Below are 230,686 nucleotides of genomic sequence, written 5' to 3'. Positions count from 1 at the left end.
GCTGACGGTGTCAGTGGTCGCCGTCGCAGTGTGTCCTGGCTCAGCCCTGGCCGGCTTTGGCGGGGCCGGCTGCAGCGGTGAATACCATCTTTTCATGCCGGGTGCGCATGCGTGCGGGCTCCATGCCGATGTTGAGCTAGCGTTCTTGTGTGCCACCATCGGACACGGCGATGGCCGACCATTCGCCCCAGCCAGTACTCTCGGTGCTGAAAGTAACCGTGAATGTCTCCGGGAGCTGCGGGCTGTCAAACCGTAACAGCAACCACTGGTTGGCCAAGGGCATAACGCCCGAGGCGAGCCTGCCGTCGTCAATCTTGAATCTCTGGCGGCCGGTGGTTGGACCTGAACGGTAGAAAAGGGTCGCGCCCCGGTGGGCGATCAGCGCAATGCTTCCGGTCACTGTGTGGGACCCAATGACGCTGCCATACACGTGCATACCGGGGAAGGCCGAATGGTCGAAATCGCCACCTGCCCAGGCATTTTCAGCCTGGACGTCCGCAGCTGTCATCGTAGCTAGCTCGCGGGCCGGCGCTACCCAGGTGATATGGAATGGAGCTGCCGGCGGGATTGCGACGAAGCGGCACGAGAGATCGGAGGTGACCACTGACAATTCGCGGTGCGCGGCCTGGGCTTGCAGGTAGCCTGTGAAGCCAGAATAGCGCGTATCCGGGCCCGGCATGTCCATCACATCACCGTGCCTCTGCCCGATTAATCCGTAACCCACGATGGTCTTGCCGTCCACGAACATCACGGGACGTGGCATGGGGCTTTTGTTGGATGGCACCAGCCATCCACGTACCAGAACGAACCGCGAATCGCCCCGAACCTCGGTCGCCTCTTCGATCGCGCCGTGGCATATGTCCGAGGGGAGTGCTGCCAGCGTTGTGCCCAGCTTGTTCCGCGCTTCGTCGAACGGCGCGTGGGAAAAGATGGACAGATGACGTTCCGCAGCCATGCGGCCTAAAGCGAGGGCCTGATCGACGAACGGATAAATGACGGGAATCTGAGTTTCGTCACGGATTCCCAGGTCCAGTGCCACAACGGCGACGGCCTGTTGGAAGCGTTCTTCGCGGTGTGATTCCTTGGCGCGTTTTTGTTCGGGCAGTGCTGCCAGCAAAAGTGCAAACAACGCGGCAAGCACCAGATAGCGGGTTATGTGCCGCATCTTTGCGATAGCGGGAGAGCACAGTATGAGCAGCGCTGCCCAGGTCATGATGGCTGGCGTTGTGTAACGACTGTCGAACGCGTGAGCTTCACCGGTGGCTGCTCGCCCCAGGGTTGTTCCGGCAGCGGTGCCGCCGATGTAGGCGATAAATGAGATAAGTGCCCAGGAAAGGGGGCGTAACTCATCACGGACCGCCTCACGCACCGCCCACGCAATCGCACTCAGGACGAGCAGGGCGCCGAATCCTGCGGCAACGTTGCGTGCGTGCACGGGATCGATGTTGCGTGCGACGTAATAGAAGGGGCTACCCAGATAAAGCAACAGGAAGCGCAGGCAACCCCACGGGTCATCACGAAGAATGGCCAGCATCGAGCCGCCACCATTCGATAAACCTTGCTGATAGGCCCAGCCAAGGACGAGGGAAAGCATGCCGAGCAACGTGATGCGGCGCCATCCCATGCGTGTGATCGCAGCGTAGGCGGTCAGGATCGGAAGGGCGAGCACGCCATTGGCCATGGTGCCTAGCGATGCCACACCCAGCACGCATGCAGCAGCGAAGGCCAGATGGCCACCCGAGGTAGAGATGCGCGCGCGATAAATCGCGAAGAGTGCAGCCAGTGGCAGGAGCTGGGCCAGAATGAACTGGCTCTGGAAGGCCCAGGTCAGATTGCCCTCTTGCGACCAGAAGAAAAGCCAGGCCGTCAGGAACGCGGCGATACAGCGGCGGAAGGTTGCATGCGCCTCTTCGGGTATTGCCTCGGAAAGGAACCGCCAAAAGACCCACAGCGAGCATGCTGCAAGGACGTAGTTGGCGAGGATGAGGAAAATGGCGTTTCCCGAAAAGAGCGCCATATCGATCCAGAACAAAACACGCGCGAGGACGATGCGGTGCTCATTATGTGGCGCCCACCATGCACTCCAGTCGCCGTCGCTCACCTTCCGGAAGAAATCGACGCTCCCATCCCACATGTCCGCAATGGGAATGGGCGTATACGTCCGAACCGCTCCGACGATGGCCAGGCCGACGAAGATAAGCGCGAACACGACGAAGGGGATGATGGTGATGGTGGCCCCGATGTTGGGCCTCACGATGCCTCGTTCGCCGCGCTTCAAAGAGATCGCTTCCAATAAATAGCTTGTGGAACTTGGTAGATCACCCGCATGACCAGTCGCTGCGCGAAGTGCTCCTCAACCCGCAACAGCCAATCGAGCATAAGGCTTGCGCTGCAAGAGGCTAGGGCGGCGAGGCGCCGCCCTGGCCTGGCTTCAGCCAATGGCGGCTTCCAGCTCGGGAATGATCTTGAACAGATCCCCCACCAGGCCAATGTCCGCGATCTCGAAGATCGGCGCTTCGCCGTCCTTGTTGATGGCCACGATGGTACCGGCGTCCTTGATGCCGGTGAGGTGCTGGATGGCGCCCGAAATGCCGATGGCCATGTACAGCTCCGGTGCGATGATCTTGCCGGTCTGCCCCACTTGAAGCTCGTTGGGAACATAGCCCGCATCCACGGCCGCGCGCGAAGCGCCCACGGCTGCGCCGATCTTGTCGGCAAATTTGTAGATGACGTCGAAGTTTTCCTTCGAGCCGACACCGCGCCCGCCGGACACGACCTTGCTGGCGCTCTGAAGGTCCGGGCGGTCGCTCTTGCCCTGTTGAAGGCCAACGAAGCGGGTGTGACCCGGCAAGGCTGCATCGATAGCCAGCGCTTCGATCGCGGCGGAACCCGATGAGCCCGCCGCGGACCAGGAGGCGGTGCGAATGGTGGCCACCACGATCGAAGCGGCGTCGACTTCTACCGTCACGATAGCGTTGCCGGCGTAAATGGGGCGCTTGAAACTGTGCGGGCCTTCCACCGTCATCACGTCGCTGACCTGAGATACGCCCAGGAGGGCCGCCACACGGGGGGCCAGGTCCTTGCCGAAGGTCGTCGAAGGTGCAAATACGTGGCTATATCCGGCGGCGGCTTTGGCGATCTGCGGTGCGTAGACCGCGGCCAGCGGATGGGCGTTCTCGGCGCGGGCAACAGTGAGGACCTTGCTCACGCCATCGATCTTGGCTGCTTCGGCGGCGATCGCATCCGGCGCGTCCGAGAGCACGATGACATCGATGGCATCGGCTTTTACGGCGGCCGCCGCGCTTACGGCGCGGGCCGTGGAACTATTCAGTTTGCCGTCGAGGTGCTCGGCGATAACGAGGATCTTGCTCATCTTCAATATCTCCTGTGCGCTGCCTTACAGCAGGCCCTTCTGCTTGAGGGCCGCGACCAGCTCAGCGGCGTCTTTCACCATGACACCCTTACTACGCTTGGCCGGGGCCGCGTAGTGGGTGGTTTTTACGTGGTCGGCGGCATCGACGGCCAGCGAGCCAAGTTCGATCACATCGATCGGCTTGGATTTGGCTTTCATGATGTCCGGGAGCTTGATGAAGCGCGGCTCGTTGAGACGCAGATCGGTAGTCACCACGGCGGGCAGATCGACTTCGATGGTCTCGAGACCGGCGTCGACTTCGCGAGTCACGGTGGCTTTACCGTCGGCGACTTCAAGCTTGCTCGCGAAGGTCGCCTGGGGGCGATCCCATAGCGCCGCCAGCATCTGGCCCGTTTGATTGGCATCGTCATCGATCGCCTGCTTGCCGACGATGACCAGGCCCGGCTGTTCTTTTTCGGCCAGCTTCAGAAGGACGCGAGCGGCCGTCAGCGGCGAAACCGTGTCGGTGGTCTGCACATGGATGGCGCGATTGGCGCCCATGGCGAGGCCATTGCGTAGATGGGCGGTCAAATCGGCGGGGCCGATGCCGACGACGACCACTTCTTCGGCGATGCCTTTCTCGCGCAGGCGCAAGGCCTCTTCGAGAGCGATATCGTCAAAGGGATTGGCCGAAAGCTTCACGCCGTCCATCACGACGCCCGTGCCATCCGGCTTGACCTGGATGCGCACGTTGTAGTCCACGACGCGCTTGTAACCAACAAGAATCTTCATCTGCGGGTCCTTCATGGTTGGCCGCCCTTGCGGGCGGAAGCCGCTATTCTAGCCGGCTTCAAACATTTGTATGAAATCGGGTCGGGCGCGGCATTCAGCCGCTGGGCCTGGCGTAGGGGTAGTTCCTTTCGGGGGCTGCGCTCGGGCGGAGCCCGCATACGGCCGCGGCGTCGTCTATGACGTACCCGGCGCTAGCGGCGCTTGGGCCGATGATGCGTTCGATGGCATGAGCCAGCGTACCGTCGGTCTGGCCGCTTTCCGCTTCGAATTCCCAAAGCCCCAGATGGGCGTCCAACAGGGGTCGCAAGGACTCCAGTCGTGCCCAGAACATGCTGCCGGCTATGAACCCGTAGGTTCTATCCAGCGTGCCGTTCGGCAAGCCCAGGCGTATCGCAAGGCGATCGGCATTTGCCTTGTTGGCGCCCCAGAAACTGTCCAGGTCGAGCAGGTGGTCCTCGGGAGCGACGAGGCCCAGCTCGGGGCGGTGCGTGAACGCGTCGACGATGTGCATCGCACGGTCCCCGGCCGTCAGCTTTGCCACCATGTCGCTGCGCCAGCTCGCGCCATCGTCTCTATGCGTCGATCGCTTGGTATGCAGCTTGAGCACTAACGGGACGTTCTCGTTGAGCAACCGATCGGCAACGCGGAGGAAGGGCAGGACATCGCGGCCACGGTTTTCGAAAACTTCGATGTCTGCCACGACATTCGATCGCGCGATATATGCGCGAACGTTCGCCTCGTGTTCCGGTGCCGTCGTGAGGATAATTCTCCAGTCGATGCGGCTCGCACCCAGTGCGGCGATCAGTTCATCGAGAACCTCGACATACCAGACGTGGATGACTGCGCAAGGCCGGGTGTCGTTTGCCGGCACCTGGGCACCAGCCGTCTGAAGTGCAGCCCGAGTGGCGGCAAGCCAAGCGTGACCGAGCCGGGTGTCAGGCTCGAGCACGGCGCCTTCCGCCCATTCGTTCCAGGCGTTGATGAAAACCAGCGGAGTTGCGGGGTCGCGGTGCGTGGCTGTGGCAATGCTCTTGGCTAGCCAGTCGCGATAACGCCTTGGTGATGCATGCAGCAAAACGCGCCCACGCCCGCTGCGGCGGGGCTCGTTGTCCCAGCCTGGGTTGACTCCGGGATAGAGCGGGTAGCCGGGATCGCTCTGGTGAATCGAAGCATGTGCCAGCGTTCGCCAATCCAGGACGTCGCCGTGGAAGTCCGGATTGATCAGTTGCTGGTGTTGGGCGATCGAAGCCGGTGTGGCGTTATTGGGTGGAAACTCTACAGCCGCATCGAAACCGATATCGCGTGGGTCGACCCGGTCGAAGCTTTGCACATAGGCAAGATGAATCTCGCCGATTCCCGCCTGACGGCACCATTCGCGCCAACGGGCCGCCGTTGCCTTGGGTTCGGGCAACAGGCCTGGGCGATAGACGAGCAGCATCGGCTTGCCTTGCACACGCAGGTAGCGCGGATCGCGCAAATAACGCGCGACATGCTCGATAAAGGCCAAATCGTCACTCGCGCTATGTTGCTGGCCGATCAGTACATCGTCCGCGCGGCCATCCCAGCGGCGTGACCAGTTTTCGTTAGCCCAGCAAAGGCAGATCGGGAGATCGAGCGACGGGTCGGCCAGCCATTGCCCGAGCGGCTGCTCAAGCAGTGTCTTGCCACCGAACCAGTAAAAATAACTGCAGAACGCACCGATGCCGTACTCGCGCGCCAACTGCATTTGCTTCTTCATGACGCCTGACTGGCGCAGATCGTAATACCCCAGGTCAGCCGGCTGCCGTGGTTGCTCGTGGCCTTCGAATTGGGGGAGTGCGCGCGTTACGTTACGCCACTCGGTAAATCCGGCCCCCCACCAGGCATCGTTTTCTGGAATGGGGTGATATTGCGGCAGATAGAAGGCAATGAGTGTGGCGGGAGGTGTTGTTGGTGTGTCACCTGCGATGTAGGGCGTGTAGCCGATCGCGGCACCGCCCGATTGCGCGAGGGGCCGCAAGGCGGCGTTCCCGCTGGGCAGGCGACCTTTCGGCGCGGATGGTACCCAGTCAGCATGATTGGCCAGAAAACGCTGGCGCAGCCGGTCGCGTGTGGCAACCGACATCGGCACGACGCGAAAGCCGGCGCGTGCCATCGTGAAAGCCAGTTGTTTCCAGAAATTGTGCTTGGACATGGTCAGGGCAGTATGCGCCGAAGAGCGTCGGCAGCAGCTTCCACGGAAAAATGCTTCCGGATATTTTCGATGCCATGCTCGGAAATCCGCTGCCAGATGGCCGCATCCCGCTGCAGCCGAAGGAACGCGTCCGCAAATGCCTGGGGCTCATCGGCAATCAGGACATCGTCCCCATCGGTCAAATGCATGCCTTCCACCGCCATCGTCGTCGCGATCACCGGCATCCCATAGCTCATCGACATGTTGATCTTGCCTTTCACTCCAGCGCCGAAACGGAGCGGGGCCAGGGAAGCGATGCAACCGTCGAGCCATGGTGCCAGGTCGGCGACGCGGCCATGAAACACGAGTCCCGGCGTGTTCAATTCCGTGCGCAAGTTATCGGGCACGTCACCAAGAACGTGAACCTGCGTTTCGGGCGAGACTTGGCGCAAGCCAGGCAGGATATCGCTGGCAATCCAGCGCATGGCATCGACATTCGGCGGGTGTCCATGTCCGCCGATGAAGACAAGGTCGCGACGTTCGTTGTGTGGCCGTCTCTGCCCATGAATCTCATGGATATTGGAAAGCAATTCGACGCGAGCTTGCGGAACCAGGTCTTTCAGCAATTCCTGTTCGTCCGCGCTGACTACCAGGCTGACATCGCAACGTTCGATCAAAGCGAGTTCGCTCTGGCGCGATGCCTGCGCCTGGCGCGCCATGGACGCGCTGCCGTTGAGTTCCGCCGCACGCTGTTCACGAACGAAGTGCAGGTCGACGGTATCGAAAAGTACGATGGCCTGAGGCGCATGGCGGCGAACCAGATCGATGTACTGCCCAGCCACGTTGTGCCGGCAAAGCATCACGGCGTGAAGCTCGGAGCCGTTCTCGGCAAGCCATGATGCAAGCCCGTTCACGCAAGGCTTGGCCAGAACCTCGACGCCCAGGGCGCCCAATGCAGCGATCTCGTTCGCGGTAGCTCGCCCATCGTCGGGAAGAAAGCAGCAGCTCCATCCTTGCTCGCCAAGTAGTTTCAGTATCGCCGAGAGCCTTAAAGACCCAGAGTCGCGCGCGGGCTCGGGCGTTATGTTGTCGACGACGAGAATGCGGCCACGCTGACGCCAGCGCGTTGCCTTGTCCGCGGATACCGTTCGTGCCGGATGGCTTTTCAGCACGGACGCCCACTTGGCGGCGAACGTCGCCTGGTTGATGGCCTGATAACGCTTGGCGCCGCTTTCGATATCCGTACCGGAGCTGATGCCTTCGTAGTGCACCACGACACTGGTCGGTTCGTAATAAACACGCATGCCGGTATCGCGAACGGCAAAACCGAGATCGGTGTCTTCATAGTAGGCAGGCGCGTAACGGCTGTCGAAACCGCCCACCTTGGAAAACATGTCGCGACGGATCATCAACGAGGCGCCGGAAACATAATCGACTTCCCGGCGGAAGCGGAACGCCGGCGTATCGCGTGATTCAAAGCGACCGACGTTCCAGGATGTTCCGTCGTTGAACACCAGTCCGCCGGCTTCCTGGAGCCGGCCATCCGGGTAGACAAGGCGGCTACCGGCAATTCCGCAGTCGGCTCGGTCGTAAAAGCATTCAAGCAACTGATCCAGCCAGCCAGCAGTTACCTGGGTGTCGTTGTTCAAGAACAACAGGTATTCGCCGACAGCTGCAGCGGCGCCGGCATTGCAGCTTCCGATGAATCCCAGGTTTTTCTTGTTGACGATGATTTTTACGCCGTCGACCTTGCGAAGTGTTACTACGCTTCCATCAGGCGACGCGTCGTCGACAACGATCAGCTCGAAAGATGCCTTCGACGCATGGCGTACTATCGAGCGCAGACATGCCAGGGTGTATTCGAGTTTGCCGTAGACCGGTATGACGATCGAGACCAGCGGGCTCGCCGAACGAGGAATGGCGAACGGCGCGAACACGACATCGAGCGGTTCGACATCCAGCGATTCATCCAGCACCGGCCGTGCTTCGAACTCCTGACGCACTCGCGCGAACGTGCCGCGCCAGCCACGCAGCGCAATGCTCCCGCGCAGGCGTTGCATCAGGTAACTAAGGCGTTTTACGCGCCACTGGAAGTTCGCGATCAGTACGGCACCCTCTTTGTATCAAAGGTTCTGATAATTCGGACCCGATCCGCCCTCAGGCGTCACCCAGTCGATGATCTGATACGGGTCCTTGATATCGCACGTCTTGCAATGCACGCAGTTAGCGGCATTGATCTGCAGCCTCTTGCCGGACTCGTCCTGAACGATCTCGTAGACGTTGGCCGGGCAAAAGCGTTGGCAAGGGTTTCCGTATTCGACGGTGCAGCGATCGATGCAGATCGTGGTGTCGGCGACACGCAAGTGGATGGGCTGGTCTTCGTCGTGTTCGGTAGCGGCGAAATAGACGCCGGCCAGACGGTCGCGCGGGGCGAGGTCGCGCTGCGCGTAGTCGCGCTTGGGTTCTTCCTGCTGCCCTAGCTTGTGCAGCGAGGACCAATCCGCCTTGTTCTTCAGCGTCCACGGCGAGGCGCCCTTGAGGACGGTTTCCCAGGCGGCGTTCAACATGCCGAACCACAGGCCTTTCTTGAAGCCGGGTTTGATGTTGCGCACCTGCTTGAGCTCGGCCATGACATCCGAACCGCGCAGCTTGGCGTTCCAGCCCGCGCTGCTCAGGGAGTCGGCGATGTGTTCGGCAGCAAGCATGCCCGAGCGGATCGCCTGGTGGGTGCCCTTGATCTTGGGCACGTTGAGCAGGCCGGCGGTATCGCCGATCAGCAGGGCGCCGGGCATTTCCACGTTGGGCAGCGACTGGTAGCCGCCGGTGACGATGGCACGGGCACCGGCGGAGAGGATCGTGCCGCCTTCGAGCAGGGATTTCACCGACGGATGGTTCTTCCACTGCTGGAAGGCTTCCCACGGCTGGTAGTTGGGGTCGCTGTAGTCCAGGCCGCTGACGTAGCCGAGTGCGACGCGATCTTTATCCAGGTGATAGAGAAAACTGCCGGCGTAGGTCTGATTGTCGGCTGGCCAGCCGAAACTGTGCACGATCTTGCCCGGGTCAACGCGGCCGGCCGGGAGCTGCCATAGCTCCTTGATGCCGATGGAGTAGCCTTGCGGGTCGCTGTCCTTGTCCAGCGCGAAGCGCTTGATCAGCTGCTTGGTCAGATGCCCGCGAGCGCCTTCGGCAAGCACGGTGAGCTTGGCCTTGATGTCGATGCCCTGGGTGTAGCCGGCCTTGTGTGTGCCGTCTTTCGCGATACCCATATCGCCAATGCGCACGCCAGCCACCGAGCCGTCGTCGTTATAGATGTTCTCGGAGGCGGCAAAGCCAGGGAAGACATCGACGCCAAGCGCTTCGGCCTGTGGAGCCAGCCAGGCGCACATGGCGCCCAGCGAAACGATGAAGTTGCCCTTGTTGTGCATGCCCGGCGGGATCGGCAGCTTGCGAGCGCCGGTCTTGCTGAGCAGCCAGAACTCGTCTTCCTTGGCAGCCACGCAGATCGGCGGCGGGTTGTCGCGCCAGCCGGGCAGCAGGGCATCCAGCGGCTGCGGTTCGATCACCGCGCCGGAGAGAATCTGCGCGCCGATGGTCGAAGCCTTCTCGATCACGCATACGGTGAGGTCGGGCTTGATCTGCTTCAGGCGGATCGCGAAGGACAGGCCCGCAGGGCCTGCACCGACAACGATCACGTCGTATTCCATCGTTTCGCGTTCGCTCATGGCGGACTCCAATCAGGCTGACACGGAGAACCGTGCTGGCGGGTACGGATAATCCGCCATTGTCCGTTTTCGAAGCGATTGGGGCAACGCGTGCTGCAACATGCCAAAACAGAAAGGACTTGCAAACGTTTCACGTCTGACAGCGATAATCGGGCCAAGCCTGCAAGGAGAGCTTATGAATACATTGCCGCCGATCGCCGACCTGGATATGCGCCGCGCCAGTCTTTGCCAGCTGTTGCACTGGCTGGCCGCCGGGCGCGTGCAGCCGGAGCCCTTGGCCGAGGTCTACCAGGACGCCATCGAACGGATCAACCCGCAGCTCAATGCCTACCTGGATGTCATGCCGGGATTGGTGCAGGAGCAGGCGCGGGCAGCGCAGCATCGCCGTCGCGACGGGGTGATCGGGCGCCTGGACGGCATCCCGATCGCGCTCAAGGACAATTTCGACGTCGCCGGCTGGCCCACCCGGGCGGGTCTGGCCGGGCGGACACAGCCGGCCCAGGACGACGCCCACGTGGTCTCGCGCCTGCGCGCCTCCGGTGCTGTCCTGCTGGGCAAGACCAATATGGACGAGGGCGCCCTGGGCGCTGCGACCGACAACCCGCATTACGGCGCGACCCAGCATCCCTACCGGCACGGCTATTGCGCCGGTGGTTCGTCCGGCGGTGCGGCCGCTGCGGTGGCGGCCGGCCTGGCGGTGGCTGCGGTCGGCTCGGACAGCCTGGGCTCGATCCGTATCCCGGCGAGCTATTGCGGCGTCTTCGCGTTGAAACCCACGCATGGGGAAATTTCCACGCGTGGCATGGTGGCGGCAGCACGCCGACTGGATGCCGTCGGCCTGCTGGCTCGCAGCGTGGACGACCTCACCGTATTGCTGCAGGTCCTGGCCGGCTACGACGCCGATGACGCCCGATCGCGTCGACGCCGGGTGGCGTTCTCTCCGCCCGATTGGGAGCCGGGCAACCTGCGTACCGGCCTGCTGGGTGATCTGGCGGGTGTCGGGGTGCAGCCTGAAGTGATCGAGGTGTTCGAGGCGGCGTTGGAAAAGCTGCCACGCGAGCTTGGTGAGCGGCGCACGGTGGATTTCTCGGACTGGAATTTCGCCCGCACGCGGCGCGCCGGCTTGCTCTTGATGGAAGCGGAGATGCTGGGCACGTTCGCGGCCGATCTGGAAAGCGCAGGGCCATCAGTGTCCGATCGCTTTCGTAGCATGCTCGGTTACGCAGCGACGAAGAGTGCGGCGGACTATGCCGTGGCCGATCGTGTGCTCGATGCGGCGACCTTGAAGATGCGACGCCTGTTCGCGCAGGTCGACGTACTTGTGATGCCGACCACGCCGCAGGGTGCGTTCCCGCTGGGCGAGCCGGTGCCGGACTCGCAAGCGGATCTGACCAGCTTTGCCAGCCTCGCCGGTTGCCCGGCGGTGAGCATTCCTATGGGTACGCTACCCAACGGCCTGCCTATCGGCATGCAGTTGATCGGTGCGCGTGGTTCGGATTTGCGCCTGCTCGAGCTGGCCGCTGTCTGCGCCATGACTCTGGACACCGAACCGGTGTATCCGGCGATAGCCTGATAGTGGATTTGTTCGGCCAGTCGCGTGGTTCGGCCTGGGAGCGTATCGAGCTCCCGGGTGCCGACTTGCGCTGGATGCCCCACTGGCTGGCACCGGATGAGGCGAGCCAGTGGCTGGCTGATTTACGTGATGCGATTCCCTGGGAAGTTCATCGGATTCGCATCTTCGGTCGCGAGGTCGACTCGCCGCGCCTGAGTTGCTGGATCGGCGATGCGGATGCCAGCTATACCTATTCGCGCACCCGGTTCGAGCCGCATGCGTGGACGGCACCGCTGAGCACGTTGCGCGAACGTATCGAGGCGGCCTGCGCAACTCGTTTCAACAGCGTGCTGGCCAACCTCTATCGAGATGGCAACGATTCGATGGGCTGGCATAGCGACGATGAGGCGGAGCTAGGATCCCAGCCAGTGATCGCCTCATTGAGCCTGGGAGCGGCACGCAGCTTCAGATTCCGCTCGCGCGACGACAGGCGGACGGTGCGTTCGCTGGAACTGCCGTCTGGCAGCTTGCTGTGCATGGCCGGCAACACACAGCGTGTGTATCAGCACGATTTACCGAAACGGCGCGGCCTGGGCGATGCGCGGCTGAATTTGACGTTTCGTCATATAGGGCCGCGCAGTTAAGGGAGTTCGAAAGATCACTTCCTAGTCGTCATCCCGGCGGAGGCCGGGATCCATTCCTCAACGTCGATGCTTGCCACATGTTTCCTGACAAGTCGGAACGGAGGCATAGATCCCGGCCTCCGCCGGGATGACGAAAAACCGGGGCTACTGGCTTTTCGAAATACTCTGCTGCAACGTCCAATCCACGACTTGCCGAGCTAGCGCATCATCAGCGCGGCCAAACGCCGCAACCACCTCGGGCACGGCCTTGCCAGTCACCGGTTCGGCCACCTCGAAACTGCGCGCCGCGACAATGCGCATCCCGTTGGTGCGGACCAGTTGCGCGTCGTAGCGGATCACCACCGTCGGCTGCCCGTTTCGATATTCGGACTGAAAGGCGCTCAGGCTGCCGGTCAGGCTGATATCGGCCTGGAGCGCCGCATCGTCGTTGCTCAAGGCATTGATGCGGCCATCGTCGCGAAATGCATCGACCAGGCGGTTGCGGAACAGCACCGTGCCGCTATCGCTCCACCGCGCCCCTTGATACACGCTGAAGACATCGCCCTCCGGCAGCACCACGATGCGTGGGCTATCGATCATGCGTCCGGCCTGCGGCGTATTGATGCGCAAGGACCAATGCACAGCGTCGCCCTGGGCGTGGGGCAGGGGCGATGCGGGCAGGCGATAGATGCTCGGCGTTTCGGCCTTGGGCAGGACCGAACAGGCGGTAATGCATGCGAGCAGCAGCGGGGCGACGATGCGGGGCATCTTCATGGCACAAACTCCTTGCTGCGGTCGCGGCCAAGCAGGTAGCCGGCCGGGTTTTCGTCGAGGCGACGGGTAATGCCGCGTAGCGAACCGGCGGCGTCGCGCAGTTCGTGCACGGCTGGGCCGAGTTCGTTCAGGCCTTGCAGGCCGCCATTCACCGCATCGCGGTTGTCGTTGAGCAGCCGGTCGATATTCGCCGTGGCGCGTTCGAGCGAGGCCATCGCATTCTTTGCGCTGTTGAGCGTCTCGCGTGCCGGGCCGTCGATCAGGCCATTGGCATTGCTGGCGAGCTTTTGCGACTGCTCCAGCGTCGCATTGGCCTGCTTGCTGGCGATGGCCAGCTGGCGCAACAGCTCGCGGATATCCTCGCGCTGGTCGGCAATCACGCCGGTGGCCTTGTCCAGATGTTCCAGCGTGTTATCGATATGCGCCATGTTGTCCGTCGAGAGCAGCTTGCTCACCCGTGCCACGACCTCGTTGATATTGGTCATCAGGTCTTCGCCGTTGGCTAGCAACTGGGTCAGCGGCGAGGGATCGGCCACGATGATGGCGACGGACCCGTCCGGTGCCGTCAACGGCGGATTTCCAGGTGTGCCACCGCTCAACTGGATGATCGCCACGCCGGTGACGCCGGTGAGGGCGAGCTTGGCGCGCGTGTCCTGCAGTACCGGCGTATCGCCGCGCAGGCGAATACGCGCCAGCACGCGACGCGGATCGGCCGGGTCGAGCTTGAGATGGGTGACGGAGCCGACCTTGATGCCGTTGTATTGCACCGCGCTGCCTTGCGACAGGCCGGTGACCGCCTCGTTGAAGACGATGTCGTATTCCTCGAACTGGCGGTCCGCGCTGGATTTGACCAGCCATAGCGCGAACAGCAGCGCGGCGGCGACCACGATCACCGTGAAGGCGCCGATCAGGACATGATGTGCGCGGGTTTCCATCTCACTTCACCTCGTGCGTAGAGCCATCGGCATGCCGCTCGGCGGCATCGATGGCGGCACGGCCGCGCGGGCCGTGGAAATAGGCTTGCACCCAGGGATCGTCGTTTTGAGCGACCACCTCCAGGCGGTCGCATACCAGCACCCTTTTCTGCGACAGCACGGCGACACGATCGCAGGTGGTGTAGAGCGTATCCAGGTCGTGTGTGACCAGGAACACGGTAAGGCCGAGCGCGTTGCGCAAGGTCACGATCAATTGATCGAAAGCCGCCGCGCTGATCGGATCGAGGCCGGCGGTAGGCTCGTCCAGGAACAGAATCTGCGGATCGAGCGCCAGAGCGCGGGCCAGTGCCGCGCGCTTGATCATGCCGCCGGAAAGCTGCGCCGGATACTTGATTTCCGTACCCAGCGGCAGGCCTGCCAGGGCCAGCTTTACGCCGGCCAGATGGGCGGCATCGTCGCGGCTCAGGTGCGCATGTTCGACCAGCGGCATGGCAATGTTTTCGCCCACGGTCTGTGACGAAAACAGGGCGCCGTTCTGGAACAGCACGCCGAACTGGCGTTCGACCCGGGAGCGCTGCTCCGGTGGCAGCGACAGCAAATCCTGTCCGAACACATGGACGCGGCCGAAGGTGGGGCGCTGCAGGCCGATGATGCTGCGAAGCAGGACCGACTTGCCCGTGCCGGAGCCGCCGACCACGCCAAGTATCTCGCCGCGTCGCACATCCAGATTCAGATGTTCATGCACGACCTGGCTGCCGAAGCGATTGGTCAGGTCGCGGACCTGGATGACGTCCTGCACGGCGTTCGCGGGCGCGGCGCTCACCAGCCCATCTCCATAAAGAACAGTGCGGCCAGAGCGTCGACCAGGATCACCACAAAGATGGACTGCACCACGCTGGAGGTGGTGTGCTCGCCCACCGACTGCGCGCTGCCGGCTACCTTGAAGCCCTCCAGGCAGCCGATCACGCCGATCAGGAAGGCGAAGAACGGTGCCTTCACCATGCCGACCAGAAAATTCCGCACGGCGATATCTTCCTTGAGCAGCGACAGGAACATCGGCGGCGAAATACCCAGGGTCACCGCGCAGACCACGCCGCCGCCGATCAGGCCAGCCATCATCGCGATAAAGGTGAGCATCGGCAGTGATATCAGCAGTGCCATCACACGCGGCAATACCAGCAATTCGATCGGGTCCAGGCCCATCGCGCGGATCGCGTCGATTTCCTCGTTGGCCTTCATCGAGCCGATCTGCGCGGTGAAGGCGCTGGCGGTGCGTCCAGCCATCAGGATGGCGGTCAGCAGTACGCCGAACTCACGCAGGAACGAAAAGCCGATCAGGTCGACCGTGTAGATGGTGGCACCGAAATCGGCCAGCACGGTCGAGCCGAGAAAGGCCACCACCGCGCCGACCATGAAAGTCAGCAGTGCGATGATTGGCACCGCATCCAGCCCGGTCTGCTCCATATGCGCGACCAGTGGCGTGACGCGCCAGCGTTTGGGACGTGGCAGGGTCCGCGCGATCGTTTCCAGGGTCAGGCCGATAAACCCGAGCAGCTCGATCGTCTGTTGCCAGAATTTCTCCACCGCCGCGCCGATGCGTTCGAGTACATCGACGGTGGACGATCGTTTGGGCGGTTTGAGCGGCTTGCAGTAGGTATCCAGCGCGTTGCCGACTGTCTGCAGCAGGGCGCGTCGGGCCGGTGTCATCGTAGGCGCTTCATGGGCGAGATCGGCCATTCGCTTGGCGCCCAATAGAGTCACCAGCAGGTAGGCGCCGGCAGTATCGAGTGCGCCGAGCCGGTCCAGATCGACGGCGATGTCATCGCGCAGCTCACCTTTGAGCGCAATGACCCTCTGTTCGAGGGTGGCGTAATCGGCAAGCGTCCAATCCCCCGCGATCCGCAGACAGGGCGGCTGGGCCGTGACATCGAGATTGGCACTTCCCGTCGCGGTCGATGTGCTCATGAATCGCGATATTACATGGGAGATGGCCGATGTTTGCGGGCTATCGAAAGAAATCTGAAGACCCGCCGTCCGGTGCAGAGGGCCTGGCGGTGTATGGGAGGCGGTTTTCGGCTAAATTTCACTTTTATGGCTGCCGGCAGCGGCCCTCTCATTCGATATAGCGAAACTCCTATGTTCTCCATGTCACGGCTTGATGCATTGGAAGCCGAAAGCATCCATATTTTCCGCGAGACCGCCGCGTCCTTCCGGCGCCCTGTGATGCTCTATTCGATCGGAAAGGATTCCTCCGTATTACTGCATCTGTTGCGCAAGGCGTTTTTCCCGGCGCCACCGCCCATGCCTCTGCTGCACGTGGATACGACCTGGAAGTTCCGCGAGATGATTGCGTTTCGCGACCAGGTTGCATCGAAGGGCGATGTGGAGGTGCTGGTCCACATCAACGAGGACGGCGTGCGTCAGGGAATTTCCCCCCTCACGCATGGATCGGCGGTGCATACCGACATCATGAAAACCGTTGCGTTGAAGCAGGCCCTGGACAAATACGCATTCGATGCGGCGATCGGTGGCGCGCGTCGCGATGAGGAGAAATCGCGCGCGAAGGAGCGGATCTTTTCGTTTCGAAATGCCCAGCATCGCTGGGACCCGAAAAATCAACGTCCAGAGCTCTGGAACAACTACAACACGTTTATCCAGAAAGACGAAAGTGTGCGAGTGTTCCCACTTTCCAATTGGACCGAGCTGGACGTCTGGCACTACATTCGGCGGGAAAATATTCCCGTCGTTCCTTTGTACTTCGCCAAGTCCAGGCCGGTGGTCGAGCGCGATGGCGCGCTGATCATGGTAGACGACGAGCGCTTCACGTTGCGCGATGGTGAGCAGATACAGATGAAGGAAGTCCGGTTTCGCACCCTTGGCTGCTATCCCCTGACCGGTGCCATCACCTCGCAGGCTGATACGCTGGACAAGATCATTGATGAGATGAGCATGTCGCGCAGCTCGGAGAGGCAGGGGCGAATGATCGATAACGATGCAAATGCCTCGATGGAGCGCAAGAAGCAGGAAGGTTATTTCTGATGACGACGGTCGATGCCAATCAGGGCAATGGCACTCAAGTGTCCGGTCTGCTTCGTTTCATTACGTGCGGAAGCGTCGACGACGGCAAGAGCACATTGCTGGGTCGGCTGCTTTACGACGCAGGCATGCTGCCCGACGATCAGATAGCCGCGCTGGTCCGCGACAGTCGAAAGCTGCATGCGGACGCCCCTGACGTATTGGATTTTTCCCTGCTTACCGATGGCCTCGATGCCGAGCGCGAGCAAGGTATTACGATCGATGTGGCGTACCGCTATTTCCATACCGCGAAACGCAGTTTCATCGTGGCCGATTGCCCGGGACATGAGCAGTACACCCGGAACATGGCCACGGGCGCGTCGCAGGCCGATCTTGCGCTCGTCCTGGTCGATGCGCGCAAGGGACTGCTGCCTCAGACGCGTCGCCATACATATATATGTGCGTTGCTGGGAATTCGTCGGATTGTTCTGGCCGTCAATAAGATGGATCTGGTCGATTACCGGCAGGACATCTATGACGGCATCGTACGCGAGTACCGCCAGCTGGCCGACCAGCTCGGCATCGTCGACATCGATTGTCTGCCTACGGCGGCGCTCAACGGCGACAATGTCGGCAGCCGCTCCCGCCTGACGACGTGGTATGACGGCCCCAGTCTGTTGGAAATCCTGGAGACGGCATCGATCGCGATTCCCCAGCCAGGGGAGTTCCGCATGCCCGTGCAGTGGGTCAATCGCCCGGATGCATCGTTCCGCGGCTATGCGGGCACCATATGCGGGGGAGAGATTGCGGTAGGTGATGTGGTCGTCGTACAGCCCGCCATGCGTCAGGCTGCCGTGGAACGCATCGTCACTGCCGATGGCGACTTGCAGCAGGCTTCCGTTGGCCAGGCGGTCACTCTCACCCTGGACCGTGAGATCGATGTCAGTCGTGGGGATGTTATTGCCAGCGCGACCAAGCCTGCCCCGATAGCGGACCAGTTCGCGGCACATCTGCTCTGGATGGGTGACGCCCCGCTGCTTCCCAATCGTACGTATTGGCTAAAGGTCGGGGCGCGGACCGTCAATGTCCGGGTCACCGCCATCAAGCACAAGGTGGACGTCAATACACAGGCCAAGCTGGCCGCGAGCAGGCTCGATTTGAACGAAGTCGGGTACTGCAACATCGATCTCGATCACGCCATCCCTTTCGAAGCGTATAAAACCAATCACGCCCTGGGCGGCTTCATCCTGATCGACCGGCAGAACCATGCCACCGTGGGCTGCGGCATGTTGGACTTCGCGCTTCGCCGCGCTTCCAATGTGCACTGGCAGCACATCGATCTCGACAAGCAGGTCCGCAGCCTGAGCAAGGGGCAGCAATCCCGGTGTTTATGGTTTACCGGGCTGTCCGGGGCGGGGAAATCCACGATCGCGAATCTGGTCGAGCGACGGCTGCATGCCCTGGGCTATCACACCTATCTGCTCGATGGTGACAACCTTCGACACGGACTGAACAAGGATCTCGGTTTCACCAACGAGGCGCGTGTGGAGAATGTGCGTCGAGTGGCGGAGGTGGCGCATCTGATGGTGGATGCCGGCCTGATCGTCCTCGCCTGTGTCATCTCCCCGTTCGCGAGCGAGCGGAGGTTTGCACGCGACCTCTTTGACGAAAACGAGTTCGTGGAGGTGTTCGTCGATACGCCGCTGGACGAGTGCGAACGACGCGACCCCAAGGGTCTTTATCGAAAGGCCAGGGCCGGCGACATCGCCAATTTCACGGGCATCGATTCGCCCTATGAAGTGCCTGAGCACCCGGAAGTGCGTCTGGTGGCCGGCGGCCGTCGTGCGGAGCAACTCGCGGAAGAGGTGGTTGCGTATTTGCTCGAGGGGCAAACCAGACATGGGGGCGACGTGGCTCAATAGCCCACGCCTTCACGCATATGACGGCAAGGCTTGGATTGCCGCCGCCCGGCGGCGATAATCGGTGACTTTCCCCAGAGCACGTCGCCATGACCGATAAGACCGTACTCAACGAGACCCACCGCGCCCTGGGCGCGCGCATGGTCGATTTTGGCGGCTGGGACATGCCGATCAACTACGGTTCGCAGATCGAGGAACATCACGCCGTACGCCAGGACGCCGGCATGTTCGACGTTTCGCATATGACCGTGATCGACCTGCACGGCGACGGCACGCGCGATTTTCTGCGGCATCTGGTGGCCAATAACGTCGACAAGCTGAAGGTGCAGGGCAAGGCCCTGTATACCTGCATGCTCAACGAGCACGGCGGCGTCATCGACGATCTGATCGTGTATTTCTTCGACGAGGCACACTTTCGCCTGGTCGTGAACGCGGCCACGCGTGCCAAGGATCTGGCCTGGATCCAGCAGCAGGCGGCGGCGTTCGGCATCGAGGTCAAGGAGCGCCCGGACTTCGCCATGATTGCAGTGCAGGGCCCGCAGGCCCGTGCCAAGGTGCTCGGCCTGTTGCATGACATCGATCGTCCGCGCATCGAGAAGCTCGGCAAGTTCGCGGCGGCCGCGGGCCAGGGTCCGGGCGGCATGCCGCTGTTCGTGGCGCGCACGGGTTATACGGGCGAAGACGGTTTCGAGATCATCGTGCCGAACGAGCATGCCGTTGCCTTGTGGAACGCGCTGGCGGACGCCGGTGTTCGCCCGGCCGGCCTGGGCGCACGCGATACGCTGCGTCTGGAAGCGGGCATGAATCTTTACGGCCAGGACATGGACGAGGACGTCTCGCCGTGGGAGGCCAATCTTGGCTGGACGATTGCCCTGGACGAGGGCCGCGATTTCATCGGCCGCACCGCTCTCGAGAAGCAGAAGACCGAGGGTGTAAAGCGCGTGATGGTCGGCCTGGTGCTGGATGACAAGGGCGTGCTGCGCCACGGGCAAAAGGTCCTGACCGCGAACGGCGAAGGCGAAATTCTTTCCGGCAGCTTCGCTCCCACGCTCAACAAGGCGGTTGCCTTTGCACGTATTCCCGTCGGTGAGTCGGGCGATGTGCGCGTGGACATCCGCGGCCGCGAGGTGCCGGTGCGCATCGTGAAATATCCCTTCGTTCGTGACGGCAAGCCGCAACCTGGCATTTGACGTTTCCGTAGCATCCGGCTGTCGCTACAATCGGCCATCATCGTGCCTATCTGCCCCCACAAGCGCTTACCTAGGAGCCCAACATGAGCGAGATCCCCGGCGATCTGAAATTTCTCAAGTCCCACGAATGGGCCCGCGCTGAAGACAGCGGTCTGGTGCGCGTGGGTATCTCCGACCATGCCCAGGGTCAGCTCGGCGACCTGGTCTATGTCGAACTGCCGGAAATCGGCAGCCAGGTGAAGGCGGGCGAAGGTGCTGCCGTGGTGGAGTCGGTCAAGGCCGCTTCCGACATCTATTCGCCGGTGACGGGCGAAGTCGTCGAGATCAACGAAGAGCTCAACGACAACCCGGAAACCATCAACGAAGACGCATTCGGCAAGGGCTGGATCTTCGCCGTCAAGCCCAGCGACCGTGCTGAGCTCGACGAGTTGCTGAGCGCGGACGAGTACGCCGAAGTGATGGAAAACGACGATCACTGAGCGTTTTCCGGCACTCCGTTTTACGGACGGCGGTCGCTACGGCGACCGTCGTTTTTTATGGTTCGACGCGCCGGTGAATGTGTATTCGGTGGCATGCACGAGTCGATTTTTCTGTTGCGGCGGTACCGCTTTTTTGTCGCATCGATCGGCTTGAAGAAGGTGATTTCGATCGCGCCGATGTGGATGGATTTGCGTCCACATCGACCACTCGACGAGAGCGAGATGGGGGTGCGAGCGTTGGTGTCGAACCGTGCTTCGACCCTTTCAGCGGTCGATTGAGGGGTGCTGAAGGCCCTTCGGAAGGGTGCTCCGGAAATTTTTTTTTCGGGTCTCTCAGTCGACTTTCGTTCATCCAAATCGGCCGGTCCGACGGTGTCGCCGGCATGGTTTTGGATGATGTGTTGATCTAGTTGATATGCAAGGAAAATAATTCCTTGCCGTGCTTAAAACTACTTGTTTTTAGGGGTTTTTGGCGTTTTTGCGTGTTTTTATCAATTGCGTTTTTAGCTGTATGGACGTCCAAACGAAAATGCCTCCGGAAGGCCGCGAACCCTTGTGGGGCAGGGCTTTTGGGGGTGTCACAAGGTAGGTGAAACGCACTGATTTCACAGCTAAAATCAATTGACAGTAGAAATATTCAGGAATAGCTTTCGCTTCAGATCACGGGGAACAGGTGTTATGACGTCATCGAAATTCATCAGGCCTTACGTCGACCACGGAGAGAAAGCCGGCGCAGTACGCAAGATCACGGTCTCGATTCCGTTGCATGTACTGAGGTTGCTGTCCGATGAACGCACCCGTCGCCAGGTGAACAATTTAAGGCACGCCACGAACAGCGATCTGCTGGTTGAGGCGTTCCTGCACGCTTTTACTGGGCAACCACTGCCAACTGATGAGGAGCTGAGACGAACTATGGCCACTGCCAAGAAAGCCACCAAGAAAGCTGCAAAGAAAGCCACCAAGAAGACCGCCGCTAAGAAGTCGACTGCAAAGCGCCCGGTCGCCCGTAAGCCGGCTGCCAAGAAGGCCGCCAAGAAGACTGTCCGCAAGACCGCGAAGAAGGCCGCTGCAAAGCGTCCTGCCGCTGCCAAGAAGGCTTCGGTGAAGAAGGTTGCGGTGAAGAAGGTTGCCAAGAAGGCCGCCAAGCGCACCGTGAAGAAGGCCGCTGCTGCCAAGGTGGTCAAGGCCACCCGCGCCGCCAAGGCCCCGAAGGCTGCCAAGGCCGCCAAGAAGTAATTCAAGCAATTATATAAGACTCGATTTTCTCTCCCTGCGGTGCCCAGCGCAGGGAGTACTTCGAAAGTGATTCGTCCCGGCCCATGGTCGGGACGCTTCGTTTCCGGGCTTCGGAAACGTAAGAAAAATTCTTATCCGCCCGTTAGATGGCGCCGTACATAGCGTGAATCCCTTTCGATGGACTGTGACGGGTCTGGCGATTTGCCGTGCTGCTGCTTTGCGGGTACCTTTCTCACTATCCGCGCCGCGGTGGCCTGGGGAGGCCTCCGCTCCTGGATTCACAGGGGGAAAAAGCGCGGGTATCTGGTTCAGACTTACGCGAGAGACCATGGATACCCGAAATATTCGTCATGCGCGTCGCTACGCGCGCGGGGCTATACGCCCTGTCGCCATCGCCATCGTTGCGGTTGTTGCCTTGTTTGCCGCATGCGCCTGGTTCCTGATCATCAAGCCGCACGAAGACCTGGTGATGTCCGACTCCGGCGGTCATCCGTCGACGCCGGTCACGGCCAGCAAGGTTGCAGCACCGGCGCCAGTCAATGTCGGCGCGATGAGTCTTAACGAACTGCTCGCCGAAGCCCGCAAGGCGATGAACGAGCAGCGGATGCTTACCCCGGCCGGCAACAACGCATTCGAGTTCTATCTGAAGGTGCTGGAGAAGCAGCCCGGCAACCAGGTGGCCGTCGATGCGCTGCGCGAGACCTTCCCGTTCGGCGCGAACTCGGCCGAGCAGGCGATCAACCAGCGTGATTTCGGTGAAGCCCAGCGCCAGATCGATCTGCTGGCCAAGGCCGATCCGGCCAACTACACATTGACGATTCTGCGTTCCAAACTCGACGCGCAGCGCAAGCTACAGGATCGTGAACAGCAGTTGGCGTCCGATAAGGAGCGTCAGCAGCAACTGGCTGCGCAGAAGGCGGTGACGGACAAGGCCGAAGCCGACCGCGTGGCTGCCGAACAGCAGAAGACGGCATTGGCCGAACAGCAGCGCGCCGCGCAGGCGCGTGCGGCACAACAGGCTGAGGCGACGCGTCAGCAACAGCAGCAGGCAGCAACCCAGACGGCCAGTACCGGTGGTGCCAGCGCGGGTGAAGGCGGTGGCTCCGGCACGCATGGTCCGGTGTTGATCAAGGGTGGCCAGCCGCGTTATCCGACGGCAGCCATGCGGTCGGCGCAGGAAGGTTGGGTGGAGGTGAGCTTTACGATCTCGCCTGAAGGCACCGTCGGTAATGTGAAGGTGCTCGACGCACAGCCGCGCCACGTATTCGACCGCGCGGCGATGGACGCAGTGAGCCGCTGGAAGTACGAGCCGGCGACGCAGGCGGGCACGCCGGTGGCATCGGACCGGCAGCAGCGGATCGAGTTCAAGTTGAACTAATCAGGTCGGTGTGGGGCTCCCTTTCGGGGGCCTCGAATCACCTCGGTTTTTCCTATCGTCATCCCGGCGAGGCCGGGACCCAGTGGCATCAATTTTCAGTTTTCGCGATAGCACTGACTTTGTTGAGAGCTGTCGCGACAACCGACCGCAAAGTCACTGGGTTCCGGCCTGCGCCGAATGACGTGTAGGAAGGGTTTTTCGAGCTTCCCTGACGTGATTCCTACAGAGCGACATCTTCACTGATACAGTTGAGAGGCGACGGAGCGCCGTCCTCACTGTGCCGCGCGCCGCTTCTTCTTGGGCGTGGCCTTCTTCCCTTTCGCCTTCTTCGCCTTGGCCGGCGCAGCAGCCACCGGCGCGGCACCTTCGACGTCGGCCCAGTCCACATGCGGCAGGCCCAGCATGCTGTCGAGCACCATCGGCATCAGGCCTGAAGGCACAGGGCCGGCCGAGTTCCACATCGTGACCACGCCGGCGTGGTATTTCGGGAAGAAGCCGATCATCGTGCGATAGCCTTCGACCGCACCGGCATGAAAGATCAGCGTCTCGCCGCCGTACTCAAACACACGCCAGCCGAGCGCGTAGTGTGCGTCGGTAATGCGCGCGCGGCGCCATGGCGTGGAATGCATCTCGACCGGCGTGGGTACGCCCGGTTCATGCAGTACGTCGAGCAGGGATTGCGGCAGCACGTCTGGCCGGCCGCCCATCTGGGCGATCAGCCATTGCTCCATATCGTGCAGGCTCGCATTGACACCCGCTGCCGGCGCAACGCGGTAGTAGGTTTCGTTCGGCTCGAACGGTACCCACGAACCCCTGCCTGCAGCGCGGTGAGGGCGCGCCCAGCTCTTGCTCGACTCCAGCGCGTCGCGGCCATAGCTGGCGGTTTTCATGCCCAGCGGAAAGAAGATGCGCTTGTCGACCAGGCGATAGAAGAAGTCGCCGGTCTGCGCATAGAGCACGTCGCCGATCAGGCTGAAGGCGACGTTCTGGTAGCCGTAGCACTGACCTACGCCACAGGCCATATCGACTTCGTCGAGCTTGCGCACCAGCTCCTCGTAGGAGATGTTGCCTTCGAGCATGTTGTCGTAGGTGTTGCGCGGCAGGCCTAGGCGCTGGCCGAGAATGTCGCGTACGGTCGCCTGGCTCGAGGCCTGCGCGTCCTTGAGCTTGAAGAACGGCAGCACGTCGGCCAGCTTGGTGTCCCAGCCCAGCTTGCCGTCCTCGACCATGACGCCGGTGACGGCGGTGGCGAAGGCCTTGGACAGCGACGCAAGTCGAAAGACCGTATCGGGCGTGACCGGCTCGCGCGTGGCCGCATCGGCGTAGCCGAGGGTGTGCTCGAACACGACCTTGTCGTCGACGACTACTGCGGTGGCCATGCCGGCGACGGCATCGCGCTCTTCGAGCTTGCTCAGCCACTCCTGGTACGCGGACACCGTTTCCTTGACGCGCTCGGGCGGGAGTTCTTCGCGAGGGAAGGTTACCGGGTGTGCGGCGGTGGTCTCGGCATTGCCGGTGACCTGGGCGAAGGCGGGCGTGCTGGCAAGGCCCACTGCGCCGGCTATCAACAGAAAAAGATTGCGGAACGGCATGCTGCTCAACAAAGGTCTCGGCGGCGGGGAACGCCTTGGCAGAAAGGGGAGGGCGAGTGCTGCTTATATCCCGATTGTCGTGCACTTCCTGGTGGCCTACAACGAAAAATGCAGACCCATCACGTCGATCGTCAGACCAGGGTTCAGCCGACGCGCATCCGCGACCGCGCGAGCTTCGACAACTTGCGCTGCGTGAAGGTTCGCGGCCTGTCGCTTGCTGCGAAGCAACAGACAAAGTTTGCGTGCTAGTCTTGCCGCGACCCACGCCGGATTCACGCCGTTGAACGCTCGCCCCACCGCCGCGTCTGCGAATGCCGCCCCTGCGTTGTCTGCGCTGGCATTTTTTTTCCTGATGACCTCGTACTACATCATTCGCCCGGTGCGCGATCAGCTCGGCGGTGCTGTCGGTTCGCAGTCGCTGCCCATGTTCTATCTGGTCGTTTTCGTAGTGATGCTGGCGCTGACACCGGTCTTCGGCGTCCTGGCCGCACGTTTTCGCCGTAAGCAATTGCTGGGCTGGAGCTACTGTTTCTTCATCGCCTGCCTGCTGGCCTTCGTGCCTGCCTTCATGGCGCAGGACCGGATCGGCGCGCGTTCGTTGGGCGTGGTGTTTTACGTCTGGGTGAGCATCTTCAACCTGTTCGTGGTGTCGCTGTTCTGGAGCTTCATGGCGGACATCTTCAACGGCCCGCAGGCACGGAGCGTGTTTCCGTTGATTGCCTTGGGCGGCATGGCGGGTGCGATCTTCGGCCCGCTGGTGACCAAAGCCCTGGTGCAGACACTCGGTGTCGCGCCGCTGCTGGTGGTTTCGGCTGTGACGTTGGCGCTGGCATTGGGTGTGCTGCTGTTTCTTTCGGGCGAACAGGATCGATCCGGCGACCGACAGGGCGAGCCGGTCGGCGGTTCGCTATGGGCAGGCATCAAGGAGCTGGTGACAAAACCGTTCCTGCGCTACATGGCCGTGCTGATGCTGCTGGGCGATGGCATTGGTACCTTGGCTTATGCTCTGCTGGCCGACTACAGCAAGGCGCACTTTACCGACAAGGTCGCGCGCACGTCCTTCTACAACGATCTGGATCTCTACACCAACCTGTTGGGCGTGGCGCTGCAGTTGACCGTCACCCGCTGGTTGATGATTCGACGCGGCGCGGTGGCTGCGCTGGTGGTTACCTCGTTGATCAACTTGCTGCTGCTGGCCGCCATCGTGGTATGGGGGCCGGGCGAAGTGTCTGGAATAGCGCTGGGTCTGCCGTTGCTGGCCATCCTGACGATCGGCTCGCGTGGCTTTACCTATGGCATGACCAAGCCGGCCTCTGACGCGCTCTACACGCGCGTGCCACGAGAGACCCGCTACAAGGGCAAGAACTTCATCGAAACTGCGGTGTGGCGCCTGGGCGACGTGCTGGTCACCAGCGGAGTCAGCCTGTTCGGCACGCTGGGCGTGAGTGTCGCCGGCATGGCGGGCGTCGGTGTGGGCGTTTCGGTGCTTGCGACCTGGGTGGCGCGCCAGATCGGGCGCGCACCTGACCTGGCACCGGAAGCCGCCGCTCAACCACCCGTTGCGCGGCGCGCCTGAAAGCCTTCCTTCCTCAGCTGGCGATGTAACGCTGAAGCTGTTCGATCTGCTCGGCTTGTTCGCCGATGACCTCTTTGACCAGGTCGCCGATCGAGATGACGCCTACCACGGTTTCCTTGTCGACCACCGGCAGATGGCGGATGCGGCTATCGGTACACAGCCGCATGCAGTCGAACACGTCGGTATCGGGCGATACGGTAAGCACTGGACTGCTCATGATTTCCGACACGGCCGTCTGTGCGGATGAGCGTCCCTGCAGGATCACCTTGCGCGCATAGTCGCGTTCGGAAAGGATGCCGACCAGAACTTCTCCGCGCATCACCAGCAAGGCGCCGACGCGCCGCTCGGCCATGTGCTTGATCGCTTCGAGCACCGGTACTTCCGGCGCGATGGCATAGATATCGCTGCCCTTGTTTTCCAGAAGATGCTTCACCTGACGCATGCTGATCGCTCTCCCTCCGGCCGCGGGCCGGCCGCGTGCGGATCAGTCTAACGCTGTCCCCGATGGCAGATGTAGCCCGTTTGTGAAGCCTGCCGAGCCGGGCTCAGGCACGGAAATCTTCGTCGATAAAGTACAGCGGGCGCTGCTTGCTCTCGGCATAGTTGCGGCCGAGGTATTCGCCGATCACGCCCAGTGCCAGCAACTGCACCCCGCCCAGGAACAGGATCACCAGCATCAGTGTGGGATAGCCGCGGACCGGATCGCCGTAGATGATCGACTTGGTCAGCACCCAGAGGCCATACACAAAGGAAAGCAGGGCGGAGAACAGGCCCACCCAGGTCGCCAGTCGCAGCGGCGCGGTCGAGAACGACGTCACGCCCTCGATGGCCAGCTGCAGCAGGCGCCAGTAGTTCCATTTGGTGGTGCCAGCCTGACGCGGCTCGCGCTGGTAAAGCACGGCGGTCTGGCGGTAGCCGATCCAGGCAAACAGTCCCTTCATGAAGCGCTGGCGTTCGCGCAACTGGCGCAGAGCGTCCAGCGCGCGGCGCGAAAGCAGGCGGAAGTCGCCGGTATCGCGTGGAATGGGGGTATTGGACAGTCGCTCCATGCCGCGATAGAACGCCGCCGCGGTGAAGCGCTTGAAGCGGGTCTCGCCCTCACGCACGCTGCGTGTCGCGTAGACCACGTCGTAGCCGGCCCGCCATTGCTCGACCAATTCAGGGATCAACTCGGGCGGATCCTGCAGGTCGGCATCGATCACCACGACCGCATCGGCGTCGGCCTTGTCCAGGCCGGCGGTCAGGGCTGCCTCCTTGCCGAAATTGCGTGACAGACGCAGGCCGCTGACGTGCACGCCACCGGTGCGCAGGCTTTTGATCAGCTCCCAGGTGTTGTCCGAGCTGCCGTCATCGACATAGAGCACCTCGCACTCGAGGGGCAGCCCAGCCAACACCGTGCCCAAGCGTGCGTGGAAAGCCTCCAGCACCGAAGACTCGTTGTATGCGGGCACGACGACGGCGAGTTTCTGCATGGACTCATCTGCCAAGGTGAAAATCAGCGCATCTTAAAGCTTTAACGCCGGTCAACGTCGGCGTTGCAGATACCCGGGCCCGCCCAACTGCCCCATCTGTTGCTGGATCCAGTTGGCGCGACGCTGCACATAGGCGCTGGGGTTGTCCACCCGGAAGCGCCGCGGGTTAGGCAGCACTGCCGCGAGTCGTGCGGCCTGGGCGGGGCCCAGGCGCGCTGGTGGCGTGCCGAAATACGCATCGCTGGCCGCGCCCACGCCATAGATACCATCGCCCAACTCGGCGATGTTCATATAGACCTCGAGGATGCGCTGCTTGGGCCAGGTCAGTTCGATCAGTACGGTGAAGTACGCCTCCAGCCCCTTGCGCACGAAACTGCGCCCGTTCCACAGGAACAGGTTTTTCGCCGTCTGCTGGCTGATCGTGCTGGCGCCGCGCAGGCGCTTGCCGTCGTCGGCCGCGTCGATGGCATCCTGGATGGCGTCGACGTCGAAGCCATGATGGAACGGGAATTTCTGATCCTCGCCGGCAACCATCGCCAGCGGCACATAAGGTGAGACCCTTTCCCAGGGGACCCAGCGTTGATGAATTTCAAACCCCGACTGGCCGTGCACAAGCGCACTCAGCCGGCGCTCCATCATCACCGCCGAGGTCCAGGGTGGTACGAAGCGCAGGATCAGCACCACAAGCCAGCTCAGCGCCAGCCAGGCGACTATCAGGATGGCGACGGATCGCAGGATTCGGACGGGCAGCGAACGTGTTTGGGCCATGGCAACGCGGGCTTGAGGTTCGTTGCAGTATATAAGGCTCTCGCGTGGCCCTGAGACGTGGGGCCGGTGCCGGTTGCAGCGGGCGGCCTACGCCCCCATCTTCTCCCGCTTGGCCGTTGGTGGCCCATTGCTGTTCAAGAGGTTCGGACGTGGAAACCGTGTTGCTCGACGACGTATTGCATCGCTTTTTGCTTGAACGCGCCGGTGTGCGTGGCGTGCTGGTGCGCCTGGGCCCCTCGTGGCGCGAGGTGGCGGGTCGTGCCGACTATCCGGAGGCCGTTGCCACGTTGCTCGGCCAGAGCCTGGCTGCGAGCGCCATGCTGACCGGCAACATCAAGTTCGAAGGTGCGCTGTCGATCGAACTCAAGAGTTCCGGTGCCTTACGCCTGTTGTTCGCCGAGTGCACCGACCAGGGTCGCCTGCGTGGCCTGGCGCGCTGGAGCGATCCGTTGCCGGAGCCATTGATCGTTTCGGATCTGCCCGGTGCGGTGATGGCCATCACCATCGGTCATGCCGAGCGCGGTCAGCGCTATCAAGGGCTGGTCGATCTGAACCACCCGAACCTGAGCGAAGCGTTGGAAAACTACTTCGGCCAGTCCGAACAGCTGCCGGCGAAAATCCTGCTTGCCGCCAACGGCGAGCATGCGGTGGGCCTGATGCTGCAGCGCCTGCCCGGCGAAGGCGGCCATAGCGCGGCCGACGATGAGGACGGCTGGAATCGTATCGAACATCTGACGGCGACGCTGGGCGCGCAGGAGCTGCTGAACACCTCGCCCGAGCAATTGCTCTATCGGCTCTATCACGAAGAGTCCGTGCGTCTGTTTGAGCCGCGTCCGCTGGCCTTCGGCTGCAGCTGCACGCGCGATCGGGTGGAGTCGATGCTGCGTTCATTGGGCCGCGAAGAAGTCGAGGCGGCACTGGAAGTACGCGATGGCGAGATCGAAGTGATCTGCGAGTTCTGCGCGCAGCGCTATACCTTCGATCGTATCGACGCGGAGCACTTGCTGAGTGCCAGTCATAACGCTGAGGCGTCGACAACGTCGCAGTGAGGGGCGCTATAGCGCCCCTTTATTCAAGGCACGGCAAACCGCTTCTCATGCTGCAACCACACCTCGGCAGGCCTTGGTGTGGCGAACAGGAAACCCTGCCCGAATCGGCAGCCGACGCGTAGCAAGGCCTGCCGCTGTGGTTCCTCTTCGATGCCTTCGGCAATCACCTGCATCTGCAGCGAATCGGCCAGTACCTGGATCGCGCGCACCACGGCCAGGCCGTTGCTGCTTTCGCGCGGGATTTCGGTAATGAAGGAACGGTCGATCTTCAACGTGTCGATCGGGTACTGATGCAGGTAACTCAGCGACGAGTAGCCCGTACCGAAATCGTCCAGCGCGATGCCGACGCCTTGCTCGCGCAGGTTCGACAGAATGCGTTTGACCTGGGTCGGGTTCTCCAGCAGCGCGCGCTCGGTCACCTCGATACGCAGCGACTGAGGCGGCAGCCGGTGCGAAGCAAGCAGTTCGAGCAGGCGGTTGTCTAAATCCGGCGAGCGGAAATGCCGGCCTGACACGTTGATGCTGACGAAGCCTTCGTTGCCGACCAGCGCCTGCACCTGCGCGCAGGCCTGTTCGAAAATCTGCCAGTCGATGCTTTCCGCGCAGCCGCTTTCTTCGGCGATGGCGAGAAAATCGCTCGGCGTGAGCAGTCCGCGCTCGGGGTGGCGCCAGCGCAACAGGGCTTCGTAACCGACCGTCTGGCCGGTTTCGAGCGCCACAATGGGCTGATAGAAGGGAACAAATTCGTTCCGGCTCAGTCCGCGGCGCAGGTCGCCTTCCATTTCCAGGAGCGACAACGCTTCACGGCGCAGGCGGTCATCGAACACGGCGGCGCGATGGCGGCCTTCGTCCTTGGCGCGATACATCGCTGCGTCCGCATCGCGCAGCAGTTCTTCCGGGCGCTGGTAATGCTGGCCGGGCAGCGCGATGCCGATCGATGCGGAGGTGAAAATTTCCTTGGCGCCGAGGCGGAAGGGTGCCTGCAGTTCGTCGATGATGCGCTCGGCGATCAACGACGCCATGCGGATATCGGTGATGCCCTCGGCCAGCACGGCGAACTCGTCGCCACCCAGGCGCGCTACCACGTCGCGCGTTTTCAGGCAGGCGCGAATGCGGCCGCCGACCTGGAACAGCAGGTCGTCGCCGACCAGATGGCCGACCGAATCGTTGATGACCTTGAAGCGGTCCAGATCGATAAACAACACGGCAAAGAGTTCTTGCGAATTGTTGTGATAGCGCTGCAGCGCCTGTTCGAGCCGCTGCAACAGTAGCGTGCGGTTGGGCAGGCCGGTGAGCGAGTCGTGCAAGGTTTCGTACTTGAGCCGGCGCTCGACGCGCTCGCGTTCGGCAATCTGTTCGCGCAGGTCGCGATTGGCCAATGCCAGCGCGCGCGTGCGCTCAGTGACGCGGCGTTCCAGGCTGGCGTAAGCCTGCTTGAGCGATTCGGTCGTGTGCTTGCGTTGCAGTGCGTTGGCAACGTGGTAGCCGACGAAGGTCAGCAGCTCCTGGTCGCGTTCGTCGTAGGTATGCTCGGGTGAGTAGCTCTGCACCGCCAGCACGCCCATGGCGCGCTCGCCCCAGATCAACGGCACGCCGAGCCAGCAGACCGAGCGCGTGCCGAACTGCCCAATTTCGCCGAGCTGGCACAGGCGGTCGATCTCCTGCGGATCGGCAAGCAGCGGTTTGGCGTGGCGCAGCACGTATTCGGTGGCGCCACGGCCGTGCGCGCGCGGCAGGCGCACGCTGTCGAGCTCGTCGATCGAGTAAGGAAACGTCAGCTGCTTGTTTTCGTCATCCAGCAGCGCGATGTAGAAGTTGCGCGCATACAACAGGCCGCCGATGACGCGATGGACCGCGGCATAGAAGTTATCCAGGCTTTCGGTGGCGTTGGCCAGCTCCGCAATGCGGAACAGCGCAGCCTGCAGGCGCTCGCCGCGCTGGCGCTGCAATACCTGCTGGCGCAGCACGCGGTTGGCTTCGCGCAATGCCGCCGTGCGGCTGGCGACGCGGCGTTCGAGTTCGGCATGCGCCTCGCGGCGTTCCAGGGCGGTCTGCACGTGCTGCGCGACGTAGCTGAGCAGTTCGCGATCATGCTGCGTGTAGTGCGTGTCTTCGCGATAGCTCTGCATCACGATGCCGCCGACGACATGGCCTTCGCGCAAGAGCGGTACGCCCAGCCAGTGTTCGCAATTGGGGCCCACCGGCCGCAGGTGCTCGCCAAGCTGATGGGTCAGTTCCTCGATCGAGCCCATGATCGGCTGGCCGCCCTGCAACAGATGCCAGGTCAGGCTGTGACGCATCTCCTGCAAGGGCTGGCTTGCGTCCGGCGCGGGAGGATCCTTGTCGACCGTGTCCACGTAATAGGGAAAGCGCACATTCCCGGTGGCCGCGTCGTGGAGCACGATGTAGAAATTTTCCGCGTACATCAGGCTGCCGAGGATGGCATGCAGGGAGCGCATCATCTCGGTCATGTTGTGCTCGGCACCGGCCTGCTCCGCGATCGCGTACAGGGCGCGCTGCAGACGTTCGGCCAGTGCCAGCCGCGAGATCGCTTCGTACAGCCGTGAGGTCTCGGCGAGCTGGCGCAAGCGGGCGGACGCCAAGCGCCCCAGCCAGACCACTTGCTCGCGCAGGATGTCCGGCAGGGCGGGGCCATCGGGACAGACGTCGAGCACCAGCGTGCGCAGTCCCTGCGGATCGTCCGCCAACTCGATGCGATGGCTGCTGACGGCTGTGGCGGTATCTGTGACTGCCTGCCAGTGCAGCAGGCCGGCGACCCTCAGCTCTTTCAAGGCCGTGTCACAGATCTCGAATACATTGGCGGCGTCGGAAGCCCTGAACAGCCGTTCAGCTGCGGCGCGCACCACGGCGATCCCCTCTTCGGAGAGGAGCAGGGGCGCACTGCTGATTGGCGCGGAATTCATCGGTCGCGGCCAGACTTCAAAGGTGGCTGATAGGGCAACTTTATATCTTGTCGATTCAGCTTTGTCGCCCAGTGTCTATCGGCCGGGAACCATGCAGGCTGAAGCGGTTCTAAGCGGCGGCCGAAATGGCGTAAGTCTTTTCAGGGAAAGGGAAAAAAAATCCTTCGGTTTGGCTGTAAACCGGTTGTTATTAAAAAGTAAAATGTGCTACGCTCACCTCGCAAATCCCTCGGGGGAGGGATGGCCAACGGAACCTATCGAGCGCCATGCGTCGCCTTCTACTTTCATTGCCGATTCTGCTGATGCCGCTTGCTGCGGCGGGGCAGGTCGTGGCCAATGATCAGGTGTCGCGGCCCCTGCTGCTACAGCAGTCGGACCAGTTCCCTGCCACCAACCCGGATAGCACCAACAACGGCTTCAGCTCCGGCACGGGCGCAGCCCAGCAGGGTGCCTCGCCGCTAGTCCTGCGTCCGGACGCAAAATCGAAAACCGCTGACACGCAGTACGGCCTGGGTCCCAACCTGCAGGCGCATGCCTCGGTCAGTGAACACTCCTGGGCCAATGGCGCCGCTACGCCGCGAGTGGTCAGCAGCGAGCTCGGCGCGACCTACAACGTCGACCGCTACAGCGTAGGCCTCAGTGTCAGCGCCAACGGCACGCCCAATAGCGCAGCACTGCCGCGCCTGTTGCCCGGCGGTGCGCTTGGCAACGTCAACGGTCTGGCCAGCTTCGACAGCAGTGCTCAGCTCAATGCCCGGGGCCGTCTCGCCCTGGACAGCAAGAGCGGCATCGACCTGGGTGCCAGCGTGGGCCGGGTGCGCCTGTTGCCGGGCAATCTGCTCGGGGTCAGCACGCTGGACCAGAAGGCCCTGAGTTTCGGCGTCGACCGCGGTCCGTTGAGTGGCGCCATCATCGGCCGCTCGCTGCAGCCGCAGGCGGGCATTCCGGGCGCCTACAACCCGGACCGCCGCTGGAACAGCATCGATCTGGGCGTGACCTGGCGCCTGCCGTGGCAGGGCGAACTGAGCATCGGCGCGCAGAATGTGTGGTCCTCGGGCAATGGCGTGAATACACCGACAGGCCCCGAGCCGGATCAGTCGCGCACTCCGTACGTGCAGTATCACCAGGATCTGTAAGTCGGGTCGGCGGCGGACGGGAAAGTCGTTCGCTACATGATGCCCCATAGAAAAAGCCGGCCTGCGAGCCGGCTTTTTGCATGGCGCAGTTTGCGGACAGCGAGTTGGCTTAGCCGCCCTTCTTAAGCCGCAAATCCCCACTGAACGTCTCAATCGTGATCTTGCCGCCGCCGTTGCCTGCGGTTGTATTGAGCTCGCTGCCAGGGCCGTTGTCGTTCTTCTTCGGTGTACCGAAGTCGCTGCGCATGTCGCCGCTGAAGCTGGTGGCATGGATGGTGGCTGAGAGGTCGGCAGGTAGCTGCAACTGTACGTCGCCGCTCATGCTGTCGATGCTGTAGCTGCCGCTGCCGGCCACGCCGCCACCGAGCTGGACATCGCCGGAGACGGTGCTGAGGTTGAGCTTGTGCCAGGGGCCACCGTTGACGTGGATGCGGCCGGAAACGGTCTGCAGCTCCGCAGCGTTGCCCACGCTGGGGGCCAGGATGTCGCCGCTGACAGTCTGCAGATCCACGTTATCGGCGTGGCCGGCCAGTTCGATGCTGCCGCTGACGCTATTGGCCTCGAGCGATGGCGTGCGTGCATTGATACGGATCTTGCCGCTGACGCTGCTGACCTTGAGTTTGCCGCCCTCGATACCGTCGATGCCCAGCGGCGCGCTGACCACTTCGACTTCGAGCGAGGCTCCCTTGGGGACGCGAAGGTCGAGCGTGCTCGGTTGCATCGAGGTGTCGCTGTTCCAGTTGAACCAGCCGGCCTTGCCGCCCTGCGGTTCTACCTTGATGGACATGTCGCTGTCGCTGCCGTCGATGGTCAACGGCTTGGCGCCTTCACCCAATCGGCCGGACACCTGCACCTGATTGCGATCCCAGGCGGTGACGGTGACGGCGCCCTTGATGTTGGTGATCTCGATACGCGCGTTGGCGGCGGCATCATGGCTGATATTGATCGGCGTGTCGGCCAGCGCCTGGCCAATCGCGAAGCAGAGCAGCAGTGGCGTGTAGCGAATGATTTTCATATGAGGCTCCTGCAAGCTCAGCCTGCCTGGTTTTCCATGTGGCGCAATTGCGACTGTTGGCGTTCGGTGCGGTCGAGCAAGCGCTGCAGTGCGACCGAATCGGGCGCCTGCTTGAGTGCCTGACGTAGTTCCAGTTGCGCGGCATCCAGTTCAATCGCGGCGCCTGCCAGACGTGGATCGGTCGGCTTCCAGCGGGTCAGGTCGGGCGTCGTGGCCGTCGGCGTCGCCGTGTTCGCCAGTTCCGTGCCGTTGTGTACCTGCTGTTGCCTAAGATGAAAGACCACACCGCCGGCAAGGATCACCAGGCCGGCAAAGCTGGCCGCGAGCAGCCACACCCGATGGTGGCGGCGCCGTGCCGGCGGCGTTGAAACCGTTGGCTGCGCGGCATCCAGGGCCGCATCAATCTGCGTCCACAGGTCGCGTTGCGGGGCGACCGGCTCGCGCAGGGCGCGCATCTGACGGTGCCATTCCAATTCGTTCATGAGCCTTCTCCCAACACGTTTCGCAGCAATCCACGGGCACGATGCAATTGTGCTTTGGATGATCCAACAGCCATACCTAGTTCTTCGCCGATCTCTTCGTGCTTCCAGCCTTCCACGTCATGCAACACCAGCACAGCACGAGCGCGAGGTGGCAGCTTGGCGATGGCGCGTTCCAGTTCGTCGCGTTCGGCGGCGCAGAACGGCGTTTCGCCGTGATCGGGTACCAGCTCCTCGTCCATCATGTAAACCGGGTCCGAACCACGTGAGCGGATGTCCATCAACGCGACATTGACCGCCAGGCGATACAACCAGGTACTGAAGGCGCTTTCGTGACGAAACCCGGCGAGTTTCTGCCAGCAACGCACAAAGGCTTCCTGCGTCAAATCTTCGGCGCGTGCATGGTCGTAACCGGCCAGGCGATAGACGGCGCCGTAGATGCGGTCGACATGCTGGCGATACAACCGCTGGAACGCCTGCCGATCACCCGCTGCCGCTGCCTTCACGTCATCCGCATCGCTCCGGTCCGCGACATGCGCGGGCGGCGGGATGTTTCCGGATGTAGGGCTGGCAGCGATCATCTTGCTGGTTCTGATGCGGCTGATGCGTTGAAGGTTTAGATGATGGGCAAAAAAAACGGGCAGCCAGGCTGCCCGTGTCGGAACAAAATGCATGGAGTTGCCCGCTGCGTCCAGAGGCAGAAGTACTGGGAGAATCAGGACGCGACGGCGCGACGCGATGGCTGCTGGGCCGCTTCGCCCAGGGCCTGGGCCACGCGTTGCTGCTCCGCGCGCAGGCGTTGCGGCAGGCGAGCACCGAAGCTTTCCAGATACTGGCCGATGGCGGTGAGCTCGGCCTGCCAGCCGGCGAGGTCGATATCGAGCAGTTCGGTCAGTGCGTTCGGGGATACGGCCAGGCCCTCGGTACGAAGTTCGCCCTTGGCCGGCACCGTGCCGATCGGCGAATGGACGCCATGGGCCGAGCCATCGATACGTTCGATCATCCATTCGAGCACACGCAGGTTCTCGCCGAAGCCCGGCCACAGGAACTTTCCGTCCTCACCCTTGCGGAACCAGTTGACATGGAAAATCTTCGGCAGCTTGGCGCCCGGGCGATCGAACGACAGCCAGTGACTGAAGTAGTCGCCGTAGTGATAGCCGCAGAACGGTTTCATCGCCATCGAGTCGCGACGCAGCACGCCGACGGCACCGGTAGCAGCGGCGGTCGTTTCCGAACCCATCGCCGCGCCCATCAAGACGCCATGGGTCCAGTCGTTCGCCTGCATGACCAGCGGGAGCAGAGATGGACGGCGACCGCCGAAAACGATCGCGCTGATCGGCACACCCTGGGCATCTTCCGCCTTGGGCGACCAGGTCGGGCACTGTTTGGCGCTGACGGTGAAGCGTGAATTGGGATGCGCCGCGGGACCGTTGGCCGGATCGTAGGGGCGGCCCTGCCAATCGGTGACAGGCGTGCCGGGCAGGCCTTCCCACCAGGGCTGGTTGTCGGCGGTGACCGCAACGTTGGTAAAGATGGTGTCGCGCGCGATCGTATTGAGCGCATTGGGATTGCTGTCGTTGCTGGTTCCCGGCGCTACGCCGAAGAAACCGGCTTCCGGGTTGATTGCGTAAAGGCGACCGTCGTCGCCGGGGCGCATCCAGCAGATATCGTCGCCTACGGTCCATACCTTCCAGCCGTCGCGGCGATAGCCTTCCGGCGGAATCAGCATGGCGAGGTTGGTCTTGCCGCAGGCGGATGGGAATGCAGCGGCGACGTAATGCGTTTCGCCCTTGGGGTTTTCGATACCCACGATCAACATGTGCTCGGCCAGCCAGCCTTCCTGGTTTGCCTGCCAGCTGGCGATGCGCAGTGCATGGCATTTCTTGCCGAGCAGCGCATTGCCGCCGTAGCCGGAGCCGTACGACTTGATCGTCAGCTCTTCCGGGAAGTGCATGATGAAGCGGCGTTCCGGATCGAGTTCGCCGGTGGAATGCAGGCCTTTGACGAACGTCCCTTCGCGCTCGACGCGCGCCTGCGCCGGCGCGCCCATCCGGGTCATCGTGCGCATGTTGATGACGACATAAGGACTGTCGGTGATTTCGACCCCGCAGCGGGCCAGCGGCGAATCGATCGGCCCCATGCAGTAGGGGATCACATACATCGTGCGCCCTTCCATGCAGCCGTCGAACAACGCATCCATCTTGCTGTGCGCCTCGGCGGGAGCCATCCAATGATTGTTCGGGCCGGCGTCCTGTTCGTCCCTGGAGCAGACGAACGTCAGGTGTTCTACACGGGCGACGTCCGAAGGATGAGAGCGATGGAGGTAGCAGCCAGGGTGCGTGTCCTGGTTGAGCTCGACCAGGTCGCCGCTGGCGAGCATCTGCTGGACCAGGGTCTGATATTCGACATCGGAGCCATCGCACCAGTGGATGTGTGCGGGTCGGGTCAAGGCTGCGACGTCGTCGACCCAGCGCTGCAGCGCTTCCAGTGTGCTCGCCATGGATTCCTCTCTGGTCTTGCGGCAAATGATTGTAGAAACGCTAGTTTACGATCACTGGCATTGCAAGGCGCGGCGCAGCAAGCGAGCGCTGAGGGGTGCAATGAGAAACGCGTAGATGCCGCCGGCGCCCATGTCCGGGCACAGCGAAATTAGTCTTCAGGGGGTGAAGAAAAGCTCAGCGCGTAGCGCGGCTCAGCTTACTTTTCACTCCTGAAAACTCACTTCTGCTCTTAGGCGGGGATCAGCGTCGCGATCATGTGCTCGACATAGGCGTCGAACTCGTCGTGGCTGATGCGGGGCAGGCCCAGGGTGAAATTGAGCTGCAAAAAGCCGACGTAGGCAGCATAGGTGAGGCGGGCGCGGTTGAGCGCTTCGACGGGCGGCATGCCCGCTTCGCGATAGGCGGTGTGTAGAAATTCCATGCGCCGCTGCGACACGCGGGCCATGACCGGCACGACCTGTGGATGATCGAGTGCCTTGAGCAGGGCGGCATACACGCGATGCGGTTGCAGCTCGTGGGCAACGCGGCGGAACAGCTCGGGCAATCGCTCGCGCGGGTTCGGGATCGCTTCGATCTGGTTGATCACTTCGCGTTCGCCGTACTGCTCCCAGCGCTCCAGCGAGGCTTGCAGCAGCGCTTCACGGGTGCGGAAGTGCCAGTAGAAGCTTCCCTTGGTAACGCCAAGCCGGCGAGCCAGCGCTTCGACGGCAACGGCGCCGACGCCTTGTTCGGCGATCAGGGCAAGGGCGGCGTCTTCCCAATCTTCCGCGGACAGGCGGCTGCGTTCGGTCTTGTTACTGGCATTCATCGTGGCATGGTAGCCGCAGTCCCGGGCATTGCAAGGGAGGGAGCAGGTAAGTGGTTGATTGAGGGTGTCTTTGAAAAGGCGAAGGATGAGCCGCGGGGTAGTTGACGATCGTCACGGCTCAACCCATACTCGCCCGTATGGTAACCCATTCACCGATTGACCGCCACACGGACGTTATCGCCATGCGCGATGGCTTGACGCTGTGTGCCGATGTTTTCAACGCCGATGGCACGCCACCGATACTGTTTGCCCACGGCTTTGGCCAGACCCGAGGCGCCTGGGGCGGTACCGCGCAAGCCCTTGCCGAGGCGGGCTATCGCTGCGTCACATTCGATGCGCGTGGTCACGGCGAAAGCGGCCGGGTGGCTGGCGGCGAATACCACATGGAACAATTCGTCGAAGACCTGACCACGCTGGCGCGCATGCAGCCGGAGCCGCCGGTACTGGTGGGTGCTTCGATGGGTGGTCTGCTCGGTCTGGTCGTGGCTGGCGAGTTCGACCCCCGGGCGTTTCGTGCGCTCGTGCTGGTCGATATCACCCCGCGCTGGGAGTCCGCCGGCGTCGAGCGCATTTTGGCCTTCATGAAAGCCCATCCGGACGGTTTTGCCGACTACGCCGAGGCCGCCGAGCAGATTGCGCAATACCTGCCGCAGCGCCGCGAGCGCAAGTCGGAAGAGCAGCTCAAGCCGTTGCTGCGCGAAGGTGTGGACGGGCGCTTGCGCTGGCACTGGGACCCCGCTCTGCTCGATGGTCTGGTCAGCGAGAGCGAACGCTATCAGCCACGCCTGTTCTCGGCCGCGGCCAAGCTGCAGGTTCCGCTGCTGCTGCTTTCCGGCGGACGCAGCGATGTGGTGTCCCACGCTACCGTCAATGAGTTTCTGCAACTGGTGCCGCACGCGCGGCATGTCGAGCTGCCGCAAGCTACGCATATGCTGGCGGGCGACGCGAACGACGCATTCACGCGTGAAATCGCACGCTTCGTGCGTGATCTGGAATCGGCCGGCGTTCGGCATAACGCCGGTGCTGCGTAACGTAAGAGTGAGGTGTTGAGATGTCCGTTCTACTGACCCTACTGGCGGCGCTGATTGCGACAGGCGCCTGCGCCTACCATCGCAGCAGCCTGCGGACCTGGGCCATTGTCACCACGCTGGCGACGCTGATTGTCGGCGTGATCGTGCAAGCGCCCTGGACGACGGTGATCCTGCTGATTATCGAGGCCCTCATCGCGGTGCCGTTGCTGATGATCGGTTTCCGCCGCAAGAAGATCAGCGCGCCGCTGCTGAAGCTGTTTGCCAAGGTGACGCCCAAGCTGTCGGCCACCGAGCAGACGGCGCTGGAGGCCGGTACGGTCGGCTTCGAAGGCGAGTTGTTCTCAGGCAAGCCGGACTGGCACGAGCTGCTCAAGCAGCCCAAGCCCGAGCTGAGCGTCGAAGAGCAGGCCTTCATGGACGGCCCGGTCGAGCAGTTGTGCGGCATGATCGACGACTGGCAGATCACGCATGAGCTGGGCGACCTGCCGCCGGAAGTCTGGGACTTCATCAAGAAGAACAAATTCTTCGGCATGATCATTCCGAAGCAGTACGGCGGCCTGGGCTTCTCCGCCCTGGCGCATTCGGCCGTGCTGCAGAAGCTGTCGACGATCTCGGCAACGGTTTCTTCCACCGTCGCGGTGCCCAACTCGCTCGGCCCGGCCGAATTGCTGCTGCACTACGGCAGCGACGAACAGAAGAACCATTACCTGCCGCGCCTGGCGATCGGTGAAGAGATTCCCTGTTTCGCGCTGACCGGCCCGTATGCCGGTTCCGATGCGACCTCGATCCCCGACTACGGCATCGTCTGCAAGCAGGTGGTCGACGGCGTGGAAACGTTGGGCATCCGCCTGACCTTCGACAAGCGCTATATCACGCTGGCGCCGATTGCCACGGTGGTCGGCCTGGCCTTCCGCATGTATGACCCGGACAAGCTGCTGGGTGATGTCGAAGACCTTGGCATCACCCTGGCCTTGCTGCCGCGCTCGACGCCGGGCCTGGAAATCGGCCGTCGCCATTACCCGTTGAACATTCCGTTCCAGAACGGTCCGGTGCACGGCAAGGACATCTTTGCGCCGATGAGTACGTTGATTGGCGGGGCGCATATGGCCGGTCACGGCTGGCGCATGCTGGTCGAATGCCTGTCCGTCGGCCGCGCGATTTCGTTGCCGTCCAACGCGACCGGTGCGGTGCGCATGTCTGCCGCAGCAACAGGCGCGTATGCGCGCATGCGCAAGCAGTTCGGTCTGGCGGTCGCGCGTTTCGAGGGCGTGGAAGAAGCCCTGGCGCGCATCGGCGGTCTCACCTACGCGACAGCAGCGCTGTCGCGTGCCACGGCGGCAGCGGTCGATCGCGGCGAGAAGCCGGCGGTGCCGTCGGCGATCGCCAAGTATCACGCCACCGAGTGGGCGCGCATCGTCGCTGGCGACACGATGGACGTGCACGGCGGCAAGGGCGTGCAGTTGGGTCCAAAGAACTACGCCGGTCGTGGCTGGCAGTGTGTGCCGATCGCGATCACCGTGGAAGGCGCGAACATCATGACGCGCAGCCTGATGATCTTCGGTCAGGGCGCGATCCGCTGCCATCCTTACGTGCTGAAGGAAATGCAGGCGCTGTCGATCGCCGACTATGGCGATCGCCTGAAGACGTTCGACCGCCTGTTGTTCGGTCATATCGGCTTTGGCATCTCCAACGCGGTGCGCTCGTTCGCGCTGGGCATCACCGGTGCGCGTATCGGCGAATCGGCGGGCGATGCCTACGTACGCCGCTACTACCGCAAGCTCAACCGCTATTCGGCGGCGCTGGCGTTGTGTGCCGATACCTTCATGGGCGTGCTGGGCGGCAAGCTGAAGTTCAAGGAAAAGCTCTCCGCGCGTCTGGGCGACGTGCTCAGCTTCCTGTATATCGCCAGCGCCATGCTCAAGCGCTACGAAGACAGTGGCCGTCCGGAAGCCGACCGGCCGTTGCTGGCCTGGGCGTTCCACGAGTGCATGTGGCGGATCCAGATCGCACTGGACGGCGCGATCCGCAACTTCCCCGTGCGCCCGGTGGCTTGGCTGCTGCGCGCCCTGGTATTCCCGCTTGGTCGCCGCGAAGTGCCGCCGTCCGATCGCCTGGGCCGCCGCGTTGCAGCGATCATCACCGCACCGGGCGAAGCACGCGATCGCCTCTTGCAGTGGACCTACATGACGCCGACGGCCAACAACGTCGTCGGTCGCATGAATGCACTGCTGCCGGATGTGATCGCCGCCGAGCCGGTCGAGCGCAAGTTCGCAAAAGCGCAGAAGTCGGGCCAGTTCAAGGCGTTGGATTACTTGGGTCAGTTGGCGGAAGCCAAACAGGCCGGCGTGATCACCGACGCCGAGTTCGACTTGCTCAAGCGCGTGCGCGAAGGCGTATTCGAGTTCATTTCGGTGGATGATTTCGAGCCGGAAGAACTACGTTCGGCGCATGCGAGCGGCGCGAAGAAACCGGATGGCAAGCTGGCTGACGCCGCTTAAGCCGGCTTGATCCGTGCCATGAAAGCCCGCTCCTGATCGAGCGGGCTTTTTTTATAGCCTTCGGTTGCTGCGGGCGGTCGCGACTGAAGGGAGCCTCGAAAACCTTTCCTATTCGTCGTCCCGGCGAAGGCCGGGACCCAGCGCCTTACACCACAATGTGCTGAAGACGCTGGGCCCCGGCCTTCGCCGGGGCGACGATGAAAACTGAGGTTTTCGAAGTTCCCTTCAGTCGCGACCGCAAAACCCCGCCGAGTATCAGACCACCAGAACGCAGCGGTTCTTGCCGCCTTCCTTGGCCTGATACAGCGCACGGTCGGCAGCCTGGATCAAGGCTTCGTCATTGCCCACACTGTCGTCGTGATAAGTGATGCCGATGCTGGCGCTCACGTTGGCGACGAAGTCGCCGTTTCGACCCAGCAATGGATAGGGCTCGGCCAGCATGGCGCCGATCGAGCGGCAGCGGTCCAGCAGGCTGCTGGTATCGCTGATGTCTTCGAGGATCAAGGCAAATTCGTCGCCACCCAGCCGCGCGACGGAATCGTTGACCCGCAGGTGTTGGCGCAGGCGCTCGGCAATAACGATCAGCAATGCGTCGCCGGCCGGGTGGCCATGGCGGTCGTTGACCTGCTTGAAGCCGTCGACGTCGAGCAGAGCCAGAGCAAAGCCAATGCCGTGTCGCGGTGCCCGCTGAATCGCCGTGCGCAACCGATCATGGAACAGCGTGCGATTGGGCAGGCCGGTCAACATGTCGTGGGTCGCCTGGTGGCGCACCTGGGCTTCGGCGCGTTCGCGCTCGGCAACCTCTTCGACCAGTTGCTGGTTGCGCGCAGAAAGCTCATCCATCGCCATCTGCAACTGCGCGCGTGCACTGTAGAGTTCCAGGAATACGCGCACCTTCGATTGAAGGATGACATCGTTGACCGGCTTGGAAATATAGTCGACTGCACCGAAGCGGTAACCCTTGAGCCGATTCATGTCGTCCGCGTAGGCGGCGGTGACGAAGATCACCGGCGTATCGCGCAACTGGTCGGTTTCGGCAAGCAGCTGCACGACCTCGAAGCCGTCCATATCCGGCATGTTCACATCGAGCAGGATCAATGCGAAACGATGGTCCAGGCATAGCGCCAGGGCTTCGTTGCCGCTGGTGGCCTCGATCAGCTGCGCGCCGCAATCGGCGAGCAGGCGGCGCATCGCTACGAGATTGGCAGGGGTGTCGTCGACGACGAGAATCTTCGGGAGCATGGGCTTTTCAGCTAAGGCAAAGTCGATTGAGCAAAGGGGCCATGGCGGCCAACGGAATGCAGTAGTCGGCCCCGGCGATATCCAGCGCGGCCTGCGGCATGGTGCGTACTTCGGCGTCGTTTGGGTCCTGCACGATGCTCAGGCCACCATGGCGGCGGATGTCGGCCAGGCCGCGCGCACCATCCTGGTTCGCGCCGGTCATGACGATGCCGATCAGCGATGCGCGATACGCTTCCGCAGCGGAGGTGAACAAAACATCGATGGAGGGTCGCGAGAAATTGACTTTCGGATCGACCGACAACGAAAAGCGCTCGTCGTGTTCGACCAGCAGGTGATAGCCGCTGGGGGCGACATGCACTGTACCGTTCCGTGCCGTTTCGCGCTCTGCCGCTTCGACCACCGGCAGTGACGTGTGCCGTGCCAGCAGTTCGCAAAGTATTTCGACATCGCTCGAGCCGGTGTGGCAGCAGACCAGGATGGCCGATGGAATGCGCGGATCGAGCCCGCCGAGCAGGACTTCGAGTGCGGTGAGGCCACCTGCCGAACATCCGATTGCGATGGCGCGCGGTGCAATCATGTCAACTCTTGTTGCCGAGCTGGTAGATGCGCAACTTGGCATCCACAGCCGAGAAGTCGCGTGCGGAGGGCGCAAAGTCGATGCTTTCGCGAATGCCCAGACAAAGGAAACCACCGCGGCGCAGGCTGTCGCGAAACAGGTTGAGCGCGCGGTCCTGCAAGACGTCGCCGAAGTAGATCAGCACATTGCGGCACAGCACCAGGTGCGCTTCGCAGAAGACGTCATCGGTGACCAGGTTATGGTTGGCAAATATGACGTTGCGACGCAGGCGCTCGTCGAGCTTGATCAACTCATAGCGTGCACTGTAGTAATCGGCCAACGAATGAGCGCCGCCAGCCGCCGCATAGTTGCGCGACCATAGTTGCGCTTCGCGTGCCGGATAGATCGCCTCCTGCGCCTGCCACAACGCGGCATCGTTGAAGTCGGTGGCGTATAGCTGGCAGCGATCGTAAAGCCCGGCTTCTTCGAGCAGGATCGCCAACGAATAGACTTCCTGGCCATGCGCGCAGCCAGCCAGCCAGATGTTGATCTGCGAATACGACGCGAGCACCGGCAGGACATGATCGCGCAGTGCGCGAAAGACCGGTGGGTCGCGAAACATCTCCGATACCGGCACCGACAAGCCTTCCAGCACGACCGACATGAAGCCCGGCTCGTATAGCACCCGCTCGATCAGGCCGCTGACCGTGCGCATGCCCTGGGAATGCGACAACTGCACGATGCGCCGCTTCAACGAAGCCGGCGCGTACTGGCTGAAATCGTAACCGTGGCGCAACTGCAGTGCGCGCAGGAACAGTTCGATCTCGATGTCGTCCGGCGTGACAGCCATGGCGGTCAGCGATGCAGCCACACACGCATCATCGACGATAGCTTGTCGATGTCGATCGGTTTGGACAGGTAATCGTTGGCACCCACTTCCAGGCACTTCTCGCGATCGCCGCGCATGGCCTTGGCCGTCAGCGCGATAATCGGCAGCTTGAAATGCTTAGGCTGCGCGCGGATCGCCTTGATGGTCTCGTAGCCATCCATCACCGGCATCATGATATCGGTGAGCACCAGCTCGATATCGTCGTTTTCCGAGAGTACCTTGAGTGCCTTCTGGCCATCCTGCGCCATGGTTACGGTGAGGCCCCATTCGCGCAGCACCTTCGACAGCGCAAAGAGGTTACGCATGTCGTCGTCGACCAGGAGAATCTTGCGCCCGCGCAGCTCGTCGTCGATCGCCGTGCGCTGGCTGGCCGCCGCGGCATGGCGGCGATCATGGCGCACGCTGTGCAGGAACAGGCTTACTTCGTCGAGCAGGCGTTCCGGCGCGCGCACACCCTTGACCACGATGCTATCGGTGTATCGGCGCAGCTTCAGGTTTTCTTCGCGACTGAGATCGCGCCCGGAATAAATCACCACGGGTGGAATCTGGCCTCGGCTGGAAAGTTGCTCCAGCAGCTCCATGCCGGACATCCCTGGAAGACCAAGATCGAGCACCACGCAGTCGTAGTCCGCGTGAGCGATACGCTCCAGTGCCTGTTCCGCACTGGCCGCTTCGTCGATGGTCACGCCATCGTCGTTGAGCAGTGTGCGGACGGCGGTGCGTGAATCCTCGTCGTCATCGACGATCAACAGATGCCGGGTGCCACCTTCGGCAAAATGCAACAGGCGTTCGAAGGCACCATTGATCGCCTCCCGGCTGACCGGCTTGGTCAAAAAGCCGACGGCGCCCATTTCACGGCCGCGGTGAGCTTCGTCGACGGCGGAGATGAAATGCACGGGGATATGACGGGTGACGTTGTCCGCCTTGAGACGTTCGATCACCGTCCAGCCGTCCATGCCCGGCAGCATCACGTCCAGCAGAATGCCGGCGGGTTTGTAACGCTGTGCAAGTTGCAGTGCAGACTCGCCCTCCGCCGCGGCCAGCACGCGGTAACCCTTGCGATGGACCATGTCGGCGAGGATGCGAGCGAAGATCGGATCGTCCTCGACGATCAAGACGACCTTGTCGTCCGGTGTCACGTGCGCACGATCGTCTTCGATGGTTTCGGGCAGCAGGGCATTCGTCACCGGGGCGCGAGAGTAGCCCGCGTCGGCCGTGCTTGGCGGCTTTTCCGCGGATGCACTAACCGCTTGGGTAACCTCAGGCAGCAAGATGGTGAAGGTGCTGCCGCGCCCTTCGCGGCTGCGCAGGTCGATGCAGCCTCCCAGCAGTTCGGCAATGCGCGTCGAAATGGCCAGCCCCAGGCCGGTGCCGCCGTATTGGCGGCTGGTGCCGGAATCGACTTGCTCGAAGGCGTTGAAAATTTTCTGGAACTTGTCAGCCGGAATGCCGATGCCGGTGTCGCTGACGGCGATGGCGATGACCGGTTTGCCGGTCAATCGCTCGGGGAGTGCAATGTCGGCGGCGGGTCGGCCGATATGCACCGAGACCGTCCCCTGCTGAGTGAACTTGAAAGCGTTGCCGACCAGGTTGTTGATGACCTGCTCGAGCTTGGGCGAATCGGTGCGTACGACGGCGGGCAGGGTCGGGTCGACTTCCACGTTGAAACCGACCAGTTTTTCCTGTGCGACGTGATCGAAGGTGCGCTTGAGCGTGCGGATCAGATTGCTCAAGGGGAAGTCGGCCAGATCCAGCTCCATCTTGCCGGCTTCGATCTTCGACAGGTCGAGGATGTCGTTGATCAGTCGCAGCAGATTACTGCCCGAGTCGTGAATGATGCGCGCCGATTCGACCTGCTCGTCGTTGAGGTTCTCTTCGCGGTTGTCGGACAGGCTACGCGAGAGAATCAGCAAGCTGTTGAGCGGGGTGCGCAACTCGTGCGACATGTTGGCGAGGAACTCTGACTTGTACTGGCTGGCGCGCGCCAGTTCTTCGGCCTTGTGTTGCGTGTCGCGTTGCAGTGATTCGAGTACGCTCTTCTGCTCGTTGAGCGTCTCGGTTTTTTCCCGCAGTTCTTCGTTGGATGCCTGCAGTTCTTCGGTCTGCACGCGCAGCTCTTCTTCCGAAGCGACCAGGCGTTGCGATTGCTCTTCGAGTTCGGCGGTCTTGGCCTGCAGGGCGTCGTGGCTGTCGCGTAGCACCTCTTTCTGTTGCCGCATGACCAGTTCGGAGGTGCGAAGGTCGTCGGCTTGCTCCTGGGTCTGTTCCAGCAAGGCCTGCGTTCGGATGGCGCGAGTGAGGTTTTCCTGTGTCAGGCCGGCGATCGGTAGCAACTCGTCGAGCAATTGACGGTGCAGCGGGGCGAGCGGGCCGAAGCTGGCCAGTTCAAGCACGCCGCAGAGTTCGTCGCGCACCATGACCGGCATGATGACGATGCAGCGAGGCAGTGCTTCGCCGCTGCCCGAATGGACGCGTACGTAGTTCTCCGGCACCTGATCCAACACGATCACCCGGCGTTCGATCAGGCATTGGCCGACCAGGCCTTCGCCGGGCATATAGCTGTCAGGGCCCTGCCAGGTCTGGCGCAGCCCGTAGCTGCCGAGCAGATCGAGTTGTTCGCGCTGGTTGTCGTAGAGGTAGTACATGGACAAACCGGCGCCGAGCAGGGGTACCAGCGACGAGGTGAGTTCGCTCGCAAAGTCGCGATGGCTGGCCGTCTGCTGCAGACGTCTGGCGATATCCGAAACCTGTGTTTTAAGCCAGGTCTGCCCCTGCGTTTCGATCGACATGCGCTTGAATACCTGTAGCGCACGGGCAATCTCGCCGACTTCGTCCTTGCGGGCCAGTTGGCCTACCTCGATATCGTGGTCGTGATTCGACAGGCGGGTCATCAGGTTGGTGATGCGACGCAAGGGGCGCGTGATCAGCCGGTAAGTAAGGCTGATCACCGCGAGTCCGAAGATCAGGCCGAGCAACCCAAATGCGATGTTGACGATGCGGGTGGCATTGAGGGTGCTGGTCAGCGTCGCATTGCGTTTGGTCAGCAGATCGTTTTCGGTACGCGCCATCTGGTCGATCAGCGCATACGCATCTTCGATGCGCACCGTGCGATGGGCGATATAGTCGTTGCGAATGCGCTGCAGTTCCTGCGTCGCCTTGGTCGGATCGGATTCGGTCATCTTGCCGATGGGGTCGACCGCATACGTGCTGACTTCACGTTGCCATTGGGTGATCAGGCCCTGGATGCGATCGATCCGTGTCTGCTGCACCGGGTTGTCCATGGTGAGGTTGCGCAGCGTGTCCAGATGCGTCGTGCTGTCGGTGACACCGGTACGGAAGGCGGTGCGCTCCTCGTCATGCTGGTTGAGCACATAGCCGCGGACGCCGACTTGGCCGGTCTGCATGGCGAGGCGTACCTGATCCAGTTCGAGCAGGACGTTATAGGTGTGAATGGCCCATTGGCGATTCTGGTCCTGCTTGTTCAGCGCGGAGAGCGTGACGACGCTGGCCAGCAGGAACAAGCCGACGAGCAAGCCAATGGCCAGCAGGATCTTGCGCTGGATAGGTTGATCGGCAAGCCAGGTTTCTTTCTTGGTATCCGCCGCCATGCAAACCGTCTTTGGTTTTGAACGGGAGCCTCGCTCGAGGCTGCACCGTCGGGTTTTTGTCTGCGTCCGCCATCCCAGTCGGTCGCGAGTGAAACTTCAGTGACGATGCCAGCTTGGTGCAATGAACGAGCGTCGGCGCCAAGCTACGATCAAGAGCGCCGTGGTGAATGTCGAACAGATCAGCAGTGCGACAACCGATGCCTCGGCGCCGAAGACTCCGCCGCTCAGCCAGCTCGGCCCGGTGCGGTTGGACACCAGCCAGCCGTCGGCGTGTGTGCCGGACACCGGGACGCCGAAGACGGTGCCTTGCATGAAGTTCCAGGCCGCGTGCATGCCCATGCAAGGCCATAGCGAGCGGGTGACGTGGTAGAGCATACCCAGCATCAGGCCGGCTTCGATGGCGATCGCCGCCGAGCTCCACAGCGTCGCGCCAGGATTGAAGATATGCGCCGCGCCGAAGAACAGCGCCGAGATCACCAGCGCCCAGACCGTTCCCATGCCTTCTTCAACGATGCGAAACAGCACGCCGCGGGTGATGATTTCTTCGGAGATGCCTGCACTCAGGCCAGCGGTCAGCAGTGCGGGTAGCCAATCGGCCTGGGGATTGGTACCGGTCACGTGATACGAGCCAAGCAGCCACAGCACGCCAGCGACGGCGCTGAAGAGCACGGTGCCGATAACGATGCCCAGGCTGCCGCCCAGGGGTAGGGCGCGCGGTGATAGCTCACGCGGGCTACGCCGCTCGATCAGGCGCACCAACAGCAGGTAGGCGATGACCGCGGGGAGAACCTGGCCCAGCATCTTGACGAGCGCCCGCTCTACCGGTGCGGCCTTGGGATCGCCGAATCCCGTTCCGGTCAGACCCAGGCTAATGACGGTGATCAGGACAATCATCGTGATCGTGAAGAACACGATCCGCCCCACAGGCGACAGCACTACCCAGCGCTGCCATTCCGGAGCGTCAGCCGGTGTCGTGAAGGCAAGTTCTCCCGGCTGCATATATTCCCCTGTCTGGCCGCGGTCTATGGCCAGATTACCCAAGTTTGGAGATCACGTTTAGACGTCGAGCGAAGTGGCGTGCTCACGGGTGGCGGAAAAGCGTACATCGGGCCAGCGTTCCTGGGCCAATTGCAGGTTGACCCGTGACGGGGCCAGATAGACCAGCTCGCCGGCCGCATCGATGCCGAGGTTCAAGGCATTCTTTTCGCGGAATTCGGCCAGCTTTTTGGCGTCATCGCAGTGAATCCAGCGCGCGGTGACGACCCCGACGGTGTCGAAGCTCGCATCCACGCCATACTCGTCCTTGAGGCGGTAGGCGACTACGTCGAACTGCAGCACGCCGACCGCGCCCAGGACCAGATCGTTGCTCATCAACGGGCGGAAGAACTGCGTGGCGCCTTCTTCGGACAGCTGGGCCAGGCCCTTTTGCAGCGCTTTCATCTTCAGCGGGTCGCGCAGGCGCGCGCGGCGGAACAGCTCCGGGGCGAAGTTGGGAATGCCGGTGAAGCTGATCGGCTCGCCTTCGGTAAAGGTGTCGCCGATGCCGATGGTGCCGTGGTTGTGCAGGCCGATGACGTCGCCCGGATAGGCCGACTCGACGATTTCGCGATCGCTTGCCATGAAGGTCAGTGCATTGGCGATGCGGACCTCTTTGTTGGTGCGTGCCTGCACCATCTTCATGCCTGCGCTATAGGTGCCCGAGCAGATGCGCATGAACGCGATACGGTCGCGATGGGCCGGGTCCATATTCGCCTGAATCTTGAAGACGAAACCGGTGAGCTTTTCTTCCTCCGGCTCGATCGTGCGGCCCAGGGTGGCCCGGGGCTTGGGCGACGGGGCGTTTTCGACGAAGAAATCCAGCAGCAGCTGCACGCCGAAGTTGTTCACCGCCGAGCCGAAGAACACCGGCGTCTGCTTGCCGGCCAGATAGAGTTCGAGATCGAAGGGGTTGGACGCGCCCAGCACCAGCTCCAGCTCGTCGCGCAGCTCGGCCAGGGCCTCGGCGCCGACCAGGGCTTCCAGACCGGGGGCGTCCAGACCCTTGAAGATGGTCGAATCCTGGCGCGTGAAATTCTTGCCCTGCTCGAACACGTGCACTTCGTCCAGCAACAGGTGATACACGCCCTTCAGGCGCTGGCCCATGCCGATCGGCCAGGTCAGCGGCGCGCAGGCGATGCCCAGCACCGACTCCACTTCATCGAGCAGCTCGATCGGCGAACGGCCCTCGCGGTCGAGCTTGTTGATGAAGGTCATGATCGGCGTGTCGCGCAGGCGGCACACCTCCATCAGCTTGATCGTGCGTTCCTCCACGCCCTTGGCGCAGTCGATCACCATCAGAGCGGAGTCGACCGCGGTGAGCACGCGGTAGGTGTCTTCGGAGAAGTCCGCGTGGCCTGGGGTATCGAGCAAGTTGACGATGCGCCCTTCATACGGGAACTGCATCACCGACGAGGTCACCGAAATGCCGCGTTCCTTTTCCAGGGCCATCCAGTCGGAGGTGGCGTGCCGCGCCGCCTTGCGTCCCTTCACCGAGCCGGCCATCTGGATGGCGCCGCCGAACAACAGCAGTTTTTCGGTCAGCGTGGTCTTGCCGGCGTCAGGGTGGCTGACGATGGCGAAGGTGCGGCGACGGCGGGTTTCTTCGAGATGCGTGGACATGGAGGGCGGGCATGCGATGGGCGAACCGCCAATGATACCAGCCGGTTGGAGCCGGGAAGGGAAAACTTGAGGCGCGTCAGGTTCTTCCCCAGCCCTGGCGCACTACATCCGCACCACTTGCCCGCCCTCGGCCCGTCGCAATGGCGGCCGATAGGCGGCCACCCGGCCTTCGGCGCTCGCCGCATAGGCAGCTGCCCTGGCGCGGCGTTCGTCCAGCCCGCTAACCGAGCAGCAGGTCTTCGTAGAACGCCCCGTAAGGTTCAGTCGGATGCGCAATCTGGATTTCCAGAATCCACAGTCCAGAGGACGGTGTGGCATCCAGTTCGCCAAGATCGCCAGCCTTATGAATCGAATGTGGAAAATCGCTAACCCTATGACCTTTGATCGCATGATTGAACCGCCACCCCATCGTCTCAGCCTGCTGTTCGGCAAACGCGTAGAGCGCCTGCCCACTGATGCCATCCCTGCGCCACGCCTCGGCGACGATTCGATGCAGCTCACGCGCGGCGTCGGCACAGGCCTGACGTTCGGGTGCGTGTCCGGTCACGAAGGTGTCGCCCACATCGCCCTCGTGGCCGTCGAAAACCAGGCCCAGGTCGATGAAATAAATGTCGTTCTCGCCGAGCCGCACGCTGTCGTCGGAGCGCTCGCGATAAATCTTGGTGGTATTGGCACCGATCCGGACGATCGTCGGGTGCCAGAGCCGTTCCATGCCGAGGCTTTCGAAAACGGCGGCCGCTTCGGTACGTGCCTCGGGTTCGCTGATGCCGGGGCGCATCCGTTCACGGATGCCTTGCAATGCCTGCCAGGAGAGTTCGCGCGCCCGCTGCATCAGGGCAGGGTCAAAGCGTGTACCGACGGCTTCTCGTTGGGGAGCTACTGCATTCAAAGGGGCTGTTTCGCTTGCGGCTTGGGGACATAAATGCGCGAGGCCTGCGGCCTTTTGTCGCGCACACCCCAAGCCTGCCACTTCGGTCGATGACATGCATGCGGCGGAGCACCATGCCGGCGCGTAGGTCAAACAACCTCAGTTGTCATCGTCGCCCCGGCGAACGCCGGGGCCCAGCGTCTTTAACACGTTGAGCGTAAGGCACTGGATCCCGGCGTTCGCCGGGATGACGGAGTATGGAGGGGACTTTTTCTTGAGCCGTTCAGACGAACAGCAATATCAGCCCGATGGCCGCAGGCAAGGCCTGGACATAGAGAATCTTCCGGCTGGCGGTAAAGCCGCCATAGATGCCGGCGATCAGTACGCAGCCCAGGAAGAACATCGCCACATCGCTGCGATGCGCGGCCAGCGCCCATACCAGTCCGGCGGCGAGAAAGCCGTTATAGAGCCCCTGATTGGCCGCCAGCGTCTTCGATTGTGCGGCGAATTCCGCGGTCAGGCCGAACGCCCGGCGGCCCGTGGGCTTGTCCCACAGGAACATCTCCAGCACCAGAAAGTAGACGTGCAGCAGGGCGACGATGGCAATGACGATGCTTGCGGCGATGGACATGGTGCTCCCCTTGTATTCGGCGCAGTTTTACACGCCAGCACCGCAATAACGAAGGGGCTGCTGCCGCTCAGGGAGCGGGAGGGAAGGCTTGGTCCAGCCATTCGGGTACCGGAATGCCTTTGCTGCGCAAAAAAACCGGGTTGAACAATTTCGCCTGGTAGCGCGTTCCTGCATCGGCCAGCACGGTGACGATCGTATGGCCAGGCCCGAGCTCACGCGCCAGGCGGATGGCGCCGGCGACATTGACGCCGCTGGAGCCGCCGACGCACCAGCCCTCATCGTGCAGCAGGCGATGGGTGATCGGCACGGACTCCCCATCCGGGATCGACCAGGCCTGGTCGATCGGCGCACCATCGAAATTCGCGGTGATCCGGCTCGATCCGATGCCTTCGCTGATCGAATTGCCCTCGGCGACCAGCTCACCGGTTCGTACGTAGTGCGCCAGGGCCGAGCCCGCCGGGTCGGCCAGGGCGATGCGGATCGTGGGTTTGCGTGCCTTCAGGGCGCGCGCCACGCCGGCCAGGGTGCCGCCGGTGCCGGCGGCACAGACGAAGCCATCGAGTTGCCCTGCGGTTTCCTCCCAGATCTCGACGCCGGTGGTGGCTTCGTGAAAATCGCGGTTGGCGGTGTTGTCGAACTGGTTGGCGAACCAGGCGCTGCCCGGGTCGGCCTCGTTCATCGCCTGGGCCCGTGCCCGCGCATGGTGGGCGTAGTGGCCGGGATCCTTGTAAGGCACCGCGGGCACCAGGCGCACCTCGGCGCCGGTCAGGCGCAGCGCGTCGATCTTTTCGCGGCTTTGCGTCTCGGGCATGAAGATCAGCGTGCGGTAGCCCCGGCTGGCGCCAAGCAGCCCCAACCCGATGCCGGTATTGCCGGCCGTGCCCTCCACGATGGTGCCGCCGGGGCGGATCAGGCCGCGCCGCTCGGCGTCATCGAGCAGACCGAGTGCGGTGCGGTCCTTGATCGAGCCGCCCGGGTTCAGGAACTCGGCCTTGGCAAGAATGTGACAGCCGGTGAGCTCGGACGGGCCGCGCAGGCGCAGTAGCAGCGTGTGGCCCACGGTGGCGGGAAAGTCGGCGCGAATGCTCATCGGATAGCCGGATTTTGAAGGTCTCGGAAGCCGTCAGCTTATGCCTTTGCGCCATGAGATGGCAGCGCTTCATGTTTTTGCGAATGCGGCGCAAACCCGCGCCGTGACTGGCCTTATGACATTTCGTTACAAGATGGAAAGATATACGCCTAGACGTTTAGACGTCTATTGACACACGAATGGATGGTCACTAAAGTCTGCTGCACTCATCGAGACCGGCTGAGGGACAGGCCCTTTGAAGCCGGGGCAACCTGCAGATTTCCTGCAACGGTGCCAACTCCTGCGGAGGCGTTCCCCAAAAACGCCGACGAGAGATGGGTTGAATTCCTTATGCCGCGCGTTCTGCGTGGCAAGGGCTTCAAACCTCTCTTAGGTCCGCAGGGCGATGGACGAACCGGAGAGCGTTTCAGATGCCCAGCCAAGCCAATCCCGTGCCGCCGCCAGTGTTCGCCGCAACCTCGTTGCCGGCTGCAGCTGCACGTGGGGATCTCACCGCTCAGCGCAGCACCCGACGCGTCACGCTGACGCCAAAGTACGGCGCGACGTCGTGCGAAGTCGATGTGCGCTATCTCTGGTGTGGCGCGCCGGATGCGCCGACGGTGATCGTGCAGGGCGGCATTTCCGCCGATCGCGACGCGGTGACCTTCGGCGACCAAGCCGCCGGTTGGTGGCAGGAATTCATCGGTGCGGGCCGTACCGTCGATCTCGATCGTTATCGGGTGTTGTCGATCGACTGGCTGACGCCCGCCGACCTGGGCAATGCGCAGGCCATCTCCAGCGAGGATCAGGCCGATGCGCTGGCGGCCCTGGTCGATGCGCTCGGGATCGGCCGCGTGCACGCTTTCATCGGTTACTCGTACGGCGGCATGACCGGCCTGGCATTTGCCGCACGTCATCCGTATGTACTCGATCGGCTGGTGCTGCTGGGTAGCGCGCATCGTCCGCATCCGCTGGCGACGGCACAGCGCTCCGTGCAACGCAGCATCGTGCGCCTGGGCGTGGAAAGCGGTCAGCCGGAGCAGGCGCTCGCGCTGGCGCGTCAGTTGGCGATGACCACGTATCGTGGCAGCGAAGAATTCGTGCGCCGTTTTGCCTCCGCACCGGAGTATCGCGACGGTCGTTTTCATTTCCCGGTCGAGGATTATCTCGAACAGGCTGGGCGCCAGTTCGTCGCACGCTTCGATATCGATCGCTATCTTGCCTTGTCCGAGTCGATCGATCTGCACGACGTGCGGCCGGAGCAGGTGCCGACGCGCACTACGCTGATCGGCACGCCGTCCGATCGCCTCGTGCCGCTGGCTGATCTGTGCGAATTGCAGCGCCGCCTGCAAGGGCCGGCATCGCTGGAAGTGATCGATTCGCCGTACGGCCACGACGCCTTTCTCAAAGAATCCGACCGCCTCGCGCCGCTGCTGCGCGAAGCGCTGGCTTGAACCCAAGAAACGAGTATCCGGAGTTACCTTCATGAGCGACACCACCGCCCCCTGTACCCGCGCCGTGCGCGCCGGCATCGAATCGGATACGCAGCATGGCGCGGTGGTGCCGGCCTTGCATCTATCGACCAACTACAGTTTCGAAGGGCTGGGCAAGAAGCGCGCGTACGACTATTCGCGCAGCGGCAATCCCACGCGCGATCTGTTGAGCGAAGCACTGGCCGATCTGGAGCAGGGCGCGGGCGCGGTGGTGACCAGCAGCGGCATGTCGGCAGTGGCGCTCGCGCTGGAGTTGGTGCCGGCTGGTGCGAAGATTCTCGCCGCGCACGATTGCTACGGCGGTACCTGGCGCTTGTTCGATGCATGGGCGAAGAAGGGGCGCTTCAGCGTCGAATTCGTCGACCTTACCGATAGCCACGCCCTGGCCGCAGGCCTGGCCGGCAAGCCGGCATTGGTGTGGGTGGAAACACCGTCAAACCCGTTGCTGCGCATTACCGATATCCGTCACGTGGCGCATGCCGCGCACGCCGCCGGCGCGCTGGTTGTCGTGGACAACACCTTCCTGTCGCCGGCGCTGCAGCAACCGTTGACGCTTGGTGCCGACGTGGTCGTGCACTCGACCACCAAGTACATCAATGGTCATAGCGATGTCGTCGGTGGTGCGGTGGTGGCACGCGACCCGGCTGTGGCCGAGCAGCTCAAGTGGTGGGGCAACTGCAATGGCCTGACCGGTGCCCCGTTCGACAGTTTCCTCACCTTGCGCGGCCTGCGCACGCTCAGCGTGCGTCTGCGCCAGCATCAGGAGAATGCGCTGCGCATCGCCGAATTGCTCGACGGTCATGCCGCGGTACGCAAGGTGTACTACCCCGGCCTCGCGCAGCATGAAGGTCATGCGCTGGCGGCGCGTCAGCAGTCCGGTTTCGGCGCCATGCTCAGTGTCGAACTCGAAGGCGACTTTGCGCAGATCGAAGCCTTCGTCAACGGCCTGAGTTACTTCTCCCTGGCCGAGTCGCTCGGTGGCGTGGAAAGCCTGGTAGCGCATCCGGCATCGATGACCCACGCGGCGATGGCGCCCGAAGCCCGTCGTGCGGCGGGTATTGCCGATACGCTGATTCGTCTTTCTGTCGGCATCGAAGACGGCGACGATCTGCTGCGTGACCTGAGCCTGGGTCTGGAGCGTGCGCAGGCGGTGACCGCAAGTGAAAACAAACGCCGGGTGAGTGCATGAGCGCAGTGCTGGAGTCTGAGGCCTCCTCTTCTTCGCCTGTTGCCGCATCGAACGACATCGCGATCGTGCTGTTGGGCACGGGTGTGGTCGGTGGCGCTTTCCTCAAGCTCTTGTGTACGCCCGCTGGTGCGCGTCTGCGCCTGGTAGGGGCGGCCAACTCGCGTCGGCAGCAGGTTGAGCCCGAGCAACTGGCCGCGCGCGATCTGCGCGAGCGCTTGAAGCAGCAAGGCGCCGCGCGAGACGACAAGGCGCTGCTGGCAACGCTCGACGCAAGCCATGCATCGATCAAGGTCGTGATCGACGCTACCGCATCGGCCGATCTGGCCACACGCCACACCGAATGGCTGGCGCGTGGTTATCACGTCGTGACGGCGAACAAGTCGCTGGCCGGCGGCCAGTTGAGCGGTTGGCGCGCCTTGCAGGCCGCGCGTGCCGGTGGCGCGCGCTATGGCGATGCCGCCACCGTCGGTGCCGGTCTGCCGGTGATCTCGACCTTGCGCCGTCTGCGCGATTGCGGCGACAGCCTGCTTACGCTCGAAGGCGTGTTTTCCGGTTCGTTGTCGTACCTGTTCAATCAATACGACGGCACGCGCCCGTTCTCCGCGCTGCTGCGCGACGCGCGCAAGCTTGGCTACACCGAGCCCGATCCGCGCGCGGATCTTTCTGGTGAGGACGTGGCGCGCAAGCTGCTCATTCTCGCGCGCAATGCCGGCTTTGCCCTGGGTTCGGACGAAGTGGTGGTCGAGAGTCTGGTGCCGGAGCATTTGCGTGATCTGAGCGCGGATGCCTTCCTCGATCGCCTGGAAGAACTGGATGCGCCGTTGGCAGCACGCCATGACGAAGCGCGTTCGCGCGGTCAGGTACTGCGTTTCCTGGCAAGGCTCAATCAGCGCGGTCGCGCACGCGTAGGCCTGGTGGAAGTGCCTGTGACCCATCCTGCGGCGCGTCTTTACGGGACCGACAACCAGTTTGCGTTGACGACCACGCGCTACAACACCCAGCCGCTGGTGATCCAGGGGCCGGGCGCGGGTCCTGAGGTGACGGCGCAGGCGTTGTTGGGCGATGTGCTCGCGTTGGGCTGAGCGAAACTCCACCTAAGCTTGCAGGAGAGGTTGGCGGGATTTGTGGACGTAAAAAAAGCCGGGCATGTGCCCGGCTTTTTGTTTACGAATGCGCTTCGAGCTGCGCCTCTTCGACCGAAGGTGTACTCCAACCCGATTTGACACCCCAGACGTAGAAGATCAGGCCCACCACGGCGACAAGCAGCAGATCCCAGCCGTAGGGGACGTAGTTGTGTCCCTTGAACTTATCGCTACCGGCCCAAGACAAGGCGGCGACAACGGGTAGATAGCAGATCAACCACCAAGCACCTTGCAGTTGGCGGCCGAAGTCCTGCCAACCTTGCTTGTATTGATAGTAGAGGTAGACCGGCAGGGCCACAGCCATGAGCAGGATGATGTATCCGGTCAGTGGCCACGTTGCCCAATAGAGCAGTTCGGTGGCGAGGATGAAGGCGATGCAGGCGAGGATCGGCAAGCCGATGATACGCAGCGGGCGATGAAGCTTGGGTGCCGTGCGGCGTAAGGTCATCACACTAACCGGACCAGTCAGGTAGGAAATGACCGTCGCCACACCGATGATGTCCGCTAGCGAGTCCCAGCTGCCGGCATGCCACAGAAAGATGTAGGACACGGCCAGGTTCACCCACATCGCCGGACGCGGTACGCCCCATTTCGGATGCAGCTTACCGAGGATCTTCGGCAGCGTGCCATTGCGCTCCATGCCGTAAAGCATGCGGGCGGTCGTCGCCGTGTAGGTGATACCGGTGCCACTTGGACTGATCACGGCATCGGCGAACAGCAGGATCGCCAAGTATTGGAGCCCCAGTAGCACTGCGAGGTCGGCGAACGGCGAGCGGAAATGCAGACCATGCCAGCCGACCTTGGCCAGCATGTCAGGTGGCACGGAGCCGATAAAGGCGATCTGCAGGAGCACGTAAACAACCGCTGCAATGGCTATCGACCCCAACACCGCGAACGGGATGCTGCGTCCTGGGTTGCGTGCGTCACCAGCCAGGTTTACCGGACTTTGAAAACCGTTGAAGCTGAAGACAATACCTGCGGTGGTAACTGCGGTGAGGATGGAGGGGAAGTCGATGGAGTGGGCGTCACCATGAATGCCCACATTGAAGTTCTCCGAATGGAAGCCGCTAGCTATCAGCAACAATCCAGTCGCTGCTGGAACCACTAGCTTGAAGATGGTGATCGCCGTGTTGGAGTGTGCAAACAGCTTCACGCTCCAATAGTTGAGCAGGAAGTAGACAAACACCAGCACGGCCGCGAGGCCCTTGCCGATGTCTGTCAAGGCGACATGGCCATCAGGCGACAGAGTAGATAGGCTCTGCGCCCATTCCCAAGGCCAGTGGTTCATGTACTGGACCGAAGCGACTGCTTCGATGGGAATCACCGAGACGATCGCGATCCAGTTCGCCCATGCGCCGATAAAGCCGACCAGGGAGCCGTGGGAATAGTGGCTGTAACGAACCATGCCGCCGGACTCGGGGAACATGGCGCCCAGTTCGGCGTAGGTGAGGGCGATGGTCATGATGACCGCGGCGCCCAGTACCCAGGCCCATACCGCGCCAGGTCCGGCAAGCGAAGACGCGCGCGCTGCGCCAAATAGCCAGCCTGAGCCGATAATCGAACCCAGGCCGGTGAGCATCAAGGCAAATGCGCCGACTTGGCGTTGTGCGGGTTGGGAAGAGGACATGCACGCTTCCTGTAACAGGTGGATCAAGACCGGCAAGCGCCAGCCGCATAAGCCTGGGATGATGACAGACCCCGCCAGTGGATGTCACACCAACTGGCCCAGTGGGCCGGTGTGGTGGCCTACCCCAGCAATATGGACCTTCTCTAGGCTGCGATCAGCACTCGATCACATTGACGGCCAGGCCGCCGCGCGAGGTTTCCTTGTACTTATCCTTCATGTCGCGGCCGGTGTCGCGCATGGTGGCGATCACCTTGTCCAGCGAGACGCGGTGCTTGCCATCGCTCTTGAGCGCCATGCGGCTGGCGTTGATGGCCTTGACCGAGCCCATCGCGTTGCGTTCGATGCAGGGGATCTGCACCAGGCCGCCGATCGGGTCACAGGTGAGTCCCAGGTTGTGCTCCATGCCGATCTCGGCGGCGTTCTCCACCTGCAGCACGCTGCCGCCCAGCGCGGCGGTAAGACCGCCGGCTGCCATCGAGCAGGCGACGCCGACCTCGCCCTGGCAACCGACTTCGGCGCCGGAGATGGAGGCGTTCTCCTTGTAAAGGATGCCGATTGCCGCCGCGGTGAGCAGAAAGTCGATCACGCCCTTCTCGTCGGATTTCGGGCAGAAGCGCACGAAGTAATGCAGTACCGCCGGCACGATACCCGCAGCGCCGTTGGTCGGCGCCGTGACCACACGGCCGCCGGCCGCGTTTTCTTCGTTGACGGCCAGCGCGTAGAGATTGACCCAGTCCAGAATCGTCAACGGATCCTTCAACGAGGCTTCCGGCTCACGCCGCAGGTCTTCGGCCATGGCCGGAGCGCGGCGTGTCACTTTCAAGCCGCCCGGCAAGGTGCCCGGCGAGCGCAGGCCGCGTTGCACGCAATCTTGCATCGCCTTCCAGATCGTGATCAGGCCGTCGCGGATCTCCTGCTCGCTGCGCCAGACCTTTTCGTTTTCCAGCATCAGTTGCGCGATCGACAGATGATGCTGTTTGCACAACGCCAGCAATTCATCGCCGGTCGAGAACGGGTAGGGCAGTTCGGTGGTATCGGCAACGATGCGGTCTTCGGCCGCTTCGTCGGGGTTGACCACGAAGCCGCCGCCGACCGAGTAATAGTCGCGCGTGGCAAGCACGTTGCCATCGGCGTCATAGGCGGAAAAGCGCATACCGTTGGTGTGAAACGGCAGTTTCTGGCGCTTGTTGAAGACCAGGTCGCTCTTCTCGTCGAAGTCGATTTCGTGCTTGCCGAGCACGTTCAAGCGATGCGTGTGACGAATGCGCTCCAGCGTCGCCGGAATCCGATCGGGGTCGACACTGTCAGGGTGTTCGCCTTCGAAACCCAGCAGTACGGCCTTGTCCGTGCCGTGGCCTCGGCCGGTCATGGCCAGCGAACCGAACAGTTCGGCGCGCAGGCGCACCACGCGATCGAGCACGCCTTTTTCCTCCAGCCAGTGCTCGCAAAAGCGAGCGGCTGCGCGCATCGGTCCAACCGTATGCGAGGAAGACGGACCGATACCGATCTTGAACAAGTCGAATACGCTGACAGCCATGGTTTTCTTTCAGCTCAGGGGCGACGATGGGGGAACCGGCTATTCTACGCGTGCTGCATCCTGGTAACAGCCATGGCCGACCTGACCCTCTATCAACGCGATTATTGCCACCTCTGCGACCAGGCGCTTGCAGTGATGGCGCAAGCCCGTGCGCCGGATTTCGACAGTGTGTGGGTAGACGACAGCTCGGTGCTTGAAGGCCGCTACGGTACGCGTGTCCCGGTCTTGCGGGACAATCGCGACGGCCGCGAGCTCGATTGGCCCTTCGATGCCGACGCAGTACAGGCTTTTGTTGCTGCACTGCAGCAGCTTTAGCGGGCCGCCGAAGTTTTCAGCCGCCTGAGAATTTCCTCGCGCGCTTCGCGCAGGATGGAGTCGCGATCCAGGCTGGCGACGACCTCGGCCACGGCACGCTTGGCACCGAGCTCGCCCCAGGATTTGCCGGCGACCAGATAGCGCTCCGCCGCGCGACCGATCAATACGGTGGCGTACCAGGCCATGGCGCCTTGTGCGGCGGCGGTGACCAGCACCGATAAACCGGCGCTGACGCCCTTCAATGCGGATGCTGCTAGCTGCATGCCCCAGATGGCACCCATCAGCGCCGCCAACTGGGCGGAAATCACCGCGACCAGACGGCCGGACTCGGCGCGTGTCAGCGGCAGGCCATACAGACGCGAAAGCTGTACCACCATAGCGGCATCCAGGCCGGCGGCGGCAAGCAGGTCCGCTACCGGGATCGGGTTCAATGCGACAGCAACGCCTTTGGCCAGACAGTAGTTGCGGATCAGCCGCGTCGCCATGTGGCGGCGGGTCTCGGCGATGCGTGTCGATACCTGATCGGTCAGCCGGCCGGCGTAGAGTCCGGCATTGAGTGCGGACAACGTCTTGCCTTCGCGCCGGGCGATGTCCAGCAAGCGTTCGCGCAAGGCGGCCACATCCGGTGGAACGGTTTGCGTATGCGTGTGCTCATGACCCGCGGCATCCGTGTCGATCGTCTGGCGCGGTGTGGGACGCGCAGCGACGGCAATCACATCGTCGGCGAGCAGCAGGCCGCGGGTGCGTTCGCGCAAATGAGCAAGCAGCGAATGCCGCTCGTCGTCGCCATAACGGTCGGCTTTGTTCAACGCCAGCAGCAGCGGCCGCTGCGTCTGTGCCAGTACTTTCAATGCATCGAGTTCGTCGCGGGTGAGGTCGCCGTCGGCGACGAACACCACCAGGTCGGCGATCTCGGCGACATCGAAGGCGAGACGCTCGCGCGCTTCGCCGTCCAGTTCGTTGATGCCGGGGGTGTCGATCAAGACCAGGCCGTCGTGCTCGGCTTCATCGAGCGTGGCCTGTTCGGCGAGGGTGGTCGTGCCGTGAAGGACGCCCACTTCGAACGCTTCGCGACCCAGCAGGGCATTGCCGAGCGCCGATTTGCCCGCCGATACGCGGCCGAAAACGGCGATATGCAATTCACCGCGATCGAGCCGCTCCAGCATGTTTTCGATACGGGTGAAATCGCCGGCCAGCTCGCTGCGAATAGCCGGCGGAATCGTCGGGTCGTCCAGTAGCTGACGCAGACTGTCGGCTACCTTGCCCTGAGCGCTCGTGCTCGACCCGCCGCTGGGGTGAGGGATATCAGCGGGCTGGCCGGCTGTTCCCAGCCAGCCGCGCATGCGTTGCCATAGCGTGTCCATCGCCATGGCCCGGAGTTTACTTTGCCGTGAGCGTCAGGTGCGCGTTGATCTTGACGTCGGGGCCGATGACCGACGTGTCGGCATACTCGCCGCTACCGACGCCGAAATCGAGGCGCTTGACGCTACCGGTGACATCGAGCGTGGCGCCGGTGCCCTGCGGCTTGAAGGTCACATTGAGGCTGACCGGCTTGGTGACGCCGTGCAGGGTCAGGTTGCCGTCGGCCACGACCTGGGCGCCGTTCTGGCGAAAGGCCGTGGTCACGAAATGCGCCTTGGGAAATTTGGCCGCGTTGAAGAAGTCCGGACCCGGCAATGCGCCGTCGCGATCGTTGTCGCCGGTCTTGGCGCTGGTCAGATCGACTTCGACATCGAACTTCGAGGTGGCGAGCTTGGCTGCGTCGTAGCTGATCGCCGCCGTCCACTTGCCGAACGTACCGTCGAAGCTCTGTCCCTGGAAATTGCTGGTAAAGCCAAGCTTGCTCGATGCCGGTTGCACGGTGTAGTCGGCAGCGCCGGCAACACCAGGAATCGCTGCGGCAAGCAGCAGGGGGAGCAGTTTGCGGGCGAACGAGGTCATGGTTTTTCTCCTTGTGAATTCGTATCGCGCAGTTTGCCGAACGGCAACATGCGGCGCAGGACATTATCTTTGTCGAACACGTGATGCTTCAGTGCGGCGCCGGCATGTGCCACCAGCACCAGCAGCAGAAAGTAAAAGAGATACTCGTGAATGCCGATCACGGTATGCGCGAGGTCCTCGTTCTTGCTCGCGATCGCCGGCAGGTTGAACAGCTTGAACCATTGCAGCGGAAAACCGCGCAGCGAATTGAACCACCAGCCGCTGAGCGGCAACGCCACGATCAACACATACAGCAGGCCGTGCACGACATGCGCGGAAACATGTTGCCAGCGCGGGCCCGGTTCGTCGGGCGGGCGACGATCCGCTACGCGCCACAGCAAGCGCAGCAGGAAAAGCGCGAGCACGGTAAGGCCGATGGACTTGTGCCAGGCGAACCAGCCGATCTTCTGCATGGGCGAATGCGCCAGATCCATGCACAGGCCGAAGATGCCGTTGCCAAGGATAGCCAGCGCCATCAGCCAATGGAAAAACTTGGCGACCGAGCCCCATTGATGGTCGTTGCTGCGCAGGCTCATGGTGATTCCTTCGGGTTCGAATCTGTGGATGAAGTCGGTGCCGGAGCCTCGTTCGCCTTGCCGGCATCATCGTCCTTGATGGCTTCCAGTTCCAGCCACACGCTGACACTTTGTCCGATCGAACCCTTGAATGCGGTCATGCCGAAATCGGTGCGGTCGAGCATCACGTTGCCGGAAAAGCCGGCGACCGTGTGCAGTCCATAGATCGTCTTGGCGGCGCGGTTGAAGGTGAAGTTGATGTCGATCGGCCTGGTAACACCGCGCAGCGTCAAATTGCCATGCAAGACGCCGTGGTTGGCGTCTTTCTGCTCGACGCCGGTACTGACGAAATGCGCGTAGCGGTTCTTCCCGCTATCGAGGAAATCGGGCTTGAGCACGGCGGTATTCCAGGCCGCGTCGCCCATGTCCAGGCTGGCCAGATCGATATCCAGCTCGGTGGATGCCTGGCTCAGGTTGGCAGGATCGAGGTGCAATACACCCTTGGCGATGTGCAGCCGCCCAAAAGGGCGTGAGTAACCGTTGTGGTCGATGCTGAAAAGGATCTGGCTGTGCACGGTGTCGTAGCGATAGCTCGACTCGGCCGCCTGGGCGGCACCGAACGAGCCAAGGCTCAGGAACGCATAGCAAAGCAGGGTTTTGATGGGCATAAGGGAAAGTCTGGCCGATGAGAGGGGGAACGCCAAGCTTCGAACTTGAAACGGATTGTTTCTCCCGTGAATAGTTCCAGCGATACCCCCCGGTTCAAATCCCGGCTGCCGTGGTCACGCTATCGTTCAGACTGGCCATCCAGATCACTGCGCTCCCGCCACGCATCGGCGGTCAAGGTAGCCAGTTGGCGTATCCGTCCGGCGCTGGCCTCGGTCAATAGCGCCTTCAATTTGTCGCCGGCGTCCGTCTGGTCCAGTGCCTTGCGCTCGGCCAGCGACGCGGCCAGCGCGCGTCCCATGCTGTCGAAGATCAGCGCATAGGCGAACGCATGCAGAACGCCGCCGCCCAGCGTGCCCAAGCCCGGGAAAGCCTTTAGCGCGTTGCCGGCAATCGCCAGCACGATCGAGCTGCCGGTACGCAGGGTGAGGCGCGCCTGCTGCAGGAAATCTTCGATCTGCACATCGGTGACGCGAATGTCGTAAAGCGTCGCCAGCTCCCGCGTCAGCGCGGCGGCCAGGGCTCCCTGGATCACCAGGTCGCTGCCCGGTGCGACGGCGGCGAGCGCGCCGATGACGGCGCGACGGGCGTACTTGCGCACGATCTTTTCGGCATCGGCCGTGCGCGTGGCCGATTCCAACGAACCGGTGCTTTCATGCAGTCCCGCCAATACCGCCCGCTCGCGCGATGGTTCGAGGCCGCTGGCGCCGGGCGCGGTCAACCGAACCAGGGCGTGGAGCAACGGCTCGATCGACGGTCGACGCTGGCGTTCCACCTGTTCGCTGCCACCGTCAGCCAACGGACGCTCGAAGCGCTCGCTGCCGCCGGCGCTGATGGCGACCACGGTTGCGGCGATGTCCCGGGTCTGCTGCTGCAGTCGTTTGACAATCAAGCTGCGTTCACCCTCATTCCATTGATCGGCTTTGTTCAAGGCCAACACCAACGGCTTGCCGAAGTCGCCCAACCAACGTACCTCCTCGACTTGCGTCCGCGTAAGGTCGCCTGCACAGAGATAAATAACAGCGTGTGCACGCAGCGCTTCCTGCCGTGCGATGTGTTCATGGGCCTCGCCGCCTGCTTCGCGGCTGCCTGGTACATCGGCCAACGTGAGCCGACGGCCATCGGGCAGGCTGGCGTCGATATGTTGGACCTCGCGCGTGGTGCCGCCGCGGGCATCGCTGCGAGTCAGCGCATGGGGCGCGATGGCTCGGATCAGGGTCGACTTGCCTGTGGAGATTTCACCAAACAATGCGACATAGACACGGTCGCCCTGCTTGCGCCGATCCAGTTCGATCAGCTCGCCATCGAGCGTTGCCGTGTCGACGTTGCGCTTGCGCAGGCGTTGCAGCCGGTTTTCCACATCCGCACGATCGGCGACCTTCAATGCGCGACGCCTGCGGCGTGGACGCAGAAGCCACCACAGCAGCATCAGCCCTGCCAAGGCAAACAAGACCAGCACGGCGCCGAGCAGCCATTGCAACGCCACCGGTAGCGCCAGGTAGCGCTGCATCAGTGCGAGCGCTCGCTCGATAACGGCAAAAAAAAGCCAGATCAGTGCGAGCGCGGCGATGGCGGCCAGAGCCAGACGAAAGCGAAATGTCATATCAGGCGGATACTCCCAAGCAGCAAGCCAGTTTGTTGTCGTGCAGAAAGACAAGTTCTTGGCTTACATAGTAAATAGAGTCTAGATGACTTACCGCCAGCGGAGCCTGGCTATGCTGGCGAGCGTAAAGGAGAGGGAGCCTCCATGATTTTTCAATGGTTTATAGGGCTTGTGCTGACGTTGGTGTTAACCGCACCGGCGGTTTGGGCACAACCGCCGGCACCTGGGTCGACCAAGTTCGCCGAGCCACGCCCTACGCCGCAGTTTCGCCATTTTGACAAAGCCGACGGATTGCCCGGTTCAGCCATCAATACCGTGGCACAAGATGCCACAGGCTATATGTGGTTTGGCGGCTCGGCAGGTTTGACGCGTTACGACGGCGTCGACTTCGCCACATTCAGGCATCAGCACAGCGACGCAAGTACGTTGGCGAGCGACGAAGTGACCCGATTGGCGCCGATGTCGGACGGCCGATTGTGGGTAGCTACCGCCAATAGTGGGGTCGATCGCTACGACCCTCGCCATCATCGCTTCGAGCATTGGCGCCACAGTGATGACCCAGGCAGCTTGTCCGATGACAGCGTGCTTGCGTTGGCGCTCGCTCCTGACGAAAGCCTATGGGTCGGCACCAAGGCCGGGCTCGATCGTCTGCTTCCGGATGGCTCGCGCTTCGAGCACATAGCGTTTCCGCATGGCGATCAACCGGATGACCGCACCGTGAGCGCACTGATGGCGCAGCCCGATGGCACGCTCTGGATCGGTACGCGTTCGGGGAAATTGCTCAAACGTACGCCACGCGAATCGTGGCAGTCGATCGACGTGCCTTACGAGTCTTCGGACAGCAATGAAATTCACCGCATCCAGGGTGGCCAGGGAGACATCCGCATCAGCACACGGCAGGGGCTTTTCCTGGTCGGCTCGGACGATCAGGCGCGTCCGGCGTTTTCCCATACGCAGTTGCCAGCATCTTTCTATGTATTTGGCAGTGCGCGCGATCTGAAGGGGCGGCTGTGGCTGGCCACTATTCATGGTCTGGTGATGGAAGACGAACGCTCGAGAATCCATCGCTTTCACGCAAAGCCGACGGTGATCGCCGGCCTGCCTTTCGAATGGGTGCTGAGCGTGACAAGCGACCGCGAGGGTGGCTTGTGGTTTACCTCTTACGAGGGCGGCGTCGCCTATTTACCGCCGGGATGGGAGGGATTTTCGCGTTACACGCATATACCCGATGATCCATCCAGCTTGCCGGACAATCCGCCGTCTGTGGTGGCGCCGAGTGTGGACGGCAAGCTCTGGGTCGGCAGTTACGGCCGCATCGATAAATTCGACCCGACTACCGGCAAGACCGAACGGGTCATCGGCGATCTGCAGCATCACGTCATACACATCATCGATAGCGGCGATGCATTGTGGTTTACCGTGCGTGGTGAATTGCGGCGTTTCAAGGACGGCGAGATCGAGCAGATCGACCCCGAGCGGCGGTGGATCACGCGGCCTGAACTGTTGGCGCGTGGGGACGACGGTACTATTTTTCTTACCGTTGCGCGCCACGGCGTCGTGGGAATTGACCCCGACTCCAAAAAAATACGCGCTGTACCGATGGCGCCGGATATCCAGAACGTCGATCTGCAACCTGGCCTGCTTGCCGTACATGAAGGCAGGCTCTGGTATGGCAATCACGAAGGGCTCTTACACTGGAATCTGCACCAGGACAGGATGAACTGGGTGCCTGGAGTCGAGCGCGGCAAGCCGGTCACTGCATTGACTTTCGATGGCCAGGGATTCTGGTTGGCCCGGGTGGGACAACTTCAGCGTTATCGGTGGGACGGCGACAAGGCCACATCCCTGGTCAACCTGACGGCACAAGACGGCTGGCGCGATTCGGCCATTACGGATCTGGACGTGGACTCGTCCAATGTGCTGTGGATTTTCAGTGAATCGGGCTTATGGAGCTTCGATGCGCAGAATGGCGCTCTTCAACGATTTGGCGCCAAGACGGGCCTTATGGAGGGGACCGTAGGGCCGGGCGCGGTGAACGTGGCCGTGACGCAGAATACGGAGCCGTTGTATGTACCCACACGGCGCGGTGTGATCGGGTTTCGTCCCGGGCATGCCGCGCATCTGCCTGTATCGCCGCCACCGCTGATATTTACCCAATTGCATGTCGAAGGTAGTCGCGGTCAGCGCGATCTGATTCCGGAAAATGGTGGTGCGACGATCCATTGGTTCGATCGTGGGTTGCATGTGCAGGCGCGCATGCTTTCCTATGTGGATGCCGGCGGTATCCGATACCGATTCCGCCTGTCCGATTTCGACGATGAATGGGTCGATACCGGAAAGCACGGTTCGCGCGATATCTCCGGCCTTGCTCCTGGCATGTATCGCCTGGATGCCGCTGCATTTGACGCGTCGGGAGCCTTCTTGCAACAGGCTTCGATATGGCTGCATGTGGAACTGCCGCCGTGGGGTCGCTGGTGGGCGTGGTGCGGCTACCTCGTCCTTGCGATGTCGATGGCCTGGGTGGTCTTCAGAGTGTTACAGCAGCGCGCGGCGGAACGTCATGAGATTCTTTTTTCGGAGCAGCGCCGCGTTCTAGCGGAGCAGAGCAATGCCGCGAAAACACAGTTCCTGGCGACGTTGGGGCATGAAATCCGTACGCCGATGACCGGCGTCCTGGGCATGGCCGAGCTCCTGCTGCACACCCCTCTGACGCCGTTGCAAAACGAGTATGCCAAGGCCATGCGCCGCTCGGGCGCCTTGCTGCTCAAACTCGTCAATGATGCACTGGATCTGGCGCGCATCGAAACCGGGCGGCTCGAACTTGAGTCGGCACCTTTCGATGTCGAGGATCTGATCGACGACGTAGCGCAGCTGGAGCGTCCGCAGGCAGAAAAAAAGGGCCTGGCGTTCGAGCTCGATGTGATCGGGTCCATGCCATCGCATCTGCTGGGCGATGCCGTGCGTATCAAGCAGATTCTGCTGAACCTGATCAACAACGCGCTGAAGTTCACCGAAGTAGGCAAGGTGGTCTTGCGTGTAGAACGTGTGGACGACGGTCTGGCCTTTACGGTAATCGATACCGGTCCTGGTGTCCCGCCGGAAAGTCAGGAGCGGATATTCGAGCGTTTCGAGCAAGGCCTGAGCCCGGAACGGAGGAACGGCAGTGGTCTGGGTCTGGCTATCTGTCGCGAACTGGTCGCTTCGATGGGTGGCACACTTTCTCTGCAGTCTTCCACGGTCATGGGTAGCCGTTTTCACGTCCATCTGCCTCTCCCCGAGGCGGACAAAGCGGCATCGTCTTCGAGCTGGGACAAGCCAGCGGCGGATTCATCGTCGCTGCGATTGCTGCTGGTGGAGGACGACATGATTGTTGCGGCTGTCGTGTGCGGGCTGTTGGAGCATCACGGGCACACCGTTCGTCACGTGCTCAACGGGCTGGCCGTTCTGGTCGAGCTGGAACAGGAGCGCTACGACGCCATCCTGCTCGATCTGGACTTGCCTGGCCTCAATGGTTTCGAGATTGCCCGCATGGTCCGCAAGCGCGAAGGTGCGGGATCGCATATCCCGATGATTGCCGTTACTGCACGTTCGGCGGCAGACGATGAGCAACGGGTTCGGCTTGCCGGAATGGACGGTTTTCTGCGTAAACCGTTGAGCGGGCGTGAGTTACACAAGATGCTGGCGGAGGTGGTCGAGCGAAAAAACGCGACGCCGTCGACATAAATGCTCGTGCTTGCCCCGACGTTTTGGCATGATCGCCGCGTTAGGGAGAGAACATGCTGTCGTCAGTGCTGTTAAGTCTCGGGCTGCTGGTTGGAACCAGCCAACCGGTGCCTCCCTCCCCGGTGGCATCGACGAGTGCCCCTGCCATTTTGCTGACGCCGCAGTTTCGTCGGTATGGGACCGCCAACGGCCTGCCCAGCAGTAGCGTCTATGTGGCCGTACAGGACCGCGAGGGCGCGATGTGGTTCGGGACGAAGGGCGGCATCGCACGCTTCGACGGCCTCGCGTTCCGGGTCTTTCGCCATGTTGCCGGCGACCCCGGTTCCCTGATCAATAACGGCATTTCGGCGCTACTGGTCGACCAGAGCGGTCATCTATGGGCCGGCGGCCTGGAGGCCGGGCTCAATCGCTACGATCCGATGCGCGATCGCTTCGAGCACTGGGGTCACAACGCCAGCGATCCGGGCAGCCTGGCCAGTGAAAAGGTCTGGGCGATCGCACAAACATCCGATGGCGTGATCTGGGTCGGGACGGCTGGCGGCCTGGAGCGCATGAAGTCCGACGGCAAAGGCTTTACGCATATCGTCAACCCGTTGCTCGGCGACAAGCCCGAAGCGTTCGGCATGATTGCTGCGCTTTATGTCGATACGCGCGATCGCTTGTGGATCGGCAGCAACCTGGGCGTGTTTCGCCGCGACCCCGACGGGACCTTTCATGCGATCCATCGGGCGGACTCCGATCATGTGATCGACGCCTGGCGCATCGAGGGCGATGGCGACGAAGTCCGCGTCAGTGCGGTCAGGGGTTTGTTCTTCGTCGGGCCGGACGATATCGCGCGTCCTTACGCGCAGGACAAGATCGCCAACGTCAATGTGCTCAGCAGCGTGCGCGACCTCAACGGGCGCCTGTGGGTCGGCACGCAACGTGGATTGTTTCTGCAGAACGGCGGGACCGGCCAGCCGATGACGCCGATCGTCGATCAACCGCTGTTGCCCGGCAACCTGCCAGGTACCTGGGTATTCAACATCATTATGGACCGCGAAGGCGGCATGTGGATCACCCTGTTCGATGGCGGCATCGCCTATCTGGCACCAGGGTGGAGCCGAATCAGCCGATTCAGTCATGTTCCCGAGGACCCCAGCAGTCTGCGCGATTCGGAGGCTACGGCGGTCGCGCGTTCGAAGGATGGGAAAATCTGGGTCGGTGGCCGCGCCTCCGTCGTCGACAAGCTCGATCCAGTCACTGGCATCGCCGAGCACGTGCTCGGCGGTAAGCGCGGTGACGTGGTCGGGATCACCGAAGACGCGCAGGGGCGCCTGTGGGTGGTAACGCAGGGCGCGATTTATCGCTATGTCGACGGCAAGCTCGATGAGGTCAAACCCGCCCCGGAAGGCATGCAGCATCCGCTGGAAGTCGAAGTAGGGCCGGACGGCAAGCTTTATGCCCGCACGTTCGGCGAGGGCCTGTACCGGATCGATCAGGATACCCTGCAGGTTACGTCGGCGCCGATTCGTCCGGCCGATGAGAAGGCTCGCTGGGGTAGTCAGCTTACGCTGCGCAATGGGGTTTTCTGGTACGCCAGCGATGGTGGCCTGCTGCGTCTGAACAGCACGCACGAGTACTTCGAACCGGTACCGGGAGTGACCAACGACCGCGTCGTCGATGCCTTCGACTTCACCGATGACGGCCTATGGCTCGCCAGGCCCGACGGACTGGAAAGATACACTTATGCAAAGGACGGCCTGACCCTGGTTCAAAAGGTCGATGCCACGCATGGTTGGCCGTCGATCGGCGTCTATGACCTGGCCGTCGATGCGCAGCAACGCGTATGGATATTTGGCCGCGACGGTTTATGGCGCTTCGATCCTGCCGACGATCAGTTCCGTCGCATCGGCTTGCAGGATGGCCTGATCAACGGCGAGTTCGCGCGCGGCTTCGCGCGCATGCCCAACGGTTACATCTATTCGCCGACCCTGGGCGGCGTGGTCGCGTTCAATCCGAACTTTCCCGATGTCAGCCCCTACGAACCGCCGCTGGCGATCACTGGCCTGCATATCCTGCGTCACGGTGCGCAGGTCGATCTGCCGTTGCACGACGACGTTATCAATCTGGGCTGGGAGGATCGCGGGTTGACGGTGACCGCACGCGTATTTTCCTATGTCGATACGGCATCGAATCACTATCGTTTCCGTCTGACCGATTTCGACAACAACTGGGTCGATACCGGTAACGTAGGCGTGCGCGAATTCGCCGGCCTGGGCGCCGGCGATTACACGCTGGAAGTGATGGGCGCGGGCGCGGATGGGCAATGGAGCAGTCTGCGCCAGCCGTTGAAGATCCATGTCGATGCGCCGCCGTGGGTGCGCTGGTGGGCATGGTGCGCGTACAGCCTGTTTGCCGCCTTGCTGGTCTGGCTGGTGCTGTTGATCTGGCAGCGCCGTTTGTCCAACCGTCACCGCATCCAGCTCGCCGAGCAGCGCCGCCATCTGGCCGAACAGGCCAGTGCCGCGAAGACGCAGTTCCTGGCGACGCTGAGCCACGAAATCCGTACACCGATGACCGGCGTCATCGGCATGTCCGAATTGCTGATGGGCACGTCGCTGTCGCCACCGCAGCGCGAATACACCGAGGCGATGCAACGTTCCGGCAGTTTGTTGTTGAAGCTGGTCAACGATGCGCTCGACCTGGCTCGTATCGAGGCCGGTCGTCTGGAGCTCGACATGGCGCCGTTCGATCTGCGTGCGCTGGTCGACGATATTGCCAAGCTCGAGCGCAATCAGGCGAAGAAGAAGGGGCTGCGCTTTGAAGCTTCTTGTTCCGACGACCTGCCACAGTATGTGCAGGGCGATGCGATGCGCATCAGGCAGGTGTTGTTGAACCTGGCGAACAACGCGTTGAAATTTACCGAGCGTGGTCAGGTCGTATTGCGTATCGAACGTGGTAGCGACGGCATCGTGTTCAGCATCACCGATACCGGTCCGGGTATTTCCGAAGCCGGGCAGGCGCGACTCTTCCATCGCTTCGAGCAGGAGAATGGACCGCAACGCAATTCGGGTAGCGGCCTGGGGCTGGCGATCTGCCGGGAGCTTGTCAGCTTGATGGGCGGCAGTATCGAGCTGGAGTCGAAGCTCGGGCAGGGCAGCACGTTCCGCGTGCGCTTGCCGTTGCGCGAGGTCGAGCCGGAGGCGCCCGCAGCGGTGGCGCCGGCGGCCGCTACGCAGGAGCGATCACTGCATGTGTTGCTGATCGAGGACGATGCGATCGCTGCGGCGGTGATTCGAGGCTTGCTGGAACAACAGGGGCACCAGGTTCGTCACGTCAATAACGGCCTGGCGGCGTTGGCCGAGCTGGCGCAGGGCGGCTGCGATGTCGTGCTGCTTGATCTGGACCTGCCCGGTGTCGACGGTTTCCAGGTGGCGCGCCTTATCCGGCAACGCGAAGCGCAGGGCGTGCATCTGCCGATCATCGTGGTGACGGCGCGTTCGGGTAGCGACGAGGAATCCCATGCGCGCGAGATGGGCATGGATGGCTTCCTGCGCAAGCCGTTGACGGGCGAGCAGCTCGCCCATGCCTTGCGCATGGTCCGCGTTGTTGGCGAGCCCGTAAACTAAAGCGCTCGCGCGCTCACATGTCGAACTTGGCCAGTTCGAAGCCCAGGCGTTTGTATTCGGCCCAGCGTACGCGCGAGCCGTCGCGCTCGGCCGGGTCGGCTGCGACTACTTCCAAGACACGCTCGTAACGGCCGGGTGGGCAGGTGTCGCGCAAGTTGATGACCATCGGGCGATCGTCGGTATCGACTCCCGGCGGTACGATCAATACCGCGGTATGCATATCGTCATCGTCGCCCGCCAGCTGATGCGGGATGTAGACGTCTTCGTCGAAATCCCACAGCAAGGAATCCAACGCTTCGGCCTGCTCGAAATCGCGCGTGAGCACCAGGGTCGGCTTTTGCGCCGCATAGGCGCGTTTGGCCAGCTCGCATACCAGCAGTAGCGGCTGTTCGCGAAAGCGTGGCTTGTCGATCAGGTAGAAGTCGGCGCGGGGCATACAGAGCAGTGTGGAGTGAATAGGAGTGAGAAAAACGTAGAGCGGGTGCGCCGCTCTACGTTTCTTGCTACTTAGTGACTCGGTGCCGTTCTGTCGATCAGCCACTGCGTCAGCAGCGAGACCGGCCGGCCGGTGGCGAGGCCCTTGCGGCCCTCATCCCACGCCGTGCCGGCGATATCCAGGTGTGCCCAGCGCTGGCCTTCGGTGAAGCGGGCGAGAAAACAGCCGGCGGTGATCGCGCCGGCGCTCTTGCCGCCGATATTGGCGACATCGGCAAAACCGGAATCGAGCTGGGTCTGGTAGTCGTCCCACAACGGCAGGCGCCACGCCCGGTCGAGCGTGAGTTCGCCGGCGGCGAGCAGCTCCGCGGCCAGGTCGTCATGCTTGCTCATCAGACCGGTAGCGTGTTTGCCCAGCGCAATGACGCAGGCGCCCGTCAACGTGGCGGCATCGATGATCGCCTGCGGCTGGAAGGTCTGCGCGGTATAGGTCAGCGCGTCGCACAGGATCAGGCGGCCTTCGGCATCGGTGTTGAGCACTTCGATGGTCAGGCCGGACAGGCTGGTCAGCACGTCGCTGGGGCGGTAGGCGTCGCCATCGGGCATGTTCTCCACGGCCGGCACCACGCAGACCAGGTTGACCGGCAGGTTCATCTTGACCGTGGCCACGAACGCGCCGAGCACGCCGGCGGCGCCGCCCATGTCGAACTTCATTTCTTCCATGCCCGGGCCGGGCTTCAGGCTGATACCGCCGGTATCGAAGGTGATGCCCTTGCCGACGAAGGCATACGGCTTGTCGTCCGCGTTGCCGCCCTGGTAGTTCAGCACCACCAGCTTGGGCTTGTTGACCGAGCCGCGACCTACGGCCAGCAGCGAGCCGAAGCCGAGCTTTTCCATCTCGACGTGATCGAGCACGTTGCAACTGACCTTGTCGTGGCGTTCGGCGAACTGGGTCGCCTGCTCGGCGATATAGGCCGGGTTGCAGATATTCGGCGGCAGGTTGGCCAGTTCGCGCGCAAAGCGGATGCCTTCGGCCATGGCCTTGGCCTGATCGAGACCGGTGACGGCATCGTCGCTGGCGGTGAACTGGATCGCGCCAAGCTCGGTCTGCGCGGGCTTTTCGCGCGGCTTGAAGGTGGCGGTGTAGCGGTAGGCGGCATGGTCCGCGCCCAGGGCCGCCGTGCGCACGCGCCAGGCGGCGTCGCGGTTGGGGACGTCCACCTCGGAAAGATAGGACACGGCGCTGTCGATCGGCAGGCGGCCGAGCGCGCGCGTCGATTCCAGGCAGATCTTCTGGTAGCGCGCCGCGTCGAAGCTCTTCTGCGCGCCCAGGCCCACCACCAGGACACGCTTGGCGGCCAGGCCGGCCGGCGCGAACATCACCGTGGTACTGCCGGCCTTGCCGGTAATGTCGCCGCTTTCCATTTGCTGCTTGATCGCGCCCTGGGCGGCGGTATTTACGCGGGCAGCGGCACTGGTAAGTACGCCGCCTTCGTACACGCCGACCACGACGCACGGGGTCTCGACGGTTTCGGGGGCGGCGGAGCCTAGGCTGAACTGAAGCGTCATCGGGTACATCCTGCATGGGGTCCGGAGGGCACCGGACCGGCTAAACTTGAGGTTTGCCGGCCAGGCCTTGGGGGCACGGCGCGGAGCCAAGTATCCTAACGCATGTCGAGTACCTGTCCTTATGAGCCGTACCGTCCGAGCGTTCCCGGGGCTGTCGTAGCCGGGTTGGGGGCGGTTTTGTCATCCGTCAGCGCAACTGCGCGTTTGAATTCGTTTTTTCCCGTTGCCGGGTTTTGCCTGGTAGCGCCTGCGCGCTTTCTCGCCGAGGTCCGGTTCTGAACATTCTCGATCGCTACTTTTTGCGTGAACTGGCGCAGACCGTTGCCGCGACGACGATCGTGCTGGTGGCGATCTTTGCCGGTACCTCGTTCGCGCAGGTGCTCAAACAGGTTGCCAACGGCAGCTTTCCCGCCAGCGTGATGTTCCAGGTGCTGGGCCTGAACATGCTCGACGGTCTGTCCACGTTGCTGCTGCTGGCCGGCTTTGTCGGTGTGCTGTGGAGCCTGGGCCGCATGTATCGCGAGAGCGAAATGCACGTGCTGTCCTCCTCGGGCATGGGGCCTGCCGGCCTGCTGAGGCCGGTGGCGATCCTTGCCGTGCTGCTGGCCATCCTGGTCGGCGTGGTGGCGATGTGGCTGGGGCCGTGGGCGGCACGTACTTCCGATAGCCTGGTCGCGGCCGCCAACCGTTCGGTGATTGCCGCCGGTCTCGATGCCGGCCGCTTCACCGAGTTGCCGGGACGCGGCGGCATCATCTTCGTCGACAACCTGAGCCGCGACGGCAGCGTGCTGGGCAATACCTTCATTGCGACCGAGCGCGATTCCACCGATGGGACCCGGCGCTTGAAGGTCGTCACCGGCAAGCACGGTCAGCTCTACCAGGAAAGCGATGGCGATGGCCGTTTCCTGGCGCTCTACGACGGTTGGCAATACGAGATGCCGCTCGGCGCCGACAACTGGCGCAAGATGAAGTACGAGCGCAACGACACGTCGCTGTCCAATATCCAGTCCGACGACAACGACGAAGATCCGGCGCACTCGTTGACCACCATGCAGCTGTTCGCCGTCGACAACGGTGACGCGCGCGCCGAGCTGGCGTGGCGCACGATCGCGCCGGCGATGATGCTGGTGCTGATCATGCTGGCGGTGCCGCTGTCGCGTCAGCAGCCGCGCGAGGCCCGTTCGGCCAGATTGATCATTGCCTTGCTCGTGTTCTATCTCTATTACCTGTTGCTGGCGCTGTGCCGCAGCCAGTTGATCAAGGGCAAGTGGCATCATTCCACGCCGATGTGGATCGTCTGCATCCTGGTGTTCGGGCTGGGTGTCTGGTTGTTCCGCAATCAGTATGCGATCCGCAAGCCGAAGGTAGTGAAGGCGACGAAGGCGGTGGCACGATGAGCGCCTTGCGCATCAAGCGCGTCGACTGGCTGGTCGGCATCACGGTATTGAGTTCCCTGGTCACGGTCTGGTTGGTGCTGACCGGCCTGGACGTGGTGTTTCAGTTGATCACCCAGATCGGCCGTATCGGCAAGAACGGCTACACGCTGACCAATGCGATCGTGTACGTGCTGGTGACGACACCGCGCCGCATGTATGAAATGTTCGGCAACGCGGCGCTGATCGGCGGTCTGCTGGGCCTGGGTGGCCTGGCCGGCAGCGGTGAGCTGACCGCGCTGCGCGCGTCGGGCATGTCCAAGTTGCGTATTGCCACCTCGGCCGTGGGCATCGTCGCGGTGCTGATCGTGGGCGTGGTGATTCTCGGCGAGACCGCAGCCCCGTGGGGCGATCAACAGGCGCAGGCGATGCAGCTGCGCATGAAGACCAACAACATCGGCATGGCCGGCAATAGCGGGCTATGGGCGCGCGATGGCGACCGCATCATCAATGCCAAGACGGCGATGGCGCGCCAGGGCGACACGCATACCACCGTGCAACTGGTCGACGTGCGCGTCTTCACCATGACGACGGACGGCCAGTTGAGCCGCTTCGACTGGGCCAAGACGGCCGAGCACGACGGTCATCAATGGGTGATGGACGATGTGCGCACCACGACGCTGGACGATGCCGGTGCGCACACCACGCTGGCGCCCAAGTCGGTGTGGGATTCGCGCCTGAATCCGCAGGTGCTGGAGCAGTCGCTGATCCAACCGCAGTATCTGTCGATGCGCGACCTGCGCCGCAATATCAACTACAAGCAAAGCCTGGGCGAGGCGCCGGGCGAATACGCCGTAGCGTTCTGGACACGTGCGCTCTATCCGCTGAACGTGCTGGTGCTGGTGCTTTGTGCGATGCCGTTCGCATTCGGCGCATTGCGTTCGGGCGGCCTGGGCAAGCGCATGTTTATCGGCATGCTGCTGGCGATCGGCTGGTACTTCCTGCAGAAGGCGATGGTGAATTTCGGTACGGTGTATGGCGTGCCGCCGCTATTGGCCAATCTGTTGCCGGCGCTGATTCTGGCGTTGCTTGCGTGGTTCTATTTCCGGCGGAGTGGCTAACGCCGGCTCACGCCGTCGCCTCTTCCGCGTCGGGTGCAAACTTGCCATCCGCCGCGAGCTGCGCAAACAAGCCGCCCAGTCGGACCAACTCATCGAAGCGACCGCTTTCCACCAGGCGGCCCTGGTCCAGTACCAGGATCATGTCGGCATGGCGTACCGTCGACAGGCGATGGGCGATCACGAAGGTCGTGCGCCCCTTGGTCAACGCGTTCAGTGCGCGCTGAATCCGCACTTCGGTCGCGTTGTCCAGCGCGCTGGTGGCTTCGTCCAGCACCAGGATCGGTGCGTTCTTGAGCATCGCGCGAGCGATCGCCAGACGCTGGCGCTCGCCGCCTGACAGCGAGCGACCGCGTTCGGAGACCATGGTCTCGAAACCTTCCGGCTTGCGTGCGATAAACCCGGTCGCCTCGGCCGCGGCGACCGCGGCTTCGATCTGGGTGAGGTCGGCGTCGGGATTGCCTACGCGCAGGTTTTCCAGGATCGACCGGTAGAACATGCCCGGGTCCTGGAACACCACGCCGATATTCTTGCGCAGCGATTCCAGCGAGACCTCACGAATATCCTGGCCATCGATCGTGATGCGCCCCTCGCTGGGATCATAGGCGCGGTAAAGCAGGCTGAGCGCCGTCGTCTTGCCTGCGCCGGTCGGGCCGACCAGCGCGATGGTGCTGCCGGCGGCGACGTTGAAACTGAGATCATGCAACGCCGGCTGCACGGGGTCGTAACCGAAACTGACATGGTCGAACACCACATCGCCGCGCACGCCGGTGAGGGCCGGGGCATTCGGCTTGTCGACAATCGCCGGGCGCTCGTCCAGCACGGCGAAGAAATCCTCCAGCGACTGGGTCTGGAAGAACAGCGTGGAGATAAACGCGGCGAACTGCTCCAGACGGCCAATCAGCAACATCGAAAAGCCGACGAAGCTGACAATCCCGCCGACGGTGATTTCGCCCTGCGTATGCAGCGAGCTGCCCAAGGCGAAGATCGCCACGATGGTCAGCGTGCTGGCCGCGCGGTTGAGCACCGACAAGAGAGCCCAGCCACGTAGTACCGGGTATTGCGCATCCAGCACGCGCGCCATCATTTCCTTCAGCGCCACCGCTTCGGCGGCCAGCCGGGTGAAACTTTGCACAATCGACACATTGCCGAACACGTCGCCCGCGCGCGTGGCTATTTCATTGTGCAGATCCTCGACTTCACCTTGCGCCTTGTGCGTGCGCCGGATCGCGACGGCGTTGGTCACGGCGAACATGATCATCAGCGCGATCATCAATAGCGCCAGCTTCCAGTTCATCCACAGCGCGACCGGGATCATCACCACGATCGCGAACAAGGTGGAAAGGTGGTCGCGAAAGAAGCTCAGCCACAGGCCGAACAGGTTGCCCACGCCCATGTTCATGATGCGTGCCAGCCGACCAGTGTGGTGATCGCTATGAAAACCCAGCGACAACGCCGAGGCATGCTCGAAGTAAAGCGCAATGGCGGCCAACCGTCGACGGTGCGCAAGCCGGTCCGCGTACAAGGACGTCCATACGCCCGCCGCGACACCCAGGAAACCGACGATGGCCCAGAGCACAATCAAACGCATGGCGCGCCCGCTATCGCCGCTCAGCGCGTCGACCACCTTGCCGAACAGCATGGGTTCGATAAAAAACACGCAGGCAACCGCAAGGTTGGTCAGCGCCAGCGTGATCGCCAGCGTGCGTTCGGCAGCCAGCAGGCCCAGCACGCGTACATACAGGCGCAAAATCGACACGATTGCTCAAGTCCTTGCGGCGATGGGCAAGAGCTTACCTCCGACGAGGCCGCGACGGAATTTCCGCGATGACTTGTGTGACCCGGATGTTCAGGCCAAGCTAACGCGCTCTACCGAACTTCACGAGGCATCCCATGAGCTGGGTCGATCTGCGCAGCGATACCGTCACGCGTCCCACCCCCGCGATGCGGCAAGCCATGGTCGATGCCGATGTCGGTGACGACGTGTATGGCGAGGACCCCACGGTCAACGCCTTGCAGAGCCGACTGGCCGCGGATCTCGGCTTCGAGGCTGGCTTGTTCGTGCCGACCGGTACGCAGTCGAACCTGCTGGCGCTGATGTCGCACTGCGAACGCGGCGACGAGTACCTGGTCGGTGCCGACGCGCATACGTACAAGTTCGAAGGCGGCGGCGCGGCGGTGCTCGGCTCGATCCAGCCGCAGCCCATTCCGCATGATGCCGATGGCTGCCTGCCGCTCGACAAGGTCGCCGCGGCGATCAAGCCGGTCGATCCGCATTTTGCCCGTACGCGCCTGTTCGCCTTGGAGAACACCTGGCATGGCCGGGTGTTGCCGATGGATTACCTGCGCGCTGCGCAAGATTTCGCGCAGTCGCGCCAGTTGGCGTTTCACCTGGATGGAGCGAGGCTGTTCAATGCGGCGATCGGTGCGGGCGTCCAGGCACGCGCGATTGCTCAGCATTTCGACAGCGTCTCGGTATGCCTGTCCAAGGGGCTGGGCGCGCCCGTCGGGTCGGTATTGGTCGGTTCGGCCGCCTTGATCGAGAAGGCGCGACGCTGGCGCAAGGTCGCCGGTGGCGGCTGGCGACAGGCCGGGATGCTGGCTGCAGCGGCGACCTATGCGCTCGACCATCATGTGGCACGGCTGGCTGACGATCATGCGCGTGCGAAGCGTCTGGCATCGGAACTGCGCGAGATCGGTGGCTTAAAACTTCTGGGGCATCACACCAACATGGTGTTCGTCGATGTGCCGGCCGATCGGTTGCGTGAGTTGGACGTCCATTTGAAAGCGGCGCAGATACGCATCAGCATCGGTTATCTGCCGACGTTGCGGCTGGTGACGCATCTGGATATCGATGATGAAGGTGTGGAGCGGGTGGTGCAGGCGTTTCGGGCGTTCTTCGGCTGAGCCAGAAGCCCCCTCACCCCAGCCCTCTCCCCCGGCAAAGCCAGGGGAGGGGAGCACGTTGCGCGAGGTTGATCGGTTGCCTCAGTCAGTCCCCTCTCCCCTGGCTTTGCCGGGGGAGAGGGTTAGGGTGAGGGGGGCTTTTGTTTCAACCCGCCCGATCAAACTTCTTGATGAAGTCCCGCACCTGCGGATAAACCGTCTCACGCCAACGGCGCCCGCTGAAAATGCCGTAATGTCCCGCGCCTTCGATGACCTTATGCGCGCGACGGTTGGCCGGAATGCCACTGCACAGGTCGTGTGCGGCTTCGGTCTGGCCCAGGCCGGAGATATCGTCCAGCTCGCCTTCGATCGTTAGCAGGGCGGTGTCCTTGATCGCACTCGGCTTGACGCGCTCGCCATTGACGTCCCACAGGCCGCGCGGCAGCAGGAACTGCTGGAACACGGTGCTGATGGTGTCGAGGTAGTACTCGGCCGGCATGTCGAGCACGGCGTTGTATTCGTCGTAGAACTTGCGATGCGCCTGGGCGTCGTCAAGGTCGCCGCGCAGCAGGTTCTGGTAGAAGTCCCAATGCGAATTCATATGCCGGCTGGGATTCATCGCGACGAAGCCGGCGTGTTGCAGAAAGCCCGGATACACCTCGCGGCCGTGGCCTGGATAATTCGGCGGAACGGTGTGAATCACATTGCCCTTGAACCAGGACAGCGGCTGCGTGGTGGCAAGGTTGTTCACGCCGGTGGGGTTGCTGCGCGGTTCGATCGGGCCGCCCATCATCGTCATCGACAGCGGCGTGTCTTCGCCACGCGCGGCCAGCAGCGAAATCGCGGCGAGCACGGGCACCGTCGGCTGGCATACCGAAATCACATGCACGCGTTTGGCGCCGATGTGGCGGATGAACTGCTCGATGTACGCGACGTAGTCGTCGAGATGAAACGCGCCATGCTCGGCCGGCACCATGCGTGCATCGGTCCAGTCGGTGATGTAGACCTTGTGGTCGGACAGCAACGAGCGCACCGTGTCGCGCAACAACGTGGAGTGATGTCCCGACAGCGGTGCAACCACCAGCACCGACGGGTCGTTCTTCATCTGCTCGATGATTTCCGGCTCGTCGCTGAAACGCTTGAAGCGCTTCAACTGGCAGAACGGCAGTTCCATCGCCGATTGCTCGACGATCGCGATCGGCTGACCGTGCGCAACAACGCTGTGGATGCCGAACTCGGGCTTTTCGTATTCCTTGCCCAGGCGATACATCAGCTCGTAGCCGGCCGCCGCGCGTTGTGCGCCGGGCAGGTTCGACAGCGGGCTGCTCTGATCGGAGAGCATGCGTGCGCTTGCTTGGGCGAAATAACTCAGCGGGCCGAGGACGGCGCGCTGCCACTCATGAATCTGATAAAGCATGGGCGGGGACCGGGGGTGTGCAAAAAACCAGTTTAGCCTGTTTCGCCATTGGGTGTTGCGCTGCGTCACGACAGTCTCAGTTGTCTATGCGACGCACTTCCGTCCCGGCAAGTATGTCGTGCAGTGTGCGTCGCCGCCGATCGATCAGGGCAACCGCGAACCACAGCGCCCAGCCGCCAAGCGCGGCATAGATCGCTCCCCGCATGCCGATCGCCGTTTGCAGTTCCAGTAGAAAAACCGGCAGCCAGGCAACGATCAATCGGATCAGCGCCTGCCGCCACGACGGAGCCGTGCCGGACGCCGAGGTAACACGAATACGCCACGGCCGCATGCCGAGCGTCTGTCCGCCGCGCAACCACGACACCACGAAATACGCGCTGATGGTCAGGTACTGCAGCGGCTGGAACCACCAGGTGAGTGCGTGACCCTGTGCATCGAACAGACGCCCGTGCGTGGCGATCTGGCAGACCAGGCCCATGACCGCGGCGATGGCGATGACGGCCAACAGGTCGTACAGCAGCGCCAGCAATCGGCGCCATAGCGGGCAGGGCAGTGCATTGACGGTGTCGTGAGTCATGGTCTCGCTTGCGTCTTGAGCGCGGGGTGTCCAGCATGTCGCGCATGGAACAAACCGCAAGTATCGCCGAAGCCGACCAGCGCAGCATCGCCGCGTTCATCGAACGCGTCTGGTCGGAAGACGGCTTGGCCAATCGCACGCTCGAAGCCTACCGACGCGATCTGGAGGGCCTCGCCGCATGGCTGTCAGGTCGGCAACGCAGCCTGCTGACCGCACGGCGCGAAGATCTGTCCGCCTATCACGGTGCACAGCCCGTCGCGGTGCGCTCGATGGCGCGGCGTCAATCCTCGTTTCGCCGTTACTACGGCTGGCTGGCACGTAGCGAGAGCGGTTTTGACGATCCGACCCTGCTGATCGAACGCCCGCGTACACCGCGCAGCTTGCCCAAGGCGCTGGCCGAGCGCGAAATCGAGGGTCTGTTGAATGCGCCGGATCTGACCGCGACGCTGGGTTTGCGCGATCGCGCCATGCTGGAATTGATGTATGCATCCGGCCTGCGTGTTTCCGAACTGGTCGAACTGCCGCTGGCGGCGCTCAATATGCGCCAGGGCGTGCTGCGTGTCACCGGCAAGGGCGGTAAGGATCGGCTGGTGCCGGTGGGCGAAGTGGCGCTGGAGCGCATCGAGAATTACCTGAAGACCGCGCGCCCCGTGCTTGCCAAGGGGAAGCAGCCCAAAGCGCTGTTTCTGAGCAAGCGCGGTGAAGGCATGACGCGCCAGATGTTCTGGACCCTGGTCAAGCGCTATGCGGTAACGGTTGGCATCGCGCCCAAGCGCATCTCGCCGCATGTGCTGCGCCATTCGTTCGCCACCCATCTGCTCAACCACGGCGCCGACTTGCGCGCGCTGCAGATGCTGCTGGGGCACAGTGCCTTGAGCACCACGCAAATCTATACGCTGGTCGCCAAGGAAGGGCTGAAAAGGTTGCATGCGCAACACCATCCGCGCGGCTGATCGCGTGAGCGTAAGGCTCGGTTACAAAAGAAATGACCGAACCGTAAAGCTGCGAAACTGTCACACCTGCCACGCTTCATTCAGCCTACTATGCGAGAATCCGCAGTTCCCGCGCCCCCGGCGGTGAATGGATGCACGTGAGGTTCCCATGTCCAAATTTTCGATGTTCAAAAAGCTGATCCTGACCCTTTCCCTGACCGGCCTGGCGTTTTCCGCGCTGGCTGCCGACGATGCGACCGAAGCGGTCGTCCGCAAGGCCGTCATGGGCCTGGCCCCGGGCGTGCAGGTCGACAGGATCGAGCCTGCGCCGCTGCCGGGCTTCTACCAGGTCATCGCCTCCGGGCAGTTGGTCTACGTCAGTGCCGACGGCAAGTATCTGCTCAACGGCGACCTGCTCGATCTCGGCAACAAGAAGAACATCAGCGAGCGCGCCTGGGCGGATTTCCGCAAAGTCCAGCTCGACAAGTTGCCCGAGTCGCAGCGCATCGTCTTTGCCGCGGCCAATCCGAAATACAAGGTCACCGTGTTCACCGACGTGAACTGCGGTTATTGCCGGGCGCTGCATGAGCACATCGCCGATTTCAACAAGGCCGGCATCTCGGTCGAGTACGTGGCGTGGCCGCGCGAAGGCGTGACCAGCACGTCGGGCGCACCCACCGCGACCTACACCGAGATGGTCAACGTCTGGTGCGCCGCCAACCCGAAAATGGCCTTTACCGAAGCCAAGCAGGGCAAAGTACCCAAGGCTGCCAGCTGCACCAATCCGGTCAAGGACGAATTCGAGCTGGGCGTGAAGCTGGGTGTGACCGGCACGCCGACCATCGTCGCCGATGACGGACGCGTTGTAGGCGGATACGTCACTCCCGATCAGTTGATCAAGGCGCTCAACAAGACCAACGGTAGCTGAGACGACGGTCACTCGCGCCGCTATCTCGACATGTTGGAAGTGAAGCGCCGCGGAAGCGGCGTTTCGCTTTTATGGAGATAGCTATGATGGAAGCAACAAGGAGTTTTGGCGCCATTCGCCTGCTGGCGCTGGTGCATGTGTAAGGTCGATCTGTTCGAGAAGCAGGGAAATGACTTGAATTTGCTCGCATCGCCCGAGCTGAAATCCACGTTGGACGGCCCGGCCCAGGCGCAAATAACCCTTCCGCATGCCGCTGATGGGTCTTCGACCGAATTTACGGTCGGCGTGACTCGAAAATCAGGCGGCTAGCGGGGGATTTCTATGGTCCGGAGGCGCAAATCCGGACCGTAATCTTAATGAAATGAATAGCTTGTCCGGGGCGCCCTTTGCTGTCTTGCAGCATGGGGTAGAATGGGCGTTTTCGCTGCCTTGCGCGTCAAGCGCCATTCCCCGCAATGATCGTACTCGACGGGCAGAGTGCCCTATCGCCGTTTCGCCTCGAACGTCTGAATGCCCGCCTGGATGCCCTGCATCGTGGCGCGCGTGTGCAGGCGGCCTGGCATGTCTATTTCATCGATACCGATACGGCGCCCGAAGGCGAGCAGCGCAAGCGCTTGCTGGAAGTACTCGAAGCGAAGGATGCCGCACCTGAGTCGGCTTCGCTGTGGGTGGTGCCGCGCCTGGGCACGATTTCGCCCTGGTCGAGCAAGGCCACCGATATTCTGCACGGCGCGGGTTTTCAGGTACGTCGCGTCGAGCGGGGCATGGCCTGGCAGCTCGCACATATGCCCGACGCCGGTGCGCGCGATTACGACGCGGTCATGGACGTGCTGCACGACGCGATGACGCAGTCGGTGCTGACGCAGCTGGACGACGCCAAGGGTCTGTTCCTGGCTGGCAAGCCCGGCGATCTGCTGCACATCGCCCTGGGTAGCGATGCGCAGGCCGCACTGGCCAAGGCCAACAGCGAGCTGGGTCTGGCGCTGGCCGACGACGAAATCGAGTATCTGGCCGAGCGCTACGCCGAGCTGGGGCGCGACCCCACCGACGCCGAACTGTTCATGTTCGCCCAGGCCAATTCCGAGCATTGCCGCCACAAGGTGTTCAACGCCAGTTGGACCCTGGACGGTCAGCCGCAGGACAAGAGCCTGTTCGGCATGATCAAGAACACGCACCAGCATTCGCCTGCGCATACCTTGTCCGCGTACAAGGACAATGCCGCGGTCATCGAAGGCAACGAAGGCAAGCGCTTTTTTGCCGACGCCGATGGCGTGTGGCGCGCGCATGGCGAACGTATCGACTACGCGATCAAGGTGGAGACGCATAACCATCCCACCGCGATCGCCCCGTGGCCCGGTGCGGCCACCGGTGCGGGCGGCGAGATTCGCGACGAAGGCGCGACCGGCCGCGGCGCCAAGCCCAAGGCGGGTCTGAGCGGCTTCTCGGTCTCGGACCTGCGTATTCCCGGTCATCCGATGCCGTGGGAAGTGGATCGTCCGTTGCCGCCGCGCATGGCCAGCGCATTCGAAATCATGCGCGACGGCCCGCTCGGCGCGGCCGCGTTCAACAACGAATTCGGCCGTCCTTGTCTGGGTGGCTATTTCCGCACCTATGAGCACGAAACCGGCGAAGCCGGCCTGCGTCGCGGCTACGACAAGCCGATCATGATTGCCGGCGGCCTGGCCAATATCCGCGCCGACCATGTGCAAAAGCGCGAGCTGCAGCCGGGCCACAAGGTCATCGTGCTGGGCGGTCCGGCGATGCTGATCGGACTGGGCGGCGGTGCTGCGTCGTCGGTGGCGTCGGGCACTTCGAGCGCGGAACTGGATTTCGCCTCGGTGCAGCGCGACAACGCCGAAATGGAACGCCGTTGCCAGCAGGTGATCGACGCTTGCTGGGCACGTGGCGACAACAACCCGATCGTCAGCGTGCACGACGTTGGCGCCGGTGGTCTGTCCAACGCGATTCCCGAACTGCTCAACGATTCCAACGTCGGCGGCCAGATCGATCTGTCGAAGATCCCCTGCGACGATCCGCAGCTCTCGCCGATGCAGGTATGGAGCAACGAGTCGCAGGAGCGCTATGTGCTCGGCATCGATGCGGCCGACCTGGCCGAATTCGAAGCCTATTGCGCGCGCGAACGCTGCCCGTATGCCGTCGTCGGCGAAGCGACTGCCGAGCGTGTGCTGGTGGTGCGCGATCCGCGCCGCGACCTCACCGTGATCGACCTGCCGATGGATGTACTGTTCGGCAAGGCGCCACGCATGCATCGCGATGCCAAGCACATCAAGCCGCGTATCGACCTGGTGCCGGACCTTACCGGCATCAGCATGGACGAAGCGCTGATCCGCGTGCTGAAGCTGCCGACCGTGGGCAGCAAGAACTTCTTGATCACCATTGGCGACCGCACTGTCGGTGGCCTGTGTTCGCGCGATCCGATGGTCGGCCCGTGGCAGGTGCCGGTGGCCGACTGCGCAGTCACCATCGCCGATTTCGACGGTTATGTCGGTGAAGCCATGGCGATGGCCGAGCGTGCGCCGGTCGCCTTGCTGAGCAGCGCCGATGCGGCGCGTCTGGCCGTGGGCGAGGCGATCACCAATCTGGCTGCGGCATCGATCGCCTCGCTGGGCGAGGTGCGCCTGTCGGCGAACTGGATGGCGGCAATCAACCATCCGGGCGAAGACGCAGCCCTGTTCGACGCCGTCAAGGCTGTCGGCATGGAGCTGTGCCCGGAGCTCGATATCTCGATCCCGGTCGGCAAGGACTCGCTGTCCATGCAGACCGTGTGGAAGGAAGGCGAGACCAAGCAGCGTACGGTGTCGCCGGTGTCGCTGGTCATCACCGGTTTTGCGCGCGTCGACGACGTGCGTCGCACGCTGACGCCGCAGATTCGTCTCGATCGCGGCGATTCCGAACTGTGGCTGATCGATCTGGGCGGCGGGCGTGATCGCCTCGGCAGTTCGGCGCTCACCCAGGTATTCAATCGTGGCGGCGGCGTGCCGCCGGATCTCGAAGACGCCAAGCAGCTGAAGGCCTTGTTCGATCTGGTGCAGGAAGCGAACCGTTCGGGCCTGCTGCTCGCTTATCACGATCGTTCCGATGGCGGCGCGATCGTCACTCTGCTGGAAATGGCTTTCGCCGGTCGCTGCGGCCTGGAAATTCAGCTCGAAGGTTGGGGCGAGGCAACTTTGCGCGCGCTCTTCAACGAAGAGCTCGGCGCGGTGATGCAGGTGGCCAGCGCCAATCGCGAAGCGTTCGAAGCGTTGCTGGTGAAATACGGCCTGGCCGGTATCGCCCATCGCATCGGTCGTCCGAAGGAAAAACTCGGCATCAAGTTGTTCCTGGGTGGCGACACCTTGTTCAAGTGGAACTGGAGCACGCTGTTTGCCGCGTGGAACGACACCAGTTACTCGATGCAGCGCCTGCGCGACAATCCGCAAAGTGCCGACGCCGAACGCGAATGGCGCCTGGACGATGCCGATCCGGGCATCAGCCCCAAGCTCGGCTTTGATCCCGCTGAAGACATCGCCGCGCCGTTCATCGCCAAGGGCGCGCGTCCGCGCGTGGCCGTATTGCGCGATCAGGGCGTCAACGGTCAGTCCGAAATGGCGGCGGCGTTTACGCGCGCCGGGTTCGACGCGGTCGACGTGCATATGTCCGATCTTGCCGAAGGCCGCATCAAACTGGCCGACTTCCGCGGTTTTGCCGCGTGCGGCGGGTTCTCCTTCGGCGACGTGCTGGGCGCGGGCCGTGGCTGGGCGACATCCATTCTCTATAACGACTACCTGCGCGCGGAGTTCTCCGCCTTCTTCGCCGACACATCCAAGTTTGCGCTGGGCGTATGCAACGGTTGCCAGATGATGAGCCAGCTCAAGGACATCATTCCCGGCGCCCAGCATTGGCCGAAGTTCCTGCGCAACGCGTCCGAGCAGTACGAAGCTCGCGTGGTGACGCTGGAAGTGCTCGACTCGCCGAGCATCTTCTTTAAGGGCATGACCGGTTCGCGTATTCCGGTGGCGGTCGCGCATGGCGAAGGCCGGGTCAGTTTCCCGCAGGTGTGCAGCCCGTCGAAGGCCGGCGGCGCGTTGCGCTTCGTCGACAATCGTGGGCGCCCGACCGAAGACTATCCGCTCAATCCGAACGGCTCACCCGGTGGCCTCACCGGCTTCACCGCTGCCGAAGGTCGCGTGACGATTCTGATGCCGCACCCGGAACGCGTGTTCCGTAGTGCGCAGATGAGTTGGCATCCGGACCCGTGGGGCGAGGACTCACCGTGGATGCGGATGTTCCGCAACGCCCGCGTCTGGTGCGGTTGATCGAGCGATAAAGCCGGCTTTATTGCCTTTACAGGTCGTATCGGAGCCGGCTTTACTAACGCATGTCCCAGCTCCCCTGGTATCTGCGTATCCCGCTTGGCGCGCTGGCGATCACGCTGTGGATCGGCGTGTTCGCCTTGCCACCCTGGTGGCTCGGATTGCCGTTGTTGCTGGCGCTGGCATTAGGTACGGCCGTATTGGCATCGCGGCGCCACGAGTGGGCGTTGTGGTGTCGGCGGGCCTTGAAATGGGGACTGCCCGGTTGGTTGTTCGCCCTGCAACGAGCGTTGGGTGGCGACCTGCTCGCCTGGGGCGCGGCCCTGCTTGGGGCTCTGGTCGGCTTTTCGCTGGTCGCCTTGCTGGAATCCCTGCTGGATCACCGCGTCAGGCGCACACCGCGCACCGCGCCGCAGCCCGAATGGAGCGAATTGGCGATGGCGCCGGTCGGCCCCGTGGCGCATATCGTCGAGCTGGAACCGGCACGCTGGCAAGACGCGAAGGGTCGGCTCGACGATCCCTTCGGCGATTCGGTGGATTATCGGCCGGCTAACGACGAAAGCGGCAGTTACCGTTTCGGCGACGGGCGAACCCTGGAACGCTTGAGTGCACGCTGTGGCTTCAGTCCCCAGGGGCGCTGGTTCGTCGCCAGTACGCCGCAAGGGCGGGGCGACCTGCTGTGGGACCGACAGGCGGACAAGGTGTTCCGTTTGCGCGGCTGGCAACTTTACGGCTGGGACGGCGAGCAACCCTGGCTGGCGCGTGGTCTCGACGGCGCCCCGGCGCGGCTGCACGAAGTGCTCGGTGACAAAGCAAGCGACTGAGGCACGTACTCCCTGCGTGGACTATCGCGCATAATTGGCAAGTGAGTACCCCCGCCACAAGCCTCGGCGCGCCCCCCGCCGTCAGCATCATTGTCGTTTCCGCCGATAGCGGAGCGTCGTTGCGCGAATGTGCGCGGCGCGCGCTTGCCTGCACGTTGCCGTTGCAGTTCATCCTGATCGACAACGATTCGCACGACGGCATACCGCAGGTGATCGAGCGCGATCATCAAGGCGACGAGCGCCTGCTGGTGATCTACAACGGCGCCAATCTCGGTTTCGGGCCGGCAATCAATCGCGCCGCGGCGAAGGCCTCCGGCGACACGCTATTGGTGCTCAACCCCGATTGCCTGCTCGAAGACGATACGCTGCAGCGCCTGCTCGATCATCTCGAGCAGACTCCCAAGGCCGGCGTCATCGGTGCGGTCGTATGCGATGAAAGCGGCCACGCCGATCCGGCGTCGTTCCGGCGCGACCCCTTGCTTGCGCGATCGTTGCGCACCTTGATCGGTGCCGAAGGCGAGGGCGTCAATATCGCGGGGCCGGCGCCTGATCGCATGGTGCAGACGGAGGCCGTTTCCGGCGCCTTGATGCTGATGCCACGCGATGTATTCCGCCGCATCGACGGTTTCGACGAAGCCTATTTCCTGCATTGCGAAGACCTGGATATCTGCCGTCGCATACGCGATGCCGGCTATGAAGTGTGGCTGGCCGGGGACGTGCGTGTATTGCATGGCAAGGGCACATCGAGCCGGCATCGGCCGGTCTTCGTCAGCTGGTACAAACATCGCGGCATGTGGCGCTGGTTCCGCAAGTTCGATCCGGCGGCGCGTAACCCGCTGCTCCTTGCGATCGTATGGCTGGGTATATGGGCTCATTTTCTGTTGAAGATCCCGGGGCAGTGGTGGCGGTTGGCTACGCGTAAGCGGCGCGTCGCTGGCGATGTGCCGGCATGAGCGAGCCACAGGCACGAGGCGCGACCCTCGCGACACTGGGCTTGATGGCGGTTACGGCCATCTGGGGTTCGACCTTTTTCCTGATCAAGGACCTGGTTGGCCGCCTGCCGGCTGCGGATTTTCTCGCCATACGTTTTCTGATCGCCGCCGTGGCGATGTTGCTGCTTTTTTTCCGGCCCTTGCTGCGCCTGAGTGCGCGTGAGTGGTGGCAAGGCCTGTTGCTGGGCGCGGTCTATGGCATCGGCCAGCTGTTGCAAACCAACGGCCTGGAACACACCGACGCCAGCATCAGCGGTTTTGCCACAGGCATGTATGTGGTTTTCACGCCATTGCTGGCTACGGTTCTGCTGCGTCAGCGGCTACCGTCGATCGCCTGGATCGCCGTGCTGCTGTCGCTGGGCGGTTTGGCCGTATTGGCATTGCGTGGTTTGAGCCTCGGTTACGGCGTGTGGATCACGCTCGCGTCGGCGGTGCTGTATGGCCTGCACATCGTGGGCTTGGGGCAGTGGTCCAGGCCGGGTAGCGCGTTTGCCTTGTCGACCGTGCAGATGTTTGCGATATCCGCGATTTGCCTGCTTGCGACCCTGCCGCATGGCCCGCGTTTGCCGCCCGATACGAATGCATGGATCGCCGTCGTCTATATGGCGCTGGCGGCGGGCGCCGGCGCGATGCTGATGCAGACCTGGGCGCAGGCCCATCTCAGCGCCACGCGTGCGGCTATCGTGATGACGCTGGAGCCGGTCTTTGCGGCGGGGTTTGCGGTGGCCTTCGGTGGCGAGGCGTTTACGTGGCGCATGCTGGTCGGCGGCTTGTTGATTCTGGCCGCGATGTATCTGGTGGAACTGGCGCCGCGCAGAAAGGCCGAGCCTTCGGCTGAGGTCCTGCATCACGAAGTTTGATGGGGCGGTTTCACCGCATCGCTAAAAAACCCTTCCGGCTCGTCATCCCGGCCTGCGCCGGGATGACGATAGGAAAGGCCGAGGTTATTCGAAGTTCCCTTACGCCGTGGTCTTCACCGGCTTCTTGCGCGGTTGCATCGCGATACGCACCAGATAGATAACGATGGCGATATTGCCGATCAGTACGGCCAGCTTGATCCAGTTGAAGCGCTCGATCACTTCGTAAAGCTCGACCGGAATCAGCGAGCCGGTAGCGATCACGGTAAACCACTCCGCCCAATGCTTGCGCAGCCACAGGCCGGTACCCTCGGTCGCGAAAATCGCCGCGTAAGCGAGTGCCACCAGCCCGATCGCGACAAACTTGCTCGGTCCCCATTCTTGCAGGGTCGCGACGAGCTTCCAGCGCAGGCTGTTGCTGTCGGTCAGGGACAGATGCTCCAGCCAGGTCACCAGGCGCGCAAAGTTCTCTTCGCGATCCAGACGGAAGGCGAAAATGGCGATGGCGATCAGGCCGACCGTCTTGACCGCCTTGTAGATCGCAATGATGCGCAAGCCAAGATTGTGCTGCGGCTCGATCGGCGGGATCGGCTCAGGGTGGGTCTGGGACATGGAGTACCGGATCAGCGGGGGACCACTATTGTCCCGGCCGGGGCGTGAATAGGGAATATGCCGGGAGGGGCAAGTGACGGGCGGCAAGGGGGTGAGAAACGCGTCGGACACGGTATCCGCTCGATTCTCACCCCCTCTTTACTCGGGCCTCACCTAGCAGCAACGGCCTCCGGTTCCCTTGTATCGGGCTACCTGCCGCTCACGAAAGAACTCTTTGTAACTGGGCACCTCCCGCTCAGGGTGGTGCTCGCGCAGGTGCTTGACGTAGACGTCGTAGTCGGGAACCCCGCAGCAGAGGCGAGCGGTTTGCACCGCCCACTTTCCGATGGCTTGCAGATCGATGTTCATATCGGCTCCTTCAGCGGGCCACGCTGGTCACGGCCACGTAGGGTTCTTCGTGCGCCGTCGGGTGATTTTCGCGCCATGCCCGGATCATCGAGCGCAGCGCGAACAGGGTCATGGTTATCACCAGCAGCATGAACAGGGCGGTGAGCGCCATGTCCACCCGGTTATTGGTGATGATCCGCTGCATTTCCTCGGCAGTCTTGGCCGGTGCCAGCAGCTTGCCGGCCTGCAACGCATCGGCGTACTTCTGGGCGGCAGCGGTGAAGCTGATCGGCCCGGACAGCTTCTGCCAGCCCGCGGCCAGGGTGCAGGTCACCAGCCAGATCGCCGGAATACCCGGGACCCATACATAGCGTTCGCGCTTGAGCTTGACGATCACCACCGTGGCGAGCATCAGCGCGATCGCCGCCAGCATCTGGTTGGCGATGCCGAACAAGGGCCACAAGGTGTTGATGCCGCCCAGCGGATCGACTGCGCCCTGGTAGAGGAAATACCCCCACAGACCGACGCAGATCACCGTGGCAAGCAGGTTGCTGGTCCACGATTCGGTCTTTTTCAGCGGCGCGTAGATCAGGCCGGCGATTTCCTGAATCATGAAGCGGCCCACGCGCGTACCTGCATCTACCGTGGTCAGGATGAACAGCGCTTCGAACAGGATCGCGTAGTGGTACCAGAAGGCCATCATGCCTTCGCCCGGGATGATTCCGTGCAGCAGTTGCGCCATGCCGACGGCAAGCGTCGGTGCGCCGCCAGCGCGGCTGAGGATGCTGCTTTCGCCGATGTTCTTGGCGGTGTTGAGCAACTCGTCCGGCGTGACCACGAAGCCCCATTGGCTGATCGTCGTCGCCGCCTGTTGCGCGGTGGTGCCGATCAGGGCGCCCGGCGAGTTCATCGCGAAGTACACGCCCGGATGCAGCGATGAGGCGGCGATCAGGGCCATGATGGCGACGAAGGCCTCCATCAACATGCCGCCATAACCGACCATGCGTGCCTCGCCTTCATTGGCGAGCAGTTTCGGCGTGGTGCCCGAGGCGATGATCGAGTGCCAGCCCGATACCGCGCCGCAGGCGATCGTGATGAACAGGAATGGGAACAGGTTGCCCTGGAACACCGGGCCAGTGCCATCGATGAACTTGGTGATCGGCGGCATCTGCAAGGTCGGTGCAGCCAGGAAGATCGCCAGCGCGAGCAGGGCGATGGTGCCGATCTTGAGGAAGGTGGACAGGTAGTCGCGCGGCGCCAGCAACAGCCATACCGGCAGGACCGAGGCGCAGAAGCCGTAAGCGATCAGCAGCCAGGCCAGCGCCTTGGGATCGAAGTCGAAGGCCGGCGCCCAGCTCGAGGTCGAGACGATCGAACCGGACCAGATCGACACCAGCAGCAGCACGATACCGATGATCGACACTTCCAGAATCCGCCCCGGCCGGAACCAGCGCAGATAGATACCCATCAGCAGCGCGATCGGGATCGTGCACGCCACGGTAAACGTACCCCACGGGCTGTGCGTCAGCGCCTTGACCACCACCAGCGCCAGCACTGCCAGCACGATCATCATCAAGACCAGCACGCCGAACATGGCCACGACGCCTGCAACCGGTCCCAGTTCGTCGCGCAGCATGTTGCCGAGCGAGCGCCCGTCGCGGCGAAGCGACAGGCCCAGGATCATGAAGTCCTGCACGGCACCGGCAAAGATCACGCCGAAGATGATCCACAGCGTGCCGGGCACGTAGCCCATCTGTGCGGCCAGCACTGGGCCGACCAGGGGGCCGGCGCCGGCAATGGCGGCAAAGTGGTGGCCGAACACCACCCATTTGTCGGTCGGTACATAGTCCAGACCGTCGTTGCGCAACACCGCGGGGGTGGCGCGACTGGGGTCCATCTTCAACACCTTCGTGTCGATGAATTTGCTGTAAAAACGGTAGCCGATGACGAACAGGCCGATCGAGGCGGCGACCAGCCAGATCGCATTGATCGGCTCGCCCCGGCGCAACGCGACGACGCCAAGGCACCAGGCGCCGATAATGGCAATGACAGCCCAGAGCAGTTTCGCCGCCGTGCCGTTGTGAGTTGTGGTTTGCATGGATGGAGCTCCCCGGGAGATGCCGTAACAGGTTCGTCCCGGCGCTGGCGGGGGTCAAGCCGCAGGGCCGCCCAGGGCATTAGCTATTGGTCGAATAGATGACAGCCCGTTTCGCTGCCCCGCAAACATTCGGGTAACACCTCGTCGGCGTAGACTGAGAGCCCCGCATTGCTTAAGGAAGACCCATGCGTCCGACAAAACGTAGTGTTGCCACCGGCCTTGCGCTTGCCCTGCTGATTGCTCCACTCGCCGGTTCGGCATTTCAATTCAAGGATTTGCTCAACAAGGCCAAGTCCGCTACGCAGCAAAGCACCTCCGGCCAGCCCAATGGCGTGAACCTGCCCAATAGCGATGTGGCCGCCGGTCTGAAAGAGGCGCTGGCCAAGAGCACCACCGATGCCATCAATACCTTGGGCCGCAACGACGGCTTCTGGAACAATCCCAAGGTGCGCATTCCGTTGCCCGGCAAGCTGGAACAGGCCGGTAACCTGGCACGCAAGATGGGGCAGGGTGCGAAGGTCGACGAATTTCAGCTGAGCATGAACCGCGCCGCCGAGAAAGCCGTGCCTCAGGTCGCCGACCTGTTCGGCGATGCGATTCGCAAGATGACCCTCGACGATGCGCGCGGCATTCTTACCGGCGGCGATCATGCCGCCACCGATTATTTCCGACGCGTCGCCGGTCCTGCGCTGACCGAGCGTATCCGCCCGATCGTGTCCAAGACTACCGACAGCGTGGGCGTTACGCAGAAGTACAAGGCGTTTACCTCCGGTAGCGGCGGCGGCGCGTTGGGCAGCAGCCTGGGCAAGCTGGGTAGTCTGGGCGGCAAGGGCGGTGGTTCCAGCTCGCTGGACCTGGATGACTACGTCACCAAGGAAACGCTGGATGGCTTGTTCGCCACGATCGGCGATCAGGAAAAATCCATTCGCGATAATCCGGCGCAGCAAACCACATCGCTATTGAAAAAGGTGTTCGGCAAATAAACGTTCCGATCTACCGGTGAAACTCAAGAGATATCCATGATCCACGAGATTCTGAAAATGGGTGATCCTCGACTGCTGCGCATCGCACCGCCGGTGCCGCAGTCGATGATCGGAAGCCCCGAGCTGGACACCCTGATCACCGACATGTTCGAAACCATGCATCACGCCAGTGGCGTCGGGCTGGCCGCGCCGCAGATCGGCGTCGATCTGCAACTGGTGATCTTCGGCTTCAACAGCTCCGAGCGTTATCCCGATGCACCACCCGTGCCGCAAACCATTCTGATCAATCCGGTGATCACGCCGTTGTCGCAGGACATGGAAGAAGGCTGGGAAGGCTGCCTCTCGGTGCCAGGCCTGCGTGGCGCGGTCAATCGCTACACCCTGATTCGCTACGAAGGCATCGATCCCAAAGGCGAGCGTATCGAACGCAGCGCCGAGGGTTTCCACGCACGGGTGGTGCAGCACGAATGCGACCACCTGATCGGGCGCCTGTATCCGTCGCGCATTACCGATTTCGCCAAGTTCGGCTACACCGAAGTGCTGTTCCCGGGCATGGACCCGAACGCGGACGATTGAAGGAAAGCCGCTCCTGATCACCATTCCGGCCTTGGCCGGGATGGTGATCTTTTGTGCCCAGATGCCTGGGGCGATCAAAATTCCGGACATGCATCGCAGTGCGTGCGATGAGGTATTGCGATCATCTCGTGTTGTGTGGACGTGTTGTATTTAACGCTTTAACTGTTATCTAAAATGGACGCTGACTATCTATGAATACGGTTGCCTCACCACCCGTACCGAAGAAATTGCATGACATGTTCGTGTCATACCCAGGTCATCTGGCAAAACTGGATCGGGTATTGCATGACGCCGTAGCCCATCCATCCGCCGGTGTGCCTGTTTTTGAACAGGCGTTATGGGCGATTGAAGAAGCGCTCAGTTCGTTTGTCGGTGACGCCCAGGCAGAGGTCAGTGCGGCCGAGGCGTCCGGCAATCAGGCCAACATCGAACGTGCCCGTCAGAAACTCAAGCTGATGCAGGCTGCGACGTTCAAGCATGTATGGGTCGGCGACCAGGACCTCTGGGCCTTTTTCCACGGTGCATCTGACAAGGGTGTTGTATGACCGAGCTGACGAAAGAGGAACACGACAAGATTTTCAGAGAGCAAATCGCCCCGAATCTGAATAGTGCGACGTCGCAGGATAAGCCGCACGCCATCATTCTTGCTGGGCAACCTGGCGCTGGAAAGGGTGGCGTGGCGTCTAACGCCATGCGTGAGCTCGGTCAAAACGCGGTGGTCGTCGACCCGGACCAGATGCGCGACTTTTACCCGAACGTGCGCGCTCTGAAAGCAGAGAGTCCTTACGCCTGGGCCGATGAAACGCATGCGGATGCCAGCAAATGGGCGGGAGAGTTTCGCTCGGCAGCGATCGACCAAAAAAAGAATCTCATCATCGATACCACGCTGGGTAAATACGAAAGCGCATCGAGGCTGGTCGGTGAATTGCGTGATAAAGGCTATACCGTCGAAGTGCGTGCCTTGGCCACTCATCGACTCGAAAGCGAGCTTGGCGTAGAAGCACGCTTTTCCAAGACCATGGGTGTGGAAGGGCATGGTCGGTATGTTCCCGCAGCCATCCAGGAACAGGTTTATGCCAAGTTGCCTGACAACCTGGACAAGCTCAAAGCCGTCGACAATGTGCCGATTCGCATCTTCAATCGAGAAAGCCAGGAGCTCTACAACAGCGAGAAACAAAGCACCGCGCCGAGCGTGACGCTGCAGTCGGCACGCGCCGGCAGATTGGACGATGTCACGCGTTCCACCGAAATCGCACGAGGTTGGCAGCAACAGGTGAGCTGGCACGAGGGCGCCACCAAGACGCTGGCAGGCATCCCCGGCGTCGAACCGAAAACGGTCGCGAAGTTCGTCCAGGAGCGGGAGACGTTCGGCGTCGTTGAACGCCTGAACATAGGCGCTCGCGAAGCGGAGGCCAATCTGCGCAGGGTCACTGCGCCGGTCGCCAGTACGTCGCAGTCGCAGGACTCCACGCACGATCGTGGTCCGGGCCCAGGTCCGTCGAGTCCGGGTTCGGGCCCGAGCTCTTCAAGCCCGGGCAGTCAACCCGGTACCTCCGGCAGCACATCGTCGCCGAAGCAACCCGATGCGCCGGCTCATGGCGGTGCGTCGTCTTCGGCTTCCGGCGGTACGGTGCTTGGTCTGGACCATGCCTCGCATCCCGATCATGCAATTTACAAGCAGGCCCTCGACCATGTGCATGAGCTGGACAAGTCCAAAGGGCATACGCCCGATGCACACAGTGACAATCTGGCCGCAGCGCTGACCGTGGCTGCACGCAACAACGGGATGGAGCGAATCGACCGCATTGCGCTTGACGATAAGGGGGCTACGGTGGTGGCCGCTCAAGGTCAGGTGGCCCTGGGTAACTTCGACAAGTTCGCGCGCGTCGACACCATGCAGGGGTTGAACACACCGGTAGCGGAAACCTCGGCAAAATGGCCCCAAGCCATGGAGGCCTTCAAGCAGCAGCAACAGTCGCAAACGCAGACACAGGCACAACCCCAGCAGGTTCAGGCGCAACATACCGCAAAGGCATAAGCGTCCACGGCCCGCGGGGGATAACCCGTGGGCCGTCCTCGCCTGCGACAGGGTGAGCTCCAGGCAAGCACCAGGCTTGCCCTCGCCACATCCGATGAGAACGAGAAGGCCCGGTGCCAGACGGCTACTGTCCGTGCGGCAGTAGCCTGGGCGATTTTTAAGGTGGTCCGGGAGATTGTCACCGGTAATAGGGTGTGAAAATATAAACGGGCTACCGCGTTGCGTTTATTGGCCTGCACCATGTTCCAGCGCCAACGTGCTTCTGGATGATCTTGTTGATTTATCCTCCGTGATCCGGAGGTGGCTTCACGTGTTTGTGCGTCGCGTCTTCTCGCTTTGATGATTATCAAAAGGGATATTGACTATGAATACGATTGCTTCGCCGCCCGTACCGAAAAAACTGCGCGACCTGCTTGCTGCTTATCCCGCTTATCTGACAAAGCTGGAATGGCTGTTGCATCACGCGGTATCGCACCCATCGGCTGGCGTACCCGTTTTCGAACAAGCGTTATGGGCTATTGAAGAGGGATTAAGTTCGTTTGTCGGCGATGCCCAGGCGGAGCTCGATGCCGCGCGTGCCTCCGGCGATGCCGCGCACGTGACTTACGCCGAGGAGAAGTTGAAGCTGCTGCAGCGCGCGACGTTCAAGCAGGTGTGGATCGGCGACGAAGAACTCTGGACGTATTTCCACGGTGCATCCGATAAGGATATTTTATGAGCAAGCTTGATGCCGAGCTGCACAAGAAGATCTTTGACGAGCAAATCGTTACGGTCTTGAACGATGTGGGATCGCAAACCAAACCACCGCGAGCCATCATTCTTGCCGGTCAGCCCGGGGCCGGTAAGGGGGCTGTAGCGGCGGCCGCGTTGCGCGAATTCGGCCAGCAGGCGGTGGTGGTCGATCCGGATCAGATGCGCGATTTCTATCCTGATGTGCGTGGTTTGAAGGCACGTAATCCTTATTCGTGGGCCGATCAGACTCACGAAGATGCAAGCCAGTGGGCGAAAGAGCTTCGTGCGGCAGCGATAGGTCAGCAGAAGAATCTCATCATCGACACCACCCTGGGTAAGTACGAGAGCGCGGCGGAACTCGTTTCCGAACTGCACAAGAAGGGCTACGAGGTCGAAATACGTGCCCTGGCAACGCACCGGCTGGAAAGCGAGCTGGGCGTGGAAGCGCGCTTCGCGATGACGATGGGCACGGAGGGGCACGGACGGTATGTCCCGGCGCACATCCAGGAAGAGGTCTATGCCAAGTTGCCGGGCAACCTGGACCAACTCCGCAACATTGATGGCGTGCCTATCCGGATTTTTGATCGAGAGGGCAGGGAGCTCTACGACAGCAAGAAGCAGGATGCGACACCTGGAGCATCGTTGAAGGCGGAGCGAGAGCATCGGCTGGAAAGTGTCGACCGGTCTCGCCAGCTTGCCGAAGGCTGGAACAGCCAGGTGGCCTGGCATGCGGGTGCGAAGACCAAGCTGGAAGGTATTCCGGACGTCAAGCCGGCGACGGTGGCCAAGTTTCTGGAGCAGCGCGAAGAGTTCGGCATCGTGCGTCGCACGTCGGAAAGGGCTGCCGAAGCGCAGACGAATCTGCACCGGTTGGCGCCGCCGACCATGGCTGCATCCTCGTCGACAGTGACACCAACGCGTCTGGACGATAGCGCGCATCCCGATCATGCGCTGTACAAGCAGGCCCTGGGCTACGTGCAGGCGATGGACAAGGAATACTCGCACCCGTCGGATGTGCGCAGCACCAATCTGGCGGCCTCGTTGACCGTGGTGGCACGCGCAAGCGGCATGGAGCGGATAGACGGTGTGGCGCTCAGTGCCGACCTCAGCAAGGTGGTCGCCGCTCAGGGTCAGCCATCGATGGGGAACTTCAACAAGTTTGCCGTGATAGACACCGTAAAGGGTCTGGACACGCCTCTGGCCGAGAGCTCGAGAAGGTGGCCGTTTGCCATGGAGCGGTTTCAGCAACAGCAACCGACCCAGACCCAGCCGCAGCAAGCCACAACGCATCTACAGGCCAAGCTATAGATGCTCATCCAAGTGAAGCAAGAGATGTCTTTGGGAATGGCAGTATCGCAGGGCTGTTGGCGGCGATGTGCCGTGCCATGATGCGTCAATGAAGCAGGCGATGGATGGAGTAGCGCCTGCTTTCGTTGCTGTAGTGACGACGCAGATTTCTTTCTGCCTTTTCCGCATAGCCGAGGACTTCCTCGATCCTTGCTATGGCCTCGAACTTCTGTGCATCGTGCGGCGACCAGGGCGATTTGTGGTCCAGTTGTCAGAGCGCATCAAAGGGCGGAGATGGCAAAAGGCCTCGACAATCCGCGTTTCCTGAGCGGGGTCGATATCGGCATGCAGCGAAAGCCGAATCAAGGCATGTTTTATGGATGTGGCTGGAGGAGCAAAGATCGAGCCGAACACGCCAGCGCCTTCCAGCAGGTCGCGAATGCGCATGCACTCTTCTTCGCTGCCGATTTCCAGCGCAACGATGTAGTGGTCGTTTCGCTCTATGGGATAGCCCAGGTCGGCCAGTGCATCGCGCAAGCGCCGAGCGGTTGCACGCAAGCGCGTCCGGCGCTCGTCGGCGCAGTCAACCAAGGCATGAACTGCCTGCAGGCCCGCCAGCTCGAACGGCAGCAATGCGGAGCTGAAGATGGCAGGAAGCGACTCATAGCTGAAATACGTGTTGAACTCCTGCGGACAGGCGATCAGGCCGGCGCGCGTGCAATAGGCCTTGGCGAGACTCGCCGTCATAAAATGGACCTGTTTGCTCAGGCCAAGGCTGGCAACCAGGCCGGCGCCGTGCGGGCCAAGGACGCCCAACGAATGGGACTCGTCCACCAGTAATGCACATTGCTGCCTTGACGCTATCTCGACGATATCAGCCAGGGGGCAGATATCTCCAAGTGTGCTGTAGACGGCGTCAACAGCGATGATGCCAGGCCCGTAGCGGTCGATCTGTCGGTCCAGGTGGTTCAGGTTGTTATGCGCAAAGAAGACGGCCCTTGCGCCCGCGCTCTTGGCGCCTTCGCGCAAGGACATGTGGGCGATCATGTCGAGGTAGACAATGCTGTCGGCGTCGGCAATGGACTGGAGCAGGCCGACATTGGCTGCGTAGCCGGACTGAGTCAGTATCCCCGAGGCGGCACCCATGGCGCGCCCCAGGCTGCTTTCCAACTGATGCATCGGTGTCTGCAGATCTTGTTCAAAGATCGCTGACATCATCATGCCCTGGCCTTGGCTGGCCAACGATGCGGCCTGCGCCTGCGCAATGGATGGGTGGCTTGCCAGTGCCAGGTAGTCGTTGCTTTGTAAAATAACGTCGCCTTTTTCAGGGCGACGTCCGGACAACAGATTCTTGCCATGCCATGCATGCTCGAAGCGCTGGCTGTAGAAGTGATCGATGCGTTGGCGAATAACCTCCGGTAAAGCCGCCGAAGCGAGTACGTCTGATATCCGGGCCGGGTTCATCGAGGTTCCTCGAACGAGAAGAAAACAAGCAGACGCGACCTATAAAATCACTCAACGTCAATGGTGTGGCGAAATGTTTCGAATCTGGTGACGATGTGACTGGTGACCCTCCACCCACGGCTTGCGAGCATGCCTTAGCGCCTCGATGACCGACTCAGGGAACTTCGAAATGCAGGAAGTAAATCTCGGGTGAAGGTGTCAGGCCATCATGTCTTGAAGAAAAGTAACGAGCTCGCTGCGCGGCCGGAGAAAGGCTCTCGCGCAGCTTCAGTCCGATGCCTTCGGCCCGTGCGATGAAAGCTCTCGGATCGAAATCGCTGATCATCGGCTCGCCGCGTTTGCGCGTGAAGCGCTCGGTCTTTTCGAACGTAGCCAGATAATCCGCCGCAATGAACTGTCTGCTGACCCGGATGTCCAGCACCAGTTGCGAACCGGACGCGAAGTATTTGGCGATGTCGCTGATAAGCGCGAACAGTGCGGTTTCGTTGATGTAGTAGGACACGCCAAGCAGTGAAATGAACGAGGTCGACTGAAAAGGAAACCCGTGCGTGCTTAATGCCTCGGCCAGGGGCACGGCTTGCAGGTCGACGGGGATGAATCGAACGTTGTCGGGGATGGCTATGGCCAGCTTTTTGAGTTTGGCCAGCTTTTGCGCCTGGCTGTCAGGATGATCGACTTCCCAGATGTGCAGGCGCTCGGGCGATGGCTTCTGTCGCAGCGCGTAGGAATCCAGGCCGGCACCCAGGATGACGTATTGGATATCGCCGCCTGACACCTGGGCGAGCTTTTCTTCCACATAGCGCGCTCGCCCCAGAATATTGCCCTGCACCGGTCGCAATGCGGCCAGCAGGAGGCCGAACACAAGCCAGCTGAGCATGCGGCTGCGACAGATGCGCCGCCACGCCGCACTGGTGAGTTCGATCGCCCAGGGATCGTCCACTATCAGCGGCGAGTCGTAGATCCGGTGTCTGGCGCGCACGGCCGCAACGGCTTCGGCGGTCTTGCTGGCTTGGCCCGATTTCATGCCATGACACCGAGGTGTTCATACGGCCCGCAGTTGGCCTCATGGCTGATGTCGCGGCCGGCGAAGAAGTCTTCGCAAAGCCGGCTTACGGTATCGAATTGCTCCAGGTTAGCCAGATGGTCGGCGCGCTTGATCAGCGTGTAGTGGGCCGAAGGCAGCAGCTGCGCTACTTCGCGGCAATAGTCGGGGCGGGTGTAATTGTCGTATTCGCCAGTAAAGATCAGAAACGGAAGGTGAGCACAGTCGCTGTAGTTCAGGTGCGGCGTGTTGATCATGCGCAAGGTATTTTCGACATAGTTCTTACGCCGCACCGTGCTCAGCTTCGAGATACCGATGCGCAGGAGCTTTTGTGCAAGCCGGCTGTTCTGGATGTCGTCCTGCTTGTCCGTACAAAGGAACATGCGGGTGAACAGGGCGATCGCCTGCTCGCGGTCTTCACTCTGCATGATGCGGATCGATGCGAGCGTATCGTCCATGACGGCGTCGGGAATCCGCTTCATGGTGCCAGCGAGAATCACCCGGTCAACCTTCTCCGGATACTTGTTGGCAAAGAGATAGGTGATCGGCGTGCCGTAGGAAACCGCTTTGATATGCACGCGCGCAATACCGAGCGAATCGAGCAGGTGCTTGAGACAGTCGGCAAGAAATTCCATCGGGTAGCCACGGGGCAGGGTATCGCTTTCGCCCATGCCGGGCAGGTCGCAGACCACGACTCGGAAGGTCTTGTTGTAATAATCGAGGTAATTATCCCAGGAGTTGAGGCTTTGCAATGCGCCGCCCAGAATAACCAGCCATTCGCCCTGAGGTTTGTCGCTCAGCTTGTAACGATAGCGAAATCCTCGAAAATCGAGCTCGCCAAGGATGGACATATGCCGCTCCAATGGTTGGGCAGTCAGCGTGATGTAGGCTCGGTTATTAACGGGCGAACAGTGAGTGCATCGCGTTCGGCATTCACATAATTCGATTACATATTTTTAGAAGCCATTGAATTGTGATTTTCGTCAAAATAATGCATGTCATTTGTTGGAGTGGCGCCTTCTATGTAGGGTGATGGGCTGAATGGGTGATTCGTCGCCCCATGACATCTTCGAATATCGGTCATTCGGAAATTCATTTTTTGCCCTACGGAAAAATCTCGAATTGGGCACGAACCTGCTGCGGGCTTTTGCCTATCTTCATGCAGGCAATCTCCTCGTTTGCTCGTAGGCTTCGTACGTCTCAAGCACCTCGAGTACGGATTGCGCTTTTCTTTTATTCGGTCACAAGGAATCTAGACCATGATGCGCAAGAATTTTTTTGCGGCAGCGATCCTTTTCGCTTCGTGCATTTCCGGTTCGGCCCTCGCGGCAGGCCACCAGATCAACGAGCCGGTCGCTCCCGGCACTCGCTACTTCTCCTTTGTCACGACCGGCGCTCTCTTTCGGGAGCCGCACGAATTCATTTTCGGGACGGCCGATCCGGTGCTGCAGGACAAGATCGTATCCATCATCAATGGAACGCCCGCGTTCGAGCAGCGCGTCAAGGGAAGGATCGTTCGGGGGCGTGCCGCGTACAACGAAGCGTGGCCATTCCACCTCGACCCGGATTCGATCGAGCTGTTCGGCAACACCGTCGAGCTTTGCGATGCGGTGCCAATGGAGATCGAGGAACACCTTTCCGAGGTGGGTGGCTCCTACCTGCCCGGTAACGAGTGGCGCCCCTGGAGCATGCGCCTGGTGCGCGAAGTGAAGATATAAGCGGAAATCGCCGCATCGTGGGCTGGCTGCCCACGGTGCGACGACGCCGGGCGTTGGTGTTACTGCCCGGGCTGGGTATGCTCTGGGGTATGCCGGGTCGGCGCGGGGTGTCCGCGATCGACGGGGAGCAGGCGATAGGCGCGGGCCTCGGGTTCGTTCGCCAGGTAGGGTGTCGCAGCTTTCAATCCGCGTTTTTCGCCCAGCCGAGGATATCTATTTGTGAGCGCAAACCTTCCGCCCGTTGACGACAACCGTACTGAGCTGACCGTTCGCGGCGTGATCCTGGGTGTGGTCATCACCGTGGTATTCACGGCGGCCAACGTGTTCTTCGGCCTGAAGGCCGGCCTGACCTTCGCCACCTCGATCCCGGCAGCGGTGATTTCGATGGCGATCCTGCGCTACTTCAAGGGCGCGACGGTGCAGGAAAACAACATCGTGCAGACGATCGCCTCGGCGGCTGGCACCTTGTCCTCGATCATCTTCGTGCTGCCCGGCCTGATCATGATCGGTTGGTGGACCGGCTTTCCCTACTGGGTGTCGTTTGCCATCTGCGCCTTGGGCGGCATTCTGGGCGTGATGTATTCGATCCCGCTGCGGCGCGCGCTGGTGACCCTGTCCGACCTGCCGTATCCGGAGGGCGTGGCCTGTGCCGAAGTGCTCAAGGTCGGCGGCGGCGAAGATGCCAGCGCCGATTCCGATGCCGAGAACAAGGCTGGCCTGATGGCCATGGTGTGGGGCTCGGTGGTGGCGGCGGTGTTTGCGGTCGTGGTGCAGACGAAGGTGTTTGCCAGCGACGTGGCGCAGTACTTCAAGCTCAACGACCGCGGCTCGGTGAGCGGTTACGACTTCAATCTGTCCTTCGCCTTGTTTGCCGTGGGCCACCTGGTCGGCCTGTGGGTCGGCGTGGCGATGCTGGTCGGCGCGATCATCGGCTGGGGCTGGGCCGTGCCGCATTACTCGGGGCTTGCTGCGGTTGTCGGCGCGGCGGCGGATGTGGCCCAGGAGACCTGGAGCCACAAGGTGCGCTTCCTCGGCGCCGGTACCATCGGCGTTGCCGCGATCTGGACGCTGCTCAAGCTGGTCAAGCCGGTGGTCAGTGGCCTGGCCGGTGCCATGGCCGCCGCACGCGTGCGTGCTGCCGGTAACGCGCATACCCTGCCGCGCACCGAACAGGACATGCCGATCGGTATCGTCGCGCTGATCACCGTGCTGTGCCTGGCGCCGATCGGTTGGCTGCTGGGCAGCTTCGGCGCAGGTGCCGGGCTGGGTTCGTCGTTGACCACGCTGGTGATCGGTGGCGTGGCCTTCGTGGTGCTGATGAGCTTCTTCGTGTCGGCGGTGTGCGGCTACATGGCCGGCCTGATCGGTTCGTCCAATAGCCCCTTGTCCGGCGTGGGCATCCTGGTGGTGCTGGCCGCTGCCATGCTGCTGGTCGCAGGGGTCAAGCCGCATCTGCCGCCGGAAAGCGGCAAGGCCCTGGTGGCCTTCGCGCTGTTCGTCACGGCGGTGGTATTTGCGGTGGCGGCGATCGCCAACAACAACCTGCAGGATCTCAAGACCGGTCAGTTGGTCGATGCGACGCCGTGGAAGCAGCAGGTAGCGCTGGTGATCGGCGTGCTGGCCGGTGCGGTGATCATTCCGCCGGTGCTGGACCTGCTCAACCACGCCTACGGCTTTGCCGGTGTTCCGGGGGCCGATCCCGCCAAGGCCTTGGCCGCTCCGCAGGCCGGATTGATCTCGGCCCTGGCGCAGGGTGTGATCGAAAACAATATCGACTGGAGCCTGATCGCCGTCGGCGCGGTTATCGGCGTGGTCATCATCGTGCTCGATGCCGTCCTGGGTGCCACGACCAAGTCGGTGCGCCTGCCCGCTTTGGCCGTCGGCCTGGGCATCTACCTGCCGACCTCGACCACCTTGATGGTGGTGGTTGGTGCCCTGGTGGGTGCGTACTTCGACCATCGTGCCGACCGCGGCCCGAAGCCGGAGGCGACCAAGCAACTGGGCGTGCTGCTGGCCTCGGGCATGATCGTGGGCGAGAGCCTGATCCTGGTCTTGATCGCCGCTATCGTGGCCTTCACCAGCAATGCCGCACCCTTGGCCCTGGTCAGCGACAGCTTCGCGGTACCGGCCGTATGGATCGGCGGCATCGCGTTCGCCGCGGTGATGTTCGTGCTGTACCGCTGGATCAGCCGGTTGGCGCTGGGCAAGGCTTGAGGGTGAAGCCGGCCGCTGCGCGGCCTGTAAAGAGGAAAGAGTAAAGAGGGAAAGCAGGCTGCCATGAGCGTCCAGGCTGCCGGCCTTTCCTCTTTACCCTTCACAGCGCCGCAGGCGCGGCTTCACAGGCTGCGAAGCAGCCGGCTTTACGCTCAGATGTCATTTACCTATGTGACGATGAAGCCTACGGGGGCCTGACAGGCTATGCTTCGCCGTTCGCAGAAACGACCTGCGACGGTTGTAATAGTGTGGAGGCGTTAGTCGCGTGGTGGAACAAGATGGGGCGGAGGCTCCGATTCCAGGTAATGGCTTGACCCAGGTGGGCGTTGGCGCGCTGTGGCTGCGCCGGCTGGCCGGGCCGTTCCTGTCGCTGGCGATGCTGTGCCTGGCGTTGTGGGCGCTGCACAAGCTGGCCCGTGAAGTCAGCTATCACCAGGTGGCCCGCTTCGTCCACGGTCTGCCGGATTGGCGCATCGCGCTGGCGGTGGTGTTGACCGCGCTGAGCTACGTGGCGATGACGCTGTACGACTGGTTCGGGGTGGCCTCGATCGGCAAGCGCCTGCCGCGCGCGCAGGTGAGCTTTATCTCCTTCCTGAGCTATGCCTTCAGCAACACGCTGGGCATGGCCCTGCTGATCTCCGGATCGATCCGTTATCGCTTCTATATCCAGGCCGGCCTTTCCACCGCCGAGGTGGCCAAGGTCGTGCTGTATTGCACGCTGAGCTTCTGGCTGGGGCTGTGCACGCTGACCGGCGTCACGCTGCTGATCGTGCCGGTGCCCGCCACGCTGCCCTTTGCCGAGCTGCGCCTGCCGATCGGAGCCTTGCTGACCTTGCTGCCGGTGGTGTGGATGGCCGGCAGCCTGTGGCTGCGCAAGCCGGTGCGGGTATGGCGCTGGCCGGTCAGCATGCCGACGCCGCAGAATGCGCTGCGCCAGATCATCGTCGGTACGGTCGATTGGGGTCTGGCCGCGAGCGTGCTCTACCTGCTGATGCCCAACGAAGTCGACACCGGCTTCGGGCATTACCTGGCGATATTTGCCTTGGGCCAGATCGCAGGCCTGATCAGTCATGTACCCGGCGGCCTGGGCGTGTTCGAGGCGGTGATGCTGGCCGGCTATGGCGCCACCGGCAACGAAGGCCTGGAAGCACCGATTCTGGGCGCGCTGGCCGCGTACCGTCTGATCTACTACTTCCTGCCGCTGTGCGCCGCGACCTTGATGGTGTTGCTGCGCGAAGTGCGTGGCTTGCGCACCAAGAGCCTGTTGTCGCCCTGGTTCACCGGCCTGTTGCCGCCGTTTTTCGCTGGCCTGACCCTGGTGTCGGGTGCGGTGCTGGTGTTCTCCGGTGCCACCAGCGCCATTCCGGACCGCATGGCGATCCTGCGCAATGTGCTGCCGCTGCCGGTCCTCGAAGTCTCGCATCTGCTCAGCAGCGTGGTCGGCATGCTGCTGCTGATCCTGGCGCGTGGCTTGCAGCGCCGGCTCGACGCGGCCTATGTGCTGACCCTGGTATTGCTGGTGGTCGGTGCGGTGCTGTCGCTGCTCAAGGGCATCGATTACGAAGAAGCGACGCTGTTGTCGCTGCTGGCACTGGGCCTGGCGCCGGCGCATCAGTTGTTCTACCGGCGTGCGTCGTTGTTCAGTACCAATTTCTCGGTCGGCTGGATCATCGCGATCCTGGCCGTGCTTGGCTGTGCGAGCTGGCTGGTGGTTTTCAGCTACAAGCATGTCGAATACAGCAGCAACCTGTGGTGGGAGTTCAGCTTCCTGCACGGCGGTGCACCGCGCGCCTTGCGTGCGCTGGTCGGCGCGGCAGCGGCAGGTTTGCTGTTCGCCCTGGCGTCGCTGATCCGCCCGGCACCGCCGCGTCTGCAACTGCCGGACGAAAGCGACCTGGTCAAGGCGTTACCGTTGATCAAGAACTATTCGTCCGCGCAGGCGCATCTGGCCCTGATGGGCGACAAGACGCTGCTGTTCGATGCGGACCACACAGCCTTCATCATGTACGACGTGGAGGGCCGCAGCTGGATCGCCATGGGCGACCCCGTCGGCGAGAACGACGATGCACGGCGCGAGCTGGTCTGGACCTTCCGCGAACTGTGCGAACGCGCCGGCGGCTGGCCGTTGTTCTATCAGGTGCGGCCTGAAGACCTCGACCTGTACCTCGAAGTGGGCATGAATCTGCTCAAGATCGGCGAGGAAGCCCGGGTCAAGCTGGACGAGTTCAACCTCGACGGCAAATCGAAGAAAGTGCTGCGCAACACCGTCAACAAGCTCACCCGCGACGGTCTGCGCCTGGAGATCATCCCGGCCGAGGCAGTACCGGCGATGCTGCCGCGGCTGAAGCAGATTTCCGATGCCTGGATGCGCGACAAGCGCGTGCGCGAAAAAGGGTTCTCGCTGGGCACGTTCGAACCGGCGTACCTGAGCCGCACGCCGATGGCGATCATCTGGCAGGGCGAGGAGCCGGTGGCGTTCTCCAATCTGTTCCTTACCGACAGCAAGGAAGAAGCCTCGCTGGACCTGATGCGCCACATGCCCGACAGCACCTCCGGCATCATGGACTTCATGTTCATCCAGCTGATGATGTGGGCCAAGCAAGAAGGCTATCGCTGGTTCAACCTCGGCATGGCACCCTTGTCGGGCTTGCAGAGCCGCCGCACCGCGACCCTGTGGAGCCGCTTCGGCGCGATGATCTTCGGCCGTGGCGAACGTTTCTATAATTTCCGCGGCCTGCATCGCTACAAGGACAAGTTCGATCCCGAGTGGGAGCCGCGGTACTTGGCGGTGCCGGCCAATATCGCCTTGCCGGTAGCGCTGGCCAATCTGGCCAGTCTGATTTCCGGTGGCCTATCGGGTATGGTTCGTCGATGAAAAAAGTCTTGTGGTCGGTATTTGCGCTGGTCGTTATTGGCGCCGCGGTGGGCGTGCTTTTGTGGCAGCCTTGGCATCACACCAGCATGGCCGAGTCGTTGACGGTCATCCCTCCCGCACCGGGCGCTACGCCGCCGGCGGGGCGTGAAGACGTGCTGGCCATCGTGTACTCCGGCGATGGCGGTTGGCGCGACCTGGACAAGCAACTGGGTGCCAAGCTGAGCGAGCGCGGCGTGCCGGTGCTGGGCGTGAGCGCGCTGAGCTACTTCTGGCGGACGCGTTCGGCGGCCGATTCGGCGGTCGATCTCGATGCGCTGATCCAGCAGAATCTGGTGACATTCAAGAAAAAGCGCGTGTGGCTGATCGGCTTCTCGTTCGGCGCCGACGTGCTGCCCTCGATCATCGGCAAGCTGCAACCCGAAAACCGCGCCACCATCGCCCAGTTGGTGCTGCTGTCGCCCACCCGCGACGCCAGCTTCGAGATCGAGATGGAAGGCTACATGCGCGAGGGCTGGTTCAAGACCCACACGCAGGAGTGGCTCCAGAAGTTCAACCCGGTGCAGCACTACGACGCTTTGCCGCCGCTGCTGGCGCTCGACGCCCACCCCCCGGTGGTTTGCTACTACGGCAAGGACGAGAGCGACGACACCATCTGCACCGAGCCATCGTTGCCGAGCTGGATTCGTGTTGACGCCAAGCAGGGTGATCACCACTTTGATGGCGATTACGGCAAGCTGGCGACGGAAATGCTCGAGCAGTTGCCTGCTGGGCAGTAAGATTCGAAAGCATCTCCTAGCCGTCATCCCGGCGAACGCCGGAGGCGCTTTACAACAGCGAAGCTGGTCATCTAGTGACTTGCGCTCAACGCGCTGAAGACGCTGGGCCCCGGCGTCCGCCGGGGCGACGACGGAAACTGAGGTCCTTACTGTGACCCTAAAGTAATTCCCCCACAGGACGATAAACCGGCGACACACCGGAGTCCGTAAGTTCATGCTGCTATGCGTCCGCACAGGGGCCGACCGTATTTATCCTGGCGTCACCCGCATTTCGCGGGGGACTGGCATCATGCCGATCAATGCGGGCAGCGTTGCCGCGGTGAACCGTGGTGCCGTGATGACGCGCATGAACGGGTTGTCGCGACTATGAGCCATTACAACAAACCGCCGCCGGGCCCTTCGGGCAACGTCGTCAACTGGAGCGATCCGCATCTGGAGTCGCTGCTGCGCAAGACCGAGAGCTGGAGCCTGGACAACCGCGGCGTGTTCACGCCCATTCCGTGCGAGCTGCATATCGGTTGGGGCGCCAGCCCGGGCAAGGCCGCCACGCTGGTCTTCGAACGCGAAGGCGTGATGGTGGTCGAGGCTCGCTTCATCATTCCGCAGGGCGAGCAGGTTCGGGTGGACCGGGTGCAAGTGGGCGCCTTGCGTTCGACCTGGGGCACCGTGGTGGAAGGGCGCGAAGGCCAGCGCGCCGAAGATCGCGCCAACGGCATCCAGGTGTACTGGTTGCACACGCGCTGAGCGTGCCGGTCGTCAGTAGCGCTTTTTTTTCGATGGCCTCAGTATCGCCGGCAGACGCCACCAGCCGATACCGACCATGCCCGCTCCGCGCGACATCCAGCTCCTGGCACGCTACAACCAGTGGATGAACGACAAGCTGTATGCTGCCGTCGCCGATTGGGACGACGTGGCGCTGAACGAGCATTGCGGCGCGTTTTTCGGTTCGGTGTTCGGCACGCTGGATCATCTGCTCAAAGCCGACACGATCTGGATGAAGCGCTTTGCCGAGCACCCTGCCGATTTCAGCGCATTGGCGCCGGTACACGCCTTGACCCATCCCTATCTGCTCACCGGGCCGGTGCATGAGGATTTCCCCTCTCTGCGCGCTGCCCGGATAGCGATGGACGAGACGATTCTTGCCTTTGCCGGGCAGTTGACGGCGGCCCATTGCGATCAGCCGCTGACCTATCTCAACCGGGCCGGCGAATCGTTCGAGCGCCCGCTGGGCTTTGTCCTGCTGCATTTCTTCAATCACCAGACGCATCACCGCGGCCAGATCACGACCTTGCTCAGCCAGGCCGGTGTCGATGTCGGTGCGACCGATCTCATTACCTTGCTCTAGCCGCGAATGCAGACGATGAAACAAGTCACTCAGGGACGTAACCCGGGCATCGATGCCTTGCGCGGCCTGTCGATCCTGCTGGTGGTGTTGCACCATATCGGCCTGCGCATCCCATTCAAGAAAACCATGCTGGCCGACGTGCTGCCCATGCCTGTGTTGCGCGCGCTCAATTACAACGGCTATGAGGCCGTGTTCGTGTTTTTTGTGATTTCGGGATTCCTGATCGCCGGCAATGCCTTGCACCGCTGGGGTTCGTTTCGGCATATCGACGCGCGTGCCTTCTATGCGCGCCGGTTTGCGCGCATCGTGCCTTGCCTGCTGGCTTTGCTGGTCGTACTCAGCGTTTTGCATCTGCTGGGCGTCGACGACTATGTGATTCATCGTGAGGGGCAGTCGCTGCCGGGTGCGCTCTTCGCGGCATTGGGCTTGCACCTGAACTGGTACGAAGGCGTTACCGGCTACCTGCCAGGGAACTGGGATGTACTGTGGTCGTTGTCGATCGAAGAGGTCTTCTATCTCGGCTTTCCGCTGCTATGTCTGCTGATCCGCCGCGATGCGGTGTTGATCCCGCTATTGATGTTGCTGGCGGTCAGCTTGCCATGGACGCGTGCCGCGCTGGAAGCGAATGAGATCTGGCAGGAGAAGGCGTATCTGCCCGGCATGAGCGCCATCGCGATCGGCGTTATTGGCGCGTGGCTGATGCCACGCTTGCGCTTGCCCAGACATGGTGTACTCGTCTTGCTTGTGGTCGGCTGGGCGGGTCTTGTTTGCACGTTCGTCGCGGGCGGCTGGATCTGGCAGTACATCCACAACGGCTACATGTTGCTGCTGACCTTGTCGGCGCTGGCCTTGTTGATCGCTTTTGCGGAGCAGGCGCGCCGCGGCGATCGCAAGCCGCTCCCAGGCTTTGGCTGGCTGCGTAGCTGGGGCCGCCTGAGCTACGAGATCTATCTCACGCACATGTTTGTCGTCTTCGCGGCGGTGCGCGCGTATCGCGCCTTTGGCGGGGACGAGCGCCTGGGCTTTCTCTGGTACGTGCCGGCACTGCCTTTATGTTGGCTGCTGGGCGTGGCGGTGGAGCGCTGGCTCTCGCTGCCGGCGGAGCGTTGGTTGCGTGCCCGCTTGTTACCGGCTCGTACCGAAAGCTCGCTGGCCAGCGAGCCCGGTTGAGGTTCAGCGGTAGCGGTTGATCGTGTCGCGCAATTCGATGGTGGCGGCGCGCGATGCCTGAGCGAAATCTTCGCCGTTGCCCGCATAGAGGATCGCGCGCGAAGAGTTGATCATCAGGCCGTTGCTGTCGGCTGTGCGGCCATGACGCACTACCGCTTCGACGTCGCCACCCTGCGCACCGATGCCGGGCACCAGCAGCGGCATATCGCCGACCAGTGCGCGCACTTGGGCCAACTGCTCCGGCCAGGTCGCGCCGGTCACCAGCGCGCAGTTCCCGTTCGCGTTCCATTCCTGCGCCACCAGCCGGGCGACATGCTGGTAAAGCGGCAGGCCGCCGACATCGAGATCCTGCAGATCGGATGCACCGGGGTTGGAGGTATGGCAAAGCAGGATCACGCCCTTGTCGGCGTGGTCGAGGAAGGGCTGGATCGAGTCGCGGCCAAGATAGGGATTGAGCGTCACCGCATCGGCCTCGTAGCGCTCGAAGGCCTCGGTGACATAGTGCTGCGCCGTGCTGCCGATATCGCCGCGCTTTGCGTCGAGGATCACCGGCACATGCGGAAACATTGCATGCGCATGCGCAATCAGGCGTTCCAGTGCGTCTTCCGCGCTGAGCGCGGCAAAGTGCGCGATCTGCGGCTTGAACGCGCAGACCAGGTCGCCGGTAGCGTTGACGATGGCCCGGCAGAACTCGAACACTGCATCGGGATGCTCACGCAGGTGCGCGGGGAATTTCGACGGCTCCGGATCGAAGCCGACACAGACCAGCGAGTTGTTGGCGGCCCATGCGCGTTTCAGGGATTGCATGAAGTGCATGGCGTTCCTCCGGAGGTGGCAGGGTTTTGCGGGACGGCCTTCAGGAGCCTTCAGGAGCCTTCAATAACCTCGGTTTCCATCGTCATCCCGGCGTAGGCCGGGATCCAGTGGCTTCGGTTGTCGGTTTTCGCGATTCTACCTGGGCTCTGGCGCGACAACCCGCCGATAACGCCACTGGTCCCGGCCTGCGCCGGGATGACGGGTAGGGGGTTGTTCGAGATACCCTTAGATCGCGACCACGATGGATGGCAATCGGGCAGCGGTCGAATTTTACACCCCGCTACCCAATTTCCATTTCTGCTCTTAAGCCAGCTTCTTGTACTTCACACGCTTGGGCTTGGAGCCTTCCTCACCCAGGCGACGCTTCTTGTCCGCTTCGTACTCGTTGTAGTTGCCGGGGAAGAATTCCACGTGCGAGTCGCCTTCGAACGCGATGATATGCGTCGCGATACGGTCGAGGAACCAGCGGTCATGCGAGATGACCATCGCGCAACCGGGGAATTCCAGGATCGCGTCTTCGAGCGCGCGCAGCGTTTCCACGTCAAGATCGTTCGACGGTTCGTCGAGCAGCAGTACGTTACCGCCCTGCAGCAAGGTCTTGGCCAGGTGCAGGCGACCGCGCTCACCGCCGGACAGGTTGCCGACGATCTTCTGCTGGTCGGTGCCCTTGAAGTTGAAGCGGCCGATGTAGGCGCGCGACTGAATCTCGAAGTTGCCGACGGTGAGGATGTCGGCGCCGCCGGAGATTTCCTGCCATACGTTGTTCTTGCCATCGAGCATGCCGCGCGACTGGTCGACATAGGCAAGCTTGACCGTGTGGCCGAGCTTCACCTCGCCCTGGTCGGGCTGTTCCTTGCCGGTGATCAGCTTCATCAGCGTGGATTTGCCGGCGCCGTTGGGGCCGATCACGCCGACGATGGCGCCCGGAGGAATCTTGAACGACAGGTCGTCGATCAGCATGCGGTCGCCGAAGGACTTGCTGACGTTCTTGAACTCGATCACTTCCTGGCCCAGGCGCTCGCCCGGCGGAATGAAGATTTCATTGGTTTCGTTGCGGCGCTGGTATTCGACCGCATTCAACTCTTCGAAGCGGTTCAAGCGCGCCTTGCCCTTGGACTGGCGGCCCTTGGCGGCCGAACGGACCCATTCCAGTTCCTTCTCGATGGCCTTCTGGCGGGACTTTTCCTGCGAGGCTTCCTGCTTGAGGCGGGCGTCCTTCTGCTCCAGCCACTCGGTGTAGTTGCCCTTCCACGGAATGCCGCGGCCGCGATCGAGTTCGAGAATCCACTCGGCGGCGTTGTCCAGGAAGTAGCGATCATGGGTCACGGCCACCACGGTGCCCGGGTAGTTCTGCAGGAACTGCTCCAGCCAGTCGACCGACTCGGCGTCCAAGTGGTTGGTCGGCTCGTCGAGCAGCAGCATGTCCGGCTTGGACAGCAGCAGGCGGCACAGCGCGACACGGCGCTTTTCACCACCGGAGAGCGGCCCGATCTTGGCGTCCCACGGTGGCAGGCGCAGCGCGTCGGCGGCTACTTCGAGCTGGCGCTCCAGCGCATGGGCGTCGTTGGCAGCCAGGATGCTTTCCAACGCCTCCTGCTCCTTGGCCAGCTTGTCGAAATCGGCGCCTTCTTCGGCATAGGCGGCATAGACCTCCTCGAGGCGCTTCTGCGCATCGAGCACGACGGAGACGCCTTCCTCGACGGCCTCGCGGACAGTCTTGTCCGCGTCCAGCTGAGGTTCCTGCGCCAGGTAGCCGACCTTGATGCCCGGCTGCGGGCGGGCTTCACCCTGAAAATCGGTATCGACGCCGGCCATGATGCGCAGCACGGTCGACTTACCGGCACCGTTCAGGCCCAGCAGGCCGATCTTGGCGCCCGGGAAAAACGACAGCGAGATGTCCTTGATGATCTGACGCTTCGGCGGGACGATCTTGCTGACCCCGTTCATGGTGTAGATGTACTGCATGCTTCGCTCCCTTAAGGGCGGTCCGTCGGCCCGCTAAAGCGCGGTCCGGCAAAGGAAATGGGGAATTGACCGCCAATTATCGCCGATCGGACGTCGCGCTGCCACGGTGAAGATGCCCGGACAAGGCAGCGGCAGCGCCCGGTTTGTCATGGCGGCGCCATAACCGCGAGGCTTACGGCCCGATTTGCCCGCCATGCTCGTTCGGACATTGGCCGGGCGACGGGACATGGCGGAAATCTACGGGACATCGGGGGCGACGGCGCTGCTGGGCGCTTGGGATCGGGCCGCGGCGCGCTGGGCGGCTACACGGGGCGCTTGGGCGGTGACGCTGCACGAATTGCTCTGTTTTGGCATCAAACAGGCCTACGCCTGCTTGTTTGGCGGTTGCATGTTGGCGTTGCTGTTGTCGAGCTGGCTGCTGTATCCGGCTGATGCGTGGCTCAGTCGTTATGACTTTCTGACGCTTGCCGCGCTGGCGATGCAGGTTGCTCTGCTCGCATGCGGGCTGGAGACGCGCGAAGAAGCGTCGGTCATTCTGCTGTTTCATATCGCCGGGACGATCATGGAGGTTTTCAAGACCTCGGTCGGCTCGTGGGTGTATCCCGAGGCGTCGTTCTTGCGCGTCGGCGGCGTGCCGCTGTTTTCCGGCTTCATGTATGCGTCGATCGGCAGCTATATCGCGCGTGCCTGGCGGTTGTTCGATTTTCGCTTCGCGCGGCACCCACCGTTTGCCGCCACGGTATGGCTGGCCATCGCGATCTACGCCAATTTCTTTACCCACCATTTTCTGCCGGACATGCGTCTGTTGTTGTTCGTTGCCACCGCGTGGCTGTTCGGCCCCGCCTGGGTCGAGTTTCGCATTCGTGCCGTGCATCGACGCATGCCGTTGCTGCTGGGCCTGGTGCTGGTCGCCACGTTTATCTGGTTGGCTGAAAATATCGGTACGTTTACTGCGGCGTGGCGCTATCCCGCGCAACGCGATGGCTGGCATATGGTGCCGTTGCAAAAGCTTGGCGCGTGGCTTTTATTGATGATCATCAGCTACGTGATGGTGTCGGCTGTCGCGCGACGCCGGAATGATTTGCCGGCACCATCCAGCCATGTCGAGGAGAGGCTGGATTGACCAAGACCGGCGACTGCGCAGTCGTTCGACAGTGACATCACCTCGCAAGGCATCCATGCGACAACCACGTTATGGGGACAGTATTCCGAAGCGGCTTTGTATCGACAATTCGGATTCCCGCGTGCCGCCCGGACCGCCTTCGAACACGAAATACAGCCGTTCCGGGCGGTTGTTGAACTGCCAACCCCAGAGCACGTGGATATGGTCGACGGCTTGCGCCTCGGGGGAAAAAAGATAGATCTCGTGATCTTCGCCAACCACCGACCATTGGATCGTGCCTGTGCCACCATGCCCGGTGAGACGCACTTCGCCAGGCCCTGTGGGACGAGAGAGGTGGAATATGCGCAGTTCGCCTTCATGAAGCGAGAACGGCGGTAGCTTGCCGTCGGCGGGGACTGGGACGGACTCGATAGCGGCTGCCACTTCCGGAGCCTTTGCCTCGGCATAGCTGTCGGGTTGGGCGAAGTTCGTGGCGATGGCCGGCAAGGTTGCTGTGAAACACAGACCGCAAAGCGCGGCTGAAAACGTCGATAGCTTCATGCTGTTGCACTCTCATCAATGAGAAAACGGCTGTCATGGGAAAGCACGATGGCCGGCTTTGATCGTAGCGGCCGCGCCAACGGTCGAAAATCAGAATCGCGGACCGGTGACGTAAGCCGTGGCGCATTCGCCACGACATTCGACGTTCCAGTTACCCGGGCCTCGGGCTTGCCGCTTCAATCAGCGCGCTTACCGTACGTGTATGCAGCGACGCCGCATCGAAGCCGGGTGGCAGCATGCCGGCGATTTCCAGCATGACCGCGCCATGCAGGGCGGCCCAGATCTGGTGGCCGAAGATCGGTGCGTCGGCCTGGATCCTGCCTTCGTCGATCATTACATCGACGTGCGCGACTACCGTGCGCAACATGCGTTCGTGCGCCTCGTGGTAGGCGGCATCGTCCCTGTGCGGTTCGGGGTATTCGAACATCAGGCGATAGGTAGCGGTGTTGGCGCGTGCAAAGGCGATGTACGCATCGCGCACCGCCCGGCTGCGGGCACGGCCGTCGCCGGGCGAGTCGAGCGCATCTTCCAGCGCTTGCGAAAACCGGTGCATGCCGCGCGTGCGCACGGCGGTCATGATGCTTTCCTTGTTCGGGTAGTAGCGGTACGGGGTCATCGTGCCGCAACCCAGATCGGTCGCGATACGGCGCATGGTGACCGCCGCCGGCCCTTCTTCGACGTACAGCCTTGCCGCGCAATCGCAGATGCGTTCGCGAAAGGCTTCGGTTTCGTGTTCGCTCAGCGCTTTGGGCACGCGGATTTTTCCTTCATTTCAAGGCGAAACATGCAGCGTCTTGCGGAAGAATGCCAACGCATCTTTTTGTATCTGCGCGTGCACCTTGACGCGATCCACGCCGGCCGGGTCGCTGCAGATCACCGGCGCCTCCTTGGCCAGTTCGGGCGAGCAGGGCGCGAGAAAGACCCAGTGATCGGCTTTTGGCACCACGGTCTTGCCTTCGAGCGTATGCAGCAGGGGCGCCAGGCGCGCGGCGTTTTCCTGAGGTATCAGGACGTGGTCGTCCTGGCCGTAGTAGAGATAAACGGGGCGCGTGATGGCAGCAACGCTGGAGGCGTCGAACGGGATGCTCAACGGTGCCATGGCGAACGCGGCCTTGACGCGCGGATCGGCGGTATCGCCCCACTTGAGCAGGTCTTTCTGAAAGAGGGCGACGATAGTCTGGTCGGTTTGCCCATGCCTGGCCGCGGAGGCAAGCAGCCTGCGCAGTGGGCCGCACGCGGGTTCATCGCCCGGGTACTTTTTGCAGTATCCGATGAAGCGCTCCAGATGAGGCTTGGCGCCCACCACCATCAACGCCGTGTAGCCGCCGGCGGAGAAACCGGCGATGCCGATGCGGTTGTCGTCGATGAGCGTCTTCCAGCGGGGATCGGCGAGCAGGGTGCTGATGGTGGCGGCGACCTGGACCGGTCGGCCGCCCATTACTTGCGGATAACCGACCCCGCTCTGGTCATGGAAGTTGTCGCCCGTATGTTCCAGTGTGGCGACCACGAAGCCATGGCTGGCCAGATAGGTAGCCAGGTCGTGGTGTCCCATGTCCGAGCCGCCATTGCCATGAGAAATCACGACCAGCGGTTTGGGGCCGGGGATGGCCTGCGCATCTACCGTAGCCTCGATCCGATAAGGGCCGCGCACGGTGATGCCTTTGGCCTGGGCGGATGGATAAAACACTAATCCCGGCATCTCGCCGCCGCTTACCGGGTCGTGGATACGGATGTCACCCAGGCCCACGCCGGTCGTGGCCGGTGAGGCGGCCAGGGCGGCGAGGTGGGTCAGGCATAGCGCGAGAAGAGCAAGCCAGCGCACGGCGCGAAAGCGGTCGGACATGAGCGTTAACCCCAAGAATGGAATTGCGTACAACGTACCGTACATCGTACGAAATGCGTCATGCAAGTGCTGCCATTGGCCGTAACCTTCCCTGAGCGTTACAATTTCGCGTCTAAATCCCCGCTTGCCACCCAGAAGAGGTCAGGATGTTCCCCAAGAACGATACGATCGCCGGTTATGACGACGAATTGGCCCAGGCCATTGCCGCCGAAGCCCGTCGCCAGGAAGACCACGTCGAACTGATCGCCTCGGAGAACTACGCCAGCCCCCGCGTGCTCGAAGCGCAGGGTTCGGTGCTGACCAACAAGTACGCCGAGGGCTATCCGGGCAAGCGCTATTACGGCGGTTGCGAATATGTCGACATCGCCGAAAAGCTGGCGATCGACCGTCTTAAGCAGCTGTTCGGCGCTACCTATGCCAACGTGCAGCCGCATTCGGGCTCGCAGGCGAACCAGGCTGTGTACCTGGCGCTGCTGCAGCCGGGCGATACGATCCTGGGCATGTCGCTGGCCCATGGCGGTCATCTGACGCACGGCGCCAAGGTCAATATCTCCGGCAAGCTGTTCAACGCCGTGCAGTACGGCGTCAACGATCAGGGTCTGGTCGATTACGACGAAGTCGAGCGCCTGGCGGTCGAGCACAAGCCGAAGATGATCGTCGCTGGTTTTTCCGCCTACTCGCAGGTGATGGATTGGGCGCGCTTCCGCGCCATCGCCGACAAGGTCGGTGCCTATCTCTTCGTCGACATGGCGCACGTCGCCGGGCTGATCGCCGCAGGTGTGTATCCGAACCCGGTACCGCATGCGCACGTGGTGACCTCGACCACGCACAAGACCCTGCGCGGTCCGCGCGGCGGTTTCGTCATCGCCAAGGACCTGGGCGAAGAGATCGAGAAAAAGCTGCAGTCGATCGTGTTCCCCGGCATCCAGGGTGGCCCGTTGATGCACGTGATCGCCGCCAAGGCGGTGGCGTTCAAGGAAGCGTTGGAGCCGTCCTTCAAGGACTATCAGGCACAGGTGATCAAGAACGCCAAGGCCATGGCCAAGACGTTGATCGAGCGTGGCTACAAGGTGGTTTCCGGCGGTACCGAGAACCACCTGATGCTGATCGACCTGATCGGCCGCGACGTCACCGGCAAAGATGCCGAGGCGGCCCTGGGCAAGGCGCACATCACGGTCAACAAGAACGCGGTGCCGAACGACCCGCGCTCGCCGTTTGTCACCTCGGGTCTGCGTGTCGGTACCCCGGCCGTGACCACGCGTGGCTACAAAGAGAGCGATGTAGTCGAACTGACCAACTGGATCTGCGACGTACTCGATGCGCCGGCCGATGATGCCGTCATCAAGAAGGTGCGCGAGCAGGTCACGGCGCAGTGCAAGAAGTTCCCGGTTTACGGTTGACGAGTGCATTGTCCCTTCTGCCAGCATGAAGACACCCGGGTCATCGACTCACGCCTGACCGAAGACGGCGCCACCGTGCGCCGTCGTCGCGAGTGTCCGCAATGCGGCGAGCGCTTCAATACCTTCGAGACGGCGGAGTTGAAGTTGCCCAGCATCGTCAAGAGCGGCGAGCGGCGGGAGAGTTTCGACGAACGCAAATTGCGGGTGAGTTTCGAGCGGGCGTTGCAAAAGCGTCCGGTCGCCACCGAGGCGGTAGACGATGCGGTGCGCGCTATCGTCAACGACCTGCGCAAGAGCGGCGAGCGTGAAGTGCCTTCGCGGCAGATCGGCGAGCTGGTCATGCGTGAGCTGAAAAAGCTCGATCAGGTGGCCTATGTGCGCTTTGCGTCGGTCTATCGGAAGTTCGAGGACGTGCATGCGTTCCGCGAGGAGATCGAGAAGCTGGAGCGCGATCTGCCGGGGTTGGAAAGTTTGCAGTTGTCGTTGCTCGGCGAGGCTGCGGTCAAGCGGAGCAAGAAGGGCTAAGGCTCGCTTCGCGTCGCCTCTTGCGCCCCCTCACCCCAACCCTCTCCCCCGGCAGAGCCAGGGGAGAGGGAGTCGACTGAGGTGACCTCAATGTTTCGCACTTGCGCAACTTAGCTCCCTCTCCCCTGGCTTCGCCGGGGGAGAGGGTTGGGGTGAGGGGGGCTCTAGGAGGGCCTCAGCAACACAAGCCATTCTGGCAAAATCCCCCTCATGACCGCCCCGACCTTCTCCGCCCTCGACCATCTCCACATGGCGCACGCATTGCGCCTTGCGGAACTCGGCCTCTACACCACTCAGCCCAACCCCCGCGTCGGATGCGTGATAGCGCATGGTGATGACGTCGTCGGCACAGGCTGGCATCAGCGCGCCGGAGAGCCTCACGCCGAGGTCTATGCATTGCGCGAAGCGGGTGAGCGCGCACGCGGTGCGACCGCCTATGTGACGCTCGAGCCCTGCGCCCATCACGGACGCACCCCGCCATGTGCCGACGCGCTCGTCGCCGCTGGCGTGGCGCGTGTAGTGATCGCTGCAGAAGATCCTTTTCCCAAGGTCGACGGACGTGGCATCGAGAAACTCCACGCCGCCGGCATCGCCGTCGAAACGGGCCTGATGCGCGATGCCGCGCGCGAACTCAACATCGGTTTTTTCAGCCGCATCGAACGCGGCCGCCCCTGGGTGCGCGTCAAGCTGGCGATGAGCCTGGACGGCCGCACCGCGCTGGCCAATGGCGAATCCAAATGGATCACCGGCGAAGCCGCACGCGAAGACGTGCAGCGCTGGCGCGCGCGCAGCTCGGCCATCCTGACCGGCAGCGGTACGGTGCTGGCCGATAACCCCAGGCTGACAGTGCGCATGGAAGGCGTCACCACGCAGCCCATGCGTGTCGTGCTGGATCGTTTGTTGCGTACGCCCAAAGGCAGTCAGGTATTGGATGGCCAGATGCCGACGCTGATGTTGCACGGACACAGCGCCAAGCCTGATGTGCGCTTCGCGAATGTCGAATGCATCCCGGTGGCCGAGTCCGGTCACACTTTTGATCTTGCCGCTGCTCTGGCTCTGCTGGCCGAGCGTGACTGCAACGAAGTGCAGGTCGAATCCGGTCCGACTTTGTGTGGTGCATTGATCGCCGCCGGTCTGGCGGACGAGTTGCTGTTATATGTCGCGCCGGTATTGCTGGGTGACCACGCCATGCCTTTGCTGGGTTTGCCGGCGTTGACGGATATGTCCAAGCGCTGGAACTTGAAGATGGTGGATCAGCGGCAGGTAGGAGCGGATCTGCGTCTTCGCTTGCGACCGGTGTAGGGAATTCTTTGACATAGAGGGAAGGGGAATGAGCAAGGATTTGGGCGATAACGTCTACGCGCCTTCGCCGGCCGCGCACGAAAACGCATTCGAGAGCGACGCGCATCGTCGCGGGTTGCGCAGTTTAACTGTCTGGATACTTTCGATTTACTGCCTGATCAACTCGATGGGCGGTGCATCTGTCTTCATTTTCAAAGGACACTATTTGCAGATGGTGGCCAACGGCGAGATGTCCGTCCTGGCGGCTGTCTTCATTTTCCTGCCGCGTCTGCTGTTGTTCCTGGGGGGTATTGCGCTCTTTTTCTTGCGAAAGTTTTCTTTGTGGGTTTTGGTCGCGGCGCTGGCCGTGCAAAGTTCGATGCTGCTGATGCCCATGCTGGTCCATCTTTTGGGGCTTGGTGCCTTGCTCTTTAGCGTCGTTATCTACGCGGCGGTGTGCGGCTACGTTGTCGTCCTGTATCGCAACCAAACACTGGATTGAGAGCACTAAGGAAACGCTGTTTCCTGTACGGCGGGGGCCTCCAGCCGCCATCGGTGCTAAACTCCATCAGCCGGCTTGCCGGTGAAAACCCATACGACGTCTTCAGGGCGGGGTGGAATTCCCCACCGGCGGTAGGTGCCTTCAAAGCACGAGCCCGCGAGCGCTTCCGGCACCCGCCGGAAGGTCAGCAGATCCGGTCCAATACCGGAGCCGACGGTAAAGCGGTCCCCCACGTCGAGTGGCTGGGGCGGCTCATAGTCCGGATGAAAGAAGACGGCAAGAGGGGCGGCCTGACGGCCGTCCGTCTGCCTCATGCCTTGGGGCGTTCTCGCTTTTTTTGATGCGGAGAACGTTTCATGTTTACCGGAATCATCCAGACCGTAGGCCGTATCGCGCGCCTTGAACCGCGTGGCGGGGACGTGCGCCTGTACGTCGACACCGCCGGGCTCGACCTCACCGACGTGCAACTGGGCGACAGCATCGCCGTCTCGGGCGTCTGCCTGACTGCGGTCACGCTCGAAACGCGCGGCTTCAGCGCCGACGTATCCAACGAAACCCTGTCGCTGACCACGCTGGGCAAGCTCAAGGCAGGCGACCCCGTCAACCTGGAAAAAGCCTTGCGCCTGGCCGATCGCCTGGGCGGTCACCTGGTGTCCGGCCATGTCGACGGCCTGGGCAAGGTGGTCTCGGTCACCCCCGATGGCCGCTCGCAGCGCTGGGTCTTCGAAGTGCCGGCGACGCTGTCGCGTTACATCGCCGCCAAGGGCTCGGTCTGCATCGACGGCACCAGTCTGACCGTGAACGAGGTGGCCGGACATCGTTTTGGTGTGAACCTTATCCCCCATACGGTGGAACACACAGCGTTCCATGCGCGTCGCCCCGGCGATGCGGTGAATATCGAGGTGGACGTGGTCGCACGCTATGTCGAGCGCCTGCTGTCCAGCGGCGAGGCGCCGCGTCTGGACGAGGCCTTCCTCAAGCAGCACGGTTTCGCCTGATTTGTGACCTGGCCCTGCCTCATCGACAGGCCAGGCTTAACGACTACAAAGAGTTTCCATTCATGGCTTTCAACACCATCCCCGAGATTCTCGAAGACATCCGCGCCGGCCGTATGGTCGTCATTCTCGACGACGAAGATCGCGAGAACGAAGGCGACCTGATCATGGCCGCGCAGATGGTGCGGCCCGAGGACATCAACTTCATGGTGCGTGAAGCGCGCGGCCTGGTCTGCCTGACCCTGACCGAGCAACGCACGCGCCAGCTCGGCCTGCGCCCGATGGTCAGCGACAACACCTCGCAGTACCACACCAACTTCACCGTCTCGATCGAGGCGGCCGAAGGCGTGACCACCGGTATCTCCGCGCACGACCGTGCGCGCACCATCCAGGTGGCGGTCAAGAGCGATGCGCAGCCGCGGGATCTGTCGCAGCCCGGCCATATCTTTCCGTTGACCGCGCAACCCGGCGGCGTGTTGACCCGCGCCGGGCATACCGAAGCCGGTTGCGATCTGGCCGGCCTGGCCGGATTGGAGCCGTCCGCCGTACTGATCGAAATCCTGCACGAGGACGGCTCGATGGCCCGTCGTCCGGAGCTGGAAATCTTTGCGGCAAAGCATGGTTTGAAGATCGGCTCCATCGCCGACCTGATCCGCTATCGGCTCGAAACCGAAAAGACCGTGCAGCGCGTCTACGAGGAGCAGGTCGACACCGAGTTCGGTCCGTTCCGCCTGGTCGCGTATCGCGATGCGATCCGCCATGGCCTGCATTTCGTACTGGTGCGCGGTAAGGTCGATGATGGTGCGCCGGTGCTTTCGCGTGTGCACGTACGCAACACTTTGTCCGATGTACTGCATCTGCAGCGCGACGACCTGGGGCTGACTGTCACTGCGGCGCTGCGTCGCATCGCCGACGAAGATCGCGGCGTGTTGCTGGTGCTGTCGGGCGAAGACACGCCCGATGCGCTGCTTCGCCGCCTGACCCGTCAGCCGACCCAGCAAGCGCCCGAAGAGGTACAGCAACAGGAATGGCGTCAGCATGGCCTGGGCGCGCAGATCCTTACCGACCTGGGCGTGCAGCGGCTGCGTGTGCTGGGTACGCCGCGCAAGCTGGTGGGGCTGGCAGGCTTTGGCCTGGAAGTGGTCGAGCACGTATAAAGTGCGATGACCTTGCCATCTTTTGTAGGAGCGACTTCAGGGAACCTCTAAAAAAACCTTTCCTACTCGTCATTCCGGCGAAGGCCGGAGGTGCTTTTCAACAGCGAAGCTGGTCATCCATCCCTCAGCGCAGATACTTGTCATATGTTGCCTGACAAGCGAGAGACTGAGGAATGGGTCCCGGCCTTCGCCGGGATGACGATAAGAGGACCGAGGTTATTCGAGGTTCCCTTCACTCGCGACAGGTCGTGACGTAACCGTGGGTCGCGACTGAAGTCGCTCCTACAAACTTAGGAAGTTTTTCGAGATTCCCTGATGACACGCATCCGTCTTATCGCTCCCTCCGGTTACCCGCATGATCGCGCCGCGATGGCACGCGGCGTCGCGCGCCTGCACGACGAAGGCTGCGAGGTGGAAGGTGCCGACGTGCTCGATCGGGTCGATCTGCGTTTTGCCGGTAACGATGCGGAACGTGCGGCCGACATCAACGCATTGGCCACGATGGATCATCTCCCGGATATCGCGCTATCTGTACGCGGCGGCTACGGTGCGACGCGCCTGCTGGAACACCTGCACTACGACGCGCTGCGCGATCGCCTCGCTGGCACATCGACCGTACTGGTCGGACATAGCGATTTCACCGCCATCCAGATGGCGTTCCACGCGCGCAGCGGCCTGGTGACGTTCGGCGGGCCGATGCTCGGGCCCGACTTCGGCGCCGAGACGCTGAGCGAGCTGACCTTGCCGCATTTCTGGCGCACCGTGCGTTCGCCTGCAGCGAAGGCGTGCTGGGAATGCGGAAGCGATGCCAGCCTGAAGGCCGAGGGCATGCTGTGGGGTGGCAATCTGGCGGTGCTGTGCAGCTTGCTGGGCACGCCGTATTTCCCGCGCATCGATGGCGGCATCCTGTTCGTCGAGGACGTCGGCGAGCCGCCGTTCCGCATCGAGCGGTTGCTTTACCAGTTGCATCTTTCCGGTGTGCTGGGGCGGCAGCGGGCGCTGATTCTGGGCGATTTCACCCATTGCCGTCACAGCGCCTACGACAACGGCTACGACCTGGATGCGGCCTTCGCGCAGATCGAGCACGTCATCGGCATCCCTGTACTGCGCGGGCTGCCCTATGGCCATGCGCCGGACAAGTTCACGCTGCCGTTCGGCGTGCCGGCCCGCCTGACCGCTGCAGGCGGCCAGGCGACCGTCGCGTTCGAGGCGTACCCCCATTTAGCCACCTGACCCCGGTGCCGGGCACGCCCGGCCCCAAAACCCGTAAAATACCCAACTGCATGGGGCGAGCCTGCCCCTAGGAACCGTTTCCACATGAAGATCATCGAAGGCGATTTCGCCACGCCCAAAGGCCGCTTTGCCATCGTTGCCGGCCGTTTCAACGGTTTTGTCGTCGAGCCGCTGGTCGCCGGTGCGCAGGACGCGCTGGTCCGCCACGGCGTCAAGGACGATGCGATCGACCTGATCCGCGTGCCGGGCGCCTGGGAAATCGCGCTGGCCGCGCACAAGCTGGCCAATTCCGGCAAATACGCCGCGGTGATTGCGCTGGGTGCGGTCATCCGCGGTTCTACCCCGCATTTCGACTACGTGGCCGGCGAGTGCGCCAAGGGTCTGGCCCAGTCTGCCTATAGCTCCGGTGTGCCGGTGGCCTTCGGCGTGCTCACCACCGACAGCATCGAGCAGGCGATCGAGCGCTCCGGCACCAAGGCCGGCAACAAGGGCGCCGATGCCGCCATTGCCGCGCTGGAAATGGTCAACCTCTACGCGCGGTTGAAGTGATGAACCAGCGTCCGGAAGGCATCGACCTGGCGGCCCGCTCGCGTGCACGTCGCCGTGCATTGCAGGCGATCTACGCCTGGCAGATGAGCGGCAGCAAGATGAATGCGGTGATCGACCAGTTCCGCCATGAGCAGGACATGGAAGTAGCCGATCTCGAATACTTCGAAGACCTGCTGCGTGGCATCGAGCAGCACGTGGCCGAACTCGACGAAGCGCTCACGCCGTACATCGATCGCGAAGTGGGACAGATCGATCCGATCGAGCGTGCTGCGTTGCGTATCGCTGCCTACGAGCTCAAATTCCGTCCGGACGTGCCGTATCGCGTGGTGATCAACGAGGCGATCGAAGTCACCAAGCGCTTCGGTGCCGACCACGGCCATAGCTACGTCAACGGCGTGCTCGACAAGCTGGCCAGCCAGCTGCGCGGTACCGAGAAACGCGGCTAATCGCCGCGTTAAAGCCTGATGGAATTCAGCCTGATCGAGCGCATCCGACAGCGCACCGCCCAAGGGCGCGAGGATGTGCGCGTAGGCATCGGCGATGACGCCGCGGTGCTCTCGATGCCAGCAGGTCAGGAGCAGATTGCGGCCATCGACACGATGGTCGAGGGCGTGCATTTTCCCGTGGGCACCGCGCCGGCCGATATCGGCTGGAAAGCGCTGGCGGTGAACTTGTCCGATCTTGCCGCGATGGGCGCCAGCCCTGCGTGGGCGCTACTTGCGTTGACCATGCCGCAAGCCGATGCGGATTTCGTCGATGGCTTTGCCGAAGGCTTTGCGCAACTGGCGCAGCCGTATCGACTGGCCTTGATCGGCGGCGACACGACGCGTGGCGCGTTGACGATCAGCGTGGCCGTGCATGGCTTCGCACCACCCGGTAAGGCTCTGACGCGTGATGCCGCCTGCGTGGGTGATGCCGTATTCGTGACAGGTACGCTCGGCGATGCTGCAGCGGGGCTTCATTGCCTGCAGCAACGCTTGCCCGAGAGTGCGCACAGCAGCTATCTGATTGAGCGACTGAACCGCCCGACGCCACGTATCGCGGCAGGCATTGCGCTGCGTGACGCCGCGCATGCCTGCATCGATGTTTCCGATGGTCTGCTGGCCGACCTTGGGCATATTTGCCATGCCAGCGGCGTCGGCGCTGAAATCGATGCGGCGCTGTTGCCGCAATCGTCCGCTTTGCTGAGCCTTTACGACGATGCCACCGCGCGTGATTTTGCGCTGAGCGGTGGCGACGATTACGAGTTGTGCTTTACCGTGCCAGCGGCACGCGTGGCCGAAGTATCGGCCGATCTCGCGCGCCTTGGTTGCGGTGCTACGCGCATCGGCCGCATCGTCGCTGGCGAGGGCGTACGCGTGCGCGATGCCCAGGGGCAGTGGCTCGAAACGTTGTCGAGCGGTTGGGAACACTTTTCGGCATGAACGAGCGCAAGACTCTGACATCGGAACAGCGGCGTCTGTTGTTGACGTCGCCCGCCGGTTGGGTGGCATGCGGGTTCGGCTCCGGGCTTGCGCCGGTCGCACAGGGCACGTTCGGATCGCTTGCCGCGTTGATTCCATGGCTTGCGCTGCGTGAACTGAGTCTGCCGATCTATCTGGGTATCGTCGTGATCGGTTTTATCCTGGGCGTATGGGCGTGCGATGTCGCCGGCAAACGCTTGCAGGTGGACGATCATCGCAGCCTGGTCTGGGACGAATTCATCGGGCAATGGATCGCGTTGATTCCGGCGTTGTTCGCGCCATTCGCATGGTGGCAGCTGGTGGCCGGATTCGTGCTGTTTCGCCTTTTCGACGTGGCCAAGCCCTGGCCCATCGGCTGGGTCGACCGGCGTGTCAAAGGCGGTTTCGGCGTCATGATCGACGACGTGATTGCAGGGGTTTTTGCCGCTGTCGTGCTCGCCTTGCTGCGCTATTTCCTGCGCTGATCGCTTAAGTACATTTCATCCACGGCGATCCGCTTATAGTGGATGCTTACGTCTTTCGCTTGCCAAGGATTCGTCATGCTATATCGTCGACTCGGCCGTTCCGGCCTGCAGCTTTCGGCTTTGTCATTCGGTGCCTGGGTGACGTTCGGTCAACAGGTCGACCGGTCCGCTGCGCGTGACATGCTGGCGCTGGCGCATGATCGCGGCGTCAATTTTTTCGATAATGCCGAGACGTACAACAACGGTGTCGCCGAGCAGGTCATGGGCGACGTGCTGGCCGATCTGCGCTTTCCGCGTGACAGCTACTGCGTATCGAGCAAGGTGTTCTTCGGTGCGGTAAAGAACCCTTTACCGACCCAGCGAGGCCTGTCACGCAAGCATGTGATCGAAGCCTGCCATCAGGCCTTGCAGCGGTTGCGCCTCGAGCATCTCGACTTGTATTTCTGTCACCGTCCCGATCCGGATACGCCGATCGAGGAAACCGTCGCGGCGATGGATACGCTGATCCGTCAGGGCAAGGTGTTGTACTGGGGCACCAGCGAGTGGTCGGCGCCGCAGATCGAAGAGGCGCACCATATCGCCAAGCAGGGTCATTTCTATGCGCCGGTGATGGAGCAGCCGCAGTACAACCTGCTGCATCGTGAGCGTGTCGAGCGTGAATACGCGCCGTTGTATCGGCACTTCGGCATGGGCACGACGATCTGGTCGCCGTTGGCTTCGGGCTTGCTCAGTGGCAAATATAACGATGGTGTGCCGGATGACTCGCGTCTGGCGCAGCCGGGGTATGAGTGGTTGCGTGAGGAAGTGATCGGGAAAGGTGACGAGCGGATCGCCAAGGTGCGTCGTTTACAGCCTATTGCTGACGAGCTGGGTGTTTCGTTGGCGCAGCTGGCGATCGCGTGGTGCCTGGTCAATCCGAATGTGTCGACGGTGATGCTCGGGGCTAGCCGGAGTGAGCAGTTGGCGCAGAATCTGGATGCGGTGGATGTGTTGCCGCGGTTGCAGGGGGAGGTGTTGGTGGCTATTGAGAAGGCGATTAGCTGAGCTGTCTCGATTTACTGGTCATCCCCCTATTCTCGTCATCCCCGCGTAGGCGGGGACCCAGTGGCCTCGGTGTTGGATTGTCGCTGGAGCGTGCATCGCTCTGGCTTGGCGCTCGGGCTAGAAAGTCGCCTATGGCGTGTTTCGCCCGCCTGCCGGCGCGCGAGTTACTTTCTTTGCTTGTCCACGCACGCAGTGCGAACGGCGTTAGCCGGCCCGAAGGGCGGAGGGCCGTAAGGCCCGGAGTAAAGAAAGATAACCAAAGAAACGACACCCCTAGTCCGCCGTCGCTGCGCGACCGTGAGGTTTGGCTGGGCTTTTCGACAGAGCCTGTCCCGGACTTGATCCGGGAACATCCCTGTCCTGTCGAAAAGGACTCGGCGTCCCTGCCGAGTCCCCCTTCGGGGCCTGATCGTCCAAACCTCACTCGGCTCCCGAGGGGGCCCGAAGAGCTGACCGCTCGCTGCGCATCGCTTGCCAAGAACGAAGCGCAACCCCCAACCTCGCTCCCCTCTCCCCTAGTCGTCATTCCGGCGAAGGCCGGAATCCATTCCTCACGCTCTCGCTCGTCAGACAACGTGTCGCAAGCGGACGCGCTGAGGCATGGATGACCAGCTTCGCTGTTGAAAAGCGCCTCCGGCCTTCGCCGGAATGACGAGAGGGGTAGGCGAGGGTGAGGGAACACCTTAAGTCCTCAGCGCCACGACGCCTCGCGCACCAATCCGGCGTATCTCAGAAGCGCCTGAAGTGTCCCCAATCGGTTCGAGTAGACGGTACGAACGGTTTTATCCCCCAATGCTGCTCAGAGCCTTGGCTCCAAAGGCCATTCTCTCTTTGGTTACTTTCTCTTTACTCCGGGCCTAAAGGTCCTCCGCCCTCCGGGTCGGCTTCGCCGTTCGCACTACGTGCGTGGGCCAGCAAAGAGAAAGTGACTCGGATGCCGGCAGGCGTTCGAAACGCCCGCTGCGTAAGCGGCCAGGTCGCCCGAACACTCAGGCGAGAACCAGGCACTGACGCCACTGGATGACCAGCTTCGCTGTTGTAAAGCTCTTCCGGCCTACGCCGGAATGACGAAGTAGGGAAGGCCACGGAAGCGGCGCGGTCGCGAAAGGCCCCAGCCATGAAAGCGCCCCCCACACCATAGACAAAACCAATCCCCCCAACAGCCCTTGACTATCAAATGAGAATCATTATCATCAAACTCGTCCTTGGCCGATGGCGGAACGCATCCCCATGTCTACCCTGACTTTGCACCGACACAACGAAGTAACCCAACCGCTGCGTCTGCTCAGCAATGCGGCCTCCGCCGCCACCCAGGCCGTGACAACTACGGCCAAGAAGATTTCCAGTCAGCTGTTGCTCGATGGTGCCCGCGAGCTGGTGATCCAGCATCAGGGCAATGAGTACCACCTGCGCCTGACGCGCAACGACAAGCTGATTCTTACCAAGTAACTCCCCCAGGGCAGGGACGCCCGCTTTTATTCGGCAATGTCGGCTTGGCCGGCTTGCCCAAGGCCTATCGCCAGCGTCGCGATGCGGCGCCCAGCCAGGTCTCCTTTCGGAGCATCGTTATGTTCGGCTGGTTTTCTCATGCACTTACCCAGGTCTGTCCGCAGGCCCTCGGCAGCGGTTGTCATCGCCGCTGGTTACGTGTGTCGCCTGGTGCGATGGCAAGGCAGCTGCCTCTGCTTGGCACTGTGCTTTACCTTCCGTCGTGCACGGCATTGAGCAGTGCCAATACGATGCTGCCGGGCTGGCTGGTCGAGCGGATCGAGTTGGTACCGTTGCTGCGCACCTGCTGGATCGCGGCAGTGAGCGAGATCGGCGCCGAAGGTCCACGCGAGTGGATGGAATGTTTCGATGCGCAAGGCGTGCTGCAGGCGCGGCTACATCTATTGCCCGATACCGACTATCTCGCGTGGGACGCACTGCTCGCAGCGGCCGAGCCTCTGAACGAAGCGCCTTTGATGCGCATGCTGCGCCCGACACGTTGCGCGATGGCATGGCTGGTGTGCTTTCGCCACCGCCAACTGGGCGGCCTCAGACTGTTGAATGCCATCGATGTGCGGCAGCTCTCGCCGCTGGGGCAGGACATCGCCAACCAGGTAGCGCGCGTCGCGGGTGTCCACGCTGTTTGACCGTCCGGACGCTTGTCCGCCTGTCCGTGAGACTGTCCGCGGACAGCAACATCTCAGTGAATGGCTCATATAACTAGATGTAAATAAAAGGTTTTATCGAGCATTCCGGCTTGGCACACGGATTGCTGAAGTAGTCCCGGGGGCCGCACTGCTTGCGGCCTTAAGGGACAGCTCGATGATTCGCGATACTTCTGCTCAAGACCGTTTGGTCGAAGTCAAACCCAATCACAAGCGCCGCTTGCTGTGGATCGGTGTTGCCGTGGCCGTGGTGGTCATTGGCGCGCTGGTGCTGCCGCAGGCTGGCCGTATTTTCTCGGCCGACGCCTCGGTCAGCGCTTCACGTCTTGCCTTCGCTACAGTCGAGCGCGGTCCGTTCGTGCGCGACATTGCTGCCGAGGGCAAGGTGGTCGCGGCGGTCAGTCCGACGCTCTATGCCACATACGGCGGCGCGGTGGTGCTCAAAGTGCACGCCGGCGACCAGGTGAAAAAGGGGCAGGTGCTCGCTGTCGTCGACAGCCCCGAGCTGATCAACAAGCTCGCGCAGGAGCAGAGCGCTGCTGACGCGATGCAGGTGGACTATCTGCGTGCACAGATCGACGCGCGCAAGAAGCGCGGTGAACTGCAGAAGGCCTACGACAACGCGCAGATCGATCACGAGACCGCGCAACGCGATCTGGGCCGCTATCAGAAAGCCTTTACCCAGGGCGCGGTGCCCAGCATGGACGTGGACAAGGCCAAGGACACGTTGAAGAAATCCGAAATTACCGAAATGCATGCCAAGGCGGACCTGGGCATGGACAACGATAGCCTGAGCTTCGATATCCAGTCGAAGAAGCTCGCCCACGATCGTCAATTGATCATGGTCAAGGACCTGCAGCGCCAGGTCGAAGATCTGAATGTGCGCTCGCCTGTCGATGGCCAGGTCGGCCAGTTGTTTATCGCCGAGCGCGCCACGGTCGCCAAGGACGCACAACTGCTCAGCGTGATCGACCTGTCCGCCCTGGAAGTCGAGATGAAGGTGCCGGAAAGCTTCGCCCGCGATCTGGGCATCGGCATGGGCGGCGAGATCACCGGCAACGGCAATACCTGGAAGGGCCTGGTCAGCGCCATCTCGCCGGAAGTCGTCAACGGCGAAGTCGCCGCACGTCTACGCTTCGAAGGCGAAACGCCCAAGCAGCTGCGCCAGAACCAGCGCCTGTCGGTACGCGTCCTGCTCGACAAGCGCGACAACGTCATGACGGTGCAGCGCGGCTCGTTCGTCGACGAATCGGGCGGCAGCTATGCCTATCTGGTGCACGATGGCATTGCCGAGAAGAAGCCGATCCGCGTCGGCGCCAGCAGCATCGACAAGGTCGAGATTCTCGACGGGCTCAAAGAAGGCGATCGCATCGTGATCTCCGGTACCGACAACTTCAAGAATGCGGCACGCGTCGCCATCAGCCGCTAAACCACCACCGAAGGACGAAAAAACCATGCTGAAGATGACTCACCTGTCCAAGGTCTATCGCACCGAAGTGGTGGAGACCTATGCGCTGCGCGATTTCAATATCAACGTGACCGAAGGCGAGTTCGTTGCCGTGACAGGACCGTCCGGTTCGGGCAAGACCACCTTCCTGACCATCGCGGGCCTGTTGGAAACGTTCACCGGCGGCGAATATCACCTGGACGGCGTCGAAGTGAGCCGACTGGACGACAACGCACGCTCGAAGATCCGCAACGAAAAGATCGGCTTCATTTTCCAGGCGTTCAATCTGATCCCCGATCTGAATGTGTTCGACAACGTCGAAGTGCCGCTGCGCTATCGCGGCATGAAGGCGGCCGAGCGCAAGCAGCGCATCATGGATGCACTGGAGCGCGTCGGTCTGGCCTCGCGCGCCAAGCACTATCCGGCCGAACTCTCCGGTGGTCAGCAGCAGCGTGTCGCCATCGCGCGTGCACTGGCCGGCTCGCCGCGCCTGCTGCTCGCCGACGAACCGACCGGCAACCTCGATACGCAGATGGCGCGTGGCGTGATGGAACTGCTCGAAGAGATCCATCGTGAGGGTGCCACCATCGTGATGGTGACGCACGATCCCGAACTGGCTGCGCGCGCGCAGCGCAACGTACACATCATCGATGGCCAGGTGGTGGATCTCGCCGAGGACCCGCGTTTCCACGCGCAGGTTCACGCGGCGCGCTCGCCGGCCTGACCTTACCGCCGAATCGGCATGGATGCCGGATGCGCCTCCCGCTACGCGGGAGGTTGTCGCCACCTCATCGAGCCACTGCCGATGTTCGCATATTATTTTCAATTGGGTGTGCGCAGTCTCCGTCGCAATCCCGTGCTGACTGCCTTGATGATCATGGCGATCGGTTTCGGCGTGGCGGCATCGATGACGACTTACGCGGTCTTTCGCGCCACGTCGAACAATCCGATCCCGCAGAAATCTTCGGTGCTGTTCGCGCCGCAGATCGATAACTGGGGGCCGGAAGACAATGACAAGGGCGAGCCGCCTTCGGCGATGACCTATACCGATGCCATGGCGCTCATGCGCGCGCACAAGGCACAACGGCAGACGGCGTTGTATCCGATCGCTATTTCGGTCGTGCCCGATGACGCGAACATGCTGCCGATCATGGAAAACTCGTACGCGTGGTATGGCGATGCCTTCAGCATGTTCGACGTACCGTTCCTCTATGGCAGTGGCTGGACCTCGACCGAAGACGACGCACACGCCGCCGTCACGGTGATCAGCCGCGCACTCAACGAGAAGCTGTTTCATGGCGCCAACAGCGTGGGCCGTGCGCTCAATATCGATGGTCGCAGTTACCGCATCACCGGCGTGATCGATACCTGGAACCCGCAGCCGCTGTTCTTCGATCCGGTTAACACCTCCGGTTTCGACGATCCGACCCAGATCTTCATTCCCTTCACGCGCGCGATCGATCTCAAGCTCTCCACCGCCGGCAACAACAACTGCAACAAGGATCCGGGCGATGGATACGATGCGTGGCTGCGCTCGGAGTGCATCTGGATTCAGTACTGGGCCGAGCTTCCCCAAAGCACGGCGGTGGCCAGCTACAAGGATTTCCTGACTGGCTATGCCGCGGAGCAGCAGCACGCCGGGCGTTTTCGCTGGGCACCGAATGTTCGTTTGAACGACGTCATGAAGTGGATGGATGTGCAGAAAGTCGTCCCGCCGGAGTCGAAGATTTCCCTGCTCGTTTCCCTGGGCTTTCTGCTGATCTGTCTGGTCAATACGGTCGGTCTGCTGTTGGCCAAGTTCATGAAGCGATCGTCGGAGATCGGCGTGCGGCGTGCACTGGGTGCCTCGCGACGCGAAATCTATGCGCAGTTCCTGATCGAATCGGCGACCGTGGGCCTGGCGGGCGGCTTGCTTGGCTTGATTCTGACCGGCGTGGGCATGCTCGGTATCGGCCTGGTGTTCGAGCCGCAGATTGCGCGCCTGGCACACCTGGACGTGCAGTTGATCGCGCTTACGTTGCTGGTGGCGATCATGGCGACCGTGATGGCAGCGTTCTATCCAACCTGGCGCGCCGCGCAAGTGCAGCCGGCCTGGCAGCTGAAATCCAACTGAGGGGACGACCATGCTGCAGATCAAGCCCATACTCGTCGCCCTGAAGCGACACAAAGCCGGCACCATCCTGATCGCACTGCAGATCGCGCTGACGCTCGCGATCGTCTGCAACGCGCTGTTCATCATCCAGCAGCGCGTCACGCGGCTGCAGCGCCCCACCGGGTTGCAGGAGAGTGACCTGCTGACCATCCAGAGCCGCTTTGTCGGTGTCACCGACGACGGTGTCGCGCCGCTGGTTCGCTCTGACGTGTTGGCGTTACGCCAGGTGACCGGGGTCGAAGATGCCTACGCGACCAATTCGTATCCGCTGCGCGGCGGTGGCTGGTCGACTGGTACCCGGTTGAACCCGGATGCGAAAAAGCCGACAGCGCAGACCACGCAGTATTTCGTCGACGAGCATGCACTGGCGACCATGGGTGCCAAGCTGATTGCGGGGCGCAACTTCAACGCGGGCGAGATCGTCGTTGCCGACCCCAAGTCGCTGAAGACGCCGCCGCAGGCCATCGTCACCAAGGCGCTGGCGGAAAAGCTCTATCCAAAAGAATCCGCACTGGGCAAGCCGTTCTACCTGGGTGACGACAAGACGCCTGCCACGATCATCGGCATCGTCGAGCGGCTGCAGGTACCGTGGTCAGGGACCTGGGCGGACAACTTCAACGACAACGCCGTGCTGCTGCCGGTCCAGCTGACCAGCAATTTCACTGTCTACTTGATCCGCGCCAAGCCAGGGCAGCTGGCCGACATCACCAAGTCGGTACCAGCGGCATTATTCAAGAACAACCGCATGCGCGTGATTACCGGCGAGCGCGGCATTCGGACGTTCGCCACGGTGCGTGAGCAGGCCTATAAGAGCGACCGCGGCATGGCGATTCTGATGGGCGTGGTCTGCCTGGTGTTGCTCGCCATCACGGCGGCAGGCATCGTCGGCCTGACCAGTTTCTGGGTCGGTCAACGGCGCAAGCAGATTGGCGTGCGGCGTGCGCTGGGTGCAACCAAGCGCGACATTCTCAGCTACTTCCTCACCGAGAATTTGCTTATCGGTATTGTCGGCGTGGTGGTCGGTGCGGGGCTTGCCATTGGCATGAACCTTTGGCTGGTAAGCCACTTCGAGATGGCACGGCTTTCGCTGGTGTATGTGCTGGCGGGTGTCGTGTTGCTGCTGCTGTTGGGGCAGGGTGCGGTGCTGGCGCCGGCGATGCGTGCCTCGCGCGTGTCGCCGATCGAAGCGACGCGGTCGGTCTGACGGTCATCCATCGGGAGCAATGATGTTCAGCTACTACGTTCAATTGGGTCTGCGAAGCTTGAAGCGCAATCCGTGGTTGACGGCGCTGATGGTGATGGCGATCGGCTTTGGCGTGGCCGCGTCGATGATTACCTATTCGGTATTCCGCGCGGTCTCGGGCAATCCCATCCCGGAAAAGTCGGAGCGACTGTTCATACCGCAGATCGACAGTTGGGGGCCGAAGTACAACCTGCTGGGCAACGAGCCGCCTTACGCGCTGAACTATGTCGATGCCATGGCGATGATGCGTACCCACAAGGCGAAGCATCAGACCATGCTGTATCCGATCGGGTTGTCGGCACTGCCTCGCGGTGGTCAATCCATACCGTTCACCGTGGAAGGTTTTACGGTGCAGAGCGACTTCTTTGCGATGTTCGATGTGCCTTTCCAATACGGCGGTGCGTGGCCGACCTCCGATGACGATCAGCGTGCAGCCGTTGTGGTGATCAGCCGAAAACTCAACGACAAGCTGTTCGCCGGAGAAAACAGCCTGGGCCGCGAGATCACGCTGAGCGGGCACAACTACCGCGTAGTCGGCATCACCGAAAACTGGAATCCCAAGCCGCGCTTCTTCGCTGTCTGGGGTGGCGCGAGCTTCGGCAATCCGTCGGATATCTACATCCCCATCAGCCGTGCCATGGACCTGAGAATCGATACGGCAGGTAACAATAGTTGCCGCGGCCGCATCGATTACACCGATTGGGATGGATGGCTGCAAAGCAACTGCGTGTGGGTGACTCCCTGGGTTCAGCTCGACAGTGCAGCAGAGGTTGCGCAATACCGGCAGTTCCTTGAAGGCTATGCCGCCGACCAGCAGCGCGCCGGACGCTACGGCTGGGCACCCAATGTGCGTCTGCGTAATGTCATGGAGTGGCTGGATTACATGCAGGTGGTACCTAAGGAAAGCAGCATCTCGCTACTGGTAGCACTGGGTTTCTTTGCGATCTGTCTGATCAATACGATCGGTCTGCTGCTGGCCAAGTTCCTGCGTCGTGCCGGCGAGATCGGTGTGCGCCGTGCGCTGGGGGCATCGCGCAGGGAAATCTATGTGCAGTACCTGATCGAGGCTGGTGCGGTGGGCCTGGCCGGCGGCGTTCTCGGCCTGCTGCTGACAGCCTTGGGTATCTCTGGGGTCGGCCTGCTGTTCCAGCCACAGATCGCACGCCTGGCACACCTGGATATCACCCTGGTGGGCCTGACCTTGCTGGTATCCATCTTTGCCACCATGGTCGCCGCGCTGTATCCCACCTGGCGCGCCGCTCAGGTGCAGCCGGCGTGGCAGCTCAAATCCAATTGAGGTCGCAATGATGCTGCAGATCAAGCCCATACTTTCCGCATTGCGCCGCCACAAGGCCGGAGCCGTGTTGATCGCGCTGCAGACCGCGCTGACCCTGGCGATCGTCTGCAATGCGCTGTTCATTATCCAGCAGCGCGTCGCGCATCTTTCCGCACCCAGTGGCATTGACGAAGCGAACCTGTTGGTGATCGAAAACAACTGGGCGAGCAAGTTGAGCAAGGACGACGCCGATGCGCAGCAACGGGCGGACCTGATCGCGTTGCGCCAGCTTCCTGGTGTGCACAATGCCATCGCCAGCAATTCCTACCCCATGCGGGGAGGCGGCTGGGACCAGTTCATCACCTTGACGCCGGATCAGACCACGGCGATCGGCGATCCGGCGGTCTACCTCGGCGATGAACACTTTCTGGATACGCTCGGCATCAAGCTGATCGCGGGGCGCAACTTCCGTCCGGATGAGATCCATCCGATTGCCAATCGCGAGAATGTCATGCCTCCGGTGACGATCGTGACGAAGGCGCTGGCGGACAAGCTGTTTCCCGACGGCTCGGCGTTGGGCAAGTCGATCTATGCGATGAGCAGCACCCCCACGGTGATCGTCGGCATTGTTGATGTATTGCAGACACAGAGTCTGGAGAACTGGCAGATGCGCAATGCCTACCAGTCGCTGATCTGGCCGATGCGCCTGGTGGGGGATTCCTATTACATCCTGCGGGCCGAGCCCGGTCAGCTCGCCGCGGTTCGGCAGGCGGCTGTCAAGGCGCTTTACGCGCAGAATCGCATGCGCATCATCAACGACGACGGCGTGCTGGACTATGCCCAGATACGCCAGCAAGCGTATGACAGCGATCACGGCATGGCGGTGCTGATGGGCATCATCTGCGTGGTGTTGCTGGCGATCACCGCGGCCGGCATCGTGGGCCTCACCAGTTTCTGGGTCGGACAGCGGCGCAAGCAGATCGGCGTGCGGCGTGCGCTGGGTGCGACCAAGCGCGACATTCTCAGCTACTTCCTTACTGAAAACCTGCTTATCGGTATCGCAGGTGTGGTGATTGGTGCGTGCCTCGCCATTGGCATGAACCTGTGGATGGTGAGTCACTTCGAGATGGCGCGCCTGTCGTTGACGTATGTGCTCGCCGGCATCGTGTTGCTGCTGTTGCTGGGGCAGGGTGCGGTGCTGGCCCCTGCGGTGCGCGCCTCGCGCGTGTCGCCGGTCGAAGCGACGCGGTCGGTTTGACGGCCACCCATCGGGAGCAATGATGTTCGGTTATTACGTCCAATTGGGTGTGCGAAGCTTGAGGCGCAATCCGTGGTTGACGGCGCTGATGGTGATGGCGATCGGCTTCGGCGTAGCCGCGTCGATGATTACCTATTCGGTATTCCGGGCGGTTTCGGGCAATCCCATTCCGGAAAAGTCCGAACGTTTGCACGTGCCGCAACTGGACAATTGGGGGCCGCAGCATGCTCGTTCCCTTGGTGAGCCGCCCGAGGCGTTGACGTACACGGATGCCACGGCATTGTGGAAGGCGCATCAGGCCAGGATGCAGACGATTTTCTACGAGGTCACGCTCTCGGTCATTCCGGAGCATGGCGGTGGCTCGTTGCCGTTCAATGTCAGCGGCTATGCCGCGACGGGCGATTTCTTCCAGATGTTCGACGTGCCGTTTCTTTATGGCTCGAGTTGGAGTCGGGCGGACGACGAAGGGCATGCGGACGTCGCGGTCATCGGCCGCAGTCTCAACGAGCGCCTGTTCCAGGGCGCCAATAGCGTGGGCCGCGAGATCAATATGCGCGGCCATAGCTATCGCATCGTCGGTGTAACCGACCAATGGGATCCCAAGCCACGTTATTTCGACTTGTTCAGCATGTTTACGGTCAACGGTATGGGGGACGCGTCGGAGATCTACGTTCCTTTCAACAAAGCGATCGACCTGAAGATCGACACCGGTGGGCGCAATAGCTGCGGTGGCGCATCGAGCTTGAACGCCGGCTGGGATGGCTGGTTGCACGGCGAGTGCGTATGGATCTCGATGTGGGTGCAGCTCGATACGCCCACAGAAACGGAGCGCTATCGCGAGTACCTGCGCAACTATGCGGCACAGATGCAGCAATCGGGTCGCTTCGCATGGGCGCCGAACATACGCTTGCGCAATGTCACCGAATGGCTCGATTACGAAAAGGTCGTGCCGCCGGAGAGCCGTATCTCCCTGGTTGTTGCGTTGGGCTTTTTTGCCATCTGCCTGATCAACACGATTGGTCTGTTGCTGGCCAAGTTCATGCGGCGCGCCGCGGAAATCGGCGTGCGTCGGGCGCTCGGCGCATCGCGGCGCGAGGTTTACCTGCAGTTTCTGATCGAGGCCAGCACCGTCGGTCTGGCGGGTGGTGTGCTGGGGGTATTGCTGACCACCATCGGGATGTTCGGTGTCGGCCTGATCTTCGAGCCGCAGATTGCCAAGCTCGCGCATCTGGATGCCAGTCTGGTGCTCCTGACCATCGTGGTGGCGATGGCGGCCACGGTGCTCGCCGCCTTCTATCCGACCTGGAAGGCTGCGCAAGTGCAGCCGGCCTGGCAGCTGAAATCGAACTGAGGGCGACGAGACGATGCTACAGATTCGCCCCATTGTTACCGCGTTGCGTCGCCACAAGGCGGGCACGGTTCTTATCGCGCTGCAGATCGCCCTGACGCTTGCCATTGTCTGCAATGCCTTCTCGATCATTCAGCAGCGCCTGCAACATTTGTCGCAGCCCACTGGCATCGACGAAGCCAATATCATCGTGGTGCAGAATGAATGGGCGCGACCGATGAGCACCCAGCAGGTGGACGCGCAGGTCAATACCGATCTGGAAGCGTTGCGTCATCTCACCGGCGTGCGCAACGCGGCGATCTCCAACGCATACCCCCTGCGCGGCAACGGTTGGGACGATCGCATCATGCTGGAGCCCGATCAGCTCAAGCCGACGACGTCCACGGCGTTGTTCTTTTCGGACGAGCGTCTGCTCGATACCTTGGGTGTACATCTGATCGCCGGCCGTAATTTTCAGCCAAGCGAAATCAAGGCGATGGATGTGCGAGACCAGCTTTCGCCGCCATCGGCGATCGTCACCCAGGCGCTTGCCAGGCATCTGTTTCCTGATGGCTCCGCCTTGGGCAAGTCGATTTACTTTGGCGATGCGCATCCGGTTGTGATCGTCGGCATCGTCGATACTCTGCAGCCGCACAGCGTGGATCGCTGGGCTTCGGGGTTTGCCTCGCAAACCACGATCCTGCCCTGCCGTCTGCTGTCTGAATGGGGCAACTACTACCTGATCCGTACCGAGCCGGGGCAGATCGATGCGGTGGCCGCCAAGGTACGCCAGACGCTGTTCGCGCAGGACGCGATGCGGGTCATCAGCGACAAGGATGGCATCCAGAAATTTCCGGATATCCGTCAGGCAGCCTATGACCGCGACCGCGGTATGGCCGTGCTGATGGGCATCGTCTGCGTGGTGCTGCTGTCGATCACCGCCGCGGGCATCGTGGGCCTGACCAGTTTCTGGGTGGGACAACGGCGCAAGCAGATCGGCGTGCGCCGTGCGCTGGGCGCTACACGCGGCGACATCCTCAATTACTTCCTTACCGAGAACCTGCTTATCAGCAGCGGCGGCGCCCTGTTCGGCATCGTGCTCGCGGTGGGGCTGAATCTTTGGCTGGTGACCCGTTTCGAGATGCAGCGGCTCTCATTGGCCTATGTATTGATCGGCGTGGTGATGTTGCTGTTGTTGGGGCAGGGCTCGGTGCTGGCACCGGCCATGCGTGCATCGAAAGTACCGCCGGTCGAAGCGACGCGTTCGGTGTAGTCATTTTTCATACGGCTTGGGGGAAGGGCAGCATGTTCGGGTACTACCTTGATCTGGCGCTACATAGTCTTAAGCGCAACAAGGTGCTGACGGCCTTGATGGTGGTCGCGATCGCGCTTGGCATTGGCGCGAGCATGACGACGTTGACCGTGCTGCACGTGCTGTCGGGCGATCCGCTGCCTGGCAGCAGCGCCACCTTGTTCAATCCGCGCATCGATCCCTTTTCGATGGATGGCTACGAGCCGAACAAGCCACCGCCGGAACAGGTCACCTGGACCGACGGCATGAATCTGCTGCACGCGGCACGGGCGGATCGGCAGGCGCTGATGACCGGCGGCGCCGTGCCGATCCAGCCCACGCAGTCGAGCATCGACCCGTTTTATACCGATGCGCGCTATACCACGGCCGACTTCTTTCCCATGTTCAGCGTGCCGTTTCTGTACGGACGCGGCTGGAATGCCAGCGACGACGATGGCAAGGCGCGGGTGGTGGTGATTTCCAAATTGCTCAACGACAAGTTGTTCGAAGGCAAGGACAGTACTGGCCAGACGCTGCGCATGAAGGACACCTCGTTCCAGATCGTCGGCGTGCTGGGCGACTGGCGCGTCAACCCGCATTTCTATGACCTGAATATCGGCGACTACGCCGAAGCCGAAGATGTCTTCATGCCGCTGTCGACGTCGCGCGACATGAAGCTTCCCTTGAACGGCTCCACCGATTGCTGGGGTTCGGGCGGTGATCCCGAGCACGCCGAGAACACGCCTTGTGTGTGGCTGCAGTTCTGGGTGCAGATCGTCGACCCGGCCAAGATCGAAGCGTACAAGACGTTCTTGACCCATTACTCGCAGGAGCAGAAAACCCTTGGCCGTTTCGAGCGTGAGCCGAATGTGGCCTTGCTCGATGTCATGCAATGGCTGGATTACAAGAAGGTCGTACCCAGCGACGTGCGTCTGCAAACGTGGCTGGCGCTTGGCTTCCTTCTGGTCTGCCTCGTCAACACCGTCGGTTTGATGCTGGCCAAGTTTCTGCGCCGGTCGGGCGAGCTTGGCGTGCGACGTGCTCTGGGGGCCTCCCGTCGCGACGTGTTCATGCAGTTGCTGATCGAGGCCGGAGTCATTGGCCTGGCAGGCGGCATGGGGGGGCTGATGCTCGCCTATACCGGCTTGTGGCTGGTGCGTCGGCAACCGTCCAGCTACGCCTCGCTCGCGCATCTGGATATGACCATGCTCCTTTCCACGTTCCTGCTCGCCCTGATCAGTACGCTTTGTGCCGGCCTGTTGCCGGCCTGGCGTGCCTGCCAGATCACTCCCGCGTTGCAACTGAAGAGTCAGTGAGAGCCGATATGGAAATTCTTCCCATCCTTTCGACGTTGCGCCGCCACAAGATCACCGCGGCGCTGCTGATACTGGAGATCGCATTGACGTGCGCGATCGTCTGCAACGCCGTGTTCCTGATCACCCAGCGCATCGACCGCATGAACATGCCTAGCGGCGTGGCGGAGAAGGAGCTGGTGCGTATCCGCTTTGCCAGCATCGGCGCCAACGACGACAAATACGCTCGTGACCAGGAAGACCTGCAGCTGTTGCGGCAGATTCCCGGAGTCACCCAGGTCGCTTCGGTCAATCAGGTGCCGTTCGGCAACTCGTCCAATAACAGCGGCGTCAAGATCGATCCCGATCAGAAGAAGTCCACCATCAACGCAACCAACTACTACGGCGTGAATCTTGCCGAAACCTTGGGTACGCAGCTGGTCGCCGGGCGCAATCTTCGTCCGGACGAATACGTCGACATGAAGACGATCATGGCCGCGCTGCAGACCAAGGACGACAAGGTCATGCCCAAGACCGTGGTGATCACCCAGGCCATGGCGAATCGCTTGTGGCCCGGGCAGAATCCGCTGGGGAAGCCAATCTATCTCGACCAGACGCCGCTCTATGTCGTCGGCGTCGTCAAGGACCTGGTGCGTCCGTCGATCTGGGACGACTCGATCGCGAAGTACAGCATGATCCTGCCCGCGCGTGTTGCCGAGGGTCAGTATCTGATTCGTACGTCGCCGCAGGATCGCGACCGCGTACTCAAGACAGCGCTGGAAAAGCTCAAGGCGGCCGATCCACATCGCGTGGTATTGAGCAAGCAGGTCTGGGAAGACGTTCGTACGCGTTTCTTCGAGGACGATCGCGCGATGACCGGTCTCCTTGCCGGCGTGTGCGTCGCGTTGCTGGTTGTTACCGCGTTGGGCATTGTCGGCCTGGGCAGTTTCTGGGTGGCACAACGCCGCCGTCAGATCGGCGTGCGTCGCGCACTCGGTGCCACGCGCGGCAATATCCTGCGCTACTTTCAGACGGAAAATTTTCTGCTGGCCACGATAGGCATCGTTCTGGGCATGGCGCTGGCGTACGGCATCAACTTGTTCTTGATGGTGCATTACGAGCTGCCGCGATTGCCCGGATCCTATTTCCCGATCGGTGCCATCGCCTTGTGGGCGGTAGGACAGATTGCCGTTCTGGGGCCGGCCATGCGCGCGGCAGCCGTGCCGCCCGTGGTGGCGACGCGGGCGGCTTAACTGTTTTCGTGAGTAGGTCATCGTTGTAGGAGCGACTTCAGGGAACCTCTAAAGCCTTTCCTATTCGTCATTCCGGCGAAGGCCGGAATCCATTCCTCAGTGCAGATGCTTGCCACACGCTACCTGACAAGCGACAACTGAGGAATGGATGACCAGCTTCGCTGTTGAAAAGCGCCTCCGGCCTTCGCCGGGATGACGATGAAAACTGAGGTTATTTGAGGTTCCTTTTACCCGCGACAGGCCGTGACGTAACCATCGGTCGCGGCTGAAGTCGCTCCTAAAAAAACCAGGCGAGTTTATCGAGGTCCCCTGATGTTCGGTTATTACCTGGATCTGGCACTGCGCAGCTTGAAGCGCAACCGCGTGCTGACCGCGCTGATGGTGATTGCCATCGCGGTCGGCATCGGTACGAGCATGACCACGTTGACGGTCATGTATCTGTTGTCGGGCGATCCGCTGCCTGGACGCAGCGAGCACATCTTCTATCCGCAGCTCGACGCCGAAACCGGCAAGGGGATGGTGCGCAGCCGTCCGGCCGATCTGCTCGATTACACCAGTGCCAGGGATCTATGGAGTAGCGGCAAGGCCGATCGCCAGACGATGACGGCCGAGGCGCTGGTAAAGATTCAGCCGGTCGAGGCCGGTCGACATCCGTCGATGATCGACACGTTGACCACGACCAGCGCCTTCTTTTCGATGTTCAACGTACCGTTTCGCTATGGCGGCCCCTGGCAGCCGGCCGATGACGAGGCGCGTTCGCGAACGGTAGTCATCAGCGAACGCCTCAATCAACAACTGTTTGCCGGCGCAAACAGTGTCGGTCGCACGCTGCGTGTCGATGGCAACGATTTACGGATCGTCGGCGTGCTCGATCATTGGCGCCCGTCGCCGCGGTTCTATATGGTCGTGGGTGGGCATGGTGCCAGCGACACCAGCGATCTCTACAAGCCGCCGCATGATCTCATGCTGCCGTTGTCGACCGCGCTGGATCTGCATTCGCAGTTCAGCTGGTTCAGTTGCTGGGGTGATGTCGATCCCAAGAACATGGCGGCGGCGGCTTGTGAATGGGTGGGGCTATGGGTGCAGCTGGATACGCCGGCCACGCGTTCGGCGTACCGGGACTATCTACGCGACTACGATGCGCAGCAACGTAGCCTGGGCCGTTTCGATCACCCGCCCAACATTCGCATGATGTCGCTGATGCAATGGCTGGACTTCAATCAGGTGGTGCCCAAGGACGTGCAATTGCAGACCTGGCTGGCCTTTGGCTTTCTGGTCATCTGTCTGTGCAATACCGTGGGTCTGCTGCTGGTGAAGTTCCTCGGGCGCAGCGGTGAGATCGGCGTGCGTCGCGCCATGGGCGCTTCGCGAAGCGACATCTTCATGCAGTGTCTGGTGGAGGCTGGCACCGTAGGCATGTTGGGGGGTGTCGGTGGCCTGCTGCTCGCATGGTTCGGACTTTGGCTGGTCCGTCAGCAGAAGGTAGCGTACGCCGATCTGGCACAGCTCGATCCGATGCTGCTGCTGATCACCGTGGCGATGGCCATCCTGGCGAGCCTGCTTGCCGGCCTGCTTCCGGCGGTGCGTGCAAGCCGTGTCCCGCCCGCTCTTCAGATCAAGGTGAGCTGAGCCATGCGTATGGATATCCGTCACGTCGCCGCTGCGCTGCGCCGCCATCGCATGGCAACCCTGTTGATCGGCCTGCAGATCGCGCTTGCATGCGCGGTACTGTGCAATGCGCTCTTTCTGCTCAGCAATCGCCTGCAATTGATGAGCATGGCCTCGGGAGTGGACGAGTCGCACCTGGTGGCGCTGTCGTTGCAGGGTACGGGCAATGACCTGGGGCGCGATACCTTGCTGCGTATCAAGCAGGGCTTGCGTGGGATCGCTGGCGTCGAATCGGTAAGCATGACCAATGCCGTGCCTTTCACCCAGCAGGCGGGCGAGATCGGTTTTCGAAGCGTTCTCGATGACCCTCAATACAATCAGCAAGGTCATTTCTACGTCGCCGACAATGACTTCGTCCGGACCGTCGGTGTGCATCTGGCCGACGGTCGCTGGCTGGGCGACGACGAAGCGGCCAACTCGACATCGTTCCTGCCCTCATCGCCATCGATCCTGATGTCGCGTTCCTACGCGCAGCACATCTGGCCGGGGCAGCCCTCACTGGGACAGGTGCTCTTTGCCGACGGCGCGCAACGCCGCGTGGTGGGATTGATCGAGGACCTCGCACGGCCCAACCCCGAGCCGCTGATATTGCATAACACGGTACTGATCACCGGCAGCAATGTCCTCGGGCAGGTATTCGTACTGCGTACCGATCCGCTCTCGCGAGACCGGGTCTTGCGTCAGGCCCTCGACGCAGTGGCGCGTATCGCACCGGATGTCGTGGTCGACCTGGATTATTCGGGCACGCTCAGCGAATTGCGTGATCGCTATTTCGCTTCCAATCGGGCCATGGCTGCCATGCTTTGCGGGATCATCGCCGCCATGCTGCTGGTGACCGCACTGGGTATTGTCGGGCTGGCCAGTTTCTGGGTGCAGCAACGGCGGCGTCAGATCGGCATCCGCCGCGCCATCGGTGCTCGCCGCAGCGATATCCTCAGCTATTTCCAGACCGAAAACTTTCTCATCGTCAGCGGCGGTATCGCACTGGGCATGGTGATGGCCTTTGCGCTCAATATCGTCCTAATGAAGCTCTACGAAGTACCGCGCCTGCCATTGGCCTATCTGCCCTGGGGCGCCGTGGTGCTTTGGGTGCTTGGCCAACTGGCCGTACTCGGGCCTGCGCTGCGGGCGGCAAGGGTGCCACCCGTGGTGGCTACCCGCTCTGTATGATCATGGAGTAAAGCCGGCCGCTGGCGCGGCCTGGAAAGGGTGAAGAGTAAAGAGGAAGAGCGAGAGCGTTTCGTCTCATGCATTTCCCCTTTACTCTTCCCAGGTCGCGCCAGCGACCGGCCTCACAGGCTGCGAAAGCAGCCGGCCTAACTCATCCATGACCAAAGTCATGGCAACCTTTTGGCATGGAGCTGCATCCATGTCGGCATGTGTAGACGAAAAATGCGAACTGTCCTGATCATCGATGACAACCCCACCGTCGGCGAAGCGCTGTCGCTGGCCTTGTCGCTGCACGAAATCCGGCCGCTGGTGGCGCTGACCCAGGAGCAGGGGTTGGAGATGCTGGAGCGCGAGCGGATCGACGTGGTGATCCAGGACATGAATTTCACCGCCGATACGACCTCGGGCGAGGAAGGCGTGGCGCTGTTCCGTGCAATCCGCCAGCGCCATACCGATCTGCCGGTCATCCTGCTGACCGCATGGACACACCTGGAGACGGCCGTCGAGCTGGTAAAGGCCGGTGCCGCCGACTACATGGCCAAGCCCTGGGACGATGCCAAGCTGCTGGCGACGGTGGAGAACCTGCTGGAGCTATCGGAGTCGACCCGTGAGGTAAGCCGCGCACGCAACGAACGGCGCAAGCGCCGTGAAGACCTGCAGCGCCGCTACGATCTGGATAATCTGGTCTTTGCGTCCGAGTCGATGGCACGCACGCTGGACCTGGCCTGTCAGGTCGCGCGCTCGGAAGTGCCCGTGCTGATCACCGGCCCCAATGGCGCGGGCAAGGAGCGGATCGCGGCGATCGTGCATGCGAACTCGCCGGCCAAGCGTGGTGCGTTCATCGCGGTCAATTGCGGCGCCCTGCCAGGGGAACTGATCGAAGCCGAACTCTTCGGTGCCGACGCCGGCGCCTATACCGGTGCGAACAAGGCGCGCGAAGGCCGCTTCGAGCTGGCCGATGGCGGCACCTTGTTCCTGGACGAGATCGGCAACTTGCCGTTGTCAGGCCAGGTGAAGCTGTTGCGTGTACTGGAAACGGGCCAGTTCGAGCGCCTGGGCTCAGGTCGTACGCGCCAGGTCAAGGTACGCGTGCTCAGTGCGACCAACGCCGACCTCAAGGCGATGATTCGCGCCGGTACGTTCCGCGAGGATCTCTACTACCGCCTCAATGTGATCGAAGTAAACCTGCCCCCGCTGGCCGAGCGCGTCGACGATATCCTGCCGCTGGCCGAGCATTTCCTCGGTGGTCGCGCGGAGCTCAGTGATGCCGCACGCGACGCGTTGTTGAACTATGCGTGGCCGGGGAACGTGCGCGAACTCAAGAACGCGATCGAGCGCGCATCGCTGCTTGCCTCCGGTGGCCGCATCGCACCCGAACAACTCAACCTGCCGCAACAGGCGGCGGCCGCCGCGCGTAACCTGGACGAGCCCAGCCGTGAGGCCGTCGAGGCCGCTCTGGGCAAGGCCGACGGTGTCGTTAGCCGTGCCGCCCAGGCGCTGGGACTATCCCGTCAGGCGCTGTATCGACGGATGGAGCGTTACGGTCTGGCGACGCAGACCTGAGCCCGGCTTCTGGCCTATGCGACGCCTTGGGCTTGGTTCTAAGATCGGGCATCCGTGACAACTCAAGGGAGCCCTGACATGCGTCGTTCATTCGTGTTGATCGCTTCGGTCGTGCTCGCGCTGGCTGCCCAGGCGGCAGGCGCGCAGTCCGCCACGCAGGCCAGCGATAGCTGGAGCAAGCCGGCCAGCGCCAGCACCGTCAAGTACGGCGACAGCAATCGTGCCGGTGACTCGCAGCAGAATGGCCACTTCAAGTTCAAGGACAGCCGTCCTCACGTCACGGACACCGCGCGTCCGGATCCCAATCGTCCCAAGGCGATCAACGACAACAGCGTGTTTGGCGACAACGAACGCCCGGCGGCCAATTGCGCGGCCGATCCGCGAAATTCCAAATGCCACTAAGCAGGTCGCGCGCATGAAGGGGGCGGCATGGCGCGTAGTCTGAGTCTGCAGCTGCGGCTGACCGTATTGCTTGTGGTGGTCGGTATCGCCGGTGCATTGATCTACACCGGCGTAACCCAATGGCCGCTGCCGCAGCTGATTGTGTGGATGAAAAAAGACCTGTCGCTGGTGGTGCCAATGCCTACCGGTCCGTACAGCGGCTTCATCGTTACCCTGATCGTTCTGTTGCCCTTGTCGCTGTGGCTCGGGCATCTGGTGATGTCGCCGGTCAACCGCATGTTGCGGGCATTGGAGGGTGCGGTAGCGAGTTATCGTGACGGCGATTTCAGTTTTTCGATCGCCGCCGATCGTCGCGATGAGCTGGGCGACTTGATCCGCATGCACAACGCGCTTGGCCAGACGTTGCGCGAGCAACGCCAGAATCTGGCGCAGCGCGAGCTGTTGCTCGACACCGTCGTGCAGAACACACCCGTTGCATTGGTGCTCAGCGATGCGAGCAGCCGCGTGGTGTATGCAAATATCGCCGCGCGGCATCTCTTCAACGATGGCAAATCGCTGCAAGGCCTGGACTTTGCCGAACTGCTGCAAAGCACGCCTGAAACGCTGCGTCGTGCCGCGCTCAGCGGTGAAGATGCCTTGTTGACCGTCGAGATGGACGGCAGCGAAGAAACCTTCCATCTATCGCAACGCAACTTCCGCTTGCAGGGACGACCGCATCGCCTGCAATTGTTTCGCCGCATGACCCGCGAACTCTCGCGCCAGGAAGTGGCGACCTGGAAGCGCGTGATTCGTGTGATCAGTCATGAATTGAACAATTCGCTCGCACCGATTTCTTCGCTCTCCCATTCGGGTGCGGAACTGGCGCGGCGCGGCGACACCGAACGTCTGCCCGGCGTATTTGCCACCATTGGCGAGCGTGCTCGTCATTTGCACGGTTTTATTGCCGGCTATGCGAGTTTCGCCAAGCTGCCTGCGCCACAGGCGACGAAGATCGAATGGCCGCAGTTTTTGCAGGGCCTGGCCTTACATTGCCAGTTCCGCTTGGTCGGCAAGGTGCCCGAACAGCCAGGCTGGTTCGACGCGGCACAGATCGAGCAGGTCCTGATCAACCTGATCAAGAATGCGCACGAATCAGGCAGTGCCGATGACGAAGTGACTTTGTCGCTGGCGCTGATCGGCCATGAGCTCCGTATCGAAGTGGCCGACCATGGTCCGGGCATGACGGAAATCGTGCTTGCCCAGGCCTTGTTACCGTTTTATTCGACGAAACGATCGGGTACCGGCTTGGGCTTGGCGCTCGCGCGTGAGATTGCCGAGGCGCATGGCGGACGGATTGCCTTGGCCAATCGGGATGAAGGTGGGCTGCGGGTGACGCTGTTGTTGCCGCTTATGCTGGTTTGAGTTTTTCCGCTCCGCCGGACGATCTCCTTACCAACGCTTAACCCGCCGCACCCCCACACCTCGCCTATACTCCGCTCCAATCGTCGAAAGGAGTCGTACCATGGGTCAGATTTTTGCGCTGATTGTCGTTATCGTCGCTGTCGTCGTCCTGGCCAAGCTGGTGCGTATCGTGCCGCAGGGCTACGAATGGACAGTAGAACAGTTCGGCAAGTACACCCGCACGTTGTCGCCGGGTCTGCATTTCCTGCTGCCGTTCGTGTACGGCATCGGGCGCAAGATGAACATGATGGAGCAGGTACTCGACGTGCCCAGCCAGGACGTCATCACCAAGGACAACGCGGTGGTGCGTGTCGATGGCGTGGTGTTTTATCAGGTGCTGGATGCGGCCAAGGCGGCATACGAAGTCTCCAACCTGGAGCAGGCCGCGCTCGCGTTGATCATGACCAATATCCGTACCGTGCTCGGTTCGATGGATCTGGACGAATCGCTGAGTCAGCGCGATGCGATCAATGCCAAGCTCCTGACCGTGGTCGACGAAGCCACACATCCCTGGGGCGTCAAGGTCAACCGCATCGAGATCAAGGACATCGCGCCGCCACGAGACCTGGTCGATTCGATGGCACGACAGATGAAAGCCGAGCGCGAGAAGCGCGCGAATATTCTTGAAGCGGAAGGTTTCCGCCAGGCGGCCGTGCTCAAGGCCGATGGCGAAAAGCAGTCGGCCATTCTTGCCGCGGACGGCAAGAAGGAAGCCGCGTTCCGCGAAGCCGAGGCACGTATCCGCCTGGCCGAGGCCGAAGCCCAGGCGACCAAGCTGGTGTCCGAAGCGATCGCCAACGGTAACGTCAACGCGCTCAATTATTTCGTCGCCAACAAGTACGTCGAAGCCTTGAAGGAAATGGCAAACTCGCCGAACCAGAAGATGCTGATGTTGCCGATGGAAGCGACGGGCATTTTGGGTTCGCTTGCCGGTATCGCCGAACTGGCGAAAGAATCGCTCGGGCAGCAGCAGGAGACCCTCGCTGCAAACCGCCGTACGCCACCGCCGGTCAATCGCTAAGCGATCCAAGGAGAGGGGCATGTTCGCAAACGTCGCCTTGCACTACCTCTGGTGGATTCTCGCCTTGATCCTGATCGCGATCGAGGTGGTGCTGCCCGGGTATTTCATGTTGTGGATCGGCATCGCCGCCGCGGCTACCGGTGTCGTGGTGCTGGTGTTGCCGGATATGTCGATGCTGGCTCAGGCGGTCGCGTTTGCGGTGCTGGCGTTCGCGTCCTGCGCGGTCTACTGGTATGCGTTGCGCCCCAGGTTGCAGCGTAGCGAGCCGGGCGACGAGCGGCTCAACCGCCGTGGCGAGCAGTTGATCGGGCGGCGCTATGTGTTGATCGAAGCCATCGTCAACGGCCGCGGCAAGGCGCGTGTGGGCGACGGACAATGGCTGGTCAGCGGACCGGATCTTCCGCTTGGCACGACCGTCGAGGTGGTCGACGTGGACGGTACGACGTTGAAGGTCAGAGCGGCGTCGTGACATGGTTGGTCGCGGTGGGCACTCCGCATCGCGAATTACCGGTGTTCAAGCTGCGTGCTTCCGGGTAAGAATGCGGCCATGCACCGTATTCCTTCTCCCATCCATGTGCCCTGGCGCGCCGCACCGCCGCAGGCTTTCCGACCTTCGTTCGAGGGTACCGAGCTCAAGACGCGGATTGTCTTCATCATGGAGCTGGCGCGCCAGCTGCATCAGTACGGCACCTCCGCGCCGCGCCTTGAGATGGCCATTTCCGGCGTGTCGCAGCGTTTCGGCCTGCAGGCGGATATCTGGTCCAGTCCGACGGCGATCATCGTTTCGTTTGCCGAGCTTTCGCAGGGCGACGAAGCGATTGCCCAGGTAACGCAGGTGATGCGCCTGTCGCCGGGCGATGTCAATCTCGGGCGCCTGTGCGAAGCCGATACCATCGCCGATCGTGTTACCGACGGCGAGCTGGATATGCGCGAAGGCTTCCGTCTGCTGCGTCAGCTCGGCAAGCCGGATACCCGTCAGGCGCAGGCCAGCGTGATTGCGACCTACGGTCTTGCCGCGGCCAGCGTGGTGGCGCTGCTGTTGCACTGTGCCTGGACGGATCTGGTCACCGCCGGGGTGATCGGGCTGATCATCGGCTGGATCATGGTCTCGTCCGCAACACGGCCTCGGCTGGCCATCGCCAGTGAAGCGATCAGCGCGCTGGTAGCCACCACGGTGGCGATCACGGTCAGTGCGTATATCGTGCCGTTGGCGCTCAAGTCGGTGATCCTTGCCAGCCTGATCGTGCTGGTGCCCGGGATGGCCTTGACCACGGCGGTACGCGAAATCTCCAGTCAGCACCTCGTGGCCGGCATGGCGCGCATGGGTGGTGCGATCTCCACCTTGCTCAAGCTCACCTTCGGCACAGTGGCCGCTACCCAGCTTTGCGAGGCGCTAGGCATTCACGCGCGCGATTTCGCGCAGACGCCGCTGCCGTCCTGGACCGAGGCGGTGGCCCTGATCGTGGGTGCGTTTGCCTGGGCGATTGCGTTTCGCGCTGCGCGTCGCGACTGGCTCACCGTGATGGGTGCGGTCATTCTTGGCTATCTCGCCACGCGTTGGGGCGGTCAGATCGCCGGCTCGCTGCCCAAGGCTCCGTTCGGTGTTTTCCTGGGCGGTTTTTTGCTTAGCGCGCTGGCGAATGCCTATGCGCGGTATATGCATCGTCCCGGGTCGGTGATTCGGGAGCCTGGCATTATCTTGCTGGTTCCCGGCAGCGTGGGCTTTCGTAGCGTTTCCTATCTGCTCGAACGCGATACCGAGCTGGGCATGGATACAGGATTGCTGCTGGTGACGCTGCTGGTTTCGCTCGTGGCCGGCCTGCTCTTTGGCGATCTGCTGGTTTCACCGCGCCGATCGTTGTAGCAAAGCGCAACACCTAAGCGACACCTACAAAAAAGGCGGCGCGTGCCGACTGCGCGGTCAAATGTATTTTGCTGTTATTCGCTTACCCACACGGACTCGTACGAGTCAAGGAGCGAATATGAGCGATAAACCCGAAAACACAGGAATCCATTCCCTTTCGCGGCGCCGTGCGATGAAAACGAGCCTGCTGGCCGGCGGCGCACTCGTATCGGGCGGCCTTCTGGCACAGGGACGGCGTATGGTGCCGACGCCGGAGGAGATCATGGGTCCCTATTATCCAGTGCTGAAGCCGCTGGATCGGGACGCGGACCTGACCCGTATTGCCGGGCGGCATGGCATGGCATTGGGACAGGTGATCGAACTCAGCGGCCGCGTTCTCGATGGTGACGGCAAGCCGGTGGTCAATGCAAAAATCGAGCTGTGGCAGGCTAATGTGCATGGCCGCTACGATCATCCCAGCGATCCCAATACGACCGCCCCCTTGGATCCCTGTTTTCAGGGCTATTCCACACAAAAGACCGATGCATGGGGGCGTTACCGGTTCCGTACGATCAAACCCGGCGCATATCCGGCCACGCCGGATTGGACGCGTACGCCGCATATTCATTTCGACGTTTCCGGTCGCGCGGATCGCCTCGTCACCCAGCTCTATTTCGCGGGCGAAGTGTTGAACGACAGCGATTTATTGTTTCAGGCGCTGAGCGAAGACGATCGGCGACGGGTGTTGGTGCAATTACAACCGGTGCCCGGTACTGAAAAGCTGGCGGGCGAATGGGACATCATTCTCAATCACGGCTAGCCTCGACAGCCATAAAAAAACGCCGGCACGATGGCCGGCGTTTTTTTGCAGGGCGTCTAAACACTAACCGTCAGATCAGCAGGCTCTTTTCCGACTTACCGGCCTTCAGGGCATCGTTGAACCAGCGCGGGCGCTTGCCGCGGCCGGACCAGGTCTGCTCCGGGTTGGCGGGGTTCTTGTACTTCGGTGCGACGGTGCCGCCCGAACGGCGCTTGCCGGGTACCTTGGTACCGAAAATATCGTCGAACGAATAACCTTCGGCCTTGATCAATGCATGGATTTTCTCACGCAGTTTGCCGACCTTTTCCTTGCGTAGTTCGTTCTGGCGAACCTGAGCCTTGGTGATGAGATCATTCAGCTGTGTGTGATTGAGACTCTTGAGGTCTACGGCCATGGGTATAACTCCCGGGTGAGTGAGTGATTAACGGCTTTTTTGATTTATTTGTTTTGTAGCAATTGGCGTCCCAATTGCGGGATCGATTTTCCCCGAACCCCTACCCGATTGTAAAGTCGGGTTGCAAGAGGGCTGGGTACTACCAAAGGTGTAATTGTCAGATATGCCCCGAATGTGCTGTAAGGGTTTTGCTCGATTATTGTCGAGGGCAGAATGACGCATGCAAAAAAGGCCGCGAGAGGCGGCCTTTTTTGCATGCGTTTAAATGGCGAATATTCTTTAATCCGCCATGGCGGCTGGGTTATTGCCCCAGCAGGGCCAGAAGGTCATCTTGAGTAAGGTTACGCGCTTCGCTTTCATGGCGGGCGCGATATTCCAGGGTGCCGGCGGCCAGGCCACGTTCGCTGACGACGACGCGGTGCGGAATACCGATCAATTCCATATCGGCAAACATGGCGCCAGGGCGCAAGCCACGATCGTCCAGCACCGTATCGATGCCCAAGTCATTGAGTTGCTTATAAAGAGACTCGGCGGCCTCGGCGATATCCGGGGCATTTTTGGGGTTGATTACGCAAACGGCGACGCGCCACGGCGCCATCGCTTCGGGCCAGATCATGCCGGCGTCGTCATGGCGCTGCTCGATCGCGGCGGCCACGATGCGGCTGACGCCGATGCCATAGCAGCCCATGAACATCACCTGCGGCTTGCCCTGATCGTCCAGTACGGTGGCCTTCAAGGCCTCGGCGTACTTCTGGCCCAGCTGGAATACGTGGCCAACCTCGATACCGCGCGCAATGCGCAAGGTGCCCTTGCCATCGGGCGACGGGTCGCCGGCAACGACCTGGCGCAGGTCTTCGATGCGGGTGATGCGCGCATCGCGCTCCCAGTTGGCGCCGCTGTAGTGCTTGTCGTTGGCATTGCCGCCGCAGATGAAGTCAACCAGGACCGCGGCGCTGCGGTCGACGATCACCGGGATCGACTCGGGCAGGCCGACCGGGCCGATAAAGCCCGGGCGGGTCTGGGTAGCGGCGAGGATTTCCTCTTCGCTGGCCAGTACGGATTCGTCTGGCAGTTCGGCCAGCTTGGCGGCCTTGACGTCGTTGATGTCGTGGTCGCCACGCAGGCACAACGCCACCAGGCCGTCCTTGCCGCGGACCAGGATGGTCTTGAGTACGCGATCGGCAGGGACGCCGAAATGCCGGGTCACGTCCTCGACGCTGCGCACGGCCGGCGTGTCCACCAGCTGCAGCTCGGCGCTGGCAGCCGGGCGGCCTTGTGCCGGTGCGAGGGCTTCAGCCTTCTCGATATTGGCGGCGTAGTCGGATTGGTCGGAAAACGCGATCGCGTCCTCGCCCGAATCGGCCAGCACCTGAAACTCATGGCTCGCATTACCGCCGATGGCCCCGGTATCGGCCTGCACGGCGCGGAAGGTCAGGCCCAGGCGGGTGAAAATGCGCGAATAGGCCTGGTACATCACCTCGTAGGTAGCGGCCAGCGAGCCGGCGTCCAGATGGAAGGAATAGGCATCCTTCATAAGGAATTCGCGCGCACGCATGACGCCGAAACGCGGGCGTATCTCGTCACGGAACTTGGTCTGGATCTGATAGAAATTGAGTGGCAGCTGCTTGTAGCTCTTGAGCTCATTGCGCGCGAAATCGGTGATCACCTCTTCGTGCGTCGGGCCGTAGCAGAATTCCTGCTCCTTACGGTCCTTGATCTTCAGTAGCTGTCCGCCGAATTTCTGCCAGCGCCCGGTTTCTTCCCACAATTCCTTGGGTTGCACCGAGGGCATCAGCATCTCGATCGCGCCGGCGCGGTTCATTTCCTCGCGCACGATGCCCTCGACCTTGCGCAGCACGCGCAGGCCCAGCGGGCTCCACGTATACAGCCCCGAGGCCAGTTTGCGGATCATGCCGGCTCGCAGCATCAGCCGATGGCTGGCGATTTCTGCGTCGGCGGGGACTTCCTTGACGGTGGCCAGGTGGAATTGGCTGAGGCGCATGCGAGCGGATCCGGCGTGTAAAAGAGCCAATTATAGCCCGGTATAGCCCACACCCGGCCGGCGACTGTGCGCACTGGCCGGGATCGATACGGGTTTACTTACCGCTGCAATATTGCTGGTACTGAGATTGAGCGATGTTCATCTGGCTCCTGCGCTGGTCCTCATCGACCGTTTTCTGCTGGCCGTCCTGCTGAATCACCAGCGGGCCATCACCCTTGAGCATGTCCAGATTGGTTTTCAGCGTGCCGCAGAATTTCGCGCGATTGGCCGGGGTATCGGCCACCGGCTGGGCCGCCGCGGTCGCGGCGCTGGCCGGCTTCGCGGCGGCAGGCTGCGCCAGGGGTTCGGAGCTGCCGGTAGTCGTCATGCGCTGATATTTGGTGCCGGTCGGCGGCGGCGTCTCGGAGTAATGCACCGTACCGGCGCTGTCGGTCCACTTATAGGCCTGGGCGAAAACCTGGGGCGCGAGCAACAGCAACGCGGCGGCGAGGAGCGGACGGCGCATGAATATCTCCGGACGGGATGAATGCGCCGTAGTTAACACCCCGGATGGCCCCGGACTCAAGCCAACATGGAACCTGAGTGCGATCAGGCTCTAAACTTCGGGTATTCCGTCACGGATCGATTCATGAGCGATAGCACACCCGTTCGCACGCCACGGCACCGGGGCATCTACCTGCTGCCGAACCTGTTCACCACCGGCGCGATGTTCGCCGGGTTCTACGCGATCGTGACCAGCATAGGCGGCAACTACAGCGAAGCGGCCATCGCCGTCTTTATCGCTGCGCTGCTGGACGGCATGGATGGGCGTGTCGCACGCGCCACCGGGACGCAGAGCGAGTTCGGCGTGCAGTACGACTCGCTGTCGGATCTGATCAGTTTTGGCTTGGCGCCCTCGCTGGTGATGTACACCTGGTCGCTGTCGTCGCTGAAGGACTTTGGCCCGACCTGGGGCAAGATCGGCTGGGCGGCCGCCTTTATCTATGCCGCGTGCGCGGCGCTGCGTCTGGCGCGCTTCAACACCCAGGTCAAGGTGATCGACAAGCGTTATTTCCAGGGCCTGGCCAGCCCGGCCGCGGCGGCGGTCTGCATGGCCTTTGTGTGGAGCATGGACAAGTTCGGCGTTGCCGGCAGCGACGTTTCCTCGGTCACCTTGCCCATGGCGGTGATCATCGGCCTGTTGATGGTCAGCCGGTTCCGCTATTTCAGCTTCAAGTCGTTGCCGACCGGCGAGGGCGGCCGGGTGCCGTTCCTGTGGATGATCGCGGGCGTGCTCGTGCTGATTCCGTTTTTTGTCGATCCGCCGCGTGTTCTGTTCGTGGTATTCCTGCTTTATGCGCTCTCGGGTCCCGTGTTCACGCTCTGGGGCGTGGCCACACGCCGTCGCCGCCGGAATGTCGGATGAGTATTTCCACGCTTTCGCATGATCCGCATCGCGCACGTCTGCTGCGCGCGCTCGGCGTGACGCCATGGGTCCGTCGCCAGCCTTTTGCGGACCCGATACCGGCCGTGTTCGATACGAACGAAGCCGTGGCCGAGCTGCAGGGAACACCAGGCGACAGCATCGTGGTTTTGCCGGCCGGCTGTCCGGTCGCGCTGCTCGACCTGCTGGGGCGGGCATTCAGTGCCTACGGTCCGTCGCTGGCGCGTGCGGCACGCATCGAAGTCGGTGTGGACGGGCAACTGGGGCATGTTCCCGAAGCGCGCGCCTATCTGGTCTTCGGTCAGGCCCAGGCGCACGCGTTGGGGCGGGTCTTGCCTGCGGCGGTATTGAATCGCGCGCAGATCGTGCTGGCCGATGAGCCGCACGAGATTCGCGCCAATGGCGCGGGCAAGCGTCGCCTGTGGAACGCGTTGCGCGGCCTGCGTCGCGCGCTCGCGAGTGGAGGCATGGCGTGATGGTTGCGGTGGCACGCCCCCAGTCGCAGGTGCGCGCCATGCGTCGCGAGGATCTCGCGGCGGTTGCTGCGTTGGAGAGTGCTTCCTATGACTTTCCCTGGTCCCCGGGCATCTTTGGCGACTGCCTGAAGGCCGGTCACCCATGCTGGGTGATGTGCATCGAGGATGAGGTCGTTGGCTACGGCATTCTTTCCGTGGGGGCGGGCGAGGCGCACATCTTGAACGTGTGTATTGGTCAGTCGTATCGCGGGTTGGGTCTGGGGCGGCATTTGATGCGTCGCCTGATCGACGTGGCGCGTTGGCATGCGGCTGAGCGTGTCTTTCTTGAGGTGCGGCCGTCGAATCCGGTGGCGCAGGCGTTGTATCGCTCGATGGGGTTCAATGAGATCGGGCAGCGGCCGAAGTATTACCCGGCTCGGCAGGGGCGGGAGGATGCCATTGTGATGGCGTTGGATTTGGTGGCTGGGAAGGAGTGAGTGGTTCGCTTCCTTCTCCTCATGCCGTAAGTTGCCGCAAGTTTTCCTACATCGTCATTCCGGCGTAGGCCGGAACCCAGTGGCGTCAGTGCTCGGTTCTTGCCTATGTGTTCGGGCGATCTGGCCGCTTGCGCAGCCCCTCCTACTTCGTCATTCCGGCGAAGGCCGGAAGAGCTTTACAACAGCGAAGCTGGTCATCCAGTGGCGTCAGTGCTCGGTTCTTGCCTGTGTGTTCGGGCGATCTGGCCGCTTACGCAGCGGGCGTTTCGAACGCCTGCCGGCGTCCGAGTCACTTTCTCTTTGCTGGCCCACGCTTGCGCGTAGCGCATGCGAACGGCGAAGCCGGCCCGGAGGGCGGAGGACCTTTAGGTCCGGAGTAAAGAGAAAGTAACCAAAGAGAGAATGGCCTTTAGAGCCAAGGCTCTGAGCAGCATTGAGAGATACAACCGTTCGTGCCGCCTACTCGAATCGATAGGGGACACTTCTGGCGCTTCTGAGGTGCGCCGGAGCTGTGCGCGAGGCGTCGTGGCGGTGAGGACTTAAAGCGTTCCCCCCTCGGCGAAACCAGTAAGAGGGGACTGACTGAGAGTGCCTCGGTATTGCGCGCTCCCTCTCCCCTGGCTTTGCCGGGGGAGAGGGTTGGGGTGAGGGGGTGTGTGCTTGCGGGGTGCTCTCCGAAAAGAATCAACCCAGCTTCTGCATCTGCTCCCGCAACGCACTCACCTGCACACTCCAATCAGCAATGCGCTGGCGCTCCTGCTCGACCACGGCGGCAGGTGCATTGGCGACAAAGTTGGCATTACCCAACTTGCCTTCACACTTCTTGATCTCGCTCTCGATGCGGGCGATCTCCTTGGCCAGACGCGTTTTTTCCGCGCTCAGATCGATCAATTCCGCGAGCGGGATCATCACGCGCAGCGAACCGACGACGGCTGCCGCGGCGGCCGGTTCATCCGTGCCAGCTTCGATCCATTGCGGTGTTTCAACGCGTGCAAGGAAGCTGATCTGCGCGGCAAACTTTGCCGCGCGCGCACGATCGCTGGCATCGCCATCGGCCAGCAACAGCGGAATCGTCTTGCCCGGTGCGATGTTCATTTCCGCACGGATGCGGCGAATGCCGCTCAGCACGTTCTTGAACCACTCGATCTCGGCCGTGGCTGCGTCGTCCGCGACGATGTCTTCGGCACGCGGCCATGGACGTTGCATCAAACCGCTTTCGTGCAGGCTCAAGCGCGGCGCGACGTTCTGCCAGATTTCTTCGGTGAGGAACGGCACGATCGGATGCAGTGCACGCAGAATGGTTTCGAGCACGACAAGGAGCGTGTGACGCGTGGATGCCGCCGCGATCGCATCATCCCCGTTCAACGCCGGCTTGGACAGTTCCAGAAACCAGTCGCAGAACTCGTTCCAGGTGAACTCGTACAGTTCCTGCGCAAGCAGATCGAAACGGTAGCTGGTGAAATGCTGCTCGACGTCGCCCAACGTCTGCTTCAGGCGCGTGAGGATCCAGCGCTCAGCTTCCGTAGCCGGCAAGCCGGTGGGCGCGGGTAGCTCGCCTTCGGGCAGATTCATCAGCACGAAGCGCGCCGCGTTCCACAGCTTGTTGCAGAACGCCTTGTAGCCTTCGGCACGCTTGATGTCGAAGTTGATCGTGCGGCTGTAGCTGGCCAGCGCGGCGAAGGTGAAGCGCAGCGCATCTGTGCCGATCGCCGGGATGCCGCTGGGGTAATCCTTGCGGATGCGCTTTTCGACTTTCTCGCGCACCTGCGGGATCAACAGCGACCGGGTGGATTTCTCGACCAGCGGTTCGAGCTCGATACCGTCGATCAAATCCAGAGGATCGAGCGTATTGCCCTTGGACTTGGACATCTTCTGGCCCTCGGCGTCGCGCACGATGGCATTGATGTACACCTCGCGGAACGGTACCTGGCCGGTGAAGTACTTGGTCGCCATCACCATGCGCGCGACCCAGAAGAAGATGATGTCGAAGCCGGTGACCAGCACGGCGCTGGGCAGGAACAGCTTGTCGTTTTCCCAGTTGGCAACGATCTCGCCGCGCTCGTTCTTGATCGGCCCATTGGCCGGCCAGCCGAGCGTGGAGAACGGCCACAGCGCCGAACTGAACCAGGTGTCGAGCACGTCGTCGTCCTGACGCAGTGCGCCGACCGGTTCGACCGTGGCATGTGCACGCGCGTCGGCTTCGTTCTCGCCGACGAAGATGTTGCCCGCCTCGTCGTACCACGCCGGGATGCGGTGGCCCCACCACAGCTGGCGGCTGATGCACCAGTCCTGGATGTTGTCGAGCCACTGCGTATACGTGGTGGACCAGTTCTCCGGCACGAATTTGATCTCGCCGCTGCGCACGGCGTCGAGCGCGGGCTCGGTAATCGCCTTGCGGCCGCCGGGGCGGCCGTCGGCCTGCACGTCGGTGGTCAGGTCGACAAACCACTGGTCGGTCAGCATCGGCTCGATCACCGCGTCCGAGCGCTGGCTCACCGGCACCTGCAACTTGTGTGGCTTGGTTTCGACCAGCAGGCCGGAGGCTTCGAGGTCGGCAAGAATCTGCTTGCGCGCGTCGTAGCGGTCCAGGCCGCGGTACTTCTCCGGCGCGTTGTCGTTGACCTTCGCGTCCAGCGTGAAGATATCGATCGGTGCAAGGTTGTGACGCTGGCCGATCGCGTAGTCGTTGAAGTCGTGCGCGGGGGTGATCTTGACGCAACCGGTGCCGAACTCGCGTTCGACATAGTCGTCGGCGATCACCGGGATCTCACGACCGGACAGCGGCAGATGCAGCATCTTGCCGACCAGGTGCGCATAGCGCTCGTCTTCCGGATGCACCGCCACGGCGACGTCGCCGAGCATGGTCTCCGGGCGCGTGGTCGCCACCACGACGCTGTCGCTGCCATCGGCGGTGAGATAGCGGATCGACCACAGGTGGCCGTCGCGCTCGACGTTGTTCACCTCAAGGTCGGACACCGCCGTCTGCAACGCCGGGTCCCAGTTCACCAGGCGGTTGCCGCGGTAGATCAGGCCCGCGCGATACCACTCGACGAACACCTTGCGCACGGCGTCGGACAGGCCCTCGTCCATGGTGAAGCGCTCACGTGACCAGTCGGCGGCCACGCCCAGGCGGCGCATCTGATTGGTGATGGTGGAGCCCGACTCTTCCTTCCACTGCCACACGCGCTCGACGAACGGCTCGCGACCCAGGTCGTGGCGGGTCTGGCCCGCGGCGGCGAGCTGGTTCTCGACGATCTTCTGGGTGGCGATGCCGGCATGGTCCGTACCCACCTGCCACAGCGTGTTGAAGCCGCGCATGTGGTGGTAGCGGATCAGTATGTCCATCACGGTCTGCTGGAAGGCATGGCCCATATGCAGCGTGCCGGTCACGTTCGGCGGCGGCAGCAGGATGCTGTACGGCGTGCCCTTGCCCGACGGCTTGAAGTCGCCGCTGGCTTCCCAGCGGGCATACCACCTGGACTCGATCTGGCTGGGCTCGAAACTCTTTTCCATCGGGGACTCGCGTTGGCGCGCCGGGGCGCGCTGGATAGGGGCTAAGCCCTCTATTGTAAGGGGTGGGGTGGGGTGTGCCAAAACCGGGGGTGCCGACCGGCCTGGAAAGGCCATGCGTCGGCCCTAGTGCCCGAATTGGCGCTGCTGGGCCTGGCTGACGCGGTAGATGACGATGACAAGCAGGAGCAGGGATAAAAGCCAGATCAGATCTTCGGTGATGATCATCTTGTAACGGAGAATCTCTCTTTCAAGCGTCTCGTTGAGGTCCAGCCTGAAGCGCATAGTTCCCAGACGTGCCACCCATGCGAGCCACCAGACCCACAAAAGAACCGGCGCGCTGCGTTGCTTCCAATCGCGTATATCGATACTTGCCCGCCAGATCTTGCTCATATAAAACGCGGGCGAGACGAGGTTGACCACTGGCATCATGAACCATGCCGTGACCCATCCCGGCTTGCCTACACCAGTCGCCCCTCGAACATTGACGTTGTAAACGGCCTGATAAACCCAGCAAGCCACCAGGACATACAGCAAGAGCTGAAGCGGTACATCCATGTTCATGAGCCAGTGCCGCACGAAGTGGTCAAAGCCCATGCTCTTCATCGCCTCGGCATTGCTTGTCCCACCTCCTGCTGCTGGCGGTATTACAGGCCCTACTGACGAAACGACGACCGGTTGGAGCGCCTGTCGCAGCAACGTCGAAGTCCTGACGATATCGGCGATCAGCGCGACCGCATCTATCAGGGCGCTGATGGCAATCAGACTGGCAAGCAACGAAAGTGGTGTCCACTGAGCTGGTGTGACTTTGGCCGCATGCTGGTTTGCAAGGACAACTTCGTTATCCGACACGGTCATCTTTCCTTGGCTGTGGCTCACGGTTGCGTCACGGCTTGTCGCGACTGAAGTCGCTCCTACAAAAACTTAGGCAGCGCTCGCAGTCTTTGTAGGAGCGACTTCAGTCGCGACCGTCCCACCACATCATCACCATGCAAACCGATCATGCATGGCCCATCGAGCCCATACAAGCCAGCATCGTCGAGCGCAGGAAAGGCACACCCCTGGCGAGCCGTGAGGGCGGCTCGCCAGGGGTGCTCGGGCTTCAGGATGCCTGCTGGGTTGCCGGCATGCCGAAGGCGGGTGGTCGGTCGGCGAGGGCCGAGCCGAACGAGGGGTTGGGCTTGTCGCCCATCTGGAACGAGAGCGTGCCGCCGGCGGTCAGCTCGGCGTGGCTGATCCAGCTCTTTGTCCACGGCTTGCCGTTCCAGGTGACCGACTGGATATACGGCTTGCCGGGGCCATTGCCCTGCGTCTGCACGATCAGGCTCTTGTTGCCGCCAAGCTGCACTTCGGCGCGATCGAGCAAGGGACTGCCGAAAACGTAGTTGGTGCTGACCGGGTCGACCGCATAAAGCCCGAGCGCGCTCATCACGTACCACGCGCTCATCTGGCCGCAATCCTCGTTGCCGGGCAGACCATCGGGTGCGGGCAGATACATGGTTTCCAGCAGCATGCGCACACGCGCCTGCGTCTTGTGATGCGCGCCGCTGTACGCGTAGAGATAGGGCACGTGATGTGCCGGCTCGTTGCCGAAGGCGTACTGGCCGACCATGCCGGCGATATCCGGCGGTGCATCGTCGGGCAGCTCGGACGATGCCGCGAACAAGGCGTCCAGTTTCTGCTCGAACGCCTTGGCGCCGCCGAACAGTTCCATATACGCGTAAACGTCGTGCTGATTGAGGAAGGTGGCCTGCCAGGCATTCGACTCGGTGAAGTCGCGCCACTTCTTCGAATGCCCCATTGCGCGCGGATCGAACGGCTCCAGCCACTTGCCGTCGCTGCCGCGCGGGCGCACGAAGTTCTTTGTCTTGTCGAATACGTTGCGATAGTTGCGCGACCGCTCGCGCAAGGCCTTGGCGTCGCCATGCTCGCCCGCCGCATCGGCCATATGCGCCATCACCCAGTCGTCATAGGCGTATTCGAGCGTCTTGCTGACCGCTTCGTTTTGCAGATCGCTGGGGATGTAGCCGCGCTTGCGGTATTCGGCCAGGCCGAAATAGTCGTCGTCCATCGCGCGCTTGCGATAGATCGGCCAGGCCTTGGCGTAGTCGATGCCAGTAAAGCCCTTGGCCTGCGCTTCGGCGATCACGACCGCCGAGTGATAGCCGATCATGCACACCGTCTCGATACCCTGCAGCGGCCATACCGGCGGCCCGGCGGGGCTCTCGGCAGCCATGCGTACGAGTCCGTTGACCAGATCGGGCACACGATCGGGCTGGAACAAGGTCAGCAACGGATGCTCGGCGCGATATGTATCCCACAGCGAATACGTGCTGTAGTTGTGCTGGCCGGCCGGCAGCTGGTGCACTTGCATGTCCATGCCGCGATAGCGGCCGTCGGTATCACTGAACAGCGTCGGCGCGACCATGGTGTGATAGAGCGCGCTGTAGAACGTACGCTTGATATCGTCCGATGGCGTATCGATACGGATGCGGCTCAGCTCTCGCTCCCAGGCTTCCTGGGCGTCGTTGCGCACGCCATCGAAATCCCAGGCGGGAATTTCCGCAGCGAGGTTGCGCAGTGCGCCTTCGACGTCGACGCCGGAGATGCCGACCTTGACCAGCAAAGGCGCGCTATCGGCCTTGTCGAAAAACAGCGCGGCCTTGAGGTCGATGCCCTTGGCCTGCGCGCTGCCGCTGGGTAGTGGCGCATCGTTCGAATACAGCGTCGAGCGATTGAACGGACGCGACACTTTCAACGCGAAATAGATATGCCGGCCATTGGCCCACTGATGCACCACGCGCGAGCCGACCAGGGTGTCGTTGCCGATCAGTTTGAGCTCGGCATCGGTCACCTTGGTCGGTGTTTTCGGATCGTCGTGGAAACCATGCGCGAGATCGATCAGCAGATGTGCTTCGCCGCTGTCCTGGAACGTGTAGCGATGGATGCCGGCGCGCTCGGTGGCGGTGAGTTCCGCCAATACCTTGGTATCGGTCAACTGCACGCTGTAGTAGCCAGGGTGCGCCTGCTCCTGCGTGTAGCGCGAGCGATAGCCTTTCAGGTGCGTCTTGTAACCCTTCGGCTCGGTCTTGCCGGGCCGTACGCCGTCGAAACGCGAGTGATAGTTCACGCCGTCGTACTGGCGATCACCGGGCTGCAGGCGGACCTCGCCGATGGCCGGCACGACCAGCACGTCGAGCATGTCGGCGGCACCGGTGCCGCTCAGATGGGTATGCGAGAAGCCCATGATCGATCCGTCGCCCTGGTGATAGCCGGAGCTGCCGTCCCATTGCGAGTCGTTGGTGTCGGGGCTCAACTGCATCATGCCGAAGGGCATCGTCGGGCCAGGATAGGTGTGGCCATGGCCGCCGGTGCCGACAAAGACGTCCACGTGGCGCGACACGCGATCGGTGGGGACATTCTTGCCTCGCGTGACAGGCATCGCAAAGGCAGGGAGCGCGCCAAGCTGGCTGCCCAGGACAGTGAGGGAGGCCATGCCTTGCAAGAACCGGCGACGCGTCAACATGTGTTTGTACTCCTCAACGATTTAAGCCTGCCGCAGGACGGCGGGATGATGTTCGGCCAGTTGCACGATCAGTTCGCCGAACAAGGTGTTAGCCCAGGCGAACCATGCACGGGTGAAGTTGCTGGGGTCGTCCTGGTCGAAACTTTCGTGCATGAAACCGGTGCCGGCGTGGGTGCTTTTCAGCCAGCCCACGCATTGCCCGATTTCGCTTTCGTCGGTGCTGGTCAGCGCGCGCATCATGATCGACATCGGCCAGATCATGCGCAGCCCTTCATGCGGTCCGCCGATGCCGGAGGCAGCCTTGCCTTCGAAGAAATACGGATTGCGCGCACTCCACACGGCCGCGCGTGTGCGCTGGTAACGGGCGTCGTCGCGCTTGCAGCTTTCCAGATACGGCAGGGCGAGCAGGCTCGGTACGTTGGCGTCGTCCATGAACAGCTGATTGCCGTAACCGTCGACCTCGTAAGCCCAGCAATCGCCCTGTTCGCCACGGATCACGCCATAGGTTTCCACCGCGTGTTGTATTTCATCGGCCAAGGCTTCGCATTCGCCGGCAGTGTCATGGTCGTTGCGTAGCGCGCGCAACATCTCGGCCATCCGATGCAGCGTCGTGACCGCGAACAGATTGCCGGGGATATTGAACGGATACAGGCAGGCGTCGTCCGACGGCCGGAACATGGCGTGGATCATGCCCACCGGTTTGGTGGGGTTGCCATAGCCGTGCAGGAACTGCGTCTCAGTCGGATTGGGTGATGTGCGCTGGAACTGATAAGGACCGTTGCCCTGCTTGCGCTGCTGTTCCTTGAACGTCGCCAGCACCTTGCGCATCGACGCGTGCCAGTCGTCGTCGAACGGCACACGGTCACCGGTCGCCTGCCAGTAGCCGTGCGCAAGGCGCACCGGATAGCACAGCGAGTCGATCTCCCATTTGCGCTCGGCGACGCCGGGGCGCATGTCGGTGACGTCGTGCTGCGCCCAATCCAGGTTGCTCTTCGCCTGCGGGTCGGGCATGAAGGCATTGGCGTAGGGATCGATCGAGATGCATAGCGTATGGCGGTGAATCAATCCGCGGAACAGACGCTGCAGGGCAGGGTCGTGTTTGGCCAGCTGCACATACGGCCAGACCTGCGCGGACGAGTCGCGCATCCACATCGCATCGATATCGCCGGTGACCACGAAGGTATCGGGCTTGCCGTGCAGCGTGCCGACTTCCACCGTGGTATCGAGCGTGTTCGGAAAACAGTTCTCGAACATCCAGGCCAGTTCGGGATCACCGATGCGCGACTTGGTCCTGGCGATCAACTGCTCGACCGCCGGACTGGTGAACTTGCGCTTTGCCAGCGGCGGGCGATGGCTGGTGAACGTCTTGCCGCTCTTGGCGGTAAACGCGAATGCGTTACCGCCGAGCGTAGCCATCGCCGGGGCCAGCGCCATCCACTTCAGCAGATTGCGGCGCGATGTCATCATGGTTTGGTCTCCGCCGCCGTCGGCTGCACCGCATCCACGAGCGAGGTCAGCTTGAGTGCGGCCTGCAGGCTGGCAAGGTCGGCCTTGCTCTCGATCGCGATATCCACGTGCTCGCCGGGCAACAGATCGAAAGCGTTTTCCGATAGCTGCGCGTCGATGGCGCCCAGATCGACCCACACGGCACGGGCCAGTCGCTTGGTGCTGATACGCAATACATGGCCATCATCGAGCCACTCGGCTTGCAGCTCCGGCCGCGACGGCAAGGTCAAGCTTTTCGCCACACCGAAATAAAGCAGATGACGGGCAACCGGCTTGCCTTGTTCGAGCAGCTCGAACGAAGCGACCGTGCGCTTCGGATCGGCACCGTGCAGCCACTCCTTATCCGTCAGCGTGCCAGCCGGCGTGCTGCTCAATGCATCGGCTTTGATGGGCTTGGTGCTCTCATGCAGGAGCTTGCCGTCCATGTCATACAGGCGTGTGCGCAGTTGCGCGGCAAATGGCTCCGTGCGATCGGAGACGACAAAGATATTTGTCGTACCGTCGCGGCGGATTGGCACCACATCGACCGGTGCATAGAAACGCTTGGCGTGAAACTGAAGGGCCTTCCAGCGGCCGTAGTAGTCGACGCTCGACCAGGACGGGCCCGGCCACACATCGTTGAGCTGCCAGTAGAGCGACCCCATGCTCTGCGGACGCGCGCTGCGCAAATGCTCGGCCGCCAGCTCGATGCCTTCGGCCTGCATCACCTGGCTCAAGTACACGAACGAAGCGAAATCCTTCGGCTCGCCGTAGTTGTCGCGGATATACAGCAAGGCGCGATCGTTGCCGTTGCCGTTGGCAAACTTCTGGTGCGCGCGCATCACCGTTGAATTCGGCGAGCGATCCTCTGGCTGGGTGAAGCTGTCGATCGTCGCCATCACCGGGAATGACTGCAGGCCGTATTCGGACTGGAAACGCGGCGTGGTCTCCAGGTATTTCTCGATCGGCTTGGAACCCGACCACACGTCCCAGTAGTGGTAATCGCCATCGGTCAGGACGTTGGCAGGGCCCTCGTAATCGGTGCTGGGCGAGCTGGCCCAGTAGGGCACTTCCGGCGCGAGCTTGTTGGCTACGCCGCGCAAGGTGTGGCCGAAGAGTTCCTTCATGCCTTGCTCGACCTTGGCGCGTTCGTCGGCGGAGATCGACTGGCGGAACGTCTCGCGATCGGGCCAGGATTCCCAGCCAGTCTGCACCTCGTTGTTGCCGCACCAGAGCACGATGCTGGGATGGTCGCGCAGACGCAGCACCTGTTCGGTCGCCTCCACTTCGGTGTTCTTGCGGAAGGCTTCGTCATACGGCGGCACGGCACCACCAAACATGAAGTCCTGCCAGATCATGATGCCGAGCCGGTCGGCCATGTCGTAGAACGCATCGCTCTGGTAGTAGCCGCCGCCCCACATGCGCAGCATGTTCATGTTGGCGTCGCGGGCGGAGGTGAGGATCTGTCGCAGGCGTTCGGGCGTGGTGCGCTCGGGAAAGCTGTCGTAGGGAATCAGGTCGGCGCCCTTGGCGAAGATCGGCACGCCGTTGACCACGAAAGCGAAACTGCGCCCCCACTGGTCGTGTTCGCGTCGTAGTTCGACGGTGCGCAGACCGGTATCGCGATCGGCGCTCGCCACGACCGCATCGCCGGCGGTGACGTCGACATGGAAGTGATAGAGGTTCTGTGCACCATAGCCGGCCGGCCACCAGCGTTGCGGGTGAGCAATGCTGAGCGGAAGCTCGATCTGATTGTCGCCGGCGGTCAGCGTGACTGCCTGGTCGATGTCGCCATGGCTGCCATCAGGTGCGGTCCAGCTCAGCTTGACTTGCGCATCGCCGGCCTTGTCCGATTGCAGCTTAAGCTCGCCCTGCAGTTGCGCCGTGGCCTCGTCGACGTGCGGTTGCGCGATATGGAAATCGGCCAGGCGTACATCGTCCCAGCTCTCCAGCTTTACCGGCTGCCAGATGCCCAAGGTGACAAAGCGCGGGCCCCAATCCCAGCCGTACTGGTAGTTGGCTTTGCGTACGTAGTTGGAGGTCTGCTTGCCCTTGGGTTCGTCGCCGAAGCTGGAGTCGAACTCGCCGGGCAGGGCATAGGGCTGCTTGAGCAGCCATGGCAGCAGGCGCGCGATCGGCGAATGCAACTGCACCAGCAAGGTGTTCTTGCCGGGATGCAGTCCTTTCTTGGCCGGGATGCGCCAGCGACGAAACATGTTGTCGGCAGCCAGCACATGCTTGCCGTTGAGCGATACGTCGGCAAAGGTATCGAGGCCTTCGAAAACAAGATCGACATGGCCGCGTTTCAAGGTGCCGGCATCGACGTCGAAGGACAACCGATAGTCCCAGTCGGTCAGGCCGATCCATTGCAAGCTGGCTTCGTTGTCGCGGTAGAACGGATCGCCGATCTTGCCGGCGGCCAGCAGGTCGGTCTGTACGCTGCCGGGTACCTTGGCCGCTTGCCATTGCGTCTGCGCGGCATGCTGTGCGGCTTGTGGCGAATGCTCGGCGAGCCGTAGCTGCCAGCCTGTATCGAGGGGGAGCGATGTCGCCGACGCGGCGAGCGCGCTGCCGCACGCTGTGATCCACAGGGCGGCCGAGAGGCCGAGGGAGAGACGTGTCATGGATGACAAGGCGTAGCGCTCCGCAGCAAGCTTTGGGATGTTCGTTATCGCATGACCCTGCCCGGGCGCCAAGCGCCCGGGCAGTGGCCGGTTACAGCTTCAGACCCAGGTTCAGCGTATACGTACGGCCGTTCTTGTACGCATTCAGCGGCTCGCTCGGGGTGTTGTTGTAGACGAAATAGGTCTCGTCCAGCAGGTTGGTGCCATCAAGCGAGATGCGCATGTGGTCGTTGATCTGGTAACCGATCGACGCATCCAGCTCGCGGAAGATGCCGGTGATCTGCGCCGACTGCAGCTGCGCGATCTGGGTGAAGTACGACGAGCGCCAGCTATAGGTCACGCGCGCGCTCCACGGGCCCTGCTCGAAGTACGGCGTCAGGTTGAACGAGTTCTTCGAGTTGTACGGCAGCGGGAAGCTGTTGCTGGTATCGGCATCGGAATAGGTGTAGTTGGCCAGCATGCCGAAGCCGTAACCGAAGTTGCCCTGGTAGGTCAGCGACAGGCCCTTGACCTTGGCGACGCCGGCGTTGACCGGAATCTCCATCGAGTACACCGAATCCTGCAACTCGGTCAGATTGAAATGCGTCTGCTCGACGTTGGTGTTGAGGATGTAGCCGGAAATGCGGCGGAAGAAGAACTCTGCCGACAGCAGGCTGTTATCGGTGAAGTACCACTCGGCGGTCGCGTCGTAGTTGGTCGACTTGTACGGCTTGAGGTCGGTGTTGCCACCCGAGCCGGTCAGCGTGCGATCGTCCAGCGCAATGTACGGCGTCATTTCCTGGAAGCGCGGGCGGGCGATCGTCTTGGCTGCCGCAAAGCGCAGGGTCAGGTCGTCGCGCAGGTCGTAGGCGATGTTGAACGACGGCAGCCAGTCGTTATAGCTGCTGTGCTTGTCCAGCGGCGCGTACTGGTTGTCGCCGATGCTCTGGTAACCGGTGACCGCATCGCGGGTATGGAAGTAACGCACGCCCAGGTTGCCGCGGTAGTTGTCCCCACCGAAATCGCCCTGCACATAGAACGCGCGGTTCTGCTCGGCGATGCTGTAGGTGGCTTTCGGATCCATCGGTGCACTGGTGTACAGGCTCTGCACGTAGTTCTTCAGGGCACCCTGATTGATCTGCGTCCAGTTGCTCATGCTCTGGGTGGCATTGAGCCCATCCAGATAGCCGCTGGGCGTCATGCCGCCGGCCAGGTCGGCCAGCGATACGCCGCTGCCATCGGGTGAGGGGATCAATGCCGCATAGCCGGTCTGGCCGTTGTAGTGGTTGCTCGACTTGATGCCGAACTCGATTTCGTTGAGCGGCCCCAGCGCCAGGTCGTGATTGAAATCGGCCTGGAAGTAGCGCTCGCGATCGAAGCTGGGCGCATAGCTGAAGCCGGCGCCGTGCGCGAGCATCTGGCTCGGATCGTTCGGGCTGTTGAAGTTGATCTGCGGATGCTGGCCGGCGAGGTTCCAGTCGTAACCGCCGAAGCCCTGGAACTGCACGTTGTAGATGCCTTGCGAACCGCCAGTCGAACCGGTGTAGCCGATCTGGCTCGATGCGTTCCAGCCGTCACCGTGCCAGTCCGCGCGCAACTGTGCGGTGCCGGTGTTCACCTTGGAGAAACGCTCGTAGCCATCGAGGTAGGTCGGCGCGCCGGCACCGTACGAACCGCTGGTGGCCAGGCCGTTGTTGACGTTGAGCGAGGTGGCATCGGGTGCGCTGCCGGACCAGTCGCCGTAGTGGCTCTGGTTGAAGTTGTTGAACTTCTCGGTGACGTACAGGCCGGTGAAGTTCAGCTCGAAGTTCTGGTTCGGCTTCCACTGGATACCGGTCGACACGCCGTCGCGCTTGCGCTCCTGCTCGAACAGCGCGGTATTGATCGCGGTCGGATACACGGCAGTGGTGCCCGGGGGAACCACAGTCGGCGAGAACTGATGATTCGGATCGGTATCGGTCGGATCGCCCGCGCGCTGATAGCCGAAGATTTCTGTGCCTTCGCGATGGATGATGCGGTCCGAATGCATCACCGAGCCGAGCACGCCGAACGTGTTGTCGTCGTTCTTCCAGCTGTAGAGCACCGAAGCGTTCGGCTTGCCGGTGCTGGCGCGGTCGTTGTAGTTGTAGCTCACCGTGCCGGTCAAGGTATTGGCCTTGAGATCCAGCGGACGGCGGGTGTTGATGATGACCGTGCCGCCGATGCTGCCTTCGTCGATGCGCGCCTGCGGGGTCTTGTAGACCTCGGCGGTGCCGATGATTTCCGAGGTGAGCAGGCTGTAGTCGAACGAGCGGCTGTCCGGGTTGTTCGGATCGGAGGTCCAGTTGGTCGAGGCCAGCGTCTGGCCGTTGAGCAGCAGGCGGTTCAGCGCCGGGTCGGTGCCCAGGATGCTGACCTTGTCGCCTTCGCCGAAGTTGCGGTCCACGCTGATGCCGGGCAGATGCGACAACGATTCGGCGACGTTGGTGTCGGGGAACTTGCCCACGTCTTCGGCCGAGATCGCATCGATGATCGAATCGGAATTGCGCTTCAGGTCCAGCGACTTCTGCAGGCTGGCGCGGATACCGGTGACGGTCACGCCTTCGAGCTGGGTGGCCTTGTTCTGGTCGGCAGCCTGCGGCTGATTGTTGGCGGCCGGCTGGCTGCCGTTGGTGTTGCTCTTGCTCTGGGGCTGGCTGTTAGTGCCGGCATCCTGGGCCATCGCGGCGGTGCTGAAAAGCAACGCGGCGGCAATACCCATCGAAAGAGCGCTCTTACGGTAATTCACGCCGACCTCCCTACAAAGACGTGCGTAAAACTGACTGATCGGAGGACGGCGAGCCGGGGGCGCACGCATCCTTGTTTTTTTGCGACAAAGCGAACCCGCACTACCTTGCGGCGGTGACGTCGTTCATCACGGTTTTTTTTGAGTCGCATCCCGCGAAGCGGATTGGGGCTCCCCAATTCAACGTGTCTTGCCTATGTCCGCAGCGCGATTGGGGTGGGGGAGCGCCGGCGCGGGCATCAGCAATACACCGCGGTGATCCAGAGCCGCGACCGGCAGAAAAAAGGTATCTACCGACGGCGCAATTCTTGAGGGCCGCCGACAACGTTGTCAATAAAAATTTCACTCGATCTAAAAATTAGACCGATGCTCCAAGGCATTGATTCTGTGAATGAAAAATCAAGGCCTTGTTTTTGCGCCGCAATAAAAATCGACCATTTTTGGATCGATTCAAGTACCGATCGAGACAAGGTCTGGCCCAACGCCGGAGGGGACGCGTCGCCTATCGCTTGTTGCTGCGCGGCTTTGCCGGTTTATGAACGAGATCGACCCGGGTCGCTCGATCGCCGCAGGCCAGATTGCTGCAGTGCGTCGAAATACGATGGCCCTGGGGATATGAAGTACACCAACGCCCCCACCTGTTGATCGGAGCGTTGGTGATCCTGGTACCGAACTAGACGTTCGCGAACACCGGGTTGTCGGCGAGGTTGACGCGTTCGCTGCCCGGGTTCGCATGGCTCTTTGCCTGCAAGCGGGTGATTTCCCAGACGACCTTGATGAACGCCGCGCTCGCAAGAACGCATACGGCGCGATAGGCGACCAGCCAGAACTCGAGGCTCATGATGTCTTCGATGTTGTTCCCCTGGGTCAACTTGCCGGTGATGTAGCCGCCGATGCTGTAGAGCAGAAACAACGTCCACCAGACAATAATCAAGGCGGGCTTGCTGTTGTCGTCCCAATCAAGCGGTTTCTCGCTGGCCAGAAAAATCTGCCGCATGGCCCTGAAGGGCCGGACCAGGTTGGCAAAGGGTACCGCGTACCAGCCCACCGCCCAGCCAGGACTGTCGTCCAGATCGTTCGCGCCCAGCGCGCGTACGTTGCATGCAACGCGATAGATCCACATGCCGCCGACGACGTAGCTGACCAGCAGGCAAAGCAGGATCAAGCCGTTGGTGACCACCAGCAACTTGTCGCCGGATGCCAGCGAAGAACGCGCGTCCACACCGGCAGTGGCACCATCCCGTACCAGACCGAGCAAGTGGTGCTCATAGATCAACACCGCGGCGTTCATGAGCAGCGCGGCGATATGCGCGCCCACGGTGATATAGGTGCCCAGAGCCAGCCCTTGAGCCGGTCGAAAAAAGTATTTGCCGCTCGTGGTCCTGTTGAGCAACTCGCTGCCTTGCAGCGCACTCTCGGGCGCGCTGTACGGATTTTCCGTCTGCATGTTCGACATCCCCCTGTCGTTCCCCCGCCAGCGGGCGCTGGCCTGTGGATCATGCGGCAGTTGAAAGTCGCAGGACAAGTGTTCGAGCGGTCTCGATCAGATGACAGGCGTCGGAGCGTTGCCTTGCATGAAGGCGTGGGTCTCGCGTTGCCAATTTGCCAGGCGGGCGACGACGCCAAGGAGACACAGCTCGGAGGCTAGAGCGAATACGGAAAACCCCAGTCGCGAATAATGGCGGTAGTCAAATTCTGCATTGGGAAAATGGATTGAGCGCCAGACCAGGATCGACGGAACGAGAATGGCTCCAATGGTTGCGATCAGCCAGAGGCGAAAGGACAGAGCCAGCCGGGCTCCCTGCGATCGAGGCGCATCGGCTTGCAAGGCTCGATGCAGGAAGTAACCGATATACGCCGTGCTGATCAGCGCAAAGGCGGCGATCGCAAGTGTGAATGGCCTCAGCTGGTCGAGCGCATAAAACGAGTGCAGGCTGAGCAACCCGAATCCCGCCAACATCAATGGAGCCCAATGGTGTGCGGCACCACGCCGTAAGGCGAGCTGATTGCGCTGGCTGACCCAAAGCCAAGCGCAGAGCGCAAACGTCATCACGATGGTTGTCGCACCGACGAAGGCGTTGAACTGCGGTGTCAGCGTCCACGGGGACAACGGAGAGACGATCGACCACTGCATCAGAGCCAGCGGCAGCGTCACGGCTAGCGTAGTGCCGCAGATGCGTAGCACTAGAAATACTTGTAAAAAACGCGTGGTCCCACGCGGATCGATGAAGCGGATCGGCGAATCCACTTCTTCGATAGCAGTGGACGGATGCTCGTACGGCGACGCTCTTTCCATGCCTGATTCCCCCGAATCGTTGCCAGCGGCGATTCTCGCACCGCTGGCCTGCGCACGACAGGGGTTCAGACTTGTCGCAGCACCTTGCCATAGGCGTGCACTTCGTCCACCAGTACCTTCACATGCTCCGGATCGACTTCCGGCGTAATACCGTGGCCAAGGTTGAACACGTGGCCGGGATGGTTGCCATAGCTGTCGAGCACGGCGCGCGCTTCGCGGCGGATGGTCTCAGGATTGGAGCGCAGTACCGACGGATCGAGGTTGCCTTGCAGCGCGACTTTGCCGGCGACGGCCTGGCGCGCGTCGGCCAGATCGATCGTCCAGTCCACACCGAGCGCGGTGCAGCCGGTATCGGCCATGGTCGACAAGTGGTGGCCGGCGCCCTTGGAGAACAGGATGATCGGCAAGTCACGAGCCGAGGCATCCGCCTTCAATGCGTCGACAACCTGCGCCATGTAACGCAACGAGAACTCACGGAACGGAGCCGGGCCAAGCAGGCCGCCCCAGGTATCGAAAATCATCAGCGCCTGCGCGCCTGCGGCCGCCTGTGCGGACAAGTACGCGGCGACCGACTGGGCCAAGGTGTCGAGCAGTTTGTGCGCCAGTTGAGGCTCGTTCCAGCACATCGCCTTCAGCCTGGCGAAATCGCGCGAGCCTTCGCCTTCGACCATGTAGCAAGCAAGCGTCCACGGGCTGCCGGAGAAGCCGATCAGCGGAACCCGGCCATGCAGTTCGCGGCGGATCAGGCTGACCGCATCCATGACATAGCGCAGCTCGCTGGCCATGTCCGGTACGCCCAGCTTGTCGATATCGGCCTTGCTGCGCACGGGATGCGCAAACTGCGGGCCCTCGCCGGTAGCGAAGGAAAGACCCAGGCCCATCGCGTCGGGAATGGTCAGGATGTCGGAGAACAGAATGGCCGCATCCAGCTCGAAGCGCTCGAGCGGCTGCAAGGTTACCTCGCAAGCCAGTTCGGGATTTTGCGCCAGGGCCATGAAGCTGCCGGCGCGCGCGCGGGTGGCGCGGTATTCGGGCAGATAGCGGCCGGCCTGGCGCATGACCCAGATCGGGGTGGTATCGGTGGGTTCGCGGCGCAGCGCCCGCAGGAAGCGGTCGTTCTTCAATGCATCGGTCATATCAACGTCCGTAGGGGCCTTCTTGTCCCTGGCTGAACATCACGCGGTAACCGCGCTTGAGTTGCGCGTCGCGTGCTTTTTCGAAGGCGACGATGGCTTCGTCGCGTTCGAGATATTGCTCGCGCTTGAGCGTGGCGCGGCCACCCTGGGTGCCGGTCTCGCGATAAAGCGTCCAGCCGCCAAGCAGATCCTGCTCCAGCACGATCTGGACATAGCGTGGGGCCTCGGCGGTGCCGGGCACGGTTTGCATATAGATGCGCATGGGGCCGAGAGTTTAGCTGGTTGTGCGGCGTGCTGTGCCGTTCAACCGGGACAGGCCTCGGTCAACACAGTCAGAACCTGGGCTTCGTCCACGCCACTGACGATCTCCGCCTGCCCGATGCCGCGCCAGAGAATCAACCGCAGAGTGCCGGCGAGGTTTTTCTTGTCCAGCCGCATCAGGCCCAGCAGCACATCGGGCTGCATGCCCGGCGGGATCACGGTCGGCAGGCCGGTGCGTTCGAGCAGGGTCTGCAATCTCGCGGTATCGGCCGCTTCGCTCAAACCCAGCCGCTCGGACAACCGCGCGGCCAGCACCATGCCGACCGCCACGCCTTCGCCGTGCAATAACGTGGTGTAGTTGCCGGCCGTTTCCAGCGCATGGCCGAACGTGTGGCCGAGATTGAGCAGGGCGCGTTCGCCCTGTTCGGTTTCATCCCGCGCGACGACGCCGGCTTTGTAGACCACCTTGCGGGCGATGGCGTCGATCAGTGTTGCCGTGTCGCGCACGGCCAGCGCATCGGCATGCTGTTCGAGCCAGCCGAAGAACTCGGGATCGCCGATCGCGGCACCCTTGATCACCTCGGCCAGACCGGCGCGGTATTCGCGATCGGGCAGGGTGGTCAGCGTGTCGGTGTCGGCGATGACGGCGCGTGGCTGGTGGAACGCGCCAATCAGGTTCTTGCCGGCGGGCAGGTTGACGCCGGTCTTGCCGCCGACCGAAGAGTCGACCATCGCCAGCAAGGTGGTCGGCATCTGGATAAAGTCGATACCACGCATCCAGCAGGCAGCCGTAAAGCCGGCCAGGTCGCCGACCACGCCGCCGCCCAGCGCAATGATGCAGGCATCGCGGGTCGCACCCAGATGCGCCAGCGCTTCGAGTGCACGGCCCACATTGGCAAAGCTCTTGTGCGCTTCGCCGTCGTCAAGCAGGAACGACGACCATTGCAGGCCATCCAGGCCCTTTGCGATGCGTTCGAGGTAGAGCGGCGCGACCGTGGTATTGCTGATCACCAGCGCATGGCGCCCACGCAAGCGGGCACGCCAATAGGCGGTGTCGTCGAGCTGCCCGGGTCCGATGGACACGGTGTAGCTGCGGTCGCCCAGGGTGACGTCGATGCGGCGAAGAAGGGAGGAGAGACTCATACGTCGGTTGTCTTCAAGGTGCCGGTATCGGCATGGTGGTGCGGAGCCTGTCGCTGCCAGGCCTGGTCGATCAGGCCGATGCTGCGCTCGCTCGCCGCGGGCACGCCTTCGAACTCGCCGGGGATGGCCAGGTCGGCGACTTCCCGATAAAAATCGACGCGTGCAAGCGACATGTTTTCCAGCCGCTCGCGGCGGTCGACGCCGGCCAGCAACGGACGCTTGGTGTCGCGTGCAAGGCGTTCGAGCTGTTGTTCGACGCTGGCCTGCAGCCAGATCACAAAACCGCGCTCGCGCAAATGCCGCCGGTTGTCGGCGGCCAATACGGCGCCTCCACCGGTAGCCAGCAAGACGCCCTGTCGTTGGCTGCATTCGTCCAGCAAGGTCGATTCGCGCTGACGAAAGCCCGCCTCGCCCTCGATTTCGAACACGGTACTCACGGGCACCCCGCAGTGGTGCTCGATCTCCTGATCAAGATCGATAAAGTGCAGCCCATAATGCGCAGCCAGACGTCGACCGATCGACGTCTTGCCGGCGCCGGTCGGACCGACGATAAAGAGATTGCACGAGGGATTCATAGGTGAACTTTAGCAGCGAACGCGTCCTGCTCGCCGGCTGCGGCGATTTGGGCCAGCGCGTAGCCCAGCGGCTTATCGATCGCGGTGCGTCCGTATGGGCCCTGCGCCGCCATCCACCCGCGTGGAAGGGGGCGCTTCGATGGCTGCGGGGCGATTTGTCCGACCCGGCCAGCCTGGCTCGCCTGCCTGCCGGTATCACCCGCATCGTGTTTCTGCCGGCACCCGACGCGCGCGACGAAGCGGCGTATCGTGCGGTATTCGTCGAGGGCTTGCGGAACCTGCTTGGTGCGCTGGATCTGGCCGTGTGCCGGCGTGTGCTCTTTGTTTCTTCCAGTGCCGTCTATGGCGAGCACGATGGCGCATGGATCGACGAGACCACGCCGCCTGATCCGTTGAGCTTCAACGGCCGCGTGTTGCTTGAAGCGGAGCAATGGCTTGGTGCGCAGGCGTTGTCGTCTGTGGCGCTGCGTCTTGCCGGTATCTATGGGCCAGGGCGCATGCAACTGGTCGAGCGCTTGCGCAGCGGCCAGGTGCGTGTGCCGCGCGACATGCCGCATTGGGCCAATCGCATCCATGTCGACGATGCAGCCGATGCGATCGTGCATCTGCTCATGTTGGACGAGGTCTTGCCGCTTTATGTGGGTGCGGATGACACGCCGCTTCCGCTGGATGTGCTCTATGACTTTCTTGCGCGACAGGTGGGTGTTCCGGTGCCAGCGGCAGGGCCTGCACCGGCGGGTGTCGGCAGCAAGCGCTTGAGTAATGCGCAGTTGCGGGAGAGTGGTTTTGTTCCTCGGTGGGGCGATGCTCGGGAAGGTTATGCGGCGTTGCTCGCCTGAGAGCCCCCCTCACCCCAACCCTCTTCCCCGGCAGAGCCAAGGGAGAAGGGCAAGTTGCGGTAGTGCGAAACGCGGACGCTTGCCTCAGTAGGCTCCCTTTCCCCTGGCTCTGCCGGGGAAGAGGGCTGGGGTGAGGGGGAACAAGAGGCGATGCGAAGCGAGCCCGCCGCCGTATAGGATGCGCAAGACACCCCACGGAGCATCGTCCATGCCTCAGCGTATCCAACCCCACCTGGTCAGTACCAGTAACGAAATTCCAGGTTTTCGCATCGTCCGCCCGGTCGGCATCGTCCGTGGCATCACCGTGCGTTCGCGCAGCGTCATCGGCAACCTCGGCGCCGCGCTGCAGACCCTGGTCGGCGGCAACATCACCATCTATACCGAGCTGTGCGAAAAAGCTCGCGAAGAAGCCTTCGAGCTGATGCTGCAGCATGCCGCCGAGCACGGTGCCAACGCGGTGATCGCGATGCGCTACGACGCCAACGATGTCGCCGAGGGCGTCACCGAAGTGCTCGCCTATGGCACGGCGGTATGGGTCGAACCGATCGCCGGATAACTCTTAGTTGTGCGTAATGCCGGTGACATGCCGGTGGTTGTCGTACTCCACCGCGCTATCGGCAAGCGACGGCAGGGTAGCCAGGGCATGGCGGCTCAGGCGTTCGTAGTGGGCAAGAAAGCGCACCATCGCCTTGGCGTCCATGGCCAGCGGAGCATGGCGGGCCAGCAGTTCTTCTTCCTGCTGGCTGCGCCATTGCCGCACGATGTCCCAGTTCGGTGCCTGCAGCACGATCAACGCGTCGAGCTTGCGCCACAACGGCTGGTAGCCGCGTAGCTGCTTGTTGACCCAGTGACGCCAGACGCAGTCGGGGTCTTCATCGCGTTCGAGCGCGTTGATCGGCGGTTCGAGTGCCGACTGCAATTGCGGTCGGATACCCAGCGCCCAGCCTTCGAGGATGATCAGCCTGGGTGGACGGGTCACCTTGGGCCAGCGTGACGGTGGCAGGCGCGTATCGCGGCCCTTGTCGAAACGCGGATAGCTGACCGGCAGCTTGTCGGAGGCATGCGGCAGGGCCGCCAGCACCGACATCAGCAGTTCGATCTCGTGGGTACCCGGCACGCCGCGGGTCCGCAGCAAAGGGTGAATCTGATGGGCGAGCACCTCGCGCTCACTGCGCGAGTAGTAGAAGTCGTCCAGCGAAAGGACTTCGGTCGGCCAGCCGCGCGCTTCGGCCTGGGCTTTCATTTCCCGGGCCAGGGTGCTCTTGCCGCTGCCTTGCAGGCCGGACAGGCCCAGCAGGTAGGGGCGCCTGGCGCGCGCGATGCGCCCGGCGTATTGATCGAGCAGGTGTTCGGCCAGGGCCGAATTCTGCATGCTAGCATCGATATTCATGCGCGCCATGATGGCGCGAGACGGCCACGAATCAAGAGTTTCCAGTCCTTATAACGTCATGCTGAATCAAGAAATTCTAGCTACCTTCCTACAACTGCTCGACGAGGCCAAGACGGCCGGCGAGCGTGAGCCCACCGCCATGACCCTGGCCACCGTCGACGGTGACGGTCGCGCCAGTTCGCGAATCGTACTGCTGAAAGGCGCCGATGAGCGCGGCTTTCGTTTTTTCACCAACTATGACAGCGACAAGGGCCAGCAACTGGCGGCTCATCCGCAGGTTGCGCTTTGCTTTCACTGGAAAGGGTTGCGCGAGGGCGTGCAGGTGCGGGTCGAAGGCGTGACGCGCAAGCTGCAAGCGCCCGAATCGGATGCCTACTTCGCTACCCGTGCACGGCAAAGCCAGATCGGCGCCTGGGCCTCGCTGCAGTCGCAGACCCTGCCCGAGCGGGCGACGTTCGAGCAGCGCGTGGCGCACTACGAGAAAGAGTTCGAAGGCCGCGACGTAACGCGCCCTCCACACTGGGGCGGGTATGTGGTTGAACCCGACATGGTCGAGTTCTGGTACGGCGCCGAGTTCCGCCTGCACGAGCGCGTGCGTTGGAACCGCCATGGCCAGACCTGGACCCACCGCCTGCTTTATCCCTGAGCCATCCGCCATGACTGCACGCGCCAAGCCAGCCGATCACGTCGCCCAGCAAGGTTTTACGGTGCACAGTCGTGGCCGTGGTTTTGTGGAGATCAGCGACGAGGTTGGCGATGTAGTCAGTGCCTCGGCCGTGCAGACCGGCATCGTCAACATCTTCGTGCAGCACACAAGCTGTTCCTTGCTGATCAGCGAAAACGCCGACCCCGCGGTGCGTGACGATCTGGAACGCTGGTTTGCACGTGCGGTGCCCGACGGCGACCCGTTGTTCCAGCACGACGCCGAAGGACCGGACGACATGCCCTCGCACGTACGCGCCATCCTCACCGGTGTCGCCCTGACCGTGCCGGTGCACGGTGGCAAGTTGGCCTTGGGTACCTGGCAGGGCATCTATCTGTGGGAGCATCGGCGCGATGCGCACCAGCGGAAAGTGATGGTGACCGTGCTCGGGCACTGAGCCGTTCAAGAAAGCGGTCCGGCTCTGTAGGGGCGGCTTCCGCCGCGCCCCGCAGTTGCGTGACTGCTTGTCGCAACTGAAAGGAACCTCGAATAACCTCAGTTTTCATCGTCGCCCCGGCGAAGGCCGGGGCCTAGCGTCTTTAGCACGCTGAGGCGTAAGGCACTGGGTCCCGGCCTTCGCCGGGACGACGGATAGGAGAGGTTTTTTTAAGAGGTTCCCTGAAGTCGCTCTTACAAATTTAAGCAAAGCGGATTACACCATTCATGCCTGACGCTTTTCCCAACCGCATCGTCTGCCTCACCGAAGAGCCCACCGAAGTCCTTTACGCCCTTGGTGAGGAGCACCGCATTGCGGGTATCTCCGGCTTTACCGTGCGACCGCCGCGTGCGCGCAAGGAGAAGCCGAAGGTCTCGGCGTTTACCAGCGCAAAGATCGGTGAAATTCTCAAACTCGAACCGGACCTGGTAATCGGCTTTTCCGATATCCAGGCCGATATCGCGCGTGACCTGATCAAGGCCGGCATCGAGGTCTGGATCAGCAACCATCGCAGCGTGGAGGGCATCCTCGCCTATATCCGGCGCTTGGGCGCGATGGTCGGCGCGGCGGAGAAGGCCGATGCCTATGCGCGCAAGGCCGAGCAGCATATCGCCGAGATCGAGGCCAAGGCCGCTTTATTGCCGCGTCGGCCCAAGGTCTATTTCGAGGAATGGGACGAGCCGCTGATTACCGGTATCCGCTGGGTGGCCGAGCTGGTGCGTATTGCCGGTGGCGACGATGTGTTTCCGCATCAGGCCGGCGAATCGCTGGCCAAGCATCGCATCCTGGAAAACCCGGATGTGGTGATCGAGCAGGCGCCGGACATCATCCTGGGCTCGTGGTGCGGCAAGCGTTTCCGGCCCGAGCGTGTCGCGGCCCGCACCGGTTGGGAGGCGATTCCTGCGGTGCGCGATGGCGAGCTGCATGAAATCAAATCGCCGCTCATCCTGCAGCCCGGGCCCGCCGCATTGTTCGACGGGCTGGACGCGATTCATGCCGTGATCAGCGGCTGGGCGTCACGCAGGGCTTGATTTCGTCGGCGATCTGCTGGGCTTGCCAGGTCTCCGGGGCGAAATGCGCGACCAGGGGCTTTTCGCCCGAGCGGGAGGCGTCCTGAGTCCAGGTCAGTTCGCCGCCGGCAATCCCCAGGGCCTCGGCGACCCGCAGCAGCGATGCCGGGGCGCTCTTGGCTGATGAGCCTTTGGGAGCGCGTTTGCCTTTCTTGGCGACCGGCGCGGGGCCGGTCATGGCCTGACTGACGGTAAATGTGTAAGGGGCCTGGCCACGGCTGCCGTAAGCGCCCACCGAGATCAGCGCCGGAGCCTGTTGCGAACCGGCCGAAAGATGCGCGCTGGGCTTCTTCGATGCCGCCGTGTTCGGACCCTCGTAGACGTCCAGGTCGAAATTGAGCCGTGCGGTGCTCATTAGTTGCAAATGCATGGAAAGGGCACCGCCCTGACCGGGCGCGCAGGTAATGGCGAGCTTTGCGGTTCGCTCGGTGCCGTCGGGTGTCCGCAGCGTCCCGTCGACAACCACTTGCGGCGTATCTGCCGAACTGTCTACCGCCGGCGCGCCGGCAAGCATGCCCGTGAACACCATCCATGCTATGGCGAACATCAAAACGACCTCTTGAGGATTGTCAGCCGACCGAGCCGATGCCCAGGGCGAGCTGCATACCGTAACCGGTTAGCGGCGCGACCACCAGCAGGCGCAGCAGGACCAGCACGATCATGGCCACCCAGGGGCCGAAATCCAGCCCGGCAGCCACCAGTTTGCCCCTCACCGGGCGCAGTACCGGCTCGACCAGGCTGCTCATCAGGCGCAGGACCGGGTGGTAGCGATCGACCTGGAACATGCTCATCAGCGACCACACGAAAATCAGCACCAGGTAGAACACCAGGATGAAGTCGAGCAGGTCGGCAAAAGACAGCAGCAACAGCCCGGCGATCCCGGGCATGCGCCCAAGCAGCACGAAGATCAGCAGGCGCTTGAGCAACATCAGTAGCCAGGCGATCAGTACCGCCGCGGTATTGATCCGCCGCCAGTTGGGGATGATTCGACGGATTGGCGACAGGATCGGATTGGTATAGCGGTAGATGAACTGGCTGAGCGGGTTGTTGAAGTCCGCCCGGCTCGCTTCCGCCAGCAGGCGCAGCACGATCAGGGTCGCCGCCGCACTGAAAACCACTTCGAGAAGAAAAGAAAACGCACTGATCAGATAGCTCATGCGCCCATCTCCTTGTCGTCCAGGGCGGCGGCCATTTCCCCGCCGCGACGGGTGGCTGCGGCAACGGCGCGGGCGGTGATGCGCGCCAGGCCGTCGGCGGCGAAGCTCTCCAGCGCGGCCTGGGTGGTGCCATTAGGAGAGGTGACGCGCTGGCGCAGTACCCCAGGGTCTTCGCCGCTTTCGACCATCATGCGGCCGGCGCCAAGGCAGGTCTGTGCGGCCAGGGCACGGGCGGTTTCGCGTGGCATGCCCTGGGCGACCGCGGCGTCTTCCATTGCCTCGACCAAGGCAAAGAAATAGGCCGGACCGGAGCCGGAGACCGCGGTGACGGTATCCATCAGGCGTTCGTCGTCGATCCAGCGGGTCTGGCCGACGGCGTCGAGCATGCGTTGCGCCTGCGCGCGCTGGGGCGGGCTGACGCGCTGGTTGGCGTACAGGCCGGTGGCGCCCGCGCCGATCAGGGCGGGTGTATTGGGCATGCAGCGCACGATCGGCAGCCCATGGCCGAACCAGCGTTCGAGCTGATCCACGCGTACGCCGGCGGCGATCGAGATCAGCAGGGGGCGGTGGCGTTGCAGGATGTCGCGCAGCTCGGCATGCAGGCTGGGCATGATTTGCGGCTTGACCGCCAGCAGCAGTACGTCGGCTTCGGCCGCGGCCAGACGACTTTCCGCAAAGCAGGCCACCCCGAATTCGCGCCCCAGTTCCTGGCGCGCCTCGGCACGGGGTTCGGCCACGCTGATGGAGGAACTGGCGATGCCCGTCTTGAGCAGGCCGCCGATCAGGCTGCGGGCCATGTTGCCGCCGCCGATAAATGCAATTCGTGTCATGCCGCTTCCTTACCTGTAGAACCTGCTTACCTTAGCGCACCGGGGGTGGCCGCGGTCATCGTCGCGTCATCGCTTATCTGGTCTAGTTGCGCACCTTTCATCAACCGTAGTTCGCACTTTGGACATAGGCCCGCCGATAAGGCTGGTGGCGCGGGCCTTGGCACGAGTAGTATCGAGTCCGCTGCACGGGGGGAACCTGCGGTCCGGGCCGGGTGCGCAAGCGCCTAACGCGTCCAGGTGCGCCCTCGGTAGCCAAAAGATAAGAACATCCGGACTTAAGGGTTTTAGGGGGAACCGATGGATATCGCCGAACTACTTGCCTTCTCGGTGAAGAACAAGGCATCGGACTTGCACCTGTCCGCCGGCCTGCCGCCGATGATCCGTGTGGACGGTGACGTGCGCCGCATCAACATTCCGGCGCTGGAGCACAAGCAGGTCCATTCGCTGATCTACGACATCATGTCGGACAAGCAGCGCCGCGACTACGAAGAATTCTTCGAGTGCGACTTCTCGTTCGAAATCCCCGGGCTGGCGCGCTTCCGCGTCAACGCGTTCAACCAGAACCGCGGTGCCGGTGCGGTGTTCCGTACCATTCCTTCCGAGGTGCTGACCCTCGAAGACCTGGCTGCGCCGCGCATCTTCCGCGAACTGATCGAGCAGCCGCAGGGCCTGATCCTGGTGACCGGCCCGACCGGCTCGGGCAAGTCGACCACGCTGGCGGCGATGGTCGATCACATCAACAAGAACGAATACGGCCATATCCTCACGGTCGAGGATCCGATCGAATTCGTGCACACCTCGCAGAAGTGCCTGGTCAACCAGCGCGAAGTGCATCGCGATACGCACGGCTTCAACGAGGCATTGCGTTCGGCGCTGCGCGAAGATCCCGACTTTATCCTGGTCGGCGAGTTGCGCGACCTTGAAACCATCCGACTGGCGCTGACCGCCGCCGAAACCGGCCACTTGGTGTTCGGCACGCTGCATACCAGTTCGGCCGCCAAGACCATTGACCGCATCATCGACGTGTTCCCCGCCGGCGAAAAGCCGATGGTCCGCTCGATGCTGTCCGAGTCGCTGCGCGCGGTCATCTCGCAGACGCTGATGAAGAAAGTGGGCGGCGGTCGTATCGCGGCTCACGAGATCATGGTCGGCATTCCGGCGATCCGTAACCTGATCCGCGAGGACAAGGTTGCGCAGATGTATTCGTCGATCCAGACCGGCCAGCAATACGGCATGCAGACGCTCGACCAGAACCTGCTCGACCTGGTCAAGCGCGGCCTGGTCACGCGTCAGGCGGCCGGTAGCTACGCGAAGAACAAAGAGCAGTTTAAATAAAGCGGAAAAGGGGAAAGAGGAAAGGGTAAAGAGGTTAAGAGCGCGCTTCGTCGCACGAGTGCTTTCCCCCTTTACTCTTTACTCTTTACTCTTTCCGTCTCCTCAGGAGACATGCAATGAGCGACTTCGACTTCACCTCGTTCCTCAAACTGATGGTCCACAAGAAGGCCTCGGACCTTTTCATCACGGCCGGCATTGCGCCGTCGATGAAGGTGCAGGGGCGTGTGGTGCCGATCACCCAGAGCCCGCTGTCGGCGCAGCAGTCGCGCGACATGGTGCTCAACGTGATGACGCCTTCTCAGCGCGAGGAGTTCGAAAAGACCCACGAGTGCCAGTTTGCGATTTCCGCGCAGGGCGTGGGCCGCTTCCGCGTCTCGTGCTTCTACCAGCGTAATTGCGTCGGCATGGTGCTGCGTCGGATCGAATCGAAGATTCCGACCATCGAAGAGCTGACCCTGCCGCCGGTGATCAAGCAGCTGGCGATGACCAAGCGCGGCATCATCATCTTCGTCGGCGGTACCGGTACCGGTAAGTCGACCTCGCTCGCCTCGATGATCGGCTACCGCAACCAGAACTCTACCGGCCACATCATCACCATCGAAGACCCGATCGAATACGTGCACAAGCACGAGGGCTGCATCATCACGCAGCGCGAGATCGGCATCGATACGGACAACTGGGAAAACGCGCTGAAGAACACGCTGCGCCAGGCGCCCGACGTGATCATGATCGGCGAAGTGCGTACGCGTGAAACCATGGAATACGCGATCAACTTCTCCGAAACCGGTCACCTGTGCCTGTGCACGCTGCATGCGAACAACGCCAACCAGGCACTGGACCGCATCTTGCACTTCTTCGCCGAGGATCGCCGCCAGCAGTTGTTCATGGACTTGTCCCTGAACCTCAAGGGCATCGTCGCGCAGCAGCTGATCCCGACACCGGACGGCAAGGCACGTCGCGTGGCGGTGGAAGTCATGCTGGGTACGCCGCTGGTGCAGGATTACATACGCCAGGGCGAGATCCACAAGCTCAAGGAAGTGATGAAGGAATCGACCAACCTGGGCATGAAGACCTTCGACCAGAGTCTGGTCGAGCTCTATCACGCCGGTGAGATCTCCTACGAAGACGCTCTGCGTCACGCCGACAGCTCCAACGAAGTGCGCCTGCGCATCAAGCTCGCGCAGGGTGGCGACGCACATACCCTGTCGCAGGGCCTCGACGGCGTGGAGCTGGAAGAAACACGCGACAGCCAGAACTTCGGTGGTGGCTTGTACCAGCGCTGAGCTGCCGGGTTTCAACGACAGGTAGCGTTGGACTCTTCATAAGGGCGATTCGGGTCGAATCGCTCAGGGGCTTTGTAGTCCAATTCGCAGAGGTGTCCCTCGCTCGTCTTGAGTTGCAAGCGGGCGCCGATCTGGTCGTTTGTCAGCATGATATTTCCGCTGTCCGCGACGGTACTCACCAGCTTGCCAGATATGTCCAGGACGGCGCTCCCCTGTGGTGCGGGCCGACCGTCCGCCATGGATGCGGTCAAGATCAGTTGACGGACCTGGGACGCATCTACGGTTCGGCGGATAACACTGCCGCGCGCAGGGGAGAGCTCTACGGTGCTGCTGGCGACGCGATACGTTATGGGAATGCTTTTGCCATCGACATATGCCGTTTGTGTTTGATACGGCGACAACTGGGGAATGAGGCTGTATCCATGCTTGTTGGTCACCGTTGCGCCGCCTGGGCCGCGGAGGCGCAGGCCGGCAAGTTCCGGGAAACGCATAACGGCAAACGTATCCGTCAATGGTGAGGGGGAGAAAAGTAGATTCCGGTCGACCCATACCATGCCGCCGGACGCATGGACACTTCCAGATCGCGACGATCGACCGACAGAGAAGCTTGCACTGGTTCGAGCGAAACGATTGTTGAGCGATGTATAGGCTCCCAGCCGTGTGCTACCAGCGTTGTCTTGCGTGGCTTGAAAGCGATAGCTGCCTTGGCTATCCGGGAGCGCATTCGAATAGCTGGCGGTGACACTACGATAGTTTCCGCTGGCTTGCGCGCTGTGCTGCCATCGAGCGGTTCCCAACGGGATGTCGACATTCAAGAATAGCGTTTGCCAACGGTTTCCATCGTGTTGAGCCGTTAGATTCCAAGTCGACGACTTCATCTTCCAGCTTGCTGCAAACGCGTGGCGGATGGGAGCAAGCCACGCGGTGGGCTGGGTCAGCGACAGCGAATAACTATAGGTGCCCCATCTGGGAGAGTGCCACATGAGCGAGGATGTCATCGAGCGTTGCGACGATGAAGTGATGGCGCGCTGAGCGCTTGCCTCAGTCAGTCGCCATAACCCTTGTTCGGGCGTTGCAAAGCGCCGCGAACGCACGAGCACGGATGTATTTGCTACTATCTGCGGTGTAAGAGCCCAGGACCCATTGGCCGATAGTTCGACGCCTGCGCCAAACGACGGTGTCTTGGACGCGCGGAGGTTTACTCCCGCACTGCGGCCTTTGTCGGGGTGGCTGGTATTCACGGAAATAGCGGCCGAACGATAACCTTCAGCCCAGAGCAGGCCGAGCGATCCACTGGTGCGGGGAGTAAGCGGTGTACCCCGTTCCATGGTGAGGACCATCGGCGCGTGACGATCGCTGCCGCCGGCTCGGTAATCGGGCATATATTTACCCGCGCCGAACTGAAACGAAGCCACTTGCGTCACATACGCAGCGCCAGGCGGTACAGGGATGCTCAGTAATTGCCGATGTCCGCTCTCCTCGGTGATCGCGACCTCCATGTCGATGCCTGGAACAACGCCCGGTATGGATGAAAGTGAGAAGGGTCCGGGAGGCACGACGGTGCGATACCTTAGTTGTCCATGCTGGCGAATTTCGACAATGGCCTGCGTTTGCACCACACCTGTCGCTACCGCGGATGAGGCGCCTTGCTGAGATTGAGCGGTATCCGATGCGATCTGTACGCCCGTGAGGGGAAGACCACCCCATGAGAAGGTGTTACTGGTAAAGCGCCCTGCCTGAAAAATTGCGGATAGGGGTTCGATGGCTTTGGCGATGTACGCGCCTTCGTTCCAATAGCGACTTGTCCCCTGATAACGCGAATAGTAGGCCTTGGCGCGCAGGGTCCACCCGCTTACGTTGATGCCCGGCTCAAGTCGGGCATCAAAATAGTTCAAGCGGTGAGAGCGGTATTTGGACTGCGTTGCTTGAACATCGTAGTTGAGTAGAACCGCCTGTCCGCCGCGATCGAAACCATCGTGGTTTGGCGGCAATGCCGTGTCGGCTACCAGCAGCTCGATAGACGAGCGGGATGGATCCAGTGTCAGTTGGAGATGTTGCGAGGGCCTGCCAGGCGTCAGACAACCGGCAGGCATGTGTTCGCCGCGTATGCGTAGTTGCGTCCATAGGCGGTCGTCAAAACAAGGAAAGCCTTCCTCATTGAAGCTCAACTCCATGCTTTGAGGAGGGAGGCCATTAACACTTACCGAGACCGGCTGCATTCCAGGAAGAAAATGTGGCTTGTCTCGAAAATAAGTGGCTATTTCGTCGGGAAATCCGCGTGCGCGAAGGAGGTCCGCATCGAAATCGACCGGGCCGCCATGGGGAGCCGCGCAGCATGGTTTTGTTGCGAGGCAGGTCGAAAGCAGTGCGGTCGAAAAAACAACTCGAGATATCTTGATCGACATGTGACTCCGTTCATCATGGCGATGGATTAATTTGATGGTGGTGCGTGACCAGCTTTTTTCTACACGCGGATATTGACTTATAGGCCTTGCTTAATGGTCAGCGTCAAATGGCCCTTCAATGGTGTGCCATCCGGAGGCAGCCCCGCCATTTCACTTTCTGTTGCAAGCCTGGGGTTTACTTCAAGGTCTACTTTGAACTGCCGACCACTAGCTGGTAGGTTTCCATTGTCCAAGCGCATCCAGGTGCTGTGCGCCCCATTTCTGAGAAGAGCAGTCGCGCTACCTTGGGGGGCAACGGTGTAAGTGGAAAAGAGCGCATTCTGACCGTCGACGGCAGGATTTTTTGCTGTAACTGTATAGGAGCCCAATTTCCCGGTGCTATTTACATTCCCAAGTCCGAAATTCCGATCGCCTAGCTCTGACGAGCTGGCGCTCTCAAGATCCGCCGTTGTGAGTGTGACGTAAGTTAATATGTCGCATGCCACCGTCCATGTGGCAGTCTGAGATTGAAGAGGGGTGGTTTGGTTTTTTCTAACGAGTGAAGACGAGATAGTGCCAAGGTCGTAAGTTCCACCATTTGATACATCCACGGAGCATTTGCCAGAGTCTCCAAAGACGCCAATGACATTAAGATCGGCAACTTGAGCATGAGATTCGAAAGCTGTCGCAATCAAGGCGGTTAAAGCTAGTATTTTTTTGTTCACGATGAAACCTCGCGTATTTTGAATGACGTTGTTCGATGCGCTGCATTTGCGTTGGTGATCGCGCTGATCAAGCGTGACCGGCATCGGTCAGTCGCTGCCGATGTTTTTGACAGTGATGGTTATGGGTGTGAGTACGGATCCTCGTCTATTCATAGGGGTGATACGTATACGTTCTGGTTTGTCTGACAAGCGATGGCTTGTGACCTCTCCTGGCATGAGATAAGGCAGCTTCAAGGGGATGTCCGCGGCTTGAGGTTGAGTCTGTAGGCTGGGCAGTAGACGCACGACGTGTTTGCCTGTGTTTCGTATTTCGAGCCTGCCATCCTCATGCCCGACGGCTACATCTCGCCAGGGCTCGTCCGTCGTCGCAATGGATTTCGGATAGATCATCAGCGGTATGATCTGTTTTATGTTGATTGTCGCCGCGCTTTGTTTTTTAACGGGTATGGCCTCGAACGAGGCTTCCAGCATGTGTTCTTCCCGCAGCGCTTCGCCTTCTCGAAGCACGTAATGGATAAGCTGACTCTGACGTGGTTCGATGCGTGTTATCGGCGGGGTGACAAGAAGACGATCGGCGATGTCGTCTTCTTTCAAGTTTTTGACCTTGCTAATAACAAGAATGGGATCGTCACCGGTATTGGTGACGTTGAAGGCAGCTCGGCCTTCATCCTCATAGAGGAGAACGCTGCCGGCTTCCAGGGCAAACGTTGCCGCGCGACCATTTGCGGTCACGAACAAAAAGAGTACGACGAACCTCCTTGCGAGGCTCAATGATGTTTGCCAATCCATGGCTTGTCTCCATTGAGTGTGCGGCTGTGCCGCCCAGTATCGACAGAGTAGCTCTGACGAATTGCAATGTCTGTCGGATCGACCAATGTTTTTTTAGGTGTTCTATATCGATTTAATGCATGCCTTCCGACGCATAAATAAAGACAAAAAAGAAGGGATCCTGAGATCCCTTCTGGTGTTGCGTTGTCACTGGCGCGGCGGCTGGGTCGCCGGCTTCAGTCGCTCGACGATTAGCTCGATGCCGACGATGCGCTGACCGTCAGGCCGCTGGCGTCCACACTCTTGACGCCCTTTATCTTCTTGGCGATCGCGGTTGCATGTGCCTTTTCCTTGGCGGTAGCTACAGTGCCGCTCAAGGTGACCACGCCCTCAGTAGTGCTTACCGAGATATCGCTGGCCTTGACGGCCTTGTTGGCGGCAAATTCGGATTTCACCTTGGTGGTGATCCAGGCATCGTCAACTTTGCCGGGCACGGTCTGGTTATCCGATGACTTGCTCATGCTGGCGCCGGAATCCTGAGCGACGGCCTGGGTGACCGGAATCGCGCCAAACGCAGCGATAAAACCAGCAGCGATCAGAGTCTTGCGAATTGAAAAGGACATGGCGACCTCCTTGCATTGGGGAAGATGCTGTCTTGCAAGACAGACGGTATGCCGAACTGGACAGTGACCGTGATCCCATGGCAACAGGAAGGAAGTGAACGCAATGTGCCCATCGCTTGCTTGCGTTCAGGCGAAAAGCGGGAATGCGAAATTGGCGTGCTTCTGTTGTACAAAGTTTGCTATTGCCATGTACAGAACCCAATCACCTCACTCCTCATGTCATCCCGGCCTGCGTCGGGATGACGAGAACAAAAAAACGGGGCGCCGAAGCGCCCCGTCGAGTATCACAATCGCGTTGTCGATTACTTCAGTTCAACGCTGTTGGTGATCACCAGGCCGTGCTCGTCGACATGCATCTCGCCGGAGAGATCCTTCACGCGCGCGGCCTGTTGACGCATGGATTCAAACTGCGCCTTTGAACGCGCGGCAGCCTGCTGCTGTTCCTTGACCGCGTCGGTGTCGGCAGCGTCGTCGTCGCTCTTGCCCATGTTGGCGGTGAGTTGCGCAAGCTGTTCGGACTTGGCTTCCATCGCCTGCACCCAGGTCTGGTACATGTCGCCGGTCAGATGCATGCGCATCATGCGGCCGGCGTCGCCTTCGGGTGCCTTGAGCATGTCGCCGAGCTTGCTGTCTTCACCGGTGCCGATGCCGAGCACCAGGGCCTTGTCGCTCGTCGCCACCCAGGCAGGCTGGCCGAGCGTGGCGGTCATGTCGGCAGGCAGCGCCACCGGCTTGCCGTCGTTGGTCAGCTTGAGCTGGCCCAGTGCCGGCATGGCCATCTGACCCATCGCGATCAGGCCGGTCGGGTTGCTGGAAGCGACCAGCACGCGGCCGCTGAACTTGGGCAGCGTGGCGTTCGGATCGGGCGCAAAGGTATCGAGCACGATGCGCAGGCCCTGCATGTCGCCGAAGGGCGGCATCGCAGCACGCTGAGCCAGCTGCCCGATCTTGGCGAACTGGTCGTTCATGTCGAGCAGTGCGGGGCAGGTGAACGGCTTGGCGGCCACGGCATCGGCCTGCGCCGACCAGAACGTGCGTACGTCCTTCATCGGCAGTGCGATGCTGAGGTCGAACGGTGCGTCGCCACTGCTGCCCAGGCCCGGCAGGCCGACCTTCAAGCCCGAGAATGCCTTGACGATGTCATCGGCCAGCGCCAGATCCACGCGCGCCGACTGCTGCTTGCTGTCGAGCGTGGTGTAACCGAAGCTCATCGACGGTACGCGTGCAGCAATGCGCGCCGCGTCGGCCTGACAGGTCGGCGGAATCTGCATCTGGTTGGCGACCGGCTCGCCGGTCTTGGCCGCTTCGCTTTCTGCGTGGGCCTTGAACATCGCGCTGAAGAACGGGTCCTTGCCACCCGACACCAGTGCCAGGGTACGGGCAACGTCGAGTTGGCCGACGGCGTAGGGCTTGTAACCCTTGTCCTTGGCCAGGGTTTCCAGGCGGCCGTCTTCCTGCAGGCTCTTGGCCGGACGATCCAGGCCCAGCGCCTGGCGCAGCATCGACTCGGAGGCATCGGCCGGCAACAAGGCGGCAACGGCCTGCTTGCCGACAACAGCAAGGATGACCTGCGTGCCGGCTTCCGTCGACACGTGCTTACGGTAGGACTGACCACCGACGCTCGCCGTGTCGAGCTTTTTGCCATAGGCCGTTTCCAGGCGGCCGACAAAGGCTTCGAATGCCTTCGGGTCGCTCAGCTCGATACGCGCCACCGGCGAAAGGCCCAGGCCGTAGAACGCCGAGTAGCCTTTCACATCCAGTCCGGTGTTCTGCGCAAAGGCTTCGGCGGTCTTGCCGTCGATCTCGGCGATAAAGGCCTTGAACAGACGTGCGTTGTCCGGGTCCTTTATCTCGTCGGCAGCCGCTTTCATCTGCGCGACCTGGCCCGGCAACTGCGCATCGGCCTGGCTCAGCAAGGCGGCGCGAGTGCTGTCGTCCAGTACATCGAGGTTGGCAATGACATAAGGCGTATCGGCGGGCACGAAGGCCAGCGGAGCATCTTTGTCCTTGTGTGCGCAGGCGGCCAGCAGTACGCCGGCAAAGCCCAGCGCGAAAAAGCGCGTCGTCGATCGCATCTTGATTCCCTAGTTTGAAGATGATGTTGCGCTGCGCATTATGCCTGCTTTACGGGCTGTCATAACGTGTAGCTAACAAAGATGATCGTGCTTGCTTTCAGTTTGACGACGCATGCTTGATTTTATTGATGTTGATCATCATCTAATATGGCGAGTTTTCCAGGACCACCCCTCGAGGTCGCCATGCAACATCAGGATCCGATCGTCATTGCCGCGGCCGTACGCACGCCGCTGGGCCGTTTTCTCGGCGAGCTCACGCCGCTCACCACGCCCATGCTGGGCGCGAGCGTATTGACGGCGGCGTTACAGCGTTCTGGCCTGGCCGCCGAGCGGGTCAGCGAAACCATCATGGGCTGTGTACTGCCGGCCGGCCTTGGCCAGGCGCCCGCACGGCAGGCCGCAAGAGGCGCGGACCTGCCCGACGGCGTTGGCGCGACCACGGTCAACAAGGTCTGCGGTTCGGGCATGAAGGCGACGATGCTGGCGCACGACCTGCTGCTGGCGGGGAGCGCCGACTTCGTTCTCGCCGGCGGCATGGAAAGCATGTCCAACGCGCCGTATCTGTTGCCCAAGGCCCGCGCGGGGTATCGGGCGGGACACCAGCAGGCGCTCGATCACATGCTGTTCGATGGGTTGGAGGATGCCTACGAAGGCGGGCGACCGATGGGCGACTTCGGTGAAGCGACGGCTGCCAAGTACGGGTTCAGTCGCGCGGACCAGGACGCCTATGCGATGGAAACGTTGCGGCGTGCGCGTTACGCCGTCGAGCAGGGCGTATTCGATCCCGAGGTGGTTGCAGTCAGTGTGCCTACGCGTGGCGGCAGCGTCGACATTGCGCGTGACGAACATCCGCTCAAGGTCGATCCGGCGAAGATTCCCAGCCTGCGTCCGGCGTTTCGCACGGACGGTACGATCACTGCAGCCAGTTCTTCGGCCAATGCTGACGGTGCGGCAGCGCTGCTATTGACCCGCCGTTCGCTCGCCGAACGGGAAGGGTTGCCGATCCTGGCCGAAATTCGCGGGCATGCCACGCACAGTCAGGCGCCGGAATGGTTTACCACGGCGCCAGCGCCGGCTATTCGCAAGCTGCTGGACAAAGTCGGTTGGAAGCTGGGCGATGTCGACCTGTTCGAAATCAACGAGGCCTTTGCGGTCGTGGCGATGGCGGCGATGCGCGAGCTGGGCATCGGTCACGACATCCTCAATATTCATGGCGGTGCGTGTGCGCTTGGACATCCGATCGGTGCGACCGGCGCGCGATTGATCGTGACGTTGTTGCATGCGTTGGAGCGCAATGGGTTGCGTCGTGGGGTGGCGTCGCTTTGTATCGGTGGTGGGGAAGCTACCGCGATCGCGATTGAGCGAGCTGCGTAGGAGCGAATTCTAGGGAGCTTCGAATAACCTCAGTTTTCATCGTCGCCCCGGCTAAAGCCGGGGCCCAGTGTCTTTATCACACTGAAGCGTAAGGCACTGGGTCCCGGCCTTCGCCGGGATGACGGATAGTAGGCTTTAAGGGGATTTTGAAGCCGCTCCTACAAATGGCTCAACGCCCCATCACCTCACACAAAACAGCCATCCGTACAAACACCCCATTACCCACCTGCTCAAGAATGCGCGACTGCGGCCCATCGGCCACCTCGGACGCAATCTCGATCCCACGATTGAGCGGCCCCGGATGCATCACCAGGCATCCTTTACCTGCCAGCGCCAGGCGCCGGTTATCCAGACCGAAGCGCTCGAAATAAGCCGCCTCATCAGGCAGATCGGTCGACGCCATGCGCTCCTTCTGCAAGCGCAACATGATCACCGCATCCACACCCTCGATCGCTTCGTCGAAATTTTCGACGATCGTGCAACCCGGAAATTCGCTCGCTTCGGGCATCAGACCGGCTGGGCCACAAAGACGAATTTCCTTGGCACCCAGCGCACGCAGCGCATGCACATCCGAACGCGCCACGCGCGAATGTTTTACGTCGCCGCAGATCACCACTTTCAACTGGCCGAAATCCGGCCGATGCTCGCGAATCGTCAGCATGTCGAGCAGGCCCTGCGTCGGATGCGCGCGATTGCCGTCGCCGGCATTGATCACGGCGACACCGCTCATGGCGTGGCGTACTAGTTCGTCCGGCGTGCCCGATATTTTGTGGCGTACCACGATCGTGTCCAGATGCATCGCTTCGAGCGTATGCAGCGTGTCGAACAGCGCCTCGCCCTTGCTGGTCGACGACAATCCAATATCGAAATTGATCACGTCCGCGCCAAGGCGCCGTGCAGCCAGCTCGAACGAAGTACGCGTACGCGTGGACGGTTCGAAGAACAGGTTCAGCACCGTTCGACCGGCCAACAGGTCGAGTTTGCGCGTGCCGTGCGCACAGGCGTTGCGCATCGAGACAGCGCGATCGAGCAGGCGTTCGATGGTGGCGCTGGGCATGTTTTCCAGCGAGGTCAGGTGGCGCAGGCGTTGGCTCATAGAGATCGATCGATGTGAATGAGGAAGATGGGCGGGGCTCATGGACTGGCAACGCCGGGGATGGCCTCGGTCATGCCGGTGAGCCAGCCTTCGAGAATGACGGCGGCAGCCTCGGCATCGATTTGCTGCGCGTCGCGTTTTCGCTTCAGGCCAGCAGCGCGGGCCTGTGCGAAGCGACGTGCGGCTTCCTGCGATGTGTGCCGTTCGTCCACCAGCACCACCGGCAGGTTATAGCGTTCGCTCAACTGGTTGGCGAAGCGACGCGCACCGCGGCTGGCGGGTTGCTCCTCGCCGTCGAGCGTCAAGGGCAGGCCGACGACCAGGGTGTCGGGCAGCCAGTTCTGGCGCAAGCTATCGAGCTGCACCCAATCGGGCGTGCCGTCGCGATTGGGAATGGCGGCAATGCCGCGCGCGCTGGCCGTCAACCGGTTGCCAACGGCCACGCCGATCAAGCGGCTGCCGTAGTCGAACCCGAAGGCACAGCTCATGCGTGGCCCGCGTAGCCGGGCAATTGCAGCGGGTCGACGCCGACCAGGCCGGCAGCAGCGCTCCAGCGTTCCTCCAACGGCGTATGGAACACTACCCGCTCACTGGCCTCGACGGTCAGCCAGGTGTTGTCCTTCAATTCTTGCTCAAGCTGCCCAGCGCTCCAGCCGGCATAGCCCAGCGCCATCAAGGCCAGGCGCGGACCTTCGCCAGCGGCCATGGCCACCAGGATGTCGCGCGAGGTCGTCACCGACCAGTCGGCATTGACGCGGTAGCTCGATTCCCAATGGCCATGCTCGCGGTGCAGCACAAAGCCGCGTTCCTGCTGCACGGGACCGCCGATCAGCACCGGCGCATCGGCCAGTTCGATATCCGAACAGCCCAGCTTCATCTGCGCCAGCACATCGCCCAGGCGGTATTCGGAAAGCTGGTTGATCAGCAGGCCCACCGCGCCGTCCTCATCGTGCTGGCAGACAAAGGCCACACCGCGAGAGAAGGGCGGATCGGCCAGGCTGGGCATGGCGATCAGGAAATGGCCGGCGAGAGTTTGCTGACTGGGGGAGGTCATGGGGCCATTGTAAGCCGGGATGGTGCTCCGAGAGTGAGGATGTTGTTTCGCTGCCCACAAGCGACCTCAGTTTTCATCGTCGCCCCGGCGAACGCCGGGGCCCAGCGTCTTTCGTTCAATGTGCCGAAGACGCTGGATTACTCGCTTCGCTCGCCCCTTCGGGGCCGCCCTTCGGGCGTTCTACGCGCAAGCGCTTGTCCGGCGTTCGTCGGGATGACGGCTAGGAGGGACTGCAAACACTACCGATTCCGCAGCACGTTATCCGGCCCGAACTGCCACGTACGCGTGATGTACAGCTCGTCCACCCGCTCCTTGTCGTCGGCAGGCAGGGCAGGGAAAGGCGCCGCCAGCCGCACGATGCGCTGGGCCGAGGCATCGAGCACCGCCTCGCCGGAGCTCTTGATCACGTCGATGCTCTTGATGCTGCCGTCGCGGTTCAGCCCCACGGTCAGCACCAGGTCGCCATGCAGCCCCTTTTGGCGGGCCTCGTTGGGATAGTTGAGGTTGCCCAGCCGCTCGACCCGGTCGACCCAGCCGCGCATGTAGGCGGCGTAGACGAATTCCTTGGTATTGGCCGAAATGAATTTCTTCTTCGGGCGCTTGGCGTAGGCCTCGCTCTTGCTGCGCAGCTCGGCAGCCAGCCGGGCCATTTCTTCCTGCTGCTTGAGCTCGGCCGCCGACTGCGGCTGGTCGGGCGTCAGCTCGGTCTGGCCGGTATCGCTGTTGACCGACTGCGCGCTGTTGCCAGTGGTGGTGACCAGCCGTTGGGCGGTGGCGTCGCGTGGCGCCGGCACGGTGGCGTCGACGTGGCGCTGCGCGGTGCCTTGGGCCTCGGTCGGCAGCGGGCCGGAGAAGGGCTGCGAGGGGCGGGCGGCCTTGTCGCTCTCGCCGCCGCCGGCGTTATTGGCCTGGGCGAGGAAATCGGCCTTGTCCGGTGCCTCGCGGTTGGCGACGTCGACCAAGGTCACATCCAGCGTGGGCAGGCTGGGCTTGGCCTTGACGTAGTGAAAGGTGATGCCCAACAGCAGCACGCCGTGCAGCAGCAGCGAGAACAGCAACGTGGCGCCGATCGGGTCGGCGCCGTTGTTGGGGCGAACGGTGGCATTCACGCAGCTTGGGTTCCGAGGCTTTCGATGACGTCGAACAACTGGCCGGCAATATTAAGCCCGAACTGCGCGTCCAGTTCGCGCACACAGGTCGGCGATGTGACGTTGATCTCGGTGAGGTAGTCGCCGATCACGTCCAGGCCGACGAAGATCAGCCCGCGGCGCTTGAGCTCCGGAGCCACTTCGGCGGCGATCCAGCGGTCACGGTCGGACAGTGGCACGCCCTCGCCACGACCACCGGCCGCCAGGTTGCCGCGAAACTCGTTGCCCTGCGGGATGCGAGCGAGCGCGTAAGGCACCGGCTCACCATTGACCAGCAGAATCCGCTTGTCGCCGGAGGTGATTTCCGGGATGTACTTCTGCGCGATGGTGAAATGCCGCCCTTCGCCATGCGGGCCGCCGGCCAGCAGGGTCTCCAGCATCGAGTTGAGGTTGCTGTCGCCGGCCTTGACCCGAAAGATGCCGCGCCCGCCCATGCCGTCCAGCGGCTTGAGCACCACCTCGCCGTGCTCGGCGGCAAAGCGGCGCAGCTCGCCAGCATCGCGCGAGACCAGGGTGGGCACGATGCACTGGGGGAACTGCAGGGCGAACAGCTTTTCGTTGCAGTCGCGCAGGGCCTGCGGGTCGTTCACCACCAGCACGCCGGCCTTTTGGGCCAGCTCCAGCACCATCGTGTCGTAAATGAATTGCGGGTCGACCGGGGGGTCCTTGCGCATCAGCACCACGTCGATCTCGCGCAGGTCGCGCCACTGGGCCGCTTCCAGTTGGAACCAGGCCTTGGGATCGTCCTTGACCGAAAGCTCGGCCACGCGGGCCCAGGGGGCGCCGTCGCGGATCGACAGGTCGCCTTGCTCCATGTAGAGCAGCTTGTGGCCACGCCGCTGGGCTTCCAGCAGCATCGCGAAGGTGGTGTCCTTGACGGTCTTGATGCCCGAAATAGGGTCCATGAGTACGGCGACCGACAAGGCCATCGTCATTCTCCGGTAGTCGAAACGTGTGAAAACGGCCATGTTCGCCGAGGGTGTCCTCGCGCGGCAAGGTTGGGGATCGTCGGCCTCCCGTACAAGGCGGCGGTTCCACGGGCAAATGTGAAGATGCAAGAATCGCGATTTCGGAAGCAGTGTAAGCAATTGCAGCTTGACGCCACGGCAGTGAAGGCGGTAAACAGCAAATGCATAAAAGCCCGCCTCACGAGCGGGTTACGGAATTATTCTTGCGGAATTCTTTGTATTCCATATCGAGCCGGCGGCCACAAGGCTGACGGCTATGCGTTTACCTGAGCCGGGGCAGGTCGCAGGGGGGTTAAGTGAACTTGAACGTAAATGGCAATGGCCTGGCCGGTCTTAAGGTCATGGTTATCGATGACTCCAAGACGATCCGCCGTACGGCGGAAACCTTGTTGAAGAAGGAAGGCTGCGACGTGCTCACCGCCGTCGACGGGTTCGAGGCCTTGGCCAAGATTTCCGACCAGCGTCCGTCGATCATCTTCGTGGACATCATGATGCCGCGTCTCGACGGCTATCAAACCTGCGCGCTTATCAAGAATAATCCGCAGTTCCGCGGCACCCCGGTCATCATGCTGAGCTCGAAGGACGGGTTGTTCGACAAGGCCCGCGGCCGGATCGTCGGCGCGGAACAGTATTTGACCAAGCCGTTCACCCGAGACGAACTGCTTGGCGCTATTCATCGACATGTCAGCACGGTTTAAAACCTGCGACTACAGCATCTGAGGGGGAGCTGTGGCCCACATTCTCATCATCGACGACTCGCCGACCGACGTGCGCGTGTTCACCACGCTGCTCGAACGGGCGGGTCATCGTGTCGACTCGATCGGCAACGCCGAGGAAGGCATCGAGCGCGTCCGCGCCGAGCTTCCCGACCTGGTCATCATGGATGTCATCATGCCCGGCATGAACGGCTTCCAGGCGACCCGTACGCTCACCCGTGACCCGGTCACCTCGGGCGTACCGATCGTCATGATCACCACCAAATCGATGGAAACCGACCGCGTCTGGGGCTTGCGCCAGGGCGCGCGCGCGTTCATCACCAAACCGGTTAACGAGAAGGAACTTCTGGCCTGCATTCATGACCTGCTGCCAAGCGCGGCGGCCTGAGGGCAACGATGAGCCAGAACGCCAACCTGACCCCGTTTGAAATCCTCGCCCATTACGAGCGCCTGTCCCTGGCGCACGCGCTGGAGTCGTCGGACAAGCTCGAAGCCCCCGGGCTGTGGCGTGGTATCGGTTACCGCGCCGGCAGCCGTTCGTTCGTCAGCGGCATCGACGAGATCAACGAACTGTTGGCGGTGCCCCCGCTGACCCCGGTGCCCGGAACGCAGACGTGGCTGCTTGGCATCGCCAACGTGCGCGGCAACCTGGTGCCGGTGATCGACCTGGCGCGCTTCCTGTTCGGCGAACGCACCGTGACCACCGAGCGCAGCCGCCTGCTGGTGGTGCGCCAGGGCGCGGGCAGCGTGGCCCTGCTGGTCGACGAAGTGTTCGGGCAGCGCACCGTCGATGCCGAACAGCGCCGCGAAGCCGAGCCGGAAAGCGATCCACGCCTGACGCGTTTCGTCGACGATCGCGTCGGCGAGCAGCGGCTGGGCTTGTTCAGCATGAATCGGCTGGTACGCGCGCCTGACTTCCGTCAGGCGGCGGCCTGACGGCCAACACACAAGCTTGGGGTCCGGCGCCTGTTGCGGCCGGGAGATTGAATGGTTCGAAGGGGCGGTTCGGCCCCGGACATCGCCGGCGCAAAGCGCCGGCGCGGTGTAGACGGCGAGGTGAAGAGCATGAGCACTACTGGGGGCGTCGGCAGGGAGCGCAACTATTCCGGCATCATTATCGGCGCGCTGCTGATCATGATCGGCTTTGCCGTGCTGGATTTTGTCCTGCTCACCATCAAGGCCGGTGAGGATCGCGAAGCGATCGGCCTGACCACGCAAATCCAGGTGCTTTCGCAGCAGACGGCCAAGTACGCCCTCGAAGCGGCGGACGGCAACGTCGAGTCGTTCAAGGAGCTGGAGAACAACCGCAACTCCATCGATTCGGCCGTGCAGCGCCTGAACAAGGGCGACACCAAAGGCAGCATGCAAGCCTATGCCGACAACAACGCCTCGCCGACCGGCCGGGCGGTGTCTGCATTGAGTACCGCCTGGGGCCAGCTCGACGGCGACATCGGCAAGATTCTTTCGAACCGGGCGCTGGTGCTCGATTCGGCCCAGCGTGCCAGCACGCTTTCGCGCGAACTCCCCCTGCTGAACTCCTCCATGGAGCAGGTGGTGAACATCCTGCAGCAGCGCGGCGGCAGTGCGGACCAGACCTATACCTCGGCGCGCCAGATGCTCCTGGCCGACCGTATGATCCGCCGAGTGCAGGAAGTGCTGCAGGGCGGCGATGCCTCCCAGCCGGCCGCCGATGGTCTGTCCCGCGACGGCCAGTTGTACGGCAGCGTGCTCAACGGCCTACTCGCCGGTAACTCGGACATCGGCGTGCGCTCGATGGGCGATGCCAATGCCCGCAAGATCCTGACCGACATGCAGGGCAAGTGGAACGACGTCCAGGACCCGGTCAACAAGCTGATCAGCGCGGCCGGCAACCTGAGCGACGTGAAGCGCGCCGGCAACCAGGCCTCGCTCGATTCGCAGAACGTGCTGCTGCGCGCGAACGAACTGGCCGACCAGATCGGCAAGCTGCCGCTGCGCCGCCTGTTCCCGAACGTGTGGTGGGGCGTGCTTGGCGCCGGTGGCGCGGCACTCTTCGCCGTGTTGCTCGTCGTGCAGCAGATCGGCGACCAGCGCCGCCGCTTCCGCGAGTCGACCGAACTCAACCAGCGTAACCAGGAGGCGATCATGCGCCTGCTGGACGAAATGGGCTCGCTCGCCGAAGGTGACCTGACGGTCAAGACCACGGTCACCGAGGACATTACCGGCGCGATCGCCGACTCGGTGAACTACGCGATCGACGAGTTGCGCACCCTGGTGACCACGATCAACGAGACCTCCGAGCAGGTGTCCTCCTCGGCGCAGGAAACGCAGACCACCGCTCGCCATCTGGCCGACGCGGCCGAACACCAGGCGCAGCGAATCAGCTCGGCGACCACGCTGATCAACCAGATCGCCAGCTCCATGGACGGCGTGTCCAAGGACTCGGCCGAATCGGCCGACGTGGCCGAGCGCTCGGTGCAGATCGCCTCGCGTGGCGCCGAAGTGGTGCGCGAGACGATCTCGGGCATGGACTCGATTCGCGATCAGATCCAGGAAACCTCCAAGCGCATCAAGCGCCTGGGTGAGTCCTCGCAGGAAATCGGTTCGATCGTGGAACTGATTAACGACATTGCCGAGCAGACCAACATCCTCGCCTTGAACGCCGCAATCCAGGCGGCCTCGGCGGGTGAAGCCGGCCGCGGTTTCGCGGTGGTGGCGGACGAAGTGCAGCGCCTCGCGGAACGCTCCGCGAGCGCGACCAAGCGAATCGAAACGCTGGTGCAGACGATTCAGTCCGATACCAACGAAGCGGTGAACTCGATGGAACAGACCACCGCCGAAGTGGTGGCCGGTGCCCGCCTGGCCGAGGACGCCGGTAGCGCACTGGGTGACATCGAGCGCGTCTCGCACGATCTGTCCGCGCTGATTCAGAACATCTCCGCCGCGGCACGCCAGCAGTCGGCCGCCGCGACGGACATCTCGCAATCGATGAACGCGATTCAGGAAATTACTTCGCAGACCTCGCAAGGCGCGAGCCAGACGGCCGACTCGATCGGTTACCTGGCGCAGCTGGCGAGCGACCTGCGGCGTTCGGTGGCTCACTTCAAGCTGCCGGGTTGATACGGATTATGAGCCGAGCTGGCTCAATGACAGGGGGCAACCTCAACGGTTGCGAGACGCGTTACAGCGCGGCCGCTGAGATGGGCGTATGAGACTTCAAGACCACATCGATTTCACCACGCTGCAGTGGGTCAAGCCCGAGCTTGACGAGACGCTGGCGCTCGCGCGTGAAGCGCTGGAGTCCTACGTCGACAACCCGGGTAACCGCGATGTCATGCGCTCTTGCGCGGACAGCCTGCACCAGGTGCAGGGAACCTTGCGCATGGTCGAGCTCTACGGCGCCGCGATGGTCGCCGAGGAGATGGAAACCCTCGCCATCTCGCTGCTCGAAGACCACGTTGTCCAACGCGAAGACGCCTATGCCGCGCTGATGCGCGGCCTGATGCAGCTGCCCGATTACCTGGAGCGTTTGTCCAGCGGCCACCGTGATGTGCCGGTGGTGTTGCTGCCGTTGCTCAACGACCTGCGTTCGAGCCGTGGCCAGCAGGCGCTGCACGAATCGGCGTTGTTCAGTCCCAATCTCGAAGCCGTGCTGCCGCCGGAAGCGCCGGGCGCGGCCACCAAGGAAATCGCCGACCACAAGCGTGGCGAAATCGCCGAGTTGCGCGTGCGTTTCCAGCAGCAGTTGCTGGCGTGGTTCCGTGGCCAGTCCGAAGGTGGCCTGGCCGGCATGCGCCAGATGCTCGATGCGATCAGTGCGCGTTGCTACAGCATTCCCGGTCGCCGTCTGTGGTGGATCGCCTCGGGCGTGCTCGAAGGTTTGCAGCAGGGCGTGCTCAAGCAGCAGGCGAGCGAAGTACGCCAGTTGATCGGCAAGGTCGATCGCAGCATTCGTCAGTTGATCGAACAGGGCGAAGGCCATATGCGCGGCGGCGACGCCGACGAACTGGCGCGCAAGCTGCTGTACGTGGTGGCGCAGTCCAAGCAGCGCACGCCGCAGATGGCCTTGCTAGCCAAGACCTATGCGCTCGATGCCTTGCTGCCCGACGCCAGCGAGCTGGAACATGCGCGCGGCTCGATGTCCGGGCACAACCGTGCCTTGCTCGACTCGGTCTCGCGTGCACTCAAGGACGATCTGCTGCGCGTCAAGGAAGCGCTGGATCTGTTCCTGCGCCAGGCCAACGCCGACCCGGCCCAACTGTCTGGCCAGATCGATATCCTCGAACGCGTCGGCGACACGCTGGGCATGCTTGCCCTGGGCGTGCCGCGCCGTGTCGTCAACGAACAGCGCCGCGTGCTGGACGAAATTGCCAACCGCATGCGCGCGCCGGACGAAGAGATCCTGCTCGACGTCGCCGGTGCGTTGCTTTACGTCGAAGCGTCTCTGGACGACCACATCGAAAGCCTTGGCGCCGAAGACGAGTCGGCCAGCGATTCGAATACGGCCATGCTGCCGCGTAGCGAAGCGCGCCACATCCTTGCCACCCTGATGCATGAGGCGATCGCCAACACCAGCAAGGTGAAGGAATCGATCGTCGCCTTCGTCGAGTCGGGTTGGCAGCATCAGGAGCTGACCGAAAGCGGCCCGTTGATGGATGAGGTTGCCGGCGCCCTGCGCATGCTTTCCGCGCCGCGGCCGGCCGAACTGGCCGAAGGCATCGGCCGTTTTATCGGCAACGAGTTGCTCAGCGATCGTCGCGTACCCAGCAGCGTGCAGATGGATCATCTGGCCGACGCGTTGGCTGCGCTGGAGTATTACCTCGAAGCTGCGCGCGAACACCGCGGTGGCCTGGAACACATTCTCGACGTAGCCGAGCACAGCCTGAGCAAGCTCGGTTACTGGCCGCCGCCTGCCGCGCGCGCGCCGGTCGAGGAAGCGCCGCTGGATCTGGCCGCCACACCTGCCGCCACCACGCTCGATTTCTCCGGGCAGCCGGACCTGTCCGAAACGGTCAGCCTCGCCGACGGCGCGGATCCGACGCGCCTGTTTATCGGTTCGCAAGAAGCCTTGCCGACCGCGCAGCACGACATCGCCGGCATGCGCCTGGCCGACACCGAACATCTCGGTGGCAGCGCTGCGCCGGTGTCGGACGACGCCGACTGGATGGAAATCGAAGAGGAAATCTTCGAGCAGGTGCCCGTGTCGGGCGCACTGGCGTTCAACGCCGGCTTCCATGCCAGCACCGAAGGCATCGACGACGAGATTCGCGAGATCTTCCTGGAGGAAATGCAGGAAGAAATCGACAACCTCTACACCGCGCAGAAGCAGTGGCTTGCCGATGTCACGCAGCGCGATGCATTGACCTCGATCCGTCGCTCCTTCCATACCCTCAAGGGCTCAGGCCGCCTGGTCGGCGCCAGCCTGCTTGGCGAGTTCGGGTGGAAGGTCGAAAACATGCTCAACCGCGTGCTCGATGCATCGATCGAGCCGCATGAAGGCGTGCAGGAACTGGTGCGCCACGCCATCGATGCCTTGCCGCAATTGCTGCAGGCGCTGAAGGACGACCACCAGCCGACCGCGCCGCTCGCCGCGATCATGGATACTGCCGATCGCCTGGCCGGTGGCCACGAAAACGCGCGGATCAGCGACTTTGTCGTCGGCCCCACCGAAACCGTGCGTCGCGTCGTGCGTCGTCGTGTGCCGCGTCTGGATGCCGCTGCCGATGCTGTACCGGCCGCCGCGCTGGCCGAGGTCGAGCGCACGCCGACCGAGCCGGTGTTCGAGCCTGTTCCCGAAGCTTATGCCGCACCGGTGTTGCCGCCGGTCGATCCGGTCTTGCTGGAAATCCTGCGCAGCGAAGTGGCGCAGTACCTGCAGACCATCCGCAACACGATCAACCGCGTCGACGGTGAAGTAAAGGTCGACGACGGTCTGCTGCGTGCGGTGCATACGCTGCACGGCGCGATCGCGATGGTCGACATCCCGCTGCTGACACAGTTGCTGTCGCCGCTGGAAAGCCTGCTCAAGCGTCTGCGTGCCGCCGGCCAACCGCTGTCGATCGAAGGCGTGAGCCTGCTCGCGCGTAGTGCTGACGCGGTCGACTATGTGATGGGCCAGTTCGACAACGCCAACCCGCAGTTGCCGGATCTGGAGGCGCTGATCGCGCGCATTGTCGACCTGCGCGACAGCCAGCCCGAGCCGCAAGTGGCGCACGTGTTGTTCGAGCCGCAGGAAGACGAGATCGCGCAGGACGAAACGGAAGCACGCGAAGCGGCACCGCCCGCCGAGGCTCCCGCCGCCGCGCCATCGCCAGAAGACGAACATCACAACGCCTACGCTGCCGAGTTGCTGGCCGCGCTCGATGCATTCGAGCTCGATGCCGCCAACGAGGCCGAACTCGATGCGCCCGCGCCGATCGTCAAGACCGGTCATGGCGATGAGGAAGACGACTTTGCGGCACTGTTCGGCGACCTGATCGAAGAGGACGCCAGCGAGCCGTTGGCCGATGCCGCTCCGCACGAGCATGCGCCGACTGAAGTTGAATCGTTTGCCGTGGCGCCGGTCGAGATCGAACCGGTGTTGACCGATATCCCGCTCGAGGCGGAGTCGGCCGACAATGTCACGCATACCTTCGTCCCCGAAGTGATTCAGGACGTTTCCGACCTGCCGTTGATCGAGGAAGAATCGGCACTGACCGATTCCAGCGAACTGGTTTCCCTGCACGAAGCACTGCAACACACGGAAGAAACGCTGCCGGTCGCGCAGCACGACGAGCCGGTCGCCGAAGCCATTCCGGCGATCGACGCCGACGCCGAAGCCCAGCTGCTGCGCGAAATCGAAGCGGCCGAAGCGAACCTCGCCGCTGCCGAAGCGTCGGTGGAACAGCCGGCAGTCGAAGCGTTTGCCGAGCCGGTTGTCGCCGAGCCCGTTGTCGAAGAAGCTCATGCCGTCAAAGCGCCGGTCGAAGAGGCCGTTGAAGAAGCCCCGGCCGCCAACGAAAGCAACGCGGCGATGGTCTACGGTCAGATCGATCCCGATCTGCTCGAAATCTTTATCGAAGAAGGCCGCGAGATCCTCGACCACGCCGACGGCGTGTTGGCGCAGTGGCGCGCCGAGCCGACCGAGCTCGAACACGTTGCCAGCCTGCAGCGCGACCTGCACACCCTCAAGGGCGGTGCACGCATTGCCGGCATGCTGGCGGTGGGCGATCTCACCCACGCGATCGAAACCCTGCTCGAACGGCCGGTGGGTCAGCATACGCTGCAAGCGAGCGAGCTGATCTCCGCGCTGGAAGGCGGCTTCGACCAGTTGCACCTGCTGGTGCAGCGCGTGTCGCAGGGCCGTCCGATCGACTACCCGCAGGCGATGATCGATCGCTTCCTCGAACTGTCGGGCGAGACCAGCGTCGAAGAGGCCGTGCCGCCGCCGGCCATCGCGCCGCTGCGCGTGGACCTGCCGGAGCTGTTGCCCGAAGAGGGGCAAGAGGAAGAAAACCGCGGACCTCAGGAACAGATTCGCGTTCGCGCAGAACTGCTCGACAGCCTCGTCAACCATGCCGGCGAGGTGGCGATCTACCGCTCGCGCCTCGAACAGCAGGTGGCTGGCTACCGCTTCAACCTGGTAGAACTCGACCAGACCGTACAACGTCTGCGCAGCCAGCTGCGCATGCTCGAAATCGAAACCGAAGCGCAGATCATCGCGCGCTTCCAGCGCGAGCATCGCGAGGCCGGCCTGTCCGTCTTCGATCCGCTCGAGCTCGACCGTTACTCGCAGCTGCAGCAGTACTCGCGTGCACTGGCCGAGTCGGTCTCGGACTTGGTCTCGATTCAGAACATGCTCGATGAGTTGACCCGTCAGGCCGAGACGCTGCTGATCCAGCAGTCGCGCGTCAGTTCCGAACTGCAGGACGGCTTGCTGCGCACGCGCATGCTGCCGTTCGACACGATGGTGCCGAACCTGCGCCGCACGCTGCGCCAGGCCGCGCAGGATCAGGGCAAGGGCGCCCAGCTATACGTGGAAGGTGCCCACGGCGAAATGGATCGCAACCTGCTCGACCGTATCAAGGCGCCGTTCGAACACATGCTGCGCAACGCGGTTGCGCACGGTATCGAAACGCCGGCCGAACGTCGCAAGGCGGGCAAGCCGGAAGAGGGTGCGGTACGCATTCGCGTCGCGCGCGAAGCTACCGAGGTGGTGGTGCGCGTGACCGACGACGGTCGCGGTTTGGACCGTGAGGCCATCCGCAAGCGCGGTGTGGAGCGCGGCCTGCTGCGTGCCGAGTCGAACCCGAGCGACGACCAGATCCTGCAGCTCATCACCCAGACCGGCTTCTCTACCGCCAGCGAAGTCACTCAGCTGGCCGGCCGCGGCGTCGGCATGGACGTGGTCGCCAACGAGATCAAGCAGCTCGGTGGTTCGCTCGCGATCGACTCGCAACAGGGCAAGGGCACCACCTTCGTGCTGCGCCTGCCGTTCACGCTCGCGGTGACCCAGGCCATCCTGGTGCGCATCGGCGAGTCGAACTTCGCCATCCCGATGACCTCGGTACAAGGCGTTGCGCGTATCACGCCGGCCGAACTGGCTGTGCGCATGGCCGAGCCGAACCCGACCTTCGAGTACGGCGGCGAGCAGTACGGCATCCACGATCTTTCCGAACTGCTCGGCCTGGTACCGAACCATGCCTTGGACGAAGTCCAGTTGCCGCTGCTGCTCACCCGCGCCGGCGACCTGCGTGCCGCGATCCGCATCGATGCCGTCATCGGCTCGCGCGAAATCGTGGTCAAGTCGGTCGGCCCGCAGGTCAGCTCGGTGCCGGGTATTCTCGGCGCCACCATCATGGGCGACGGCTCGGTGCTGGTCATTCTCGACCTCGCTCCGCTGGTGCGTCACGGCATCGTGCGCCGCGAGCAGCGCCTGAGCGAAGGCCTGAGCGCCATCCAGACGCCGGTAGTCGAGGAGATTCGCACCAAGCCGCTGATCATGGTGGTCGACGATTCGATCACCATGCGCAAGGTCACCGGCCGCGTGCTCGAGCGTCACGAGTACGAAGTCAGCACCGCGAAGGATGGCGTCGACGCCGTCGAGAAACTGCACGACCGCGTGCCCGACCTGATGCTGCTCGACATCGAGATGCCGCGCATGGACGGTTACGAGCTGGCCACCCATATGAAGGCCGATCCGCGCCTGCGCAACGTGCCGATCATCATGATCACCTCGCGTACCGGCGATAAGCATCGCCAGCGCGCCTTCGACATCGGCGTCGATCGCTACCTCGGCAAGCCGTATCAGGAAGCCGAGCTGCTGATGCAGATCAACGAAGTGCTGGAACAGCGTGCGATGGCCGCAGTGGAGTCGATCGATGAGTGAGGCGGCAACAGCGGTCGCACTATTGTTCGACGATGCAGAACTCGGTGGCCACCTGCGCGATGCGCTACGTGAGCGCGGCGCGCAGATCGTGCACGAAGGCACGCTTGCCACACTCAGTCGCGAAGCCTTGCAGGGCTCCGGCGCCGAAGTCGTCGTGGTCAATCTCGACGACCAGGCCGTCGAGGTCATGGATCACCTCTATGACGTGATCGACTCGGATCGCCCGCGCGTCGTGTTCAACGATGCACAGGCCAGTCGCGGGCTGGACGGTTGGGACCGTGCGCGCTGGGCGCGCCATCTCGCCGCCAAGGTCATGTCGCTGGTCGATCTCGACCCGCCGCGTCCCGCCGACGCACCGGCTTTCGTGCCGCCGCCATCGGCAGGCGCGGAGCCCGAAATCGCCGCACCGCCAGCGCCCGTACTGGCGCTGGTGGAAGACGTCGTCGACACGGCGCCCATCGATGCGCCGATCGAAACACCTGCACACGAAGAGTCGGTGGTGGATGTGGCCGACGATCTGCCGCTCATCGACGACGTGCCGCTGGAATTCGCCAGCGACGGTGAAATTCCGGAAGAATCGATCGAAGCCTCGGAAACGCTGGCCGCCGAGCTGGAAGCCTTGCTGGCCGCCGACGAGCAACATGTCGTTGAAGATGAATTCGGCAGCGGCCTGAACTACGACGCAGGTGACGAGCTGGCATTGCACGACGGCGATTTCGCCGCGACGCCGCTCGACGAACCCGAGTTCGAATCGGTAGCGATCGAGCAGCAGCCAACGCAGGCGCCGGAAGCGCCGGCAGTCGCGCGTCCTGCATTTCAGCTCGATCACCTCTCGCTGGCGCCGCTGGACGAGAACTTTGCGCCCGTGCTCGCAAACAAGGTGGCCGCCACGGATGCTCCGGCGTTCGGGCAATCGTCGACCTGGTCGTTGATCGATGAAGACACGCCTGTCGCAGCGGTCGAACATGCCAAGTCGTCGGCAGCCGAATTCGGCATCGAGAAACTCAGTGCCGCCGATTACCTTGCACCCGATGCGGGCGACCACAACGAACACGACCTGCAGCCCGGCCTGAGCTTGGAGCTGGTGTCGATGGAAGCGGCGATCGCCCCGCAACAGCGTGAAGATCACGAAGTGATGCTCGGCGAGCTCGATTCAGCCATCGGTCGCGTGCTGTTGCTCGGCGCTTCCGCCGACAGCACCGATGCCGTCTGCGAATTCCTGCGCGCCCTACCGAAGGGCCTGCGCCTGACCGTGCTGCACACTCAGCATCACGCATTCGATGCCGCCGATGCCTTGGCGCAACGCTTGAAAGATCACACCTCCATGCCCGTACGCGTGGCAGGACGAGACAGCCGCACGCGCGTGGGTGAAATCCTGTTCGTGCCCGCCGGCCAGCAAGTGCGCCTGCTGCGCGACGGCCGTATCGAATCGCACGTCGTCGACGGCGCGGCGCCGCAACAGCCATCCATCGATGCCAGCTTCACCACCGCAGCCGGTGTGTTCGGCCGCGACGCCATCGCCATCGTCTTCGCCGGCAACGCGACCGACGCTGTCGCCGGCGCGCAAGCCGTCTACGACCGCGGCGGCCAGGTATGGGTCGAATCCGCACCGGGCGACCACTACGCCGGCATGGTCCGCGGCATCGAAGCCGAGCGTCTCGTCAGTTTCAGTGGCACGCCGCAAGAACTGGCAGTGCGTCTTACCGAACAATTTGCCTAAGAGAGCCCCACGATGAGCGAACAACCGCTGCCGCGCGAAATCCGCTGCGTCCTGGTCCCCGTAGGTAATCTGCGCCTGCTGCTTCCCAATGCCACCGTTGCGGAAGTCATTACGTTGCCGACGCCTGAGCATGTCGATGATGCGCCTGAATGGGTGCTCGGTCGCATTGCGTGGCGTGGCTGGCGAGTGCCGTTGATTTCGTTTACCAAGCTTGCTGGTGCGCAAGAGGCGGACTCGGAGTTGAGCGTTCGTGTTGCGGTGCTCAAGGCGCTCGGGGGAAATCCCAAGCTGCCGTTCATTGCCGTAGTCACTCAAGGCTTTCCGCGTCTGACCACGCTCAACGCCGAACTCATCATTCCCACCCACGATGGCACGCCGTTGCCGCCTGGTGTTAAAGCCGAAGTGCTGGTGCGCGATGACGTGGCGGTCATTCCGGATTTGGAGGGGATTGAGGCGGAATTGGCTGAGATGTTGGAGTTGGCTGGCTAATTGTAACAATGCTTTTCTAATATCTCAGTTGAAGCTGCCTATTTAGCTGAATCAAAGTCTGCGACGGAATATACGATATTGCCCTGTTGGCCGAATTATCATTCGGGCAGAAAGCGGGGGAATGGAGGCGCCTTAGGGATGCTCAATTCATCGTGGTTGCTGGCCGGAATTTATTGTGTTTTTCCAATGCGCGAATGCGGCAATCCGCTCTGCGTTAGTGGACCAATCGTCCCGAATATGCGCTTGCTAAGCGGCGGCTTAAAGATCAAGCTAATTTGGCGAAGGCTGAAATGGCTATTGAGCAAATAATTGAAGCGCGTCTAGATATCGCTGATACCTTGAAACAACTTGAGGGGCGGGCGGCGCAAATGGGTGCATGCCTTCTTCTAGGTAAAAGTGCTTTGATTTGTGGATTTTGTAGTGAATAAAGTCACTACATCATCGTCTGTAGCAAAAGAGGCGTCGTGATTGGGATGATTATGCGCAGATTGAGTCTTCTTACAACTTGGCGTGTATGGCTACCCGTGCTTAGCCTGATCATGGGGCTGTGTTGGGCGTGGCCGAGCGATGTGCGAGCACAGACGTCAGTATCGTCACCTTATTGGTGCGTTGGCGGATTGTGTGTGGGGATGGAAGTAAATGATACTTGGCTCCACGCCCCATGCCCTAATGGCAGTGTGTCTTCCTTTAAGGAGTGCTCCGAGGCTTCCTATAATTCCTATTTACTCGGGTGGTGGGGAAATTTAACTTATTTAGGCATGACAATGGGTGAGAAAGGCATATACCCACCCGAGGCTATTATTCTTAATTGGCAATCCCAGCGCAACGGAAATTATCAGTCGATTTTGTACCCGGTCTCCGAGCAAGACAATCCAGGGGTAAACAAAAATCTCGGCGCCCAAGGTCCATCTAACTGTGGTGGCACCTTGGTTGGAAATCCTATTGATATTTCTAATGGAAATAAATTTCAAGATGAGACAGATTATAGATGTGAGGGGGTTTTTCCGTTAAGGTTTCATCGTTATTACAATAGCCTCAGTTCAGGGGATGGAACGATAGGCGTGCGTTGGTCGCATACCTATAGCCGCAGATTGGGATTCTCGAACGGTTTACAAGTTCAACTTTTTCGGGACGATGGAAAGGTCGTTTACTTCTCGCAGTGTGGGACGCAATGGTGTGCTACGGCAGATCACGCGGGAACTCTGACACAGATTCTTGATAGCAGTGGCCGGTACACAACGGCTTGGCAGTATGTGGATGAGAACCTAACAACGGAAAATTATGATTCGACCGGACGATTTCTGTCCGAAACGAATCGCTTCGGAGCAACGCATAACCTGACGTTTGACAGTAACGGTAACTTATTTCAGATATCTGATTCATCGGGCCGACAAATTACTCTGTCGTATGACGTCTCCAGTCGTGTCCAAAACGTGGATCTGCCAAACGGTACATCTATTGCCTATAGCTATGACCCCTCGGGAAACTTAAGCACGGTAACCTATCCGGACGGAGGCGTTCGGACTTACCTCTACAACGAGTCAGGCTTGGTTGCTGGGGGGGCTTCAGCCAACCTTCTGACCGGCATTCAGGATGAGGATGGCAACCGTTATGCCACCTATACTTATGACAATCAGTCCAGAGCGGTGAGCAGTGGCCATGCGAATGGTGCCGGACTTGTTAGTCTGACCTATCAAGCTAACGGTGGCGTTCTTTTGACGGATGCTCTTCAGGCGAGCCGTACCTACACCTTTTCCACAACATCGGATATTAATCACATCGCCGCTATTGCGGGAAGCAATTGTGCTGGCTGTGATCTATTTGCCGTCTATAACTACAACTCTGCGAGCGACCTGTCAGGCACGGTTGATTTCAACGGGAACGTGGCTACTTATCTAGTAGATGCCTCGCACCTGGAAGAACAACGAGTCGATAGTGCAGGATCACCGCAGCAGCGCACCACCAATTTTATTTGGAATATTGCACTTCGTGTACCATTGAGTCGCACAGTTCTTGACAACAACGGTAATGCTGTTAGATCCACTTCATGGGCCTATAACACTTTTGGCCAGGTGACATACCGCTGTGAGATTGACCCCTCTATTTCTGGCGCTATTAGTTATAGTTGTGGTAGCGCACCGAACGCTCCTGCTGGCGTACGTCAATCGAGTTATACGTACTGCGTTGTCATCGATAGCACCCAGTGCCCCCTAACTGGCCTGCTGATTGCTGCCGATGGCCCACGCATCGATGTATCCGACATTGGCCACTACAGTTATTACCTTACTACGGACGAATCCGGTTGCAGCACGGTTGGCGGGGCCTGTCATCGCTTAGGTGATCTCTATCAGGTCACCGATGCTCTAGGTCATATCACCACGATGGTGGCTTACGACAAGAACGGTCGCTTAGTCCGCTCGCAGGACAGTAACAACGTCATCACCGATCTAACCTATACGCCACGCGGCTGGCTCAAGACTCGCACGGTCGGTAGCGCAACCACTACCATCGACTACGATGCTGTCGGCAACGTCATCAAAATCATCGATGCTGATGGGGTATTTGTCGGCTATACCTACGATACCGCCCACCGCCTGACCGACATCACCGATGCAGTTGGCAACCATATCCACTACACGCTGGATGCGGCGGGCAACAAGACCAAGGAAGACACCTACGACAGCGGCAACACGTTGCGCCGCACGCTGTCGCGCAGCTACAACACGCTCGGCCAACTGACCGGTGTCATCGATGGCCTCAACCACGCCATCTTCAACGCCAGTTACGCCGACAGCTACGATGCCAACGGTAACCTGGTGCATACGGCCGATGGCTTGGGCATTCAGCGCAAGCAGGGCTATGACGCCCTCAATCGTCTGGTCAGCACGCTGGACAATTACAACGGCACCGACACGGCGACTCAGAACACTCAGGCCACCTTCGCATACGACGCCCTCGACAATCTCGAAGGCGTCACTGATCCCGATGGGCTGAGCACTACGTACGACTACGACGGCCTCAGTAACCCAAAGGCATTGCATAGTCCCGATACAGGCACCTCTAGCTTCCAGGTCGATGCCGCAGGTAACCGCATCCAGCAGACAGATGCCAAGGGCGTCGTTCGCACGACCACTTACGATGCGATCAACCGCCCTGTCACGGTTAGCTACCCCGACAGCTCCCAGAACATTTCCTATCACTATGACGAGGCCGACAGCGTTACCAGCTGCAGTGGTTCGTTCCCGATGGGTCGATTGACCCGGATCGTTGAAACGGCGGTGACCACAACTTATTGCTACGACAATCACGGTAACGTCATCAAGAAGACCCAGGCGCAGGGAACTCAGGTCGACACCACCAGCTACAGCTACACTGCTGCTGACCGGCTGAGCAGCATCACCACGCCCAGCCAGACGACCACTCAGTACAGTCGCGATGGTGCTGGGCGCATCAGTGGTGTCACGGTGACCCCCAACGGAGGCGCGGGCCAAACGGTGGTCAGTGCGATCAGCTATCTGCCGTTCGGTCCAATCGGTAGTTACACATTAGGTAACGGCCAGACTATTACCCGCAGCTACGATGCCAACTATCAGTTGACGGATCTGACCAGCCCGGCGCTGAACCTTCATTTCGCGCATGACGTGATGGGCAACATCACCGCGCTGGGTACTAGCCCGGGCGCCAGTCCTGCAATTGAAACCTATGGATACGACCCGCTACACCGCTTGGCGGGAGTCAATGATGCGAGCGGCAATGCTATCGAGGCTTATACCTACAGCAAGGCCGGTGACCGCTTAAGCAAGATCAAGGCAGGTGGCTTGGCGACGGGAACGTATGGTTACCAGAACGGTACACATTGGTTGACTAGCATCGGCAGTGCAGCTCGCACGTACGATATCAATGGCAACACGATTGGTAGCGCCAATGCCGGCGAGACGCTGGGGTACGGGTACAACGATCGGAATCGCTTGACGCTCGTGCAGCGTGATCAGAAGACGGTGGCGACCTACGCTTATAACGCCTTGGGCGAGCGGATAGCGAAAGCGGTGACTTTGCCTCAGGTGGTCAATGAGCGCTTCGCCTATGACGAAGGGAGCCAATTGGTTGGTGAGTACGGCACGACCAATCGCGATTACATCTGGCTGGAAGATTTGCCGATCGCAGTGGTGGATAACGCAGCAACGGTTGCTATCAGCTATGTGCACGCGGATGGGCTGGGTACGGCTAGAGCGATCAGCGACTCAGCAGGGAACATGATCTGGCAGTGGGCATATCAGAGCAATCCATTTGGAGAACAGCAGCCGACGGGAAACTATGTCTACAATTCGCGCTTCCTAGGGCAGTATTTTGATGCGGAGAGCGGGCTGTACTACAACGTCAATCGTGATTACGAAGCCTCAACCGGTAGGTATGTGCAGAGTGATCCATACGGTGTTGAATCGGGAATAAATACATATCGGTATGTAGACAGTAGGCCCCTTGGCCTCACAGATCCGTATGGTCTATATGCAACATCAGTAGACGCGACTTGTGCTCAGAACTTCCAGTTCTGCACTGAAATACTTGGTTACGCCTCCCGTGCACAGGGGCGGATACAGGAGAAGCTTGGCGATAGCTGCGCCCAGGAGCGTGCGAATGCCGCTGCAGACCTGCTCGATTCGCTTGGTGAGGTAGTTACTGCAGCGCAAGTTCTTCTTCCAATATCGATTAATGCCGCTAGTAACGCGGCCAATTGGAAGAGCGTGAAGCAATTTGGGCACGCGTTCAGTGAGCACGGCGCTGGCACAAAAAACACGAAGCGACTCATCGATAGAGCTGCTGGAACTGGAAACCCTCAGGGGCAATGGCTCGACAATGAGGCGGCTGCAAGATACTTGAACGAAGTAAAAGTAGACGGCCCCACGACTATCCCGATTCCTGAAGGTTTGGGGCAGGTTATCAACGCTGACGGATCGGTTGTATCTTCAGGCTGGGCTGTTGTGGTTCCGAGTGCGAGCGGATTTCGTTCTGCCTATCCTGTCGTTGGACCTTGAGAAGCTATATGAACATTGATCTAAGAGCATTCGCGATCGAGCAGATGGTCAGCGAAAATCTTAACTATAACGAAGAGGAAGATGACGTTCGTTCTATCTTAATGGACGTCTGCAAGCTGCTCGCCAGCAAGCTGAGCTTCTCTGTATCTGGCTTTGGACAAGCTGTTTGGCCGGTGGATGCTTCTACGGATTTGCCGATCTTTATGGAGCAGCTTCCGTCTGCTCTGAATGCTTTGATTGACAGAAGTTCAGGGCAAATAGATTTCTACGAGCAGGGCTTGGAGAGATCCTTGGTATTTTCTATTGAAGGGGATGCGTGCCGCGTGACTTGTCAAAGCTGGTCATCATGGCAGCCGAACCCTGTTGAGGAATTTCTAGAGCTGAGAAAGTTGCAAGAGATGCTCGCTGACGTCAAGGCTGCGTTCCTAGGGGCGATGGCGGCGGCATTCCCTGCTCTACGGGATCACCCCTGGGTTTTGATATGGGAGAGAGGTGAGGGATAGACCTGGGCGAGTTCTTGGATTGTTAAGCGAGCTAAATATTGCGGGAGGCAGCGTGAAGAAGCCCAGAGTGGATGCCGCGCCTCTGCAAGGTCATCGCGGCGCGGTCGGCAAGAACGTGATAATGCGGGACAAGTCGAAAGGTATCTTGGACCCCGATGCTGCCAATTGCGTCTACTGTCGACTGGCCCTTGGTGAAGGCGAGGCGGACGCTGAATCGCGAGAAGCTTCATTCGATGACTTATGTGCGTGGCATAAAGCGCGCGTACTCTCCGGTTCCTGAGGATCCAGCATGAGGACCTTCCTCGCTGCGTGCATCGCCCCTGCTCACCGCCATATACGCTTGGATCGTGTTGCATGTAGGTGCTCAGAGCGATGAGCTTGCCCGATGGGTTCGATTTGACGATCTGTGGCCGCTATTTCTGGGCGAGTTCGTTCTCGTGCTCGTTATTACCTGGTGCGCTGGTTATCCCATTTTTGCAATGGCTCGGTCCAGGAATGCAGTGTCGGCGTTGGGGCTATGCATTGCTGGCACTGTAACGGGTGCAACGATCTTTTTTCTGGTCGCGTTGATCGCCTCCCTGGCTTCGACGCTTTCTTGGGCTGTTCTGTTTGCCGCCGCAATTGGCGGCATCAAGGGCGCGGCTGTCGCGGTAACGTTCTCCTGGCTCGCTGCCATCCCATGCGTCGCATCTCATTCGATGCTGCTGCAGCGCGATGTTGTGAAATCGGACACATAGGCGCTGCTAGTTCTACGTCAAAGGCGAGCCAGCTCATGCGCAATGGGCTCCTGCTCGTTTATCGTTCTTGAAGGCTTTTTAGTTATCGCAAGTCTGGGCTGCTTCCCCAATACCTGGCGCTTTTCTGGATTCTGTAGGGGCAGTTTCAGCTGCGTCCGACGGTTAGGTCGCGACTGAAGTCGCTCCTACAAACATTGTGTGTTGATTGATTCGCTGGGAGGCAAATGGTTTTCTCGATGTTCCCTGTAGATGCTTAGCTACGCATCGCTGCGCTGCTGTTCCATATCGGGTGCAACAGCCATCGCGGGCTTTGGCTGGGCGGAAAGTACAGCCATGAGCAGCGATGCCTGATACGGTACGGATTGTGCCAATAGCATGACTATCCAGCAGGCGTTGTCCAACGTGCCGACGCCATGGGTGACGCCGATGGCGATCGCGCCGCTCCATAGCAGTAACATGACGATGAGCTCTTCACGCGCTTCGGCGAGGGCCTTCCAAAGGCTGGGGCGTTCGATATTTTTCGGGGTGCGGCTGAAAGGGATGTGCCGGGTGACGAGACCGAAGAACACCGCCTTGGCGATGGTGTGGTAGACCGCACTTCCCGCGGTAACGGATCGGATGGCGTCCTTGAAATTGCCTTCCGACAGGCGACGTCTCAGATGCGCCATCTTGCTGGTCCGGCTGAGCAAGACCAGGATGGGCGTCAGCGTGAATATCCATGGCAATGCAGCAACTTGTGGAACAGCCAGCATGGCCAGCGACCAGAGCAGCGTGAAGCCGGTCCAAAACAGGTTCAGGCTTTCGAACATCCAGGGGAGCCAGCCGACTATGAAGTGGTAGCGCTGGCGAACGTTGAGTTTTGTATCGCGTCCTAATAGCAGGCTGCGTGCATGTCGCTTGATGATCTGCATGGCGCCATATGCCCAGCGGAAGCGCTGCTTCTTGAAGGCCGCGAAGGAATCGGGGATCAGGCCCTTGCCGTAGCTGCGATTGATGTAGGCGGTGGCATGGCCTTGCTCCAGCACGCGCAAGCCAAATTCGGCATCCTCGCAGATGCAGCTTTCATCCCAGCGAAGTTGCGCCAGAATATCGCGGCGAATCATGGTCATGGTGCCATGCTGGATGATGGCGTTGTGGTCGTTGCGCACGACCATGCCTATGTTGAAGAAGCCGCGGTATTCGGAAAAGCAAAAGCCTTTGAATGTGCTGTCCTGTCGGTCGCGATAATCCTGGGGTGCTTGAATAACTGCGATGGTTGGGTCGATGAAGTGCGGAACCAGATGCCTGAGCCAAAGGCGATCCACGATGTAATCGGAATCGATAATAGCCACGACATGCACGTCGGTCCCGGTGCGTTCCAGAAGATAATTCAACGCGCCGCTCTTGTAGCCTTCCAAGGGTGCGACGTGAAAGAACCGAAAGCGTGGCCCCAACGTCTCTACGTGGGCCTGAATAGGCTGCCAGATAGCCGGATCGAGGGTGTTGTTGTCGATCACCATCACTTCGTAATCGACGTAATCCAGATGGGCAAGCGCGTTGAGCGTATTCTTGACCATTTCCGGTGGTTCGTTGTGGCAGGGCAGATGGATGCATACCTTGGGGAAATGACCGATGGCCGCACGCCACGGTAGAAACATGCGGCGGTGCTCCGGTGTCCAGGCGTTCTCGGCCAACTCGTGCATCTCGGTGACCAGGCCGAGAAACAGCTGCAATACCCATACGATACTTAGGGCGATTCCGAACACGCTGGCGTATTGGCGGGTGTGCGCATAGGCAAACGCCATCAATATGCAGGCCGCGAGCGCGGTCATGCCGCAGAGGACAGACCATCCGGTGCTCGATAGGCGCGAGCCATCGATGAGTCGGAAGAACAGGGCGCGCCATTGCAGCTTGATAATGATCGGACCGGTAAAAGCGAATTTCGGTTGGCGTTTCGCGTCGAAGACACCCCAATACGGGCCGACCTCTCCCTCGTCGAGTTTCCAGCGCTGGTCGAACGCTTCCATGACGAAATAACTGCGCCCGATGCGGTTGAGCCGATCGACCAGTGTGCGGATATGTACAGCCTGATGACCGGGTGCCGTGATGGTGCCGTTGCCGGGATGGCGGCCTTGGCTGGGCCAACCTACTTCGCTGAGCATGACCGGCTTGCCCTGATAAAACTGTTCGAGCTTCTCGATGCGGTCGAGGACGACCTGAGGGCTTTCGTTGTACGAGGCGGATTCCCAGTACGGCAGTATATGGGCCGAGATCATGTCGACATACTCGACCAGCGTCGGGTGTTCTTCCCAGATATGCCACTGCTCGGATGCGGAAACGGGCACGTCGACGGCGGCGCGGATTCGAGTGATATAGGCAATGAGCTGCTCTTCGGTAACGTCGTGCCGGAATAGCGCTTCATTGCCCACTAGAACGGCTTTAACATTCGATGCTCCGCGAATGACCTCGATCGCACGTTCTATTTCACGCTCGTTGAGCGTCAGGTCCGTACCGATCCATATACCGAGAATGACTTCCATGCCGAACTCGGCGGCGAGCATCGGGATATCCGCCTGGCTGCCGTCGACTGAATAAGTGCGAATGCGGTTGCTTAATCCGCTGATAATGGCCAGGTCTTCGCGTATTTCCTGATGCGAGGGGTAACGCTTTTCTGGTGCTTGCCCGGGGCGAAAGGGCGTATACGCGAAGCCATGAATTTTGTCAGGTGCTCGTAGTTCCGGCGGGAGATGCCGTGTGTGGCGGTAACGAATATAGGCAAGGGCGGCGGAGACGGCTAGAACAGCGACCAACGTAAAAACGAGGCCATGCGATAGCATATCCGTGGCTCCGTGGCGTCGGGACAGTGAGGTTACGAATAGGTTGTCTCCCGATCTTGCAATTTAAAACATTAAATCGCGGTGATTTTTCGGGGCTCCCATTAGCGCCTAGGTAATGGGTGGGTCGGTCAATGGTGATAATCCCTAGCCGGCGCGGCGCCTGGGCAATGGGCGATTATGTCCGGTGCGGGTGACGGTCCGTTATGCGCTTGGCGTACTGGATTAAAGGTCGCCGTATAACGCCTGCAGCGCGGCGAGCGCGGCAAGTCCGGCGGTTTCGGTGCGCAGGATGCGCGGCCCCAGCACCAGACCACGGAAGCCGGCCTCATCCAGCACGGCGACATCGCGGTCGCCCAGCCCGCCCTCTGGGCCGACGACAAGTACGCCGCCAGTCGACGAAAAGCCGAGCTCGCTTGTTTTGACGCTGCCGTTAGGCAGCAGGGCCAGCCGCGTCATGCCATCGTCGGTGAGTCCCCGTGCCCAGGCATCCAAGGTCTGTGGTGCGGTGATATCCGGTAAACGTGCACGGCCGCTTTGTTCGCAAGCGCTCGCGGCAACCGCTTGCCAATGAGCCACACGCTTTTCCGTACGCGACGCGTCCAGTTTCACTTCCGAGCGCTCGGTGAGGAGTGGAACAATCCGTGCAACGCCGAGCTCGGTGGCCTTTTGCACGATCAGGTCCATCTTTTCGCCGCGCGCTACGCCCTGGGCCAGGGTGAGTCGCAGGGGCGACTCGTTTTGCAGCGGCTGCTGCGCTTGTACGTGGACGACAACTTCGCGCTTGCCGACGCTGGCGATCAGCGAGGGGTAGTCGCAGCCGTCACCGTTGAACAGGGTGATCGCGTCACCGGCGGTCAGACGGAGTACGCGGGCGACGTGTTCGCTGGCCTGACTGGGCAGCGCCAGTTCGGTACCGCTGTTCAGGGGCTGGTCGACATGAATGCGGATGGTGCGCATGGAGCGAAATCGTGTGGAAAAACGCAAGGATAGCGGATGGCGTGCGACAGCGAACCTGAAGCGCCGGCAGCGCCTGGTGAACCGAAACCTTGCCCCCACGTTATACACAGAGGAGCATCCACTCGTCCCCACGTTTCAGGTGCGCCCAGGAGGTGCATTGTCATGTCCAAGCTTTCCCTTGTTTCCTTCGCGCTGGCCGCTGTGCTGAGCGCGGGCGCGGCATACGCCCAGGCCGCCGATCCTGCTGCGCAGGCTCCTTCAACGGATAAACAGGTCATCAAGCCGGGGGACCGCAATTGCATTCGCGACACCGGTAGTTTGATCAAGGCCAAGCAGGGCAAGTGTTTGCCGGTGGCTGGCCGTAGTTATGGCCAGGAGGATATTCGCCAGACCGGCGAGACGCAGCTTGGGCCGGCGCTGCAGAAGCTGGATCCGAGTATTTCGGTGCGTGGGCGGTAGGTCAGGGCTCGGCGAGCACCCGGTGCCCCCTCACCCCAGCCCTCTCCCCGGCAGAGCCAGGGGAGAGGGAGCGAGGTTTTTGAAGCGCTCTAGCGCACCGCTTTTTCAATGCCCGCCATGGCAACGTCAACAAGAAAATCAATCTCGCTCTCCGTCACGACATACGGCGGCATGAAATAAACAACGTTGCCCAATGGGCGCAACAACGCGCCATGTTCCAATCCATGCAAGTACACGCGCAGCCCACGGCGTTCGTCTGCAGGGAAGGGCGCGCGCGTGAGTTTGTCTCGCACCAGTTCCACCGCGGCAATCATGCCGGTCTGCCGCACATCGGCGACATGCGGATGATCGCGCAACGGTGCCAGACGTTTGGCCAAATGTGCGGCCAAATCGCGGTTGCGCGCCAGTACCGGCTCGTCACGGAAGATCTGCAGCGTAGCCAGTGCGGCACGGCAGGCAAGCGGATTACCGGTATAGCTGTGCGAATGCAAAAACGCCTTGCCCGCGCTGTACTCGGCATAGAACGCTTCGTAGACAGCGTTATGGGTGAGTACGGCCGAAAGCGGTAGGAAGCCGCCCGTCAACCCTTTGGACAGGCACATGAAGTCGGGCGTGACACTCGCCTGCTCGCAAGCAAACAACGTCCCCGTGCGACCAAAGCCAACAGCAATCTCGTCAGCAATGAAATGCACATCGAACTCATCGCACAACGCACGAAGACCAGCCAGATAGCGCGGGTGATACATCCGCATGCCGCCGGCACATTGCACCAGCGGCTCAACGATGACCGCACAGGTTTCATGTGCATGCTGCTCAAGCAAGCTACGCAATTCACCTAGGCGACGTTCCGCAGTCTGTTCGGCGCTTTCACCCGGCTCGCCTTCGTAGGCATCGGGCGAGGGCGCAAGAAACGGGGTGAGCAACAACGGGGCGTATGTCTTGCGATAAAGCGCCACATCGCTGACCGAGAGCGCTCCCAATGTCTCGCCGTGATAGCTGCCGCTCAGCGCGATAAAGCGCGTCTTCTCACCGTGGCCCAGATTGAGCCAATAGTGAAAACTCATCTTCAGGGCGACTTCGATCGCGGCCGAGCCATTGTCGGCCAGGAATACCTTGTCCAGCCCGGGCGGCGTGATACGTACCAGTTCCTCGGCCAGTTCGATCGCCGGCTCATGGGTGAAGCCGGCAAAGATCACGTGTTCCAGCGTATCGAGCTGGGTTTTCAGGGCGGCGGCGATGCGTGGGTTGGCGTGGCCGAAGATATTGGTCCACCAGGAACTGATGCCATCCAGGTAGCGGCGGCCGTCGGCATCGATCAGCCAAGCGCCTTCGCCGCGCACGATGGGTAGCATCGGCACGGTCTGGTGGTCGTGCATTTGGGTGCAAGGGTGCCAAAGGTGACGAAGATCGCGCTCGGCGAGCGCGGCATTGCTGAGGAGAGGACTGGTCATCCGGTTATGATCGGGGGTAGCCGTGCGGCGGCTCAAGTCCTGCCGCAGTTGTCATTTTCAAGGAGCTCCCTGGTTTGAAGCCGTTGCGTGCGTTGCTGGTCGTCCTGGTGCTGGTAGTACTGGTCGTCGTAGGTCTGGGCTGGTTTCTGCCTGCCCGCTGGGTGCAGCCGCAGATCGAGGCGCGCCTGCACGGGCTGCGCCTGGACGGGGTATCTGGTTCGATCTGGGATGGGCATGCCGACCAGGTGCTGGCTGCCGATGGGCATAGCATCGGTAGCCTGAATTGGCAGCTGTCGCGTCTGACTGTGTTCGGCCACACCGCCGCAACGGTCGATCTCAACGGCAAGGTCTGGGCGTTTCGCGGCCATATGGAGCGCCTGAGCGAGACCACCACGCATTGGGAAGACGTGCATGCGCGCTTCGACCTGGCCGCGCTCGGCCTGCATGCCGCCGCATGGGGGCAGCCGCAGGGCGTGCTGGAGGTCGATATCACCAGTGCGCTGATCCAGGCGCAATGGCCGATCAGCCTGAGCGGCACCGGGCAGTGGGAAAACGCCGCCATGGCCACGTCGCAAGGCACATTGCCACTGGGTACCCTGCACTGGGAAGCGCAGGTCAATAACGCGGTGTTGAAAGGATCGTTTGGCGATGTACGAGACCCGGAGGGTCCGCTGCAGCTGTCGGGCAGTTTCGGCGTCAGCGCGCTGGGTTGGCGTTACGGCCTGGAGGCGCAGCCGCGCGGGCATCAGCCGGCCCTGCAGCGCTGGCTGGCCTCGTTGGGGCCGGTGGGGTCCGATGGCACGTTGCATCTGGAACAAAGTGGCGGGTTCGCCAAGTGGGCAAAGGGAAAATCATGAGCACGACGGATTACTCGACCGCCCTCGACGCGGCACGTCAAGCCGCTGCCGCTGCTGCGGATATCCTGCTGCATTACTGGCGCAAAGGCGTGTCGGTGGAATGGAAAAGCGACGCCACGCCCGTCACGGTAGCCGACCGCGAAGCGGAGCTGGCGATTCGTGACATCTTGCGCACCGCCTTGCCCCAGGCCGATATCTACGGTGAAGAGTTCGGCCGTGAAGGCGACACGCAGGAATGGCTCTGGCTGGTCGATCCGCTCGACGGCACCAAGAGTTTCGTGCGGCGTACGCCGTTTTTCTCCACCCAGATCGCGCTGATGCACAAGGGCGAGCTGGTGCTGGGCGTGTCCAGCGCGCCGGTATATGGCGAGACGATGTGGGCCAGCACCGGTGGCGGGAGCTGGTTCGAGGGCGAGCGCGTCCAGGTCGCCGAGACGGCCGAGCTGGCCAAGGCCTCGATTTCCTTCGGCAACATCAAGTCGTTGACGGCGGATGGGCGCTGGAACGTACTGGGTGGTCTGGTGGCCGAGGCCAACCGCATTCGCGGCTATGGCGATTTCTGCCACTACCATCTGCTCGCCCGCGGCGGACTGGATCTGGTGATCGAGTCGGATGTGAATATTCTCGACGTCGCGGCGCTGGCGGTGATCGTGCGCGAAGCCGGCGGCGTGTTTACCGATCTGGAAGGGCAGGCGCTGAATCTGGATACGCGCAGTGTCCTGGCCGGCACGGCCGCGATGCATGCTCTTTCGTTGCAACGATTACGTCATGTCACTCAGGGAGTTTGAATAATGGGAAGTATGGGGAGTTTTCCGGCCTTTGCCGGGTTGCTGCTGGGCAATAGCCCGGCGATTGCCGCGTCCTTTGCCGGCATTATCGTCGCGGCCATCGGCTGGCAACGGGCACCTCGTGCCGCGATGTTGCTGATGATTGCCAGCGTGGTGAATCTGCTGCTGGCCTTCGTCAACGTATGGCTTTACGGCGTCTATGTGCCGCAGCTGCCCTCCGAGACGCGCTACGCCTCCCTGCAGATGATCGGCGTGTGGAGCGCGGTGGCCGGCGTGCTGCACGCCGTGGCTTATGCCCTGCTGATCTGGGCCGTCTTTGCCGGGCGCCCGCCGGTGATGCCGCGAGCCCGGGCCTGAGGCGGGTTACAATCGCCCGATGCGCAAACCACCGATCATCCATGCCACCCGCGACGTGCACGGCAGCAGCTTCCTGCACGTCGAGCAACTGGATCTGGAATTCTCCAACGGCGAACGCCGCACCTACGAGCGCCTGAAGGGCAGCGGCACAGGCGCGGTGATCATCGTGCCGATGCAGGACGACGAAACCGTGCTGCTGGTACGCGAGTACGGCGCCGGCGTCGGTCGCTATGAGCTATGCCTGCCGAAAGGGCGGCTCGATCATGGCGAAACCGCGCTGGAAGGTGCCGATCGCGAGCTCAAGGAAGAGATTGGTTTTGGCGCACGCAAGTTGACTCCGCTACATAGCCTGTCGCTGTCGCCGTCGTATATGACGCATATGGCCCATGTGGTGTTGGCGCAGGATCTCTACCCGGAGCGCCTGCAAGGCGACGAACCGGAAGAGCTCGAAGTGGTGCCGTGGAAGATGTCCGAACTGCACCTCCTGGTCGCACGCGACGATGTCACCGAAGGGCGTTCCATCGCCGCCCTGTTCATGGCGCGCGAGTTCCTCGCCGGCCGCTTTCGTCCCACGTGAGCGCCGAACTTTCCCCCCTGCTGCAACGCGTGGGCGATATCGCCCGCGCGGCCGGCGAAGCCATCCTCACGGTTTATCGCAGCGACTTTGACGTGGTGCAGAAATCCGATCGCTCGCCGGTCACGGCAGCCGATCTGGCTGCGCAGGAAGTGATCGTGGCCGGCCTGGACGATCTGGAGCCGCGACTGCCGGTGGTGTCGGAAGAGGCACATGCAGCCGCCTGGAGCGAACGAAAGGAGTGGACGCGCTATTGGCTGGTCGATCCGCTCGATGGCACGCGCGAGTTCGTCAAGCGCAACGGCGAGTTCACGGTCAACATCGCGCTGATCGACAACCATGAAACCGTGCTTGGCGTGGTGCTGGCGCCGGTGACCGGCGAGCTTTATGTCGCCCGGCGCGGCGAAGGTGCCTGGTTGCAGAAAACACTGGGCGGCGCCTGGCAGCGCATCGGTACACGCGACCTGGCGCAGCCGCCGACCGTGGCCGGTAGCCGTTCGCATGGCGGTAGTGCGGTGTCGATGTTGCAGGCCTTGCTGGGTGACGAGTACACCTCGCATCCGCTGGGATCGTCGTTGAAGTTCTGCGTGATTGCCCGTGGCGAAGCGGACGTCTATTTGCGTCGCGGCCCCACCAGCGAGTGGGACACCGCTGCGGCGCAGTGCGTGCTGGAAGAAGCCGGCGGCGCGGTGCTGGATCTGCGTGGCGAGCCTTTTCGCTACAACCGCGGGGAGTCGCTGCTCAATCCGGAATTCATTGCCGTGGGCGATACGAGTATCGATTGGCGCGGGCGCTTGCTGGCATTGGATCTGTAAACGTCGCGACCGTTCAAAGCAACGCATTTACAAAATTTGGCTGGTTTTCGAGGCTTTCGGACTATGTCGCGCCACACCCTGAACGATCTTCTCGACATCATGACCCGCCTTCGCGACCCCGAACGGGGTTGCCCCTGGGACGTGAAACAGAATTTCGCCACCATCGCGCCCTATACGATCGAAGAAGCCTACGAAGTGGCCGATGCGATCGACCGGCAGGACTGGCACGACCTTCGCGATGAGCTCGGCGATCTTCTTCTGCAGGTCGTTTTTCATGCGCAGATGGCCAAGGAGGCCGGGCTGTTCGATTTCGACGATGTGGCGCATGCGATCAGCGACAAGATGCTGCGTCGACATCCGCATGTGTTCGGCGATACCAGCTACGACGATATCGAAGCGCAAAAGCAGGGTTGGGAAGACATCAAGCGTGCCGAACGCGCGGCCAAGGGTGACGGCGTCGACGACACCAGCGTGCTGGCCGGCGTGTCGCATGGGCTGCCGGAATGGAAGCGCGCCACCAAGTTGCAGCAACGCGCGGCCAAAGTCGGGTTCGACTGGCCGAACGCAGCGCCGGTGCTGGACAAGCTGGCCGAGGAACTGGACGAAGTGCGCGCCGAGTTCGCCGATGGCGCGGATGTCGGGCGGCTGCAGGACGAAATCGGTGACGTGTTATTCGTCACGGTGAATCTGGCCCGCCACGCCGGGGTCGATTTTTCGCAGGCGATGCGGCATGCCAATGCCAAGTTCGAGCGTCGGTTTCGGCGGATGGAGGCGTTGGCGGAGAGTGAAGGCAAGCCTCTGGCCGAGCGTGATCTGGCCGGACAAGAGGCGCTTTGGCAGCGGGTGAAGGTGCTGGAGCGGTCGTCGCACGATTGAAGACACTGGGCCCCGGCGTTCGCCGGGGCGCCGACTGAGAGAGTGGCTGATAGGGTGCGCCTGTTACCCCTCACCGTCGCCCCGGCGAACGCCGGGGCCCAGCGCCTTTGCGCCTCAGAAGAAGCCAAGCCATGACTGCTGGCGGTTGACGGTTCCTGGGCGCGGACGCAACCTTTTTCCCACGGGTTGCATCTGAGTCTTCGAACCGTTCACTTAAAGGAACCTCACCATGCGTCGCTTGATTCTTGCCGCCTTGCTGGTGGCCCCATTGGCCGCCCACGCGCACGACGACTGCAAATACCAGGCGCCCCGCGCGATGAAGCTGGACTTGTCCGGCGTGCGGGAGGTGCAGCTCGAGGTCAATAGTTACGACCTGCATGTCACCGGCAGCGACAGCGCTACCGTCGGCGATCTCAATGGCCGTGCCTGCGCATCCGACCAGAAGCTGCTGGAAGATCTCACGGTCACCCAGCATCGCGAAGGCGATCGCCTGATCGTCGAGCTCGGTGGACACCATACGACCATCAATTTTTTCGGTAGCACCTATACGGACCTGGACATCAATCTCCAGTTGCCGGCGAAGATGCCCGTATCGATCAATGTCGGTTCCGGCGATGGTTGGGTGAGCGGTGTGCACACGGTCAAGGGACGCGTGGGTTCGGGTGACCTGCACCTCACCGACATCGACGACACCTTTATCGGCGGCGTGGGTTCGGGCGATATCGATGGGCGCAATATCGGGCGTATCGAGCTGGGTTCGGTCGGCTCGGGCGACGCGAAATTCCATGACATCAAGGGTGATGTCAAAGTCGGCAGCATAGGCTCGGGCGATGTGACATTGGTCGGTGTCGGCGGCAGCGTGCGTGCCGATACGCTCGGTTCGGGCGATCTGACCGTGCGCAATGTGCGCGGCGATTTCAGCCTGGGTGCGAAGGGTAGTGGCGACGTGCACAAGTCCGATATCTCGGGCAAGGTGAGCGTACCGCACGATGATGACGATGATTGAGTTGTTGGAGCCCCCCCTCACCCTAACCCTCTCCCCCGGCAAAGCCAGGGGAGAGGGCCGGGGTGAGGGGCGCTCCTAATGCAGCGCCGTCCAGACCAGATAAACCACCGGCGCGCACACCAGCAAAAACGGTATCGACACCTTGTGAAACAGCCCCATCGCATGCGGCTGTTTTGCCAGGCGCAAGGCGATCAGATTGGCCAGCGAGCCGATCACCAGACCAAATCCGCCGACGTTGACGGCAACCGCGAGCGCCATGGCATCCGAGGCATGGTTCAGCAGCAACACCGTCGAGGGCACGTTGCTGATGATCTGCGAAGCGACGATGCCGCCGATATAGAGATTCAGCGGTTTGTCGAGGCTGAGCCGATCAAGGCCCGTTTGCACAAGCGGCAATTCGGCCAGGTGACCCAAGCCGAGAAAGATCACCGCGAACGTCGCCAGCAGCAGCCAATCCAGGCGCTTGAATGTCTGGCGCTCGATCAGGAACGGCAGGATTACCAGGGCCGCGCCGAGCAGGGCTTCGCCGTGCTCCATCATCATCACCATCATCGACAGCGCAACGATCGACAACAGCCCCAGTGTCGTGCTGACAGGCTGCTCTTCGGCCAGATGCGTATGCAGCTCGATGCGCTCGCGCGGCAGCCAGAACCAGGTAAGCAGGGCGACCATGACGAACATGGTGGCGGCGACCGGGAACATGACGCGTACGAAGGTCAGAAAGGGCAGGTGTTCGTACTGCCAGAGCAGCAGATTTTGCGGATTGCCGATCGGGCTTAGCGTGGAGCCCGCGTTCACCGCCAACGCTTCGAGTATCACCATGCGCAGAATCGGCAGGTTCGACATGCCGCCGATGGCGACGGTCAGTGGCACCAGCAGAAACAGGCTGACGTCGTTGGTCAGCACCATCGACAGAATTGCCGTGGCCGAGACCAGGAGCAGGCCCAGGCCGCGCAGTGAATGTACGCGCTCGACCAACGAAGCGGCGATGCGCTGCACCCAGCCGCTATCACGAATCCCCTGGATGGCGAGCATCAGGCCGAACAGTCCCGCCAAGGTTGGCAGGCGCAGCCAGCGCTGGTGCTCATGCAGCGAGCGTGGATCGGCGATAGCCAATACGAGCGTGAGCGCCGCAAACAGGACGAGCAGCCATTCCTGTTTGAGGCGCTGGATGAGGAGTGAGGTAGTTGCCATAAGCGCTAAGGTAGCAGCCCGGCCCTACCTATTTCGTCATTCCGGCGAAGGCCGGAATGACGAAATTGTGGGCGTGAAGTTTGAATTTAGCCTTCGCGCAATAGGCGCATCGGCGAGGTGCGCGTCACCTTCCTAGTGCCTGCCAACCCTAGCAACATCACCACCAAGGCCGCCATCAGCGCCGCACCAAACAGCGGCCACAACGGCGGCACGAAACCGTCGATATGAAACACCGCATGGCCCAGCCAGATACCCGTGCCCGTGGCACCCAGTGCCGCGGTCAAACCAGCCACCAGTCCAAGCAACGCAAACTCGCACGCTGCCGCTGCACGCAATTGCGATCGGCGCGCGCCCAGCGTGCGCAATAACGCGGCCTCATGCCGACGCTCCGCCGCGCTGGCTGCCAAGGCAGCGGCAAGTACCAGCGCACCGGCCAACAGGCTGAAGCCAAGCACCCAGCGAACCGCGTTGCCGACCCGGTCGACAATCTCGCGCACCCGATCGAGCAGCGAATCCACATCGATCAAGCTGAGGTTGCTGTAGTCACGCGACAGCGTGGCCATCTGTTCGGCGTGTCCACGTGGGACGTAGAAGCTGGCGATCCATGTGTGCGGCAATTGATCCGCGTGCGCAGGATCGAGCAGCAGGAAGAAGTTGACGCGGAACGAGCTCCAGTCGACTTGCCGAATGCTGCCGACCTTCGCATCGATATCGCCTTCGCCGATATTGAAGCTCATCGTGTCACCAACTTTCAGGTGGAACATGTCGCGCCAGCTG

At 62.0% G+C, this 230,686-nt stretch carries 191 protein-coding genes and 2 riboswitches (1 of these 193 running past the window's edge); of the genes, 105 read left to right on the top strand and 86 right to left on the bottom strand.

The window, feature by feature from the left end; translation table 11 throughout:
• Positions 1-136: 136 nt before the first annotated feature.
• From ACZ6WW_RS03250 to ACZ6WW_RS03225, 6 genes are all read right to left on the bottom strand, one after another.
• Positions 137-2,254, bottom strand: a complete 2,118-nt coding sequence (locus ACZ6WW_RS03250) for a hypothetical protein (RefSeq protein WP_465272935.1) — start codon at positions 2,252-2,254, stop codon at positions 137-139.
• A gap of 177 nt (positions 2,255-2,431) precedes the next feature.
• Positions 2,432-3,373, bottom strand: coding sequence for an electron transfer flavoprotein subunit alpha/FixB family protein (locus ACZ6WW_RS03245; RefSeq protein ID WP_465272934.1), 942 nt, complete (start codon positions 3,371-3,373; stop codon positions 2,432-2,434).
• 24 nt (positions 3,374-3,397) lie between these two features.
• A complete protein-coding gene (locus ACZ6WW_RS03240; RefSeq protein WP_465272933.1) occupies positions 3,398-4,144 on the bottom strand; it encodes an electron transfer flavoprotein subunit beta/FixA family protein in 747 nt (248 codons plus the stop codon).
• A gap of 94 nt (positions 4,145-4,238) precedes the next feature.
• Positions 4,239-6,317 (bottom strand): glycoside hydrolase family 99-like domain-containing protein, encoded by a 2,079-nt coding sequence (locus tag ACZ6WW_RS03235; RefSeq protein ID WP_465272932.1) that lies wholly within the window; start codon positions 6,315-6,317, stop codon positions 4,239-4,241.
• Between the two features lie 2 nt (positions 6,318-6,319).
• Positions 6,320-8,356, bottom strand: coding sequence for a glycosyltransferase (locus ACZ6WW_RS03230; RefSeq protein ID WP_465272931.1), 2,037 nt, complete (start codon positions 8,354-8,356; stop codon positions 6,320-6,322).
• Between the two features lie 63 nt (positions 8,357-8,419).
• On the bottom strand, positions 8,420-10,018 hold the full coding sequence (locus ACZ6WW_RS03225) for an electron transfer flavoprotein-ubiquinone oxidoreductase (RefSeq protein ID WP_465272930.1): 1,599 nt from the start codon (positions 10,016-10,018) through the stop codon (positions 8,420-8,422).
• Between the two features lie 175 nt (positions 10,019-10,193).
• Here ACZ6WW_RS03225 and ACZ6WW_RS03220 point away from each other — a divergent pair, with 175 nt between their 5' ends.
• Both ACZ6WW_RS03220 and ACZ6WW_RS03215 read left to right on the top strand, forming a co-directional pair.
• A complete protein-coding gene (locus ACZ6WW_RS03220; protein ID WP_465272929.1) occupies positions 10,194-11,591 on the top strand; it encodes an amidase in 1,398 nt (465 codons plus the stop codon).
• A gap of 74 nt (positions 11,592-11,665) precedes the next feature.
• Positions 11,666-12,214: an alpha-ketoglutarate-dependent dioxygenase AlkB family protein gene (locus tag ACZ6WW_RS03215; protein WP_465273016.1), complete on the top strand. Its 549-nt coding sequence runs from the start codon at positions 11,666-11,668 to the stop codon at positions 12,212-12,214.
• Between the two features lie 144 nt (positions 12,215-12,358).
• Here the strand turns inward: ACZ6WW_RS03215 and ACZ6WW_RS03210 are convergent, their stop codons facing one another.
• From ACZ6WW_RS03210 to ACZ6WW_RS03195, 4 genes are read right to left on the bottom strand one after another with little or no spacing between them, the layout of a single operon-like run.
• Positions 12,359-12,967, bottom strand: a complete 609-nt coding sequence (locus ACZ6WW_RS03210) for an ABC-type transport auxiliary lipoprotein family protein (protein WP_465272928.1) — start codon at positions 12,965-12,967, stop codon at positions 12,359-12,361.
• Positions 12,964-13,902, bottom strand: a complete 939-nt coding sequence (locus ACZ6WW_RS03205; protein ID WP_281852063.1) for an MlaD family protein — start codon at positions 13,900-13,902, stop codon at positions 12,964-12,966. Before ACZ6WW_RS03205 ends, ACZ6WW_RS03210 begins: the two co-directional genes overlap by 4 nt.
• A gap of 1 nt (position 13,903) precedes the next feature.
• Positions 13,904-14,728, bottom strand: a complete 825-nt coding sequence (locus ACZ6WW_RS03200; RefSeq protein ID WP_465273015.1) for an ABC transporter ATP-binding protein — start codon at positions 14,726-14,728, stop codon at positions 13,904-13,906.
• Positions 14,722-15,867 carry an MlaE family ABC transporter permease gene (locus ACZ6WW_RS03195; RefSeq protein ID WP_465272927.1) on the bottom strand — a complete coding sequence of 382 codons (1,146 nt, stop codon included), beginning with the start codon at positions 15,865-15,867 and terminating at the stop codon, positions 14,722-14,724. The genes ACZ6WW_RS03200 and ACZ6WW_RS03195 overlap by 7 nt, the downstream gene beginning before the upstream one ends.
• Before the next feature lie 126 nt (positions 15,868-15,993).
• Here ACZ6WW_RS03195 and cysD point away from each other — a divergent pair, with 126 nt between their 5' ends.
• The 6 genes from cysD to ACZ6WW_RS03165 all read left to right on the top strand — a co-directional run bounded on the left by cysD (position 15,994) and on the right by ACZ6WW_RS03165 (position 23,119).
• The gene (gene cysD, locus ACZ6WW_RS03190; protein WP_465272926.1) at positions 15,994-16,941 is read left to right on the top strand and encodes a sulfate adenylyltransferase subunit CysD; all 948 of its coding nucleotides are present in this window, start codon (positions 15,994-15,996) and stop codon (positions 16,939-16,941) included.
• Entirely contained in the window at positions 16,941-18,839 is a 1,899-nt protein-coding gene (gene cysC, locus ACZ6WW_RS03185; RefSeq protein ID WP_465272925.1) for an adenylyl-sulfate kinase, read from the top strand. The genes cysD and cysC overlap by 1 nt, the downstream gene beginning before the upstream one ends.
• 86 nt (positions 18,840-18,925) lie before the next feature.
• Positions 18,926-20,026: a glycine cleavage system aminomethyltransferase GcvT gene (gcvT, locus tag ACZ6WW_RS03180; protein ID WP_465272924.1), complete on the top strand. Its 1,101-nt coding sequence runs from the start codon at positions 18,926-18,928 to the stop codon at positions 20,024-20,026.
• Positions 20,027-20,109: 83 nt separating this feature from the next.
• Positions 20,110-20,505: a glycine cleavage system protein GcvH gene (gcvH, locus tag ACZ6WW_RS03175; protein WP_465272923.1), complete on the top strand. Its 396-nt coding sequence runs from the start codon at positions 20,110-20,112 to the stop codon at positions 20,503-20,505.
• A gap of 678 nt (positions 20,506-21,183) precedes the next feature.
• Positions 21,184-21,741: a met regulon transcriptional regulator MetJ gene (gene metJ / locus ACZ6WW_RS03170; protein WP_345781789.1), complete on the top strand. Its 558-nt coding sequence runs from the start codon at positions 21,184-21,186 to the stop codon at positions 21,739-21,741.
• Positions 21,742-22,069: 328 nt separating this feature from the next.
• Positions 22,070-23,119 (top strand): energy transducer TonB, encoded by a 1,050-nt coding sequence (locus ACZ6WW_RS03165; protein WP_281852069.1) that lies wholly within the window; start codon positions 22,070-22,072, stop codon positions 23,117-23,119.
• A 272-nt stretch (positions 23,120-23,391) separates the two neighbouring features.
• Here ACZ6WW_RS03165 and ACZ6WW_RS03160 read toward each other — a convergent pair whose 3' ends face one another.
• Positions 23,392-24,711: a serine hydrolase domain-containing protein gene (locus ACZ6WW_RS03160; protein ID WP_465273014.1), complete on the bottom strand. Its 1,320-nt coding sequence runs from the start codon at positions 24,709-24,711 to the stop codon at positions 23,392-23,394.
• Positions 24,712-24,991: 280 nt separating this feature from the next.
• Between ACZ6WW_RS03160 and ACZ6WW_RS03155 the strand changes: the two genes are divergently transcribed.
• Positions 24,992-26,287 (top strand): NTP/NDP exchange transporter, encoded by a 1,296-nt coding sequence (locus ACZ6WW_RS03155; RefSeq protein WP_465272922.1) that lies wholly within the window; start codon positions 24,992-24,994, stop codon positions 26,285-26,287.
• A 13-nt stretch (positions 26,288-26,300) separates the two neighbouring features.
• Here ACZ6WW_RS03155 and ACZ6WW_RS03150 read toward each other — a convergent pair whose 3' ends face one another.
• The 3 genes from ACZ6WW_RS03150 to mtgA form a co-directional block, all read right to left on the bottom strand.
• Positions 26,301-26,729, bottom strand: a complete 429-nt coding sequence (locus ACZ6WW_RS03150; RefSeq protein ID WP_281852072.1) for a CBS domain-containing protein — start codon at positions 26,727-26,729, stop codon at positions 26,301-26,303.
• A 103-nt stretch (positions 26,730-26,832) separates the two neighbouring features.
• Positions 26,833-27,759, bottom strand: coding sequence for a glycosyltransferase family 2 protein (locus ACZ6WW_RS03145; protein ID WP_465272921.1), 927 nt, complete (start codon positions 27,757-27,759; stop codon positions 26,833-26,835).
• Positions 27,760-27,810: 51 nt separating this feature from the next.
• The gene (gene mtgA, locus ACZ6WW_RS03140; RefSeq protein ID WP_465272920.1) at positions 27,811-28,527 is read right to left on the bottom strand and encodes a monofunctional biosynthetic peptidoglycan transglycosylase; all 717 of its coding nucleotides are present in this window, start codon (positions 28,525-28,527) and stop codon (positions 27,811-27,813) included.
• A 149-nt stretch (positions 28,528-28,676) separates the two neighbouring features.
• On the opposite strand from mtgA, the gene hslO reads away from it, so the two are divergent.
• Positions 28,677-29,576: an Hsp33 family molecular chaperone HslO gene (hslO, locus tag ACZ6WW_RS03135; protein WP_465272919.1), complete on the top strand. Its 900-nt coding sequence runs from the start codon at positions 28,677-28,679 to the stop codon at positions 29,574-29,576.
• A gap of 23 nt (positions 29,577-29,599) precedes the next feature.
• On the opposite strand, the gene ACZ6WW_RS03130 is transcribed toward hslO, so the two are convergent.
• Positions 29,600-32,500 carry a bifunctional diguanylate cyclase/phosphodiesterase gene (locus ACZ6WW_RS03130; protein ID WP_465272918.1) on the bottom strand — a complete coding sequence of 967 codons (2,901 nt, stop codon included), beginning with the start codon at positions 32,498-32,500 and terminating at the stop codon, positions 29,600-29,602.
• Positions 32,501-32,766: 266 nt separating this feature from the next.
• Between ACZ6WW_RS03130 and ACZ6WW_RS03125 the strand changes: the two genes are divergently transcribed.
• On the top strand, positions 32,767-33,636 hold the full coding sequence (locus tag ACZ6WW_RS03125) for a hypothetical protein (protein ID WP_465272917.1): 870 nt from the start codon (positions 32,767-32,769) through the stop codon (positions 33,634-33,636).
• Positions 33,637-33,745: 109 nt separating this feature from the next.
• On the opposite strand, the gene ACZ6WW_RS03120 is transcribed toward ACZ6WW_RS03125, so the two are convergent.
• The 5 genes from ACZ6WW_RS03120 to ACZ6WW_RS03100 form a co-directional block, all read right to left on the bottom strand.
• Positions 33,746-34,651, bottom strand: a complete 906-nt coding sequence (locus ACZ6WW_RS03120; RefSeq protein WP_465272916.1) for a DUF4097 family beta strand repeat-containing protein — start codon at positions 34,649-34,651, stop codon at positions 33,746-33,748.
• A gap of 17 nt (positions 34,652-34,668) precedes the next feature.
• Entirely contained in the window at positions 34,669-35,133 is a 465-nt protein-coding gene (locus ACZ6WW_RS03115; RefSeq protein WP_465272915.1) for a hypothetical protein, read from the bottom strand.
• Positions 35,130-35,711: an RNA polymerase sigma factor gene (locus ACZ6WW_RS03110; protein WP_281852080.1), complete on the bottom strand. Its 582-nt coding sequence runs from the start codon at positions 35,709-35,711 to the stop codon at positions 35,130-35,132. The genes ACZ6WW_RS03115 and ACZ6WW_RS03110 overlap by 4 nt, the downstream gene beginning before the upstream one ends.
• A 134-nt stretch (positions 35,712-35,845) precedes the next feature.
• The gene (locus ACZ6WW_RS03105; RefSeq protein WP_465273013.1) at positions 35,846-37,657 is read right to left on the bottom strand and encodes a phosphoenolpyruvate carboxykinase (GTP); all 1,812 of its coding nucleotides are present in this window, start codon (positions 37,655-37,657) and stop codon (positions 35,846-35,848) included.
• A 203-nt stretch (positions 37,658-37,860) separates the two neighbouring features.
• Positions 37,861-38,439 (bottom strand): TetR/AcrR family transcriptional regulator, encoded by a 579-nt coding sequence (locus ACZ6WW_RS03100; RefSeq protein WP_281852082.1) that lies wholly within the window; start codon positions 38,437-38,439, stop codon positions 37,861-37,863.
• Between the two features lie 137 nt (positions 38,440-38,576).
• Here ACZ6WW_RS03100 and ACZ6WW_RS03095 point away from each other — a divergent pair, with 137 nt between their 5' ends.
• Positions 38,577-39,470, top strand: a complete 894-nt coding sequence (locus tag ACZ6WW_RS03095; RefSeq protein ID WP_465273012.1) for an alpha/beta fold hydrolase — start codon at positions 38,577-38,579, stop codon at positions 39,468-39,470.
• A 20-nt stretch (positions 39,471-39,490) separates the two neighbouring features.
• Positions 39,491-41,968: an acyl-CoA dehydrogenase gene (locus ACZ6WW_RS03090; protein ID WP_465272914.1), complete on the top strand. Its 2,478-nt coding sequence runs from the start codon at positions 39,491-39,493 to the stop codon at positions 41,966-41,968.
• A gap of 255 nt (positions 41,969-42,223) precedes the next feature.
• Here the strand turns inward: ACZ6WW_RS03090 and ACZ6WW_RS03085 are convergent, their stop codons facing one another.
• The 9 genes from ACZ6WW_RS03085 to ACZ6WW_RS03045 all read right to left on the bottom strand — a co-directional run bounded on the left by ACZ6WW_RS03085 (position 42,224) and on the right by ACZ6WW_RS03045 (position 53,510).
• Positions 42,224-43,210: a response regulator gene (locus ACZ6WW_RS03085; RefSeq protein WP_465272913.1), complete on the bottom strand. Its 987-nt coding sequence runs from the start codon at positions 43,208-43,210 to the stop codon at positions 42,224-42,226.
• Positions 43,211-43,217: 7 nt separating this feature from the next.
• Positions 43,218-43,787 (bottom strand): chemotaxis protein CheB, encoded by a 570-nt coding sequence (locus ACZ6WW_RS03080; RefSeq protein WP_465272912.1) that lies wholly within the window; start codon positions 43,785-43,787, stop codon positions 43,218-43,220.
• Position 43,788: 1 nt separating this feature from the next.
• Entirely contained in the window at positions 43,789-44,637 is an 849-nt protein-coding gene (locus ACZ6WW_RS03075; RefSeq protein WP_465272911.1) for a CheR family methyltransferase, read from the bottom strand.
• Positions 44,622-48,263: a response regulator gene (locus ACZ6WW_RS03070; protein WP_465272910.1), complete on the bottom strand. Its 3,642-nt coding sequence runs from the start codon at positions 48,261-48,263 to the stop codon at positions 44,622-44,624. Before ACZ6WW_RS03070 ends, ACZ6WW_RS03075 begins: the two co-directional genes overlap by 16 nt.
• 96 nt (positions 48,264-48,359) lie before the next feature.
• Entirely contained in the window at positions 48,360-49,262 is a 903-nt protein-coding gene (locus ACZ6WW_RS03065; RefSeq protein WP_465272909.1) for a lysostaphin resistance A-like protein, read from the bottom strand.
• Positions 49,263-49,319: 57 nt separating this feature from the next.
• Positions 49,320-50,921 (bottom strand): peptide chain release factor 3, encoded by a 1,602-nt coding sequence (locus ACZ6WW_RS03060; protein ID WP_281852091.1) that lies wholly within the window; start codon positions 50,919-50,921, stop codon positions 49,320-49,322.
• Positions 50,922-51,141: 220 nt separating this feature from the next.
• The gene (locus ACZ6WW_RS03055; RefSeq protein ID WP_281852092.1) at positions 51,142-51,906 is read right to left on the bottom strand and encodes a M24 family metallopeptidase; all 765 of its coding nucleotides are present in this window, start codon (positions 51,904-51,906) and stop codon (positions 51,142-51,144) included.
• 166 nt (positions 51,907-52,072) lie between these two features.
• Entirely contained in the window at positions 52,073-52,420 is a 348-nt protein-coding gene (locus ACZ6WW_RS03050; protein ID WP_465272908.1) for a DUF1304 domain-containing protein, read from the bottom strand.
• 67 nt (positions 52,421-52,487) lie between these two features.
• Positions 52,488-53,510, bottom strand: coding sequence for a cysteine synthase A (locus ACZ6WW_RS03045; RefSeq protein WP_465272907.1), 1,023 nt, complete (start codon positions 53,508-53,510; stop codon positions 52,488-52,490).
• 203 nt (positions 53,511-53,713) lie between these two features.
• Positions 53,714-53,831, top strand: a riboswitch (SAM riboswitch).
• Positions 53,832-53,920: 89 nt separating this feature from the next.
• On the opposite strand from ACZ6WW_RS03045, the gene metX reads away from it, so the two are divergent.
• Genes metX through ACZ6WW_RS03030 form a run of 3 tightly spaced genes read left to right on the top strand, consistent with a single transcriptional unit; the run spans position 53,921 to position 57,253 of the window.
• Positions 53,921-54,943 (top strand): homoserine O-succinyltransferase MetX, encoded by a 1,023-nt coding sequence (gene metX / locus ACZ6WW_RS03040; RefSeq protein ID WP_465272906.1) that lies wholly within the window; start codon positions 53,921-53,923, stop codon positions 54,941-54,943.
• Positions 54,944-54,974: 31 nt separating this feature from the next.
• Entirely contained in the window at positions 54,975-56,171 is a 1,197-nt protein-coding gene (gene metB / locus ACZ6WW_RS03035) for a cystathionine gamma-synthase (protein ID WP_465272905.1), read from the top strand.
• Entirely contained in the window at positions 56,168-57,253 is a 1,086-nt protein-coding gene (locus tag ACZ6WW_RS03030; RefSeq protein WP_465272904.1) for a homoserine dehydrogenase family protein, read from the top strand. The genes metB and ACZ6WW_RS03030 overlap by 4 nt, the downstream gene beginning before the upstream one ends.
• 82 nt (positions 57,254-57,335) lie before the next feature.
• On the opposite strand, the gene ACZ6WW_RS03025 is transcribed toward ACZ6WW_RS03030, so the two are convergent.
• Both ACZ6WW_RS03025 and ACZ6WW_RS03020 read right to left on the bottom strand, forming a co-directional pair.
• The gene (locus ACZ6WW_RS03025) at positions 57,336-58,940 is read right to left on the bottom strand and encodes an APC family permease (protein ID WP_465272903.1); all 1,605 of its coding nucleotides are present in this window, start codon (positions 58,938-58,940) and stop codon (positions 57,336-57,338) included.
• Between the two features lie 154 nt (positions 58,941-59,094).
• Positions 59,095-60,477, bottom strand: a complete 1,383-nt coding sequence (locus tag ACZ6WW_RS03020) for an L-serine ammonia-lyase (protein WP_465272902.1) — start codon at positions 60,475-60,477, stop codon at positions 59,095-59,097.
• Between the two features lie 72 nt (positions 60,478-60,549).
• Between ACZ6WW_RS03020 and ACZ6WW_RS03015 the strand changes: the two genes are divergently transcribed.
• On the top strand, positions 60,550-60,792 hold the full coding sequence (locus ACZ6WW_RS03015) for a glutaredoxin family protein (protein ID WP_465272901.1): 243 nt from the start codon (positions 60,550-60,552) through the stop codon (positions 60,790-60,792).
• On the opposite strand, the gene ACZ6WW_RS03010 is transcribed toward ACZ6WW_RS03015, so the two are convergent.
• The 5 genes from ACZ6WW_RS03010 to ACZ6WW_RS02990 all read right to left on the bottom strand — a co-directional run bounded on the left by ACZ6WW_RS03010 (position 60,789) and on the right by ACZ6WW_RS02990 (position 65,556).
• Positions 60,789-62,162, bottom strand: a complete 1,374-nt coding sequence (locus ACZ6WW_RS03010) for a DUF697 domain-containing protein (RefSeq protein WP_465272900.1) — start codon at positions 62,160-62,162, stop codon at positions 60,789-60,791. The two genes, ACZ6WW_RS03015 and ACZ6WW_RS03010, sit on opposite strands and share 4 nt — an antisense overlap.
• A 10-nt stretch (positions 62,163-62,172) precedes the next feature.
• Positions 62,173-62,733 carry a YceI family protein gene (locus tag ACZ6WW_RS03005; protein WP_281852102.1) on the bottom strand — a complete coding sequence of 187 codons (561 nt, stop codon included), beginning with the start codon at positions 62,731-62,733 and terminating at the stop codon, positions 62,173-62,175.
• Positions 62,730-63,308 carry a cytochrome b gene (locus tag ACZ6WW_RS03000; protein ID WP_281852103.1) on the bottom strand — a complete coding sequence of 193 codons (579 nt, stop codon included), beginning with the start codon at positions 63,306-63,308 and terminating at the stop codon, positions 62,730-62,732. Before ACZ6WW_RS03000 ends, ACZ6WW_RS03005 begins: the two co-directional genes overlap by 4 nt.
• On the bottom strand, positions 63,305-63,955 hold the full coding sequence (locus tag ACZ6WW_RS02995) for a YceI family protein (RefSeq protein WP_465272899.1): 651 nt from the start codon (positions 63,953-63,955) through the stop codon (positions 63,305-63,307). Before ACZ6WW_RS02995 ends, ACZ6WW_RS03000 begins: the two co-directional genes overlap by 4 nt.
• A gap of 119 nt (positions 63,956-64,074) precedes the next feature.
• On the bottom strand, positions 64,075-65,556 hold the full coding sequence (locus tag ACZ6WW_RS02990; protein ID WP_465272898.1) for a GTPase: 1,482 nt from the start codon (positions 65,554-65,556) through the stop codon (positions 64,075-64,077).
• A 144-nt stretch (positions 65,557-65,700) separates the two neighbouring features.
• Between ACZ6WW_RS02990 and ACZ6WW_RS02985 the strand changes: the two genes are divergently transcribed.
• Both ACZ6WW_RS02985 and ACZ6WW_RS02980 read left to right on the top strand, forming a co-directional pair.
• Positions 65,701-69,279, top strand: coding sequence for a hybrid sensor histidine kinase/response regulator (locus tag ACZ6WW_RS02985; RefSeq protein WP_465272897.1), 3,579 nt, complete (start codon positions 65,701-65,703; stop codon positions 69,277-69,279).
• Between the two features lie 53 nt (positions 69,280-69,332).
• A complete protein-coding gene (locus tag ACZ6WW_RS02980) occupies positions 69,333-72,890 on the top strand; it encodes a hybrid sensor histidine kinase/response regulator (RefSeq protein ID WP_465272896.1) in 3,558 nt (1,185 codons plus the stop codon).
• Positions 72,891-72,903: 13 nt separating this feature from the next.
• Here ACZ6WW_RS02980 and ACZ6WW_RS02975 read toward each other — a convergent pair whose 3' ends face one another.
• Positions 72,904-73,326 carry a DNA polymerase III subunit chi gene (locus tag ACZ6WW_RS02975; protein WP_281852110.1) on the bottom strand — a complete coding sequence of 141 codons (423 nt, stop codon included), beginning with the start codon at positions 73,324-73,326 and terminating at the stop codon, positions 72,904-72,906.
• A gap of 71 nt (positions 73,327-73,397) precedes the next feature.
• Positions 73,398-74,894, bottom strand: a complete 1,497-nt coding sequence (locus ACZ6WW_RS02970) for a leucyl aminopeptidase (RefSeq protein WP_465272895.1) — start codon at positions 74,892-74,894, stop codon at positions 73,398-73,400.
• Between the two features lie 281 nt (positions 74,895-75,175).
• Here ACZ6WW_RS02970 and lptF point away from each other — a divergent pair, with 281 nt between their 5' ends.
• Complete coding sequence (lptF, locus tag ACZ6WW_RS02965; RefSeq protein WP_465273011.1) at positions 75,176-76,291, top strand: LPS export ABC transporter permease LptF; 1,116 nt, start codon at positions 75,176-75,178, stop codon at positions 76,289-76,291.
• Positions 76,288-77,388 carry an LPS export ABC transporter permease LptG gene (lptG, locus tag ACZ6WW_RS02960; RefSeq protein ID WP_465272894.1) on the top strand — a complete coding sequence of 367 codons (1,101 nt, stop codon included), beginning with the start codon at positions 76,288-76,290 and terminating at the stop codon, positions 77,386-77,388. Before lptF ends, lptG begins: the two co-directional genes overlap by 4 nt.
• A 7-nt stretch (positions 77,389-77,395) precedes the next feature.
• On the opposite strand, the gene ACZ6WW_RS02955 is transcribed toward lptG, so the two are convergent.
• On the bottom strand, positions 77,396-79,144 hold the full coding sequence (locus ACZ6WW_RS02955) for a glucan ABC transporter ATP-binding protein/ permease (RefSeq protein ID WP_465272893.1): 1,749 nt from the start codon (positions 79,142-79,144) through the stop codon (positions 77,396-77,398).
• 134 nt (positions 79,145-79,278) lie between these two features.
• Here ACZ6WW_RS02955 and ltaE point away from each other — a divergent pair, with 134 nt between their 5' ends.
• The gene (ltaE, locus tag ACZ6WW_RS02950; protein ID WP_465272892.1) at positions 79,279-80,292 is read left to right on the top strand and encodes a low-specificity L-threonine aldolase; all 1,014 of its coding nucleotides are present in this window, start codon (positions 79,279-79,281) and stop codon (positions 80,290-80,292) included.
• Between the two features lie 145 nt (positions 80,293-80,437).
• Here the strand turns inward: ltaE and ACZ6WW_RS02945 are convergent, their stop codons facing one another.
• Entirely contained in the window at positions 80,438-81,688 is a 1,251-nt protein-coding gene (locus ACZ6WW_RS02945; RefSeq protein WP_465272891.1) for a polyhydroxyalkanoate depolymerase, read from the bottom strand.
• Between the two features lie 76 nt (positions 81,689-81,764).
• On the bottom strand, positions 81,765-82,265 hold the full coding sequence (locus tag ACZ6WW_RS02940) for an RDD family protein (protein WP_465272890.1): 501 nt from the start codon (positions 82,263-82,265) through the stop codon (positions 81,765-81,767).
• A 44-nt stretch (positions 82,266-82,309) separates the two neighbouring features.
• Here ACZ6WW_RS02940 and xerD point away from each other — a divergent pair, with 44 nt between their 5' ends.
• The 6 genes from xerD to ACZ6WW_RS02910 all read left to right on the top strand — a co-directional run bounded on the left by xerD (position 82,310) and on the right by ACZ6WW_RS02910 (position 91,114).
• Positions 82,310-83,218, top strand: a complete 909-nt coding sequence (xerD, locus tag ACZ6WW_RS02935; RefSeq protein ID WP_465272889.1) for a site-specific tyrosine recombinase XerD — start codon at positions 82,310-82,312, stop codon at positions 83,216-83,218.
• 148 nt (positions 83,219-83,366) lie between these two features.
• The gene (locus ACZ6WW_RS02930; protein WP_465272888.1) at positions 83,367-84,125 is read left to right on the top strand and encodes a thioredoxin fold domain-containing protein; all 759 of its coding nucleotides are present in this window, start codon (positions 83,367-83,369) and stop codon (positions 84,123-84,125) included.
• A 455-nt stretch (positions 84,126-84,580) separates the two neighbouring features.
• Positions 84,581-88,441, top strand: coding sequence for a phosphoribosylformylglycinamidine synthase (gene purL, locus ACZ6WW_RS02925; protein WP_465272887.1), 3,861 nt, complete (start codon positions 84,581-84,583; stop codon positions 88,439-88,441).
• A 62-nt stretch (positions 88,442-88,503) separates the two neighbouring features.
• On the top strand, positions 88,504-89,262 hold the full coding sequence (locus tag ACZ6WW_RS02920; protein ID WP_465272886.1) for a hypothetical protein: 759 nt from the start codon (positions 88,504-88,506) through the stop codon (positions 89,260-89,262).
• Positions 89,263-89,303: 41 nt separating this feature from the next.
• Positions 89,304-90,215, top strand: a complete 912-nt coding sequence (locus ACZ6WW_RS02915; protein WP_465272885.1) for a glycosyltransferase family 2 protein — start codon at positions 89,304-89,306, stop codon at positions 90,213-90,215.
• Positions 90,212-91,114: a DMT family transporter gene (locus tag ACZ6WW_RS02910; RefSeq protein ID WP_465272884.1), complete on the top strand. Its 903-nt coding sequence runs from the start codon at positions 90,212-90,214 to the stop codon at positions 91,112-91,114. Before ACZ6WW_RS02915 ends, ACZ6WW_RS02910 begins: the two co-directional genes overlap by 4 nt.
• A gap of 99 nt (positions 91,115-91,213) precedes the next feature.
• Here ACZ6WW_RS02910 and ACZ6WW_RS02905 read toward each other — a convergent pair whose 3' ends face one another.
• The 3 genes from ACZ6WW_RS02905 to ACZ6WW_RS02895 form a co-directional block, all read right to left on the bottom strand.
• Positions 91,214-91,723, bottom strand: coding sequence for a DUF2127 domain-containing protein (locus ACZ6WW_RS02905; RefSeq protein ID WP_281852127.1), 510 nt, complete (start codon positions 91,721-91,723; stop codon positions 91,214-91,216).
• Positions 91,724-91,876: 153 nt separating this feature from the next.
• Entirely contained in the window at positions 91,877-92,071 is a 195-nt protein-coding gene (locus ACZ6WW_RS02900; RefSeq protein WP_281852128.1) for a YbdD/YjiX family protein, read from the bottom strand.
• 10 nt (positions 92,072-92,081) lie between these two features.
• Positions 92,082-94,148: a carbon starvation CstA family protein gene (locus tag ACZ6WW_RS02895; RefSeq protein ID WP_281852129.1), complete on the bottom strand. Its 2,067-nt coding sequence runs from the start codon at positions 94,146-94,148 to the stop codon at positions 92,082-92,084.
• Between the two features lie 185 nt (positions 94,149-94,333).
• On the opposite strand from ACZ6WW_RS02895, the gene ACZ6WW_RS02890 reads away from it, so the two are divergent.
• The 6 genes from ACZ6WW_RS02890 (at position 94,334) to ACZ6WW_RS02865 (ending at position 99,785) form a co-directional block, all read left to right on the top strand.
• Positions 94,334-95,131, top strand: coding sequence for a DUF4197 domain-containing protein (locus ACZ6WW_RS02890; protein WP_465272883.1), 798 nt, complete (start codon positions 94,334-94,336; stop codon positions 95,129-95,131).
• A gap of 36 nt (positions 95,132-95,167) precedes the next feature.
• Positions 95,168-95,707: a peptide deformylase gene (def, locus tag ACZ6WW_RS02885; RefSeq protein ID WP_465272882.1), complete on the top strand. Its 540-nt coding sequence runs from the start codon at positions 95,168-95,170 to the stop codon at positions 95,705-95,707.
• A 191-nt stretch (positions 95,708-95,898) separates the two neighbouring features.
• Complete coding sequence (locus tag ACZ6WW_RS02880) at positions 95,899-96,252, top strand: hypothetical protein (protein ID WP_465272881.1); 354 nt, start codon at positions 95,899-95,901, stop codon at positions 96,250-96,252.
• The gene (locus ACZ6WW_RS02875; protein ID WP_465272880.1) at positions 96,249-97,745 is read left to right on the top strand and encodes a zeta toxin family protein; all 1,497 of its coding nucleotides are present in this window, start codon (positions 96,249-96,251) and stop codon (positions 97,743-97,745) included. The genes ACZ6WW_RS02880 and ACZ6WW_RS02875 overlap by 4 nt, the downstream gene beginning before the upstream one ends.
• A gap of 364 nt (positions 97,746-98,109) precedes the next feature.
• The gene (locus ACZ6WW_RS02870) at positions 98,110-98,463 is read left to right on the top strand and encodes a hypothetical protein (protein ID WP_465272879.1); all 354 of its coding nucleotides are present in this window, start codon (positions 98,110-98,112) and stop codon (positions 98,461-98,463) included.
• On the top strand, positions 98,460-99,785 hold the full coding sequence (locus tag ACZ6WW_RS02865) for a zeta toxin family protein (protein ID WP_465272878.1): 1,326 nt from the start codon (positions 98,460-98,462) through the stop codon (positions 99,783-99,785). Before ACZ6WW_RS02870 ends, ACZ6WW_RS02865 begins: the two co-directional genes overlap by 4 nt.
• Before the next feature lie 192 nt (positions 99,786-99,977).
• Here the strand turns inward: ACZ6WW_RS02865 and cqsA are convergent, their stop codons facing one another.
• The 3 genes from cqsA to ACZ6WW_RS02850 all read right to left on the bottom strand — a co-directional run bounded on the left by cqsA (position 99,978) and on the right by ACZ6WW_RS02850 (position 103,121).
• On the bottom strand, positions 99,978-101,228 hold the full coding sequence (gene cqsA / locus ACZ6WW_RS02860) for an alpha-hydroxyketone-type quorum-sensing autoinducer synthase (RefSeq protein WP_465272877.1): 1,251 nt from the start codon (positions 101,226-101,228) through the stop codon (positions 99,978-99,980).
• Between the two features lie 154 nt (positions 101,229-101,382).
• A complete protein-coding gene (locus ACZ6WW_RS02855; RefSeq protein WP_465272876.1) occupies positions 101,383-102,252 on the bottom strand; it encodes a class I SAM-dependent methyltransferase in 870 nt (289 codons plus the stop codon).
• Complete coding sequence (locus tag ACZ6WW_RS02850; protein WP_465272875.1) at positions 102,249-103,121, bottom strand: alpha/beta fold hydrolase; 873 nt, start codon at positions 103,119-103,121, stop codon at positions 102,249-102,251. The genes ACZ6WW_RS02855 and ACZ6WW_RS02850 overlap by 4 nt, the downstream gene beginning before the upstream one ends.
• Positions 103,122-103,529: 408 nt before the next feature.
• Here ACZ6WW_RS02850 and ACZ6WW_RS02845 point away from each other — a divergent pair, with 408 nt between their 5' ends.
• The 7 genes from ACZ6WW_RS02845 to ACZ6WW_RS02815 all read left to right on the top strand — a co-directional run bounded on the left by ACZ6WW_RS02845 (position 103,530) and on the right by ACZ6WW_RS02815 (position 112,368).
• Positions 103,530-103,988 carry a BP74-related protein gene (locus tag ACZ6WW_RS02845; RefSeq protein WP_465272874.1) on the top strand — a complete coding sequence of 153 codons (459 nt, stop codon included), beginning with the start codon at positions 103,530-103,532 and terminating at the stop codon, positions 103,986-103,988.
• Positions 103,989-104,207: 219 nt separating this feature from the next.
• The gene (locus ACZ6WW_RS02840; protein WP_465272873.1) at positions 104,208-106,202 is read left to right on the top strand and encodes an OPT family oligopeptide transporter; all 1,995 of its coding nucleotides are present in this window, start codon (positions 104,208-104,210) and stop codon (positions 106,200-106,202) included.
• 265 nt (positions 106,203-106,467) lie between these two features.
• Positions 106,468-109,077: a bifunctional lysylphosphatidylglycerol flippase/synthetase MprF gene (mprF, locus tag ACZ6WW_RS02835; RefSeq protein ID WP_465272872.1), complete on the top strand. Its 2,610-nt coding sequence runs from the start codon at positions 106,468-106,470 to the stop codon at positions 109,075-109,077.
• Positions 109,074-109,853, top strand: coding sequence for an AcvB/VirJ family lysyl-phosphatidylglycerol hydrolase (locus tag ACZ6WW_RS02830; RefSeq protein WP_465272871.1), 780 nt, complete (start codon positions 109,074-109,076; stop codon positions 109,851-109,853). The genes mprF and ACZ6WW_RS02830 overlap by 4 nt, the downstream gene beginning before the upstream one ends.
• Positions 109,854-110,219: 366 nt before the next feature.
• Positions 110,220-110,597, top strand: a complete 378-nt coding sequence (locus tag ACZ6WW_RS02825) for a hypothetical protein (RefSeq protein ID WP_465272870.1) — start codon at positions 110,220-110,222, stop codon at positions 110,595-110,597.
• A 76-nt stretch (positions 110,598-110,673) separates the two neighbouring features.
• Entirely contained in the window at positions 110,674-111,198 is a 525-nt protein-coding gene (locus tag ACZ6WW_RS02820; protein ID WP_465272869.1) for a DinB family protein, read from the top strand.
• A 15-nt stretch (positions 111,199-111,213) separates the two neighbouring features.
• Entirely contained in the window at positions 111,214-112,368 is a 1,155-nt protein-coding gene (locus tag ACZ6WW_RS02815; RefSeq protein ID WP_465272868.1) for an acyltransferase family protein, read from the top strand.
• Between the two features lie 3 nt (positions 112,369-112,371).
• Here ACZ6WW_RS02815 and pyrF read toward each other — a convergent pair whose 3' ends face one another.
• Together pyrF and ettA are read right to left on the bottom strand one after the other, a co-directional pair.
• Complete coding sequence (gene pyrF / locus ACZ6WW_RS02810; protein ID WP_281852146.1) at positions 112,372-113,184, bottom strand: orotidine-5'-phosphate decarboxylase; 813 nt, start codon at positions 113,182-113,184, stop codon at positions 112,372-112,374.
• Between the two features lie 303 nt (positions 113,185-113,487).
• Positions 113,488-115,149, bottom strand: a complete 1,662-nt coding sequence (ettA, locus tag ACZ6WW_RS02805; RefSeq protein ID WP_465272867.1) for an energy-dependent translational throttle protein EttA — start codon at positions 115,147-115,149, stop codon at positions 113,488-113,490.
• Between the two features lie 226 nt (positions 115,150-115,375).
• Here ettA and ACZ6WW_RS02800 point away from each other — a divergent pair, with 226 nt between their 5' ends.
• Complete coding sequence (locus ACZ6WW_RS02800; protein WP_465272866.1) at positions 115,376-116,272, top strand: DUF817 domain-containing protein; 897 nt, start codon at positions 115,376-115,378, stop codon at positions 116,270-116,272.
• A 69-nt stretch (positions 116,273-116,341) separates the two neighbouring features.
• Here the strand turns inward: ACZ6WW_RS02800 and ACZ6WW_RS02795 are convergent, their stop codons facing one another.
• The 3 genes from ACZ6WW_RS02795 to ACZ6WW_RS02785 all read right to left on the bottom strand — a co-directional run bounded on the left by ACZ6WW_RS02795 (position 116,342) and on the right by ACZ6WW_RS02785 (position 118,655).
• Entirely contained in the window at positions 116,342-116,812 is a 471-nt protein-coding gene (locus ACZ6WW_RS02795; RefSeq protein ID WP_465272865.1) for a hypothetical protein, read from the bottom strand.
• A gap of 151 nt (positions 116,813-116,963) precedes the next feature.
• Positions 116,964-117,566 (bottom strand): TetR/AcrR family transcriptional regulator, encoded by a 603-nt coding sequence (locus ACZ6WW_RS02790; RefSeq protein ID WP_465272864.1) that lies wholly within the window; start codon positions 117,564-117,566, stop codon positions 116,964-116,966.
• Between the two features lie 18 nt (positions 117,567-117,584).
• Positions 117,585-118,655 (bottom strand): alpha/beta hydrolase family protein, encoded by a 1,071-nt coding sequence (locus ACZ6WW_RS02785; protein WP_465272863.1) that lies wholly within the window; start codon positions 118,653-118,655, stop codon positions 117,585-117,587.
• Between the two features lie 146 nt (positions 118,656-118,801).
• Here ACZ6WW_RS02785 and glyA point away from each other — a divergent pair, with 146 nt between their 5' ends.
• From glyA to ACZ6WW_RS02620, 33 genes are all read left to right on the top strand, one after another.
• Positions 118,802-120,055: a serine hydroxymethyltransferase gene (gene glyA / locus ACZ6WW_RS02780; RefSeq protein WP_465272862.1), complete on the top strand. Its 1,254-nt coding sequence runs from the start codon at positions 118,802-118,804 to the stop codon at positions 120,053-120,055.
• 3 nt (positions 120,056-120,058) lie between these two features.
• A complete protein-coding gene (gene nrdR, locus ACZ6WW_RS02775; RefSeq protein ID WP_281852152.1) occupies positions 120,059-120,580 on the top strand; it encodes a transcriptional regulator NrdR in 522 nt (173 codons plus the stop codon).
• Between the two features lie 210 nt (positions 120,581-120,790).
• Positions 120,791-121,882, top strand: coding sequence for a bifunctional diaminohydroxyphosphoribosylaminopyrimidine deaminase/5-amino-6-(5-phosphoribosylamino)uracil reductase RibD (gene ribD, locus ACZ6WW_RS02770; protein WP_465272861.1), 1,092 nt, complete (start codon positions 120,791-120,793; stop codon positions 121,880-121,882).
• Between the two features lie 28 nt (positions 121,883-121,910).
• Positions 121,911-122,363 carry a hypothetical protein gene (locus ACZ6WW_RS02765; protein WP_465272860.1) on the top strand — a complete coding sequence of 151 codons (453 nt, stop codon included), beginning with the start codon at positions 121,911-121,913 and terminating at the stop codon, positions 122,361-122,363.
• A gap of 94 nt (positions 122,364-122,457) precedes the next feature.
• Positions 122,458-122,642: riboswitch (FMN riboswitch) on the top strand.
• Positions 122,643-122,719: 77 nt separating this feature from the next.
• The gene (locus tag ACZ6WW_RS02760; RefSeq protein WP_465272859.1) at positions 122,720-123,361 is read left to right on the top strand and encodes a riboflavin synthase; all 642 of its coding nucleotides are present in this window, start codon (positions 122,720-122,722) and stop codon (positions 123,359-123,361) included.
• Between the two features lie 62 nt (positions 123,362-123,423).
• Positions 123,424-124,515 carry a bifunctional 3,4-dihydroxy-2-butanone-4-phosphate synthase/GTP cyclohydrolase II gene (gene ribBA, locus ACZ6WW_RS02755; RefSeq protein ID WP_465272858.1) on the top strand — a complete coding sequence of 364 codons (1,092 nt, stop codon included), beginning with the start codon at positions 123,424-123,426 and terminating at the stop codon, positions 124,513-124,515.
• Between the two features lie 315 nt (positions 124,516-124,830).
• Complete coding sequence (gene ldcA / locus ACZ6WW_RS02750) at positions 124,831-125,748, top strand: muramoyltetrapeptide carboxypeptidase (RefSeq protein ID WP_465272857.1); 918 nt, start codon at positions 124,831-124,833, stop codon at positions 125,746-125,748.
• 84 nt (positions 125,749-125,832) lie between these two features.
• Complete coding sequence (gene ribH / locus ACZ6WW_RS02745) at positions 125,833-126,297, top strand: 6,7-dimethyl-8-ribityllumazine synthase (protein ID WP_465272856.1); 465 nt, start codon at positions 125,833-125,835, stop codon at positions 126,295-126,297.
• Positions 126,297-126,743: a transcription antitermination factor NusB gene (gene nusB, locus ACZ6WW_RS02740; RefSeq protein ID WP_281852160.1), complete on the top strand. Its 447-nt coding sequence runs from the start codon at positions 126,297-126,299 to the stop codon at positions 126,741-126,743. Before ribH ends, nusB begins: the two co-directional genes overlap by 1 nt.
• Before the next feature lie 18 nt (positions 126,744-126,761).
• Positions 126,762-127,721 (top strand): thiamine-phosphate kinase, encoded by a 960-nt coding sequence (gene thiL / locus ACZ6WW_RS02735; protein WP_465272855.1) that lies wholly within the window; start codon positions 126,762-126,764, stop codon positions 127,719-127,721.
• Positions 127,718-128,224 carry a phosphatidylglycerophosphatase A family protein gene (locus ACZ6WW_RS02730; protein ID WP_465272854.1) on the top strand — a complete coding sequence of 169 codons (507 nt, stop codon included), beginning with the start codon at positions 127,718-127,720 and terminating at the stop codon, positions 128,222-128,224. The genes thiL and ACZ6WW_RS02730 overlap by 4 nt, the downstream gene beginning before the upstream one ends.
• Before the next feature lie 75 nt (positions 128,225-128,299).
• Positions 128,300-129,268, top strand: coding sequence for a potassium channel beta subunit family protein (locus tag ACZ6WW_RS02725; protein WP_465272853.1), 969 nt, complete (start codon positions 128,300-128,302; stop codon positions 129,266-129,268).
• Between the two features lie 1,230 nt (positions 129,269-130,498).
• The gene (gene hemP, locus ACZ6WW_RS02720; RefSeq protein WP_465272852.1) at positions 130,499-130,717 is read left to right on the top strand and encodes a hemin uptake protein HemP; all 219 of its coding nucleotides are present in this window, start codon (positions 130,499-130,501) and stop codon (positions 130,715-130,717) included.
• A 119-nt stretch (positions 130,718-130,836) separates the two neighbouring features.
• Entirely contained in the window at positions 130,837-131,403 is a 567-nt protein-coding gene (locus ACZ6WW_RS02715) for a hypothetical protein (protein ID WP_465272851.1), read from the top strand.
• Between the two features lie 175 nt (positions 131,404-131,578).
• On the top strand, positions 131,579-132,850 hold the full coding sequence (locus ACZ6WW_RS02710) for an efflux RND transporter periplasmic adaptor subunit (RefSeq protein ID WP_281852165.1): 1,272 nt from the start codon (positions 131,579-131,581) through the stop codon (positions 132,848-132,850).
• A 25-nt stretch (positions 132,851-132,875) separates the two neighbouring features.
• Positions 132,876-133,592 carry an ABC transporter ATP-binding protein gene (locus ACZ6WW_RS02705; RefSeq protein WP_281852166.1) on the top strand — a complete coding sequence of 239 codons (717 nt, stop codon included), beginning with the start codon at positions 132,876-132,878 and terminating at the stop codon, positions 133,590-133,592.
• 81 nt (positions 133,593-133,673) lie between these two features.
• Positions 133,674-134,981, top strand: coding sequence for an ABC transporter permease (locus ACZ6WW_RS02700; protein ID WP_465272850.1), 1,308 nt, complete (start codon positions 133,674-133,676; stop codon positions 134,979-134,981).
• 10 nt (positions 134,982-134,991) lie between these two features.
• Positions 134,992-136,224 (top strand): ABC transporter permease, encoded by a 1,233-nt coding sequence (locus tag ACZ6WW_RS02695; protein WP_465272849.1) that lies wholly within the window; start codon positions 134,992-134,994, stop codon positions 136,222-136,224.
• A gap of 22 nt (positions 136,225-136,246) precedes the next feature.
• Positions 136,247-137,560 (top strand): ABC transporter permease, encoded by a 1,314-nt coding sequence (locus tag ACZ6WW_RS02690; protein ID WP_465272848.1) that lies wholly within the window; start codon positions 136,247-136,249, stop codon positions 137,558-137,560.
• 7 nt (positions 137,561-137,567) lie between these two features.
• On the top strand, positions 137,568-138,797 hold the full coding sequence (locus tag ACZ6WW_RS02685) for an ABC transporter permease (protein ID WP_465272847.1): 1,230 nt from the start codon (positions 137,568-137,570) through the stop codon (positions 138,795-138,797).
• Positions 138,798-138,819: 22 nt separating this feature from the next.
• Positions 138,820-140,148: an ABC transporter permease gene (locus tag ACZ6WW_RS02680; RefSeq protein WP_465272846.1), complete on the top strand. Its 1,329-nt coding sequence runs from the start codon at positions 138,820-138,822 to the stop codon at positions 140,146-140,148.
• A gap of 13 nt (positions 140,149-140,161) precedes the next feature.
• On the top strand, positions 140,162-141,397 hold the full coding sequence (locus ACZ6WW_RS02675) for an ABC transporter permease (protein ID WP_465272845.1): 1,236 nt from the start codon (positions 140,162-140,164) through the stop codon (positions 141,395-141,397).
• Between the two features lie 32 nt (positions 141,398-141,429).
• Positions 141,430-142,731: an ABC transporter permease gene (locus ACZ6WW_RS02670; protein WP_465272844.1), complete on the top strand. Its 1,302-nt coding sequence runs from the start codon at positions 141,430-141,432 to the stop codon at positions 142,729-142,731.
• Between the two features lie 8 nt (positions 142,732-142,739).
• The gene (locus ACZ6WW_RS02665) at positions 142,740-143,960 is read left to right on the top strand and encodes an ABC transporter permease (RefSeq protein WP_465272843.1); all 1,221 of its coding nucleotides are present in this window, start codon (positions 142,740-142,742) and stop codon (positions 143,958-143,960) included.
• A 312-nt stretch (positions 143,961-144,272) separates the two neighbouring features.
• Positions 144,273-145,589 (top strand): ABC transporter permease, encoded by a 1,317-nt coding sequence (locus ACZ6WW_RS02660; RefSeq protein WP_465272842.1) that lies wholly within the window; start codon positions 144,273-144,275, stop codon positions 145,587-145,589.
• A gap of 3 nt (positions 145,590-145,592) precedes the next feature.
• Positions 145,593-146,798: an ABC transporter permease gene (locus ACZ6WW_RS02655; RefSeq protein ID WP_465272841.1), complete on the top strand. Its 1,206-nt coding sequence runs from the start codon at positions 145,593-145,595 to the stop codon at positions 146,796-146,798.
• Between the two features lie 222 nt (positions 146,799-147,020).
• Positions 147,021-148,361, top strand: coding sequence for a sigma-54-dependent transcriptional regulator (locus ACZ6WW_RS02650; protein WP_465272840.1), 1,341 nt, complete (start codon positions 147,021-147,023; stop codon positions 148,359-148,361).
• 78 nt (positions 148,362-148,439) lie between these two features.
• Positions 148,440-148,763 carry a hypothetical protein gene (locus ACZ6WW_RS02645; RefSeq protein WP_465272839.1) on the top strand — a complete coding sequence of 108 codons (324 nt, stop codon included), beginning with the start codon at positions 148,440-148,442 and terminating at the stop codon, positions 148,761-148,763.
• A 27-nt stretch (positions 148,764-148,790) separates the two neighbouring features.
• Positions 148,791-150,164, top strand: coding sequence for a sensor histidine kinase (locus ACZ6WW_RS02640; protein WP_465272838.1), 1,374 nt, complete (start codon positions 148,791-148,793; stop codon positions 150,162-150,164).
• A 100-nt stretch (positions 150,165-150,264) separates the two neighbouring features.
• Positions 150,265-151,224, top strand: a complete 960-nt coding sequence (locus ACZ6WW_RS02635) for an SPFH domain-containing protein (RefSeq protein ID WP_281852182.1) — start codon at positions 150,265-150,267, stop codon at positions 151,222-151,224.
• Between the two features lie 19 nt (positions 151,225-151,243).
• Entirely contained in the window at positions 151,244-151,693 is a 450-nt protein-coding gene (locus tag ACZ6WW_RS02630; RefSeq protein ID WP_465272837.1) for an NfeD family protein, read from the top strand.
• Positions 151,694-151,879: 186 nt separating this feature from the next.
• Positions 151,880-153,088 carry a threonine/serine exporter family protein gene (locus ACZ6WW_RS02625; protein ID WP_281852849.1) on the top strand — a complete coding sequence of 403 codons (1,209 nt, stop codon included), beginning with the start codon at positions 151,880-151,882 and terminating at the stop codon, positions 153,086-153,088.
• Between the two features lie 118 nt (positions 153,089-153,206).
• Complete coding sequence (locus tag ACZ6WW_RS02620; RefSeq protein WP_465272836.1) at positions 153,207-153,887, top strand: dioxygenase family protein; 681 nt, start codon at positions 153,207-153,209, stop codon at positions 153,885-153,887.
• Between the two features lie 70 nt (positions 153,888-153,957).
• Here ACZ6WW_RS02620 and ACZ6WW_RS02615 read toward each other — a convergent pair whose 3' ends face one another.
• The 3 genes from ACZ6WW_RS02615 to ACZ6WW_RS02605 form a co-directional block, all read right to left on the bottom strand.
• Positions 153,958-154,281 carry an H-NS histone family protein gene (locus ACZ6WW_RS02615; RefSeq protein WP_465272835.1) on the bottom strand — a complete coding sequence of 108 codons (324 nt, stop codon included), beginning with the start codon at positions 154,279-154,281 and terminating at the stop codon, positions 153,958-153,960.
• 301 nt (positions 154,282-154,582) lie between these two features.
• A complete protein-coding gene (locus tag ACZ6WW_RS02610) occupies positions 154,583-156,283 on the bottom strand; it encodes a proline--tRNA ligase (protein WP_465272834.1) in 1,701 nt (566 codons plus the stop codon).
• 94 nt (positions 156,284-156,377) lie between these two features.
• Positions 156,378-156,788, bottom strand: a complete 411-nt coding sequence (locus ACZ6WW_RS02605) for a DUF4124 domain-containing protein (protein WP_465272833.1) — start codon at positions 156,786-156,788, stop codon at positions 156,378-156,380.
• A gap of 123 nt (positions 156,789-156,911) precedes the next feature.
• On the opposite strand from ACZ6WW_RS02605, the gene ACZ6WW_RS02600 reads away from it, so the two are divergent.
• Genes ACZ6WW_RS02600 through rimI form a run of 3 tightly spaced genes read left to right on the top strand, consistent with a single transcriptional unit; the run spans position 156,912 to position 158,658 of the window.
• Complete coding sequence (locus ACZ6WW_RS02600) at positions 156,912-157,688, top strand: CDP-alcohol phosphatidyltransferase family protein (protein WP_281852188.1); 777 nt, start codon at positions 156,912-156,914, stop codon at positions 157,686-157,688.
• Entirely contained in the window at positions 157,685-158,182 is a 498-nt protein-coding gene (locus tag ACZ6WW_RS02595; protein WP_465272832.1) for a hypothetical protein, read from the top strand. The genes ACZ6WW_RS02600 and ACZ6WW_RS02595 overlap by 4 nt, the downstream gene beginning before the upstream one ends.
• On the top strand, positions 158,182-158,658 hold the full coding sequence (gene rimI, locus ACZ6WW_RS02590; RefSeq protein ID WP_465273010.1) for a ribosomal protein S18-alanine N-acetyltransferase: 477 nt from the start codon (positions 158,182-158,184) through the stop codon (positions 158,656-158,658). The genes ACZ6WW_RS02595 and rimI overlap by 1 nt, the downstream gene beginning before the upstream one ends.
• A 684-nt stretch (positions 158,659-159,342) precedes the next feature.
• Here rimI and ACZ6WW_RS02585 read toward each other — a convergent pair.
• From ACZ6WW_RS02585 to ACZ6WW_RS02530, 12 genes are all read right to left on the bottom strand, one after another.
• Positions 159,343-162,171, bottom strand: a complete 2,829-nt coding sequence (locus tag ACZ6WW_RS02585; RefSeq protein ID WP_465272831.1) for a valine--tRNA ligase — start codon at positions 162,169-162,171, stop codon at positions 159,343-159,345.
• A gap of 123 nt (positions 162,172-162,294) precedes the next feature.
• Positions 162,295-163,020 carry a DUF4328 domain-containing protein gene (locus ACZ6WW_RS02580; protein ID WP_465272830.1) on the bottom strand — a complete coding sequence of 242 codons (726 nt, stop codon included), beginning with the start codon at positions 163,018-163,020 and terminating at the stop codon, positions 162,295-162,297.
• 250 nt (positions 163,021-163,270) lie between these two features.
• Complete coding sequence (locus tag ACZ6WW_RS02575) at positions 163,271-165,694, bottom strand: GH92 family glycosyl hydrolase (protein ID WP_465272829.1); 2,424 nt, start codon at positions 165,692-165,694, stop codon at positions 163,271-163,273.
• 21 nt (positions 165,695-165,715) lie between these two features.
• The gene (locus tag ACZ6WW_RS02570) at positions 165,716-167,158 is read right to left on the bottom strand and encodes a glycoside hydrolase family 125 protein (RefSeq protein WP_465273009.1); all 1,443 of its coding nucleotides are present in this window, start codon (positions 167,156-167,158) and stop codon (positions 165,716-165,718) included.
• Entirely contained in the window at positions 167,158-169,803 is a 2,646-nt protein-coding gene (locus ACZ6WW_RS02565; protein ID WP_465272828.1) for a beta-mannosidase, read from the bottom strand. Before ACZ6WW_RS02565 ends, ACZ6WW_RS02570 begins: the two co-directional genes overlap by 1 nt.
• A 91-nt stretch (positions 169,804-169,894) precedes the next feature.
• Positions 169,895-172,618 carry a TonB-dependent receptor gene (locus ACZ6WW_RS02560; protein WP_465272827.1) on the bottom strand — a complete coding sequence of 908 codons (2,724 nt, stop codon included), beginning with the start codon at positions 172,616-172,618 and terminating at the stop codon, positions 169,895-169,897.
• A 601-nt stretch (positions 172,619-173,219) separates the two neighbouring features.
• Entirely contained in the window at positions 173,220-173,993 is a 774-nt protein-coding gene (locus ACZ6WW_RS02555) for a DUF4328 domain-containing protein (RefSeq protein ID WP_465272826.1), read from the bottom strand.
• Positions 173,994-174,089: 96 nt separating this feature from the next.
• The gene (locus ACZ6WW_RS02550) at positions 174,090-174,794 is read right to left on the bottom strand and encodes a hypothetical protein (RefSeq protein WP_465272825.1); all 705 of its coding nucleotides are present in this window, start codon (positions 174,792-174,794) and stop codon (positions 174,090-174,092) included.
• A 113-nt stretch (positions 174,795-174,907) separates the two neighbouring features.
• Positions 174,908-175,978, bottom strand: coding sequence for a uroporphyrinogen decarboxylase (gene hemE / locus ACZ6WW_RS02545; RefSeq protein ID WP_465272824.1), 1,071 nt, complete (start codon positions 175,976-175,978; stop codon positions 174,908-174,910).
• 1 nt (position 175,979) lies between these two features.
• On the bottom strand, positions 175,980-176,240 hold the full coding sequence (locus tag ACZ6WW_RS02540; protein WP_281852198.1) for a WGR domain-containing protein: 261 nt from the start codon (positions 176,238-176,240) through the stop codon (positions 175,980-175,982).
• A gap of 41 nt (positions 176,241-176,281) precedes the next feature.
• Positions 176,282-177,382, bottom strand: a complete 1,101-nt coding sequence (aroB, locus tag ACZ6WW_RS02535; RefSeq protein WP_465272823.1) for a 3-dehydroquinate synthase — start codon at positions 177,380-177,382, stop codon at positions 176,282-176,284.
• The gene (locus tag ACZ6WW_RS02530; RefSeq protein WP_281852200.1) at positions 177,379-177,957 is read right to left on the bottom strand and encodes a shikimate kinase; all 579 of its coding nucleotides are present in this window, start codon (positions 177,955-177,957) and stop codon (positions 177,379-177,381) included. The genes aroB and ACZ6WW_RS02530 overlap by 4 nt, the downstream gene beginning before the upstream one ends.
• 2 nt (positions 177,958-177,959) lie before the next feature.
• On the opposite strand from ACZ6WW_RS02530, the gene ACZ6WW_RS02525 reads away from it, so the two are divergent.
• Together ACZ6WW_RS02525 and ACZ6WW_RS02520 are read left to right on the top strand one after the other, a co-directional pair.
• Complete coding sequence (locus ACZ6WW_RS02525; protein ID WP_465272822.1) at positions 177,960-178,796, top strand: NAD-dependent epimerase/dehydratase family protein; 837 nt, start codon at positions 177,960-177,962, stop codon at positions 178,794-178,796.
• Positions 178,797-179,004: 208 nt separating this feature from the next.
• A complete protein-coding gene (locus ACZ6WW_RS02520) occupies positions 179,005-179,352 on the top strand; it encodes a YbjQ family protein (RefSeq protein WP_465272821.1) in 348 nt (115 codons plus the stop codon).
• Positions 179,353-179,355: 3 nt separating this feature from the next.
• Here the strand turns inward: ACZ6WW_RS02520 and ACZ6WW_RS02515 are convergent, their stop codons facing one another.
• Complete coding sequence (locus tag ACZ6WW_RS02515; protein ID WP_281852203.1) at positions 179,356-180,168, bottom strand: kinase; 813 nt, start codon at positions 180,166-180,168, stop codon at positions 179,356-179,358.
• A gap of 76 nt (positions 180,169-180,244) precedes the next feature.
• Here ACZ6WW_RS02515 and pdxH point away from each other — a divergent pair, with 76 nt between their 5' ends.
• From pdxH to ACZ6WW_RS02500, 3 genes are all read left to right on the top strand, one after another.
• Positions 180,245-180,832, top strand: a complete 588-nt coding sequence (gene pdxH, locus ACZ6WW_RS02510; RefSeq protein WP_465273008.1) for a pyridoxamine 5'-phosphate oxidase — start codon at positions 180,245-180,247, stop codon at positions 180,830-180,832.
• Between the two features lie 10 nt (positions 180,833-180,842).
• A complete protein-coding gene (locus ACZ6WW_RS02505) occupies positions 180,843-181,286 on the top strand; it encodes a secondary thiamine-phosphate synthase enzyme YjbQ (protein WP_465272820.1) in 444 nt (147 codons plus the stop codon).
• Positions 181,287-181,552: 266 nt separating this feature from the next.
• Positions 181,553-182,356, top strand: coding sequence for a cobalamin-binding protein (locus ACZ6WW_RS02500; protein ID WP_465272819.1), 804 nt, complete (start codon positions 181,553-181,555; stop codon positions 182,354-182,356).
• Here the strand turns inward: ACZ6WW_RS02500 and ACZ6WW_RS02495 are convergent.
• From ACZ6WW_RS02495 to proC, 3 genes are read right to left on the bottom strand one after another with little or no spacing between them, the layout of a single operon-like run.
• Positions 182,328-182,942: a hypothetical protein gene (locus tag ACZ6WW_RS02495; RefSeq protein WP_465272818.1), complete on the bottom strand. Its 615-nt coding sequence runs from the start codon at positions 182,940-182,942 to the stop codon at positions 182,328-182,330. The genes ACZ6WW_RS02500 and ACZ6WW_RS02495 overlap by 29 nt on opposite strands.
• Positions 182,943-182,964: 22 nt before the next feature.
• On the bottom strand, positions 182,965-183,552 hold the full coding sequence (locus ACZ6WW_RS02490; RefSeq protein ID WP_465272817.1) for a YggT family protein: 588 nt from the start codon (positions 183,550-183,552) through the stop codon (positions 182,965-182,967).
• On the bottom strand, positions 183,549-184,382 hold the full coding sequence (gene proC / locus ACZ6WW_RS02485) for a pyrroline-5-carboxylate reductase (protein ID WP_465272816.1): 834 nt from the start codon (positions 184,380-184,382) through the stop codon (positions 183,549-183,551). The genes ACZ6WW_RS02490 and proC overlap by 4 nt, the downstream gene beginning before the upstream one ends.
• 297 nt (positions 184,383-184,679) lie before the next feature.
• Between proC and ACZ6WW_RS02480 the strand changes: the two genes are divergently transcribed.
• Entirely contained in the window at positions 184,680-185,717 is a 1,038-nt protein-coding gene (locus tag ACZ6WW_RS02480; protein WP_281852211.1) for a type IV pilus twitching motility protein PilT, read from the top strand.
• A gap of 116 nt (positions 185,718-185,833) precedes the next feature.
• Positions 185,834-187,000 (top strand): PilT/PilU family type 4a pilus ATPase, encoded by a 1,167-nt coding sequence (locus tag ACZ6WW_RS02475; protein WP_281852212.1) that lies wholly within the window; start codon positions 185,834-185,836, stop codon positions 186,998-187,000.
• An 11-nt stretch (positions 187,001-187,011) separates the two neighbouring features.
• Here the strand turns inward: ACZ6WW_RS02475 and ACZ6WW_RS02470 are convergent, their stop codons facing one another.
• From ACZ6WW_RS02470 to ACZ6WW_RS02450, 5 genes are all read right to left on the bottom strand, one after another.
• Positions 187,012-189,405 (bottom strand): fimbria/pilus outer membrane usher protein, encoded by a 2,394-nt coding sequence (locus ACZ6WW_RS02470; RefSeq protein WP_465272815.1) that lies wholly within the window; start codon positions 189,403-189,405, stop codon positions 187,012-187,014.
• Positions 189,406-189,482: 77 nt separating this feature from the next.
• The gene (locus ACZ6WW_RS02465) at positions 189,483-190,193 is read right to left on the bottom strand and encodes a DUF1120 domain-containing protein (protein WP_465272814.1); all 711 of its coding nucleotides are present in this window, start codon (positions 190,191-190,193) and stop codon (positions 189,483-189,485) included.
• Between the two features lie 3 nt (positions 190,194-190,196).
• Complete coding sequence (locus ACZ6WW_RS02460; protein ID WP_465272813.1) at positions 190,197-190,898, bottom strand: fimbria/pilus chaperone family protein; 702 nt, start codon at positions 190,896-190,898, stop codon at positions 190,197-190,199.
• Between the two features lie 230 nt (positions 190,899-191,128).
• Positions 191,129-191,500, bottom strand: a complete 372-nt coding sequence (locus ACZ6WW_RS02455) for a BON domain-containing protein (protein WP_465272812.1) — start codon at positions 191,498-191,500, stop codon at positions 191,129-191,131.
• Positions 191,501-191,802: 302 nt separating this feature from the next.
• Positions 191,803-193,575 carry a hypothetical protein gene (locus ACZ6WW_RS02450; protein WP_465272811.1) on the bottom strand — a complete coding sequence of 591 codons (1,773 nt, stop codon included), beginning with the start codon at positions 193,573-193,575 and terminating at the stop codon, positions 191,803-191,805.
• A gap of 183 nt (positions 193,576-193,758) precedes the next feature.
• Between ACZ6WW_RS02450 and ACZ6WW_RS02445 the strand changes: the two genes are divergently transcribed.
• On the top strand, positions 193,759-194,949 hold the full coding sequence (locus ACZ6WW_RS02445; RefSeq protein WP_465272810.1) for an acetyl-CoA C-acyltransferase: 1,191 nt from the start codon (positions 193,759-193,761) through the stop codon (positions 194,947-194,949).
• Between the two features lie 169 nt (positions 194,950-195,118).
• Here the strand turns inward: ACZ6WW_RS02445 and ACZ6WW_RS02440 are convergent, their stop codons facing one another.
• The 5 genes from ACZ6WW_RS02440 to gshB all read right to left on the bottom strand — a co-directional run bounded on the left by ACZ6WW_RS02440 (position 195,119) and on the right by gshB (position 199,176).
• Entirely contained in the window at positions 195,119-196,045 is a 927-nt protein-coding gene (locus ACZ6WW_RS02440; RefSeq protein ID WP_465272809.1) for an aspartate carbamoyltransferase catalytic subunit, read from the bottom strand.
• A 38-nt stretch (positions 196,046-196,083) separates the two neighbouring features.
• Positions 196,084-196,533, bottom strand: coding sequence for a Holliday junction resolvase RuvX (ruvX, locus tag ACZ6WW_RS02435; RefSeq protein ID WP_465272808.1), 450 nt, complete (start codon positions 196,531-196,533; stop codon positions 196,084-196,086).
• A complete protein-coding gene (locus ACZ6WW_RS02430) occupies positions 196,530-197,099 on the bottom strand; it encodes a YqgE/AlgH family protein (RefSeq protein WP_281852221.1) in 570 nt (189 codons plus the stop codon). The genes ruvX and ACZ6WW_RS02430 overlap by 4 nt, the downstream gene beginning before the upstream one ends.
• A gap of 239 nt (positions 197,100-197,338) precedes the next feature.
• Positions 197,339-198,208 (bottom strand): energy transducer TonB, encoded by an 870-nt coding sequence (locus ACZ6WW_RS02425; RefSeq protein ID WP_465272807.1) that lies wholly within the window; start codon positions 198,206-198,208, stop codon positions 197,339-197,341.
• The gene (gene gshB, locus ACZ6WW_RS02420) at positions 198,205-199,176 is read right to left on the bottom strand and encodes a glutathione synthase (RefSeq protein WP_465273007.1); all 972 of its coding nucleotides are present in this window, start codon (positions 199,174-199,176) and stop codon (positions 198,205-198,207) included. The genes ACZ6WW_RS02425 and gshB overlap by 4 nt, the downstream gene beginning before the upstream one ends.
• A 380-nt stretch (positions 199,177-199,556) precedes the next feature.
• Here gshB and pilG point away from each other — a divergent pair, with 380 nt between their 5' ends.
• The 11 genes from pilG (at position 199,557) to ACZ6WW_RS02365 (ending at position 217,759) form a co-directional block, all read left to right on the top strand.
• A complete protein-coding gene (gene pilG, locus ACZ6WW_RS02415) occupies positions 199,557-199,913 on the top strand; it encodes a twitching motility response regulator PilG (protein ID WP_465273006.1) in 357 nt (118 codons plus the stop codon).
• A 31-nt stretch (positions 199,914-199,944) separates the two neighbouring features.
• Positions 199,945-200,319: a response regulator gene (locus tag ACZ6WW_RS02410; protein ID WP_281852225.1), complete on the top strand. Its 375-nt coding sequence runs from the start codon at positions 199,945-199,947 to the stop codon at positions 200,317-200,319.
• 8 nt (positions 200,320-200,327) lie between these two features.
• On the top strand, positions 200,328-200,867 hold the full coding sequence (locus ACZ6WW_RS02405) for a chemotaxis protein CheW (protein WP_281852226.1): 540 nt from the start codon (positions 200,328-200,330) through the stop codon (positions 200,865-200,867).
• Between the two features lie 129 nt (positions 200,868-200,996).
• Positions 200,997-203,030 (top strand): methyl-accepting chemotaxis protein, encoded by a 2,034-nt coding sequence (locus ACZ6WW_RS02400; RefSeq protein ID WP_465272806.1) that lies wholly within the window; start codon positions 200,997-200,999, stop codon positions 203,028-203,030.
• An 88-nt stretch (positions 203,031-203,118) separates the two neighbouring features.
• Positions 203,119-209,277 (top strand): Hpt domain-containing protein, encoded by a 6,159-nt coding sequence (locus ACZ6WW_RS02395; protein WP_465272805.1) that lies wholly within the window; start codon positions 203,119-203,121, stop codon positions 209,275-209,277.
• A complete protein-coding gene (locus ACZ6WW_RS02390; RefSeq protein ID WP_465272804.1) occupies positions 209,270-210,997 on the top strand; it encodes a chemotaxis protein CheB in 1,728 nt (575 codons plus the stop codon). The genes ACZ6WW_RS02395 and ACZ6WW_RS02390 overlap by 8 nt, the downstream gene beginning before the upstream one ends.
• Before the next feature lie 12 nt (positions 210,998-211,009).
• Positions 211,010-211,486, top strand: coding sequence for a chemotaxis protein CheW (locus ACZ6WW_RS02385; RefSeq protein ID WP_465272803.1), 477 nt, complete (start codon positions 211,010-211,012; stop codon positions 211,484-211,486).
• A 290-nt stretch (positions 211,487-211,776) separates the two neighbouring features.
• The gene (locus ACZ6WW_RS02380) at positions 211,777-211,914 is read left to right on the top strand and encodes a hypothetical protein (RefSeq protein ID WP_465272802.1); all 138 of its coding nucleotides are present in this window, start codon (positions 211,777-211,779) and stop codon (positions 211,912-211,914) included.
• A 336-nt stretch (positions 211,915-212,250) separates the two neighbouring features.
• Positions 212,251-216,519, top strand: a complete 4,269-nt coding sequence (locus ACZ6WW_RS02375) for a DUF6531 domain-containing protein (protein WP_465272801.1) — start codon at positions 212,251-212,253, stop codon at positions 216,517-216,519.
• Positions 216,520-216,527: 8 nt separating this feature from the next.
• A complete protein-coding gene (locus tag ACZ6WW_RS02370) occupies positions 216,528-217,022 on the top strand; it encodes a hypothetical protein (protein ID WP_465272800.1) in 495 nt (164 codons plus the stop codon).
• Between the two features lie 347 nt (positions 217,023-217,369).
• Complete coding sequence (locus ACZ6WW_RS02365; RefSeq protein WP_465272799.1) at positions 217,370-217,759, top strand: hypothetical protein; 390 nt, start codon at positions 217,370-217,372, stop codon at positions 217,757-217,759.
• A gap of 257 nt (positions 217,760-218,016) precedes the next feature.
• Here the strand turns inward: ACZ6WW_RS02365 and ACZ6WW_RS02360 are convergent, their stop codons facing one another.
• Both ACZ6WW_RS02360 and ACZ6WW_RS02355 read right to left on the bottom strand, forming a co-directional pair.
• A complete protein-coding gene (locus tag ACZ6WW_RS02360) occupies positions 218,017-220,575 on the bottom strand; it encodes a glycosyltransferase family 2 protein (RefSeq protein ID WP_465272798.1) in 2,559 nt (852 codons plus the stop codon).
• A 222-nt stretch (positions 220,576-220,797) separates the two neighbouring features.
• Complete coding sequence (locus ACZ6WW_RS02355) at positions 220,798-221,532, bottom strand: 16S rRNA (uracil(1498)-N(3))-methyltransferase (RefSeq protein WP_465272797.1); 735 nt, start codon at positions 221,530-221,532, stop codon at positions 220,798-220,800.
• A 162-nt stretch (positions 221,533-221,694) separates the two neighbouring features.
• On the opposite strand from ACZ6WW_RS02355, the gene ACZ6WW_RS02350 reads away from it, so the two are divergent.
• Positions 221,695-221,991 carry a hypothetical protein gene (locus ACZ6WW_RS02350; RefSeq protein WP_465272796.1) on the top strand — a complete coding sequence of 99 codons (297 nt, stop codon included), beginning with the start codon at positions 221,695-221,697 and terminating at the stop codon, positions 221,989-221,991.
• An 89-nt stretch (positions 221,992-222,080) separates the two neighbouring features.
• On the opposite strand, the gene ACZ6WW_RS02345 is transcribed toward ACZ6WW_RS02350, so the two are convergent.
• Positions 222,081-223,442 carry an adenosylmethionine--8-amino-7-oxononanoate transaminase gene (locus ACZ6WW_RS02345; protein WP_465272795.1) on the bottom strand — a complete coding sequence of 454 codons (1,362 nt, stop codon included), beginning with the start codon at positions 223,440-223,442 and terminating at the stop codon, positions 222,081-222,083.
• A gap of 74 nt (positions 223,443-223,516) precedes the next feature.
• Between ACZ6WW_RS02345 and gspN the strand changes: the two genes are divergently transcribed.
• The 7 genes from gspN to ACZ6WW_RS02310 all read left to right on the top strand — a co-directional run bounded on the left by gspN (position 223,517) and on the right by ACZ6WW_RS02310 (position 228,715).
• Complete coding sequence (gene gspN / locus ACZ6WW_RS02340) at positions 223,517-224,299, top strand: type II secretion system protein N (protein WP_465272794.1); 783 nt, start codon at positions 223,517-223,519, stop codon at positions 224,297-224,299.
• Positions 224,296-225,087, top strand: a complete 792-nt coding sequence (locus tag ACZ6WW_RS02335; RefSeq protein ID WP_465272793.1) for an inositol monophosphatase family protein — start codon at positions 224,296-224,298, stop codon at positions 225,085-225,087. Before gspN ends, ACZ6WW_RS02335 begins: the two co-directional genes overlap by 4 nt.
• Positions 225,088-225,090: 3 nt before the next feature.
• Positions 225,091-225,444: a hypothetical protein gene (locus tag ACZ6WW_RS02330; protein ID WP_281852247.1), complete on the top strand. Its 354-nt coding sequence runs from the start codon at positions 225,091-225,093 to the stop codon at positions 225,442-225,444.
• 19 nt (positions 225,445-225,463) lie between these two features.
• Positions 225,464-226,021, top strand: a complete 558-nt coding sequence (gene nudE, locus ACZ6WW_RS02325) for an ADP compounds hydrolase NudE (protein ID WP_465272792.1) — start codon at positions 225,464-225,466, stop codon at positions 226,019-226,021.
• Entirely contained in the window at positions 226,018-226,833 is an 816-nt protein-coding gene (gene cysQ, locus ACZ6WW_RS02320) for a 3'(2'),5'-bisphosphate nucleotidase CysQ (protein ID WP_465272791.1), read from the top strand. Before nudE ends, cysQ begins: the two co-directional genes overlap by 4 nt.
• A gap of 63 nt (positions 226,834-226,896) precedes the next feature.
• The gene (gene mazG / locus ACZ6WW_RS02315) at positions 226,897-227,709 is read left to right on the top strand and encodes a nucleoside triphosphate pyrophosphohydrolase (protein ID WP_465272790.1); all 813 of its coding nucleotides are present in this window, start codon (positions 226,897-226,899) and stop codon (positions 227,707-227,709) included.
• A gap of 229 nt (positions 227,710-227,938) precedes the next feature.
• The gene (locus tag ACZ6WW_RS02310; RefSeq protein WP_281852251.1) at positions 227,939-228,715 is read left to right on the top strand and encodes a DUF4097 family beta strand repeat-containing protein; all 777 of its coding nucleotides are present in this window, start codon (positions 227,939-227,941) and stop codon (positions 228,713-228,715) included.
• A 75-nt stretch (positions 228,716-228,790) separates the two neighbouring features.
• Here ACZ6WW_RS02310 and ACZ6WW_RS02305 read toward each other — a convergent pair whose 3' ends face one another.
• Positions 228,791-229,909 carry an SLC13 family permease gene (locus ACZ6WW_RS02305; protein ID WP_465272789.1) on the bottom strand — a complete coding sequence of 373 codons (1,119 nt, stop codon included), beginning with the start codon at positions 229,907-229,909 and terminating at the stop codon, positions 228,791-228,793.
• Positions 229,910-229,995: 86 nt separating this feature from the next.
• On the bottom strand, positions 229,996-230,686 hold the end of the coding sequence (locus ACZ6WW_RS02300) for an ABC transporter permease (RefSeq protein WP_465272788.1). 1,796 nt of this gene lie beyond the right edge of the window; the window shows 691 of its 2,487 coding nt (coding positions 1,797-2,487); its start codon lies beyond the right edge, outside the window — the gene reads right to left on this strand; it ends in the stop codon at positions 229,996-229,998.

The sequence above is a fragment of the Dyella sp. NPDC103356 genome, assembly GCF_055584465.1.
Note: the sequence above shows the minus strand (reverse complement) of the source record. Positions and strands in the feature narration are given on the sequence as shown.

What these genes read in the sequence shown, in the direction of transcription:
- ACZ6WW_RS03245 (WP_465272934.1), bottom strand. Translation starts at nt 3,373, where the DNA reads ATGAGCAAGATCCTCGTTATCGCCGAGCACCTCGACGGCAAACTGAAT.
- ACZ6WW_RS03240 (WP_465272933.1), bottom strand. Translation starts at nt 4,144, where the DNA reads ATGAAGATTCTTGTTGGTTACAAGCGCGTCGTGGACTACAACGTGCGC.
- ACZ6WW_RS03235 (WP_465272932.1), bottom strand. Translation starts at nt 6,317, where the DNA reads ATGTCCAAGCACAATTTCTGGAAACAACTGGCTTTCACGATGGCACGC.
- ACZ6WW_RS03230 (WP_465272931.1), bottom strand. Translation starts at nt 8,356, where the DNA reads ATGCAACGCCTGCGCGGGAGCATTGCGCTGCGTGGCTGGCGCGGCACG.
- ACZ6WW_RS03225 (WP_465272930.1), bottom strand. Translation starts at nt 10,018, where the DNA reads ATGAGCGAACGCGAAACGATGGAATACGACGTGATCGTTGTCGGTGCA.
- ACZ6WW_RS03220 (WP_465272929.1), top strand. Translation starts at nt 10,194, where the DNA reads ATGAATACATTGCCGCCGATCGCCGACCTGGATATGCGCCGCGCCAGT.
- ACZ6WW_RS03215 (WP_465273016.1), top strand. Translation starts at nt 11,666, where the DNA reads ATGCCCCACTGGCTGGCACCGGATGAGGCGAGCCAGTGGCTGGCTGAT.
- ACZ6WW_RS03210 (WP_465272928.1), bottom strand. Translation starts at nt 12,967, where the DNA reads ATGAAGATGCCCCGCATCGTCGCCCCGCTGCTGCTCGCATGCATTACC.
- ACZ6WW_RS03205 (WP_281852063.1), bottom strand. Translation starts at nt 13,902, where the DNA reads ATGGAAACCCGCGCACATCATGTCCTGATCGGCGCCTTCACGGTGATC.
- ACZ6WW_RS03195 (WP_465272927.1), bottom strand. Translation starts at nt 15,867, where the DNA reads ATGAGCACATCGACCGCGACGGGAAGTGCCAATCTCGATGTCACGGCC.
- cysD (WP_465272926.1), top strand. Translation starts at nt 15,994, where the DNA reads ATGGCTGCCGGCAGCGGCCCTCTCATTCGATATAGCGAAACTCCTATG.
- cysC (WP_465272925.1), top strand. Translation starts at nt 16,941, where the DNA reads ATGACGACGGTCGATGCCAATCAGGGCAATGGCACTCAAGTGTCCGGT.
- gcvT (WP_465272924.1), top strand. Translation starts at nt 18,926, where the DNA reads ATGACCGATAAGACCGTACTCAACGAGACCCACCGCGCCCTGGGCGCG.
- gcvH (WP_465272923.1), top strand. Translation starts at nt 20,110, where the DNA reads ATGAGCGAGATCCCCGGCGATCTGAAATTTCTCAAGTCCCACGAATGG.
- metJ (WP_345781789.1), top strand. Translation starts at nt 21,184, where the DNA reads ATGACGTCATCGAAATTCATCAGGCCTTACGTCGACCACGGAGAGAAA.
- ACZ6WW_RS03165 (WP_281852069.1), top strand. Translation starts at nt 22,070, where the DNA reads ATGGATACCCGAAATATTCGTCATGCGCGTCGCTACGCGCGCGGGGCT.
- ACZ6WW_RS03160 (WP_465273014.1), bottom strand. Translation starts at nt 24,711, where the DNA reads ATGCCGTTCCGCAATCTTTTTCTGTTGATAGCCGGCGCAGTGGGCCTT.
- ACZ6WW_RS03150 (WP_281852072.1), bottom strand. Translation starts at nt 26,729, where the DNA reads ATGCGTCAGGTGAAGCATCTTCTGGAAAACAAGGGCAGCGATATCTAT.
- ACZ6WW_RS03145 (WP_465272921.1), bottom strand. Translation starts at nt 27,759, where the DNA reads ATGCAGAAACTCGCCGTCGTCGTGCCCGCATACAACGAGTCTTCGGTG.
- mtgA (WP_465272920.1), bottom strand. Translation starts at nt 28,527, where the DNA reads ATGGCCCAAACACGTTCGCTGCCCGTCCGAATCCTGCGATCCGTCGCC.
- ACZ6WW_RS03130 (WP_465272918.1), bottom strand. Translation starts at nt 32,500, where the DNA reads ATGAATTCCGCGCCAATCAGCAGTGCGCCCCTGCTCCTCTCCGAAGAG.
- ACZ6WW_RS03125 (WP_465272917.1), top strand. Translation starts at nt 32,767, where the DNA reads ATGCGTCGCCTTCTACTTTCATTGCCGATTCTGCTGATGCCGCTTGCT.
- ACZ6WW_RS03120 (WP_465272916.1), bottom strand. Translation starts at nt 34,651, where the DNA reads ATGAAAATCATTCGCTACACGCCACTGCTGCTCTGCTTCGCGATTGGC.
- ACZ6WW_RS03115 (WP_465272915.1), bottom strand. Translation starts at nt 35,133, where the DNA reads ATGAACGAATTGGAATGGCACCGTCAGATGCGCGCCCTGCGCGAGCCG.
- ACZ6WW_RS03110 (WP_281852080.1), bottom strand. Translation starts at nt 35,711, where the DNA reads ATGATCGCTGCCAGCCCTACATCCGGAAACATCCCGCCGCCCGCGCAT.
- ACZ6WW_RS03100 (WP_281852082.1), bottom strand. Translation starts at nt 38,439, where the DNA reads ATGAATGCCAGTAACAAGACCGAACGCAGCCGCCTGTCCGCGGAAGAT.
- ACZ6WW_RS03095 (WP_465273012.1), top strand. Translation starts at nt 38,577, where the DNA reads ATGGTAACCCATTCACCGATTGACCGCCACACGGACGTTATCGCCATG.
- ACZ6WW_RS03090 (WP_465272914.1), top strand. Translation starts at nt 39,491, where the DNA reads ATGTCCGTTCTACTGACCCTACTGGCGGCGCTGATTGCGACAGGCGCC.
- ACZ6WW_RS03085 (WP_465272913.1), bottom strand. Translation starts at nt 43,210, where the DNA reads ATGCTCCCGAAGATTCTCGTCGTCGACGACACCCCTGCCAATCTCGTA.
- ACZ6WW_RS03080 (WP_465272912.1), bottom strand. Translation starts at nt 43,787, where the DNA reads ATGATTGCACCGCGCGCCATCGCAATCGGATGTTCGGCAGGTGGCCTC.
- ACZ6WW_RS03070 (WP_465272910.1), bottom strand. Translation starts at nt 48,263, where the DNA reads ATGGCGGCGGATACCAAGAAAGAAACCTGGCTTGCCGATCAACCTATC.
- ACZ6WW_RS03065 (WP_465272909.1), bottom strand. Translation starts at nt 49,262, where the DNA reads ATGCAGCCGGGAGAACTTGCCTTCACGACACCGGCTGACGCTCCGGAA.
- ACZ6WW_RS03060 (WP_281852091.1), bottom strand. Translation starts at nt 50,921, where the DNA reads ATGTCCACGCATCTCGAAGAAACCCGCCGTCGCCGCACCTTCGCCATC.
- ACZ6WW_RS03055 (WP_281852092.1), bottom strand. Translation starts at nt 51,906, where the DNA reads ATGTCATCGACCGAAGTGGCAGGCTTGGGGTGTGCGCGACAAAAGGCC.
- ACZ6WW_RS03050 (WP_465272908.1), bottom strand. Translation starts at nt 52,420, where the DNA reads ATGTCCATCGCCGCAAGCATCGTCATTGCCATCGTCGCCCTGCTGCAC.
- ACZ6WW_RS03045 (WP_465272907.1), bottom strand. Translation starts at nt 53,510, where the DNA reads ATGAGCATTCGCGCCGACTTTCCCGCCACCGTGGGCCACACGCTGCTA.
- metX (WP_465272906.1), top strand. Translation starts at nt 53,921, where the DNA reads ATGCCCAGCCAAGCCAATCCCGTGCCGCCGCCAGTGTTCGCCGCAACC.
- metB (WP_465272905.1), top strand. Translation starts at nt 54,975, where the DNA reads ATGAGCGACACCACCGCCCCCTGTACCCGCGCCGTGCGCGCCGGCATC.
- ACZ6WW_RS03030 (WP_465272904.1), top strand. Translation starts at nt 56,168, where the DNA reads ATGAGCGCAGTGCTGGAGTCTGAGGCCTCCTCTTCTTCGCCTGTTGCC.
- ACZ6WW_RS03025 (WP_465272903.1), bottom strand. Translation starts at nt 58,940, where the DNA reads ATGTCCTCTTCCCAACCCGCACAACGCCAAGTCGGCGCATTTGCCTTG.
- ACZ6WW_RS03020 (WP_465272902.1), bottom strand. Translation starts at nt 60,477, where the DNA reads ATGGCTGTCAGCGTATTCGACTTGTTCAAGATCGGTATCGGTCCGTCT.
- ACZ6WW_RS03015 (WP_465272901.1), top strand. Translation starts at nt 60,550, where the DNA reads ATGGCCGACCTGACCCTCTATCAACGCGATTATTGCCACCTCTGCGAC.
- ACZ6WW_RS03010 (WP_465272900.1), bottom strand. Translation starts at nt 62,162, where the DNA reads ATGGCGATGGACACGCTATGGCAACGCATGCGCGGCTGGCTGGGAACA.
- ACZ6WW_RS03005 (WP_281852102.1), bottom strand. Translation starts at nt 62,733, where the DNA reads ATGACCTCGTTCGCCCGCAAACTGCTCCCCCTGCTGCTTGCCGCAGCG.
- ACZ6WW_RS03000 (WP_281852103.1), bottom strand. Translation starts at nt 63,308, where the DNA reads ATGAGCCTGCGCAGCAACGACCATCAATGGGGCTCGGTCGCCAAGTTT.
- ACZ6WW_RS02995 (WP_465272899.1), bottom strand. Translation starts at nt 63,955, where the DNA reads ATGCCCATCAAAACCCTGCTTTGCTATGCGTTCCTGAGCCTTGGCTCG.
- ACZ6WW_RS02990 (WP_465272898.1), bottom strand. Translation starts at nt 65,556, where the DNA reads ATGACATTTCGCTTTCGTCTGGCTCTGGCCGCCATCGCCGCGCTCGCA.
- ACZ6WW_RS02985 (WP_465272897.1), top strand. Translation starts at nt 65,701, where the DNA reads ATGATTTTTCAATGGTTTATAGGGCTTGTGCTGACGTTGGTGTTAACC.
- ACZ6WW_RS02980 (WP_465272896.1), top strand. Translation starts at nt 69,333, where the DNA reads ATGCTGTCGTCAGTGCTGTTAAGTCTCGGGCTGCTGGTTGGAACCAGC.
- ACZ6WW_RS02975 (WP_281852110.1), bottom strand. Translation starts at nt 73,326, where the DNA reads ATGCCCCGCGCCGACTTCTACCTGATCGACAAGCCACGCTTTCGCGAA.
- ACZ6WW_RS02970 (WP_465272895.1), bottom strand. Translation starts at nt 74,894, where the DNA reads ATGACGCTTCAGTTCAGCCTAGGCTCCGCCGCCCCCGAAACCGTCGAG.
- lptG (WP_465272894.1), top strand. Translation starts at nt 76,288, where the DNA reads ATGAGCGCCTTGCGCATCAAGCGCGTCGACTGGCTGGTCGGCATCACG.
- ltaE (WP_465272892.1), top strand. Translation starts at nt 79,279, where the DNA reads ATGAGCTGGGTCGATCTGCGCAGCGATACCGTCACGCGTCCCACCCCC.
- ACZ6WW_RS02945 (WP_465272891.1), bottom strand. Translation starts at nt 81,688, where the DNA reads ATGCTTTATCAGATTCATGAGTGGCAGCGCGCCGTCCTCGGCCCGCTG.
- ACZ6WW_RS02940 (WP_465272890.1), bottom strand. Translation starts at nt 82,265, where the DNA reads ATGACTCACGACACCGTCAATGCACTGCCCTGCCCGCTATGGCGCCGA.
- xerD (WP_465272889.1), top strand. Translation starts at nt 82,310, where the DNA reads ATGGAACAAACCGCAAGTATCGCCGAAGCCGACCAGCGCAGCATCGCC.
- ACZ6WW_RS02930 (WP_465272888.1), top strand. Translation starts at nt 83,367, where the DNA reads ATGTCCAAATTTTCGATGTTCAAAAAGCTGATCCTGACCCTTTCCCTG.
- purL (WP_465272887.1), top strand. Translation starts at nt 84,581, where the DNA reads ATGATCGTACTCGACGGGCAGAGTGCCCTATCGCCGTTTCGCCTCGAA.
- ACZ6WW_RS02920 (WP_465272886.1), top strand. Translation starts at nt 88,504, where the DNA reads ATGTCCCAGCTCCCCTGGTATCTGCGTATCCCGCTTGGCGCGCTGGCG.
- ACZ6WW_RS02910 (WP_465272884.1), top strand. Translation starts at nt 90,212, where the DNA reads ATGAGCGAGCCACAGGCACGAGGCGCGACCCTCGCGACACTGGGCTTG.
- ACZ6WW_RS02905 (WP_281852127.1), bottom strand. Translation starts at nt 91,723, where the DNA reads ATGTCCCAGACCCACCCTGAGCCGATCCCGCCGATCGAGCCGCAGCAC.
- ACZ6WW_RS02900 (WP_281852128.1), bottom strand. Translation starts at nt 92,071, where the DNA reads ATGAACATCGATCTGCAAGCCATCGGAAAGTGGGCGGTGCAAACCGCT.
- ACZ6WW_RS02895 (WP_281852129.1), bottom strand. Translation starts at nt 94,148, where the DNA reads ATGCAAACCACAACTCACAACGGCACGGCGGCGAAACTGCTCTGGGCT.
- ACZ6WW_RS02890 (WP_465272883.1), top strand. Translation starts at nt 94,334, where the DNA reads ATGCGTCCGACAAAACGTAGTGTTGCCACCGGCCTTGCGCTTGCCCTG.
- def (WP_465272882.1), top strand. Translation starts at nt 95,168, where the DNA reads ATGATCCACGAGATTCTGAAAATGGGTGATCCTCGACTGCTGCGCATC.
- ACZ6WW_RS02880 (WP_465272881.1), top strand. Translation starts at nt 95,899, where the DNA reads ATGAATACGGTTGCCTCACCACCCGTACCGAAGAAATTGCATGACATG.
- ACZ6WW_RS02875 (WP_465272880.1), top strand. Translation starts at nt 96,249, where the DNA reads ATGACCGAGCTGACGAAAGAGGAACACGACAAGATTTTCAGAGAGCAA.
- ACZ6WW_RS02870 (WP_465272879.1), top strand. Translation starts at nt 98,110, where the DNA reads ATGAATACGATTGCTTCGCCGCCCGTACCGAAAAAACTGCGCGACCTG.
- ACZ6WW_RS02865 (WP_465272878.1), top strand. Translation starts at nt 98,460, where the DNA reads ATGAGCAAGCTTGATGCCGAGCTGCACAAGAAGATCTTTGACGAGCAA.
- cqsA (WP_465272877.1), bottom strand. Translation starts at nt 101,228, where the DNA reads ATGAACCCGGCCCGGATATCAGACGTACTCGCTTCGGCGGCTTTACCG.
- ACZ6WW_RS02855 (WP_465272876.1), bottom strand. Translation starts at nt 102,252, where the DNA reads ATGAAATCGGGCCAAGCCAGCAAGACCGCCGAAGCCGTTGCGGCCGTG.
- ACZ6WW_RS02850 (WP_465272875.1), bottom strand. Translation starts at nt 103,121, where the DNA reads ATGTCCATCCTTGGCGAGCTCGATTTTCGAGGATTTCGCTATCGTTAC.
- ACZ6WW_RS02845 (WP_465272874.1), top strand. Translation starts at nt 103,530, where the DNA reads ATGATGCGCAAGAATTTTTTTGCGGCAGCGATCCTTTTCGCTTCGTGC.
- ACZ6WW_RS02830 (WP_465272871.1), top strand. Translation starts at nt 109,074, where the DNA reads ATGAAAAAAGTCTTGTGGTCGGTATTTGCGCTGGTCGTTATTGGCGCC.
- ACZ6WW_RS02825 (WP_465272870.1), top strand. Translation starts at nt 110,220, where the DNA reads ATGAGCCATTACAACAAACCGCCGCCGGGCCCTTCGGGCAACGTCGTC.
- ACZ6WW_RS02820 (WP_465272869.1), top strand. Translation starts at nt 110,674, where the DNA reads ATGCCCGCTCCGCGCGACATCCAGCTCCTGGCACGCTACAACCAGTGG.
- ACZ6WW_RS02815 (WP_465272868.1), top strand. Translation starts at nt 111,214, where the DNA reads ATGAAACAAGTCACTCAGGGACGTAACCCGGGCATCGATGCCTTGCGC.
- pyrF (WP_281852146.1), bottom strand. Translation starts at nt 113,184, where the DNA reads ATGCACTTCATGCAATCCCTGAAACGCGCATGGGCCGCCAACAACTCG.
- ettA (WP_465272867.1), bottom strand. Translation starts at nt 115,149, where the DNA reads ATGCAGTACATCTACACCATGAACGGGGTCAGCAAGATCGTCCCGCCG.
- ACZ6WW_RS02800 (WP_465272866.1), top strand. Translation starts at nt 115,376, where the DNA reads ATGGCGGAAATCTACGGGACATCGGGGGCGACGGCGCTGCTGGGCGCT.
- ACZ6WW_RS02795 (WP_465272865.1), bottom strand. Translation starts at nt 116,812, where the DNA reads ATGAAGCTATCGACGTTTTCAGCCGCGCTTTGCGGTCTGTGTTTCACA.
- ACZ6WW_RS02785 (WP_465272863.1), bottom strand. Translation starts at nt 118,655, where the DNA reads ATGTCCGACCGCTTTCGCGCCGTGCGCTGGCTTGCTCTTCTCGCGCTA.
- glyA (WP_465272862.1), top strand. Translation starts at nt 118,802, where the DNA reads ATGTTCCCCAAGAACGATACGATCGCCGGTTATGACGACGAATTGGCC.
- ribD (WP_465272861.1), top strand. Translation starts at nt 120,791, where the DNA reads ATGACCGCCCCGACCTTCTCCGCCCTCGACCATCTCCACATGGCGCAC.
- ACZ6WW_RS02765 (WP_465272860.1), top strand. Translation starts at nt 121,911, where the DNA reads ATGAGCAAGGATTTGGGCGATAACGTCTACGCGCCTTCGCCGGCCGCG.
- ACZ6WW_RS02760 (WP_465272859.1), top strand. Translation starts at nt 122,720, where the DNA reads ATGTTTACCGGAATCATCCAGACCGTAGGCCGTATCGCGCGCCTTGAA.
- ribBA (WP_465272858.1), top strand. Translation starts at nt 123,424, where the DNA reads ATGGCTTTCAACACCATCCCCGAGATTCTCGAAGACATCCGCGCCGGC.
- ldcA (WP_465272857.1), top strand. Translation starts at nt 124,831, where the DNA reads ATGACACGCATCCGTCTTATCGCTCCCTCCGGTTACCCGCATGATCGC.
- ribH (WP_465272856.1), top strand. Translation starts at nt 125,833, where the DNA reads ATGAAGATCATCGAAGGCGATTTCGCCACGCCCAAAGGCCGCTTTGCC.
- nusB (WP_281852160.1), top strand. Translation starts at nt 126,297, where the DNA reads ATGAACCAGCGTCCGGAAGGCATCGACCTGGCGGCCCGCTCGCGTGCA.
- thiL (WP_465272855.1), top strand. Translation starts at nt 126,762, where the DNA reads ATGGAATTCAGCCTGATCGAGCGCATCCGACAGCGCACCGCCCAAGGG.
- ACZ6WW_RS02730 (WP_465272854.1), top strand. Translation starts at nt 127,718, where the DNA reads ATGAACGAGCGCAAGACTCTGACATCGGAACAGCGGCGTCTGTTGTTG.
- ACZ6WW_RS02725 (WP_465272853.1), top strand. Translation starts at nt 128,300, where the DNA reads ATGCTATATCGTCGACTCGGCCGTTCCGGCCTGCAGCTTTCGGCTTTG.
- hemP (WP_465272852.1), top strand. Translation starts at nt 130,499, where the DNA reads ATGTCTACCCTGACTTTGCACCGACACAACGAAGTAACCCAACCGCTG.
- ACZ6WW_RS02715 (WP_465272851.1), top strand. Translation starts at nt 130,837, where the DNA reads ATGTTCGGCTGGTTTTCTCATGCACTTACCCAGGTCTGTCCGCAGGCC.
- ACZ6WW_RS02710 (WP_281852165.1), top strand. Translation starts at nt 131,579, where the DNA reads ATGATTCGCGATACTTCTGCTCAAGACCGTTTGGTCGAAGTCAAACCC.
- ACZ6WW_RS02705 (WP_281852166.1), top strand. Translation starts at nt 132,876, where the DNA reads ATGCTGAAGATGACTCACCTGTCCAAGGTCTATCGCACCGAAGTGGTG.
- ACZ6WW_RS02700 (WP_465272850.1), top strand. Translation starts at nt 133,674, where the DNA reads ATGTTCGCATATTATTTTCAATTGGGTGTGCGCAGTCTCCGTCGCAAT.
- ACZ6WW_RS02695 (WP_465272849.1), top strand. Translation starts at nt 134,992, where the DNA reads ATGCTGCAGATCAAGCCCATACTCGTCGCCCTGAAGCGACACAAAGCC.
- ACZ6WW_RS02690 (WP_465272848.1), top strand. Translation starts at nt 136,247, where the DNA reads ATGTTCAGCTACTACGTTCAATTGGGTCTGCGAAGCTTGAAGCGCAAT.
- ACZ6WW_RS02685 (WP_465272847.1), top strand. Translation starts at nt 137,568, where the DNA reads ATGATGCTGCAGATCAAGCCCATACTTTCCGCATTGCGCCGCCACAAG.
- ACZ6WW_RS02680 (WP_465272846.1), top strand. Translation starts at nt 138,820, where the DNA reads ATGTTCGGTTATTACGTCCAATTGGGTGTGCGAAGCTTGAGGCGCAAT.
- ACZ6WW_RS02675 (WP_465272845.1), top strand. Translation starts at nt 140,162, where the DNA reads ATGCTACAGATTCGCCCCATTGTTACCGCGTTGCGTCGCCACAAGGCG.
- ACZ6WW_RS02670 (WP_465272844.1), top strand. Translation starts at nt 141,430, where the DNA reads ATGTTCGGGTACTACCTTGATCTGGCGCTACATAGTCTTAAGCGCAAC.
- ACZ6WW_RS02665 (WP_465272843.1), top strand. Translation starts at nt 142,740, where the DNA reads ATGGAAATTCTTCCCATCCTTTCGACGTTGCGCCGCCACAAGATCACC.
- ACZ6WW_RS02660 (WP_465272842.1), top strand. Translation starts at nt 144,273, where the DNA reads ATGTTCGGTTATTACCTGGATCTGGCACTGCGCAGCTTGAAGCGCAAC.
- ACZ6WW_RS02655 (WP_465272841.1), top strand. Translation starts at nt 145,593, where the DNA reads ATGCGTATGGATATCCGTCACGTCGCCGCTGCGCTGCGCCGCCATCGC.
- ACZ6WW_RS02650 (WP_465272840.1), top strand. Translation starts at nt 147,021, where the DNA reads ATGCGAACTGTCCTGATCATCGATGACAACCCCACCGTCGGCGAAGCG.
- ACZ6WW_RS02645 (WP_465272839.1), top strand. Translation starts at nt 148,440, where the DNA reads ATGCGTCGTTCATTCGTGTTGATCGCTTCGGTCGTGCTCGCGCTGGCT.
- ACZ6WW_RS02640 (WP_465272838.1), top strand. Translation starts at nt 148,791, where the DNA reads ATGGCGCGTAGTCTGAGTCTGCAGCTGCGGCTGACCGTATTGCTTGTG.
- ACZ6WW_RS02635 (WP_281852182.1), top strand. Translation starts at nt 150,265, where the DNA reads ATGGGTCAGATTTTTGCGCTGATTGTCGTTATCGTCGCTGTCGTCGTC.
- ACZ6WW_RS02630 (WP_465272837.1), top strand. Translation starts at nt 151,244, where the DNA reads ATGTTCGCAAACGTCGCCTTGCACTACCTCTGGTGGATTCTCGCCTTG.
- ACZ6WW_RS02625 (WP_281852849.1), top strand. Translation starts at nt 151,880, where the DNA reads ATGGAGCTGGCGCGCCAGCTGCATCAGTACGGCACCTCCGCGCCGCGC.
- ACZ6WW_RS02620 (WP_465272836.1), top strand. Translation starts at nt 153,207, where the DNA reads ATGAGCGATAAACCCGAAAACACAGGAATCCATTCCCTTTCGCGGCGC.
- ACZ6WW_RS02615 (WP_465272835.1), bottom strand. Translation starts at nt 154,281, where the DNA reads ATGGCCGTAGACCTCAAGAGTCTCAATCACACACAGCTGAATGATCTC.
- ACZ6WW_RS02610 (WP_465272834.1), bottom strand. Translation starts at nt 156,283, where the DNA reads ATGCGCCTCAGCCAATTCCACCTGGCCACCGTCAAGGAAGTCCCCGCC.
- ACZ6WW_RS02605 (WP_465272833.1), bottom strand. Translation starts at nt 156,788, where the DNA reads ATGCGCCGTCCGCTCCTCGCCGCCGCGTTGCTGTTGCTCGCGCCCCAG.
- ACZ6WW_RS02600 (WP_281852188.1), top strand. Translation starts at nt 156,912, where the DNA reads ATGAGCGATAGCACACCCGTTCGCACGCCACGGCACCGGGGCATCTAC.
- ACZ6WW_RS02595 (WP_465272832.1), top strand. Translation starts at nt 157,685, where the DNA reads ATGAGTATTTCCACGCTTTCGCATGATCCGCATCGCGCACGTCTGCTG.
- rimI (WP_465273010.1), top strand. Translation starts at nt 158,182, where the DNA reads ATGGTTGCGGTGGCACGCCCCCAGTCGCAGGTGCGCGCCATGCGTCGC.
- ACZ6WW_RS02585 (WP_465272831.1), bottom strand. Translation starts at nt 162,171, where the DNA reads ATGGAAAAGAGTTTCGAGCCCAGCCAGATCGAGTCCAGGTGGTATGCC.
- ACZ6WW_RS02575 (WP_465272829.1), bottom strand. Translation starts at nt 165,694, where the DNA reads ATGTTGACGCGTCGCCGGTTCTTGCAAGGCATGGCCTCCCTCACTGTC.
- ACZ6WW_RS02570 (WP_465273009.1), bottom strand. Translation starts at nt 167,158, where the DNA reads ATGACATCGCGCCGCAATCTGCTGAAGTGGATGGCGCTGGCCCCGGCG.
- ACZ6WW_RS02565 (WP_465272828.1), bottom strand. Translation starts at nt 169,803, where the DNA reads ATGACACGTCTCTCCCTCGGCCTCTCGGCCGCCCTGTGGATCACAGCG.
- ACZ6WW_RS02560 (WP_465272827.1), bottom strand. Translation starts at nt 172,618, where the DNA reads ATGCGTGCGCCCCCGGCTCGCCGTCCTCCGATCAGTCAGTTTTACGCA.
- ACZ6WW_RS02555 (WP_465272826.1), bottom strand. Translation starts at nt 173,993, where the DNA reads ATGCAGACGGAAAATCCGTACAGCGCGCCCGAGAGTGCGCTGCAAGGC.
- hemE (WP_465272824.1), bottom strand. Translation starts at nt 175,978, where the DNA reads ATGACCGATGCATTGAAGAACGACCGCTTCCTGCGGGCGCTGCGCCGC.
- ACZ6WW_RS02540 (WP_281852198.1), bottom strand. Translation starts at nt 176,240, where the DNA reads ATGCGCATCTATATGCAAACCGTGCCCGGCACCGCCGAGGCCCCACGC.
- aroB (WP_465272823.1), bottom strand. Translation starts at nt 177,382, where the DNA reads ATGAGTCTCTCCTCCCTTCTTCGCCGCATCGACGTCACCCTGGGCGAC.
- ACZ6WW_RS02530 (WP_281852200.1), bottom strand. Translation starts at nt 177,957, where the DNA reads ATGAATCCCTCGTGCAATCTCTTTATCGTCGGTCCGACCGGCGCCGGC.
- ACZ6WW_RS02520 (WP_465272821.1), top strand. Translation starts at nt 179,005, where the DNA reads ATGCCTCAGCGTATCCAACCCCACCTGGTCAGTACCAGTAACGAAATT.
- ACZ6WW_RS02515 (WP_281852203.1), bottom strand. Translation starts at nt 180,168, where the DNA reads ATGCAGAATTCGGCCCTGGCCGAACACCTGCTCGATCAATACGCCGGG.
- pdxH (WP_465273008.1), top strand. Translation starts at nt 180,245, where the DNA reads ATGCTGAATCAAGAAATTCTAGCTACCTTCCTACAACTGCTCGACGAG.
- ACZ6WW_RS02505 (WP_465272820.1), top strand. Translation starts at nt 180,843, where the DNA reads ATGACTGCACGCGCCAAGCCAGCCGATCACGTCGCCCAGCAAGGTTTT.
- ACZ6WW_RS02500 (WP_465272819.1), top strand. Translation starts at nt 181,553, where the DNA reads ATGCCTGACGCTTTTCCCAACCGCATCGTCTGCCTCACCGAAGAGCCC.
- ACZ6WW_RS02495 (WP_465272818.1), bottom strand. Translation starts at nt 182,942, where the DNA reads ATGTTCGCCATAGCATGGATGGTGTTCACGGGCATGCTTGCCGGCGCG.
- ACZ6WW_RS02490 (WP_465272817.1), bottom strand. Translation starts at nt 183,552, where the DNA reads ATGAGCTATCTGATCAGTGCGTTTTCTTTTCTTCTCGAAGTGGTTTTC.
- proC (WP_465272816.1), bottom strand. Translation starts at nt 184,382, where the DNA reads ATGACACGAATTGCATTTATCGGCGGCGGCAACATGGCCCGCAGCCTG.
- ACZ6WW_RS02480 (WP_281852211.1), top strand. Translation starts at nt 184,680, where the DNA reads ATGGATATCGCCGAACTACTTGCCTTCTCGGTGAAGAACAAGGCATCG.
- ACZ6WW_RS02475 (WP_281852212.1), top strand. Translation starts at nt 185,834, where the DNA reads ATGAGCGACTTCGACTTCACCTCGTTCCTCAAACTGATGGTCCACAAG.
- ACZ6WW_RS02470 (WP_465272815.1), bottom strand. Translation starts at nt 189,405, where the DNA reads ATGTCGATCAAGATATCTCGAGTTGTTTTTTCGACCGCACTGCTTTCG.
- ACZ6WW_RS02465 (WP_465272814.1), bottom strand. Translation starts at nt 190,193, where the DNA reads ATGCCGGTCACGCTTGATCAGCGCGATCACCAACGCAAATGCAGCGCA.
- ACZ6WW_RS02460 (WP_465272813.1), bottom strand. Translation starts at nt 190,898, where the DNA reads ATGGATTGGCAAACATCATTGAGCCTCGCAAGGAGGTTCGTCGTACTC.
- ACZ6WW_RS02455 (WP_465272812.1), bottom strand. Translation starts at nt 191,500, where the DNA reads ATGTCCTTTTCAATTCGCAAGACTCTGATCGCTGCTGGTTTTATCGCT.
- ACZ6WW_RS02450 (WP_465272811.1), bottom strand. Translation starts at nt 193,575, where the DNA reads ATGCGATCGACGACGCGCTTTTTCGCGCTGGGCTTTGCCGGCGTACTG.
- ACZ6WW_RS02445 (WP_465272810.1), top strand. Translation starts at nt 193,759, where the DNA reads ATGCAACATCAGGATCCGATCGTCATTGCCGCGGCCGTACGCACGCCG.
- ACZ6WW_RS02440 (WP_465272809.1), bottom strand. Translation starts at nt 196,045, where the DNA reads ATGAGCCAACGCCTGCGCCACCTGACCTCGCTGGAAAACATGCCCAGC.
- ruvX (WP_465272808.1), bottom strand. Translation starts at nt 196,533, where the DNA reads ATGAGCTGTGCCTTCGGGTTCGACTACGGCAGCCGCTTGATCGGCGTG.
- ACZ6WW_RS02430 (WP_281852221.1), bottom strand. Translation starts at nt 197,099, where the DNA reads ATGACCTCCCCCAGTCAGCAAACTCTCGCCGGCCATTTCCTGATCGCC.
- gshB (WP_465273007.1), bottom strand. Translation starts at nt 199,176, where the DNA reads ATGGCCTTGTCGGTCGCCGTACTCATGGACCCTATTTCGGGCATCAAG.
- pilG (WP_465273006.1), top strand. Translation starts at nt 199,557, where the DNA reads ATGGTTATCGATGACTCCAAGACGATCCGCCGTACGGCGGAAACCTTG.
- ACZ6WW_RS02405 (WP_281852226.1), top strand. Translation starts at nt 200,328, where the DNA reads ATGAGCCAGAACGCCAACCTGACCCCGTTTGAAATCCTCGCCCATTAC.
- ACZ6WW_RS02400 (WP_465272806.1), top strand. Translation starts at nt 200,997, where the DNA reads ATGAGCACTACTGGGGGCGTCGGCAGGGAGCGCAACTATTCCGGCATC.
- ACZ6WW_RS02395 (WP_465272805.1), top strand. Translation starts at nt 203,119, where the DNA reads ATGAGACTTCAAGACCACATCGATTTCACCACGCTGCAGTGGGTCAAG.
- ACZ6WW_RS02390 (WP_465272804.1), top strand. Translation starts at nt 209,270, where the DNA reads ATGAGTGAGGCGGCAACAGCGGTCGCACTATTGTTCGACGATGCAGAA.
- ACZ6WW_RS02385 (WP_465272803.1), top strand. Translation starts at nt 211,010, where the DNA reads ATGAGCGAACAACCGCTGCCGCGCGAAATCCGCTGCGTCCTGGTCCCC.
- ACZ6WW_RS02380 (WP_465272802.1), top strand. Translation starts at nt 211,777, where the DNA reads ATGGCTATTGAGCAAATAATTGAAGCGCGTCTAGATATCGCTGATACC.
- ACZ6WW_RS02375 (WP_465272801.1), top strand. Translation starts at nt 212,251, where the DNA reads ATGGGTGAGAAAGGCATATACCCACCCGAGGCTATTATTCTTAATTGG.
- ACZ6WW_RS02370 (WP_465272800.1), top strand. Translation starts at nt 216,528, where the DNA reads ATGAACATTGATCTAAGAGCATTCGCGATCGAGCAGATGGTCAGCGAA.
- ACZ6WW_RS02360 (WP_465272798.1), bottom strand. Translation starts at nt 220,575, where the DNA reads ATGCTATCGCATGGCCTCGTTTTTACGTTGGTCGCTGTTCTAGCCGTC.
- ACZ6WW_RS02355 (WP_465272797.1), bottom strand. Translation starts at nt 221,532, where the DNA reads ATGCGCACCATCCGCATTCATGTCGACCAGCCCCTGAACAGCGGTACC.
- ACZ6WW_RS02350 (WP_465272796.1), top strand. Translation starts at nt 221,695, where the DNA reads ATGTCCAAGCTTTCCCTTGTTTCCTTCGCGCTGGCCGCTGTGCTGAGC.
- ACZ6WW_RS02345 (WP_465272795.1), bottom strand. Translation starts at nt 223,442, where the DNA reads ATGACCAGTCCTCTCCTCAGCAATGCCGCGCTCGCCGAGCGCGATCTT.
- ACZ6WW_RS02335 (WP_465272793.1), top strand. Translation starts at nt 224,296, where the DNA reads ATGAGCACGACGGATTACTCGACCGCCCTCGACGCGGCACGTCAAGCC.
- ACZ6WW_RS02330 (WP_281852247.1), top strand. Translation starts at nt 225,091, where the DNA reads ATGGGAAGTATGGGGAGTTTTCCGGCCTTTGCCGGGTTGCTGCTGGGC.
- nudE (WP_465272792.1), top strand. Translation starts at nt 225,464, where the DNA reads ATGCGCAAACCACCGATCATCCATGCCACCCGCGACGTGCACGGCAGC.
- mazG (WP_465272790.1), top strand. Translation starts at nt 226,897, where the DNA reads ATGTCGCGCCACACCCTGAACGATCTTCTCGACATCATGACCCGCCTT.
- ACZ6WW_RS02310 (WP_281852251.1), top strand. Translation starts at nt 227,939, where the DNA reads ATGCGTCGCTTGATTCTTGCCGCCTTGCTGGTGGCCCCATTGGCCGCC.
- ACZ6WW_RS02305 (WP_465272789.1), bottom strand. Translation starts at nt 229,909, where the DNA reads ATGGCAACTACCTCACTCCTCATCCAGCGCCTCAAACAGGAATGGCTG.